Origin of the sequence: Aeromonas bestiarum, assembly GCF_000819745.1 — a bacterium.
Lineage (GTDB): Bacteria > Pseudomonadota > Gammaproteobacteria > Enterobacterales > Aeromonadaceae > Aeromonas > Aeromonas bestiarum.
The window spans coordinates 1-224,848 of sequence record NZ_CDDA01000032.1; the positions used below are offsets into that span (position 1 = coordinate 1).

The 224,848-nt window shown below is 60.2% G+C and carries 198 protein-coding genes, 2 tRNA genes, 1 pseudogene and 1 riboswitch; of the genes and pseudogenes, 105 read left to right on the forward strand and 96 right to left on the reverse strand.

The annotated features are described in order from the left end of the window. Positions 1 to 340 precede the first annotated feature (340 nt). Positions 341 to 1,972 carry a methyl-accepting chemotaxis protein gene (locus BN1118_RS16170; RefSeq protein ID WP_043557076.1) on the reverse strand — a complete coding sequence of 544 codons (1,632 nt, stop codon included), beginning with the start codon at positions 1,970 to 1,972 and terminating at the stop codon, positions 341 to 343. A gap of 370 nt (positions 1,973 to 2,342) precedes the next feature. On the opposite strand from BN1118_RS16170, the gene BN1118_RS16175 reads away from it, so the two are divergent. The 5 genes from BN1118_RS16175 to BN1118_RS16195 all read left to right on the forward strand — a co-directional run bounded on the left by BN1118_RS16175 (position 2,343) and on the right by BN1118_RS16195 (position 6,718). Beyond that, positions 2,343 to 3,275, forward strand: a complete 933-nt coding sequence (locus tag BN1118_RS16175) for a ZIP family metal transporter (RefSeq protein WP_043557257.1) — start codon at positions 2,343 to 2,345, stop codon at positions 3,273 to 3,275. Positions 3,276 to 3,372: 97 nt separating this feature from the next. Further along, positions 3,373 to 4,131 (forward strand): substrate-binding periplasmic protein, encoded by a 759-nt coding sequence (locus tag BN1118_RS16180; RefSeq protein ID WP_043557077.1) that lies wholly within the window; start codon positions 3,373 to 3,375, stop codon positions 4,129 to 4,131. Positions 4,132 to 4,270: 139 nt separating this feature from the next. Continuing rightward, complete coding sequence (gene mtnN / locus BN1118_RS16185; protein ID WP_043136828.1) at positions 4,271 to 4,963, forward strand: 5'-methylthioadenosine/S-adenosylhomocysteine nucleosidase; 693 nt, start codon at positions 4,271 to 4,273, stop codon at positions 4,961 to 4,963. Beyond that, on the forward strand, positions 4,960 to 5,910 hold the full coding sequence (locus BN1118_RS16190; protein WP_043557079.1) for a cobalamin biosynthesis protein CobD/CbiB: 951 nt from the start codon (positions 4,960 to 4,962) through the stop codon (positions 5,908 to 5,910). Before mtnN ends, BN1118_RS16190 begins: the two co-directional genes overlap by 4 nt. Further along, positions 5,903 to 6,718 carry a cobalamin-binding protein gene (locus BN1118_RS16195; protein WP_043136832.1) on the forward strand — a complete coding sequence of 272 codons (816 nt, stop codon included), beginning with the start codon at positions 5,903 to 5,905 and terminating at the stop codon, positions 6,716 to 6,718. Before BN1118_RS16190 ends, BN1118_RS16195 begins: the two co-directional genes overlap by 8 nt. Positions 6,719 to 6,829: 111 nt before the next feature. Here BN1118_RS16195 and BN1118_RS16200 read toward each other — a convergent pair whose 3' ends face one another. The 7 genes from BN1118_RS16200 to flaA all read right to left on the reverse strand — a co-directional run bounded on the left by BN1118_RS16200 (position 6,830) and on the right by flaA (position 13,957). Continuing rightward, positions 6,830 to 8,917 (reverse strand): motility associated factor glycosyltransferase family protein, encoded by a 2,088-nt coding sequence (locus BN1118_RS16200; RefSeq protein WP_043557081.1) that lies wholly within the window; start codon positions 8,915 to 8,917, stop codon positions 6,830 to 6,832. 7 nt (positions 8,918 to 8,924) lie between these two features. Beyond that, a complete protein-coding gene (locus BN1118_RS16205; protein WP_043136834.1) occupies positions 8,925 to 9,224 on the reverse strand; it encodes a hypothetical protein in 300 nt (99 codons plus the stop codon). Further along, a complete protein-coding gene (gene fliS, locus BN1118_RS16210) occupies positions 9,221 to 9,643 on the reverse strand; it encodes a flagellar export chaperone FliS (protein ID WP_043136836.1) in 423 nt (140 codons plus the stop codon). The genes BN1118_RS16205 and fliS overlap by 4 nt, the downstream gene beginning before the upstream one ends. A gap of 25 nt (positions 9,644 to 9,668) precedes the next feature. Further along, positions 9,669 to 11,054, reverse strand: a complete 1,386-nt coding sequence (gene fliD, locus BN1118_RS16215; RefSeq protein WP_043136837.1) for a flagellar filament capping protein FliD — start codon at positions 11,052 to 11,054, stop codon at positions 9,669 to 9,671. 27 nt (positions 11,055 to 11,081) lie between these two features. Next, positions 11,082 to 11,522, reverse strand: coding sequence for a flagellar protein FlaG (locus BN1118_RS16220; protein ID WP_043136839.1), 441 nt, complete (start codon positions 11,520 to 11,522; stop codon positions 11,082 to 11,084). A 38-nt stretch (positions 11,523 to 11,560) separates the two neighbouring features. Then, complete coding sequence (flaB, locus tag BN1118_RS16225; protein ID WP_043136841.1) at positions 11,561 to 12,466, reverse strand: flagellin B; 906 nt, start codon at positions 12,464 to 12,466, stop codon at positions 11,561 to 11,563. 579 nt (positions 12,467 to 13,045) lie between these two features. Next, on the reverse strand, positions 13,046 to 13,957 hold the full coding sequence (flaA, locus tag BN1118_RS16230) for a flagellin A (RefSeq protein ID WP_043136842.1): 912 nt from the start codon (positions 13,955 to 13,957) through the stop codon (positions 13,046 to 13,048). Between the two features lie 421 nt (positions 13,958 to 14,378). Here flaA and BN1118_RS16235 point away from each other — a divergent pair, with 421 nt between their 5' ends. Then, positions 14,379 to 15,011, forward strand: coding sequence for a trimeric intracellular cation channel family protein (locus tag BN1118_RS16235; RefSeq protein ID WP_043557083.1), 633 nt, complete (start codon positions 14,379 to 14,381; stop codon positions 15,009 to 15,011). Positions 15,012 to 15,115: 104 nt separating this feature from the next. Continuing rightward, positions 15,116 to 15,508 carry a hypothetical protein gene (locus tag BN1118_RS16240; RefSeq protein ID WP_043557084.1) on the forward strand — a complete coding sequence of 131 codons (393 nt, stop codon included), beginning with the start codon at positions 15,116 to 15,118 and terminating at the stop codon, positions 15,506 to 15,508. A gap of 84 nt (positions 15,509 to 15,592) precedes the next feature. On the opposite strand, the gene thiI is transcribed toward BN1118_RS16240, so the two are convergent. Further along, positions 15,593 to 17,041: a tRNA uracil 4-sulfurtransferase ThiI gene (gene thiI / locus BN1118_RS16245; protein ID WP_043557085.1), complete on the reverse strand. Its 1,449-nt coding sequence runs from the start codon at positions 17,039 to 17,041 to the stop codon at positions 15,593 to 15,595. Positions 17,042 to 17,218: 177 nt separating this feature from the next. Here thiI and BN1118_RS16250 point away from each other — a divergent pair, with 177 nt between their 5' ends. Further along, positions 17,219 to 18,178 (forward strand): hypothetical protein, encoded by a 960-nt coding sequence (locus tag BN1118_RS16250; protein ID WP_043557086.1) that lies wholly within the window; start codon positions 17,219 to 17,221, stop codon positions 18,176 to 18,178. 113 nt (positions 18,179 to 18,291) lie between these two features. On the opposite strand, the gene pbpC is transcribed toward BN1118_RS16250, so the two are convergent. Both pbpC and BN1118_RS16260 read right to left on the reverse strand, forming a co-directional pair. Next, entirely contained in the window at positions 18,292 to 20,601 is a 2,310-nt protein-coding gene (pbpC, locus tag BN1118_RS16255) for a penicillin-binding protein 1C (protein WP_244463630.1), read from the reverse strand. A gap of 52 nt (positions 20,602 to 20,653) precedes the next feature. Beyond that, entirely contained in the window at positions 20,654 to 25,555 is a 4,902-nt protein-coding gene (locus BN1118_RS16260; RefSeq protein WP_043557087.1) for an alpha-2-macroglobulin family protein, read from the reverse strand. Positions 25,556 to 26,137: 582 nt separating this feature from the next. On the opposite strand from BN1118_RS16260, the gene BN1118_RS16265 reads away from it, so the two are divergent. Genes BN1118_RS16265 through BN1118_RS16285 form a run of 5 tightly spaced genes read left to right on the forward strand, consistent with a single transcriptional unit; the run spans position 26,138 to position 31,260 of the window. Continuing rightward, positions 26,138 to 27,175: an AI-2E family transporter gene (locus tag BN1118_RS16265; RefSeq protein ID WP_244463631.1), complete on the forward strand. Its 1,038-nt coding sequence runs from the start codon at positions 26,138 to 26,140 to the stop codon at positions 27,173 to 27,175. Positions 27,176 to 27,200: 25 nt separating this feature from the next. Continuing rightward, positions 27,201 to 28,706 carry an efflux transporter outer membrane subunit gene (locus tag BN1118_RS16270; protein ID WP_244463632.1) on the forward strand — a complete coding sequence of 502 codons (1,506 nt, stop codon included), beginning with the start codon at positions 27,201 to 27,203 and terminating at the stop codon, positions 28,704 to 28,706. Beyond that, a complete protein-coding gene (locus BN1118_RS16275; RefSeq protein WP_043557090.1) occupies positions 28,699 to 29,793 on the forward strand; it encodes an HlyD family secretion protein in 1,095 nt (364 codons plus the stop codon). The genes BN1118_RS16270 and BN1118_RS16275 overlap by 8 nt, the downstream gene beginning before the upstream one ends. 8 nt (positions 29,794 to 29,801) lie before the next feature. Further along, the gene (locus BN1118_RS16280; RefSeq protein ID WP_043557091.1) at positions 29,802 to 30,830 is read left to right on the forward strand and encodes a DUF2955 domain-containing protein; all 1,029 of its coding nucleotides are present in this window, start codon (positions 29,802 to 29,804) and stop codon (positions 30,828 to 30,830) included. A 1-nt stretch (position 30,831) separates the two neighbouring features. Further along, on the forward strand, positions 30,832 to 31,260 hold the full coding sequence (locus tag BN1118_RS16285) for an ion channel (RefSeq protein WP_043136862.1): 429 nt from the start codon (positions 30,832 to 30,834) through the stop codon (positions 31,258 to 31,260). A gap of 91 nt (positions 31,261 to 31,351) precedes the next feature. Here BN1118_RS16285 and BN1118_RS16290 read toward each other — a convergent pair whose 3' ends face one another. Continuing rightward, on the reverse strand, positions 31,352 to 33,022 hold the full coding sequence (locus BN1118_RS16290) for an FAD-dependent oxidoreductase (RefSeq protein WP_043557092.1): 1,671 nt from the start codon (positions 33,020 to 33,022) through the stop codon (positions 31,352 to 31,354). 134 nt (positions 33,023 to 33,156) lie between these two features. Between BN1118_RS16290 and BN1118_RS16295 the strand changes: the two genes are divergently transcribed. The 3 genes from BN1118_RS16295 (at position 33,157) to BN1118_RS16305 (ending at position 37,707) form a co-directional block, all read left to right on the forward strand. Then, a complete protein-coding gene (locus BN1118_RS16295) occupies positions 33,157 to 36,096 on the forward strand; it encodes a sensor domain-containing phosphodiesterase (RefSeq protein WP_043557093.1) in 2,940 nt (979 codons plus the stop codon). A gap of 65 nt (positions 36,097 to 36,161) precedes the next feature. Further along, the gene (gene pflA / locus BN1118_RS16300) at positions 36,162 to 36,968 is read left to right on the forward strand and encodes a pyruvate formate lyase 1-activating protein (protein ID WP_080741090.1); all 807 of its coding nucleotides are present in this window, start codon (positions 36,162 to 36,164) and stop codon (positions 36,966 to 36,968) included. A gap of 97 nt (positions 36,969 to 37,065) precedes the next feature. Continuing rightward, complete coding sequence (locus BN1118_RS16305; RefSeq protein ID WP_043557094.1) at positions 37,066 to 37,707, forward strand: energy-coupling factor ABC transporter permease; 642 nt, start codon at positions 37,066 to 37,068, stop codon at positions 37,705 to 37,707. A 98-nt stretch (positions 37,708 to 37,805) separates the two neighbouring features. Here BN1118_RS16305 and BN1118_RS16310 read toward each other — a convergent pair whose 3' ends face one another. Continuing rightward, positions 37,806 to 38,330 (reverse strand): acyloxyacyl hydrolase, encoded by a 525-nt coding sequence (locus tag BN1118_RS16310; protein ID WP_043136872.1) that lies wholly within the window; start codon positions 38,328 to 38,330, stop codon positions 37,806 to 37,808. Positions 38,331 to 39,155: 825 nt separating this feature from the next. Here BN1118_RS16310 and BN1118_RS16315 point away from each other — a divergent pair. From BN1118_RS16315 to BN1118_RS16370, 12 genes are all read left to right on the forward strand, one after another. Further along, positions 39,156 to 39,956 carry an ABC transporter permease gene (locus BN1118_RS16315; protein WP_043557095.1) on the forward strand — a complete coding sequence of 267 codons (801 nt, stop codon included), beginning with the start codon at positions 39,156 to 39,158 and terminating at the stop codon, positions 39,954 to 39,956. Between the two features lie 4 nt (positions 39,957 to 39,960). Further along, positions 39,961 to 40,611, forward strand: coding sequence for an ABC transporter ATP-binding protein (locus BN1118_RS16320; RefSeq protein ID WP_043136877.1), 651 nt, complete (start codon positions 39,961 to 39,963; stop codon positions 40,609 to 40,611). A gap of 32 nt (positions 40,612 to 40,643) precedes the next feature. After that, positions 40,644 to 41,837 carry a KpsE/RkpR family capsule polysaccharide export protein gene (locus tag BN1118_RS16325; RefSeq protein ID WP_043557096.1) on the forward strand — a complete coding sequence of 398 codons (1,194 nt, stop codon included), beginning with the start codon at positions 40,644 to 40,646 and terminating at the stop codon, positions 41,835 to 41,837. A gap of 37 nt (positions 41,838 to 41,874) precedes the next feature. Beyond that, a complete protein-coding gene (locus BN1118_RS16330) occupies positions 41,875 to 43,503 on the forward strand; it encodes a polysaccharide biosynthesis/export family protein (protein WP_043557259.1) in 1,629 nt (542 codons plus the stop codon). A gap of 89 nt (positions 43,504 to 43,592) precedes the next feature. Continuing rightward, on the forward strand, positions 43,593 to 44,552 hold the full coding sequence (locus tag BN1118_RS16335; protein ID WP_244463634.1) for a CgeB family protein: 960 nt from the start codon (positions 43,593 to 43,595) through the stop codon (positions 44,550 to 44,552). A gap of 82 nt (positions 44,553 to 44,634) precedes the next feature. Beyond that, positions 44,635 to 45,780, forward strand: a complete 1,146-nt coding sequence (wecB, locus tag BN1118_RS16340; RefSeq protein ID WP_378039684.1) for a non-hydrolyzing UDP-N-acetylglucosamine 2-epimerase — start codon at positions 44,635 to 44,637, stop codon at positions 45,778 to 45,780. Between the two features lie 71 nt (positions 45,781 to 45,851). Further along, on the forward strand, positions 45,852 to 47,102 hold the full coding sequence (gene wecC / locus BN1118_RS16345; protein ID WP_043557099.1) for a UDP-N-acetyl-D-mannosamine dehydrogenase: 1,251 nt from the start codon (positions 45,852 to 45,854) through the stop codon (positions 47,100 to 47,102). A gap of 24 nt (positions 47,103 to 47,126) precedes the next feature. Next, a complete protein-coding gene (locus tag BN1118_RS21310) occupies positions 47,127 to 50,267 on the forward strand; it encodes a glycosyltransferase (protein ID WP_156995077.1) in 3,141 nt (1,046 codons plus the stop codon). Then, positions 50,264 to 51,442, forward strand: coding sequence for a hypothetical protein (locus tag BN1118_RS21895; protein ID WP_156995079.1), 1,179 nt, complete (start codon positions 50,264 to 50,266; stop codon positions 51,440 to 51,442). Before BN1118_RS21310 ends, BN1118_RS21895 begins: the two co-directional genes overlap by 4 nt. Position 51,443: 1 nt before the next feature. Next, complete coding sequence (locus BN1118_RS16360) at positions 51,444 to 52,460, forward strand: galactosyltransferase-related protein (protein ID WP_244463635.1); 1,017 nt, start codon at positions 51,444 to 51,446, stop codon at positions 52,458 to 52,460. Positions 52,461 to 52,486: 26 nt separating this feature from the next. Then, positions 52,487 to 54,574 carry a capsular polysaccharide biosynthesis protein gene (locus tag BN1118_RS16365; RefSeq protein ID WP_043557104.1) on the forward strand — a complete coding sequence of 696 codons (2,088 nt, stop codon included), beginning with the start codon at positions 52,487 to 52,489 and terminating at the stop codon, positions 54,572 to 54,574. 7 nt (positions 54,575 to 54,581) lie between these two features. After that, the gene (locus BN1118_RS16370; RefSeq protein ID WP_043557105.1) at positions 54,582 to 55,895 is read left to right on the forward strand and encodes a capsule biosynthesis protein; all 1,314 of its coding nucleotides are present in this window, start codon (positions 54,582 to 54,584) and stop codon (positions 55,893 to 55,895) included. Positions 55,896 to 55,946: 51 nt separating this feature from the next. On the opposite strand, the gene BN1118_RS16375 is transcribed toward BN1118_RS16370, so the two are convergent. From BN1118_RS16375 to BN1118_RS16390, 4 genes are all read right to left on the reverse strand, one after another. Next, positions 55,947 to 56,639 carry an ABC transporter permease gene (locus tag BN1118_RS16375; RefSeq protein WP_042641721.1) on the reverse strand — a complete coding sequence of 231 codons (693 nt, stop codon included), beginning with the start codon at positions 56,637 to 56,639 and terminating at the stop codon, positions 55,947 to 55,949. A 3-nt stretch (positions 56,640 to 56,642) separates the two neighbouring features. Continuing rightward, the gene (locus tag BN1118_RS16380) at positions 56,643 to 57,383 is read right to left on the reverse strand and encodes an ABC transporter permease (RefSeq protein WP_043557106.1); all 741 of its coding nucleotides are present in this window, start codon (positions 57,381 to 57,383) and stop codon (positions 56,643 to 56,645) included. Between the two features lie 204 nt (positions 57,384 to 57,587). Continuing rightward, the gene (locus tag BN1118_RS16385) at positions 57,588 to 58,361 is read right to left on the reverse strand and encodes an ABC transporter substrate-binding protein (RefSeq protein ID WP_043136911.1); all 774 of its coding nucleotides are present in this window, start codon (positions 58,359 to 58,361) and stop codon (positions 57,588 to 57,590) included. A 65-nt stretch (positions 58,362 to 58,426) separates the two neighbouring features. Beyond that, entirely contained in the window at positions 58,427 to 59,197 is a 771-nt protein-coding gene (locus tag BN1118_RS16390) for an ABC transporter ATP-binding protein (protein WP_043136913.1), read from the reverse strand. A 543-nt stretch (positions 59,198 to 59,740) separates the two neighbouring features. On the opposite strand from BN1118_RS16390, the gene BN1118_RS16395 reads away from it, so the two are divergent. Beyond that, on the forward strand, positions 59,741 to 60,643 hold the full coding sequence (locus tag BN1118_RS16395; protein ID WP_043557107.1) for a LysO family transporter: 903 nt from the start codon (positions 59,741 to 59,743) through the stop codon (positions 60,641 to 60,643). Positions 60,644 to 60,735: 92 nt separating this feature from the next. Here BN1118_RS16395 and iadA read toward each other — a convergent pair whose 3' ends face one another. Further along, positions 60,736 to 61,866: a beta-aspartyl-peptidase gene (iadA, locus tag BN1118_RS16400; protein ID WP_043557262.1), complete on the reverse strand. Its 1,131-nt coding sequence runs from the start codon at positions 61,864 to 61,866 to the stop codon at positions 60,736 to 60,738. A gap of 181 nt (positions 61,867 to 62,047) precedes the next feature. Here iadA and BN1118_RS16405 point away from each other — a divergent pair, with 181 nt between their 5' ends. After that, on the forward strand, positions 62,048 to 62,668 hold the full coding sequence (locus BN1118_RS16405; protein ID WP_043557108.1) for an acyl carrier protein phosphodiesterase: 621 nt from the start codon (positions 62,048 to 62,050) through the stop codon (positions 62,666 to 62,668). A gap of 36 nt (positions 62,669 to 62,704) precedes the next feature. Here BN1118_RS16405 and BN1118_RS16410 read toward each other — a convergent pair whose 3' ends face one another. From BN1118_RS16410 to arsC, 3 genes are all read right to left on the reverse strand, one after another. Continuing rightward, entirely contained in the window at positions 62,705 to 63,775 is a 1,071-nt protein-coding gene (locus tag BN1118_RS16410) for a linear amide C-N hydrolase (protein ID WP_043557109.1), read from the reverse strand. A 293-nt stretch (positions 63,776 to 64,068) separates the two neighbouring features. Further along, entirely contained in the window at positions 64,069 to 64,464 is a 396-nt protein-coding gene (locus BN1118_RS16415) for a DUF2069 domain-containing protein (protein ID WP_043557110.1), read from the reverse strand. After that, entirely contained in the window at positions 64,461 to 64,811 is a 351-nt protein-coding gene (gene arsC / locus BN1118_RS16420; RefSeq protein WP_043557111.1) for an arsenate reductase (glutaredoxin), read from the reverse strand. Before arsC ends, BN1118_RS16415 begins: the two co-directional genes overlap by 4 nt. 60 nt (positions 64,812 to 64,871) lie before the next feature. Here arsC and BN1118_RS16425 point away from each other — a divergent pair, with 60 nt between their 5' ends. Beyond that, positions 64,872 to 65,351, forward strand: a complete 480-nt coding sequence (locus tag BN1118_RS16425) for a TlpA disulfide reductase family protein (RefSeq protein ID WP_043557113.1) — start codon at positions 64,872 to 64,874, stop codon at positions 65,349 to 65,351. Positions 65,352 to 65,508: 157 nt separating this feature from the next. Here BN1118_RS16425 and bepA read toward each other — a convergent pair whose 3' ends face one another. Then, positions 65,509 to 66,963, reverse strand: a complete 1,455-nt coding sequence (gene bepA, locus BN1118_RS16430; RefSeq protein ID WP_353851039.1) for a beta-barrel assembly-enhancing protease — start codon at positions 66,961 to 66,963, stop codon at positions 65,509 to 65,511. A gap of 121 nt (positions 66,964 to 67,084) precedes the next feature. Between bepA and BN1118_RS16435 the strand changes: the two genes are divergently transcribed. From BN1118_RS16435 to BN1118_RS16445, 3 genes are all read left to right on the forward strand, one after another. Then, positions 67,085 to 67,327 carry a sulfurtransferase TusA family protein gene (locus BN1118_RS16435; protein ID WP_043557115.1) on the forward strand — a complete coding sequence of 81 codons (243 nt, stop codon included), beginning with the start codon at positions 67,085 to 67,087 and terminating at the stop codon, positions 67,325 to 67,327. 15 nt (positions 67,328 to 67,342) lie between these two features. Next, on the forward strand, positions 67,343 to 68,413 hold the full coding sequence (locus BN1118_RS16440) for an AI-2E family transporter (protein WP_043557116.1): 1,071 nt from the start codon (positions 67,343 to 67,345) through the stop codon (positions 68,411 to 68,413). A 180-nt stretch (positions 68,414 to 68,593) separates the two neighbouring features. After that, on the forward strand, positions 68,594 to 69,400 hold the full coding sequence (locus BN1118_RS16445; protein ID WP_043557118.1) for a MipA/OmpV family protein: 807 nt from the start codon (positions 68,594 to 68,596) through the stop codon (positions 69,398 to 69,400). Between the two features lie 78 nt (positions 69,401 to 69,478). On the opposite strand, the gene BN1118_RS16450 is transcribed toward BN1118_RS16445, so the two are convergent. Beyond that, complete coding sequence (locus BN1118_RS16450; RefSeq protein WP_043557119.1) at positions 69,479 to 70,279, reverse strand: alpha/beta fold hydrolase; 801 nt, start codon at positions 70,277 to 70,279, stop codon at positions 69,479 to 69,481. 248 nt (positions 70,280 to 70,527) lie between these two features. Here BN1118_RS16450 and ppk2 point away from each other — a divergent pair, with 248 nt between their 5' ends. Beyond that, positions 70,528 to 71,343: a polyphosphate kinase 2 gene (ppk2, locus tag BN1118_RS16455; protein WP_043136951.1), complete on the forward strand. Its 816-nt coding sequence runs from the start codon at positions 70,528 to 70,530 to the stop codon at positions 71,341 to 71,343. Positions 71,344 to 71,454: 111 nt separating this feature from the next. On the opposite strand, the gene BN1118_RS16460 is transcribed toward ppk2, so the two are convergent. The 5 genes from BN1118_RS16460 to yejK form a co-directional block, all read right to left on the reverse strand. Beyond that, positions 71,455 to 72,591 carry an ABC transporter ATP-binding protein gene (locus BN1118_RS16460; protein WP_042865784.1) on the reverse strand — a complete coding sequence of 379 codons (1,137 nt, stop codon included), beginning with the start codon at positions 72,589 to 72,591 and terminating at the stop codon, positions 71,455 to 71,457. Between the two features lie 279 nt (positions 72,592 to 72,870). Continuing rightward, positions 72,871 to 73,761, reverse strand: coding sequence for a maltose ABC transporter permease MalG (gene malG / locus BN1118_RS16465; RefSeq protein ID WP_043136954.1), 891 nt, complete (start codon positions 73,759 to 73,761; stop codon positions 72,871 to 72,873). A gap of 12 nt (positions 73,762 to 73,773) precedes the next feature. Continuing rightward, complete coding sequence (malF, locus tag BN1118_RS16470) at positions 73,774 to 75,426, reverse strand: maltose ABC transporter permease MalF (protein WP_043557121.1); 1,653 nt, start codon at positions 75,424 to 75,426, stop codon at positions 73,774 to 73,776. Between the two features lie 75 nt (positions 75,427 to 75,501). Continuing rightward, a complete protein-coding gene (gene malE / locus BN1118_RS16475; protein WP_043136959.1) occupies positions 75,502 to 76,683 on the reverse strand; it encodes a maltose/maltodextrin ABC transporter substrate-binding protein MalE in 1,182 nt (393 codons plus the stop codon). Positions 76,684 to 77,078: 395 nt separating this feature from the next. Then, positions 77,079 to 78,140, reverse strand: coding sequence for a nucleoid-associated protein YejK (yejK, locus tag BN1118_RS16480; protein ID WP_043557122.1), 1,062 nt, complete (start codon positions 78,138 to 78,140; stop codon positions 77,079 to 77,081). A 73-nt stretch (positions 78,141 to 78,213) separates the two neighbouring features. Between yejK and BN1118_RS16485 the strand changes: the two genes are divergently transcribed. The 10 genes from BN1118_RS16485 to hdfR all read left to right on the forward strand — a co-directional run bounded on the left by BN1118_RS16485 (position 78,214) and on the right by hdfR (position 91,553). Then, positions 78,214 to 78,441 carry a YejL family protein gene (locus tag BN1118_RS16485; RefSeq protein WP_042034515.1) on the forward strand — a complete coding sequence of 76 codons (228 nt, stop codon included), beginning with the start codon at positions 78,214 to 78,216 and terminating at the stop codon, positions 78,439 to 78,441. 43 nt (positions 78,442 to 78,484) lie between these two features. Beyond that, positions 78,485 to 80,335, forward strand: coding sequence for a DUF3413 domain-containing protein (locus BN1118_RS16490; protein WP_043557123.1), 1,851 nt, complete (start codon positions 78,485 to 78,487; stop codon positions 80,333 to 80,335). A gap of 307 nt (positions 80,336 to 80,642) precedes the next feature. Then, positions 80,643 to 82,805, forward strand: a complete 2,163-nt coding sequence (locus BN1118_RS16495) for a TonB-dependent hemoglobin/transferrin/lactoferrin family receptor (protein ID WP_043557124.1) — start codon at positions 80,643 to 80,645, stop codon at positions 82,803 to 82,805. Next, positions 82,805 to 84,868: a prolyl oligopeptidase family serine peptidase gene (locus BN1118_RS16500; protein WP_043557125.1), complete on the forward strand. Its 2,064-nt coding sequence runs from the start codon at positions 82,805 to 82,807 to the stop codon at positions 84,866 to 84,868. The genes BN1118_RS16495 and BN1118_RS16500 overlap by 1 nt, the downstream gene beginning before the upstream one ends. Positions 84,869 to 84,906: 38 nt before the next feature. Continuing rightward, positions 84,907 to 87,321, forward strand: coding sequence for a proprotein convertase P-domain-containing protein (locus BN1118_RS16505; protein ID WP_043557126.1), 2,415 nt, complete (start codon positions 84,907 to 84,909; stop codon positions 87,319 to 87,321). A gap of 54 nt (positions 87,322 to 87,375) precedes the next feature. Next, positions 87,376 to 88,746: an Lcl C-terminal domain-containing protein gene (locus BN1118_RS16510; RefSeq protein WP_043557127.1), complete on the forward strand. Its 1,371-nt coding sequence runs from the start codon at positions 87,376 to 87,378 to the stop codon at positions 88,744 to 88,746. Beyond that, positions 88,743 to 89,300, forward strand: coding sequence for an Lcl C-terminal domain-containing protein (locus tag BN1118_RS16515; RefSeq protein WP_043557128.1), 558 nt, complete (start codon positions 88,743 to 88,745; stop codon positions 89,298 to 89,300). Before BN1118_RS16510 ends, BN1118_RS16515 begins: the two co-directional genes overlap by 4 nt. Before the next feature lie 230 nt (positions 89,301 to 89,530). Further along, positions 89,531 to 90,013, forward strand: a complete 483-nt coding sequence (gene eco / locus BN1118_RS16520; protein WP_043557129.1) for a serine protease inhibitor ecotin — start codon at positions 89,531 to 89,533, stop codon at positions 90,011 to 90,013. Positions 90,014 to 90,315: 302 nt separating this feature from the next. Then, complete coding sequence (locus tag BN1118_RS16525; RefSeq protein ID WP_042865769.1) at positions 90,316 to 90,678, forward strand: MaoP family protein; 363 nt, start codon at positions 90,316 to 90,318, stop codon at positions 90,676 to 90,678. Then, the gene (gene hdfR, locus BN1118_RS16530; protein ID WP_042865768.1) at positions 90,678 to 91,553 is read left to right on the forward strand and encodes an HTH-type transcriptional regulator HdfR; all 876 of its coding nucleotides are present in this window, start codon (positions 90,678 to 90,680) and stop codon (positions 91,551 to 91,553) included. Before BN1118_RS16525 ends, hdfR begins: the two co-directional genes overlap by 1 nt. Positions 91,554 to 91,626: 73 nt before the next feature. Here hdfR and tyrA read toward each other — a convergent pair whose 3' ends face one another. The 6 genes from tyrA to glpT all read right to left on the reverse strand — a co-directional run bounded on the left by tyrA (position 91,627) and on the right by glpT (position 99,524). Then, positions 91,627 to 92,766, reverse strand: a complete 1,140-nt coding sequence (gene tyrA, locus BN1118_RS16535) for a bifunctional chorismate mutase/prephenate dehydrogenase (RefSeq protein WP_043557130.1) — start codon at positions 92,764 to 92,766, stop codon at positions 91,627 to 91,629. Positions 92,767 to 92,884: 118 nt separating this feature from the next. Then, entirely contained in the window at positions 92,885 to 93,958 is a 1,074-nt protein-coding gene (locus BN1118_RS16540; protein WP_043557132.1) for a 3-deoxy-7-phosphoheptulonate synthase, read from the reverse strand. 354 nt (positions 93,959 to 94,312) lie between these two features. After that, entirely contained in the window at positions 94,313 to 95,395 is a 1,083-nt protein-coding gene (gene glpQ / locus BN1118_RS16545; RefSeq protein WP_043557133.1) for a glycerophosphodiester phosphodiesterase, read from the reverse strand. A gap of 102 nt (positions 95,396 to 95,497) precedes the next feature. Further along, on the reverse strand, positions 95,498 to 96,985 hold the full coding sequence (gene glpD / locus BN1118_RS16550) for a glycerol-3-phosphate dehydrogenase (protein ID WP_043135253.1): 1,488 nt from the start codon (positions 96,983 to 96,985) through the stop codon (positions 95,498 to 95,500). A gap of 320 nt (positions 96,986 to 97,305) precedes the next feature. Next, entirely contained in the window at positions 97,306 to 98,064 is a 759-nt protein-coding gene (locus BN1118_RS16555) for a DeoR/GlpR family transcriptional regulator (RefSeq protein ID WP_005310067.1), read from the reverse strand. 101 nt (positions 98,065 to 98,165) lie between these two features. Beyond that, positions 98,166 to 99,524 (reverse strand): glycerol-3-phosphate transporter, encoded by a 1,359-nt coding sequence (gene glpT / locus BN1118_RS16560; protein ID WP_043135250.1) that lies wholly within the window; start codon positions 99,522 to 99,524, stop codon positions 98,166 to 98,168. Between the two features lie 488 nt (positions 99,525 to 100,012). Here glpT and BN1118_RS16565 point away from each other — a divergent pair, with 488 nt between their 5' ends. Further along, a complete protein-coding gene (locus BN1118_RS16565; protein WP_043557135.1) occupies positions 100,013 to 100,861 on the forward strand; it encodes an MIP/aquaporin family protein in 849 nt (282 codons plus the stop codon). A 54-nt stretch (positions 100,862 to 100,915) separates the two neighbouring features. Beyond that, positions 100,916 to 102,418 carry a glycerol kinase GlpK gene (glpK, locus tag BN1118_RS16570; protein WP_043557136.1) on the forward strand — a complete coding sequence of 501 codons (1,503 nt, stop codon included), beginning with the start codon at positions 100,916 to 100,918 and terminating at the stop codon, positions 102,416 to 102,418. A 309-nt stretch (positions 102,419 to 102,727) separates the two neighbouring features. On the opposite strand, the gene BN1118_RS16575 is transcribed toward glpK, so the two are convergent. Next, positions 102,728 to 103,630 carry a LysR substrate-binding domain-containing protein gene (locus BN1118_RS16575; protein ID WP_043135247.1) on the reverse strand — a complete coding sequence of 301 codons (903 nt, stop codon included), beginning with the start codon at positions 103,628 to 103,630 and terminating at the stop codon, positions 102,728 to 102,730. A gap of 194 nt (positions 103,631 to 103,824) precedes the next feature. Here BN1118_RS16575 and BN1118_RS16580 point away from each other — a divergent pair, with 194 nt between their 5' ends. The 6 genes from BN1118_RS16580 (at position 103,825) to BN1118_RS16605 (ending at position 107,761) form a co-directional block, all read left to right on the forward strand. Then, the gene (locus BN1118_RS16580) at positions 103,825 to 104,211 is read left to right on the forward strand and encodes a DUF6404 family protein (protein ID WP_043557137.1); all 387 of its coding nucleotides are present in this window, start codon (positions 103,825 to 103,827) and stop codon (positions 104,209 to 104,211) included. Further along, positions 104,208 to 104,444 carry a hypothetical protein gene (locus BN1118_RS16585; RefSeq protein ID WP_043557138.1) on the forward strand — a complete coding sequence of 79 codons (237 nt, stop codon included), beginning with the start codon at positions 104,208 to 104,210 and terminating at the stop codon, positions 104,442 to 104,444. Before BN1118_RS16580 ends, BN1118_RS16585 begins: the two co-directional genes overlap by 4 nt. Before the next feature lie 118 nt (positions 104,445 to 104,562). Beyond that, complete coding sequence (locus BN1118_RS16590) at positions 104,563 to 104,925, forward strand: VOC family protein (RefSeq protein ID WP_043557139.1); 363 nt, start codon at positions 104,563 to 104,565, stop codon at positions 104,923 to 104,925. Positions 104,926 to 105,100: 175 nt separating this feature from the next. Then, the gene (locus tag BN1118_RS16595) at positions 105,101 to 105,397 is read left to right on the forward strand and encodes a putative quinol monooxygenase (RefSeq protein WP_043557140.1); all 297 of its coding nucleotides are present in this window, start codon (positions 105,101 to 105,103) and stop codon (positions 105,395 to 105,397) included. Between the two features lie 115 nt (positions 105,398 to 105,512). Further along, entirely contained in the window at positions 105,513 to 106,316 is an 804-nt protein-coding gene (gene dkgB, locus BN1118_RS16600) for a 2,5-didehydrogluconate reductase DkgB (RefSeq protein ID WP_043557141.1), read from the forward strand. Positions 106,317 to 106,588: 272 nt separating this feature from the next. Then, a complete protein-coding gene (locus BN1118_RS16605; RefSeq protein ID WP_043557142.1) occupies positions 106,589 to 107,761 on the forward strand; it encodes an MFS transporter in 1,173 nt (390 codons plus the stop codon). Positions 107,762 to 107,819: 58 nt separating this feature from the next. Here BN1118_RS16605 and cydX read toward each other — a convergent pair whose 3' ends face one another. Genes cydX through BN1118_RS16620 form a run of 3 tightly spaced genes read right to left on the reverse strand, consistent with a single transcriptional unit; the run spans position 107,820 to position 110,660 of the window. Beyond that, on the reverse strand, positions 107,820 to 107,933 hold the full coding sequence (gene cydX, locus BN1118_RS16610; protein WP_005310033.1) for a cytochrome bd-I oxidase subunit CydX: 114 nt from the start codon (positions 107,931 to 107,933) through the stop codon (positions 107,820 to 107,822). Positions 107,934 to 107,961: 28 nt separating this feature from the next. Further along, a complete protein-coding gene (gene cydB / locus BN1118_RS16615; RefSeq protein WP_043557143.1) occupies positions 107,962 to 109,089 on the reverse strand; it encodes a cytochrome d ubiquinol oxidase subunit II in 1,128 nt (375 codons plus the stop codon). After that, positions 109,089 to 110,660, reverse strand: a complete 1,572-nt coding sequence (locus tag BN1118_RS16620; protein WP_043557144.1) for a cytochrome ubiquinol oxidase subunit I — start codon at positions 110,658 to 110,660, stop codon at positions 109,089 to 109,091. The genes cydB and BN1118_RS16620 overlap by 1 nt, the downstream gene beginning before the upstream one ends. A gap of 120 nt (positions 110,661 to 110,780) precedes the next feature. Between BN1118_RS16620 and BN1118_RS16625 the strand changes: the two genes are divergently transcribed. Beyond that, the gene (locus BN1118_RS16625) at positions 110,781 to 112,232 is read left to right on the forward strand and encodes an aminotransferase-like domain-containing protein (RefSeq protein ID WP_043557145.1); all 1,452 of its coding nucleotides are present in this window, start codon (positions 110,781 to 110,783) and stop codon (positions 112,230 to 112,232) included. A gap of 19 nt (positions 112,233 to 112,251) precedes the next feature. On the opposite strand, the gene BN1118_RS21320 is transcribed toward BN1118_RS16625, so the two are convergent. Then, entirely contained in the window at positions 112,252 to 113,322 is a 1,071-nt protein-coding gene (locus BN1118_RS21320) for a hypothetical protein (RefSeq protein WP_084214179.1), read from the reverse strand. A gap of 243 nt (positions 113,323 to 113,565) precedes the next feature. Next, entirely contained in the window at positions 113,566 to 114,216 is a 651-nt protein-coding gene (locus BN1118_RS16635; protein ID WP_043557149.1) for a tellurite resistance TerB family protein, read from the reverse strand. 62 nt (positions 114,217 to 114,278) lie between these two features. On the opposite strand from BN1118_RS16635, the gene BN1118_RS16640 reads away from it, so the two are divergent. The 5 genes from BN1118_RS16640 (at position 114,279) to BN1118_RS16655 (ending at position 116,660) form a co-directional block, all read left to right on the forward strand. Beyond that, a complete protein-coding gene (locus tag BN1118_RS16640; RefSeq protein WP_043557151.1) occupies positions 114,279 to 115,127 on the forward strand; it encodes a DMT family transporter in 849 nt (282 codons plus the stop codon). Next, positions 115,124 to 115,423 carry a hypothetical protein gene (locus BN1118_RS16645; protein ID WP_043557153.1) on the forward strand — a complete coding sequence of 100 codons (300 nt, stop codon included), beginning with the start codon at positions 115,124 to 115,126 and terminating at the stop codon, positions 115,421 to 115,423. The genes BN1118_RS16640 and BN1118_RS16645 overlap by 4 nt, the downstream gene beginning before the upstream one ends. Before the next feature lie 20 nt (positions 115,424 to 115,443). Then, positions 115,444 to 115,914 (forward strand): acyl-CoA thioesterase, encoded by a 471-nt coding sequence (locus tag BN1118_RS16650; protein WP_043135262.1) that lies wholly within the window; start codon positions 115,444 to 115,446, stop codon positions 115,912 to 115,914. A gap of 82 nt (positions 115,915 to 115,996) precedes the next feature. Continuing rightward, positions 115,997 to 116,152 carry a pleiotropic regulatory protein RsmS gene (gene rsmS / locus BN1118_RS21325; protein WP_084214180.1) on the forward strand — a complete coding sequence of 52 codons (156 nt, stop codon included), beginning with the start codon at positions 115,997 to 115,999 and terminating at the stop codon, positions 116,150 to 116,152. 40 nt (positions 116,153 to 116,192) lie between these two features. Beyond that, positions 116,193 to 116,660 (forward strand): GyrI-like domain-containing protein, encoded by a 468-nt coding sequence (locus tag BN1118_RS16655; RefSeq protein ID WP_043557154.1) that lies wholly within the window; start codon positions 116,193 to 116,195, stop codon positions 116,658 to 116,660. Positions 116,661 to 116,690: 30 nt separating this feature from the next. On the opposite strand, the gene BN1118_RS16660 is transcribed toward BN1118_RS16655, so the two are convergent. Next, the gene (locus BN1118_RS16660) at positions 116,691 to 117,533 is read right to left on the reverse strand and encodes a LysR family transcriptional regulator (RefSeq protein ID WP_043557155.1); all 843 of its coding nucleotides are present in this window, start codon (positions 117,531 to 117,533) and stop codon (positions 116,691 to 116,693) included. A 110-nt stretch (positions 117,534 to 117,643) separates the two neighbouring features. On the opposite strand from BN1118_RS16660, the gene BN1118_RS16665 reads away from it, so the two are divergent. Together BN1118_RS16665 and BN1118_RS16670 are read left to right on the forward strand one after the other, a co-directional pair. Beyond that, positions 117,644 to 118,177: a nucleoside deaminase gene (locus tag BN1118_RS16665; RefSeq protein ID WP_043557156.1), complete on the forward strand. Its 534-nt coding sequence runs from the start codon at positions 117,644 to 117,646 to the stop codon at positions 118,175 to 118,177. Continuing rightward, the gene (locus BN1118_RS16670; protein ID WP_043557157.1) at positions 118,170 to 119,423 is read left to right on the forward strand and encodes a cyanate transporter; all 1,254 of its coding nucleotides are present in this window, start codon (positions 118,170 to 118,172) and stop codon (positions 119,421 to 119,423) included. Before BN1118_RS16665 ends, BN1118_RS16670 begins: the two co-directional genes overlap by 8 nt. 53 nt (positions 119,424 to 119,476) lie before the next feature. On the opposite strand, the gene rluF is transcribed toward BN1118_RS16670, so the two are convergent. After that, positions 119,477 to 120,511 carry a 23S rRNA pseudouridine(2604) synthase RluF gene (gene rluF, locus BN1118_RS16675; protein ID WP_043557158.1) on the reverse strand — a complete coding sequence of 345 codons (1,035 nt, stop codon included), beginning with the start codon at positions 120,509 to 120,511 and terminating at the stop codon, positions 119,477 to 119,479. 670 nt (positions 120,512 to 121,181) lie between these two features. Here rluF and gdhA point away from each other — a divergent pair. Then, positions 121,182 to 122,528 (forward strand): NADP-specific glutamate dehydrogenase, encoded by a 1,347-nt coding sequence (gene gdhA, locus BN1118_RS16680; protein ID WP_043557159.1) that lies wholly within the window; start codon positions 121,182 to 121,184, stop codon positions 122,526 to 122,528. A gap of 207 nt (positions 122,529 to 122,735) precedes the next feature. Then, entirely contained in the window at positions 122,736 to 124,325 is a 1,590-nt protein-coding gene (locus BN1118_RS16685; protein WP_043557160.1) for an alpha/beta fold hydrolase, read from the forward strand. Between the two features lie 141 nt (positions 124,326 to 124,466). Here BN1118_RS16685 and BN1118_RS16690 read toward each other — a convergent pair. Beyond that, a pseudogene (locus BN1118_RS16690) lies at positions 124,467 to 124,845 on the reverse strand (VOC family protein). 551 nt (positions 124,846 to 125,396) lie between these two features. On the opposite strand from BN1118_RS16690, the gene BN1118_RS21330 reads away from it, so the two are divergent. Then, on the forward strand, positions 125,397 to 127,553 hold the full coding sequence (locus BN1118_RS21330) for a sensor histidine kinase (protein ID WP_084214181.1): 2,157 nt from the start codon (positions 125,397 to 125,399) through the stop codon (positions 127,551 to 127,553). Continuing rightward, complete coding sequence (locus tag BN1118_RS21335) at positions 127,546 to 128,637, forward strand: response regulator (protein ID WP_167336117.1); 1,092 nt, start codon at positions 127,546 to 127,548, stop codon at positions 128,635 to 128,637. The genes BN1118_RS21330 and BN1118_RS21335 overlap by 8 nt, the downstream gene beginning before the upstream one ends. Before the next feature lie 129 nt (positions 128,638 to 128,766). On the opposite strand, the gene BN1118_RS21340 is transcribed toward BN1118_RS21335, so the two are convergent. Then, positions 128,767 to 130,353: a DNA cytosine methyltransferase gene (locus BN1118_RS21340; protein WP_084214182.1), complete on the reverse strand. Its 1,587-nt coding sequence runs from the start codon at positions 130,351 to 130,353 to the stop codon at positions 128,767 to 128,769. Between the two features lie 68 nt (positions 130,354 to 130,421). Between BN1118_RS21340 and BN1118_RS16705 the strand changes: the two genes are divergently transcribed. Next, on the forward strand, positions 130,422 to 130,871 hold the full coding sequence (locus BN1118_RS16705; protein WP_043557165.1) for a very short patch repair endonuclease: 450 nt from the start codon (positions 130,422 to 130,424) through the stop codon (positions 130,869 to 130,871). A 103-nt stretch (positions 130,872 to 130,974) separates the two neighbouring features. On the opposite strand, the gene BN1118_RS16710 is transcribed toward BN1118_RS16705, so the two are convergent. The 4 genes from BN1118_RS16710 to BN1118_RS16725 form a co-directional block, all read right to left on the reverse strand. After that, positions 130,975 to 131,562, reverse strand: coding sequence for a histidine phosphatase family protein (locus tag BN1118_RS16710; RefSeq protein WP_043557167.1), 588 nt, complete (start codon positions 131,560 to 131,562; stop codon positions 130,975 to 130,977). A 141-nt stretch (positions 131,563 to 131,703) separates the two neighbouring features. Next, positions 131,704 to 132,357 (reverse strand): helix-turn-helix transcriptional regulator, encoded by a 654-nt coding sequence (locus tag BN1118_RS16715; RefSeq protein ID WP_043557263.1) that lies wholly within the window; start codon positions 132,355 to 132,357, stop codon positions 131,704 to 131,706. Positions 132,358 to 132,412: 55 nt separating this feature from the next. Next, on the reverse strand, positions 132,413 to 133,702 hold the full coding sequence (locus BN1118_RS16720) for an L-cysteine desulfidase family protein (RefSeq protein ID WP_043557168.1): 1,290 nt from the start codon (positions 133,700 to 133,702) through the stop codon (positions 132,413 to 132,415). A 22-nt stretch (positions 133,703 to 133,724) separates the two neighbouring features. Further along, complete coding sequence (locus BN1118_RS16725) at positions 133,725 to 134,108, reverse strand: RidA family protein (RefSeq protein ID WP_043135200.1); 384 nt, start codon at positions 134,106 to 134,108, stop codon at positions 133,725 to 133,727. 248 nt (positions 134,109 to 134,356) lie between these two features. Here BN1118_RS16725 and BN1118_RS16730 point away from each other — a divergent pair, with 248 nt between their 5' ends. The 3 genes from BN1118_RS16730 to BN1118_RS16740 all read left to right on the forward strand — a co-directional run bounded on the left by BN1118_RS16730 (position 134,357) and on the right by BN1118_RS16740 (position 138,422). After that, a complete protein-coding gene (locus tag BN1118_RS16730; protein WP_043557169.1) occupies positions 134,357 to 135,652 on the forward strand; it encodes an SLC5/6 family protein in 1,296 nt (431 codons plus the stop codon). A gap of 211 nt (positions 135,653 to 135,863) precedes the next feature. Continuing rightward, on the forward strand, positions 135,864 to 137,870 hold the full coding sequence (locus BN1118_RS16735) for a methyl-accepting chemotaxis protein (RefSeq protein WP_043557170.1): 2,007 nt from the start codon (positions 135,864 to 135,866) through the stop codon (positions 137,868 to 137,870). Between the two features lie 261 nt (positions 137,871 to 138,131). Continuing rightward, positions 138,132 to 138,422, forward strand: a complete 291-nt coding sequence (locus BN1118_RS16740; protein WP_043135197.1) for a hypothetical protein — start codon at positions 138,132 to 138,134, stop codon at positions 138,420 to 138,422. Between the two features lie 61 nt (positions 138,423 to 138,483). Here BN1118_RS16740 and BN1118_RS16745 read toward each other — a convergent pair whose 3' ends face one another. Then, positions 138,484 to 138,672 (reverse strand): hypothetical protein, encoded by a 189-nt coding sequence (locus BN1118_RS16745; protein WP_043557171.1) that lies wholly within the window; start codon positions 138,670 to 138,672, stop codon positions 138,484 to 138,486. Positions 138,673 to 138,961: 289 nt separating this feature from the next. Then, positions 138,962 to 140,863 carry a biosynthetic arginine decarboxylase gene (gene speA / locus BN1118_RS16750; protein WP_043135196.1) on the reverse strand — a complete coding sequence of 634 codons (1,902 nt, stop codon included), beginning with the start codon at positions 140,861 to 140,863 and terminating at the stop codon, positions 138,962 to 138,964. A 27-nt stretch (positions 140,864 to 140,890) separates the two neighbouring features. Here speA and BN1118_RS21900 point away from each other — a divergent pair, with 27 nt between their 5' ends. The 3 genes from BN1118_RS21900 (at position 140,891) to olsF (ending at position 145,142) form a co-directional block, all read left to right on the forward strand. Continuing rightward, entirely contained in the window at positions 140,891 to 141,346 is a 456-nt protein-coding gene (locus BN1118_RS21900; protein ID WP_043557172.1) for a hypothetical protein, read from the forward strand. A 595-nt stretch (positions 141,347 to 141,941) separates the two neighbouring features. Then, on the forward strand, positions 141,942 to 143,165 hold the full coding sequence (gene pepT, locus BN1118_RS16760; RefSeq protein ID WP_043557173.1) for a peptidase T: 1,224 nt from the start codon (positions 141,942 to 141,944) through the stop codon (positions 143,163 to 143,165). Between the two features lie 207 nt (positions 143,166 to 143,372). Next, positions 143,373 to 145,142, forward strand: coding sequence for a bifunctional ornithine lipid synthase OlsF (gene olsF, locus BN1118_RS16765; protein ID WP_244463636.1), 1,770 nt, complete (start codon positions 143,373 to 143,375; stop codon positions 145,140 to 145,142). A gap of 55 nt (positions 145,143 to 145,197) precedes the next feature. Here olsF and BN1118_RS16770 read toward each other — a convergent pair whose 3' ends face one another. From BN1118_RS16770 to BN1118_RS16785, 4 genes are all read right to left on the reverse strand, one after another. Next, on the reverse strand, positions 145,198 to 145,509 hold the full coding sequence (locus tag BN1118_RS16770) for an Rdx family protein (RefSeq protein ID WP_042872344.1): 312 nt from the start codon (positions 145,507 to 145,509) through the stop codon (positions 145,198 to 145,200). An 88-nt stretch (positions 145,510 to 145,597) separates the two neighbouring features. Beyond that, a complete protein-coding gene (locus BN1118_RS16775) occupies positions 145,598 to 146,719 on the reverse strand; it encodes an adenosylhomocysteinase (RefSeq protein ID WP_043557174.1) in 1,122 nt (373 codons plus the stop codon). Between the two features lie 186 nt (positions 146,720 to 146,905). Next, positions 146,906 to 147,643, reverse strand: coding sequence for a hypothetical protein (locus tag BN1118_RS16780; protein WP_043557175.1), 738 nt, complete (start codon positions 147,641 to 147,643; stop codon positions 146,906 to 146,908). Continuing rightward, the gene (locus BN1118_RS16785; RefSeq protein ID WP_043557176.1) at positions 147,643 to 148,203 is read right to left on the reverse strand and encodes a YceI family protein; all 561 of its coding nucleotides are present in this window, start codon (positions 148,201 to 148,203) and stop codon (positions 147,643 to 147,645) included. Before BN1118_RS16785 ends, BN1118_RS16780 begins: the two co-directional genes overlap by 1 nt. A gap of 110 nt (positions 148,204 to 148,313) precedes the next feature. Between BN1118_RS16785 and BN1118_RS16790 the strand changes: the two genes are divergently transcribed. Next, entirely contained in the window at positions 148,314 to 149,216 is a 903-nt protein-coding gene (locus tag BN1118_RS16790; RefSeq protein ID WP_043557177.1) for a LysR family transcriptional regulator, read from the forward strand. Positions 149,217 to 149,280: 64 nt separating this feature from the next. On the opposite strand, the gene BN1118_RS16795 is transcribed toward BN1118_RS16790, so the two are convergent. Next, positions 149,281 to 149,712 carry a hypothetical protein gene (locus tag BN1118_RS16795; RefSeq protein ID WP_043557178.1) on the reverse strand — a complete coding sequence of 144 codons (432 nt, stop codon included), beginning with the start codon at positions 149,710 to 149,712 and terminating at the stop codon, positions 149,281 to 149,283. Between the two features lie 66 nt (positions 149,713 to 149,778). Between BN1118_RS16795 and BN1118_RS16800 the strand changes: the two genes are divergently transcribed. Then, complete coding sequence (locus BN1118_RS16800) at positions 149,779 to 151,509, forward strand: formate--tetrahydrofolate ligase (protein ID WP_043557179.1); 1,731 nt, start codon at positions 149,779 to 149,781, stop codon at positions 151,507 to 151,509. Positions 151,510 to 151,689: 180 nt separating this feature from the next. On the opposite strand, the gene BN1118_RS16805 is transcribed toward BN1118_RS16800, so the two are convergent. Both BN1118_RS16805 and folE read right to left on the reverse strand, forming a co-directional pair. Continuing rightward, positions 151,690 to 153,345 carry a methyl-accepting chemotaxis protein gene (locus BN1118_RS16805; RefSeq protein WP_043557180.1) on the reverse strand — a complete coding sequence of 552 codons (1,656 nt, stop codon included), beginning with the start codon at positions 153,343 to 153,345 and terminating at the stop codon, positions 151,690 to 151,692. A 399-nt stretch (positions 153,346 to 153,744) separates the two neighbouring features. Beyond that, positions 153,745 to 154,401: a GTP cyclohydrolase I FolE gene (folE, locus tag BN1118_RS16810; protein WP_042872363.1), complete on the reverse strand. Its 657-nt coding sequence runs from the start codon at positions 154,399 to 154,401 to the stop codon at positions 153,745 to 153,747. A 307-nt stretch (positions 154,402 to 154,708) separates the two neighbouring features. On the opposite strand from folE, the gene moeA reads away from it, so the two are divergent. Beyond that, the gene (gene moeA, locus BN1118_RS16815; protein ID WP_043557181.1) at positions 154,709 to 155,935 is read left to right on the forward strand and encodes a molybdopterin molybdotransferase MoeA; all 1,227 of its coding nucleotides are present in this window, start codon (positions 154,709 to 154,711) and stop codon (positions 155,933 to 155,935) included. Continuing rightward, the gene (moeB, locus tag BN1118_RS16820; RefSeq protein WP_043557182.1) at positions 155,932 to 156,687 is read left to right on the forward strand and encodes a molybdopterin-synthase adenylyltransferase MoeB; all 756 of its coding nucleotides are present in this window, start codon (positions 155,932 to 155,934) and stop codon (positions 156,685 to 156,687) included. The genes moeA and moeB overlap by 4 nt, the downstream gene beginning before the upstream one ends. A 66-nt stretch (positions 156,688 to 156,753) precedes the next feature. Here the strand turns inward: moeB and BN1118_RS16825 are convergent, their stop codons facing one another. The 17 genes from BN1118_RS16825 to moaA form a co-directional block, all read right to left on the reverse strand. Continuing rightward, the gene (locus BN1118_RS16825; protein WP_043557184.1) at positions 156,754 to 157,530 is read right to left on the reverse strand and encodes an alpha/beta fold hydrolase; all 777 of its coding nucleotides are present in this window, start codon (positions 157,528 to 157,530) and stop codon (positions 156,754 to 156,756) included. Positions 157,531 to 157,621: 91 nt separating this feature from the next. Continuing rightward, entirely contained in the window at positions 157,622 to 158,707 is a 1,086-nt protein-coding gene (gene modC, locus BN1118_RS16830) for a molybdenum ABC transporter ATP-binding protein (protein ID WP_043557186.1), read from the reverse strand. Continuing rightward, positions 158,704 to 159,384 carry a molybdate ABC transporter permease subunit gene (gene modB, locus BN1118_RS16835; RefSeq protein WP_043138440.1) on the reverse strand — a complete coding sequence of 227 codons (681 nt, stop codon included), beginning with the start codon at positions 159,382 to 159,384 and terminating at the stop codon, positions 158,704 to 158,706. Before modB ends, modC begins: the two co-directional genes overlap by 4 nt. A gap of 220 nt (positions 159,385 to 159,604) precedes the next feature. Further along, complete coding sequence (gene modA, locus BN1118_RS16840; protein WP_043557187.1) at positions 159,605 to 160,333, reverse strand: molybdate ABC transporter substrate-binding protein; 729 nt, start codon at positions 160,331 to 160,333, stop codon at positions 159,605 to 159,607. Between the two features lie 88 nt (positions 160,334 to 160,421). Beyond that, on the reverse strand, positions 160,422 to 160,901 hold the full coding sequence (moaE, locus tag BN1118_RS16845; protein WP_043557188.1) for a molybdopterin synthase catalytic subunit MoaE: 480 nt from the start codon (positions 160,899 to 160,901) through the stop codon (positions 160,422 to 160,424). Between the two features lie 3 nt (positions 160,902 to 160,904). Next, positions 160,905 to 161,096, reverse strand: coding sequence for a ubiquitin family protein (locus tag BN1118_RS16850; RefSeq protein ID WP_043557189.1), 192 nt, complete (start codon positions 161,094 to 161,096; stop codon positions 160,905 to 160,907). Positions 161,097 to 161,098: 2 nt separating this feature from the next. Next, entirely contained in the window at positions 161,099 to 161,344 is a 246-nt protein-coding gene (gene moaD, locus BN1118_RS16855; protein ID WP_043557190.1) for a molybdopterin synthase sulfur carrier subunit, read from the reverse strand. Beyond that, complete coding sequence (gene moaC, locus BN1118_RS16860; RefSeq protein ID WP_043557191.1) at positions 161,341 to 161,835, reverse strand: cyclic pyranopterin monophosphate synthase MoaC; 495 nt, start codon at positions 161,833 to 161,835, stop codon at positions 161,341 to 161,343. Before moaC ends, moaD begins: the two co-directional genes overlap by 4 nt. Before the next feature lie 49 nt (positions 161,836 to 161,884). Continuing rightward, on the reverse strand, positions 161,885 to 162,391 hold the full coding sequence (moaB, locus tag BN1118_RS16865) for a molybdenum cofactor biosynthesis protein B (RefSeq protein WP_043138457.1): 507 nt from the start codon (positions 162,389 to 162,391) through the stop codon (positions 161,885 to 161,887). Between the two features lie 262 nt (positions 162,392 to 162,653). After that, positions 162,654 to 163,244, reverse strand: coding sequence for a cytochrome c3 family protein (locus BN1118_RS16870; RefSeq protein ID WP_043138459.1), 591 nt, complete (start codon positions 163,242 to 163,244; stop codon positions 162,654 to 162,656). 11 nt (positions 163,245 to 163,255) lie between these two features. Beyond that, entirely contained in the window at positions 163,256 to 163,714 is a 459-nt protein-coding gene (locus BN1118_RS16875; RefSeq protein WP_043138461.1) for a nitrate reductase cytochrome c-type subunit, read from the reverse strand. Next, on the reverse strand, positions 163,714 to 164,589 hold the full coding sequence (napH, locus tag BN1118_RS16880; RefSeq protein WP_043557192.1) for a quinol dehydrogenase ferredoxin subunit NapH: 876 nt from the start codon (positions 164,587 to 164,589) through the stop codon (positions 163,714 to 163,716). Before napH ends, BN1118_RS16875 begins: the two co-directional genes overlap by 1 nt. Beyond that, positions 164,586 to 165,320 carry a ferredoxin-type protein NapG gene (napG, locus tag BN1118_RS16885; RefSeq protein WP_043557194.1) on the reverse strand — a complete coding sequence of 245 codons (735 nt, stop codon included), beginning with the start codon at positions 165,318 to 165,320 and terminating at the stop codon, positions 164,586 to 164,588. The genes napH and napG overlap by 4 nt, the downstream gene beginning before the upstream one ends. 16 nt (positions 165,321 to 165,336) lie before the next feature. Then, positions 165,337 to 167,826 carry a nitrate reductase catalytic subunit NapA gene (napA, locus tag BN1118_RS16890; RefSeq protein ID WP_043557195.1) on the reverse strand — a complete coding sequence of 830 codons (2,490 nt, stop codon included), beginning with the start codon at positions 167,824 to 167,826 and terminating at the stop codon, positions 165,337 to 165,339. 129 nt (positions 167,827 to 167,955) lie between these two features. Then, positions 167,956 to 168,219: a chaperone NapD gene (locus tag BN1118_RS16895; RefSeq protein WP_043138469.1), complete on the reverse strand. Its 264-nt coding sequence runs from the start codon at positions 168,217 to 168,219 to the stop codon at positions 167,956 to 167,958. A gap of 29 nt (positions 168,220 to 168,248) precedes the next feature. Further along, positions 168,249 to 168,758: a ferredoxin-type protein NapF gene (gene napF, locus BN1118_RS16900; RefSeq protein WP_043557196.1), complete on the reverse strand. Its 510-nt coding sequence runs from the start codon at positions 168,756 to 168,758 to the stop codon at positions 168,249 to 168,251. A 252-nt stretch (positions 168,759 to 169,010) separates the two neighbouring features. After that, positions 169,011 to 170,006, reverse strand: a complete 996-nt coding sequence (gene moaA, locus BN1118_RS16905) for a GTP 3',8-cyclase MoaA (protein WP_042872387.1) — start codon at positions 170,004 to 170,006, stop codon at positions 169,011 to 169,013. After that, positions 169,994 to 170,133: riboswitch (molybdenum cofactor riboswitch) on the reverse strand. (Overlaps the previous gene by 13 nt.) A gap of 79 nt (positions 170,134 to 170,212) precedes the next feature. Here moaA and narQ point away from each other — a divergent pair. From narQ to BN1118_RS16920, 3 genes are all read left to right on the forward strand, one after another. Further along, positions 170,213 to 171,925, forward strand: coding sequence for a nitrate/nitrite two-component system sensor histidine kinase NarQ (narQ, locus tag BN1118_RS16910; protein WP_043138475.1), 1,713 nt, complete (start codon positions 170,213 to 170,215; stop codon positions 171,923 to 171,925). After that, positions 171,925 to 172,563 (forward strand): two-component system response regulator NarL, encoded by a 639-nt coding sequence (narL, locus tag BN1118_RS16915; protein ID WP_011705476.1) that lies wholly within the window; start codon positions 171,925 to 171,927, stop codon positions 172,561 to 172,563. Before narQ ends, narL begins: the two co-directional genes overlap by 1 nt. A gap of 594 nt (positions 172,564 to 173,157) precedes the next feature. Further along, positions 173,158 to 173,733, forward strand: coding sequence for an LON peptidase substrate-binding domain-containing protein (locus BN1118_RS16920; RefSeq protein ID WP_042872396.1), 576 nt, complete (start codon positions 173,158 to 173,160; stop codon positions 173,731 to 173,733). Positions 173,734 to 173,962: 229 nt separating this feature from the next. Here BN1118_RS16920 and BN1118_RS16925 read toward each other — a convergent pair whose 3' ends face one another. Then, entirely contained in the window at positions 173,963 to 176,059 is a 2,097-nt protein-coding gene (locus BN1118_RS16925; protein WP_043557198.1) for a hybrid sensor histidine kinase/response regulator, read from the reverse strand. A gap of 20 nt (positions 176,060 to 176,079) precedes the next feature. Continuing rightward, positions 176,080 to 177,264 (reverse strand): FIST signal transduction protein, encoded by a 1,185-nt coding sequence (locus BN1118_RS16930; protein ID WP_043557200.1) that lies wholly within the window; start codon positions 177,262 to 177,264, stop codon positions 176,080 to 176,082. Between the two features lie 113 nt (positions 177,265 to 177,377). Between BN1118_RS16930 and BN1118_RS16935 the strand changes: the two genes are divergently transcribed. Continuing rightward, a complete protein-coding gene (locus tag BN1118_RS16935; protein ID WP_043138482.1) occupies positions 177,378 to 178,289 on the forward strand; it encodes a gluconeogenesis factor YvcK family protein in 912 nt (303 codons plus the stop codon). A gap of 51 nt (positions 178,290 to 178,340) precedes the next feature. Here the strand turns inward: BN1118_RS16935 and BN1118_RS16940 are convergent, their stop codons facing one another. From BN1118_RS16940 to lpcA, 3 genes are all read right to left on the reverse strand, one after another. After that, entirely contained in the window at positions 178,341 to 178,676 is a 336-nt protein-coding gene (locus BN1118_RS16940; RefSeq protein ID WP_043138484.1) for an Hpt domain-containing protein, read from the reverse strand. Between the two features lie 322 nt (positions 178,677 to 178,998). Further along, positions 178,999 to 179,781, reverse strand: coding sequence for a class II glutamine amidotransferase (locus BN1118_RS16945; RefSeq protein ID WP_042872409.1), 783 nt, complete (start codon positions 179,779 to 179,781; stop codon positions 178,999 to 179,001). A gap of 148 nt (positions 179,782 to 179,929) precedes the next feature. Then, positions 179,930 to 180,508, reverse strand: coding sequence for a D-sedoheptulose 7-phosphate isomerase (lpcA, locus tag BN1118_RS16950; RefSeq protein WP_042872411.1), 579 nt, complete (start codon positions 180,506 to 180,508; stop codon positions 179,930 to 179,932). Between the two features lie 246 nt (positions 180,509 to 180,754). Here lpcA and fadE point away from each other — a divergent pair, with 246 nt between their 5' ends. Further along, on the forward strand, positions 180,755 to 183,211 hold the full coding sequence (fadE, locus tag BN1118_RS16955) for an acyl-CoA dehydrogenase FadE (protein WP_043557201.1): 2,457 nt from the start codon (positions 180,755 to 180,757) through the stop codon (positions 183,209 to 183,211). A 165-nt stretch (positions 183,212 to 183,376) separates the two neighbouring features. Next, positions 183,377 to 184,894, forward strand: a complete 1,518-nt coding sequence (locus BN1118_RS16960; protein ID WP_043557202.1) for an HD domain-containing phosphohydrolase — start codon at positions 183,377 to 183,379, stop codon at positions 184,892 to 184,894. 81 nt (positions 184,895 to 184,975) lie between these two features. Here BN1118_RS16960 and BN1118_RS16965 read toward each other — a convergent pair whose 3' ends face one another. Beyond that, a complete protein-coding gene (locus BN1118_RS16965; RefSeq protein WP_043557203.1) occupies positions 184,976 to 186,232 on the reverse strand; it encodes a TIGR03503 family protein in 1,257 nt (418 codons plus the stop codon). Continuing rightward, the gene (dnaQ, locus tag BN1118_RS16970; RefSeq protein WP_042034628.1) at positions 186,229 to 186,963 is read right to left on the reverse strand and encodes a DNA polymerase III subunit epsilon; all 735 of its coding nucleotides are present in this window, start codon (positions 186,961 to 186,963) and stop codon (positions 186,229 to 186,231) included. The genes BN1118_RS16965 and dnaQ overlap by 4 nt, the downstream gene beginning before the upstream one ends. Before the next feature lie 75 nt (positions 186,964 to 187,038). Between dnaQ and rnhA the strand changes: the two genes are divergently transcribed. Beyond that, on the forward strand, positions 187,039 to 187,503 hold the full coding sequence (gene rnhA, locus BN1118_RS16975; RefSeq protein ID WP_043557204.1) for a ribonuclease HI: 465 nt from the start codon (positions 187,039 to 187,041) through the stop codon (positions 187,501 to 187,503). 69 nt (positions 187,504 to 187,572) lie between these two features. Here the strand turns inward: rnhA and BN1118_RS16980 are convergent, their stop codons facing one another. Further along, complete coding sequence (locus BN1118_RS16980) at positions 187,573 to 188,295, reverse strand: class I SAM-dependent methyltransferase (protein ID WP_043138495.1); 723 nt, start codon at positions 188,293 to 188,295, stop codon at positions 187,573 to 187,575. Positions 188,296 to 188,366: 71 nt separating this feature from the next. On the opposite strand from BN1118_RS16980, the gene gloB reads away from it, so the two are divergent. Together gloB and BN1118_RS16990 are read left to right on the forward strand one after the other, a co-directional pair. After that, entirely contained in the window at positions 188,367 to 189,131 is a 765-nt protein-coding gene (gene gloB / locus BN1118_RS16985) for a hydroxyacylglutathione hydrolase (protein ID WP_043138498.1), read from the forward strand. A 69-nt stretch (positions 189,132 to 189,200) separates the two neighbouring features. Continuing rightward, complete coding sequence (locus BN1118_RS16990; RefSeq protein WP_043557205.1) at positions 189,201 to 190,748, forward strand: lytic transglycosylase; 1,548 nt, start codon at positions 189,201 to 189,203, stop codon at positions 190,746 to 190,748. An 84-nt stretch (positions 190,749 to 190,832) separates the two neighbouring features. On the opposite strand, the gene BN1118_RS16995 is transcribed toward BN1118_RS16990, so the two are convergent. After that, entirely contained in the window at positions 190,833 to 191,678 is an 846-nt protein-coding gene (locus BN1118_RS16995) for an endonuclease/exonuclease/phosphatase family protein (protein WP_042872428.1), read from the reverse strand. Positions 191,679 to 191,789: 111 nt separating this feature from the next. On the opposite strand from BN1118_RS16995, the gene BN1118_RS17000 reads away from it, so the two are divergent. Then, on the forward strand, positions 191,790 to 192,014 hold the full coding sequence (locus BN1118_RS17000) for a hypothetical protein (RefSeq protein ID WP_042872430.1): 225 nt from the start codon (positions 191,790 to 191,792) through the stop codon (positions 192,012 to 192,014). Between the two features lie 6 nt (positions 192,015 to 192,020). Here BN1118_RS17000 and yciA read toward each other — a convergent pair whose 3' ends face one another. The 5 genes from yciA to BN1118_RS17025 all read right to left on the reverse strand — a co-directional run bounded on the left by yciA (position 192,021) and on the right by BN1118_RS17025 (position 199,326). Then, entirely contained in the window at positions 192,021 to 192,419 is a 399-nt protein-coding gene (gene yciA / locus BN1118_RS17005; protein WP_080741131.1) for an acyl-CoA thioester hydrolase YciA, read from the reverse strand. A 138-nt stretch (positions 192,420 to 192,557) separates the two neighbouring features. Continuing rightward, the gene (locus BN1118_RS17010; protein WP_043557208.1) at positions 192,558 to 193,370 is read right to left on the reverse strand and encodes an NAD-dependent epimerase/dehydratase family protein; all 813 of its coding nucleotides are present in this window, start codon (positions 193,368 to 193,370) and stop codon (positions 192,558 to 192,560) included. 260 nt (positions 193,371 to 193,630) lie between these two features. Next, positions 193,631 to 194,629 (reverse strand): LacI family DNA-binding transcriptional regulator, encoded by a 999-nt coding sequence (locus tag BN1118_RS17015; protein ID WP_043557209.1) that lies wholly within the window; start codon positions 194,627 to 194,629, stop codon positions 193,631 to 193,633. Between the two features lie 179 nt (positions 194,630 to 194,808). Next, positions 194,809 to 196,725, reverse strand: coding sequence for a transglycosylase SLT domain-containing protein (locus BN1118_RS17020; RefSeq protein ID WP_043557211.1), 1,917 nt, complete (start codon positions 196,723 to 196,725; stop codon positions 194,809 to 194,811). Between the two features lie 84 nt (positions 196,726 to 196,809). After that, positions 196,810 to 199,326: a putative bifunctional diguanylate cyclase/phosphodiesterase gene (locus BN1118_RS17025; RefSeq protein ID WP_043138511.1), complete on the reverse strand. Its 2,517-nt coding sequence runs from the start codon at positions 199,324 to 199,326 to the stop codon at positions 196,810 to 196,812. Positions 199,327 to 199,697: 371 nt separating this feature from the next. Between BN1118_RS17025 and hpf the strand changes: the two genes are divergently transcribed. Beyond that, positions 199,698 to 200,039, forward strand: a complete 342-nt coding sequence (hpf, locus tag BN1118_RS17030) for a ribosome hibernation-promoting factor, HPF/YfiA family (RefSeq protein ID WP_043138515.1) — start codon at positions 199,698 to 199,700, stop codon at positions 200,037 to 200,039. Between the two features lie 99 nt (positions 200,040 to 200,138). On the opposite strand, the gene BN1118_RS17035 is transcribed toward hpf, so the two are convergent. Further along, a complete protein-coding gene (locus BN1118_RS17035; protein WP_043557264.1) occupies positions 200,139 to 200,648 on the reverse strand; it encodes a VC2046/SO_2500 family protein in 510 nt (169 codons plus the stop codon). Between the two features lie 125 nt (positions 200,649 to 200,773). Between BN1118_RS17035 and BN1118_RS17040 the strand changes: the two genes are divergently transcribed. Both BN1118_RS17040 and BN1118_RS17045 read left to right on the forward strand, forming a co-directional pair. Then, a tRNA-Tyr gene (locus BN1118_RS17040) sits at positions 200,774 to 200,858 on the forward strand. 52 nt (positions 200,859 to 200,910) lie between these two features. Further along, positions 200,911 to 200,995, forward strand: a tRNA-Tyr gene (locus BN1118_RS17045). Positions 200,996 to 201,117: 122 nt separating this feature from the next. Here the strand turns inward: BN1118_RS17045 and tamB are convergent. Further along, positions 201,118 to 204,903: an autotransporter assembly complex protein TamB gene (gene tamB, locus BN1118_RS17050; RefSeq protein WP_043557212.1), complete on the reverse strand. Its 3,786-nt coding sequence runs from the start codon at positions 204,901 to 204,903 to the stop codon at positions 201,118 to 201,120. 76 nt (positions 204,904 to 204,979) lie between these two features. Then, positions 204,980 to 206,755, reverse strand: a complete 1,776-nt coding sequence (gene tamA / locus BN1118_RS17055; protein ID WP_043557213.1) for an autotransporter assembly complex protein TamA — start codon at positions 206,753 to 206,755, stop codon at positions 204,980 to 204,982. 593 nt (positions 206,756 to 207,348) lie between these two features. Between tamA and BN1118_RS17065 the strand changes: the two genes are divergently transcribed. Together BN1118_RS17065 and BN1118_RS17070 are read left to right on the forward strand one after the other, a co-directional pair. Next, positions 207,349 to 207,723 (forward strand): hypothetical protein, encoded by a 375-nt coding sequence (locus BN1118_RS17065; RefSeq protein ID WP_042872451.1) that lies wholly within the window; start codon positions 207,349 to 207,351, stop codon positions 207,721 to 207,723. A gap of 82 nt (positions 207,724 to 207,805) precedes the next feature. Beyond that, on the forward strand, positions 207,806 to 208,084 hold the full coding sequence (locus BN1118_RS17070) for a peptidylprolyl isomerase (RefSeq protein WP_043138524.1): 279 nt from the start codon (positions 207,806 to 207,808) through the stop codon (positions 208,082 to 208,084). A gap of 4 nt (positions 208,085 to 208,088) precedes the next feature. Here the strand turns inward: BN1118_RS17070 and BN1118_RS17075 are convergent, their stop codons facing one another. Then, on the reverse strand, positions 208,089 to 208,646 hold the full coding sequence (locus BN1118_RS17075; RefSeq protein ID WP_043557215.1) for a peptide-methionine (S)-S-oxide reductase: 558 nt from the start codon (positions 208,644 to 208,646) through the stop codon (positions 208,089 to 208,091). A gap of 51 nt (positions 208,647 to 208,697) precedes the next feature. Between BN1118_RS17075 and BN1118_RS17080 the strand changes: the two genes are divergently transcribed. The 8 genes from BN1118_RS17080 to mltB all read left to right on the forward strand — a co-directional run bounded on the left by BN1118_RS17080 (position 208,698) and on the right by mltB (position 217,542). Next, on the forward strand, positions 208,698 to 209,372 hold the full coding sequence (locus BN1118_RS17080) for a DUF1499 domain-containing protein (RefSeq protein WP_043557216.1): 675 nt from the start codon (positions 208,698 to 208,700) through the stop codon (positions 209,370 to 209,372). A gap of 10 nt (positions 209,373 to 209,382) precedes the next feature. Continuing rightward, positions 209,383 to 209,976 carry a carboxymuconolactone decarboxylase family protein gene (locus BN1118_RS17085; protein WP_043557217.1) on the forward strand — a complete coding sequence of 198 codons (594 nt, stop codon included), beginning with the start codon at positions 209,383 to 209,385 and terminating at the stop codon, positions 209,974 to 209,976. Next, a complete protein-coding gene (locus BN1118_RS17090; RefSeq protein ID WP_043557219.1) occupies positions 209,976 to 212,168 on the forward strand; it encodes an FAD-dependent oxidoreductase in 2,193 nt (730 codons plus the stop codon). The genes BN1118_RS17085 and BN1118_RS17090 overlap by 1 nt, the downstream gene beginning before the upstream one ends. Before the next feature lie 22 nt (positions 212,169 to 212,190). Beyond that, positions 212,191 to 213,381, forward strand: coding sequence for an ABC transporter substrate-binding protein (locus BN1118_RS17095; RefSeq protein WP_043557221.1), 1,191 nt, complete (start codon positions 212,191 to 212,193; stop codon positions 213,379 to 213,381). After that, positions 213,381 to 215,066 (forward strand): ABC transporter permease family protein, encoded by a 1,686-nt coding sequence (locus BN1118_RS17100; protein WP_043557222.1) that lies wholly within the window; start codon positions 213,381 to 213,383, stop codon positions 215,064 to 215,066. The genes BN1118_RS17095 and BN1118_RS17100 overlap by 1 nt, the downstream gene beginning before the upstream one ends. Positions 215,067 to 215,082: 16 nt before the next feature. Further along, positions 215,083 to 215,748, forward strand: a complete 666-nt coding sequence (locus BN1118_RS17105; RefSeq protein ID WP_043557223.1) for an ATP-binding cassette domain-containing protein — start codon at positions 215,083 to 215,085, stop codon at positions 215,746 to 215,748. Then, positions 215,741 to 216,361, forward strand: coding sequence for a CDP-alcohol phosphatidyltransferase family protein (locus BN1118_RS17110; protein WP_043557224.1), 621 nt, complete (start codon positions 215,741 to 215,743; stop codon positions 216,359 to 216,361). Before BN1118_RS17105 ends, BN1118_RS17110 begins: the two co-directional genes overlap by 8 nt. A gap of 89 nt (positions 216,362 to 216,450) precedes the next feature. Beyond that, on the forward strand, positions 216,451 to 217,542 hold the full coding sequence (gene mltB, locus BN1118_RS17115; protein ID WP_043557225.1) for a lytic murein transglycosylase B: 1,092 nt from the start codon (positions 216,451 to 216,453) through the stop codon (positions 217,540 to 217,542). 45 nt (positions 217,543 to 217,587) lie between these two features. Here mltB and BN1118_RS17120 read toward each other — a convergent pair whose 3' ends face one another. Beyond that, complete coding sequence (locus BN1118_RS17120; protein WP_043557226.1) at positions 217,588 to 218,070, reverse strand: MarR family winged helix-turn-helix transcriptional regulator; 483 nt, start codon at positions 218,068 to 218,070, stop codon at positions 217,588 to 217,590. 95 nt (positions 218,071 to 218,165) lie between these two features. Here BN1118_RS17120 and BN1118_RS17125 point away from each other — a divergent pair, with 95 nt between their 5' ends. Next, positions 218,166 to 219,047, forward strand: a complete 882-nt coding sequence (locus BN1118_RS17125; protein WP_043557227.1) for a DMT family transporter — start codon at positions 218,166 to 218,168, stop codon at positions 219,045 to 219,047. 105 nt (positions 219,048 to 219,152) lie between these two features. Here BN1118_RS17125 and pgm read toward each other — a convergent pair whose 3' ends face one another. After that, the gene (gene pgm / locus BN1118_RS17130; RefSeq protein WP_043557228.1) at positions 219,153 to 220,817 is read right to left on the reverse strand and encodes a phosphoglucomutase (alpha-D-glucose-1,6-bisphosphate-dependent); all 1,665 of its coding nucleotides are present in this window, start codon (positions 220,815 to 220,817) and stop codon (positions 219,153 to 219,155) included. Between the two features lie 57 nt (positions 220,818 to 220,874). Then, positions 220,875 to 221,384, reverse strand: a complete 510-nt coding sequence (gene seqA / locus BN1118_RS17135; RefSeq protein WP_043557229.1) for a replication initiation negative regulator SeqA — start codon at positions 221,382 to 221,384, stop codon at positions 220,875 to 220,877. 290 nt (positions 221,385 to 221,674) lie between these two features. Between seqA and BN1118_RS17140 the strand changes: the two genes are divergently transcribed. The 4 genes from BN1118_RS17140 to fldA are packed head-to-tail and all read left to right on the forward strand — an operon-like array spanning position 221,675 to position 223,597. Next, complete coding sequence (locus tag BN1118_RS17140; RefSeq protein WP_043557231.1) at positions 221,675 to 222,439, forward strand: alpha/beta fold hydrolase; 765 nt, start codon at positions 221,675 to 221,677, stop codon at positions 222,437 to 222,439. A 55-nt stretch (positions 222,440 to 222,494) separates the two neighbouring features. Further along, positions 222,495 to 222,716, forward strand: coding sequence for a DUF2788 domain-containing protein (locus BN1118_RS17145; RefSeq protein ID WP_005309702.1), 222 nt, complete (start codon positions 222,495 to 222,497; stop codon positions 222,714 to 222,716). 20 nt (positions 222,717 to 222,736) lie between these two features. Continuing rightward, on the forward strand, positions 222,737 to 223,033 hold the full coding sequence (gene ybfE, locus BN1118_RS17150; RefSeq protein ID WP_005309699.1) for a LexA regulated protein: 297 nt from the start codon (positions 222,737 to 222,739) through the stop codon (positions 223,031 to 223,033). Between the two features lie 39 nt (positions 223,034 to 223,072). Further along, positions 223,073 to 223,597: a flavodoxin FldA gene (gene fldA, locus BN1118_RS17155; RefSeq protein ID WP_017412672.1), complete on the forward strand. Its 525-nt coding sequence runs from the start codon at positions 223,073 to 223,075 to the stop codon at positions 223,595 to 223,597. A 71-nt stretch (positions 223,598 to 223,668) separates the two neighbouring features. Here the strand turns inward: fldA and BN1118_RS17160 are convergent, their stop codons facing one another. Beyond that, positions 223,669 to 224,142 carry a DUF4442 domain-containing protein gene (locus BN1118_RS17160; protein ID WP_043557233.1) on the reverse strand — a complete coding sequence of 158 codons (474 nt, stop codon included), beginning with the start codon at positions 224,140 to 224,142 and terminating at the stop codon, positions 223,669 to 223,671. Positions 224,143 to 224,386: 244 nt separating this feature from the next. On the opposite strand from BN1118_RS17160, the gene fur reads away from it, so the two are divergent. Beyond that, the gene (gene fur, locus BN1118_RS17165; protein WP_042036904.1) at positions 224,387 to 224,815 is read left to right on the forward strand and encodes a ferric iron uptake transcriptional regulator; all 429 of its coding nucleotides are present in this window, start codon (positions 224,387 to 224,389) and stop codon (positions 224,813 to 224,815) included. Positions 224,816 to 224,848 lie beyond the last annotated feature (33 nt).

A 224,848-nucleotide genomic window follows, 5' to 3' on the forward strand; every position in this document is an offset into this window, starting at 1 on the left:
GACATAGCCTTTTTTATTGCTACCGCAACGAGGCCATTCCATGGCAGTGCTGAGCATCCCTTGCAGCCCGGCAGGCATGAGTGTTATCAACGCAAATCCTCATACCCCTTTCCCGCCAACCGGGTTTCACCATGCTTAACTGCCGACATCAATCCTTTGCCCGCGGCCATCCGCCCGCAGCCGCAGGCCCAGCGTGAAGACGTGAAGATCAGGATTCATTCGCTGGGTATCCACCTCCCCTGGCGCCCTGTAAAACAACAAAACCCGGCAAGCGCCGGGTTTTGTTGTGTGTCCAGCGGACATGGCCGGCTCAGCCTAGACCAAGCCGGCATTGCCCTCATCAGGCCAGGCGGAAACGACCTATGGTCTGCTTCAGACCGGCGGCCAGCTGGCTCAGCTCCAGACAGGCACGGGCGGTGTGATCGGCACCGATGGCAACCTCGTTGGAGGATTCATTGATCCGCTCCACGTTGCGACCCAGCTCATCGGAGACAGCATCCTGCTCGCCACAGGCACTGGCAATCTGAATGGCCATGTCGGCAATCTGGGCGACCGCCTCTTCGATCTGCTGGATGCCGTTGCTGGTCTGCTCGCTCTGCACCACGCACTGGCGGATCATGTCACAGCTTTGACCTGTCACCTCTTTCGCCTGGTTGGCGCGCGCCTGCAGGGTTTCTATGATGGCCACTATCTCGCCGGTGGATGCCTGGGTACGACCCGCCAGGGTACGCACCTCATCGGCCACCACGGCAAAGCCACGCCCCTGCTCGCCGGCACGGGCCGCCTCGATGGCGGCGTTGAGCGCCAGCAGGTTGGTCTGATCGGCGATGCCACGGATCACGTCCACCACCACGTTGATCTGGGCAGATTCACGCTCCAGCTCGGCGACCAGGGTCCCCGCCTGCTCAATCTCCTCGGCGACCCGGGTAATGGCCACCAGCGAGCTCTGCACATCCTGATTGCCGCGACGGGCCAGGGCGTTGGCGGAGCTGGCGGACTCGGAGGCGGTCTCAGTGTTGCCGGCCACGTCGGCCACGGTGGCCTTCATCTGGGTCATAGCAGTTGCCACCAGGGAGATCTCCTGCTGCTGGCTCTGGATCCCTTGCGCCGACTGCTCGGAAACGGCGCTCACCTCTTCGATGGCGGCGCCAAGCTGGGTCACCGCGGCTACCACCTCTTCGATCAAGCCACGCAGGTTGTCCTGCATCTTGAGAGATGCCTTGGCCAGCATGCCAAGCTCATCGCGACCTATGTGCTGGCGATCCAGCTGATGGGTCAGATCACCGGCGGCGATGGCGTTGGCCTGCGCCACCACGGCTTGCAGTGGCAGGCAGATCTGGCGAGTCAGGAACCAGGTCATGGCCATCATGAACAGCAGCAGGCTGCCTATGCTCACCATGGCAAAGCTGGTCACCATGTTGACGCTGTCGAGCAGGCTGCCCCGATTCTCCTTCACGAAGCCGAGGTTCACCTCCACCAGGCTGTTGACCGACTGCTCCAGCGCACCATAGGCGGCGTTGGACTGGAACAGCTGCGCCTTGGCCTGGGCCAGCTGGCCTTGTACCAGCAGCTGATCCACCGCATTGACCGAGTTCAGGTACTGCTGCCAGTCCTGCTTGGCACGGTTGAACACCTGGCGCTCATGATCGGCACCAACCGTTGACTCGTAAGCACGAAAGGCACGCTCGACCTTCTGGACATTGTCCTGAATGCGGCCACGGCGGGCCTGCAGATCGGCGGCATCATCCACCATCAGCAGGGCGAACTGGGCCCGACGCACGTAGGAGACATCGTAGAGCAGCGTTTCCACCGAGAGCACGCTCGGCAGGGTGGAATCGGTAAAGTTCAGCACGCGGTCGCGCACGCCGCGCAGCTCGCTGGAGAGAAAAATACCGAATATCACGTTGACGGCGGCAATGACCGCAAAGACCACGGCAATCTTCTTGCCGATAGACAGATTTTTATAAAACATGGTGGCTGGTGATCCTCAACTGCTGACAAGCAGGTGCACTGTGGCGATCACATCCGTATGAGCTGATACCCGGACATTCCTGACGGGAGATGGGACGTTGCGAAAAACCAAGGGAAGGGCTGGTTTCGCGAGGGCGGCACTTTACCACAGATCTGCCTACTCCTTCACCGGATTTCGCGGTGTGAAAGCAAGTTGTTTTTCCGAACAACCTGACTTGCATCACAAACTTTTTATAGCGACCAAAACATATCAAATAGTTAGCCGATGAAGGCAATCGATCAGCGTGCATGGACAAAGCAGGCCCGCCTCGGTGTAATGCAAGACCATGGTGATGAGCCATCCTCATCCGCTGTCAATCGAGGTCATGTTTATGGATAACGCGTCGGCGCTGCCGGTTTCCTCCTGGTCAATTCAGCTGCGCCAGCAGATGCAGGCTCGCCCGCTGACCGCGATCGGCCTGCTCATCGCCCTGGCAGCCGTGTTGTTGCTGCTGTTGCAGAGCCTCATCATGCTGGCGGCTGGCGACATCAGTCCGGGAGCCCGTTATGGCCTCATCGGTGGACTGGCCGGTTTTGCCGCCACCGCCCTCGGGGCCCTGCCGGCCCTCTTCTTGCGCGCCGTGCCGCAACGGGTGGAAGACAGCATGCTGGGCTTTGCCGCCGGCATGATGCTGGCCGCCAGTGCCTTCTCCCTGCTGCTGCCGGGACTCGAGGCGGCGGAAGGGATCACCGGGGATGGCTTCCTCGCCGCCGCCGTGGTGGTAGCCGGTATGACGCTGGGGGTACTGTTGATGCTGGGACTGGATCAGTTCACCCCCCATGAACATGACAAGACGGGCCCCTGCGGCCCGGGCCATGAGAGTTGCTCCCGGGTCTGGTTGTTCGTGTTTGCCATCGCCCTGCACAACCTGCCGGAGGGCATGGCCATCGGGGTCAGCTTCTCCCAGGGAGACATGTCGGTGGGGCTGCCACTCACCACCGCCATCGCACTGCAGGACATTCCGGAAGGGCTGGCGGTGGCGCTCGCCATGTGCGCCGCCGGTTTTCATCCGGGCAAAGCCGTACTGGTCGCCATCGGCAGCGGTCTGCTGGAACCGCTCGGCGCCCTGCTCGGGGTGGGCCTCTCCAGCGGCATGGCCATCGCCTATCCCATAGGGCTGGGGCTGGCCGCCGGCGCCATGCTGTTTGTGGTCTCCCACGAGGTGATCCCCGAGACTCATCGCAATGGTCACCAGACCCACGCCACCCTGGGGCTGATGGCCGGCTTTGCCCTCATGATGACGCTCGACACCGCATTGGGTTGATAAGATGCTGATAAATAGTCCAATGTCTCATTCGTTGACGATACTGACATAGCTGGCATCGGGATCTCCCCGAGCCTTCATCGAGGGCCTGCGTGAGATGAGATCCTGGGTGGCCTCACTGCTTTTCCTGCTTGCCCCTGCGCTCTGGGCAGCCAGTGCCATAGAGGTCTATCACACGGCGGCGCAGCCGGAGTCGGCCCCAAAATACATTGAAAACCCGGATGGACACGTTGGCGGGATCTGCGTCGACCTGTTTCGACTCATGGAGCAGCGAGAACCCGCCCTGCGCATCCAGGGCGATCAGATCTTCCTGCCGCTGAAACGGCTGGAGAAGAGCGTGCTGCACGGCCAGCTCGATTTTATCTGCGGCGTCGGTGACAACCCGGCCCGCCGCAATCACTTCATCTATCTGCAACCGCCCATCTTCACGGTGCGCTACCACCTGGCGGTGCGCAGCGACGACCCCATCCATATTCGTCACTGGGACGATGTCAGGGCCCTCGGCAAGGAGGGCATCATCCTCATCAACCATGGCAGCGGAGCCATAGAGCGGCTGCAAGCCATCGGCGGGCTCCTCATCGACAGCGGCGGGATCAACAGCACGGCCAACTACGACAAGCTGCGGATGAAACGGGGGCGCTTCATCTATTACCGCTCACCCGGCTTCGAATTCGATATTCGCCAGCACAGGCTCACCGGCCAGGTGCGCATACTCCCCACCGTCATGGAGGAGACCCCTTTCTACATACTGTTTCATCAACACACCTCGCCCGCGCGGCTGGCCCTGTTTGCCAGCACGCTGCAGCAACTGGCCGACAGCGGCGCGCTGACCAGGCTGGTGGAACGATACCGCTGAGCGGGGACACATCACTTCCGCCGCTTTCCCCTTTCTCTTCCTCCTGGCGACCCTCTCGGAATGCTCGGCGCCATCGCCAACTTTTGTTATGATCCACAACAACTTATTCGGCCACGCGGCCATCGAGACGAGGTGAGTGATGAAAGTAGGTATTATCGGCGCCATGGAACAGGAAGTGGCCCTGCTGCGCAGCCAGATGAGCGAGCCAACCACCCTGCAACTGGGCGGTTGCGAGTTCTATCAGGGGATGCTGGCGGGCAAAGAGGTGATCCTGACTCGCTCCGGCATCGGTAAGGTCGCCGCCAGCGTAGCCACCAGCCTGCTGCTGGAAAAATTTGCCCCGGATTGTGTTATCAACACAGGCTCCGCCGGCGGCTTCGCCCAGGATCTGCATATAGGTGACGTGGTCATCGCCAGCGAAATGCGCTTCCACGACGTGGATGTGACCGCCTTCGGCTACGAGATGGGCCAGATGGCGCAACAACCCGCCGCCTTCCCGTGCGACGAGAAGCTGATCGCGGTGGCCCAGGACTGTATCGCCGAGCAAGGCAAGCATCAGACCAAAGTTGGCCTCATCTGCACCGGCGATCAGTTTATGTGCAAGCCCGAGGCGATTGCGAAAGCCCGTGCCGATTTCCCGCAGATGCTGGCAGTCGAGATGGAAGGGGCCGCCATCGGCCAGGTGTGCCACATGTTCAAGGTCCCCTATCTGGTGGTGCGCGCCATGTCGGACATCGCCGGCAAGGAACAGGTTGAATCCTTCGACGCCTTCATCGAGGTGGCAGGCCAGCATTCGGCCGAGATGATCATCAAGATGCTCGGCAAACTGTGATCGACCTCACCACGCTGGAACAGATGGCCGCCACTCCGGCGGCCATTTTGCTCGGGGCCGCGCTGCTGGAAGCCATACTGCCCTGGCCTGCCCAGTTCAGGCTCTCCGCCCTGGTGCCCCTGCTGACCCGCCTCGGCCACAAGGTACACAGGCCAGATGGCGCGCCCAGGCAGCAATTCCAGGCCGGTCTGCTCGCCTTGCTGGTCGTCTGGCTGCCGTGCGCTGCCGGACTCTGGGCGGTGCGCAACCTTTCCCTCTCGGAGCCGTTGTTTGATCTGCTGTTTCTGCTGCTGATGATAGAGTCGCGCCCGCTGCGAGAGCTGGCCAAGGCCACCCGTTCGCTGGCAAGTCAGGAGACGCTGGTGGTTGCCCGGCTGCAGGCCGCCCCCTGGCTCAGGCGCGATACCGGCAAACTCTCCGTGATGGGGGTCGCCAAGGCGGTCAGCGAAACCTGCGCGCTGCGACTGACAGGACAATGGGCCGGTCCCTTGCTCGGGTTTGCACTGGCGGGCGTTCAGGGTGCCCTGCTGTGGCGACTCGCTCAGTTGATGAATCAGGGCTGGAGCCCCAAGCAAGCGGCATTCAGCCACTTTGGCCGCGCCGCTGCCGTGCTTTACCAGGGACTCTGTACCCCCGCCATCCTGCTGCTGGCATTGCCCCTGTGCTTGACCCAGCTGCGCCAACTGGGGGCTCGCCTGCGCACGGCCATACGGTGGCCCTACCCTGCCATGGGCGCCTTGCTGATGCTGCTTTCCCACTCGCTGGGGATCCGGCTGGGCGGCCCACGCTATTACCAGGACACCCTGTTTCGCTTCCCTGTGTTCGATGCGGTGAGCGACCCTGATGCCAGCAGTGCACTGCGCTTGCTCAACCGGTTGCAACAAATTGGCTGGGGCTGGCTGGCACTGGCCGTCCTCTTCACCGCGCTGGAGCAACTGCATGGCTAGGCATGTCGCCCTGATCTGCCTGTTCTGCTGGCCACTGACGCTGCTGGCGGCTGCGCCGATGCGCATCGTCAGCCTCACCCCCCATCTGACCGAGCTGCTGTTTGCCATCGGTGCCGGCGATCGCATCGTCGCCACCGATGATGCCTCCGACTTTCCACCCGAGGTGACGACACGGCCGCACGTGGCCAACTACCGCAGCATCAACCTGGAAGCCCTGCTGGCCCAGAAACCGGATCTGGTGGTGGCCTGGCGCTCGGCCCAATCCCGCATGCTGGCGCCCATAGAGCAGCTGGGTATTCCGGTGTTCTACTCCGAGCCAACGGATTTCGCCTCCCTGGCCACGGAAATACGCGCACTGGGAACACGGCTGGAGCTGGAGCAAGCGGCCAATGCCCAGGCCGATGCCTATCTCGCCAGGTTGGCTGACCTCAAGCAACGCTACGGCCAGCCCAAGCATATCAAGGTGTTTTATCAGCTCTGGGATCCCCCCCTGACCAGCGTCAGCGGTTCCGCCTGGCCGGCTCAGGCCATCGAACTGTGTGGCGGAGAAAATGTGATGGCGGGAGCCCACACTCCCTACCCCCAGGTCAGCCTGGAGCAGATCATCAAGGCCAACCCGGCACTGATCCTGGCGGGGAGTCAAGATCCCGACGCCCTGCGTCACTGGCAGCAGTGGCCCATGATCGATGCAGTCAAGCATCAGCGTCTGCAACTCATCAACTCGGACGAACTGCACCGCTTCACCCCGAGGGCACTCAATGCCGTACAGCGGATGTGTGATGCCATCGCGCAGTTGCAAACCAAGTAGCAACCAGATCTGGTCATGACATCAGGATATTGAAAACAGAGACGCCGGCATCAGCCGGCGTCTCGTTATGCCTGAACAGGCATCTTTTCAGTAGAAGGCATGATCTGCTTGTCAGGTATGTTTGAAGACATTAAGCCCGGCGAAGTAGGTAGAATCCTGCCGCTGGAATGCATCGACATACATGACCTTACTCTCATCAAAGAAGTGACCCAGTATTTCTTCAGCCTTTTTCAGCTTTATTTCAAACTCGCCAGCCTCTGCATTCACCAATGCCATCATCAAGCTGATGATATTGGCATAGAAATAGTTTATCGAACCAATCAGTACACGATAGAGATGGCATTCACGACTCATGAGCAAGTAGAGGAGATAATCATGGTGCCGTTGCATCAGGGCTAATATGGCATTGTGCTCACACGGCACGACTTGCCAGTCTGCTTGAAGTTTATCTATCAGCTCATCAAAGAGTGATGCATTGAGCGCAGCATTGAAATCAAAACTGGTCATGTCAAAAGGTTGGAAACAACGCTCCATGACCTCATCCATCAAATGAATCTTATTCAGTTCAGGCCAGGATGGCTGCAGAGATTCGATACGCTGAGGCTTGGCGCCCTCTATATAGGCGCCATCGCTACTGTTGATGCAGCGCAAATCAGGATAATCATTCAGCACCCGCTCCATATTATGGATGGCGAGCCCGAACAAATGGTTGATACGCACCTCGCCACCAAAGTTCCCTGGTGCAGGGAAGGTATCTTTCAAATTCTCGTTGTATTTTGCTTCTTTCTTTTCGTTATAATACAGGCTCAAACTGGAGTGGTGTTTCCCAGCAGACTTGTAACCATTGTCGATGCCGAACAGATAAACCTGCTTGAAACCCAGCAAGGCCGCGTAGTTGAGACCTGTATTCCCAACAAACGGGTTGGAAAACTCAATGGAGTCATATTCAAATGCCTGACCAAAAGCACTGATCAGCATGGAGAACATGGGTTCGTTCGGTTTGAACGTCAATCCCGTCTTGCGGAAGAATTCTTTGCACTCAGGGTGGATGACATCAACACTCAGGAAGACGGTGTCCTTGATAAAATCATCGGCATCCAGGATACGCAGAAAATCGGCCGAACTCTTGGTGCGCTCTACCGCCACATAGATATCTGGTTTGACTCCTGCCTTGTGAAGCGCGCTGACGGCCGTACCACAGGCGATGATAATGGCCTGCTGCTGGTGCTGCTTGATAAAATCTATGCTCTGGTCCAGAGACGGCCCATTACCTACAACAAATACAGGGACCTGGCTAAATGCAGACGTATCACGCTGCCGCTTGAGGAATGGCGTTCCCTCCTGCAGATGATTATGGCTATGGGCAAGCGCATAAATATTATCGTCAAAAAATCCCCAACCCGTCTTGAGCAAATAGAACTCGCGCTCTACCTGATCTATCAACGCATGCAATTTTGGTGAATGATAATGACAAAACGAGAAATAACTGGCCGACCAGAATGCCCCCTTGCGATGGAGGGCTTCCATCATGTCCGCTACCAGCAATTGTTCATCTACACCGATGAACAGGTGCAGGCTCAGTGACTCTTGCTCCATATATTCAAGCAAAGTATGCCAGTCGAAGCAGTAGAGGGAAGCATAGAACATGTCGAGATCAGGCTCGAAGGCAAATAGATTCCTTATCTTGCACTGCTCATAGAGATAACCCAGCTGGTAACCCAGACCAATGCCAAACATGAGTGACAATGGAATATCTGAATTTAATGTCTTCTTTAATCTAAGTCCTTCCAACGCGGCCTTGTCTTTAAGCTTGGATATTTCATTGTTGTATTTTATATGGATTTGACCATCGATGTACCACTGGGGAACAAAATCGATGCATTGCAGCACACTCTGTTCAATCACTTCGGTTATCTGTGCTTGTGCTTCGACCAGTGGGTCTTCACCATAGAGTGACACTTGTTCATCGAGCCACAAGACGTTGGGAATGCCATTCTCATTGCAGAAGAAGCGAAATGACCTGACAGGCTGGTAATCTTTGAAAAATTCATGAATGCCAGGCATGTATTTTTCGAAGGCCGCCATATTGAGTTCATAACGGGCAGGCAGCACATCCAGCATGGCTGCCTCCTGCCTTTTTTGCAGTTCGAGGCGGGACAATTCATTCTCGACCTGAGTAATATTTTTATTAAAATCCATTATATGCCTAACCTGCATTCAGCTTGTAAAGATCAGAGGCTCGACCGGCCTTGGAAAACTGCAGTAACTCTTGTTCCGTCAGATGCTTCGCTTTTTCTACCCAGTCGTGGATGGTTTGAAACTGCAGCAATGCTTGTTGCTGTTCCACATTCAATGCAGTGCCAAGTTCAATGTGCTGAAACACACCATCAAGCACGCTCAAGTAATGAGCCGTCAGCTTGTCTGCCGCAAGCATGTCGCCCTGCTCCAGCAGGGCCAACAGCTGGTTACCATGCTCAATCAGCTCGGATAACGGAACATTGCTCATTCCGGCCGACCCACTTTTTGCTGAGCTAGCGCCTTGTCACGCTCTTCAACAGGAATCGCATCCCACCCGCTTTTCACGGTCAACATCAGGGCCATCACCTCGTCAACGACGGCGATATCCATGTCGCGGCTGGCATCCATCATCCGTACCTTCATATAGTCATAAAGCGCAAAGAGATCTTCTGGCACCTTGCCATAGGAGAGATCCAGCGAGTCCTGCAACCCGTTGATGATGGCCATTGTTTTGGAAATGGATTGGGACTTGCTCTCAAAATCACGACGCTCAATCGCACCACGCGCCTGAGCAAGACGTTCGAGACACCCCTGCATCAGCAGCTGGATGACGCGATAAGGGTCTGCGACTGCCAGCTCGGATTGCAGACTCTGGGTGGTATAGGCTTTGATATTTTTCCGATACATATGAGACACCGATCCTGACTACAAATTAGCTGCTCTTGGTGTTGAGCAGATTCAAATATGAGGCCGACTTGTTCATCTTGGCCAGCATGCTATCCAGACTCCCGTAGCGGGCACGCAGGGTCTCTTCATACTTGGTCAGCTGGGCCGCGACATCCGACTGCTTGCGATTGACATCGCGCAGATCCGAATTGAGGCTCTCTTCACGTTTGGCAAGCAACCCGCCAGTTTTTGAGTAACTTTCAAGCTGCCCGGCCAACTTGCCCGCCACACCGTCCTTGCCACCAAACACGGCAACTACCTGGTCGAAGTTCTTGTCGATAGCCTCATCAAATTTTTCACTATCGAGGGAAAGCACGCCCTTGTTGTCCATCTTGACACCCAGCTGGAAGATGGTCGAAAACGTGGAGGAGTTATTGGAAGGCTCTGTGATCGCACCGCTCATCATGTTGGCCACGGCGCGAGTCGTGGCGTCACCGGCCAAGGCACCGCCATCATTTTGACTGACCCCCGCCACAATCGAGTTGCGTTTGCCAAGGTCACTGCTCTTCTTCACCAAGGCGTTATAGCCATCGATGAAGCTTTTGACCATGTCCTTGATGCCGCCCTTGTCGGTGGTCACATCCACTTTGTTAGATTTGAACGTATTGTCCGCATTTTTATCGGACTCTCTCAGCACTGTCACCTTGAGTCCGGCAATGGTGCCATCGAAGGTGTTGGTCGCACTGGTCAGCGTGCTGCCATCCACTTTGATCTGGGCATCTTGAGCAGCTTGTTTTTGGCTCAGCTTGGAGACAAGGTTGTCAGTCAGCTCAGTGGTATTGCCGGTAATCTGCAGATCCTTGCCTGTACCACTGATGCCAGAGTCGATGACAAGTTTGGACTTGCCATCGGATGTGTTCATGATGTTGACGCTCAGACCAAAGTTGTCACCGTCATTATTGATGCGCTTGCGAATGGATTGCAGCGTATCCCCCGCCTTGACATCCACGTCAAAGGTCTTGTCCCCGGCCTTGAAGGTCAGGACACCATCCTGGGTAATAAGAGGGTCGGTGGATTTGTCGAACACACCTTCAAACCTGCTGGTCTTTGCCAATTTTTCGACGGTAATGTCGTACTGCCCGTTGGAAGCTCCCGCTTTACTCTCGATTTTGAGGACAGGATTATCCTTGTCCTGGGTGATAGAGATGGCCCGCTTGTTGAAGGCATCATCCTTGGACATCGCCTTGAGCGTGGTCACGAAAGAGGCAATAGCAGATTTCAGCTGCCCGACCCCTGAGAGAGTGATCTGAGTGTTGGTCTTCTTGGTGGTGATAGGCTGCAGCAGCTGTGCCTTCTTGGCATCGACACTGGCAGCAATCACTGACTCCAGGTCGAGTCCCGAACCCGCACCTGCAGAAGTAATCGTGGTCATACTCACTCTCCTCGTAACGCTTGCGTATTAGATCTCTTTATCGAGCAACAACCCGACGCGCGAGCCTCCACCGGCCACATCGCCTTCGCGCAAATCCTTGATCCGTTTGCTGATGGCCAGCAACTCTTCACTGGGTATCTGGCGAATCATAGATTTGGTTTCAGCATCCATCACCTTGATGACGACCTGCTCGAGATCCTTCTCAACACTGAAATTGACTGTCCATCCTTGCAACTTACTGAACTCTTGCAAGTTTTGAACCTCTTTTTCAACATCAATCTCGGAGGCGTCCTGCTTGCTGCTTTTTTCTTCAGCTTTGACCTCTTGCTGTTTTTTCACATCCTGTGCCGTCACCCGCTGCTCTTCTGTCGTGCCAGATAGCACTTGAGCGGCCGATTGGCCGCTCTTGCTACTTGACTGAAGAGAAGAAGGAGTGACCGATGACGGGATTCCAATTTCATTGGCCATATCGTCGCTCCTCTTTCTATCTCATCACAGCCTGTCTGTTAACCCAGCAGGGACAGGGCAGATTGCGGTCTTTGGTTGGCTTGCGCCAGGATGCTGGAGGCAGCCTGTTGCAGGATGTTTTGCTTGGTCAGGTTGGCCGTCTCAGTCGCGAAGTCTGCGTCACGAATACGAGAGCGTGCTGCACTCAGGTTCTCGGAGACGTTGGACTGGTTGCGAATGGTCGAGTCAAAACGGTTCTGCACCGCACCCAACTCTGCCCGCTTGCTGTCAACCGCCTTGATCATGAAATCAAGGTTGGCCATGGCCAGTTGGGCGGCACTGGCAGTCGTGATGCTGCTCACACTGGTGGAAGTCACCGCAGTGGTGCCCTTGGTCACAGTGTAGGGTTCGCCGGTGGCACTGGTCGCCACGGTAGCGCTGCCCTTGGTCGATGACGCAATACCGCTGATCGTGAAGGCGGATGTCATCTTGAAGGTGATGGTTTGACCGGCATCGGCACCGACCTGGAAGGACCCTTTGTAGTTGCCATCCAGCAGTTTTTGACCACCAAAGGAAGTATCGGTGGAGATACGGTCGATCTCTGTGGTCAGCTGGTCGAATTCCTGCTGCAGTGCTGTACGGTCGTCAGTGTTGTTGGAACCGTTGGCCGATTGCTGGGCCAGGGTACGCATACGCTGCAGCATGGAGGTGACTTCATCCATGGCGCCTTCAGCGGTCTGAGCAACAGAGATGCCATCGTTGGCGTTGCGGTTACCTTGATCCAGACCATTGACTTGAGAGGTCAAACGGTTGGAGATCTGCAGGCCGGCGGCGTCATCCTTGGCGGTGTTGATACGCAGACCGGAGGCCAGTCTGGTATAGGACGTATCCAGGGACTTGTTGGTGTTCATCAGGTTACGCTGGGCGTTCAGTGATGAAGTATTCGTGTTGATATACATGGCCATAAAATATTCTCCCGAAGAACATGCGACTGCGGGTTGCGCCGCCAAAGCGACGTCCCACCGTTAGAAGAACAGGTTGAACAATCCTGTGTCTTCTGGCGGGTGTCTGTTTGAACGAACAGGCCACCCGCAGTAGTGCAAACGTTGGATTCCGAACACCCCTCGATTGCTTCACTTTATTTAACGGCCGCACGGACACAAGCTTTAGGAAAATAATTGCCGAAGGCGGCAAGTTTTATCCGGCAAGCGGCAAATCGCAGGCGCCAGAAGACTCGCCATGTGACGTCAGGCACCATGACGGCGTGCACATAAGAGAGGTTGGTTTTGGCACGGTTTGTGCTTTGGTATGATGGAGTGGCGTCAATTTGACGGCACAATAAAAAGAGGCCGGAAAATCCGGCCTAAAATGAGCATATGCTCAGGAGAATACGACCAAGGGTGACAGAACTGAACAGCTGGGCAACACTTGGCATTACTAATAGAGAATTGATTCTCTCCCGATAGAACAGAGTGCAAACCCGAACACCCCTTTGTTCCATCTCTTGACCAGGGCGGCCTGAACAACCGCCCTGTTTTCTTTTGTTAGCCCTGCAGCAGCGAGAGGGCAGACTGAGGACGCTGGTTTGCCTGTGACAGTATGGTCGATGCCGCCTGTTGCAGAATGTTCTGCTTGGTCAGATTGGCAGTTTCAATCGCAAAGTCTGCATCACGGATCCGTGAGCGGGCGGCGCTGACGTTCTCGGACACGTTCGCCTGGTTGCGAATTGTCGAATCAAACCGGTTCTGCACCGCACCCAGTTCTGCACGCTTGCTGTCAACAACCTTGATCATGTAATCCAGGTTGGCCATGGCAGACTGAGCTGAACTCGCCGCTGCGATGGACGACATGCTGGTGGAGCTGACCGGAGTACCTGCCGTCTTGGTGACGAGGTAGGGCTCACCCGATGTTGTGGTCGTCACAGCAGCACTGCCACTGGTGGCTGATGCCATACCGGAGATGGTAAAGGCCGTGGTCATCCGGAAGGTGATGGTCTGACCCGCATCGGCGCCTACCTGGAAGGAACCCACATATCCACCCTTGAGCAGATTCTGGCCACCAAATGTAGTATCACCGGCGACACGATCTATCTCTGTCATCAATTGATCGTACTCTTGCTGCAATGCGGTACGGTCATCCGTGTTGTTTGAGCCGTTGGCGGATTGCTGAGCCAGGGTACGCATCCGTTGCAGCATGGAGGTCACTTCATCCATGGCGCCTTCAGCGGTCTGGGCAACGGAAATACCATCGTTGGCGTTGCGGTTACCTTGATCCAGACCATTGATCTGGGAGGTCAAACGGTTGGATATTTGCAGACCGGCGGCATCATCTTTTGCGCTGTTGATGCGCAGACCAGATGCCAGGCGGGTGTAGGAAGTATCCAGAGATTTGTTGGTGTTCATCAGGTTACGCTGAGCGTTGAGCGATGAAACGTTCGTATTGATATAAAGACCCATGACCATTCTCCTAAGCTATTAAATTTACTATCTAATTTGCTCGAACTTTATTGTCTTTCATGTCCGATGCGTCTTATTTAACGGCCTCTTTTTCGATGTCTTTAGCATTATTTTTAACGCTTCATCGCATTAACGCCGCTTACCCTATTTATCGGCACATTCTCGCAGGACTTAAGGGAAAAAATTCAAAAAGTGTCCCTTATCAGCGGGATGCAGGCACAGGCGGAGGACAATGAGAAGCACAGCCCCCTTGCCAGCTGCGGCTCCCGCCTCAAGCCAGCAGCCACGTCCCCTCTGCCTCCCCCCATCCCGCCTGCAAAAACTTGGTCTGGCTCCCACTTTTGCAGGCAGCCATTGGTCAGATGCTGGCCCAGCCCCTAAAATCGCGGCCCCATCAACAATTGGACGTGAGTTGTTCTCCATGCAGACACTGGTTGAGCGGATTGTTTACATCAGCGACATGTTTGGTACTGCGGTATTCGCGTTTTCGGGCGTGCTGGTTGCGGGGCGGCTCAGGATGGATGGCTTCGGCGTCATGGTGTTGGCAGCCGTCACCGCCATTGGTGGCGGTACCATACGTGACATGATCCTGGGGGCCACCCCCGTGTTCTGGGTTCGCGACCCTCTTTATATCTGGGTCGTCATCGCCACGGCGCTGATCGGCATGTGGATGGTCAAGCTGCCCCGTCGCATGCCCTGGTATGTGTTGCCGGTGGCGGATGCCTTCGGGCTGGCCCTCTTCACCGTGATCGGCACCCAGAAGGCCCTCAACTTTGGTTCCCCCGGCCTGATTGCCGTGATCATGGGAACCATGACAGGGGTGGCTGGCGGCATGATCCGCGATGTGCTGGCCCGGGAGGTGCCCATGGTGCTGCAAAAGGAGATCTATGCCACCGCCTGCATCCTGGGCGGCATCCTCTACACCCTGGCGCTTGAGGTCAATATGGACAGGGTCACCGCCATGCTCATCTGCATGACGGCCGTGTTCGGTTTGCGGGTTGCCGCCATCTACTGGCACCTGTCACTGCCCACCTTCTCGTTGCAACGCCATTGATATCCAGGCCGGGGGCGCCATGTCGCACTCCCGGCCTCGTTACGTTGAACCAAGCAGGCTTTTCTGTTGTCATAGGATCCAGTCGTTGTAAGCCGGAATCCCTCATGCAAAAACTTGGGCTCATCACTTCCCTGTTACTGATGAATGTGGCAACGGCGCAAGCCGATGCGCAGGTACTGTTCGGACGGCTGGCTTCTACCCCGGTACAGCAGTTCAACCAGCAGATCCGCCTGGCAAGCACTGCCCAGCAAACCTGGGTCAATGATTATCGTGAAGTGGCGCTGCGTTTTGTCGGCCACAGCGACATACCCAGTCGTATCCAGGCACAACAGCTGGATAATGATCTGGTGCTCTCGGTGGCCCTCGATGGCAACAAGAGCGACATGATCTACATCCTGACCCTGTTTCGCAGCAACAACCTGTGGCAGATGCGGCAAGCCGAAATGGGCTGGCGCTGTCAGGGGCAATCGACCTTTACACCCGTCCCCTGCCCCTGAGCCGCGCACGACGTCAGGATGCAATCAGCGTGAAATAAAAAATCCGGCACATTGGCCGGATTTTTTTATGGGAAGCGCATGCCGTTACGGGCGGTACACCTTCACATTGTCAAAGCCCTTCTCTTTCAGATAGAGCGCCTGCAGCTTGCTCATCACACCGCGATCGCAGTAGAGCAGGTAGGTCTTCTCTTTTGGCAGATCGCCAAAGGCGGTGGCCAACTTGAAGAAGGGAAGGTGCTGCACCTCGCGCCCTTCCACCACCAGCGGCTTCTCGTCGCGCTCATCACTGGAGCGGATATCCAGGATCACCTCATCGGCGGCCAGCACTTGCGTGGTCTCCACCTCCTGTACCTCGGCGGCAGTCTCTTCACCGATGCGGCGGATATCGAGGTAACGGGCCTCGGACACCACCTTGTCCAGGATGGCGAAGTCAAAGTTGGCCTCTTCCGCCTCTATGTTGGACAGCACAGCCTTGATGGTCGGCTTCTTGGAGATGACTCCGCAATACTCAGGCATGGTCTCGGCAAACTCCAGGGTGCCGATGCGGCGGGCTTCGCTGATGATGTCCGGCTTGTCCCAGGTGATGAGCGGACGCAGGATCACCTTGTCGGTCACCCGGTCGATGACGTTGAGGTTGGTGAGGGTCTGGCTGGAGACCTGGCCCACACACTCCCCCGTCACCAGCGCCGGGATCTGGAAGTAGTCGGCAACCTGACCGGCGGCACGCATCATCATCCGCTTGAGCACCACGCCCATCTGACCGTTGTCGATCTTCTCGAGGATCTCGGCCACCACGGGTTCAAAGTCGATGGCGGTGAAACGCACCTTGTGGGAGGCACCAAACTTGTTCCACAGGTAGTAGGCCACCTGCTTGACGCCAATCTCGTGGGCGGCGCCGCCGAGATTGAAGAAGCAGTAGTGCACGCGGCAGCCGCGCTTGATGAACTGGTAGGAAGCAACGCCCGAGTCAAACCCGCCGGAGAGCAGGCTCAGCACATCTTCCTGGGTCGCCATGGGGAAGCCGCCCATGCCATGGTGAACGGCGCTGATGATGTAGAGCTCGTCATTTTCCACTTCCAGATTGACCTGGATATCTGGCTTCTTCAGACGCACACCGGCGGTTTCGCAATGCTGATTGAGGCCACCGCCCACATAGCGCTCCAGCTCCAGCGAGCTGAAGTCGTGCTTGCCGACGCGGCGGGCACGCACGCAGAAGGTCTTGCCTTTCAGGCGATCGCCCCAAACGGCGCGGGTCTGCTCGAAGATGTCGTGCAGGTCGGTGAAGTTGCTTAGCTTCACTTCGAGGAAATACTGGATGCCCGGGATGCAGGCCAGCGTCTCCAGATACTGGGCGTGGAACTGATCGTTGCGGGAGCTCACCACCAGCTTGTCCCAATCCATCCGTACGCGGGCGTCTTCGTCGAAGCGGCGCAACACGTTGCGAATGTTGCCCTGCAACATCTTGGTGAAGCGCTGACGAACTGACTTGCTCTTGATGGTGATTTCCGGGAACAGCTTGATAATGAACTTCATGGTTTTGACTCGGGTGGCCTTGATTTAAGGGCGCGAATTATATCAGAACTTTCTGGCCGGCGCCTACTGGATGCGCGTTTGCTCACATTCCCCCACGCAACGTTTGCGACACGGCGGCAATCTTGCGTATATTCCCAAGCCTGCGCCTTGGCAATCCCCTGACAACAGACTGATCCGATGAAGACCTATATCTACTACCCCGGCATGGAGGTACGCGACGAGCTCTGGCTCAAGTTTGCCCTGCTCTATCTGGAGCGACTCGCCTTCGTCTTTACCGTCAGTGAAAAGAGCGGCCTCACCGCCCTGCTCCATACCCTGGAAGAGCAGACCGATCTGCTGGCAGAGCGGCCTGAGCCTGGCTTCTTTGCAGACATCACCCCGCAGCTGGAGAGCCAGCTCGGCGGCCTTATCGCCCCTGACTTCACTCGCCACAAGGTGTTCGGCAACAAGGAGCTGATCACTCGCTGGCGCCAAGGCGCCAACCACGACTGCTTCTGCCCGACCCAGGCCGGTCTCGAGCGACTGCACGGTTTTTGCCTGACTCACGGCTTTGCTACGCAAGATGAGGGGGGGATCAGGATGGCGCGGCGCTTCGCCAATCTGCTCTCCATGCGCCTCGCCCGTGAGTGGGCACTCGCCAATGAGGGTGCCCTCATCACGGATCACGACTATCTGGACCGGCTGCTGCACCTGCTCGAATCCCGCTACCACAACCGGGGCGGCCAGGATTGCTTCCACCTCGAGATACCATTGCAAGTCCCCACTCACCTGAGCGAGATCCCGTTTGCCGAGCTGATTGCCCTGCGCGCCCGCAGCGGCTTTCGCCAGCAATTGGCCGAGTTTCATCAGGCCCTCGATGCCCTGCTGGCCATGCTCGGCAGTGGCTATGCCGAGCCAACGGCCCTGACCCGTTTCGAGCTGGCGCAGCAAGGGCTCAATCAGCTGCTGGGGCCAGAGACCCGCAGCCTGCCGCTCACCACACTGGTCAGCACAGGCCTGCCCGCCATGGCGATGATCCATCAGCTCAAGGCGAGCCACCCAAAGAGCCGCCTCATCTTCCATCCCATCAAGAAGAGTCATTTCCACCAGCGCAAGAGCCAGCACTTCTTCACCCGGCTGGGGCAAGTCAAACCCTGAGCCAGCCGGCCGCCAATATGGTCCAACGGGATCAGCTCACAGCCTGATCCCGTCTTGGTGACATGATGCGCCGTCAATATGCTGGCGCCCGGTCAGTGCAAACCAGGAACCCCTCAGGAGGGGTTTTCCAGCCGAAATTCGACTCTGTCGCTGTTGCCCGCCTCATCCACCACCACCAGCTGGTAGCGCCCCGCCTCGCTCAATACCTGATCCCCGTCCCAGCGTAACCGCTGGCCGTTGAGAAACCAGAACGGCTTGCCCACGCCACCCAGCACCCTGGGTTGCAGGCGATAGCGCTGGCTGCGAATAAGGTTGCCCTCCCCCAGCGCGACGATGCGAATGGGCGCCTGCAGATCGGCGCGCTTCGCTTCCCCCGCGCAATGGCTTGCCAGCAGCGCCGTGCGCCGTTCCCCCGGCGCCCGCCAGGGTTCCAGCGAGAGCGGCCAGAGCGCTCGCCAGCTTGAGTGGGTCGCATCACTGCAGCGCGCCAGGGTGGGGGTTCCCTGCTCGGTCAGCGCAACCTGACGCAGCGGTGAGGGCCAGTCCATGGGATCGGGCAAGGTGGGGGGATCCCGTTCATCCAGCAGCCAGGCGCTCTGTTGTTGCAGGCAGGCTTCTGGCAGGGTGGCACCCACCCGCCGCCCGAGCGGCCAGCAGATCTCGCTCTCGCTCACCGTATTGGGCTGCGCCGGCAGGGGGCTGTTGTCCCCCAGCCGCGAATAGACGGAGAGCAGCAGTGGCACGGCCGCACTCTGGCCGTAAAAACCGGGCAAGGGGGTGCCGTCGGGCCGCCCCAGCCAGACACCCAGGGTCCAGCGGCCCGAGACCCCCAGCGCCCAGCTGTCCCGGTAGCCGTAGCTGGTGCCCGTCTTCCAGGCCAGCCGGTTGACCCGGCCGGTCGCCTCGCTGGCAAAGGGCTGATCCGCCCGCCCCTGCGAACTCAAAATCTGCCAGATGATCCAGGCGGCTCCAGGGCTCAGCAAGGGGCGCGAGACCGCCTTTTGTCCCGCCAGCCAGACCGGCATCGCCACCTGTCCCTGCCGGGTGAGGGAGCTATAGAGCGCCACCAGCTGTTCCAGCCGAATGCCCGCCGCCCCGAGCGCGATGGCGGGGTTGGGCTTGTCGGAGAGCGCCAGTCTGACCCCGGCGTTGTCCAGTCGATTGACCAGGGTATCAGGCCCAAGAGCCTCCAGTACCTGTACGGCCGGCACGTTGAGGGATTGCTGCAGCGCCCGGGTCAGGGTCACGGGCCCCTGAAAGGCACCGGTAAAGTTGGCGGGTCGATAGTCCGATCCCAATCTGGGTGCATCGGAGAGCAGGGAGGCGGAGTGAACCAGCCCGGCGTCGAGCGCCAGACCGTAGATGAAGGGCTTGAGGGTGGAGCCGGGGGAGCGGATCGCCTGCACCATGTCGAGGTAGCCGTGGCGCCTCAAGTTGCCATACTCGGCGCTGCCCACGTAGGCGCGCACCGCCATGGTCTGGTTGTCCACCAGCAGCAGGGCGGCGGAGGTCTGCTCCGGGAAACGGCGGATATAGCTCTCCACCCGCGCCTCCAGCCAGCGCTGCAGATCCCCGTCTATGGTGGTATGCACCAGTGCGCCCGGCTGACTGTCGGCGGCCAAACGGGCAAACAGCGGCGCCTCCATCGGTGTGAAGTGACCGCGGGCCAGTACCGGCTCGATGCGCCCCTCCGTCCAGACTGCCTCCGACCAGGCCCCCTGCCTGACCAGCCGCTGCATCACCTTGTCACGGGCGGCGCGGGCGCGATCTGGGTGCCTGTCCGGCCGGTAACGGCTGGGTGCCTGCGGCAGCACCGCCAGCAGGGCGGCCTCGGCATGGGTGAGCTTGGCCGCACTCTTGCCCAGATAGGCAAAGCTGGCCGCCTGTACCCCTTCAAGGTTGCCGCCAAACGGTGCCCGATTGAGATAGACGGTGAGCAGGGTGCGCTTGTCGTAGTGCCACTCCAGCTGCAGCGCCCGCGCCATCTGGCGCAGCTTGCCGGGCACGCTCCTGTGATAGGGCTCGATGAGGCGGGCCACCTGCATGGTGAGGGTCGAGCCGCCCGAGACAGCCCGCCCGTAACGCAGCCATTGCCAGACCCCGCGTACCATGGCCACAGGGTTGACCCCGGGATGGCGCCAGAAATAGCGATCCTCGTAGCCCAGCAGCGCCTCTATATAGCGGGGGGAGACCTGCTCCAGAGTCACGGGATAACGCCACACCCCGCTGGTATCGGCGAAGGCCCGCAGCGGCCGCCCCTTGAGATCGAGTACCACCCGCGCGAAGGCGGGATCCAGCGGTGGCGGCGGGAAGGCGCGATCCAGCACCAGCAACAACAGGATGACGCCAGCCAATAGCAGCGCCGTCAAACGCAACCAGCGAGGTAGATGCCGCAGCGCAAGCCAAGCCTGGCGCAACCACAAACGGCCACGTTGCCAGAACGTGGCCGGGAGAACCGTCTCCAGCAAGGGGGCGTTACTCAGAGATAATCACCTCGTGGATATCCTGCCCGACCGCCCGCAGTTCGGGTCGGTACATATCCTCCACCTGGGTCGGCGGCACCTGATAACGACCCGGGGTCACGGCCCGCATCAGGTAGATCAGCTGCTGGTTGCCTCCTTCGCTCAGATCCAGCGCCGCCGTGTAGCGATCGTCACGAAACTCCTGATGCTTGAGGTAGTCGTTCCACTCGCTCTGCCACGCCGGTTTGCCCTCTATGCTGAGCTCCTCGAGCTTGATGCTGGTGCCAAGAGCCGGGTTTTCCAGCTCAAATCCCGCCGGCAGCATCTCCACCAACAAGGCATCGGGCACCGTCTGTTCGCTGCTCACATTGAGCCGCACCACCACCAAATCGCCCACCTTGACCTTGGCGGGATCGAGCGGCTTGCCATCGGCATTGAACCAGCTGCGGGTCACGCTCATGCCCTGGCTGATACGTATGGGAGCCTGCTCGGGATATCCGATCAAGGTGCGCTGCACATAGAGGGAGCCCTTGCCCTCGTTGGTCACGCCAGTCGCCGCCAGGGCCTCGGGGACACCGATCTGCGCACTGTTTTTACCGGCAACGGCCTGGTCGCCACTGATTGACGCTAGCCTTGCCTGCCAGTCAGCAGCAGGATCGACCTGCGCCAACCGCAACAGGGCGAGGCGCTCCTGGGTGCTTAGCCACTGGCGATGGGCCAGAGTATCGGCCACCTTGGCGCTGAGCTCAGACCAGCGATCCTCGGCCAGCTTGTGCTGGCGCAGCAGAGCGAGCTCCAACGCCCCATCGCGCAGGGGCGAACCGTAATCGGCCAGATAATCCTCACCGCGCGGGGTTGCCAGCGTCCGGGCAAGGGCCTTGGCGGCAGTCTGCTCATCCCCCATGGCGGAAAGCGCCAGCGAGAGGTGCAAGAGCGGCAAACCGGAGCGGGCATGATCCGCCTGCTGCTCCCAGATGAGACGCAGGGTGGCGAGCGGCGCCTTGCCCACCCGCGCCAGCACATAGGCGCTATAGGCCTGATAGGCCAGCCGACTGTGCTCGGGGGCACTGCTCCAGCGCTCGCCGTACTGGCTGTCGGTGAGGTAGCTCTGCAGGCGATTGAGGGCCTGACTCAACATGGCCTCGGGCACGGCGTCACCGGCCTCCTTGCGGGTCAGCAGGTAGTCGGCCGCATAGGCGGTGAGCCACTGCTCCTCGTCGGAGCGACCGTCCCACAGGCCAAAGCCGCCACTCGGCAGTTGCAACCGTTGCAGCCGCTGCAGCAGGGTGCGCTGCAGATCCGCCTCGCTCACCGGCTTGCTCCCCTGCGCAGGTTTGGACCAGGCCGCACGCTCATCCGCCGTGGTCAGCAAGTAAGGCCAGGCGCGGGACAGGGTCTGCTCCAGACAGGCGTAGGGATAATCGGCCAGCGCCTGCCACTGGGCCGCCGGATCCCAGGGGGGCGTACCTGAGAGGCTGAGCAGCCCCTGCAGATTGGCGGGATCCAGCCCGGCCAGTTCGCTCTGGGCAAAGTTCATCTGCTGACCTGGAGTCAGCATCTGGTAGCGCTGGCGCGTCTGGGCAGGCCAGGGGGAGCGCAGCGGCAGCGACCAGTCGCGGCTTATCGCAAAGCCCTTGCCGCTGGCCGCCAGTTGCAGGCGGGCCACCCCGCTCGCCCCGGTCACTGTGAGCGGCAGGGTCAGCCACTGCTCCTCGCCGTTTTTAAGCGTCAGCGTCTCGGGCAGTTCGCCGCCCGCCTGCAAGCCGCCGGTCAGGGTCCAAACCAGCGACAGGCTCTGATCCTCGCCGCTCATGTTGCGCAGCTGCATCAGGGCGCGGGTCTGATCCCCTCTGGCCCCAAAGCGCGGCCAGCCAATCTCGGCCACCAGCGGCGCAACCACCTTGACGGCGCGCTCGGCTTCCCCCACCTGCTGCGCGTTCCAGGCCAGCGCCATCAGCACCAGCTCGCCGTTGAAGTTGGGCAGATCGAGCGGGATCACCGCCTTGCCACTCTCGTCAAAACTCACCTCACCGCTCCAGAGCGCGGCGATCTCGACCCGGCTCTCCAGCGCACCGCCCTTCTTCAGCGCCGGGGCATCGCCACCGTAGTTGAGGCGGGCCAGCTTGCCATCCTGCGGCGGTATCACCTGACCGTAGTTGTCGAACAAGTCTTGCGCGAAGCGCTTGCGGCCAAAGAAGATCTCGAACGGGGAGAGGGGCTGGTAATCGCTGATATTGAGCACGCCCCGATCCACCGCCGCCAATACCACTCGCCCCTGACTGTTGGGGGTGGAGGTGGCGGTTACCTCGAAACGGGTGAGCGGCACCGCCTTGTCCGGCGCACTCAGGCTGAGCGGCAGGCGGCGGGCTTCTCTGTCCAGGGTGAGCGGCACCAGGCCGACCGAACGCAGACTCTGCACGCTCTTTTGGCTCACCGGCTTTGACTCGCTGTCGGGAGCGGCGATCTGGGCTGAGATATGCAGATCATGACGCTGCCACTCGGGGCTGACGGGGATCTCGAACTCGCCGCGCGCCTCCGCCGAACCGCCGCTTTCGGCTCGCAGCTCGATACGCTGCCACCAGCGCAGGCCGTCACCATCTTCCACCAGCAGCAGCCCCTTGCCAGCACGGGGGGCAACCAGGGTCACCTTCGCCTTGTCGCCGGCCTGATAGGCGCGCTTGTCGAGGCTGATGGCAATCTTGTCAGGCCGCGCCTGCTCACCGCCACCGCCCCAGGCGTAACTGCCGATCTCGACCCGCAGGCTGGATTGATGGCCCTGACTGTTCTCCACCTCCAATCGATACCAGCCCGCCGCCAGTTGCAAACTGAGGGCGGTCGGCCCCTTGCCATCGAGTTGCAAGGTCTGCTCCTGCTCCAGATAGGGCTGGCTGTTAAACTCGTACTTCCACCCCTCGCCGTCGGCGTAGTGCCAGTAGTAGTCGCGGTATTCGTTGACCAGCCGCACCTTCACCTCGCCCGCCACCGGCTGGCCCTTGTCATCCAGGTTGAGGATCTGGAAGGGCAGCGGCTTGCCCCCTTCCACCCTGTCCGCCACGAAATCGGCCCTCAGCGCCGGCCACTGGCTACCCGCCGGCCAGCCGTACTGGGTGCGACTGCGATTGACGGCGCGACCGCCGGGCTCGGAGAGCGACACCCGATAGGCTACCTCCAGCGGTCCGAGTGCACTCACGCCATCCAGCTCATCTGCCAGCGAGAAGGTCCCCTGCCCCTGTTCATTCAGGGTGAGGTTGAGGGGTTCCAGCTCCTTGGTTTGCTCGGCGAGCAGCACGTCCCCCAGAGTGAACTCCTGCCACTGGGTGAAAGGCATGGCCGCGCGGCTTATTTTCACGTCGGCCTTCGCCTTGGTATTGCTGGCGGGGGCGCCGTAGAGATAATCCCCCTGCAATGGCAGGGTGAGCGCCTCTTGCGGGGCCAGCAATTCGCCATCCGGCCCCTTGCCGAGTTGCAGCTTGAGCCGCTCCGGCAGGAACTCCTCCACCAGGAAGGGCCACTCGAAGCGGCTGCCGGCGGCGGTTTTCAGGTTGATGGTCCAGCGCCCGAGCGGCGCGTCATCCGGCAGGCGCAGACCGTAGTGGGCGGCCCCCAGGCTGTCCGGCAGCAGACGCTTTTGTTCGAGCAGCTGGCCATCCGGCTGTTTCACCTCCAGCTCCACCGCCATTCCCGGCAGCAGCTGGCCATCCTGCCCCTTGAGCAGGATCTCGCTGTCCAGCCGCTCGCCGGGACGGTAGAGATCCCGCCCGCTGAACAGATAAAGCTGCTGGGCCTGCCAGGGCTGGGTGCCGAGATCGAAGGCGGCGAGATCCAGCGCGGCGCCATCGAGGCGCAGCACAGCCAGATGCTTGCCCTGCTCGGCCAGCAGCAGGCGGGCGCCCTGCACCTGGTCGAAGCGGCGATGGCCCTGATTGTCACTGGTCTGCACCTGCAGCCGGTTGCCCTTCTCGTCGAGCAGGGAGAGCTGTACCTCCTTGAGGGGATCCGCACTCGCCAGCGAGCTGACAAACACCTCCAGCTGATCCCGGTAACGGCGGGCACTGAGCCCCATGTCGCTCACCGCGAAATAGGTGGTCTCCTTGCGCCAGTCGTAGTTGCCAAGGGGAGACATGACGGCAAAGTAGACACCGGCCTCGGCCAGCTGCGGCTCCTTGACGTTGATGAGACGAGTCTCGCGGCGGTTGGCATCCAGCGCCAGCGCGTAGCGGCCGCTGAATACCCGCTTGGCACGGCTGGTGATCTGATCCAGCTCCCAGTTGCCCATGCCGGCGCCAGGTCTGTACTCGGCCAAAAAGCGTGGCAGATACTCGGCATCGACCCGGAAGAAGTCGATATTGACCTCATCCACATTCACCGCGCTGATGGGCAGGCGCAGCTCCTGGCGCAACGGCAACACCATGCCGCTGGCGGTAAACGAGGCCCCCGCCTCCAACGGCCGGGTCTTGAGGGTCCAGCGCTGTGGATCCGGGCCCAGGCCCGATTTGAGGGTCACCTCGTAGCTTTTGTCGGGCGCGACCTGCGGGAAGTAGAGGGTGCGGCCATCCTCGGCCAGGATCCACTCCCCCTGCACCTGCTTGCCCCCCTGGCTCACCACCAGCCAGCTCTGCCAGTTCGCCCTCGGCACCAACGGGCCGGAGAAGACCAGCGCCAGCGCCGGGGCGTCTCTATATTGGCGGGCATTGGCCTGCACCACAGAGTCAGGTGCTCCAGCCTCCTGCTGCGCGCCGGTTTGCGCAGTCGGCGCATTGGCTGTGGCATGAGTGGCGGGCTTGTCAGGGCCGCAGCCAGCCAAGAGCAGACCGGCCAGCCCGCTCAACAACAAGGCAGACCAGCGACGCCGGCGCGGCGCAAGCCGCAGGGGAGCAAGGTGGTGGGCAGCAGGGCGAGGGTCAAAGGGGCGCATAGGTTCCATCCCGGATTGGATCGCTGCCACAGCAGCGCGATAGGCAACAGGATAAGACATCCGACTCGCTTGACACAAAACTCATTTCCTGGAGGCCAAGCGCCTCTCTGTTCAGCAGTGATCCCAGACGGCCATAGCGTTGTCGTTCGAATAACAAGCCGGCAGACATGTCATTGGGCACCTCTTGCGAGACCCATGCTTGGTGTGACGCTACCCACATGCTTTCTATCAACCCCGGCTAAACTGAATATCACTGTCATCTTTACTGAAGTTAACGATGGTTCACGCTCAGACAGCAACTGTTTTTAGAGCATGTCGAAATGGAAATTACAAAGAGAATCCATCTTTAAGAAGCTTGATAATTATTTAATTTATTCAATGCATTGCGACAAAAATCATTCGAAATGAGCGCAACCATGAATATAGCGACATGAAAGATCCAATTATATTTATGTGATTGCCGGCTTGGACGTTAGCCACGACCGAATAGTATGCCCCCTTTGTTAATCATGAGGTTTCGTCAAAATGGAAAATAATGACCAGTCTCTTTTTGAAAAACGACTAGTTGCCAGATTCCTGGATATGTTCATCAAGTTTGGTCTGATCATGGGGTTGGGTTCTTTCTGCTTTACCGTATTTTCACCCTTCATGAACATGATGCTGTGGGCCCTGATCCTGGCCGTGACCCTCTATCCGCTGCACCAGCGCTTTGCCGCACGGCTGGGGGGAAAGCAAGGGCGGGCATCGACCCTGTTGGTGATGCTTGGCGTGCTGCTGATCGTGGCCCCCACCGTCGTCATGCTCAGCTCTCTGGGCGACAGCGTCAGCGCCCTGGTCGACAAGATGGACAACAATACTCTGGTGATCCCGGCACCTTCTGCTGACATCGCCAGCATTCCGCTGGTGGGCGCCAAGCTGCATGACATCTGGTCAAAAGCCTCGCAGGATCTGCCCAGCCTGGTGAACAGCTACCAGCCGCAGTTGGGGGATCTGGCCAAGCAAGTCGTCGGCATGCTGGCCAGCATGGGGGGCGGCTTGCTTGGCTTCGTTGTCTCCTTCATCGTCGCCGGCATCATGATGGCCTGGGGCGAGGCAGGAGCCGTCAGTGCCGACCGCATCGCCATGCGTATCACGGATGAACGCAAGGGACTCGCCCTGACCAAGCTGTGCACCAGCACCATACGGGCCGTCGCTCAAGGGGTCATCGGGGTCGCCTTCATTCAGGCCCTGCTGGCAGGCATCGTCATGTCCTTGGCAGGGATCCCGGCGGTCGGCATCTTCTTTATCCTGGCCCTCATCCTGGGCATAGCCCAGGTCCCCGTTATTCTGGTGACAGGCCCCGCCATCGCTTACATGTGGGCGGCGGGCGATCACGGCACAGTAGTGAACATCATTTACTCTGTGCTGCTGATAGTGGCGGGCATGGCAGACAACGTGCTCAAGCCGCTGCTGTTGGGGCGTGGTGTCGATGCCCCCATGCCTGTGGTGCTGCTCGGTGCCCTGGGCGGCATGGCCACCAGCGGTATCCTCGGCATGTTCATCGGGGCCACCCTGCTCTCCATCGGCTATCGCATCTTCATGGCCTGGGTCAACGAAGGTCTGGCCAGCACGGGCCAATAACCCTATGGCCCCCGACCTGCCTCTCATGCGCCCCCTGCTTGCCGGGGGCGCATGCCTGTTGCTCGGCGCCTGTACCCTGCTAGGCCCCGACTATCAGACGCCCCGAGTCGAGGAGATAGCCAGCTGGCAGAACGCCAGCCAGCACGAGATGCCAGCAGCGGCTCGCACCGTCGACTATCACCAGTGGTGGCAGCGGCTGAATGATCCCGTGCTGACTGCGCTGGTCGAGGAGGCTCTGGTCAAGAACCCGGACGTACGGATCGCGGGCCTGCGCATCCTCGAGGCCCAGGCCCAGCTCGGCATCGCCGAGAGCCTGCTCGGCCCGCAAGCCACTGTGGGCACGGGGGAATGGCTGCAGGCCGGCCAGACCCAGAGCGGCCACAGCAGCGCGGGCAGTCGCTATGGCGCTGGCTTCAACCTCGGCTGGGAACTCGACTTCTGGGGCAGGTTCCAGCGTGGTGTCGAGTCGGCGGATGCCAACTACTTCGCCACCCTGGCGCAGTATGACGATGTGCAGGTGTTGATGATTGCCCAGGTGGCCCAGCTCTATGTGAGCATACGCACAGTCGAGGCCCGCCTGCAGATAGCCCATGAGAACGCCCGCATCCAGCAGCGCAGCCTGGAGATCACCGAGCGGCTGTTCAAAAGCGGCAACAGCGCCGAACTGGATGTGCAGCAGGCCAAGACCCAGTACCTCGGCACCCTCTCCGGCATCCCGCAGCTCGAAACCAACCTGCGCCAGAGTCAGAATGCCCTCAGTACCCTGCTTGCCAGGGCTCCGGGGCCGCTGCCGGAGATGAGCCGCCATACCGGGAAGATCCCGCAAGGTGCGCTCGCACTGGTCGCCGAGATGCCGGCAGACTTGCTGCGCCGTCGCCCCGACGTGCGCGTCGCGGAGCGGCAACTGGCCGCCCAGTCGGCGCTGATCGGGGTCGCAGAGGCCGAACTCTACCCCGCCATCACCCTGCTCGGCACCCTGGGGATCAGCGCGACCAGCGGCAGCAGCGAGATCTTCTCCTGGGCCGTCGGGCCGTCACTGAGCTGGAACCTGCTCGATCAGGGGCGGCTCGGCAACCAGATCCTGGTACAGGATGTCCGTTTCCAGCAGTTGCACGAACGCTATCGCGATACCGTGTTCAAGGCGGCTCGCGAGGTGGACGATGCGGCCGTGGCTTATGCCAACGACCAGGATGAGCTCGCCCTGCTGATCCAGACAGGGGCGGCGGCCCGTCGCTCTCTGGACATCGCCAACACCCAGTACCGCGAGGGGATGGCCGACTTCCAGCGGGTACTCGACTCCCAGCGCGCCCTGTTCAACCAGCAGGAGCGCCTGGTCAACAGTCGCGGAGCCCAGATGCGCGACCTCATCACGCTCTACAAGGCTCTCGGCGGTGGCTGGGAACCGGGACGATCGCGCGCCCTGGTGACCCCGGAGGTCGATGCCCGGCTCAGAGCCCGCGCCGACTGGGCTCCCCTGCTCGATGCCACCCGGCCCCCACCCACGACCATCAAGGTAATCACCCATGACTGACAGATCTGCCTCGCCCGGTCAGGCCAGCCGCCGCGCCACCCAAGGGCTGCTGGGGTTAATCGTCCTGCTGCTTGGCTGGTATCTGCTGGCCGACCGGCTGACGCCTTACAGCTCCCAGGCTCGCGTGCAGGCCTTCGTGATCCCCGTCGCAGCCGAGGTGGCCGGCCAGATCAAGCAGGTGTATGTGCGCGACAACCAGGACGTAGAGGCCGGCGCTCCGCTGTTCGAAATCGATGCCGAGCCCTATGACATAGCGCTGGCCAAGGCCCGCTCCGACTACCAGACGGTCTTGAGCGGGGTCAAGGCGAGCGGTGAAGGGGTCAAGGCCGCCGAGGCGGCCCTGCAGGCCATGCGCGCGGCCTATGACAACGCAGCCAAGGATGCCGAACGGCAGGAACGGCTCTATCGCGAGGATCCCGGTGCCATCTCGGTGCGCCGCCTCGAGGTGGCCCAGGCCAGCCGCGAGACGGCCAGGAGCCAGGTGGTGGCGGCCGAAGCCGACGTGCGCCGCGCCATCGAAGCCGCAGGGGTGAACGGGGACAATAACTCCCAGCTGCTCAGCGCCCGCTCGGCGGTGCACAAGGCCGAGCTGGATCGCAAGAACACCCTGATGGTGGCCCCCGGCCGCGGCCTCATCACGGATCTTCGCACCGATGCGGGCCAGTTCATCGGCGCCGGCGCCTCGGTCATGACGCTGATCGCCATCCACGACGTCTGGGTGTCGGCGGATATGACGGAGAACAACCTCGGCCACATTCAAGCCGGTGACAGGGTCGTCATCCTGCTCGACAGCCTGCCCGGCCGTTTGTTCGAAGGCGAGGTGCGCAGCGTCAGCTACGGGGTGGGCGACGGCAAGAGCCAACCGGCAGGCACCTTGCCGAGCGTGGACAACAACCGTGACTGGCTGCGCCAGGCACAGCGCTTCCCGGTCAAGATCGCCTTCAGGGCCGATGATCTCCCCCCCATTGCCAGTCTGCGGGTTGGCGGTCAGGCCGACGTACTGGTCTATGCCGGCGAGAATGGGCTGATGAACCTGCTGGGGGCCCTCTATATCCGACTGATGAGCCTCTTCTCCTTTCTCTACTGAGGCGTCACATGCATAACGCCGACAGGGCAGTACTGCGCATTGGCACCGGCATCGCACTGGCGACGCTGACCTGCTACGGGCTGGCCCTGCCCATGCCGCACCTCGGCGTCATCATGGCCTGGGTGGTGCTGTGCCGTCCCGGCGAGCCGCTCGGCCTTGGCAAAGGGCTGATGGGCGGGATCCTGCTGCTGACCGTGATGGTCGGTGGCGTGTTGCTGGTGCCTCTGCTGACTCATTATGCCCTGGTGGCCGTGCTGCTCGTCGCACTGCTGCTCCATGGTCTGATGCAGCAGGCGATGGCGGGCAAGGGAGCGGCCGCCATGCTGCTCATCATGGCCATCACAGTGATCCCGGTGGCCGGCCTCATCGAGCAGGCGTTGGCCATCGCCATTGCCCAGATGATGGCGCTGGGGATCCTGATAGGCACTCTGGTCAACCGGGTGGCCCATGCTCTGTTTCCACCCCAACCGATGCCAACGGGGGCTGAGCCTCATAAACCAAGCCCCCCCGAGCATCCCGAGCGCCTCGCCCTGCGGGCGGTCGCGATCGTGCTGCCGGTGTGGCTGCTGGCGCTCGGCAATCCGGCGTTCTATATCCCGGCGGTGATGAAGACTGTGATGCTGGCTCAGCAAAGCAGCTCGCTCAATGCCAGACAGGCGGGTCGGGAGCTGGTGCTGTCGACGCTGATGGGCGCCCTGCTGGCGTTTGTGCTCTGGCTGGGACTCAGCCTCTGGCCCTCCCTGTTGATGCTGGTACTGATGCTGGGCCTGATGACGCTCTGGCTGGCGCGACGACTGACGCAGCTGGTACGGGGTCGCTTCCCGCCATCATTTTGGAGCAACGCCTGGATCACGGCGCTGATCCTGTTTGGTCCGGCAATCGAGGACAGTGCCACCGGCAAGGATGTCTGGCTGGCGGCCGCGATGCGCTGCGGCCTCTATCTGTTGGTGGCCGGTTACGGCTGGCTGTGTATCTGGCTGCTCGAACAGTGCTGGCCCGTCGGCCGACCACTGGCAGAAGCATCGATAGGAGACTGATATGTTTTCCATTTTTCTGGTCGGCATCCCGGTGATCCTGGCCAACATGCTGTTGCAATCCCTGATGTCCGTCTGGTGCATCCGCTTCTACGTCAAGCGATTCAGTGAGCGGGAAGGCATGCTCGCCGGGGTGTTGGCGCTGTTTGGCATCATCACCCTGGTGATGCTGGGCAACCTGGCGCAGATTGGTATCTGGGGCGCCCTGTTCCTGTGGTTGGGCGAGTTCAATACGCTGCAGGAGGCCGTCTACCACTCGGGCGTCAACTTCGCCACCCTGGGCTATGGTGACATCGTCATGAGCGCACAGTGGAAGCTGCTCGGGCCGCTCGAGGCGGTCAACGGCGCCCTGATGATAGGCCTCTCCGGCGCCTGCATGCTGGCGATCCTGCAACACCATGTTCGCAAGCAACTGGGCAACACGCCGCACTAGCCATTCATCAGGCAAGTAACGAAAACAAAAAGGCCACTCCCCCGAGTGGCCTTTTGGCTGGTGTTGACCCTGATCCCCCTCGGGATCAGCGCTATTCGGCGGTGGCCATCTGCCAGGTTTTGAAGCCGCCGGAGAGGTTCTTCACCTTGAAGCCGTGCTGGCTCAGCAGGCGGCAGGCCACGTGGCCGCGCAAACCCACCTGACAGCTGATAAGCAGCTCTTTATCCCTGGGCAGTTCATCCAGCCGGCCGCGCAGCTCATCGAGGGGGATGTGCAGGGCACCCGGGATGCGACCCAGCTTGTCGAGCTCGGGGCCATTGCGCACATCCAGCACCTGTTGATGGGGATGACGGGCCTGCACCTCGGCGGCGTGGCAGAGCAAGGTATCCCCCTTCAAGTGGTTGCTCGCCACGAAGCCCGCCATGTTGATCACATCCTTGGCCGAGCCGAACGGCGGCGCGTAGGTGAGCTCCAGATCCTGCAGATCAAACACGCTGAGCCCGGCGCGCTGGGCCACCGCCAGCACGTCGATGCGCTTGTCGACCCCGTCCTTGCCGATGGCCTGGGCGCCGTAGATCTTGCCATCGGGGGCAAACAACAGCTTGAGGCTGACCGGGTGGGCGCCCGGGTAGTAACCGGCGTGACTGCCCGGATGCACATAGGCCTTCTCGAACGGCAGCCCCAGCTGCAGCAGCCGTTTCTCGTTGAGACCCGTGCTGGCCACCGCCAGGTCGAACAGCTTGCAGATGGCGGTGCCCTGGGTCTTCTTGTAGGTTTCAGCTCGGCCCAGCATGTTGTCGGCGGCGATGCGTCCCTGCCGGTTGGCGGGGCCCGCCAGCGGGATCAGCACGGACTCGCCGGTCACAAAATCTGTCTCTTCCACCGCGTCCCCCACCGCATAGATGAAGGGATCCGAGGTGCGCATGCCGGCATCCACCTTGATGCCGCCGCGCGGCCCCAGCTCAAGCCCCGCCTTGGCGGCAAGCAAGGTTTCTGGCTTGACGCCGATGGCCAGGATCAGCAGGCCGGTATCGAGCTGGGAGCCGTCACTCAGGGTCAGCCGCAAACCGGTGCTGACCGTTTGCGCCGGCTGCCCGTCCAGGCGCTCGATGGAGGATAGGCCGGTGCGCAGTCGCAGGTCGATCCCCTCTTCGCGGATGCGGGCATGGAGCATGTTGGCCATCTCTTTATCGACCGGTGCCATCACCTGATCGGAGAGCTCCAGCAGGGTGACATCCAGCTTGCGCTGGTGCAGTGCCTCCATCATCTCCAGCCCGATGAAGCCGCCCCCCACCACTGTGACGTGGCGCGGCTCATCGCGCTGCAGGGCCGCCAGTATGCGGTCCATGTCCGGAATGTTGCGCAGGGTATGCACGCCCGGGCTGTCGATGCCGGGGAAAGGCGGGCGAATGGGGGCCGCCCCCGGGCTCAGCAACAGCTGATCATAAGATTCGCGCAGCTCTTCGCCGGTGAGCAGGTTGCGCACCAGGAGGGTCTTGCCGGCCCTGTCGATGTCGATCACATCGTGAAAGACCCGCACATCCACGTTGAAACGACGCTTGAAGCTTTGCGGCGTCTGCAGCAGCAGGGCCGAACGGTCCTGAATGTCGCCGCCGATATGATAAGGCAGACCACAGTTGGCGAAGCTGACAAACTCGCCCCGCTCGAACATCACAATTTCCGCTTCTTCGCTCAGACGGCGGGCTCTGGCCGCCGCAGAGGCACCACCGGCCACACCGCCTACAATCAGGATCCGTTTCATCAGCAAGACTCCGGTTAACTACAGATTGCCACTACATTAGTAATATCTAATTTAGATTTCAATGAAATTTTGTTTGCGTCGATTTTGCAGTATTCTTGCCACCCGACAGTTGTTCAACAGGATGTTACCAGTTCATGTCGTCTACCGCGCTCAGTCACCTTCCCCCTGCCAGCCAGACACCCCTGTTCTTTCGTCTGGATGTGCGCAGCCAACGGCTGGTCGCCCTGACCGATGTGATGCAAACCCCGCTCTACTGGCTGGATGAACCGAGAAGCGCCTGGCCCGCCCAGTTGCCCGATGCCCTGCGCCTGCCCATAGAGCAAGCCCTTGCCAGCGGCCAGGGAGGCAAGCTGGTGCTGCGCTTCGCCGGCCAGCAGTGGCACATAGCCCTCTCCCACGAGCAGGATGCCTTCTGGCTCATCTGCCTGCAGACCCTGCGCCAGGAGCCCATCGCCGATCTGGCGTTGCAACTGCCACGGCTGAGCCAGATGGCCAGCCAGCAGCAGTTTGCCGCCATGCTGGAAGCCCTCAAGGAAAGCTTGGGGGCTGATCGCCTCATTCTTTGGCACTATCAGGCCAACGGCTCGCTCGGCAGCGAGCAGCTGACCCCTGTCTTTGCACTCGGCGCCGAGGGGCTCTCGGCCATCCGGGGTGACAGCCGCTACATACGCGCCCTGCGCACCCGCAAGTCCTTGAGCTTTTCCGAAGCCGCGCACCAGCCCATGCTGAGCCAGCACTACTACCTGGCCAGCGCGGGGATAAGCTCGCGCCTCGACGGGGCCCTGCTGGAGCAGGAAAAACTCATCGGCGTGCTGAGCCTCGAATACCTCAACGCCACCCCGCTCAGCGAGGAGATGCTGCAGCTGGTGCGCCACAGCGCCCAACTGCTCGGCCACTGGCAGCCGGAACCCGAGCCCCTGCTCAGCCCCGGGCTGACCCTGCCGGCCGAGCTGACCCTGCTGACCGGCATCGCCTATTGCCGTGCCCTGGTGCACTGGGCCATGACCGCCTGTGGCGCCCGCATCGGCTGGATCGGTGAGTACCAGCCGCGCGGCCAGGATCTCTGGATCATTCCGCGCTGCGTGCTGGAGGGGGAGACCTTCTCCGTCCTCAAACCCATACAGATGGATCCGGGCCCCGGCCAGGAGCTGTTCCAGCACGGTCAGGCTGTCTATGTGGAAGACCTACCCCTGCGCTACCCCCAGGCGGCCCAGCTGCTGGCCCTCAATGCCAGGGCCTATGTCGGCATACCGCTGCACGGGCCGAGCGGCGCCCCCATGGGCCAGCTCACACTGCTGCTCGACGAGCCGCTGGCCGACCCCATGCCCCTGCTCGATGCCCTCAGCAGCCAGCACGAGCGCGCGGCCATCGAGCTGCAGCGGCTTGCCGCCGACGATGCCCTGCGCCTGGCGGAGGTCGCCTTCAATACCCACGACGGCCTGCTGGTGATGGATCACCAGGGGATCATCCTCAAGGTCAACCGCTCCTTTGGCCGCATCACCGGCTTTGGCGATGATGAGATGATCGGCCAGCATATCGTCAAGCTACGGCCCACCTATTACGGCGATCACCTGAAAGAGGATGTCAGACGGGCGGTCGATGAGCAGGAATTCTGGATGGGCGAGGAGCGCTGCCTGCACCAGGATGGTCACCTGTTCCCGGTACGGCTGATGGTGAGCGGCGTCAAGGACGAGCACGGCGAGCTCAGCCATTACGTCTGCAGTTTCTACGACATCACCCGGGAGAAGGACGCCGCCCGCCACATAGAGCAGCTCGCCTATTACGACGATCTGTGCGGCCTCTACAACAGGCGCAGCCTCAACGACATCATGCAGCGCACCCTGCAGGCTCCCAGTGGCCAGTGGGGCGCCCTGTTGCTGGTGGATCTGGACAACTTCAAGTCGATCAACGACTCCCTCGGCCACGCCTGCGGCGATCTGCTGCTGCAAGCCGTGGTGGAGCGGCTCAAGGGGCTGCCCCAGGACAACCTGGTGCTGGCCCGCATCTCGGGGGACGAGTTCGCCCTGCTGTTCACCGCCCTGGGTCAGGGCTATGTCACCGCCAAGATCCTGGCCGAGCACTTCGCCCGCGAGCTGATGGGGCTGTTTCGCACCCCGTTCGACATCGAGGATCACAAGCTGCACTGCAGCGCTTCTGTGGGGATCAGCCTCTTCTCCAACGAGGATCAGGATCACCTAGTGCTGATGCAGCAGGCCGATACCGCCACGCACATGGCCAAGCGCTCCGGTCAGGGCAACTATGTGTTCTTCAGCGAGGCCATGGCGGAGAAGGAGAAGAACAAGCTGGCCCTCAACAACCAGCTGCGCGATGCCCTGCGCAACCACGAGCTGCAGCTTTACTACCAGCCGCAATACAGGGTCGACAACGGCAGCTTGTCAGGGATAGAGGCGCTGCTGCGTTGGCAGCGCAGCGACGGCACCATGGTGCCGCCGGGAGACTTCATCCCCATCGCCGAGGAGACCAGCCTCATCCAGGACATAGGCTACTGGGTGATGAAGACCGCCTGCGCCCAGTACAGCTTCTGGCTCAACCGCGGCTTTGCCATTCCCCACCTGTCGGTCAACGTCAGCGCCCGCCAGTTCCACACCGCGGGATTCGTGCAGCAGGTGGAGTACATATTGCGCGACACAGGCGTGCCCCCCTCCCGACTGCTGCTGGAGGTGACCGAATCCGTGGTGCTGGAGAACCGGCTGGAGAGCATAGCCCGCATGCGCCAGCTCAAGGATCTCGGCATCCTGCTCTCCATCGACGACTTTGGCACCGGCTACTCGTCGCTCGCCTACCTGCGCGACTTGCCGGCGGACGAAGTGAAGCTCGACAGAAGTTTCATTCAGACCCTGGTACACAGCGAACAGGACAAGGCCATCGTCAAGGCGATCCTGGACTTGGCCAAGGTTTTCCGCTTTACCGTCACCGCTGAAGGGGTGGAAGATGAGGAGCAGCTCGCCATCCTCAAAGCGCTGGGATGCCAGCATTATCAAGGCTTCCTGACCAGTCGACCACTCACTGTCAGGGCCCTGGAGAGCCTGCTGGGTTCGCCTCAGCCGGGCTAAACATGTAGGATTTATAGGGCTTTATGTAATAAAATAACGACCTGCTCGAATCGTTGGAGTTGTCTATGTCTGTCATTAATCGGATCCCTGCTGTCGAAACCAGCGGTGTGGTCGCTGAAACCAGCGCGTCCGGGATCATTGGCCGGATCCATTCCGTTGAAACCTGCGGCACCGTCGATGGCCCCGGGATACGGTTTATCGTGTTCATGCAAGGCTGCCTGATGCGCTGCAAGTACTGCCACAACCGGGACACCTGGGACACCCAGGGTGGCCGCGAAGTGACTGTGCCGGAGTTGATGAGCGACATCACCAGCTATCGCCACTTCATGAATGCCTCCGGCGGTGGCGTGACCGCCTCGGGTGGCGAAGCCATGTTGCAACAAAACTTCATCGCCGAACTGTTCGCCGCCTGCAAAGAGAAAGGCATACACACCTGTCTCGATACCAACGGCTTCGTGCGTCACTACGACGAACAGCTCGACAAGGTGCTCGACAACACGGATCTGGTGCTGCTCGACATCAAGCAGATCAATGACGAGAAGCACATACCGCTCACCCACGTCAGCAACAAGTACACCCTGGAGTTCGCCCGCTACCTGGCCGCCAGGGGCAAGACCATGTGGATCCGCTACGTGGTGGTGCCGACCTGGTCAGACGATGACGAGAGCGCCGAAGGGCTGGGTCAGTTCATCGCCGAGCTGGGTGATTGCGTCGAGAAGGTGGAGCTGCTGCCCTACCACGAGCTGGGCAAGCACAAGTGGGACGTACTGGGTGAAAACTACGATCTGACCGGGATCAAGCCCCCCAGCAAGGAGACCATGGACCGCGTCCAGGGCATCCTCAGCAAGTATCACAAGCTCGTCAAATACTGATTGTTACAGCAGGGCTGGCAGGGAATACGCCAGCCCTTGTTATTGTTATCCGTCACCCCTGCTCGCTCAGTACGCCATCACATGACAAGGACATGCCATGAGTGAAGGACAAGCCGCAGCCCTCCTGCTCTGGCTATTGCTGCTTATATTCAGCCTGCGCGGCGCCCTGCTGCGAACCCTGCTTGCCCAGCCACTCTATCAGCACCTCTGCCTTGGCGGCGCCATAGCGCTGGTACCACTCTGGGTCTTGCGTGCCGGCCTGCACGAGGGGCTGGAGGTACATTTTCTCGGTCTCACCAGCTTGACCCTGCTGCTGGGCTGGCGCCTCGCCCTGCTCGCTCCCTGCCTGACACTGCTGGTGCTCGGCTATTTTGGCATCATCCCGCTGGCCGACATCGGCTGGCAGGCGCTGATCAGCATCGCCCTGCCCGTGGCCACCACTTGGCTGCTGTTTCTGGCCAGCTGGGCCTGGATGCCCCGCCACCTGTTCGTCTACCTGTTCGTGGTCGCCTTCGGCGGCGGGGCGCTCAGCATCTCGGTCAAGGTGATCGCCAGCGCCCTGCTGATGGGCATGAGTGGTACCTATCCGTGGCACACCATCAGCGCCGACTACCTCTCCATCTGGCCGCTGCTGCTCTTCCCCGAAGCCCTGCTCAACGGCATGACAATGACGCTGCTCGCCATCTATCGCCCCCACTGGGTCAACACCTTCTTCGATCGGGAATACCTGGGGCGCTGACCCCGAACGCCATGCTTGTCTGCCAACGACTCACTACTCACGGGCAGACAAAAAGCCCCTGGCGAGCAGGGGCTTGGCAACAAGAAGAGAAGGAAGGCTTAAAACCGGTATTCGATATGAAGGGAGTGACTATCCAGACCCGGGTTCTGCTCATACATGTTGGCGTTGGACATGTGCTCATACTGATAGCCAATCAGCCAGTTGCTGGTGATTGCATAGCCAAGACCGATACCGGTGGAAAACTGGAAAGGACCGCCGTAATCCTTGAAGCCATTGCCACGATGACCAAACTCATGGTCCGCCAGCCAGAGCACCTCAGCCGGCAGCCAGACCACCCAGTTACCCCACAGGCATTCGGCGCGAGCACCCGTGCCCAGCCTGGCGGTGTTCTCATCCCCCACCTTCAGCATGCCTCCCCGTACGCCGAGACCAAACTGGCAGCCTGAATCACCCCAGCGCCAGAACATGTGATGAAATTTCACGTCAGCAGTAAAGATGTCGAGCTTCTCGCTCTCGGCAGGTGTACCCAATTGCAGTGCAACAATATCGTCATTGGCGATTGCCCCTGAACTCGCGACCAACGAAGCCAGCAGTCCTGAGAGCAAGAGAGTGTTAGCGTCCATGTCCCCTCCTACATCCTTGTTATCTATGGTGCCATCCGAACGGGCACATATCAGGAATAGTCAGTGGGATAGGGTCTTGTCAACGCGATGGATAAAACTAAAAAAATCATCATTTCAGGATAAATAGTCTAGCAATGAAGAGTGATCCCCCCTTAAATTCAGAACAAAAAACGACCTCAGATCAATTATTAACCAATCAAGAGTGATATTAAAAATTGGCGTTCTGCCGACTAAAAGCACGACTAAAAGTAGGGTCTATAACGCATAAAACCTATGTAAGAAATATCTTAATTAGTCGTTTTTTATCCAAAAATACTCATAAAACAACTATTATCAATTACTGAACAAACAAAAAATCACTTATAAAACAATCAGTTAAATGAATTCTTTAATGTTAAACAACTGGCTATTATGTATTGACTCAATCGCACCTGATAAGTAATATGCGGCACAAACAAAATAAAGCATGATGCACGTCACAGATTGACGCGCAGAGGGCACGGGGTAATCAACCTGCATAGCAGGATAATTTTCTGAACAACATTGTTGTTCAGCGCCCTCCTATTGACCTCATGTTTTCAAAAAACACAAATTGATTGTTTTCAGAACGGGGCCTTGTCATTTCCGTGCGGTAGCCATGGTGAAAATTTATCTTTCCTCACCAAAAATGAAACCATTCCACAACAAAAAACCAACAATCAATTTCATTGCCATTCTGGACACAGAAGTCGGCCGCTACATTTGCATCGAACACACATGGTAGACTCGCGCCTCGCTTGATTCAGCAAGACAACGCCACTCCATTTTGCAAGAAAAGACCAACCATTGAACAAGCCAATTTTATCCAGCCAACATCGTTCGCCCATGACAGTGCTGAAAGATGTCACCTTCGGCTTGCTGATGCGGGAACTCAAGACCCGTTTCGGCAGCTATCGCATGGGCTACACATGGGCTGTGCTCGACCCTCTGCTCGCTATTTCTGTGTTCTGCTTCATCTTCGGGATGCGAGAGCGCAGCGGCTTTGGCGGGGTCGAAGCGCCCGTGTTTATCGCGGCGGGTTATCTGCCATTTATGATGTTTCAAAACGTGGTTGGCCAATTGCAATCTGCGGTCAGTGCCAACAAGGGGCTGTTCTGCTATCGACAGGTGACCCCCTTTGCCACCCTGTTCTCCCGCTTCTTGCTGGAAACCCTGATCGGCGTGCTGGTGGCCTTTGTGCTGATCCTGGGGCTGATGTGGTTCGGTTTTGACGCCATGCCAGCAGATCCGTTGGCCGTACTGACGGGGTATGGTCTGCTGATGCTTTTCTCCTTTGCACTGGGAACCTTGTTCTGCATCGTTACCTCCCTCTCCGAGGAGGCTAGAAAGCTCATCCCCATTCTGATGCGCCCCATGATGTGGATCTCGGCAGTATTCTTCCCGCTGGCCAGCGTCCCCCAGAGCTATCAGCACCTGCTGCTGTGGAACCCTATCGTGCACGCCCTGGAGCTTATCCGCTCGGGCTGGATTGCCGGTTTTCAGACCCAGGGGGGCAGTTGGTCTTATCTGGTGAGCATTACTCTAATCTTGCTCACATTCGCCATGAGTGCCTATCGCCTCAGCCATCGACGACTCATAGCAAGCTGACAACATGATCACTCTGGATAACGTCTCGAAATACTACCCGACCAAGTTTGGCCGCCATTACGTCCTGAAAGATGTCAGCTTTACCCTGCCGGGAGATCGCAATATCGGCATTCTGGGGGCAAATGGTGCAGGCAAGTCGACCCTGCTGCGCCTGCTCGGCGGCATGGACATGCCCAACCAGGGCAAGGTGATCCGCCACAGCCGGGTATCCTGGCCACTGGCCCTGAGCGGCGGCTTTCAGGGCAGCATGACGGGGCGTGAAAATACCCGCTTCGTCTGCCGCATTCATGGGGTACACGACACGACCGAGGTCGAGGAGTGGGTGAAGGAGTTCTCGGAGATTGGCCAGCACTATGAGCTGCCCATCAAGGGCTATTCGAGCGGGATGAAATCCAAGTTCTCCTTCGCCGTCAGCATGGCCTTCGATTTTGATATTTACCTGACCGACGAGATCACCTCGGTGGGGGATGCCAGATTCAGACAGAAATGCATCGATGTCTTCACCCAGAAACGGGAGACCGCCAGCCTGATCATGGTTTCCCACGACATGAAGACGCTGCGCCAACAGTGCGACATGGGCATAGTGCTGCAAAACGGGCAGCTGACCCTGCACGATGACATCGAAGACGCCATCGCCATATATCAAACGCTCTGATGTTTCATTTTCAAGTATTTCCACGGACCTTTATGACCAAAGCCACTTTGACCGCCCTGCTTGAACGCAAGCTGCGTAAATTCAAGCGCGACCCCAAGCTGTTTCTTATCGACTCCAAGGGTTATCGGGTTGCCCACCACTCCTGGAAAAAAGCCATCAAGCTTGGCAGTTTTCTCTGGGTGGTAGTCTGCTTCAGCCTGGCCACTCTCTATTACGGTACTCTTGCCAGCGATCGCTATGTCAGCCAGGCGAGTCTCATCATCAAGCAGGCCGATCAGCTCAAGATGCTGCCGGATGCCCTCTCCATGCTGGGGCTTGGGGGCAGCAATCATCAGGATGTGTTGGTGATCCAGGAGTACCTCAAGTCCTGGGATATGCTCAACACCCTGGATAAAGAGCTGCAACTGAAAAAACACTTTCAGAGCGACAGTGCCGATATGTTCTCGCGCCTGCCGGCAGATGCCACCCGCGAAGAGTTTTTGGCATTTTATCGGGATCACCTCACCGTCAGTCTGGATGAACTCTCCGGGGTACTGACCGTCAGCCTGCAAGCCTTCGAGCCTGACTATGCCAAACAGGTTGTTAGCCTGATGCTCAAGGAGAGCGAAGGTTTTATCAACCGGTTGAGCCGTCAGGTGGCGATGGAGCAGCTCAAATTCGTGGAAACCGAAGTGGCCCGCTCACACGAGCGACTGCTCAGTGAACGGGAAAAGATGCTGGCCTTCCAGAACCAGCACCAGCTGATGAGCCCGGAAGCCACCAGTACCGCCATGATGGGGGTGGTGTCGGAACTCGAAGCAGAACTGGTGCGCCAGGATGCCGAACTCAAGCGACTGCAAATCTACATGAACCCCAATGCCCCTGACGTGGTGGCAGTAAAAGACAGGGTCGATGCCCTCACCCGCCAGCTGGCGCAAGAAAAGAAGCGCCTGACCGGCAGCGAGAAGCAGTCCCTCAACGAGGTCAATGCCGACTATCAGGCGGTGCAGGTTCAAACCCAGCTGGCGGCCGATGTCTACAAAACGGGTCTGGTCAGCATGGAGCAGGCTCGCGTCGAAGCCTATCGCAAATTGAAACACCTGCTGGTGGTGAGCCAGCCGACTCAGGCCGAAGAGGCCGAATATCCCCGTCGTCTCTACAATCTGGCCACCATAGGCGTTCTGCTTTGCCTTTTCTACGGCCTGGTCGTGATGGGTCTTGCCACCCTGCGCGAACATCAGGACTGACAGGAGTATGTCGTTGAATACCTTCTTTACTAGATCACTGAATATCAAGCCGAGTCTGCTGGCTCTGAGTCTGGGCCTCTTGTTGCAACCCGCTTATGCCCTGGAGATCTCCCAAGAAGGGGCTCCGGTGCGCAAGGTCATCACGGATACCCAGACTCGGGATCCTGTGTTTGGCAACTGGCTGTTTCGCGGTGAGTTTGCCCGTGAATCCTTCAATGGCTTCAACCCGGATTACCGCATCGCCATCGGCGATCGCCTGCAGGTGCAGCTGTGGGGGGGGGTCGAGTTTGATCAACCCCTGACCGTCGATCACCAGGGCAATATCTTCCTGCCCAAGGTGGGCCCCATCAAGGTGGCCGGGGTTCGCAACGAGCAACTGAACGACACCCTGCTCGGCGCCGTCACCACCGTCTATCAGAAGAATGTCAGCGTCTATGCCACCCTGGACGTGAGTCAACCGGTCAAGATCTTCGTGACCGGTTTTGTCAAACAACCGGGGCTGTTTGCCGGCCAGTCTGGCGACTCCATCCTCTACTTCCTCGACAAGGCTGGCGGTATCGCCCCCGAGCGCGGCAGCTATCTGGATGTGGCCCTCAAGCGCAATGGCCAGACCCTGCGCCACTACAACCTCTACCAGTTCCTGGTCAATGGCACCCTGCTGCCGACCCAGCTGCGCGATGGCGACATCATAGTGGTGGCGCCGCTGCGTTATCAGACCACGGTGCGCGGCAAGGTGGCGAATGCCAACAAGTTCGAGCTGAGCAAGCCCCATGTCACCCTGGCCGAGCTGATGCAAATGGCCAGTCCCGATCCCGATGCCACTCATATTCGGGTGAGCCGCAATCAGGGGGAAGATATTCGCATGGATTACTACCCCATCAATGATGAGCAGCTCGCCAGCCACATGGTCAGCTCGGGCGATACGGTGGAAGTGATCGCCGACAAACGCTATGCCTCCATAGCAGTGCGGGTTGAAGGGGAACACGACAGCGCGCAGGAGTATGTGCTCAAGTACGGTGCCCGTCTCGGCGACATCCTCAACGGCCTGAAACTGACCCAGGATGCGGACCTGAGCGCCATCCAGCTCTATCGCGAGTCGGTCAAGGTGCGCCAGAAGGAGATGTTGAACTCCTCACTCAAGGCGCTGGAGGCCAGTATCCTGACCGCCCGCTCCTCCTCCGAGGGGGAAGCCAAGCTGCGCAACAGCGAAGCCCAACTGCTGATGCAGTGGGTTGAGCGCGCCAAGGATATTCAACCCAACGGTCAGGTGGTGCTGGCCAATGGCACCAATATGGAAGATGTGCGGCTCGAACCGGGCGATATCATCCGCATTCCGCGCCAGACCAACCTCATCATGGTGCACGGCGATGTCATGTTCCCGAATGCCATCCTGATGGACAACAAACGTACCGTGGCCGATTACATCAATCTGGCTGGCGGCTTTACCCAGAAAGCCAGCAACTCCCGTATTTTGTTGCTGCATCGTGATGGCACCTTCAGCCAGATCGAGAAGAGCGATCTGGAAAATAAAGATATCACCATCAAGCCGGGTGACGAGATCTTCGTTCTGCCGCAGGTCGATACCAAGTCACTGCAGATCACCAAGGATATTACCGAGGTGCTCTATCAAATCGCCATTTCGGCCAGAGCCCTGGTGCTCTTGTAATAAAAAGAACCGGGTGGCAGTGGTTGCCACCCTATTTCACCTGTGAGTCAATTCCTTTGCATAATAATAAACGACCACGTATTGCATTAGTGGCAGACCAGTTCACGACTTTCAGCTTGGCTCCCGATGCCGACCTTATTCAGATCACACCGCTCGACTGGCAATGGAAACTCAGGTTTTTCAAACCTGATTTCCTGTTTGTTGAGTCTGCCTGGCGTGGCTACAAAAATAGCTGGCAAGGCAAGATTGCCAGTTATGCACACAGCTCGCCCAATAAACCCGAGCTGAGAAAACTGCTGGACTTTTGTCGAAAACGGAAAATAACAACCATCTTCTGGAATAAAGAGGATCCATTTCATTTCGAGCGCTTTGCCGATGCGGCGGCGCTGTTCGATGTGGTCTATACCACGGATGCCGGCTCGCTTGAACGGTACCATGCCCTCCCCCATCAGGCATTTCAGCATGTGGGAGTTCTGATGTTTGCCGCACAGCCAAGCTGGTATCAACCCGCGCTGGATGGTGAACGAGGGGCCGGGATCGCTTTTCTGGGTGGCTATTATGGCAATGAACTGGCCGAGCGCAGCAGGACGCAAGAAGACGTGCTGTATGCGCTGCGGGACAGAGGCTTGATTATTTTCGATCGCTTCTGGCAGAAAAATAGCTGCTGCAGTTATCCGGACAAACTTCTGCCTTACTGCAAACCGGCCATTTCGCCGATCTCTGTCGCCAAGGCATATCGGCAATATCAGCTTTACTTGAATTTCAATACCATAAGTCAATCGTCAACCATGTTGTCTCGCCGGGTATTTGAATTGGCAGCGGCTGGCTGCCCCATTATCAGCACCCCTTCGGTAGCAATGGATAACATATTTGGCAAGAGTATTATCGCGGTGCAAGATGGTACGGCGGCGCGAGATTGGTGTGTGCAATTACAAAAAGACATTCGACAAAGAAACGAATTGGGCAAGCAGGCAAGGGATATTGTGCTAGCCCAACACACCTGGCAACACCGGCTGACGCAGTTAAACAGTGAGCTCAGCCTTTATTAAGTAGTTTCGGGACAATACATAAAACCAATTAACTCACACGGGAGTGATTATTATGCCTATGAAAGCGCAGCGGGTTTTGATTGTGTTTGGTACCAGACCGGAGGCGATCAAGATGGCGCCGATCGTCAAGGCCTTCCAGGCCAATCGCAAGATTGACGTCAGAGTCTGTGTCACAGGGCAACACAGGGAGATGCTGGATCAGGTGCTCAACCTGTTCGAGATAGAGCCGGAGTATGACCTCAACATCATGAAACCGGGTCAGGACTTGACCGATGTCACCACCGCCATTTTGCAAGGACTGAGACCCGTGTTTGCGGAGTTCAAGCCGGATCGCATTCTGGTTCACGGTGATACGGCCACCTCTTTTGCTGCCACCCTGGCGGCCTACTATCACCGCATTGCGGTCGGTCACGTTGAAGCCGGCCTTCGCACCGGCAACATCTACTCCCCCTGGCCGGAAGAGGGTATGCGTCGCCTGACTGGCGGAATTGCCGATCAACACTACACCCCGACGATCAGCTCGCTGAAAAACCTCATCATGGAAAACATCGCCCCCGAGACCATCTTCGTGACCGGTAACTCGGTGATCGATGCCCTGATCGAGGTTTCCCACCGCATTGATAAAAACGTCGGCATGAAAGCCGAGCTGGCCAGCCGCTTCCCCTTCCTGGACAAGAGCAAGAAGCTGATCCTGGTGACCGGCCATCGCAGAGAAAACCACGGTGACGGCTTCGAGCGAATCTGCAAGGCGCTGGCAGTGTTGGCACAGCGGGACGACGTACAGATCGTCTATCCGGTACACCTCAACCCCAACGTGCAGGAACCGGTCAATCGCAACCTCAAGGGGCTCGACAATGTGCATCTGATCGAACCGCAGGATTATCTGCCCTTCGTCTATCTGATGAAACAGAGCTACCTGATCCTGACCGACTCGGGCGGCATCCAGGAAGAGGCACCGACCCTGGGCAAACCCGTGCTCTGCATGCGCGACACAACTGAGCGCCCAGCCGCCGTCAAGGCTGGCACAGTGCGTCTGGTCGGTACCTGTGATGAGACCATAGTGGCTGAGACAGTGCGTCTGCTGGACGACGAGCTGGCTTACAAGGTGATGAGCCATGCCAACAACCCCTATGGGGATGGCAAAACCAGCCAGCGTATCGTTGAGGCCGTCACTGGCATGAGCGGTGCCCTGGGCCAGCAGATTGACAGCAGCCTGCAGGTTGCCTGATTAACGGATTACATACCTGTCTTTGGGGGTATGCCTGATGCCCCCTGTTTTACTATCGAGAGCACAAAATAATGAAATTTGAAACCATCTCCGTTGTTGGCCTGGGTTATATCGGTTTGCCAACTGCCGCAGTGATCGCCAGCAACGGCATTCGTGTCGTGGGTGTGGATGTCAACCAGCATGCGGTCGATACCATCAACCAGGGCAAGATCCACATTGTCGAGCCGGGTCTGGAAGACTTGGTCAAGCAAGCCGTGCAGGATGGCCATCTGAGTGCCCACACCAGCCCGCAGAAAGCCGATGCCTTCCTGATCGCCGTGCCTACCCCGTTCAAGGGCGAGGATCATGAGCCGGATCTGAGATATATCGAGAGCGCCTCCCGTGCACTCGCTCCCATGCTGGAGAAAGGCAACCTGGTGGTGCTGGAATCCACCTCCCCGGTCGGTGCGACCGAGCAGATGGCCAAGTGGTTGGCCGAAGAGCGCAGCGATCTGACCTTCCCCCATACAGTAGCGCAAGGCCAGACCCCTGATATCTTTGTGGCGCACTGCCCGGAGCGTGTACTGCCAGGCCAGGTTATCCGTGAACTGGTCGAAAACGATCGCATCATAGGCGGCATGGACAAGGCCAGTACCGCAGCCGCCACTCAGGTCTACAAGCTGTTTGTCAAAAAGGGCGAATGCATCGCAACCGAGGCCCGCACTGCCGAGATGAGCAAGCTGACCGAGAACGCCTTCCGCGATGTCAATATCGCCTTTGCCAACGAGCTATCACTGATCTGTGACAAGCAGGGCATCAATGTGTGGGAGCTTATTTCCCTGGCCAACCGTCACCCCCGCGTCAACGTCCTGCAGCCTGGCTGCGGCGTGGGTGGTCACTGCATCGCAGTCGACCCCTGGTTTATCGTCAACCAGAACCCGGACACGGCCCGCATGATCCACCAGGCGCGTCTGGTCAACGACTACAAGCCCCAATATGTAGTGGAGCAGGTAGAAAGTGCGGTCGCCGGTATCAACAATCCGAAGATTGCCTGCCTGGGGTTGGCATTCAAGCCGGATATCGATGACTTGCGTGAAAGCCCTGCGCTGGATATCACCAAGACCCTGGCCAACAACCCGGCTTACCAGATCCTGGCGGTTGAACCCAATATTGACGCTCTGCCGGCTGCGCTGGAAAATCGTAATAACGTCAAGCTGGCATCGGTTTCTGATGCATTAAATAATGCAGATTTAGTGCTCATCCTTGTCAAGCACAAGCAATTTATTGGCATCAACACATCTGATATCCAAAATGCAAAAATCCTAAATTTTGTTAACGCATAAAAACAACTTTATAAGGAAAAGTGGGTGTCAACACCCACTATTTTTACTATGAATGCACGGCAAAAAAAGAAACTTTTAAAAAAGAACATTGTAGCGTCTCTGAATACTCAAAACCCCTTAATAACAACTGTACCCTCCCATAAAATATCTAACATCGTAGATGAAAAGTCCATCAGCTCATTAAGAGAACAGCTTTCTCAGATCCACAGTGAAATAAAGAATCAACAAGACCACTTTCATACACTGTCTAAACTTTCTCAAAGAAATCAACACGACTACTTAAAACCACTGATCGCCGAAAATCAACAATTGGCCAGTTCTCTTGAGAGGACAGGTCTAAACAAGTCTATTTTCAATGCTTTCCGAGAGCAAATATACACATTAGAAAGACAGAATTATGAGTTACAAATAGAACTAGAAAGAGAAAAAGAACGGACGGTAAAAGTAAAGAACTCGCTTTCTTTCTTGCTGGGGAACACATTAATAATGTACCGCAAGAATAATGAAAGCCTATTGTCTTTGTTCAAAAAATTATCTACAATTAAAAAGACTGCAAAAGCGCGCCGACTGCCTGAAAATGCTATAAAAACACCCCCCCCCCCCTCCTTTAAAAGCAATCTTAGCGTTACCCACAGATACTCAGATTCATCTCTAAAGATAATTCCGACTCTTAATGAGGATGAATACTTACCACTAGATAAGGGACCATCTTGGTTCAGCTTTACACCGCACGATTCTGGTGAAATCAGAATTTTATTCTCATTTCATAAATCAGAAAATGTTAAATACAAGGACCTTCTTGCCCGTATCAGATACCTGGGTATGGATGGCAATGATATATCTGGGGAGATTTCCAATACCTACATATCCGCCACAGTAGGAAGATACGTGTATCTTGATACTATAGATGAAGAAAGTAAGGCGCAACTGATACTTACCCCACCTTCTGTAGTAGGCACAATACTAATTGGCCTTCAAACTTGGCAGTCCAAAAATGAAATTAGAGTATTAAATCGTTTTGAATCAGTCTCAGAAATAAGCAATTCAATTAACCATGATGCTGATGAAGATTTCCTATCTTTAAAAGATGGGGTAAGTATTATTATCCCTAGCTTTAAGGGAAATGAGACCATACCTGATATGCTTAACTCGATTGTTGAGCAGTCATTTTCAAAATCATTGATTCAACTTGTTATCATCGTTAACGGTGATGATACAAGTTCACTCTCTCTGTATGAGAAATTTAAGAAAACCCATAGGGATATGGATATAGTCGTACATCATGATCCTATCCCTAGTGCATCAAACGCAAGAAACGTTGGTATTGGATACGCTGACAGGAAGTTCACACTTTTCCTCGATAACGATGACATGTTGTCTGAGAACTATATTCAAGCTTTGTATAACAAAAGGGCCCCTAGCGCTATTGTCATAGGTGGTATCTATGACATTAACGAACTTGGGCATGTAATTAAAGAAAACAGTGCCAACAACCAATATTTGCTAGCATCAACTAAGCCTTTCATTTCTTACAATGATGTCACTGCAATTACAACTATGATTGCATGCAAACTATTACCTACTCATCACCTTAAAAAGATAAAATTTGTACCACATCTACGTAGTGGTGAAGACGTTGTATTCTTTTGTGACTACATTGCGAAATTTAAACCTGAAATCAGAGCCGTTGCAGAATCAGATAATGCTTTCTATATTAGGCGAATAACTCAAAACTCTGTATCAAGACAAAAGTCCACCTTTGATTTCTATGTTCGCCAACGGCTTCAGGTTATAAAAGAACTAAAGGCTCTACAAGCCATCACTGACGATGACAAACAAGTCAGCTTTATCCAATCAAAAATAAATGCTCAGTGTACATTTATTAAAAAATTCCTCGAGGAATCACCAGAATATAAAGAAGAGTTACTTCTAGAGTTGAAAGCCCTATCGCTTGAAGACTTTTCGTATGAAGTAATTAATAGAGGGAAAGCAAAGTCTTTAGTCATATCCTATTGCTTCCCACCCTATGTAGATACAAGTGCTTGTGTTATGGCAAAACGGCTCAGAGCTGAAGGCAAAGTTGTTGATGTTGTACATAATAATATGAGCAAGGTGAGAAATGTTTCTAACGATCTTAATCTGCTCGTCAACGACCTTATAGAACAAAGAAAAGTTGTCAACACGCCATCTACCTTTGCTAACTGGTCAGGTATATATAGTTTTGCTCTCGAAACGCTAAAGTGGGCCACACGAAAACAGTCTGCCTATGAATCGATATATAGTAGGGCAATGTGGCCAGCATCACACTTTGCTGCATTTGTAGTAAAAAGGGCTAAACCAGAACTCAAATGGATAGCAGAATTTTCTGATCCAATACAGTGGGATATTAAGTCCCAAGAAAGATATGCAAAACTGGACCTTGACTTTATCAACGATAATGTATTCGGTAAATCAGAAAAGGTCGACGCCCTTATCTTGAAGCACAAAGATAATGACAATCTCTATTTTTGGTGTGAACTTCTACCTTATCTGTATGCTGATGAAATAATTTTCACTTGTACTAATCAACGCGACTATATGCTGTCAAAGATTAGCGATGAAACGATTAAAAAAGTCGCCTTAGATAAATCAACTATATCACAGCACCCAACATTGAAATCATTCTATTACACTCTTGGAAGTGCTAATTACCCTATAGATAACACGGTAAAAAACATAGGTTACTTTGGAGCATTTTACTCTAAGAGAAACCTAGACGATGTAGTTCAGGCTTTAAAAGCCTATAAAAGTAATGGGCAAAAAAATATTATTCTCCATGTTTTCACAGAGCAGAAGGATGATGCTACAGCCTTTGTTAAAGACAATGATCTTAGTGAATACATTAAGATTAATGGTTATTTGGATTATTTGGACTTTCTCAAAGTAATCAATGTATTTGACTGCCTAATAGTTAACGACTCAATAGTAAAAAAAGAAAAGGGAATTAATCCTTATCTTCCTTCAAAACTCAGTGACTACATGGGGGTTAAATCTTCTATATGGGCAATTGTTGAAGAAGATAGCGCACTTTCAAAGATTGAAAGCATCCGCTATATGAGTCAAGCAGGAGATGTCGGTACCGCAACTAGCATCTTAGAACAGATTTCTAAAGAGTCCTTTAAATGAAAAAAATCACCTTTAGTGAAATAGACATCTCCAGCACTGGATTCAGTACCACAATCATTGAAGAAAGTGACAGTACATGTAACAAGTGGTCTATTTATTTCACTCTAAACAAAGATATAACCGTATATAATGATTTAGTTGCGCTATCTTTAAGCACTTTATGTGGTAGAAACAACTACTCCGATATACATATGGACTTAGAAATAAGCTCATATATGTTCAATAAAATAAGAGATTTCACTTTAAGTAATCTCAGCGCTAGAAGTTTAACTGATAATATAGCGGATTACCTACAAGCTCAAAGGAATGGAGTTACTCTTAATTTTAGTGGTGGTTTTGACTCATTATCCGCTCTTTGCTTGATGCCAAAAGAAACTAACTTAGTTTCTATGGCCTTTGGTGGTCGCTTTGGGCGAGAGAAGGGTTTTTTCGAAAAATTCGATCCTATTGTTGTTAGCACAAATATCATTGACACTCCACTAAGAAGTAATTCATGGAGTTTCATGGGAATTGGATCAATACTAACATCCTCACATTACAATACAAAATTCAATACATTCGGCGGTATTCTTGAAGCATCACCAAATAACTTTGATAAATCACCAGCAGCGGCAAAAAATGTAACTTTCCCACCGTTTTCCGCAGCTGGCATGATTAATGCGCCTTACACTCTAGGTTTGAGTGAAGTGGCAACCATGCATGTTATCGCACAGGCCATGCCCGATATGGTATCTGAATCTCTTGACTCTCTTGCTGAGCCTGGAACAGAAAAAAGATACCGAAAGCAGGTATTGGCTGAGATTATGACTGCGCGACATGGTGTACAACTCAATATAAATAAGTTGCCAGCACCGACTAAGCAGCATTTCTCGTTTGGTCAAAATTTTGCTGCTGATTTCTTATCGCTCTACATAATTAAACATGCTGGCTATGACGTTGCATCAAACACAATAATGAATATCCCACATGAGTTTATAGCGCTTTCTGAAAAGCTAAGCTTGGATTTCTATGAGAGAATAAATACTAATTTCTACTTAAATCTACCTAAAGAGCTAAAGTCTCATTTCTATCAAAAGTGTATGATGTATGGTCTAGAACCGTATACAAGAAACGACTGGGATGAGTTCTTGGTAGTCACAAACCATTTAGCCTCTCATTATAAGATGGCTCTATAACATGTCTAGTCACCTTGACATCATAATTCCATGTACGTTAAGCAACCAAGCCTCAGATTACGTTAGAAAAAAACGATTACAGTTGTGTAAGGCTCACCTTAATTATGAGCATGCACAGAATATCATTACCGCCCCTCTCTTCAATCCAGAGGGGATTTTCTCACCAGGGAAGGCTAGAAATGAATTAATAAATAGCGCAACAGGAAAATTTATTTTCATGTTGGATGTGGATTTATTATCTAGTCCAATATTACTTTCTCATTTATCAGATAGGATTCACCCCCTAACTCAACACTCACTGTACGAGTTTGAAATGTACCCCTGCCTCTATCTGACCAAGGAAGAGACGGATCGGTTTGACGGGGACTTTCAAGGTTGCCTGGAATCCTTTCTGCGGGGGGAGAATCACAGGGTAGAAGGTATTGCCCTGGCCAGCAGTTGTTTGCTGCTCAATCGCGAGTGGTTTTTACAGCTGGGGGGCTTTGACGAACAGTTTGTCGGTCACGGCGGCGAGGATCTGGAGCTGATTGACCGGCTGACCCGACATTATCCCATAGGGCCAAGACCCGCTGACTATGGCCTGAATATCAAGGCGCAGCATCCGGGGGATTATCAGGGCTTTCGCCGTTATTTCAGTTATTATGCCCTGCCCCATCTGTTTGCCGGCCGGTTTCTGGTGCACCAGTGGCACCCGAGACCCCTGACTCACCCCTATCACAAACGCAGGGCGGGTAACGACCAGTTGCTGGAACAGATGCTTGCCCGCACCGAGACGGAACGGGGCCCCCTGAAAGGACCCGTGGTGCCCTGCAATGACCTCAATGGAGAGCTGCCGGACTTTCGGGAGTGGATGATCCGTCTGCAGGAAGAGGCGGGGTATCCCGTCAATGAGTATCCGGGGTTATTGCGCTGGAAGGATGGCATCAAACCCAAGCGCCCCTTGTGGCGCAAGCTGCGCAAGCTTTATCTCAATCCGCGTGCTTTTTTCAGAGACATGTTCAAACCCGCATCTCTCTAAGCTTCATTTTTATCCGAGCAACTTGAATGACTCTATGGACACAATCTGGCGGCATACTGGCCCGCAGCGCGCAGATCAGCGCCTGTCTGGGCCAGCCATTGGCACGTCTCACTCCTGATGCCACTCCTCAACCCGGCGATGTCCTGGTGGGTTGGGGCCAGAAGGCCAATACCCGTCAGATTAAACAACAGGCGCAGGCATTGGGCCTGCCCTATTGGCAGCTGGAAGATGGCTTTATCGGTTATATCGGTCATCCCGCCAGGGGCGGCAAGGCGGTTTCGCTTATCGCAGATCCCGTCGGCATCTATTACGATGCGCGCCAGCCCAGCCAGCTTGAACAGCTGATTGCCACTCCTGTGGATGACGCTCTGCTTGAGCGGGCGCAGCGACTCATGGGTGAACTGGTGCGCCTCGGGGTGACCAAATACAACTGCTATGCCACTCGCCCTGCCGATCCCGCTTGCGATACCTCAGCCCGACTCTCTGCACGAGGTGAGCATGGTGGTTTGCCAGCGGCGCTGGCCCAGCGCCTGCTGCAAGACGCCAGACCCAGGGTGCTGCTGGTGGATCAGGTGGCCGGCGATCTCTCCATTCCGGGGGCCCTGGCCAGTGAAGCCGATTTTGTGACCATGGTCGAGGCGGCGCGTCGCAATCACCCCAATGCCCGTCTGCTGCTGCGCACTCACCCAGACACCCGCTTTGGCAAGAAGAGCGGCGTGCTGGCCCGACTGCAACTGGATGATGTGGAAGTGGTTGCCGATCACTGCCATCCCCATGCCCTGCTCAGCCGGGTGGAGGCTGTCTATACCGTCTCTTCCCAGCTCGGATTTGAGGCCCTGCTGCTCGGCAAGCCGGTGTATTGCTTTGGCATGCCGTTCTACGCCGGCTGGGGCCTGACCTTTGATAGCAAACAGTGCGAGCGACGCGGCACCCACATCTCGCTGGCTCAGCTGGTCGCAGCGGCGCTCATCCTCTATCCGCGCTATCTGGATCCGGTACTGGGTCAGCGCTGTGAGGTGGAGGAGGTGCTTGCCATCATAGCGCGCCAGCAAAAGCCCACGCCGCGCTGGCGCAGGCTCTATCTGGTCGGCTTCTCCCTGTGGAAGCGTGCCTTCATGCAGGCGTTCTGCCACCACCTGGCCGATGAACTGCGCTTTGTGCGCAGACCGCCCAAACGCCTGACCGGTGATGAGCAGGTGCTGGTCTGGGGCAGCCGCCACCCGGACCTCACCTCGGCCATCCGGGTGGAGGATGGCTTTATCCGATCCAAAGGGCTGGGCTCCAACCTCTGTCGCCCCTCTTCCCTCTCCATCGATCCGGTCGGGATCTATTTCGACAGCCGCATGCCAAGCGGGCTCGAACAGTTGCTCAACTATCAGCAACTGACGGAAGCAGACGTCAATCGGGGCGCCGCCCTGATTGAACTGCTCCTGCAGCACAGGGTCAGCAAGTACAACGTGGGCACGCCACAGCGCTACACGCCCCCTGCCGATGGCCGCCCGCTGGTGCTGGTGGTGGGCCAGGTGGATGGGGATGCCTCCATCCTGACCGGCAGCCCGACCATTCGCAGCAATGAACAGCTGCTGTGGGCCGTGCGCGCCGCCAAACCAGAGGCGCATATTCTGTTCAAGCCGCACCCGGATGTAGTGGCAGGCAATCGGGCAGGCGCCATCTCTGCCGCATGCCTGGCAGAGTGTGTCGACAGCCAGGTGCTGGACATAGGGTTGACCAGTCTTTACCCCCACGTGGACGAGCTGCATACCATGACCTCGCTGAGCGGCTTCGAAGCCCTGGTGCAGGGAGTCGAGGTCACGACCTGGGGCCAGCCCTTCTACAGCGGCTGGGGACTGACGACAGATGCCCATCCCCCGGCCCGGCGCCAGCGCAGCCTGCCATTGGCGGCGCTGGTTTACCTGACGCTGGTCGCCTATCCACTCTACATCGATTGGCAGACAGGGCTCTGGATAAGTCCGGAGCAGTTGATCCGCCAGCTGGCAGAGCAAGGGCACTCATCGACCCAGAAGTCGAGCCTGTGGCAACGTTGGCAGATCAAGCTGAGTTACCTGGCACAGACGCTGTTGCAGCGCCCCTCCCTCCCCCAGTTCATGAGATAAGCCGACCATGAAGATTTTGTTGTTGCAAGGACCGCTCGGCCCCTTCTTTCAGACCCTGAGCCAGACCCTGAGCGAGGCGGGCCACGAGGTTTACAAGATCCATTTCAATGGCGGCGACGAGTGCTGGCCCTGCGCAGGCCATAACGAACGCTTCACCGGCAAGCCTGAGACCTGGAACACCTTTTTTCGCCGCTTTATCAAGCGAAATGGTATCGACAGCCTGATCTGCTACGGCGATTGCCGCTATTACCACCTGCAGGCGATTCGCATCTGCAAGCTGAAGAAGATCGCCGTCTGGGCCATGGAAGAGGGGTATCTGCGCCCGGACTATGTGACCCTGGAACAGGGGGGCGTCAATGCCTTCAGCCCGCTCTATGCCAAACGCGACCAGCTGGCCGAGATGGCATGGCCCGCCCCCTATGAGGCACCGTTGCAGGTGGGCAAGACCTTTGCCCGCCGCGCCTGGTATGCCAGCCGCTACCACATCAGCAAGAATTTGCTGCGCTGGCGTTATCCGCACTTCGTCAACCACAGACCCTGGAGCCTGTATCAGGAAGCCAGAGGCTGGGTGGCGGGCGGCCTGGTCAAGTGGTGGTACAGATGGTCGGATCGCTCGCTGCTCAAGGCGCTGCCCCAGCACAAGGGCCATATCTTCTTCGTGCCCTTGCAGGTCACCGAGGATTTTCAGATAAGAGAGCACTCTGACTTGAGCGGAGTGGAGGAGATGGTCGCCCAGGTGATGAACTCCTTTGCCGAGCACGCCCGCAGCGAGGATGTGTTGCTGTTCAAGCACCACCCCATGGACCGGGGTTATGTCAGCTACCAGTCCCAGATAAACCGGCTGGTGACGCTGCTTGGCTTGGAGGGACGGGTGTTTTATGGCTACGAGTTGCCCCTGCCCACCCTCTATCCGCTGCTCAAGGGGGTCATAACCATCAACAGCACGGTTGGCCTCTCCGCCCTGCTGCACGATGTGCCGACCTTCTGCATGGGACGGGCCCTGTATGATCTGGCGGGTCTCACCACCCGTGGCACCCTGGCTAAGTTCTGGCACAAGCAGAGCCCGGTTTGCAGCGAGACCTTCGAGCGCATGCGCCAGTCCCTGCTCCATCTGACCCAGCTCAATGCCAGCTTCTACCGCCACCTGGAACTGAGCGCCATGGCAGTGATGCAGAAGATCCATCAACACAGCGAGCAGGCCCTGCCCGTCAAACAGGGCAAGCAGGCACTGGCGCCGTCCAGCGTCATAGGCGCCATCGGCGCGCTCAGTGCCCTGGGTTTCATGGCCGAAGAGATGCTGACCCCCATCGCCACCTTGTAAGCAACACAGAGACACAAAAAAGCCCGCGATTGCGGGCTTTTTTTATGGGGATTACACGGTGCGGGGACGCAGGTGGGCGTGCCAGCGGGCTTCCCACTTCTTGAACAGCCAGACGATGACGAAGGTCAGCAGCATGTAGAGCAGGCCTGCGGTCAAAAACGCCTCGAACGGGCTGTAGTAGCGGGAGTTGATGATCCGCGCCGCACCTGTCAGGTCGACTATGGTGATGATGCCGGCCACCGCCGAGCCCTGCAGCATAAAGATCACCTCGTTGCTGTAGGCGGGCAGCGCACGGCGAAACGAGTTGGGCAATATGATGCGGGTCAGGGTCTGCCAGCGGGTCATGCCAAAGGCGTTGGCCGCTTCAATCTGCCCCTTGGGCATGTTGAGCACGGCGCCGCGCACTATCTCGGCGGTATAGGCCCCCGTGTTGAGGGTGAACGCCAGCAGGGCGCAGAACCAGGCCTGGGCGAACAGCTCCCAGGCTGCGCTGTTTTTCAGCCACTCCCACTGGGCGGCGCCGTAGTAGATGATGAACAGCTGCACCAGCAGCGGGGTGCCACGGAAGAAGTAGATATAGGCCCAGATCGGCCCCTTGATCAGCCAGTTGCGGCTGTTGCGCAGTATCCCCATGGGCACCGCCAGAGCCAGGCCGAGCACCAGGGAGGCCGCCACCAGCAGCACTGTGGTGTAAAGCCCCTCCCAGTAGGTGGGCCACTCTTTGAGAATGATTGAGAAATCCATGGCTTACCTCGTCTTTATCGCGTAGTGACGCTCGGCCCATTTCAGTGCCGAGGTGGAGACCGCAGTGAAGATCAGGAAGATCAGGGCCACCGCCATGTAGAAGGTGAAGGGCTGCTGGGTCGACCCCGCCGCCAGGGATGCTTTGCGCACCATGTCATCGAGCCCGATGATGGAGACCAGCGCCGTGGTTTTCAGCAGCACCAGCCAGTTGTTGCCAAAGCCCGGCAGGGCGTGGCGCATCATCTGGGGGAAGAGGATCCGTACAAACACCTGGGTCGCCCGCATGCCAAAGGCGCGAGCCGCTTCCAGCTCTCCCTTGTCCACCGCCAGAATGGCGCCGCGGAAGGTCTCTGTCATGTAGGCGCCGAAGATGAAGCCTATGGTGGCCACACCAGCCGCAAACGGACTGATGTCGATGTAGTCAGGCAGCAGGGAGACCCACTCCTGGTTCGGATCGCTCGCCAGCAGGTAGTTGTTGTAGCTCTCGTTGACCCAGCTGCAGAGGCTGTTGATCAGCACCTGGCCGCCGAAGAACAGCAGCATCATCAGCACCAGATCGGGAATGCCGCGAATGACTGTGGTGTAGGCGGTGGCGATGCCACGTGCCCACTTGTAGGGGGAGAGCTTGGCGAGTGCCCCCAGCATGCCCAGCAGCAACGCCAGCAGCAGCGAGGCCAGCGCCACCTCTAGGGTGATCCAGGCGCCCTCCAGCAGGGAGGCTTCGTATCCTTTCAAATCAAACATATGCGGCTCCATTGCAACGCATTGAGCGGGCCAGCCCGTCCCAATATCCTTTCAAACCAAACACATGCAGCTCCATTGCAACTAAGCGGGCCCATCGCTCCCTTGCGAGAGACAACGGGCCCGATGACTACAGACAAGGGTCAACCTGTCGTGATGATTCGCCGCAATCCCTTCGGCTGCTACTCGGTGTAGCGCGCCTGGGGGTTACTCGCCGTAGACGTCGAAGTCGAAGTACTTGTCGTTGATTGCCTTGTACTTGCCGTTGGCGCGCAGGGCCAGGATGGCGGCGTTGAATTTCTCTTTCAGATCCTTGTCAGCCTTGCGGACCGCTATGCCGGCACCCTCGCCAAACCACTTGGGATCGGTCAGTTTCGGGCCGACGAACTCGTAGGCATCGCCCCCTTCCTTCTTCAGCAGACCGTCACTGATGGCGGCGGAGTCAGCCATCACATAGTCAACCCGACCGGATTTCAGATCGAGATAGGCTTCATCCGCGGTGCCATAACGCTTGATGGTGGCGTTCGGGAAGTTGTCCGTGATGTAGGTATCCATGGAAGTGGCGCGTTGCACCGCCACGGTTTTACCGTCCATGAAGGCCTTGTCGAGCTTGACCTCTGTGCCCTTCTTGGCGGCGAAGCGGGCCGGAATGTGCTGGTACTTCTGGGTGAAGTCCACCTTCTTCTTGCGCTCTTCGGTGATGTCCATGGTGGCTATGATGGCGTCATATTTGCGCGACAGCAGCGCCGGAATGATGCCGTCCCAGTCTTGCTTGACCAGGGTACACTTCACCTTCATCTCTTCGCACAGGGCGTTGGCGATGTCGATATCGAAGCCTTTCACCTCGCCACTGGGCTCGGTCCAGGAGAAGGGAGGGTAAGCACCTTCGACCCCGATCCGCACCTCTTTCCACTCCTTGGCCATCAGGCTGCCGGAAGACAGGGCAGTGACTATGGCAGTCGCCAGCATCAGCTTGTTCATGTATCTCTCCTTGATAAAATCGTCGACTGTTGAAGTTGCAGCTTGTTGAAAACAGATCCCGCCCATCAATAGATGGAGGAGATGAATTGCTTGAACCGTTCCGACTTGGGATGGGCGAAGATCTCCTTGGGATTGCCCTCCTCTTCCACGCGCCCCTGATGCAGAAACATTACCTTGTTCGACACATCACGGGCAAACGACATCTCGTGGGTCACCACCAGCATGGTGCGCCCCTCTTCGGCCAGCTCGCGCATCAGGCCGAGCACCTCCCCCACCAGCTCGGGGTCCAGCGCCGAGGTGGGTTCGTCAAACAGCATCACCTCGGGCTCCACCGCCAGTGCCCTGGCGATGGCCGCCCGCTGCTGCTGGCCGCCGGAGAGGTGACCGGGATAGTAGTCGCGCCGCTCCCACAGACCCACCCGGTTGAGCAGGTGTTCCGCCTTGGCGATGGCCTCGGCGCGGGGGACTTTCAGCACCTGGATAGGCACCTCTATGATGTTCTGCATTATGGTCATGTGCGACCAGAGGTTGAAACTTTGAAACACCATGGCCAGCCGGCTGCGAATGCGCTCCACCTGGCGCATGTCCTCCGGCAGCCGCTCACCGGCCCGGTTGGATTTCATGCGAATAAGCTCGCCATGGAGTGAAACTGTGCCGGAAGAGGGTGTTTCCAGCAGATTGATACAACGAAGAAAGGTCGACTTCCCCGAGCCGGAGGAGCCGATCAGGGAGATGACATCCCCCTTGCGGGCTGTCATATCGATGCCCTTGAGCACTTCGTGGGTGCCGAAATACTTGTGCAGTTCACGAACTTCCAGTGCGGCAACGTCACTCATCCATTACAACCTTGTCTGTCCCTAGACGCCGCTGGGGCGTGACTCACACCATCATGAATTTAACAAAAAGTTAACCGATGGCAACCTTCAGCGAAAATATCACTCGAATAGTTAAAAAACAATACAGAACAGAGGTCTTTGGTGTTTTGTCTGTATTTTTATTGGTCTCACTGGTATTTTTCAGCACTTTGTCTGCATAAAACTCGGTTTGGACCCATCGAGCGACACCGCCTTTTTATACCCTGATCGCAAGGGTGGCAAGAAAATTCCGACATCATGACAGCAAGATGGCGAAAGCGACTTTATTCACCCCATCGATGTTTGCATCTTGTTGAAAAATGGGCGATGAGCGTGATTTCATGGCGGCACGCTTGCCGCACCAAGGTGGGCCTTTGAGCCAAATGAGTGCAGTTGCTTGCACCAAAAACATAACAACCTGATAAAAAGCCCCGGATGAGCCATCCAAACTCACAGAAATGTGACACAGAGCCAATAAGTAGTGATAAGGTGTCATTTTTATCAGTTTTTGTGATCGAGGCCCCGATGTTGCTCAATGTATTGCTGATCCTGCTGCCGTTAGGCGTCGGCTATCTGATCCCCCTCTCCTCCGCCCGGCTCATCAAGCTGGTCAATCAGTCCCTCGGCAAGATGGTCTACCTCATCCTGTTTCTGATGGGGCTGGGACTGGCCTATGTGGAAAACCTCGGCAGCAATCTGGCGGTGATCTTCAAGGTGGCCGGTGTCATGCTGGCCGCCATTACCCTGTGCAACCTGCTGGCGCTCTGGTGGCTGGACAAGCGCAGCCCGCCGACCCACGAGGCCAGCGACGCCAAGATGCCAAGCAAGCTGCACCTGCTGTGGGAATCCCTCCAGCTCTGCTTCGTGGTGCTGGGAGGCGTGCTGCTGGGGCTGCTGGTCGATCTGCAAGCCCTGCCCATCGATCGCTTAAGCGAGTGGGCCCTGATGCTGCTGCTGTTGCTCATCGGGGTGCAGATGCGCAACTCCGGCATGCGGCTGCGCCAGATTCTGCTCAACCCCTGGGGCATGAAGATCGCCTTCACCGTCATCATCAGCAGCTGGCTGGGCAGCGTACTGGCGGCCCAGTTGCTGGGCATGCCGCTGAGCCACGCCCTGGCGCTCAGCTCCAGCTTCGGCTGGTATTCGCTGTCGGGCATTCTGGTGGCCGACAAACTGGGACCCGTGCTCGGCTCCGCCGCCTTCATCAACGATCTGGGCCGCGAGCTCATCGCCATCCTCATCATTCCCATGCTGATGCGTCGCCACCCCTCCGCCGCCATCGGCTACGGCGGCGCCACCGCGCTGGACTTCACCCTGCCGGTCATTCAAAAATCCGGTGGCATCCAGATGGTGCCCGTGGCCATCGTCTCCGGCTTTATCCTGAGCCTGCTCGGCCCCATCCTGATCCTGGGCTTCCTGGCGATCTAGGCCACACCTGCCGCCCGCAGAATCAAAGAAGCCCGACATTGCTGTCGGGCTTCTTTCATCTGGATATACCGCACTCTCGCGCTATCCGCCGTTCATCCGCGCCACTGGCCGCCGCTCATTACCCGCTCGATGGCGAAAGAGTGGGGATGGATCAGCAGCAGATCCGCATCCTGCCCCACTCCGATCCTCCCCTTTGCGGCCAATCCCAGCACTCGTGCCGGATGAGTACTCACCACCGCCAGCGCCACCTCGAGCGACACCCCGAGCTGGCAGGCGCGCACGCACTCCTGCCACAGGCTGGCAATCTGGCCGCAGCGCATCTCGATAAGGCGCCCCTCGCCATCGAAGCGCGGCAGGCTGGCGTTGGCATCTGAGCTGAAGGTGATGCGATCGGCAGGCACGCCAGCGGCCAGCAACTCGATCAATCCATCGGCGGCCAGCCGTTCGCCATCCTCCACCAGATCGGGGAAGCTGGAAGTGGTGAGATCGACCCAGCCTCCCGCCTTGCCCCAGGCGATCGCCTCGGCAAACAGCCAGGGGTTGCGGTTGCAGTGGGTCGGATAGAGCTGGCGCAGCGGAATGTCGGTTTCATCGCGCAGGGCCCGCAGCGGTGCCAGCGCCCCGCGGCCATCCCCCAGATGGAAGAAGCTGACGCCGCTCTTGCCCGAGAGCAGCCCGGCCACCCGCGCCTCGCTCACCAGTCGGGCCAGCTCGTCGTGGGTGGGGGCGCTGGATCTGTGATCGCTGATGGCCAGCTCCCCCACCCCCAGCACTTCGGGAATGAGCATGATGTCGGACTCCACCGTGCCGGTGAGGCTCTTGACGGGCAGATGGTAGGAGCCGGTATACATGAAGGCGCTCACCCCGGCGGCGCGAAATTCACGCACCTTGCCAAGCACCTGGGCCGGCGTGCGGGTCAGGCTGTCGGTGCCGAGCGCCGCCACCAGGGTGGTGACCCCCGCCTTGAGAGCCTCGCTCGCGGCGAGTTCGGGCGTGCGAAAGGCAAAGCCCCCCTCGCCCCCGCCCCCGGTGATATGGGCCAGCGGATCCACCAATCCGGGCACCAGGTAGCGACCGCGACCATCGACCCGCGTCAACGGCCAATCTGCGGGGGCCGTCAACCCCTTGCCAATCCAGGCGATGCGGCCATCGGCCACCAGCAGATCCTGCTGGCCGAGGTGGGTGGGACTGAAGATCTCGGCGCCCTCGATCAGGGTCAACATCATGGCTACTCCTTGCAAGCTATCCCCTGCGGGGAAAAGAGAGAAATCGCTATTTACCCACCATTGGCCTCTCGGTAACGGCAGTGCCTGCTGGCCAGTTTGCCATGATCGGCATAGGCAAGGGAGAGGGGATCGGCTAGGCTCACCAGCAATTCCCGTTTGCTGGTCGACATCCACCGTCATGAACTATCTGGCTCACCTGCATCTGGCCGCCCATACCCGAAGCTCCCTCACCGGCAACCTGCTGGGGGATTTCGTCAAGGGCCCTTTGCCAAGCACGCTCGGTCCCGCCTTCGATGAGGGGATCTGGCTGCACCGCAGAATCGATGCCTTCACCGATGCCCACCCCGAGCACAGGGCGGCGGTGGCCTGTTTCGAGGCGCCCTGGCGCCGCTTCGGTGGCATCCTGGTGGACATGATCTACGACCACTGGCTCAGCCTGCACTGGCCACAATTTGGCGAAGACCCCCTGCCCCGCTTTCTGCAACAGAGTTATGGGCAGCTGCTGGCGGATCATCAGCGCCTGCCGGATGGCTTGCCCGTTGCGCTCACGCGGATGGCGGAGCAGAACTGGATCGCCTCCTATCGCCACAGGGAGGGGCTGGGCCGCGCCCTCAACGGCATAGGTCACCGGTTGCGCCGCCCCATCTTGCTGGGCGATGCCCTCGCCACCCTGGACGATGCCAGCTGGCACAATGGCGAGCAGGGATTTCTGCGCTTCTATCCCCAGTTGATGCGCTTTAGCGAGCAGCAGCTCGCCCACTATCGCGAGACTGGCGGTCACGCCGGCGTGCGGCCATAAAAAAGACCCCGTGAGGGGCCTTCTACCAACTCTTCATCAGGCCCCTGGCGTGGCAGGCAGGAAGGTGAACGCCTTGGCCGGCACAAACTTGTCCGCCGTTTCGCCCGCATAGAGTTGACGCTCAGTCAGCGGGAGTCTCTTGACCGGGGCGCCCGCACTCAGATCCAGCTGATCCATGCTCACCCAGAAGGTGTTGGGCAAATGAGTCAGCTCGAAGAAGTAGCGGCGATGCTGTTGATCCGACACGCTGCGCCAAAGGGTGGTGGAGATGTTGGGTTGATCCTGTGTACTGATCCCCATGGGCACCGAGACGTTGCGCATCACGCTCATCACACCGGCAACGGCTTCATTGGCCTGATCCGTCTTGGGCAGGGTCTTGATATAAAAAGAGGCCCGGGCGAAACGATCCGCCGAACGGTTGGTACCCGGCAGCATGGTAAGCCCGCCTATCTCCTCCCAGTACTCGTTGAGTGCCAGCTGCTTGTCGAAAACGGGGGAGTTGGTCATCACCTGATAGCTGCGGTCGTGGTGGATCTGCAACTTGCCATCCACGTACTGGAAAATGGCCGAGTCACCGCTGGCATCCGAGATGGAGAGGTGCAGCTGGCCCGGCTTGCCATCCGGCGTCAGAGTGGTCACCACATAGAACTCGTCCTTCGACAAGGCGGCGACCGCCTCGGTGACGGTGGCAAAATTGTCCAGCACATACTGGGCCCAGAGGGAGATGGAGAGCGTCTTGCGCGGATCCTTGTCGCTCGGAGTCACATACTCGGACTCGGTCAGATAGAGCAAATTGGCCACCAGCCCCTTTTCGTTCATGCCATCGGCGGTACCCGCGTCAAACCCCGCGGCGACCAGGGAGCCATAGCGCGCGTTCCACTTCATGGAGTGCGGACCGGCCGCCCCGCTCCGATCGATGCCACGCGGCAAGGCCCAGAGGTTGGTCGGCATGGCAGCGCGCCAGTCCATGGTGCGGCCGGTTACCACCAGACCGCCGTCGCCCTGATAAACGGCGCGGGTGCAGGCATCGGCCAGCGAGCTGACCGACAGGGCCATGGTCAATGCCAACAGGGTTTTCTGGAACAGGGGGCTGGATTGGCGTTTCATAGGATGCATCACTCAGGCTGGTGAAAACGACAGGCTAACGGCTACCGCTGTATGGGAGCTTAATGAGGATAGTCAGCCGCCCGCCACGCTCCCACCTCGCGGCGGCCAAGATGTGATCATGTCGACATAGTTACAGCAAGATCAGCGAGATACACCTGGCATCTGCGTTGCCAGCAGGCTTTTGGTCCAGCCGCTGTCACGTCAACCCCGGTCACGTCATGCCAGGCTGCACATCCATAAAAAAAACCGGACCCAGGGCCCGGTTTGCAGATAAAGGTGCGCTGACGCAGGCCTTATTTCTCTTGCTGTGACGGCTCACCCTTCTTCTTGCGGATGCTGAGCCCCAGCTCACGGCCACGCAGGCGGGCGTAATAGATGGTGCCGACGAAGGCGAGTATGGTGAACACCAGCTCCACCACCGCCAGCCAACGCTCTCCCTCATCCGTGGTGATCAGGGTCAGGGCGTGCAGGAAATAGGGCATCAGCACGAAGTTGCCCCAGGCGTGGGTGTAGGGGCTGCCCTGCACTATTCCCTTGAGCGGGAACAGCAGCGGCACAGTCCAGATCACCGGCAGTAGCCAGGGGTTGAGCTCCGGGTGGGGCGAGAGCCACAGATGCCAGAGGATGACCCAGCCCAGCAGGCCAAAGAAGCCGACCAGGGTCAGCAGACGGGCGAAGCGGGTGCTCACTTGAGGATCTCCAGCACCTGCTCGGGCGGACGGCCGATGCGGGCCTGACCATCCTTGATGACGATGGGGCGCTCGATGAGCTTGGGGTGCTGATGCATGGCGCGAATAAGGGCATCGCCGTTCACCTCGCCCAGCCCCAGCTCCTTGTAGAGCTCTTCCTTGGTGCGCATCAGCTGGCGCGGATCGGTGAAGCCTAGCTGGCTCAGCAGGGTGCGGATTTGCGCCTCGCTCGGGGCCTGCTCCAGATAGAGCACCACATCAGGGGCGATCCCGTGCTGCTCCAGCAGGGCCAGGGTTTCACGGCTCTTTGAGCAGCGCGGATTGTGGTAAATTTGGGTCTCGCTCATGGTAACTCCCTGATTGATCGCAAGATGGGACAAGAAACGGCGCTATTGTAGGGGAAACTGATGGTCAGGGTAAGCGGCACTGGAAAGGAATTGAAACGAATTTGTTGGCTGATTGTGGCCGGTCTGCTGAGCGCCTGCTCCCCGGCGCCCGAATTCACCAACGGCCAGGGCCAGCCGGTGGCACTGGCCCAATTTGCCGGCAAGCCGCTCTTGGTCAACTACTTCGCCCCCTGGTGTGCCCCCTGCCTGCGAGAGTTGCCGCTGCTGGAGGCGCTGGCGCAGGAGGGCTCCCTCGCCGTGGTGGCCATCCACTACGATCCGGCCACCCCGGCCGAGCTGGCGGCACTGGCGAGCCGCTACCGGGTCAGCCTGCCGCTGTTGATCGCCAATGACACGGCAAGCCTGCCTTTCCCCCACCCGACCGGGCTGCCCACCAGCTATCTGCTCGACGCAGAGGGCAAGCTGCAACAGACGATCGTCGGCGAACTCGATGCGCAGCAGATTGCCGCCCTCAAGGCGCAGGCTGCGGCGGTTCGCTAGAGTGATCCCTCCCCTCTCCTCTCCTTGGCAAGTAAGGGGCCCATCACACCCACACACGACGACGGGATTGACCTGCACAACGGCATAGGCCAACGATGGGAAAGGAAACGGGGTGTCCCATTGCTGGCACACCCCGTTTCACCGCACCTCTGATGCATCACCCCTTCAGGCTGTCGAGATCCTTCTTCGCCCGCTCCAGCTCAGTGATGCGTGCCTCCAGCCTGGCCAGGGTCAGCTTGTCGCTGGTGGTGCCACGGGCCACGATCAGCTCGTCGATGGCCGCCTGGTAGTCACCGCGCAGAGAGAGCATCTCGGCCCGCGCCATGTGCAGGTCCGTCATCCGTCCCGCCTTGCGATAGGCATCGGAGAGCAGGCTCCAGGCCAGGTTGTTCTCTTCGTGCTCGCGGGCATAGGGATCCAGGATGGCGATGGACTTCTTGTAGTTGCCCCCTTCCAGATAGGCGTTGCCGAGGTTGACCACCACCACTTCGTTGTCCGGCATGCGGGTGCGGAACTTCTCCAGCCGGGCGATGGCCTGGGCGCTGCGCCCCTTGGCGAGATCGATGTCGGTGAGGGCATCCACCACGAACAGATCTTCCGGGTGACGGCTCGCCAGCTCCTGCATCAGGGTGTCGGCCTCGTCGGTGCGCTTGAGCTGCAACAGCGCCAGCGCCTTGCCGTAGGTGGCCGCATCCTTGAGCGGGTAATCCCCTTTCTGCAGGCGGTTGTCGAAATAGCTGAGCAGCGCCTGCGGGCTTTCGGTGCCATAGCGCACCTGGATGCGCACCTTGGCCAGCCAGAAGTCGAGGCTGGGGGGCAGGTTGCGGCGAGCATAGCTGGAGGCGCGGCCACGGGCCTCGGAGATACGGGTCTCGGGCAGCGGGTGAGTCAGCAGCATCTCGGGCGGCTTGCTGGCGTAGCGATACTCTGCAGCCAGTTTCTGGAAGAAGTTGGCCATGCCCATGGGATCGAAGCCTGCGTCATACAGGGTCTTCATGCCGATCCGGTCCGCTTCGTACTCGTTCTCGCGGGTGTAGTTGATGGCCGACTGCATGGAGAGGCCGAGCGTGGTCTGCAGAGCGGCGATACCGGCGGTGGGGTTGATCACCGCCAGCGCGATGGAGCCCACCAACCCGGCCAGGGTCATGGCGGAGCTGCTTGCCTGCGCCTCCATATAGCGGGCTATGTGGCGCTGGGTCACGTGGGTGATTTCGTGCGCCAGCACCGAGGCCAGCTCGCTCTCGCTGTCGGCATAGAGGAAGAGGCCCGTGTGCACCTTGACCCGTCCGCCGAGGAAGGCGGCCGCGTTGATGCTGGGATCGTTGATGAGGAAGAAGGTAAACGGGAAACGTACCCCATCGGCGTTGGAGAGCAGCCGCTGACCGAGATCGTCTATGTACTGGCTCAGCACGGGATCATCTATGATCGGCAGGCCGGCCCGGGCGAAACGCATGAAGGCGTTGCCATAGCGCACCTCCTGCTCGATGGGCAGGGCGGCTACCCCGGCGGTGCCTATGTCGGGAAGCTGGTTGTTCGCCTGGGCATGGAAGGTGGCACCCATCAGGGAAGCCAGCAGGGGAAGCGATGCCATCAGGGGGGAAAAGCGTGCCACGTTATCTCTATCTCCATCAGAAGGGGCCTCGGCAGAATACCCTTGCCCCTCAAGGGCTACAAGCGTTGTTTCGTGCTCTCATCACGGCCATAATAGCCGCCTCACGCCTGCTGGAGCCCTCATGGAACACCTCGATCTGACCCCCTGGCGCTGCCCCGAGCCGCTGATCCGGCTCAAGCTCTGGCTAAGGGAGGCCAAAAGCGGTCAAACCGTGACCATTCGGCTGGCCGATGCCGGCTCCCGGCAGGACATTCCGGCCTATCTGCAACGTCAGGGTCATCCCTTCACGGTGCAGCAGGCGCAGGACAATACGCTCTCTTTGCAGTTGGTCGTCGGGGCACAGCACCATCATGAGCCCCAGTAACGAAAGGATGCTGTCATGTTAGATGTGCTCAAACGCTGGTATCAGACCCGCTTCTCCGACCCCGATGCGGTCACCCTCTTCCTGTTGCTGGTGGCCTGCTTCGCCGTGCTCTGGCTGTTTGGCGATCTGCTGGCGCCGCTGCTGGTGGCGCTGGTAATGGCCTACCTGCTGGAGTGGCCGGTGAGCCGGCTGCAGCGCCTCGGTCTCTCCCGAACCCTGGGCACCAGCCTGATCCTGCTGTTGTTCATCGCCCTGACGGTCATGGCATTCCTGGGCCTGATCCCGACGCTGGTGAGCCAGGGCATCAACCTGGCCAAGGAGTCCCCCTCCATGCTGGCCCATGCCCAGGACTATGTGCGCACCCTGCCGGAGCAGTATCCCGAGCTCATCAACGTGACCCTGGTCGAGACCATCATAGACAACATTCGCCAGCGCATTCTGACCGGTGGCGAGCAGCTGGTGAGCGCCTCCCTGAACTCGCTGGTCAACGTGGTGGCCATCCTCATCTATCTCATACTGGTCCCCTTGATGGCGTTCTTCATGCTCAAGGACAAGCAGGTGCTGATGGGCAGCCTGCGCCGCTTCCTGCCGCGCAACCGCACCCTGGTCAACCGGGTCTGGGTGGAGATGAACGAGCAGATCCTCAACTACATCCGCGGCAAGGTGATCGAAATCCTCATAGTCGGGGTCATCAGCTACGGCGCCTTTGCCATGCTGGGGCTGCGCTATTCGGTGCTGCTGGCGGTGGCGGTCGGCTTCTCCGTGCTCATTCCCTACATAGGGGCCGCCGCCGTGACGGTACCGGTCGCCATGGTAGCCTTGTTCCAGTGGGGGCTGACCCCTGAATTCACCTGGCTGATAGTGGTGCATACGGTGATCCAGGTGCTCACCGGCAACGTGCTGGAGCCCGTGCTCTTCTCCGAGGCGCTCAACCTCCATCCGGTGGCCATCATCATAGCCGTGCTGGTGTTTGGCGGGCTCTGGGGATTCTGGGGTGTCTTCTTCGCCATTCCCCTCGCCACCCTGGTCAAGGCCGTGCTCAACGCCTGGCCCAAGCGCGATGACGCCCCCCAGCTTGGAGCCTGACGAGGCGCCTTCCCGCACGCCCGCTTCATCCCCACAGGGCATCTCTTCGGACATGCCCTGTGTCATCTTGAACATCTGCTGGCTGGCGCTGTCAGCGCCCTGATAAAGTGCGCTAATATCCAGCCTCACAGTGCCAACCGACCAGGCTGGACGCCTCATGTTCATGGAGCCCGAGCGACAATGACCCTACCTAGTGCACGCCGGCTTGCCAGCGCACTCACAGCCCTCACACTGTTCAGTACCGCGGCCCATGCCGAAATCGATCTGGGCTCCCTCGACGTGTTCGCCCACGACAGCCCCACCAGTCCTGTCCCCAAGGGGCTGGTGCTGGGGACGGCGGTCATAGGCGGAGATGCGCGCTATCAGGCGCAAGATGCCGCAGGCTACGTCATTCCCGGCTTCATCTACTTTGGCGACCAGTTCATGTACCTGGGCGATCGGGCCCGCTACTACTTCTACAAGGATGAGACCCTGGCCGCCTACGGCTATGGACGGCTGCGCTTTGGCAACCTGGATCCCGACGAATATGCGCAGTTCAACGGCATGGAACCGCGCAAGTGGGAGCTGGAAGGGGGCATGGGAGCCAGCCTGATCACCCCCTACGCCCTGCTCAGCACCCGCCTCAGCACGGACGTGACCGGCCGCAGCCAGGGCCAGGAGCTGCTGCTGTGGGCCGACTTTCCCATCATCCGCGACCGGCTGCTCATCATGCCCGGCATGGGGATGATGATCCGCAGCAGCAAGCTGGCGAACTACTACTTCGGCGGCATTTCCGAGAGCGAGGCCACGGCGCAGCGGCCGGCATGGGACACGGGGGCAACCCTCTCACCCATGGTGGCCATAGTCACCAGCTACCGCTTCACCCCCAACTGGATCGGCATGTTCGCCGCCAACTACGAACGCTATGACGAGGAGGCTGCCAACAGCCCCCTGGTCCAGCACCAGGGGGAGCTCTACGCCGGCTTCGGGATCGGCTATATCTGGTAAACCGCGCCGCCACGCCATCACAAGCAAGAAGGTAGCACATGGCTCCCTTCTTGGTCTGGCAAAGCGGCCGTATCTGTATCAGAGGTCGGCCAGAAACGCCGCCAGAGCCTGATTGACGAAGGCGGGGTTTTCCAGCGACGAGATGTGGCCCGCAGCCGGGATCTCCTTGAACGGGCAGCCCAGCACCTCGGCCATCAGGTAGCCTTCCAGCACGGGGCGAGCCTTGTCTTCGCACCCCGTCATCACCAGCGCAGGCATGGCCATCTCTTCCAGCCAGTCGATGCGATCTTCCCGGGTCACGAAACTGCGCCCCACCGCCACCATGGCGGCGATCTTCTCCCCTGGCCAGGCGGCGAGACGCCCCTTGAAGTCGGCCATCAGGGCCACATCCGGCTGGTTGGCAAAGAACAGCGGCGCCACCTGCTCGACGATGAGGGCCGGTATGGTGCCGAGCTGCCCAATCATGCCCAGCATGCCGAGGTAACGTTCGCAGGTGATCTGCGGCTCCAGGCCGACGAAGCTGTCCATCAGCACCAGACCCTTGATGCGATTTGGCGCCATCCTGGTCAGCTCCACACCCCACATGCCACCGATGGAGAGGCCCACCAGCACGCACTCGTCGATGCCGAGGCCGTCGAGCAGGGCCAGGTGATCCCGCGCCAGGGTCGCCAGGGTGCAAGGGCCTTCCGGCAGCAGGTCGGAATCACCGTGGCCCCACAGCTCGGGCACAATGCAGCGGTACTGGCCCTTGAGCGCGGCGACTTGCGGCGCCCACATGGCGCTGTCCCACAGGTAGCTGTGACCAAACAACAGAACCGGGCCCTGCCCCTCGTCCAGATAGGCCATTTGGCGGCCCGCTATCTCCATAAATTGCTTCATGTTTTCTCCTGTTGCCAACTGCTGATGATGAGACGGCAGTGCAAATCGCCATAAATGGCTTCATGTTTTTTCCATTGCCAGCGGCTGATGAGGCGGCCATCACAAGCGCCATACACCGCCTCATGTTTTCTTCTGTTTCCGTTGCCAGCTGTTGACGGGGCGGCAGTGTAACACGTCGGCCTTGGCAGTGACGCCTCCCTGGTGCAAGCTGGGGTGACGCACAAAAAGGACTCAAAAAGGAGAGAGCCATGCCCAAGGAAAAGAGCAAGAAACGCCCGCGCCTGGACAAGAAATGCTACGAGCACCACCTCGCCCACCTGCAGGAGGAGCTGGTCAAGCTGCAGGAGTGGGTCAAGCAGGAGGGGCTGAAAGTGGTGGTGCTGTTCGAGGGACGCGATGCCGCCGGCAAGGGGGGTGTCATCAAGGCGATCACCGAGCCCCTCAACCCCCGGGTCTGCCGGGTCACGGCCCTGCCCGCCCCCTCGGATCGGGAGCGATCCCAGTGGTATTTTCAGCGCTATGCCGCCCACCTGCCCGCAGCCGGCGAGATGGTGCTGTTCGACCGATCCTGGTACAACCGGGCCGGGGTCGAACGGGTGATGGGCTTTTGCAGCGACAACGAGTATCGCGAGTTCCTGCGCGCCTGCCCCGAATTCGAACGCATGCTGATCCGCTCGGGGATCACCCTGATCAAATACTGGTTTTCGGTGTCGGACGAAGAGCAGGAGAAGCGCTTCAAGGAGCGCATCAACACCCCCATCAAGCGCTGGAAGTTCAGCCCCATGGATCTGCAATCCCGTTCGCGCTGGGTGGAGTACTCCCGCGCCAAGGATGACATGTTCACCTACACGGACACGCAAGACAGTCCTTGGTTCGTGGTGGAGGCGGACGACAAGCGCCGGGCCCGCCTCAACTGCGTCGCCCACCTGCTCAGCAAGGTGCCCTACGAGGCGATCCACTACGAACCCATCACACTCCCCCCCATCAAGACCGAGGGCTATGAGCGCCCGCCCCTGACCAGCCAGACCTTCGTGCCCGACATCACGGCCGCGCTGGAGACCTGAGCAGAGGCCAGGGAGCCAGGCCTGCCGGACGAGCCCCGAACGGCAGGCAATAAAAAGCCGGTCTTGCGACCGGCAAAAAGGCATTGAATTTATTGGAAAACCTCGGCGCCATCAGGCTCTTACATAGCGAGCCATGCGCGGGAAGGCTTGTTCGTTGGCATCGAACAGGTAGCAGGCTTCGGCCGGAATGCCGACGCTGTACGCCTGACCCGTGGCCACGTCGATATCTGAGTGCGCCTTGACGGTGAAGTCGTGGCCATCCACATCCATATAAACGAAGGACTCGGCGCCCAGATGCTCGGCCACCTGCACGACGCCGGTCACCTTGCTGTGCGCATGGGGGTGATCCAGGGTCACCAGGTGCTCGGGGCGAATGCCCAGCTCCACCTTGTCACCGACTGCGCCGCGACGGGCATCCACCCGCGCCCGCACCGTATCGCCGGAAGTGAGCTTGACCACGCACTCCTGCTCACCGATTTCCAGCAACTCGCCCGCCAGGAAGTTCATCTTGGGTGACCCGATGAAGCCCGCCACGAACTTGTTGTCCGGATTATGGTAGAGATCGAGCGGGGTGCCGAACTGCTCCAGGTTGGTCTCGGCATCGCCCTTGAGCGGGCTCAGCACCACGATGCGGTTGGCCAGCGTCATGGCCTCCACCTGATCGTGGGTCACGTAGATGATGGTGGAGTTGAGCTCCTTGTGCAGCTTGGCGATCTCGATGCGCATCTTGACCCGCAAGGCGGCATCCAGGTTCGACAGGGGTTCGTCGAACAGGAACACCTGGGGCTGCTGAACGATGGAGCGACCGATGGCCACCCGCTGGCGCTGACCGCCCGAGAGGGCCTTGGGCTTACGGTCCAGCAGGGGCTCAAGCCCCAGGATCTCGGCAGCACGCATCACCCGCTTGTGGATGTTCTCCTTGTCCATCTTCTTGAGCTTGAGGCCGAACGCCATGTTCTCGTAGATGTTCATGTGCGGGTAGAGGGCGTAGGACTGGAACACCATGCCCACGTTGCGCTCCACCGGCGGCACGTCGTTCATGTAACGACCACCTATGGTCAGCTCACCGCTGGTGATGTCCTCCAGCCCTGCGATCATGCGCAGCAGGGTGGACTTGCCGCAGCCGGACGGGCCGACGAAGACGATGAACTCCCCTTCCTTGATGGCCAGGTTGATGTTGCGCAGCGTGTCCTTGTGGACAGCCGGATCGTAGTTCTTGCGAACGTTGTTGAGTACTACTTCAGCCATGACGAGCTCCGCTCTTAAATCTGTGCAAATCGTGACGGCGGGGGGAGTCAGCTCCCCCGACCATTAAAACCTTAACCTTTCACACCACCAGCAGTGAGGCCGCCGACCAGCCAGCCCTGTGACAGACCAGCAGGAACACCTTGGTGCTGGCTGTGTGGCGCATGCGGCAACACACTTAACCTTTCACGCCACCGGCAGTGAGGCCACCGACCAGCCAGCCCTGCGATAAACCAGCAGGAACACCTTGGTGCTGGCTGTGTGGCGCATGCGGCAACACACTTAACCTTTCACGCCACCGGCAGTGAGTCCGCCGACCAGCCAGCGCTGCGCCATCAGGAACACCACTGTGATGGGCAGGCCAGACAGCACGGCGGCTGCGGCGAAGTCGCCCCACAGATAGTTCTGCGGATAGAGGTATTGCTGGGCACCGACCGCCAGGGTCAGGTTGTTCACATCCTGCAGCAGGATGGAGGCCACGGGCACCTCTGTGATGGTGCCGATGAAGGCCAGAATGAACACTACCGCCAGTATGGGCACCGACAGGGGCAACAGGATCAGGCGGAATGCCTGCCAGGGGGTCGCACCGTCGATGGCCGCCGCTTCTTCAAGCGAAGAGTCTATGGTCTCGAAGTAGCCCTTGATGGTCCAGACGTGCAGCGCTATGCCACCCATGTAGGCCAGGATCAGGCCGCCGTGGGTGTTGAGACCCAGCCAGGGCACATAGTCGCCTATCTTGTTGAACAGCGCATAGATGGCCACCAGCGCCAGCACAGCCGGGAACATCTGGAAGATCAGCATGCCCTGCAATATGGTCTGCTTGCCACGAAAGCGCAGGCGGGCAAACGCATAGGCACAGGTGGTCGACAGCGTCACTATCATCAGCGCCGTGATGCACGCGATCTTGATGGAGTTCCACAGCCAGGTCAGCACGGGGAACGGCGGCGGCGTTATGCTGCCATCGGCGTTGGTGATGGACATGCCGAGCGCCAGCTTCCAGTGATCCAGGGTCGGATTGGAGGGGATGATCTCCCCCACCGAGAAGTTGCCGTTACGAAACGAGATGGCGATGACCATGATCACCGGGAAGATGATCAGTGCCAGGAAGCCCCACATGACCAGGTGGGTTGCCCACACCCGGTATTTGACTGATTTGGGTTGTACGATAGCCATTGAGAAGCCTCCTTACTGTTGCTTGTCGGCTTTGGACAGTTTCAGGTTGAGCAGTGCAAGCGCGCCGACGATCAGGAAGATAGCGGTGGCGATGGCACTGGCCAGACCGTAGTCCTGACCACCCGAGCCCTGGAACGCGATCCGGTAGGTGTAGTTCACCAACAGGTCCGTGGTACCGGCCGGGGTACTGGCGCCTATGATGTCCGGTGCCCCGTTGGTCAACAACTGTATGAGTACGAAGTTGTTGAAGTTGAAGGCAAAGGATGCGATCAGCAGCGGTGTGAGCGGCTTCATCAAGAGCGGAACCGTGATCTTGAAGAAGTTCTGCACCGGACCCGCACCGTCCATGGCGGACGCCTCATAGAGATCTTCCGGGATGGCTTTGAGCAGGCCCATGCAGAGGATCATCATGTAGGGGTAGCCGAGCCAGGTATTGACGATGAGGATCATCACCTTGGCCAGGAAGGGGGTGGTGTACCAGTCCGGCTTGATGCCGAACGCCGCTTCCAGGAACAGGTTGATCTCGCCGAAGTTCTGGTTGAACAAGCCCTTGAACACCAGGATGGAGATGAAGGCCGGTATCGCGTAGGGCAGGATCAGCATGACCCGGTAGAAGCCGCGACCTCTGAGCTGCTCCCACTGCACCAGGCACGCCATCACCATGCCGATGGCCAGGGTGAAGGCCACTGAACCGGCGGAGAAGATCACGGTCCAGACGAAGATCTGCATGAAGGGACCCTGGATACCCGGGTCTGTCATGATGCGCACGAAGTTTTTCCACCCCACGCTCACCACGAAACCGGGGGCCATGCCCTTGCCGACAAACTGTCCCTGCTCGTCGATGTATTGATAGAAGCCGGTGTCGCCGTTGGGCAGCATCAGCTCGCCGGTCTGGGTGTCACGCAGCAGGTTGCTGTCCTTGATCACCACGCCGGACTTGAGCACGGCGCCATCCATCAGACGGGTGTATTGCTGTTTCTGGGCGGCAAACTTGCGCAGGCTGCTCAGGGTCAGGTGAGTGCCGCCATCCGGCAGGACCAGATCCAGGTCACTCAGGTGAGTACGATGCTCAACGATGGCACGGATCGGGGCGGCCTTGCTGGCCGCTTCGCCAGTGAAGGGCTGCAGTTCGACCACTTGCTGGGTGCTTTGCACTCGCCCCTCACGGGTCGCCAGCTCACGCGCCTTGTTGTTCATCAGGGAAACAGGTTGACTGATAAAGGATTGGTCGTCCTGTTTCAGCAGCAGCTGAAACTGATTGTTCTCACCACCCAGCAGGGTGAAATCGAACTCACCGCCCGCCACCTTGTAGCTTTTTTTCAGATGGTAATCCCGCGCCTGCTCGAGGGAGAGCAAGTTGGATCCCGAATAGTTGGTGAAGGCGATGCCGATCGTGTAGGCAAGAGGGAAGATGATAAACACAACCATGCCAGCCACACCGGGGAAGATATAGCGGTGGGCATAGGTCTTCTTGTTCATGAAGACATACAGACCGACGGAGACCACCACCAGATCGAGCAGAGCGAATACCCACTCACCGCTGGCGTACATCATCACGGCCGCATAACCGTTGAGGATGGCTACCAGAGCAGCGATGGTCCACTTAAGCCAGGTGTGCTTATCCTTCGGACCGGCATAGGATTCAATAGAAGGTACTACTTCCATGCCAATTAACCTTTATAACGCCAAGAGAGATTTGAGAGAGTGGGAGGCCATTGCGGCCTCCCGGGTAGTGCATGCTTACTGAACGATACGCTTGGCAGCGGTATCCAGGGCTTCGTCAACGCTCTGACGGCCGGAGGTCACGTTCTTGAGGGCAGTTTCGAAGGAAGACCAGAAACGGCTCATCTCGGGCACGGACGGCATAGGCTCGCCATTCTGGGCGTTTTGCATGGTCGCCTTGATGTTGGCATCGGATTCCAGGGTCTTCTGGAAGGACTTCAGTGCCACGGCGCCCAGCGGTTTGTCGGCGTTCACCGGTGCCAGACCGGCGTCGGTCAGCAGATAGTTTTCCAGGAACTCGATGGCCAGATCCTTGTTCGGGCTGGCGGCGTTGATGGTGGCACCCAATACGCCAACGAAGGCTTTGGCCGGCTTGCCGTTCAGGGTCGGCAGCGGCGCTACGCCGTACTTGATGCCGCTCTTGTCCAGGTTGCTCCAGGCCCAGGGACCGTTGATCATCATGGCCACTTCGCCCTTGTTGAACTTGGCGTCCATCACACCGTAGTCGATGCCTTTTTCCAGGTGACCGGATTTGATCATCTCGGAGATGTAGCCCACACCGGCCTTGGCGCCTGCGTTGTTCACGCCGGTATCTTTCACGTCATAACCGGTAGCGGTTTTCTTGAAGGCGTAGCCACCGTTGGCAGCCACCAGCGGATAGCTGAAATAGGGGGTGTCATAGGCCCACATGATGGCGCGCTTGCCGTTCTTCTTCAGAGTCTCGTCAATCTTGGCGATCTCTTCGAAGGTCTTCGGCGGCTCAGGCAGCAGATCCTTGTTGTAAATCAGGCTGACGGCTTCCACCGCAACCGGATAACCGTAGGTCTTGCCATCGACTGCCATGGCATCCCAGGCGAACTGTTCAAACTTGGCTTTGGTGGCTGCATTCGGGGTCACGGGGACCAGCAGACCGGCCTTGACCCACTCACCGTAACGGTCGTGAGCCCAGAAGAAGATGTCCGGGCCGTTGCCGGTGGCAGCGGCTTGCTGGAATTTCACTTCCACCTGATCAGGGTGAGCAACCGTCACCTTGATGCCGGTTTCGGCTTCAAACTTCTTGCCGACTTCAGCCAGACCATTGTATCCCTTGTCACCGTTAATCCAGATGGTCAGTTGACCTTCGTCAATGGCGGCGGTGGCAGAGCAAGCCACGCCCAGAGTAGCCAGACCGATCAGGGATGACAGCAATTTCTTTTTCATGAGCCTTTCCTTGTATTAGTTCCGCGCTGTAAGAGCATTGTGTGCGAGATGAATATTATCCCAAGCCGTCACCGCCTCACATGACGCAACTCGCATTTTTGAAATGCAATTACGTATTTTCTTCCAGAAAGTTCTGAAAACATTTTCTTATTTCAGGGGGTTATCGCCATTTATTGGCATATTCCTCGCCAAAAATGGAAATTAAATTACCAAATGGAAATAAAAAAACACGAATGAAAGGGTTTTCACCTCATTGAAAACCCTTTCATGGTGGTTATTCTGTTTAATTTGTTAACAAAGCACCGAGTTGGTTTCGATGCGACTTACCCCCTTAAATAAAAAGACACCGCAGCGAAGTGCGGTGTCTTTTTGCCAAAAGTGGAAAGCAGATCACATTACGACTGGCGCAGCAGCTGATCCTTGAGATTGGGCGGCACGCCACGAATGGTCAGGGTGTCGGTCTGGGGATCATAAAACACCCGGCTGTTCAGCAACTTCTGCTCGAAGCTCAGGGTCAGCCCACCGCCGGATCCGACGAACTTGGTCAGGCCGCGCAGGGTGGAGCGATCGGCGGGGAAGCGATCCTCCAGCTCATACTCCTGGCCGATGAAGCTGTAAAAATCGAGGTCGTCCTCGCCCGCTTCTTTTGCAGAGAGTTCGGCGGAGAGCTCCTTGATTTCGATCTCTTCACCGGCGCTGGCCTGCTCGGTGCAATATTTGAAGACCTGCTTCTTGTAGTCGTTGCGCTCGGCGGGTTCAAGCTGACGGCTGTCGCAATAATCGTCCACCGCCTGCAGCAATCCCTTATTTTGCACCTTGGCATCCATCCCCTCGCGGGCACCCAGCAGATCCATGAAGAAGTCGCCCAGTTTGCGACCGACCCGCCCCTTGCTGAAGGTGATATATCGGCGAGAATCTGGCTGGGTTTTCCATTCGGTCAGATCGATGCGGGCCACCAGATTGAGTTTGCCGATATCCAGATAATGGATATGGCGCAAGTCCAGCGCCTCGCTGACGGTGACGCTTTCCTTGCCTTCCAGCAGGGCAAGCATCAGGTAATCGACCCCGACGTAGTTGTATTTGGCAAACAGCAGCACCCCCTGCTCATCGAGGGCGTGATCCACCAGGTTTTTCACCAGCAGCTGGGTCATGTTGACCGAGAAGGGCACGAATTCGGTCTGTTCGCCGAGCAGTTGCTCGAGGGCGATGCGAAAGGCGGGAGAAGGCTGCCTGGGGGCGTCCTCACCGTCGGCCAGCTCGGCGACGGCGGCTTCGGGGTCGGCAAAGAAGCCGAAGCCCTTGCCACCCTTGCCGTTGTAAATGCGATGCAGCTCCGCCATCAGCCCCTGTACCGCCTCATCGGCAGGCAGGGTCTGGCTGCGGGTGTCGGCGTGAGGTTGACCATCGCCGCCCTGGCGCAGGGAGTGAAGAATGATCTTGTCGATATCGAGACTCATGTCACAAAGCCATAGTGTTAGCCGAAAGGGTGAAGTATTATAAGGCGCTTTGAACCGAGATGAACCCAAGATTATGCCCATCGTATCAAAGTACACAAACCAGCAATTTGATGACCTGATGAATGACCTGATCACAGTACTGGAGAAGCACAAAGCGCCAGTCGACCTCAGCCTGATGGTGCTGGGTAACGTGACAACCAATATCATCAACGGCATGGCCCCGGCACAACGCCAGGCGATCACTGAAAAATTTGTCCAGGCACTGACTTCCTCGGTCGACAATCGCCACGACGCACACTGAATCGCCGCTTTTTTTTGACGTTTCTCAAAGCAGATGGATCACTATGGTCGAAACCGGCAACCCCTATCGTGATAATGTCTCTCGCCTGATCACCTGGGGGCATTGGTTCTCCTTCTTCAACATCATACTGGCCATGCTGATTGCCACCCGCTATCTGGGGGCGATCAGCTGGCCGTCGACCACGCTCGGCGTGACCTATCTCATCATCAGCTGGATAGGTCACTTCTCGTTTCTGAGCTTTGTCACCTACCTGTTGACTGTGTTCCCGCTTAGCTTCGTGCTGCCCAAAGAGAAGGCGCTGCGCTTCATTTCGGCCATCATAGCCACCCTGGCGCTGGTGCTGCTGCTCATCGACACCCAGGTGTTCCAGCTGTTCAAGTTCCACCTGAACGGCCAGGTGTGGCAGTTGCTGCTGGATCAGGCCCAGACAGAGGAGGGCTCGATCTGGAGCATCATCTTCGTGGCGGTGCCGACCATCTTCCTGCTGCAACTGCTGCTGTCGGCCTATGTGTGGCGCAAGATCAACAAGCGCAAACGCCGCCAGTACGGCAATCAGGTGGGGCTGGCCCTGCTGGTCTGCTTCATTCTGACCCACGTGGTCAACAGCTGGGCCGATGCCACCCTGTATCAGCCCATCACAATGCAGCGCGCCAACTTCCCGCTCTCCTATCCCATGACTGCCAAGAGCTTCCTGGCCAAACACGGCTGGCTGGATCTGGATCAGTACGAGAAGAAGGCCGAATCCCAGGACGGCGACAGCGCGAGCCGCTTGCGCTACCCGCTGCGTCCGCTCAGCGTCAATGCCCCCGTCGAGCACAAGAATCTGCTGATCGTAGTGGTGGACTCGTTGCGAGCCGACATGCTCAACAACATCAACATGCCCAATCTGCAGCGCTATGCGGACAGCCATCTCAACTTCCGTAACCACATGAGTGGCGGCAACGATGATGTGATGGGGATGTTCAGCCTCTTCTACGGCCTGCCCGGCCACTATTACGATGACATTCGCAACGACAAGACGCCGCCTGTGCTATTCGACGAGATGCTGCGCCAAGACTATCAATTCGGTCTGTTCGGCGCGCTGGAAGATGCGCAAAAGTATCGCCAGAGCATACTCTCGGGCCTGCGCAAGCAGGTGTTCGTCTCAGAGCAAACCGATGACAACCAGCTGATTGGCGACTGGCAGCAGTGGCTCGCCAAGCGTTCACCGGACAGACCCTGGTTCTCGCTGGTCTATCTGTCGAGCCCGGGTGATTACCAGCTGCCGGCCAACATCAAGGGGCCCTTCCAGCCCGAGCTGACCAAGTTCAATCCGGCCACCGCCTATCAGGCCGAGAACCTGCAAAAGCTGGAGAATCGCTACAAGAACACTGTCTTCTATACCGATCAGTTGCTGGAACAGATGCTGACCCAGCTGCAACAGCAGGGGCTCAATGAGCAGACCATAGTCGTGGTGACCTCCAACCACGGTCAGGAGTTCAACGAAACCCAGAACAACAGCTGGGGCTATGGCACCAACTACTCGCCCTATCAGGTGCAGGTGCCCTTCGTGCTGGCCTGGCCGGGCAACGACAGCCTGCCGCAGAGTCAGGTGAGCAGTCACCTGGATCTGGTGCCGACCCTGATGCAGAGCATGCTGGGGGTACGCAATCCGGCGCGGGACTACAGCATAGGCCGCAACCTGTTCGACACCAGCCCGCGCAACTGGCTGCTGGCGGGAGATCAGCGCGACTTTGCCATCTATCAGGGCAACACCATCACCCACTTCAACAAACAGGGTGACTTCGAGTTGCTGGAGCGAAACAGCTACCGACCCATCAAGCACGGCACCCCCGACATGGGCGTCATGATCCAGGTGATGAACGAGCTGAACCGCTTCTATCGCGCCCCCTGAGGCCAAGCCCGCTCGCAATGAACAGCCCGCTCTCGCAGCGGGCTTTTTATTGCGTCTCCGTCAGCACAACCTGAAGAGAACACCTCGGCACTCATAGCCAATCGGTGCCTTTCGTCCCCAGTGACCCGCCAGATCGCCTCCCAGACAAACGCAAACGTTCGCCCATCCCTTGCTGAGCTTGCTATCAAAAACACCAGTCTGATCAGGATCATAAAAACAAAATGATAATGATTATCAATCGTTGATCTGGCTGTACCTCTCTGCAATAATCCGCGGCCTTCAGGCTCAAATAATAATTATTCTCAACATGAAAACACTGCTTCACTACTGGCCCATGCTGCTGTCCGGTACAGCGCTGGCCGCCGGCGATCCCGCCGGAATAGACACCTCCGGCACCACCCAGCCCAAGGCGCGCGAGACCATAGTCGTCAAGGGTCAGCGGGTCGAACAGAAACTGTCCGACATCTCCGGCTCCATCACAGTCATCACCGAAGAGGACTTGGAGCGCCAGGTAGCCACCGAGCTCACAGACGTGTTCAAGAACGAGCCCGGCGTCTCTGTGACCGGCTCGGCGGGCCGGCCGCAGAACATCAGCATCCGCGGCATCGGCGGCAACCGGGTGCTGATCATCAAAGACGGGGTCAGGGTCAGCGACGGCTTCGGCGCCGACGACCTCAACGACAAAGTGGGCCGCTTCAGCTTCGATCTCGATGACGTCAAGCAGATAGAGGTGGCCAAGGGGGCGGGCTCCGCCCTGCACGGCTCGGACGCCATCGGCGGCACAGTGGTCATCACCACCAAACAGCCGGAAGATTACCTGCAGGGTCAGGATGCCTACCTCAGCAGCAAGGTCCTGCACGACGGCAGCAGCGACAAGCAGAAACTGAGCGCCACCGGTGCCGCCCGCTGGGGAATGACGGAACACCTGCTGCGCCTCTCCGGCTGGCAGGGGCACGAGACCGCCAACTACGACCAGAGTCGCATCCCGGCGGATCTCGACGGCCTCAGCGCCTCCACCAGCTCTCGTTTCACCCTGAATGAGCACCACCTGCTGCGCCTCGAGCTCGACTACTTCGAAGACAACGCCAAGCGGGATCAGGGGCCGCGCGAAATGCCCCAGCCCGATGGCAAGTGGCAGGTACGCCAGTACCGGGAAAACGGCGCCCAGCAGACCCAGGGCGGCAAGCTGAGCTGGGAGGCCCGCAGTCTGGATCATCTGCTGGCGGATCAGTTCACCTGGAGCCTGCACGGCAACCACGCCAAGAACAGCGCCAACAAGCGCAGCCTGCTGCAAAATGACGAGCTGAGCGGCTACCCGCGCTATCGCAGCGAGCGGGAGCTGGCCACCTTCACCGAGGATCTGATCGGCAGCGAGCTGGATATCCGCCGTGACCTGACCACGGGCGCCGTCGCACACCAGCTGAGTTATGGCGTCGAGCTGGAGCGCACCCGCCACGAGCGACCGGTGGAGAAGCTGATGCTGGAAGCCGGCATTCCCCAACCCGGCCAATCCGCCCCCTTCAGCAGCGCCCGCACCGATCGGGCCGGCATCTGGCTGGGGGACGTGGCGACCCTGGGCAAGTGGCAGTTCACCCCCACACTGCGCATGGATCACCAGTGGCTGAGCCCGCAGGATGGCCGGGGCGAGAGCAACCACAGCTGGCACCTCTCGCCTAGCCTGGCCACCAGCTACCGCTTCAACGAGCAGTGGCGCAGCTGGCTCAGCTATGCCAACGGTTTTAGTGCCCCCTCCTACGACAAGGTGTACGGCAATATTCCCCACTACTTTGCCCTGCCACCGTTCGAGATCATCGCCAACCCGGACCTCAAGGAGGAGACCAGCCACAGCTTCGAGTGGGGGGTGAGCGGTGAAGGGGATGAGTGGAGCATCAAGCCGGCGCTCTTCTACAACCGCTACTACAACTTCGTCGACTGGCGCCAGGTGGGCTTCCGTCTGCGGGACGGCGTCATGCTGCGCCAATACCGCAACGTGGCCAAGTCCGAGACCTGGGGCGCCGAGATCGCCGCCAGCTACTGGCTGACCCAGCAGTGGGAACTGGCCACCAAGTTCGGCTGGGTGGATGGCAAGGACAGCCAAGGCGAATCGCCGCGCAACCTGACCCCGCTGGAGGGCAATACCCGCCTCAGCTATCAGGCCAACGAATGGAACCTGGGGGTGCAAGCCGACTATGCCGCCGCCATGAGCCGGGTGCCCACTTGCGGCAACAGCCTGACCCAGCAGCAGAGCGAGTGCATGAAGAGTGCAGGCTGGCTCAGCTTCGCCCTGACCGCCGACTGGCAGATCACAGACGCCCTCAAGGCCAACCTCAAGCTCGATAACCTGCTCGATACCCGTTACACCCGCTATCAGGATGTAGCCGGGCAGGAAGCGGGCAGCGATGCGGGACTCTACACCCAGACGGGCCGCTACCTGAGCGCCAGCCTGCGCTACACCTTCGTGGGGATCTGATGCACGCGCTATTGATAATGACGGCTCTGCTGGCAAATCCGGTGGCGGCCTCCCCCACCGAGGCCGCGGGCATGACGGCAACCACCACGGCGCCACAGAGCGCGCCAGCCATTGCCAAGCGTCCCCTGCTGATGAAGGGCAAGGTAGCGCGGTGGGATCCCTATGGCGGCTGGCGTGACGACAGCCGCCAGGATCCCGCCCTGCTGGCCATGCTGGCCGAGCAGAACCGCTGGACCGAGCAGCAGCTCGCCGCCCAGCGGCCGCTGGAGCAGACGCTGCAAGCCGAGTGGCAGACACAGCCGCGCGGCGAGCCCATGCCCGCCGAGTGGCACACTGAAGCGGGCAGCCAGTGGAGGATGGAGGCAGACGGCAGCCTGTGGCAACGGGCTGATGACAAGGCGCAGCCCCGTCAGCGACTGGCGCCGCGTCAACCGGCGAGCGGCTATTACGAGCTCGCAGGCTGGGCACTGCACCCGAACGGACGCTGGCTGGCCCTGGCCGAAGATCTGCGTGGCGATCTGGACTACCACATCACCCTGCTGGATCTGGATAGCGGCAAGACCCTGACCACTCTGGCGCACAGGGCCGCCGATCTGCTCTGGAGCCTGGACGGCAAGACCCTCTACACCCTTGCCAACGAGCGCCGCACCCTGCGCCCATGGCAGCTGTGGGCCTGGCAGGATGGCAAGGAGCGGCTAGTACATCAAGAGGCCGACCCGGCCTGGCTGCTCAGCCTCTATGGCACCACGGACAAACGCCACCTGCTGCTGCAGAGCAACAACCACGACAGCTCGGAGCAATATCTGCTGGACGAGGGGACCCCCTCTCTGCTCAAGGCCCGTCAGGCCGGTGTCGAGTACTACCTGGATACCCAGGGGGAGCGAGTGCTCATCAAGAGCAACAAAGATGGTGCCCTCGGCCTTTATCAGGTGACCAGTCTGACACAGGTGGCCGAGGGGCACTGGCAACCCCTCTGGTCCGGCGAGGACAGGAGCCTGGAGAAGTGGCGCCTGTTTGCCGACCATACGGTCCTGCAATACCGCAAGGCAGGGGACGACTGGCTCGATGTGCTGGATTCAAGCGGCCAGCTCAGCCAGCGTGTGCATCTCACCGAGGGAGCTGGCACGGCCTGGATCCAGGGCGCTCATGACCCGGCCAGCCAGCAGATCCTGATCCGCCGTCAAGGGATGGCCGAGCCACCGCACCAGCGCTGGCTCAATCTGGCCAGCGGCCAGTGGCAAGCTGGCGCCCAGGCGCAGACCCCCTCTCCCTACCGAAGCGAGCGACGCTGGGTGGTGGGCAAGGACGGGGTCAAGGTGCCCGTCTCTCTGGTGTGGCGCACCGACATCATCAAGCCCAAGGCGCTGCTGCTCTACGGCTACGGCGCCTATGGCACCCCCATGCGCCCCTACTACCAGCCTCAGGTGCTGAGCCTGCTGGATCGCGGTTTTGTCTACGCCATCGCTCACGTGCGCGGCGGCGGCATGCTGGGTGACGACTGGTATCTGGCGGGGCGCGGCCAGCAAAAACAGCACAGCGTGGACGACTTCCTGACCGTGGCCGAGGCGCTGGCCCGAGATCCAGCGATCGATCCCGCCCGGTTGTTCGCCATGGGCGGCAGTGCCGGCGGTCTGCTGGTGGCGGCGGCGCTCAATCAGGCGCCAACCCGCTTTGCCGGCGCCGTGTTGCAGGTGCCCTTCGTCGATCTGCTCGGCACCATGAGCGATCCCGAACTGCCGCTCACCCGCCAGGAGTACGCCGAGTGGGGCAATCCGGCCATTCCCGCCGACTATGCTGCCATGCGTCGCCTGAGCCCCTATGACAACCTGCAACGGCAGCCCTATCCCCCGGTTTACGTGACGGCCGGGCTGCACGACAGCCAGGTGCCTTACTGGGAGCCGCTCAAATGGGTCGCCCGGCTGCGGGAGCACAGCACGGGCACGGGCCCCTATCTGCTGAGTACGGCTCTCGACAGCGGCCACCAGGCCAGTACCGGCAAGGCCCACCAGCAGGCAGCGCGCGAGTATGCCTTCCTGCTCACCCTGGCTGGCGTTACCCGCTGATGGCGCATCCTTTTCTCATTTTTGTGTTGGAGTAAACCATGAAACCCTCTTCCCTGGCCCTCTGGCTGGCGGCAACCTTGCTCTCACAGCCCCTGCTGGCGGCCGAGTTGCAGTTTGTCGATGAAAAACCCATCACCACCACGCCGCAGCAGTGGCTCGAACAGCGCCTCGGCGTGACGCTCGCCCCCGACTACGACAGGGCCAGCCTGCTCGGTCATCACTACAGCTTCCGCCAACTGGTCAACGGCCTGCCGGTGGCCACCATCCAGGCCGCCGTCAGCGTCGACAAGGCCGGCAAGCCCTGGCGCCTCTATCACAACAGTCGGCCGCTGCAGAGCAGCGAGCCAGGCTGTGATGCCGGTGGCAACCTGGCCCCTCTGATCGAAGAGTTGCGGGCGGCGGGCAGCGAGATCGACCCCCAGGGATCGGTCGAAGCCTGGTACTGGCGTGACGGCGACACCCTGGTACCCGCCCTGCGCCAGCGGGTGCGCGAACACCAGGCAGGCAACGCCAAGGCTACCTATGTACAGCTGTTCGCCAGTTGCGACGGCAGCCGGGAGCTGGGCCGCTGGATGGATGCGGCCAGCACCCAGGCCAGCCGCACAGCCGACGCCGGCGACACCCAAGTGGAAGCACGAGTATTCGACCCGGATCCCCGCACCCAGCTGCAAGACGCCAGCCTGGTCTGGCACGACGAACTGGTGCTGGCGGACGCCGCCTATCAGGACAGAGTTCCCCTGCCGGTCACACTGCAAGGGGGACGCTATCTGCTGAGCGGCCCTCACGCCCGGGTGGTGGATGCCATGGAACCCGATACCGCGCCTTTCAGCGGCGACACCCCGCAGGCATTCCGGTTGACCCGGGACGATCGGGGGTTTGCCGACATCAACGCCTATTACCACCTTGACTTGGCCCAGCGCCACATCAAGAAGCTGGGCTTTGGCGGGCTCATCCCCGGGGCCCTCGACATCGACACAGAGGCCGGCTATCAGGACAACTCCCTCTATGACCCTTTCGAGCGCAGGCTGGAGCTGGGCCGCAGCGGCGCGCCCGATGCCGAGGATCCCATGGTGATCTGGCACGAGTTCGGCCATGCGGTACAGCACCACATAGTGCCGGATCTCGGGGAGGAGGCAGACTGGGGCGCCATCGGCGAGGGCTTCAGCGACTACCTGGCCGCCAGCCACCGCCAGCGCAGCGAGGCGGGTCGCCAGTTCGAACCGACCATGGTGTTCAACTGGGATGCCCGTTTTACCGACCGCACCCCGCGCCAGCTGGATGATCTGCGTGCCCGCTACCACCCGGACTACAGCTATCCTGCCCACCGCACCATCAACGGCAGCAACGGCGATCAGTTGTGGGGCACACCGCTGTTCCAGGCCCTGCTGGCGTCGGTGACCGAGCATGGCGAAGGGGCCCGGGACGAGTTTGACCGCGTCATCATCGAATCCCACTTCGGGCTGGGCCCGGCCATTCGCATGCCACAGCTGGCCCGCATCACAGTGGACACGGCGGCGCGGCTCTACCCGGCCCGTCACTACGCTAGCCATCTGGAGCAAGCCTTCCGTCAGCACGGCCTCTTGCTGGCGCCGGTCAATATCGCGCTGGCCGAGGGCAGCGCCATCGAGCTGGGACAGCGTCAATCCGTGCAGGTGACACTCACCAATCAGGGCTCGGCGCCTGTAACCCTCAATGAGCTGACCCTGGCCCTGCCCGCCGGGCTGCAGGCCGATCCCTACCAATGGCAAGCCACCACACTGGCGGCAGGTGCCAGCACCACCACCACGCTGCGACTGCTGGCCAAGAGCCCGCTGGCCTGCGGCGATGAGGTGAACCTGCCGGTAAGCCTCGTCATGACGGGAACCAGCCCGACCGAGCGCCAGTGGCAGCAGCCACTGAGCCTGCCCATAGGCACGCCCATCATCAGCCGCGCCACTGGTCAGCCGTTGCTCCTCAGCGATGCCCAGAGTGAGGAAGTACGCGGCTTGAGCCAAGCCAGCCTGCAGCTGGAGAAGACCAACGCCAAAGTGAGCGAGCAGTTGCAACTGACCATGGATCTGCAACACGACGCCCTGGATGAGCTGGAAATCTGGCTCAACTCCCCCTCCGGCACCCGCATCCAGATCTGGGACAAGGGCTACAGCCCACTGCCACGGCTGAAAGGTGTCTTCCCTACCGAACTGCAGCCCCTGCAAGCCTTCACCCCCTTGCTGGGAGAGCCGTTGGCCGGCAGATGGACGCTGGAAGTGGTGGACAGCAAACCCGGGCATCAGGGCCGCATCAATGGCTGGAGCATCAGCCAGCGCACCGGCGCCCAGTGTGGTGAACCCATAGCCCCGCCGGATGACGGCATCATCCACTTTCAGGTGGACGACAGCAGTGGCGGCGGTGCGGCCAACCTGCTCTGGCTGCTGCCGCTGGCAGTCTGGCGCCGCCTTCGCCAGCGCGGCTGAGTAACCCCCCATATATAAGAAGAAGGGGCCCTGGCCCCTTCCCAAGGACAAGAGATGAATCCAACCTGTTCCCGCCTGGCCTGCCTGCTGGCCCCCCTGCTCACCGCCTGCGGTGGCGGCGGCTCGGATGAGGCGCCGCTGGCGGCACCTGCCTATACCCTGAACGTCAGTCTGCCCGAGAGTGGCACCCTGTGCGTCAATCTCAACCAGAACACCCGCTGTGACGAGGAGGAGCCCAGCGTCAGCGGCGTAGCCGGTGCCCGTCAGCTGAGCGGCACCGCCCCCGCCCTGCTGACCAGTCCGCTGCTGTTCCTGCCAACCAACCCGGCAGCGCCGGCGCTGCTGCATCCGGCCGCCCGACTGGATGGCCAGACCCTGACCCCCAGCCTGCTCAGCACCCTGCTGCAAAGCCGCATCGCCGAGGGACATCCGCCCAAACAGGCACTCGACGAGATGCTGGCCGCGCTGGCGCCGCTGCAACCAGGTCAGGGGCTGGCCACCCTGTCGCAACTGGCCGACTTCAACCTGGCGCTGGGGCAACTGCTGCTGGCGGTGATCGATGCAGAGCCGGAGATATCGGACCTTTCGCCCGTCCTCCTGCAAGCCGTGGTGTGGCCGGCCCTCGGCAGCCTGCTGCCCGAGCTGGCCAGCCACTTTGCCCAGCACGGCGAGCTGACCAGCCTGCAGGAGAGCGTCTCCCGCCTGCTGCAACAGCAATACTCCCATCCCCTGATCACCGGCAGCGGCATCACTACCTACACGGATGGCGTCGACTACCTGCTCACCGAGGAGCCCGCCGACCACCCGGGCCAGGAAGCCAGCCTGAACAAGGCCCCCTTGCGCTATCGCAAGCTGGATGGCAAGGGCCAGCCCCTGCCGGATGACGCCCCCGTCTGGGAGTGTGTGGAAGACCTCAACACAGGCCTCATCTGGGAGAGGAAGCTGAATGATGCAAAGAGCCCACGCGATCTGCATCGCACCTTCGCCTGGGAGCTTGGCGACTATCACCCCACTCAGCAGGAGCTTGACTACGCCTGCCCGCAAGGCGAGGCCATCTGTACCACGGAGCAATATCGCCAGTGGCTCAACGCCCAGCAGCTGTGCGGCATCACCAGCTGGCGCATGCCCCACTCGCGCGAGCTGATGAGCCTGCAACACTACGGATCGCTCGCCCGCCAGTATGGCCAGCTGGTCACCATGGATGTGCGCTACTTCCCCGATGTCGGCACTACCACCAAGGATTTCAGCGGCTACTACTGGAGCCAGACCCTGACCCCGTCCCGTCGGCTGGAGAGCGCCCCCCTGAGCGCCATCGCCCATATCTTCCTCGGTGATGACGCCGGTACCGACTACGCCACCACAGTTCAAAACAGCGATGATGCCAACGGTCTGCAACTGCGACTGGTGGCGGAGGTAACCCGATGAACCGATTGATGCTGACCCTGCTGCTGACCCTCGGCAGCCCTCTCGCCCTGGCCACCGCCATCTGCGACGACACCATGCCCAGAACCAGCCCCACCGCCCGCTTCATCGATCGCGGCAACGGCACAGTCACGGACAGGAGCACGGGCCTGACCTGGATGCGCTGCCAGCTCGGCCAGACCTGGCGCGACCAGAGCTGCAGCGGCGAGCCAACCCGGCTTTACTGGCAGCAGGCCCTGCTGACCGCAGAGCGGATCCGCACCGAACCGAGCCATGCCCTGTACGGCTTTGGCGGCTACCGGGATTGGCGCCTGCCCACCATCAAGGAGCTGACCAGCGTGCTGGAGTCCGCCTGCTACAAACCTGCGCTGAACGAGACCCTATTCCCCCGCGCCATGGCCGGGGAAGGGAAAGAGGTGAACGACGGTTACGTCTATCTCTGGTCCTCGACCCCGGTGCCGGCCAGCAAGAGCGTCGCCTATCTGGATATCACCAGTGGCGCCGTTGGCATGCGGGCACCCGGTGCCTGGGCCAAGCAGCTGCTCCTGGTGCGCTGAGTGCGCGGGGGGGCCGGAGGGTACTGCTGAAAACAGGATCCGCTTCCGGCCACCCCAGCCCCTTGCCGGTGAGGCGTACAAGGAGTGTGCGCCCTGTCAGAAAACAGCCAGAACACGTCATCCTGTGCCGGATCTGCATCATTTTACGCAGTTTTTACATAGCAGATCGCTGGCATGAAACGGGCAGAGCGGTTAGTCTAGCGGCGTTGGACCAACCCCATGAGGTACAGATGAAAACCGTATTGCGTTTTAGCCTGCTGGGCGCCTTGTTGCTGGGCGGCCATGCCTTCGCCGCCGAACCGAAAAAATTTGATATCAGCATGTTCCCGGCCGCCGAAGTAAACCAGGAACGTGTCGTGATCCGCCTGCCGGAAGTCGAGAACGAAGCCGACATGATGGTCGAGCTGCAGGTCGGCAAGAAAATGATGGTCGATTGCAATGTGCCGCGCTTCGCGGGCAATCTGGAGCAGCACAGCGTCAAGGGCTGGGGCTACAACTACCTGATGCTCGGCAAGGTATCCGATCCCATCAGCACCCTGATGGCCTGCCCGGATGGCCAGAAGAAAGAGACCTTCGTCCAGATCTACGGTCAGGGCTTCTTCGTGAACTACAACTCCAAGCTGCCATTCGTGCTCTACGTCCCGCAGGAGTATGAAGTGCGCTACCGTCTGTGGCGTGCCGACAACCTGGCCCAGCCGGCCATGATAGAGTAAGTCTCCATCGAGACCAAACCTCCCGCTTTGGTTCATGATTGATGTAAAATAGAGCGCCAAATGGCGCTTTATTTTTGGCCCAAAATCGTCTGCCCCGCGCGCCTAACCTTTACAGAACCTGACATAACTCCGCTTTTTTTCTCGCTTTTTTGCTCCTGTCTCCCCTGAATGCCCACTGGATCATGGCGAAATCACTTTCGATGAAAGAGATTTATCCATATAGTGAAAAAATTGATTTTGCACTCTGCGACGGCCTGATGATACTTGCCCGCAAAGGTCAAACTAACCAGAAAAAGAGCACTATGAGCTTCGAATCCGACAAGCGTTTCAACGACTTCAAACATTTTCCCCGTGGCCTGCGTCGCAGTGGCGAATTCACTGTGGCCGAAGCGGACAGTCTGGAAAAATACGGCACCGCCATGCTGGCGCTCTATCAGGGCAACCTGACGCCGCGCGATGACATAGAAAGCGCCTTTCTCGAACAGATCAAATCCGGCGCCGCCGGCAGCAACCCCCACGCCAAGGTGTGGTTCAAGTATCTGAAGGTGATAGGTCCCAAGCGCGTGCATCGTCTGTGCACAGTCGCGGGTGGCGCCAACGAGGAAACCGGTGGCGGCGGGTTTGAAGGTGGCAGTGGCGGCGGCAGCGACGAGTCCATCGATTAATGGATACCGAACTGCTTCGGACCTTTATCGAGGTCAGCAAGACCCGGCACTTTGGCCGGGCTGCTGAGAATCTCTACCTGACCCAGTCGGCGGTGAGCTTTCGGATCCGCCAGCTCGAGCAGCAACTCGGGGTCAGTCTGTTTGCCCGTCATCGCAACAACATCCGTCTGACCGCCTCCGGTGAGCGTCTGCTGCCCTACGCAGACGCCATCTTGCATACCCTGGGCCGCGCCAGACAGGATGTGGCCCTCTCCCCCGGTTTCAGCCAGCAGCTCGCCATAGGTGCGCCCGCCGTGTTTTGGGAGCTCGATTTCAACGACTGGCTCAACCATGTCTATGCACTGGCCCCCGGCCTCGCGGTGCGGCTCGAAACCGCTTCCCGCGAGCACCTGTGCCGCCAGTTGCTGGAGCGATCTCTCGACTTGGCCCTGCTCTCCGAGCCGACCAAGATCGACGAGATAGCCCTGCACCCCATAGGCGAGCTGGTGTTCGAGCTGGTGAGCCGGGATGCCGCCGCCAACGCCGACAGCCTGATGCAGATGCCCCACATTCATCTGGATTGGGGCACCAGCTTCGAGCCGCAGCCCAGCCGCTTGCAGAGCCTGCAAAAGACCCCTGTGCTGCACTCGAGCTCAGCCAACATGGCACTGCAGTTCGTGCTGGCCAACGGTGGCGCCGCCTATCTGCCGCGGCGCATGGTGAGCCCCTTCCTGGAGCAGGGACAACTGCATCTGGTGGAGGGGGGGCAGCCGCTCAGTCGTCCGCTCTACCTCGCCTATCTGGAGAAATCCGATCGCCGGGAGCTGATCGATCAGCTGCTGACCCTGCCGCTCGGTTGGGATGGCGCCGATCTGCGCCTGCCGCAGCCCGAATAACTTCAGGCCGGACAGCACAGACACAAAAGGGGCCGAACAGGCCCCTTTTTTATGATGCTTGTGTGCGATCTCGTCAGCCGTGGTGGCGGCGGTCGTTGGCCTGGGCCAGCAGCATGCGACTCTCCCGCAGGAACTCGTCGGCATGTTCGCCGAAGAAGCCGGACACCTGCGAGAAAGCATCGATGAAGCCGGCTCTGTCCCCCTGCTCCAGCAACCCCAGCACCTCGCCAAAGTTCTGGTAGTAGCGGCGGATCATCGCCAGATTCTGCGGGGACGACAATATGATGTCGGCATAGAGCTCGGGGTCCTGGGCAAACAGCCGCCCCACCATGGCCAGCTCCAGCCGGTAGATGGGGGAGCTCAGACTCAGCAGGCGATCCAGATTGGCCCGCTCCCGCGACAGGTGCCAGCCGTAGGCGAAGGTGGCGAAGTGGCGCAGCGCCTGGATGAGGGTCATGGCCTCGTCGTGAGCCTTGGCTTCCACCTGTTGCAAGCGGGCGCCCCAGATGGTCATCTGATCCAGCAGCCACTGACTGGCGGCCGCGTCACGGCCCTGACAACAGACGATCACCTGCTTGGCGAGACTCGCCACATCCGGTCCGAACATGGGGTGCAGCCCCAGCACCGGGCCTTTGTGCACCGCCAGCATGTGCTCAAGCGGCGCCGCCTTCACGCTGGTGACATCCACCAGCAGACAATCGGCGGGCAGGTTGCCGAGCCGGTCGATGATCTGGCAGGTGATGTCGATGGGCACGGCCACCATCACCAGACCCGCGTCGGCCAGGATGGCGTCAGCCCTTGGCCAATCGGCTTGTTCCAGGGTCTCGACCCGGTAGCCGGAGAGGCCGAACATCTGGCCGAACAAGCGGCCCAGCTGGCCCTGGCCACCTATGATGACCACCTTGCCAAGCTCCGGCTTCATGCACTTGAAATGGTTCTCTTTTTCGCTGGCCGATTCGAGGATGTAGGATTCGCGCATCACCCGGCGCAGCACGTCTTCGATGAGATCGCCGGGCACCCCCAGCAGTTCGGCTTCGGCTCGGCGGCGGGCCAGCATGCTCGCCTCCCTGTCCGGCGCATAGATGGGCAGGCCATGGCGGCTCTTCACCTCACCCACTTCCCCCACCAGGGCCAGACGGGCGGCCAGCAGATCGATCAGCTGCCTGTCCACCGCATCTATCTTGTCCCTGAGGGCATTCAACTCTTCAGCCATATCCAGTCCCTGCTGGCGCCGCTGGCGGCGGCGCCCTGTGATTCAAGAGGCAACAAGGTATCACTGCATGGGCAGTGATACCTCTATGGTTCAATCAGTTACGACAAGATACCACGGCTTAACGCCCGGTTCTGCCCCTGAGCGGCGCCGCCAGCTCGCGATGGCATCGCGCCAGCAGATTGGCTGTGCTATCCCAGTCGATGCAGGCATCCGTGATGGAGACGCCGTAGCGCATCTGCTCCTTGGGCTGCTCGCTGGACTGATTGCCCTCGAACAGGTTGGATTCGAGCATCACCCCTATGATGGAGCGGTTGCCCTCCTGGATCTGGTGGATGACGTTGTCGGCCACCTTGGGCTGCAAGCGGTGATCCTTGCTGGAGTTGCCGTGGCTGCAATCCACCACCAGGCCGGGCAGCAGGCCCGCTTTCTCCAGCGCCTCTTCCGCCAGCGACACATTGACCGAGTCGTAGTTCGGGTGCTTGCCGCCGCGCAGTATCACGTGGCCATCCGGGTTGCCCTGGGTCTGCAGCAAGGCAACCTGGCCCTGCTGGTTGATCCCCATGAAGGCGTGGGGGCTGGAGGCCGCCTGCAGCGCATTGATGGCGGTACCCAGATTGCCGTCTGTGCCGTTCTTGAAACCCACCGGCATGGAGAGGCCGGACGCCATCTCCCTGTGGGTCTGGGATTCTGTGGTGCGCGCACCTATGGCCGACCAGGAGAAGAGCTCGGCCAGGTATTGCGGGCTGATGGGGTCGAGCGCCTCGGTCGCCAGCGGCAACTCCAGCTCCGCCAGCCAGCAGAGCAGCTCGCGGGCGCGATGCAGCCCCAGCTCCACATCGAAGGTGCCGTCCAGGTTCGGGTCATTGATAAAGCCCTTCCAGCCGACCGTGGTGCGCGGCTTCTCAAAGTAGACCCGCATGACAATGTAGAGAGAATCCTGGTAGGCATCATGCAGCGCTTTGAGTCTGGTTGCGTACTCTTTGGCGGCGTCCATGTCGTGGATGGAACAGGGTCCACAGATCACCAGCAGGCGGTGATCGCGACGGTGGATGATGTCGGCTATGGTAGTGCGGGCCCCTTGCACGAATGCCAGCGCCTGGTCGGAGATGGGTAGCTTCTCCTTGAGCTGGGCAGGCGTGATCATCACTTGTTCGGACTGGATATGGATGTTGTTCAGGGGGTCTCTTTGCATTTTCTCATTCTCTCTACAGTATTTAAGCCAATTGCACCGAGTGTATTATTTTGTTTACACAAGTCAGCACTTTGTTACGCAACCGCCCTCACCTTACCAAGGAAAAACAAACAATCAAGTGAAACTAGCGGATTAACTGTCTAACAGATGGATAAACGACCAGAAAGGCGACCTGAACAGCCAGAAAGTAGCGGGTAAAAAGTCCCTGACCAGACAAAATCGTAAACATATAATTACACCCTAATGCTGCCATCAGCACTGCTCGACCACAATTCCACCCCAGCGCTTGCCTCCATTTTATAAAAAAAAAAGCGGGGCACCTGGCCCCGCTTGCGTTCCCGTGTTGCTCTTCTTTTATGATTTGCCGTGTGCCTTGATGGCTTCGACCGCCTTGTCCGGGAAGTCGCTGAATACCCCGTCCACATCGGCCTGATAGAGGAAGATGTTGAGCAGATCGCTGAAGTCCTTGGCATAGGCAGGGATCTGGCCCTCATCCTGACGGAAGGTATAAGGATGCACCTTGAGACCGGCGGCATGGGCCTCTTTCACCATATTGGTAAATACAGGTTTGCCCGGGGTACCCGGCTCAGTGACTATCATCGGCTTCCAGGGGCCTATCCCTTCCGCGTAGCCGGCTATGGTCTTCATGGCGCCCGGCTTGAACATCCAGTCATAGCTGTAGGGGGTTGCCTTGCCCTTGGCGTCATAGACCATGGTCTCGTTCCAGTCGGTCTCGGCCATCAGCTGCACCAGTTTCAAGTCCATCCCCATGGCGGGCATCAGCTCGCTGTTGATGCGCTTGAGCTCGTCGGCATCGAAGCACTGCAGATAGACCTTGTCGTTCTTGCTGGTGTAGCCGTACTCCTTCAGCACCTTGAGCACCGCCTTGGAGATGTCCTTGCCCTCGTGGCGGAACAGCCAGGGGGCCTTGATCTCCGGGTAGATACCTATGTTCTTGCCGGTGCTCTTGTTGAGCCCCTGGATCATCTCTATCTCTTCTTGGAAGGTGTGGATCTTGAAGCTGGACTTCCACAACGGGAAGCGGGCCGGATAAACGGGCACCTGCTTGCCATCCACCAGCTGGAACGGCTCAGTCATGCGCAGGGAGCGCACCTCGGCCAGGGTAAAGTCCACCACATAGTAGCGACCGTCCGGACGGGCCCGACCGGGGAAGCGCTCGGCCACGTCCGTGATGCCATCGAGGAAGTGATCGTGCATCACCACCAGCTGGTCATCCCTGGTCATCACCAGATCCTGCTCCAGATAGTCGGCCCCCATGCCATAGGCCAGCGCCTTGGATTCCAGGGTGTGCTCGGGCAGATAGCCTGAGGCGCCACGGTGGGCGATCACGATTTTACCTTCATCGGCAGCCAGAACGGGCAATGCGAGGGCGGCCCCCAGGCCAAGGGCGATCAGGGAGAGAGAGAGTTTTTTCATGCGCGGTGCTCTTTGTTATTGTTTATTGGGTGTAGGTTATTGTTATAACAGAGGTTTATTGCATTTTAACGACGGGCGACCAAGGGGCCGCCCGCCTCTTCATCAGCTGGCCTTGGGCAGGGCGTGCTGGTGTTGCTCCAGCCAGGCGTGCAGTTGCTGCTGCTCAGGCTGGGACAGGCGCAGCCCCAGCTTGCTGCGGCGCCACAATATATCTTCCATCGAATGGGCCCACTCGCGGCTCATCAGATAACGCACTTCCGACTCGTACAAGCCGGCGCCAAAGTGCTGGCCGCGCTCTTCGTGCAACCAGAGGCGGGCATGACTGCCATAGGCCTCGGCGATACGACGGGCGTTGCGCTCATCCAGCCAGTCGAACTCGAGCATGTAGGCACGGGCCAGCTCTGTGGTGGAGCAGTCGAACTCGCCACCGGGCAGACGGCTGCTCGCGGTCCAATCCTCACCCATCTGGCTGAACCAGGGCTTGAGCTTGTTGCAGGCGGCCTGGGCCAGCTTGCGATAGGTGGTGAGCTTGCCGCCAAACACGGACAGGAGCGGCGCGCCGTCGGATTCGCCGGAGAGCTCCAGGGTGTAGTCGCGGGTCACCGCCTGGGGGGAATCGGATTCGTCATCGCACAGCGGGCGCACGCCAGCATAGGTCCAGATGACCTCTTTGGGTGCTATCTGGCGGGTGAAGTGGGCGTTGACCACCTTGCACAGGTAGCTGATCTCGGCGTCGCTGATCTTCGCCTCGCGCGGGCTGCCGTGATGCTCCACGTCCGTGGTGCCGATGAGGGAGTAGTCCTGCTGATAGGGGATGACGAAGACGATGCGGTTGTCCTCGTTTTGCAGGATATAGGCCTCTTCGCGCTCATGGATGCGCGGCACTATGATGTGGCTGCCCTTGATGAGGCGGATGCCACGGGGAGATTTCTCGTGCAGGCTCTCGTCATAGAAGGTCTTGACCCAGGGGCCGGCCGCATTGACCAGACCGCGGCAGGTGACGGTGAACTGCTCGCCCCCTTCCCGCTCCAGGGTCAGAGTCCAGTGTTTGGAACCGCGCACCGCCTTGACGCAGCGGGTACGGGTCTGCACGTCGGCGCCCTTGTCGCGGGCCATCATGGCATTGAGCACCACCAGCCGGGCGTCATCGACCCAGGCATCCGAGTATTCGAAGCCCTTGTTGATGCCGCTCTTGAGACCGTCTTGCGGCAGGAAGCGCACGCCGCAACTGCCCTTGAGCTTGTCCCGCTTGGCCAGGTTGTCATACAGGAACAGACCGGCGCGGATCATCCAGGCCGGGCGCAGGTGCGGGCGATGGGGCAGCCGAAAGCGCATGGGACGGGCGATGTGGGGGGCCATGCCGAGCAGCACTTCCCGCTCCGCCAGCGCCTCTTTCACCAGCCGGAATTCGTAATGTTCGAGGTAACGCAAGCCACCGTGGATCAGCTTGCTGGAATTGGAAGAGGTGGCAGAGGCAAGATCCTGTGCCTCGAACAGGGCAACCTTCAGACCCCGACCCGCTGCATCAGCCGCAATGCCCACCCCATTGATGCCGCCGCCAACGACGACCAGATCATAATGTTCGCTCATGTTCACCTACTCTTTCTTATTTTGTGTTGCCATGACAGCAATGTTTGATTTCGCTCATATTAGAGCATGAAAAAATGATAAACGAACATTTTATGGAGAAAATGTGATCGCGATTGTTTTGGCAATGCTAAAAATGCTGCCAGTCGGTGATCAGGGCGTCAGCACCGGGCTGCCAGGCCCGAAAACGTGCGCGAGAACGCGCTCATGTCGGGGAACATCTAAGCAGTGGGGCGCGGCAGGTGTGCAGGCAGAGGGGAGAAAGCGAAAAAGAAGCGGCCGCCAGTGCGGCGGCCTGATGCCAGAGAGGGGTTAACGGCGGCTCAGCAGATGTGGCACTCGATCTGGTGCTGGGACATCAGCCGCATCAGCTTCTCGGGCGGCTCCTGATCGGTGAACAGGGCGTGGATCTGGTTGAGGTTGCCCAGATTGACCATGGCATTGCGGCCAAACTTGGTGTGGTCGGCGGCCAGAAACACCTGACGGGAGTGGGCTATGATGGCCTGGGCAATCTTCACCTCATGGTAGTCAAAATCGAGCAGAGAGCCATCGTTGTCGATACCCGAGATGCCGATGACACCGTAGTCCATGCGGAACTGGCCGATGAAGTCGCGGGTCGCCTCCCCCACTATGCCGCCATCCCGGTTGCGGATCTCGCCACCGGCTATGATGACGGTGAAGTCATCCTTGGCGGTGAGAATGCTGGCCACGTTGAGGTTGTTGGTGACCACGCGCAGCTCGCGGTGATCGAGCAGGGCGCGGGCGATGGCTTCTGTGGTGGTGCCTATGTCGATGAAGAGCGATGAACCGTCGGGAATGTTGGCGGCCACTTCGCGGGCGATGCGCTCTTTCTCCTTGAGCTGCATCACTTTACGGGCGCTGTAGGCGGTATTGACGGTACTCGAATGCAGGGAGGCACCGCCATGATGGCGCCGGATCTTGTTCTGTTCGGCGAGATCATTCAGATCGCGGCGAATGGTCTGGGGGCTGACGTCAAAATGGGTCACCAGATCCTCGGTCGAGACAAAGCCCTGCCGCGTCAGGACGTCCAGGATCTCCAGATGTCGTTGGGTTTGCTTCACGCTTGAACTCCGATGATGAGACGAAAAAAGGCCCCGGCAGATGCGGGGCCTTTGGCAGTTTACCTGATCCCTTTTCGGATCGATAAGGGCAGGATCACGTTTTATGCCTTATCGGCAGCCGCTTTCTTGGCCGCGACGGCAATGTTCTCATGCTTGAGGGTCATGGCCAGCAAGATGATGGAGAGCACGCAAGACGCGGTCAGCACCATGAAGCCACCATCCCAGCCGAAGTGGTCAACCGTGTAGCCCAGCATGGCGTTGGCCGCCACGGCGCCACCCAGATAACCGAACAGCCCGGTGAAGCCTGCCGCAGTACCGGCCGCCTTCTTGGGTGCCAGCTCCAGCGCATACAGACCGATCAGCATGACGGGACCGTAGATCAGGAAGCCGATGGCCACCAGCGCCATCATGTCGATGGTCGGGTTGCCAGCCGGGTTGAACCAGTAAACCAGCACGGCCACTGTCACCAGCACCATGAACAGGATACCGGCCGGGGCACGGCGACCCTGGAACATCTTGTCCGAGATCCAGCCGCACAGCAGGGTGCCCGGAATACCGGCCCACTCGTACAGGAAGTAAGCCCAGGAGGAGTTGTCGACGCTGAAGTCCTTGGCCTCTTTCAGGTAGGTCGGAGCCCAGTCCAGCACGCCGTAACGAATGAGGTAAACGAAGGCGTTGGCAATGGCGATGTACCACAGCAGCTTGTTGTGCAGCACGTACTTGACGAAGATCTCCTTGGCGGAAAACTCCTGCTCGTGGCTTTCGTTATAGTCCTTCGGATAGTCGTTCTTGTGCTCTTCGATGGGAGGCAGACCCACGGATTGCGGGGTGTCGCGCATCACGAAGAAGGCGATCACCGCGATGGCCGCCGCCGCCGCCGCCGGCACATAGAAGGCACTGCGCCAGTCGTTGAACCAGCCCATCCCCAGGATGAACAGCGGACCTATCATGCCGCCGCCGACGTTGTGTGCCACGTTCCAGACCGCGACCACTTCGCCACGCTCCTTCTGTGACCACCAGTGCACCATGGTGCGACCGCAGGGCGGCCAGCCCATGCCCTGTGCCCAGCCGTTCAGGAACAGCAGCACAAACATGATGCCGATGCTGGAGGTGGCCCAGTGCACTGTCCCCATCATGAACATGATGCCCGCCGACAGCAGCAGGCCGGCGGAGAGGAAGTAGCGCGCATTGGAGCGGTCAGACACGTTCCCCATCAGGAACTTGGACAGACCATAAGCGATGGAGACCCCGGACAGGGCCAGGCCCAGATCGCCGCGGGAGAATCCCTGTTCGATCAGATAAGGCATCGCCAGACTGAAGTTTTTTCGTACCAGGTAGTAACCGGCATAACCGAAGAAGATCCCGAAAAACACCTGCCAACGCATGCGTTTGTAGAAGGGATCGACCTTGTCGGCCGGGAGCCTGTCTATATGTGGTGCAGGCCTGAAGAGACTAAGCATGTTCTGCTTCCTTATTGTTGTTGTGGGCGGTTGAGGGTGCCCTGTCCATGCTGACCAACCAGAGGAGTCCTGATTCGAAAGCGAGCCTATTGTGCTCATATGTGAACATTTAATCTGTGATGGAGGCTCAAATATTGCAGTTTTATTACAAAAGAAAGTGCCAAGTGAGTAGTCACTCATCAGCCGCAATCCCTTGTATAGCAAGGCTTTCAGCTACCCACTAAGTGGTATAGCCACTGTTGCAACTTGCTTTCCGTCACATTTTCTTAGCAATGAGTGGGATCTTGTCCACATTTCCTGCGGGGAGGGCGTGGTGAATGTTCGATTTAGGTTTATTTTCTCTCTCGTCCGAGAACGAGCGCAAACGAGCATAACGTTTGCGCCAGCTCAAAAAACAAGAAAAAACGTTTTCGGACGCAACAATGGGACTGAAAAAACAACAAAACGGAACATCAAACCTACTCTGGGTGGATATAAGGAATAACGGTATGAGCATACAAAGACCCAATACCCTGCTTGGCGAGTGCATCGCCGAGTTTATCGGAACCGGCCTGCTGATATTTTTCGGCGTCGGTTGTGTGGCCGCCCTGGTGCTGGCCGGTGCCAACTTCGGACAATGGGAAATCTCCATTACCTGGGGTCTGGGTGTCGCCATCGCCATCTATGTGACCGGCGGTATTTCAGGTGCCCACCTGAACCCGGCCGTAACCCTGGCGCTGATGACCTTCTGCGGGTTCGACAAGCGTAAAGTGGTGCCCTACATCATCGCTCAGGTCGCAGGCGCCTTCTGCTTCGCCGCCCTTGTCTACTTCCTCTACGGCGGCCTGTTCACCCAGTGGGAAGTGACCCACAACGTGGTGCGCGGCAGCGTCGAGAGCCTCGGCACCGCCGGCATCTTCTCTACCTACCCGAACGCCCTGCTCTCCAACATGCAAGCCTTCGCGGTCGAGCTGGTGATCACCGCCGTCCTGATGCTGGGCATCATGGCACTGGGTGACAACAACAACGGCGCCCCCAAAGGCTTCGCCGCCGCCCTGCTGATCGGTATCCTGATCGCCGTGATCGGCGCCTCCCTCGGCCCGTTAACCGGTTTTGCCATGAACCCGGCCCGTGATTTCGGCCCCAAACTGTTTGCCTTCCTGGCAGGCTGGGGTGACGTGGCCATGACAGGTGGTCGTGACAACCCCTACTTCTGGGTACCCATCCTCGGCCCCATCGTCGGTGCCCAGCTTGGTACCGCCCTGTATGTGAAAGTGTTGGCTCCCTGTGTGCCTGGCAACCGTGTTGCCGCCACCGAGCAAGCTGCCCAAACCGCCAAAGAAGAGGCCGCCGCATAAGAGCGGCCCTCCCCAACGTGTAAAAACGTGGAAAATAAAAACGTGGAGAACATCATGTCTGCTGAAAAAAAATATGTCGTCGCTCTGGACCAGGGTACTACCTCTTCCCGCGCCATCGTGTTTGACCAGGATGCCAACATAGTCGGCACCTCCCAGCGCGAATTCACCCAGCACTACCCGAAAGCGGGCTGGGTAGAGCACGACCCCATGGAGATCTGGGCGACCCAGTCCTCCGTGTTCACCGAAGTGCTGGCCAAGACAGGCCTGCGCAGCGAAGAGATCGCCGCCATCGGCATCACCAACCAGCGTGAAACCACAGTGGTGTGGGAAAAGGCCACCGGCAAACCCATCTACAACGCCATTGTCTGGCAGTGCCGCCGTACCGCGGCCATCTGTGAAGAGCTCAAGGCCCGTGGCCTGGAAGAGTATGTGCGCGAGAACACCGGCCTGGTGCTGGACGCCTACTTCTCCGGCACCAAGGTGAAGTGGATCCTCGACAACGTCGAAGGGGCCCGCGAGAAGGCGATGAACGGCGAGCTGCTGTTCGGCACCATAGACACCTGGCTGGTGTGGAAGATGACCAACGGCGAGGTGCACGTCACCGATCCGACCAACGCCTCCCGTACCATGCTCTACAACATCCGCGACCTGAAGTGGGACGAGAAGATGCTGGACGAGCTGGGCATCCCCATGTCCATGCTGCCAGAGGTCAAACCCTCTTCCGAAGTCTACGGCTACACCACCCGTGGCGGCGGTTCCCGCATCCCCATCGCCGGCATTGCCGGTGACCAGCAGTCTGCCCTGTTCGGCCAGCTCTGCTTCGAAAAAGGGATGGCCAAGAACACCTATGGCACCGGCTGCTTCTTGCTGATGAACACGGGCACAGAGCCGGTTCGCTCCAGCAACGGCCTGCTGACCACGGTCGCCATCGGCCCGAAAGGAGAAGTGAACTACGCGCTGGAAGGGGCTGTCTTTATGGGCGGCGCCACAGTGCAGTGGCTGCGTGACGAGCTGAAGCTCATCCACGATGCCCGCGATACCGACTACTTCGCCTCCAAGGTGGGTGACACCAACGGCGTCTATCTGGTACCGGCCTTCGTCGGTCTGGGCGCGCCCTACTGGGATCCGTATGCTCGCGGCACCATGGTCGGCCTGACCCGTGGCGCCAACCGCAACCACATCATTCGTGCCGCGCTGGAATCCATCGCCTACCAGAGCCGCGATGTGCTGGATGCCATGCAGCAGGACTCCGGCATCAAGCTGGCCGCCCTCAAGGTGGACGGCGGCGCGGTAGCCAACGACTTCCTGATGCAGTTCCAGTCCGACATGATGCACACCCCGGTTGTGCGTCCGACCCGCATCGAGACCACCGCCATGGGCGCCGCCTTCCTGGCCGGTCTGGCGGTCGGCTTCTGGAAGAGCTCGGACGAGCTGGAAGACAAGTTCAGCGTGGATCGTGAATTCATCCCGCAGATGAGCCACGAAGAGCGCAACAAGCTCTACCACGGCTGGCAGAAAGCGGTTGAACGCTCACGCCGCTGGGCCGAAGAGGATTAATCGGGCAACCGACATCTTTCCGAGATGAAAATACAAAGAGGCCGACAGCGATGTCGGCCTCTTCTTTATTCAGCCTAGCATCCACAGTGGTCATTCACCACCTCTGGCGGACAGCCGGTCGGCTCCCTTTCTCTTGCCATGAATGGAGGCCGGGTCTTTCTTCCCTCCCGCTTGTCGGAGCTGCCTGAGGCTACCTCGCCCCTTCTGTCGCCAAGGGAAGACGCCAGCCTATGCAACCTGGTTGTCATGGCCGGTCGCCAACATCCCCTCCCCTTTGGCCGGGAGAGTGTAGGCCCTTAAACGCCGCCATCACAGGGTATGGCTACCGAGCTGCTCCTTGATAAAGTCGAGCCAGACCCGCAGCCGGATGTCGCGCTGGGCATCGGAGTAGAACACCGCATTGATGGGGCGCGAGGCGCCGCTGTTGCTGCGGGCCAGCACCTCCACCAGAGCGCCGCTGGCCCGATCCGGCCCTGTCATGAAGTCAGACAGGCAGACGATCCCCTGCCCCGCCAGCGCCAGCTGACGCAAGGTCTCGCCGCTGCTGGCGCGCAGGGTCGGGGTAATGGGGAAGCGATCACCCTGCTCGGCACTGAGCAGCGGCCAATGGTTGAGGTGATCGGGGTGCAAAAAGCCCAGCAGCTCGTGGCCAGCCAGCAGATCCGCCGGCTGGCGCGGGGTACCGCGCTCGCTCAGGTAAGCAGGGGATGCCAGCAACCGCAGCCGTGAGTGGCCAAGCGGCAGGGCGCGCAGGGAAGAGTCGGTCAGCTCGCCGATACGGATGGCCATGTCCACCCGCCGCTCCATCAGGTTGATGAAACCCTCCGAGCTGTGCAGCTGCAGCTCGATGCCAGGATAGCGGCGGCGAAACTCGCCTATGATGGGCACCAGCCGGTGCAGGATGAAGGGGGTGGCCGCATCGACCCGCAAAATCCCCTCCGGCTGCTCCTTGCGGCTGAGCAGGTGCCCCTCCGCCTCGCTCATCTCGGTCAAAATCTTCACCGCCCGCTGATAGAACCAGCTCCCCTCCTCGGTCAGGCTGACCCGGCGGGTGGTGCGGTTGAGCAGCACGGTCGCAAGCTTCTCCTCCAGCCGCTTGATACCGCGGCTCACTACGGAGTTGTCCATCCCCAGGTTCTCCGCCGCCTGGCGGAAACTGCCCGCCTCCACCACCGCCACAAACAGGGTCAGTTCATCAGAATGGGTCTTCATTGCTGTTATCCAGACAAGAGTAATGGACCTTTATAGGTGCAGTCGCTGTGGATTGGCAAGTGAGCTCTGGTGCCACATCTTTGTTTGCACAGATAAATAACGTGATGGCCAGCTCAAACCAGACTCGCCCATTGCCGGTACAATGCAGCCAAAACGGCATCGTATGGCGCCATGATATAACTAGGAAGGAAACCATGACATTCGAAGCGCGGCTGGCGGCAGCCCACCAGGAGCTTGAAAGCAAAGGCGTGTGGCACGCCAACTACAATCCCCCCTTGCTCAGACTGCTGCGCAGGCTGGGTTGTCCGGTCAAACCGCCTCACTATCAGGGCTGGCTCGCCAACGTTCTCGGGTTTGGCATCAGCATAGGGCTGTTCTGGGGTCTGTTGATGTGGTTTTTCAGCTGGCAACCCATGGGGATGGATCCGCTATTTGCACTGCGCCAAACAGCCCTGTTTGCCGGATTATTCGGTATTTTGATGGCAAGTTGGCTCTGGCTTAGGCGCAAGCAGCTTGCATTGACCCCGTGGGGGCAGCTGGCAGAACATGTCGGTACCAGCAGCACCAAGGATCAGGCATGACCAAACAGTGTTGCCCGCGCTGCGGAATGGATACAGAGCACAGCGAGCGGATAAAACAGAAGCCCTCCCCTTATCCCAAGACCCGCCGCGGCCTGTTCATGGCGTTTCTCAACGGATTTTTCTCCGGTGTCGGCGGTCATGGCATAGCCGCACTTGAGCTGCTCGACCGCTATGTGGTGTGCCAGCAGTGCGGACTGGAGCGACTGGACAACCACGGCGAAGAGTTCAAATAGCCTTCCGTTTTGCCAGCGCCACAATTTCAGGGAAATGATTTGATGGGGTATTGTTAACCAGGCACTCTTTAATCAACCTCTTCTTGACACAAGATGGACACGCAGGGAGCAAAACAGCATGAAAGCCCATGAAAAACTGAACTATGTGGAGTTTGCGGCGCGGGATCTCGCCGCCACCAAGGCCTTCTTTCAGGCCGCCTTCGGCTGGCAGTTTGTCGATTATGGCCCCGACTACTGCGCCTTTGCCGATGAGGGGCTGGACGGCGGTTTCTATAAGGCGGAGCTGTCCAGCAACACGGTCCAAGGCGGCGCACTCTTGGTGTTCTACAGCGCCGATATCGAAGCGACCCAGGCCAAGGTGAGCCAGCATGGCGGCACCATCAATCGCCCCCTGTTTGATTTCCCCGGTGGCCGTCGCTTCCACTTCGTCGAGCCCAGCGGCAATGAATTTGCGGTCTGGTCCGAGCCGGCCAATGCCTGATAACAAGGGGGCGTCACGGTGCTCCCTGCTCCTTTTACCTCACTAACTTCCTCATCGTCACCTCGCCCCGGCCCATTCATTGCTGCTCTTATCTCAATAGTGTTTTGCGACAGCGGCCCTGTTTCGGACAAGTCGTGGTGGGCATACTGCCCTTCGTTTTCGCAAGGAGGTTCAGATGTCATCACCCGTGATTGTGATTGCCCAACTTGAAGCCAAACCCGAATTTTCCGCCCAGTTTCGGGCCGCCCTTGAGCCGCTGATAGCGGCCACCCTGCAAGAGACCGGCTGCCTGCGTTACCAGTTGCACCAGAGCCTGGACAACCCCCATGGCTGGATGCTGCACGAGGAGTGGGAGAGCGAAGCCGCGCTCAAAGCCCATCAGCAGCAAGCTCACTTCCTCGACTTTATCGCCAGGGCCGAGCCCTGGTTTGCCAGCAGCCTTATTCGCAATTACCGCCGACTGCCGGCCTGAGTATCCCGAAACTCGTTGACGATGGCGCTGCCAACTTGCAACGCCACCACGGCCTTTGCACCGAGCCAACCCCCTTGCTCTGGGCAAGGGCCAACCACCCCATTTGAGGAAATAGATGATGAAAATGCCCGCCATGGGTCTGGGCACCTTTCGCCTGAAAGGTGAGCCCCTGCTTGCAACCCTGAATACCGGCCTGGCGCTCGGCTATCGCCATATCGATACCGCCCAGATTTACGACAACGAAAGCGAAGTGGGCGAGGTGCTGGCCAGCACTGCTGTCCCTCGCAACGAGATCTACCTGACCACCAAGGTGTGGACCAGCGAGTTCGGTCCGGGCAAGCTGATCCCCAGCCTCAAGACCAGCTTGGCGAAACTGCGCACCGATTATCTGGATCTGGCGCTGATTCACTGGCCCTCCCCCAAGGATGAGGTGCCGATGGCGGTCTACCTGGAGCAGCTGGCCGAGGCCAGGGCGCAAGGCCTGACCCGGGAGATCGGGGTCTCCAACTTCACGGTCGCCCAGCTTAAAGAAGCCGTCGAGATCCTGGGGCCGGGCGCCATCGCCCACCAGCAGGTGGAGATCCACCCCCTGCTGCAAAACCGCAAGGTGGTGGCGTTCTGCCGCGCGCAGGGCATCGCCATCACCGCCTATATGCCGCTCGCCTATGGCAAGGTGCTCACCGAGCCACTCCTGATCGAGACTGGCAAACACCACGGTGTCTCGGCGGCCCAGGTGTCGCTGGCCTGGCTGCTGGCCCAGGGCATGACGGTGATCCCGAGCTCCACCAAGCGGGAGAACCAGGCCGCCAACCTGGCCGCCCTCAAGGTCCAGCTCAGCCCCGAGGAGATGGCCCGGATCGCCACCCTGGAGCGGGGCGAGCGCTGCGCCAATCCGGACTTCGCACCGGCCTGGGACTGATCCCCCTCATCCCCGGCCCTTCTCCCGCCAGGGAGAAGGGAGAACAACAGTTCGGGACATCTCTTCGACCCCAAGCGGGAGGCACTGTGCCTCCCGCTTTTTTTGGTTTTGTGCGCCACCCACGCAATGTCCCGCCCGACAAGACCCGCTCCATCGCGATGATTGCTGCTGATTAAGCAAAAGTAATTTGATGTCATCGTCATTTTTGCCAACAAAGCTCATCGGCATACTGGCGCCATTCTCCCGTCGGGAGTCCTATCCAAGGAGTTTGTATGCCACTGGCGTTATTTGCCCTCACCCTGAGTGCCTTTGCGATCGGCACCACCGAATTCGTGATCGTGGGGCTTATTCCCACCATCGCAGAACAACTCAATGTCTCCCTGCCCTCCGCGGGCCTGCTGGTCAGCCTCTATGCAATGGGGGTCGCCATAGGCGCGCCGCTGCTGACGGCGCTCACCGGCAAGGTGCCACGCAAGTGGCTGCTGGTGGGGCTGATGGCGCTGTTCACCGCCGGCAACCTGCTGGCCTGGCAGGCCCCCGGCTACGAGAGCCTGATCGTTGCCCGTATCCTGACCGGTCTGGCCCACGGGGTCTTCTTCTCGGTGGGGAGCACCATAGCCACCGGGCTGGTGGCCAAAGAGAAGGCGGCGAGCGCCATCGCCATCATGTTCAGCGGTCTGACAGTGGCGCTGGTAACCGGCGTGCCACTCGGCACCTGGATTGGTCAGGTATTTGGCTGGCGCGAGACCTTCCTGGTGGTCAGCCTCTTGGGCCTCATCGCCATGGTGGGCAGCCTGCTGCTGATCCCGAGCAACCTGCCCAAGGGGGCGGCCTCCAGCATCCGTGAACAACTGCTGGTGCTGACCAAGAAGCCGCTGCTGCTGGTCTACGCCAAGACAGCGCTCGGGTACGGCGGCGCCTTCACGGCGTTTACCTTCCTCGCCCCCATCTTGCAACAGGTAAGCGGCTTCGGCGCCAACGCGGTCAGCCTGATCCTACTGGTGTACGGGGTATCGGTGGCGTTTGGCAACATCTGGGGCGGCAAGCTGGCGGACAAGATGGGCCCCTTGCCCGCCCTGAAGCTGATGTTTGCCGGATTGGCTGTCATCCTGCTGATGCTCACCTTCACCGCGCCCCATCCGGTGCTGGCGGTGCTGACCGTGCTGGTGTGGGGTGCCTTCGCCTTTGGCAACGTGCCTGGGCTGCAGGTACTGGTGGTCAAGCAGGCCGAGATCCATACCCCCAACGCCGTGGACGTGGCCTCCGGCCTCAACATCGCCGCCTTCAACGTCGGCATCGCCTTGGGTTCTGTCGTTGGTGGCTTTGTGGTGGAACACCTGGGGTTGATGCACACCCCCTGGATAGGCGCGCTGATCGTGCTGCTGGCCTATGGTCTCACCCACGTCAGCGAGAAGCGCGAGGCCAAATTGGCGCTGGCGGTCTAACCTCCCCCAAACGAAAAGGCCGACACTGAGTGTCGGCCTTTTTCATTTCCGGCAGGGCTCAAGACTCCTTGAGATCCTCGTCCGCGGCCCAGCGGGCCTCCAGCCAGAGCAGGTTGACCAGGCCGCACAGCAGGGCAAAGCCCAGCCCCAGAATCCAGGTGAAATACCACATAGTCGAAACTCCCTTGAGTAGAAGACGGTTAGTAGAGGCTGTGGCCGTGCTGGCGCACCTGATCCGTGCTGACCTTGCCGCGCACCACCCGGTAGACCCAGAGGGTGTAGCCGATGTTGATGGGCATCAGCACCCCCACTATCCCCAGCATGATGAGCAGGGTGCCCTCGCTGGAGGTGCCGTCCCACAGGGTCAGGCTGCTCGACGGATCCAGGGACGAGGGCAGCACGAAGGGGAACAGGGCGATGGCGATGGTCAGCATCATGGTGGCGCAGGCGCCGCCGCTGGCCATGATCGCCAGGCGCGGCAGGCCGCGGGCACTGGCGAGGCTGCTCACCATGGGCAGCAGCAGGCCCAGGGCCGGCACACACCAGAGCCAGGGCTGTGCCGCGAAGTTGCTGAACCAGCCGTCCGGTGCCAGCGCCACCTGCTTCATCAGCGGAGTGAGGGCGCCGTTGAGATCGCCGATCTCCTGCAAGCGGTAGCCTTCCATCTGGCTGAGCCAGACGCCGCCCAGGGCAAACAGGCCGCTCGCCAGGGGGCCGAGCCAGAAGCTCTGGCGGGCGCAGCGCTCGGCGATCACCCCTTGGGTCTTGCACTGCAGGAAGCTGGCGCCGTGCAGCATCAGCAGAGCCAGCGCCGTGCCCATGCAGGTCAACAGCAGCGGCCAGTTGAATTCGAAGGCACCGTAGTGAATGCGAAGGGCCGAGTCGAAGCGAAACGGCAGGCCTTGCAGCAAAAAGCCGAGGGTCGCGCCGAACACCAGGGTCGGCAGCAGGGCCCCCGTCACCAGGGCCCTGTCCCACCAGCGCCGCCACTGGGCCGATTCCAGCTTGCTGCGATAGTCAAAGCCCACCGGACGCAGGAAGAGGCCGAACAGCAGGAACATGAAGGGCACATAGAGCGCCGAGAAGGCGGCGGCATAGACCAGCGGCCAGGCGGCGAACAGGGCGCCGGCGCCGGCGATGAGCCACACCTGGTTACCCTCCCACACCGGGCCCACGCTGTTGAGCAGCACCCGCCGCTCCTCATCTGTCTTGCCGACGATGGGCAGCAACAGGCCCACCCCCAGATCGAAGCCGTCCATCACCACGAAGCCGATGAGCATGAACAGCACCAGACCCCACCAGATCAATTTCAGGGTTTCGTAATCCATCAGAGCGCACTCCCGCTTGCCAAGACTTCACCTTGATAACGACCCGTCTGCAGGCTGGCGGGCCCTTTGCGGATCACATGACGCAACAAGAACAGCTCCACCACCAGCAGGCTGGTGTAGATGAGGCTGATGGAGATGAGGCTGAACCAGATCTGGCCCGGCTGCAGCAAGGAGACCGAGGCCGAGACCGGCAGCACCTCGCTGATGGTCCAGGGCTGGCGGCCAAACTCGGCCACGAACCAGCCCGCCTCGATGGCGACCCAGGGCAGCGGAATGCTCCAGAACAGCACCCTCAGCAGGCGCGGCGATTGCACCAGCCGGCCCCGGCACAGTTGCAGGAAGGAGGCGGCAAAGAGCACGAGCAACACAACCCCTATGCCCACCATCAGCCGGAAGCTCCAGAACAGCGGCGCCACCTGGGGCACTGAATCCTCCACCGCCAGGGCGATGGCCGCCTCGTCGGCCCGAGCTATGTCTTTGGCATGGGGGGTCAGCAGCAGGCCGTAACCGAGATCCTGGCGGTGTTGCTCGAAGGTGGCGCGGGCGGCGCCGTTGCCACCGTCCTGGCGCAGCGCCGCCAGGGCACCATAGGCCAGCATGCCGCTGCGGATGCGCACCTCGTGATCGGCCTTGAGATCCTTGATGCCGGTCACCGCCTCATCCAGGGAGCGGGTGGCTATGATGCCCATCAGATAGGGGATCTTGACGGCCGCATGGGTGGTCTCGGCGTGCTGATCGGGCCAGCCGAACAGGGTGAAGGCCGCCGGGGCTGGCTCTGTCTCCCACTCCGCCTCGATGGCGGCGAGCTTGACCTTCTGCACCTCACCGGTGCGATAACCGGACTCGTCGCCGAGCACGATGACCGAGAGGATGGCGGCCAGACCGAAACCGGAGGCGATGGCGAAGGATCGCAGGGCGAAGCGCACCTCCATGCGGCGCAGCAGATACCAGCTGCTCACCCCCATCACGAACAGGGAGGCAGCCACGTAACCCGCCGCCACAGTGTGCACGAACTTGACCTGGGCTACCGGGTTGAACAGCACGGCGGTGACGTCGGTCAGCTCCATGCGCATCGTCATGGGATTGAACTCGGCGCCGACCGGGTTCTGCATCCAGCCGTTGGCGATCAGGATCCAGAGGGCGGAGAGGTTGGAGCCGAGCGCCACCAGCATGGTCACCATCAGGTGCTGACCGCGGGAGAGCCTGTCCCAGCCGAAGAAGAACAGGCCCACCAGGGTGGACTCGAGGAAGAAGGCCATCAGCCCTTCCACCGCCAGGGGGGCGCCGAAGATGTCGCCGACATAGTGGGAGTAGTAGGCCCAGTTGGTGCCGAATTGAAACTCCAGGGTGATCCCCGTGGTCACCCCCATCACGAAGTTGATACCGAACAGCTTGCCCCAGAAACGGGTGATGTCCTTGTAGATCACCTTGCCGGTCATCACGTAGGCGGATTCGGCGATCACCAGGATCCAGGACAGCCCCAGGGTGAGGGGCACAAACAGGAAGTGAAACATGGCCGTGGCCCCGAACTGCAATCGGGACAGGCTTACCACATCATCCAGGCTAATCATGCAGGACTCTCTATGTTGCATTTAACAGACAGGTTTTCGCCTGCCAAGTACAACATGAGTCATGACACCTATAACAGATGCAGTTATATTGAAATACACCTAGAACAGTTTGAACCCGCCATGTCCCGCTACGGCCAGCTGGCAGCCCTGCTGCAGCAACAGATAGAGCGCGGCGTCTGGCAACCGGGGGAGCGCATTCCCTCCATCCGCCAGAGCTGCAAGACCCACGCCCTCAGCCCCATGACGGTGCTGCAGGCCTATCAGCTGCTGGAAAGCCGTGGCCTCATACTGGCGCGGCCCCAGTCCGGCTACTACGTCAAGGCCGCCGCCTCCCCGCTGCGGACCAGCGCGCCGCAACAGGCCCACTACAGCGGCTCGGTGGACATCAACGATCTGGTGTTCGAGGTGCTGCAGGCGAGCAAGTCCCGGGAGCTGGTGCCCCTTGGCATGGCGGTGGCGGATCCCGCCCTCTTCCCCCACCCCCAGCTCGGCCGGGCCCTGGCCAGCTGCATGCGCCGGCTCGATCCCTTCAGAACTGTCGCAGACCTTCCCCCCGGCAACGAGGCGCTGCGCCGTGCCATCGCCCAGCGCTATGCCGGTGACGGGCTGGCGGTCGATCCCCAGCAGATCATCATCACCACAGGCGCCATGGAGGCGCTCTCCCTCGGGCTGCAGGCCCTGACCGAACCGGGGGACTGGGTGGTGGTGGAATCCCCCACCTTCTACGGCGCCCTGCAGGCCATAGAACGTTTGAAGCTCAACGTGGTGGAGATCCCGGTGATCCCCGGGGTCGGCATCGATCTCGCCCTGCTGGTGGAGGCGCTGATCCTGCGCCCCATCAAGGCGTGCTGGCTGATGGGCAACGTCCAGCACCCGCTCGGCCATACGATGCCGGACGGGCACAAGCAGGCGCTGATGGCCCTGCTCAACGAGCACCGGGTGCCGCTGGTGGAGGACGACGTCTACGCCGAGCTCTACTTCGGCCGGGAGCGGCCTCGCCCCATCAAGCATTGGGATGCGCGGGGGGACAGCTTGCTGTGCAGCTCCTGGACCAAGTGCCTGGCGCCGGGTTTTCGGGTCGGCTGGGTGGTGGCGGGGCCCCACGCCGAGCGCATCCAGCGGCTGCAGCTGATGTCGACCCTGTCGACCAATGTGCCGAGCCAGCTGGCACTCGCCGACATGCTGCGCCAGGGCGGGGTGGACGCCCACTTTCGCCGCCTGCGCCACACCCTGGCCCAGCGTCAGCAGCAGATGCGCGCCGCCCTGCTGCGCCTCTTCCCGGATGAGGTGCGCATCAGCGCCCCGGATGGCGGCTACTTCCTCTGGCTGGAGTTCGCCCCTCGCCTCGATGGCCGGGCCCTGCACGCCCAGGCACTGGCCTGCGGCTTCTCGTTGGCGCCGGGGGCGCTGTTCTCGAGCCAGGGCCAGCACAACCACTGCCTGCGCATCAACAGCTCTCATCCCTGGAGCCCGCAACTGGAAGCCGCCCTCGTCCGACTGGCGGAGCTTATCAATACCCAGCTTTCTCAAAACACGCTATATGACGGAAATAACTCCGTACGTGGATCATGAATTTGAACTCGGCTGTAAATCACCTCTTTAATAGTTGGCGTAACCCGTCATATTCTCGCGGAGCTATTTTTAATAGCTCGACAATCGTTGCTTTACGCCTTTCTTCACTCATTCGCAGAAGCAGAGAGCGCAGGTCATGTTCGATACTGTCTCGCTTAGCACCACGGGCTTCAGCCATGAGATACCAATTATGTCCTTCTTCAATATTTCCCAGCTCAATATTGAGAGCACCTAACAGTGTGCATGGTCTGAAGTTATGAGGTTGCAATGCATGAGCCTCTGCTCCCATTTGCAGAGCATCAGCAAGTTTTCCCAAGTCACGCAGCGCCCCCCCATGAGTTGTCCTAATAGCTGACTTGAGCTTCGCATGCTCTTGGCGTTTAGCCGGAATAGCCAAGAGCAACTCAATAGCCGAGGCCGCTGCAGCACATTTTCGAAGATGTGCGCTGGCATTGACTGCTTGCCATGGATCACTGGATTTCTGGTACTCTGAAATATAAAAATCGGCTTCTATTCGATGGTAAACATGCCATATTTTATCTGTTTGATACTCCCACCCCTTAGTTTTTAGCCAGATAAAATCAATTTCAGAAAGTCGTGACTTAGCATCCAGCGCACGCAAGATATGCATCAACTGCTTGAAATAATGCTTTTCCACAAATATTTCAATTCCAAACTTCCGGCGAAGCTCTTGGTTTTTTCTCCGATCTATAAATTTTGGATCGCTCTCACGTTTTATTTGTTCAGCTTCATATTGAGCCTGAAGCATTTCATATTTCAAGGCTACAGCTTTCTGCTCGGCTATTCTCATAGCCTCAAATTCAAGCTGCTGCTTTTTAGCCGTAGCAATACGCTGCTCTCGCTCTAATAAGGCGAGTCTATAAAAATCCCCTTTGGATAACGCCCCAGTAAGAAAACCAAGCAAGGCATTAAGTCCTTTAGACTCAAGATATTGTTGACTCAAAATAGACAGTTGCCGGCCTTTGCTAACAGATAAAAGCAGGTTGTTAAGCCGACCTCCACCCGTTGTTGCACTGGTTAAATCATCAACACTGTAATATTTGGCCAGCTCAACTGGAGAAGTTGACATTGTGCACACTCCTTGTGCAAACGTTGATGTGGTAGTTGACATTAACATAATGTGGAATTTAGTTAATAAAACGTGTGTCGCATTTCCAACTGGTGATCCTTGCAAAGATGATGATGGCTCTACGCCATCTTGGGAGATGCAACCCTCAATCCAAAGCACCTCACTTGGCTTCTTTTACACTCACCAAAGACAACAAGACCCCATCACGGGGCCTCATCGATAATCCTTGTACGTGATGCGGGCTCAGGCCGGCTGCGCCAGCTGGGCCACCTGCCGCTCGATACTTCCCTTGAGGTTGTCATCGAGTTTCAAGGCCCGCGCCAGCTCATCCAGATAGCCGCGTTCCATGAAATGGTCCACGTCGATGGCGAGCAGGGAGGCGAGGTAGACCTCGGTGGCCTGCTCCATGTCGGTCACATCCCGGGCCAGCGCCTGCGGATCCAGGGGACGGGCCAGCTCGGCGTCAATCCAGCGCGCCGCATCGCTTTGGCCCTGCTCGGTCAGGTAGTCCTGGATCTTCTGGCGCTCGGCGGCGTCGATATGGCCGTCGGCCCGGGCCGCCGCCACCATGGCGCGCACCAGCAGGGTGGCACGCGCATCCAGCGCCTGACCCTGCAGGGTATCGAGGGGCTGGGCAGGTTGCGCGACCCCGCTCTGCTGGGCCTGCCAATCCTGATAGAGCTTGTAGGCGAGGCCGCCGAGGGCCGCCGCGCCGCCTACCGCCGCTACCTTGCCGCCATACTTGCGCACCTTCTTGTTGCCAAGCAGCAAGGCCATGGCACCGGCAGCCAGGCCGCCCTGCGCCATGCCCTTCATCTGCGACTTGCGGCTGTCGCCGCCTTCGTTGAGCCAGCCCTTGCCAGCGCCCATTAATTGCTCCAGCATCTGTTTCATAAGACCTCCGCTTTGCATGATTTTCCATGCTGGGCCGCGCCCACTGAACTCAAGGTGAATGGATGCCACTGCCACGCCTGTTGCTGCTGACCCTGCTGACCCTGACGGCGTTCGCCGCCAACTCTGTGCTCTGCCGTCTGGCCCTGTTTGAAGAACGGATGGATCCGGCCCTGTTCACCCTGCTGCGGCTGACCAGTGGCGCCCTGGTGCTGCTCCTGCTGTGCCGGGCCCGTCAGCCGATGCCTCGCCAGGGAGACTGGGGCGGCGCCCTGGCCCTCCTCGTCTACGCTGCCGCCTTCTCCTTTGCCTATCTCACCCTGACCACGGGCACTGGCGCCCTGCTGCTGTTTGCCGCCGTTCAGCTCAGCATGCTGGCGCCCCCTCTGCTGCGCGGGGAATCTCTGCCACGGCGCCAGTGGGCCGGTCTGCTGCTCGCCATGGCGGGGCTGGTACTGCTGCTGTTGCCCGGCATCCGGGCGCCGGATCCCCTGGGCGCGGCCCTGATGATCGCGGCCGGCATCGCTTGGGCCTGCTATACCCTGCAGGCATCGCGTTTTGCCGATCCGGTCGCCGCCAATGCCGGCCACTTCCTGCGCGCCAGCCTGCCGGCCAGCCTTCTCTATCTGCTGCTGGGTCAGCTTGAGGCCAGCCCGGCCGCCATCGGCTATGCCCTGGCCTCGGGAGCCCTCGCCTCCGGTCTGGGCTATTCACTCTGGTACCAGGTGTTGCCCCAGCTGGGGCGCACCCTGGCCGCCAGCGTGCAGTTGCTGGTGCCCCTGCTCGCGGCGCTGGCCGGTCTCATCTGGTTGGATGAGTCCTGGTCACTGCGGTTGTTATTGTCATCACTGGGCATTCTGGGGGGCATAGCCCTGGTCATAGCGGGACGCCCCCCTTCAGGAGACAAGCCATGAAAATTGCCATACTGCTGCTCGGTTGCAGCCTCTCGGCCAGCCTGCTGGCCGCGGTAGAAGACAGGGAAGCCCAGCAGGCCAAACTGGATGCCGCCTGCCAGCAAGCCCAGCAACAGCTGGTCGAACAGGGCAAGAAACAGCGGATCGACGCCTGCATCAAGGCGGGTGGCAAGGCCGCCAAATGCCAGCAGGAGTTCGCCAGCTTCGGCCAGCGGGAGGGCAACAAGCGGCCCGATCTCAACAGCCTGCCCCCCTGCCAGCAGGCCGATGCCTATCGCAAGAGTTACCGTCAATGAACCCGGCCCCTGGAGAGAATCTGACCCCGCCCCGCGAGCTGACCCTGCAGTTCCTGGCCGAGCCCGCCGACGTCAACTTCGGCGGCAAGGTGCACGGCGGCATGGTGATGAAGTGGATAGATCAGGCGGGCTACGCCTGCGCCGCCGGCTGGTGCGGCGGCTACGCGGTCACCGTCTACGTGGGGGGGATCCGCTTCCTTCGCCCCATCCAGATAGGCCAGCTGGTGGAGGTGCACGCCCAGGTGATCCACACAGGCACCACCAGCATGCACCTGGCAGTGGATGTCTACAGCCGCCACCCGGCCAGCCGGGAGCGCCACAAGACCACCCACTGCATCATCATCTTCGTGGCCATGGACGAGACGGGCACACCAACCCCAGTGCCCCAGTGGCAACCTGTCTCGGCCGCCGATCGGCAGTTGCAGCAGTACGCCAAGAAACTGATGGCCCTGCGCGAGGAGATAGACAAGGAGATGCGCCAGCACCTCTGAGCCGGATCGCCCGTGACACTGGGCCGATCCCTATCCGGGTGCGGCTCTGTATAATGGCGTTTTGCCCATTACGGAGTCTGTCATGTCACTGGAAAATGCCCCGCCCGAGGTCAAGCTCGCGGTGGATCTCATCGAGCTGCTGGAAACCAACCGGATCGATCCGGCGCTGGCCCTGGCAGCGCTGGCCATCGTCTCCGAGGACTATCAACGCAAGCTCAAAGAAGGCAAGGATCGCTGAGCGCGGCCGTGCTGCCGCCCCACCCCGCACAGGAGGTACAATGACAGGTCCTATCCGTTTCGAAACCGGCCGCCCCATGCTGTTTGGCGGCCTGCGCCGTCACCATGCCTTCGCCCACGCCGACTTCGGCGGCCAATGGCGTGACTTCAGCGCCCTGGGCCCGTTGCCAGGCCAGCTGGGCGAGCATGCCTATGGCGTCATCTGCGGCGTGACCGCCACCCAATGCGAATACATGTGTGCGGTGGAAGTCGCCGCGCTGGAGGTGCTGCCCAAGACCCTGGGGCGAATGCGCATCGAACCCCAGAGCTATGCCGTCTTCCTGCATCAGGGGCATGTCTCGACCATGCCGAACACTTGGCAGCAGGCGCTGGACTGGCTGGCGCAGTCCGGTTACCAGTCCGCCCACAAGCCCGATTTCGAACGCTATGGCGCGGCCTTTGACCCGCACACCGGCAGCGGCGAGGTCGAGCTCTGGCTCGCCGTGCTGCCGCGCCAGGCCATGGCCTGAGGCTGACCCCTCGACGGCGAGCCCAACCATTCAGGCAGGCCCCATCACCTGGTCGCACAGGCTGATGAGGGCCTCGCCGAGGCGAGTCAGCGGCTCGCCGCGCTCCGCCCCCAGGTGCAGTGCCAACTCCACCGGCGCCACCGCCGGCCAGTGGCTCAGCGCCCGCTGATCCGGTTGCAGCAGCCGTCTTGGCAACAGACTGACCCCGATCCCCGCACTCACGGCCCCCTGCAAACTGGCGAGGCTGGCGCTGACATAGGCGATGCGCCAGCGCAGTCCCTTTCCATCGAGCGCCTCGGTGATCTGCCGCCGATAGAGCCCCTCGCTCGGGAACACCACCAGCGGCAGAGGGTCTCGCTCGCTGGCGGGCCAGTCGCGACTGTCGACCCAGGCCAGGGGTTCACGCCAACTGGCGAGCGGCGCCCCCTGCCCCCGCGCCTGCTTGACCAGCGCCAAGTCCAGCTCGCCAGCCTCGAACCGCTGCCAGATCTCGTGGCTGAGGCCGCTGTGCACCTCCAGCCGTACCTGCGGATAGTCGCGGGCAAAGGCCGCCAGCACAGGGGCCATGGCGCCGGCGGCGAAGTCCTCCGGCACCCCCAGGCTCAGTTGCAGGCTCCCTTCGGTCACCTGCTCCTCGGCCTGCATCAGCAGTGCCAGGATGCGGCGAGCCAGCCCCAACAGCTTTTCACCCTCCGCCGTGGTCACCACCTGGCGGCCGGAGCGGTCAAGCAGCGGGCAACCGAGTTGCTGCTCGAGGCGCCGCATCTGCTGACTGATGGTGGACTGGGTCAGGTGCACCCGCTCACCGGCGCGGGTGAAGCTGCCGGTGTCGACGATGGCGACGAAGCTGCGCAGCAACAGGGGATCCAGCATGGGGCACTCCATTTACAAAACCACTGAATGCCATTCTATCATTTAATTTCCCCATGGCTGGATCCCCCGCTAGGCTGGTCTGCTCCCCTCATTGGCTCAAGGTCTTTCTCATGTCCCATACCCCTGTCGACTCCACAGGCACTCGCCTTGTCTCCTCGCTGACCGCCCTCACGGATCCCGCCCATCAAGGGTGGCTGGAGCAGGCGTTGCAGCTGGCCCTCTACAACCGCCGGCAGGGTGGTCGCCCCTTCGCCGCCCTGCTGGTGCAGGATGGGCAACTGGTGGCGAGCGCCGTCAACGCCATGCATCTGGACGGCGACCCCACCCGCCATGCGGAGCTGGAGGCCCTGCGCCAGGCCAGCCAGGTGGGGCCGCTGGCGGGGGCCATCGTCTATGCCAGCGGTCACCCCTGCCCCATGTGCCTGAGCGCCCTGGTGATGAACGGCATTCGCGCCGTCTATTACGCCTTCGACAATCAGGATGCGGCCCCCTTCGGCTTTGACAGCACATCGAGCTATGACAAGCTGCGACTGCCCCTCAAGCCGCCCCCCCTGCCCCTCATCAAGCTGCCGAGCTCCATCAGCGCCGCCTGCCTCTATGGCGATGAGGCTCCCAAGCCGCAGGCGGAGCCGGCTCATGAGTAAGGGCCTGCCCGCCGGTGCCGCCACCGATGGCAAGCAGGCACTGGCCCTGCTGGTGCTGGTGATCCTGATTGGCCTCAACCTGCGCCCCTTTCTCACCGCCATTGGCCCCCTGAGCCGCGACATTGCCGAGGCGCTCGGGCTCGGCATGGATACCTTGGCCTGGCTGACCCTGCTGCCGCTCTGGCTTATCGGGGTCGGCGTGCTGATCACCCCTGCCCTGCGTCGTCTCACAGGCCCGCGCCAACTGCTGGGGGCCGCCCTCTTGCTGCTGGGGATGGGCAATGCCATGCGCTTCGATGCCCAGAGCGGCGCCCTGCTGATCGCCAGCGCGGCGCTCTGTGGCCTGGGCTCGGCGCTGGTGCAAGGGGTGCTGCCCGGCCTTATCAAGCAGCGCTTCGCCCACAAGGTGCCCCTGGTGATGGGGATCTTCTCCGCCTGCATGATGGGGGGCGGGGCGCTGGGAGCCAGCCTCACCCCGCAGCTGGCGGCGAGCCTCGACTGGTCGCGGGCGCTGGCGCTGTGGAGCCTGCCGGTGCTGCTGGCCATGGTCTGGCTTATCTGGCGGGTACGGCTGCCAGGCGCCACTGCGGTCGCCATTCCCCACGGCGAGCAGCGGCTGATCGCCCTGCCCCGCAGCTGGCTGCTGATCGGCTGCTTTGGCATCATCAACAGCGGCTACGGCATAGTCGTCGCCTGGCTGGCACCCGCCTACATGGCACAAGGGTGGAGCGCCCAGCAGGGAGGGGAGCTGGTAGCCTGGCTGGCTCTGGCCCAGACCGCCAGCGGTCTCGGCCTGCCGCTGCTGGCGGCCCGCAACACAGACCGGCGCCCCTGGATGGGGTTGGCCATTGTCATGCAACTGGCGGGATTTGGCGGCCTCTGGCTCGCCCCACAAGCCTCCCCCATCCTCTGGTGCATGCTGTGTGGTGCAGGTCTTGGCGGCAGCTTCTCCCTCATCATGGTGATAGCGCTGGATCACCTGCCCGACCCGCGCCGCGCTGGCACCCTCAGTGCCCTGATGCAGGGATTTGGCTTCATGCTAGCGGCGACCGGCCCCTGGGTGGCCGCCCGCCTCCATCACCTGAGCGGTGACTTCGCCGCCGCCTGGCAGTGGCAGCTGGGGGGCCTGCTGCTGATGAGCCTGCTGGTGCTGCGCCTCGATCCGCGCAGCTATGCCAAGGTGATGAGGTTGCCAGCGTCTGCGGCCACGGCCAGCAGTCAGGCCCAAAGCAAAACACCGGCCTGAGGCCGGTGTTTTGGGGATAACAAGGAGGGGCTGACGCCGCTCAGGGTTGCGCCTCAGCGCCCCTTCTTCTGACGGCCGGACTGGCCGGCTCGTGGTTTGGCTGCGGCCGGTTTGCCGCCCTTGCTGGGGGCCCCTTTGCCTGCGGCGGCTTTTCCAGCGCCGCCTTTGTTGGCAGCCCCTTTACCGGATCCGACCTTGCCCACCGGGCTCTTCTTCTCGAAGGCCTCCGGGCCCGGCACATTGGGACGACCGCCTATCTCGTGATCATCATCCCGGCGCGGCTTCTTGCCTTGCGCCGCTTTGCCGGTTTGGGCAACAGCGGCTTTGGCCACCTTGGGCTTGTCGCCTTTGGCCGGTTTCACCTCGGAGGAGGAGTCCTCGATCAGCTTGAACAGCTCGATCAGCTCGTCGTCGGTCAGATCCCGCCACTCGCCCACCGGCAGCCCCTTGAGGCTGACGTTCATGATGCGAATGCGCTCGAGCTTGGTCACCTCGAAGCCGAAGTGTTCGCACATGCGGCGGATCTGGCGATTGAGCCCCTGCACCAGGGTGATGCGAAACACAAAGGGCGCTTCTTTCTTCACCTTGCACTTCTTGGTGACGGCACCGAGGATAGGCACACCGGCCGCCATCCCGCGCACAAACTCGTCGGTCACCGGCTTGTCGACGGTCACCAGATACTCTTTCTCGTGATCGTTGCCCGCCCTCAGTATCTTGTTGACCAGATCGCCGTGGTTGGTCAGGAAGATGAGCCCCTGAGAGTCCTTGTCGAGCCGCCCTATGGGGAAGACGCGGGTGCTGTGGTTGACGAAGTCGACGATATTGTCTTTCTCGCCCGCCTCAGTGGTGGAGACTATGCCCACCGGCTTGTTGAGCACGATGAAGACCAGGCTGTCGGCTTCCCGCGCCTCGATCACCTGACCATTGACCTTGACCAGATCCCCGGCAAACACCTGATCGCCGATCCCGGCCCGCTTGCCATTGATAAAGACCTGGCCCTGCTCGATGAAGCGGTCGGCCTCACGGCGCGAGCAGATGCCGCTCTCGCTGATGTATTTGTTCAGGCGCATGGATTCATCAGCCAGCATGAGTCACCTGCCACAGGCCGATAGCCCCATCCAGTTGCGCGGTTGCCGGTTCCGGCCAGGCCGGGGAGGCTGTCTGCTGCATCAGCCGATTCACTACGTCAAAGTTCTGCATACCATTCCATCTTCAAAAAGGCCAAGGCCAGCTTAACCATCAAAAAACGCCGCTACAGTAGCATATTGCCCCGTCCAGCACGCCGGATACTTGCCATCCACGGCGACGCGCGCCCCCAAAATGTGCGTGGCGTCATGCCATTATGCGGCCGCACCGCTGGTGCATTGCTCCGCGCCCAACACGGCAAGGCCGGGATACGGCGAAGAGAAAGATTAAAAAATGGCGACCAGGGCGAGGCAGAAGAGCCTCCCATTTTCACCCTGAAAATATTCACGCCATATGCAACCGGCTTGCCCCCGCGCCCTACACCACCAACAACCACTTGCTATTTATTAACTTAAAATGCATAAAAAGATTTTCGTTGTCGCGAATTATCTTGCTGCAGCCATCCCGGTTTTCTGTGGTTTTCGGCGGCCAACACAACAATCGTTGGCAAACCAGACACAAAACCAAATCTTTGTCCGCATTCATCCCCAACACAAATCATAAATTTGGATGCACGGCATGCGCTTTTCTCTGGCAAGAGGCCAATTTCATCATTCACTACAGGAGTTACAGATGAGTCATTCCCTATCCCAGACGGATTTTCTGGCCCAGGTGGCCAGCCGCAACCCCCACCAGCCCGAGTTCATTCAGGCGGTGAGCGAGGTGGTCGCCTCCATCTGGCCCTATGTGGAACGCCACCCCCGCTATTTGCAGCACGGCCTGCTGGAGCGGCTGGTGGAGCCGGAGCGGCTGATCCAGTTTCGGGTTAGCTGGGTCGACGACCAGGGCCGGGTGCAGGTCAATCGCGGCTATCGCATCCAGCACAGCTCGGCCATTGGCCCCTTCAAGGGCGGCATGCGTTTTCACCCCTCGGTGGATCTCTCGGTGCTCAAGTTCCTCGCCTTCGAGCAGACCTTCAAGAACGCCCTCACCACCCTGCCCATGGGCGGCGGCAAGGGGGGTAGCGATTTTGACCCCAAGGGCAAGAGCGAGGGAGAAGTGATGCGGTTCTGCCAGGCGCTGATGCTGGAGCTCTATCGCCATCTGGGGGCCAACACAGACGTGCCGGCCGGCGATATCGGGGTGGGCGGGCGCGAGGTGAGCTACATGGCGGGCATGATGAAGAAGCTCACCAACAGCGCCGAGTGCGTCTTCACCGGCAAGGGACTCTCCTTTGGCGGCAGTCTCATTCGCCCCGAGGCCACCGGCTACGGCCTGCTCTATTTCGCCCAGGCCATGCTGGCCCATCGCGATCAGTCGCTGGCGGGCATGACGGTGTCGGTATCGGGCTCGGGCAACGTGGCCCAATACGCCATCGAGAAAGCGATGGCGCTCGGCGCCAGGGTGATCACCGCCTCCGACTCCGGTGGCACTGTCCATGATCCGGATGGCTTTACCCCCGACAAGCTGGCTCGCCTGATGGCACTCAAGAACGAGCAGCGCAAGCGGGTTGCCGATTATGCCCACGAGCTGGGACTGGAATTTTTGAGCGGCCGCACGCCCTGGCATCTGCCCACCCAGATTGCCCTGCCCTGCGCCACCCAGAACGAATTGGGGGAAGAGGACGCCGTCACCCTCATCGCGAACGGCGTGCAGCTGGTGGCCGAGGGGGCCAACATGCCGAGCAGCGCCGCCGCCATCACGCTATTCCACGAGGCCCGGGTGCTGTTTGCCCCGGGCAAGGCGGCCAATGCGGGGGGCGTGGCCACCTCGGGCCTCGAGATGAGCCAGAATGCCCAGCGCCTCTCCTGGAGCCGGGAAGAGGTGGATGCCCGCCTCAGGGAGATCATGACCAGCATACACGCCACCTGTGTCCGCTTCGGACAGGATGGCGAGGGCCATGTGAACTACGAGAGCGGCGCCAACATCGCCGGCTTCGTCAAGGTGGCCGATGCCATGCTGGCGCAGGGGGTCTGCTAGTTCAGCTCAACTGACCAGGCCCAACACACAGCGCGGCAGCCCAGGGGCTGCCGCGTTTTTCATGGCCTTGCCACCTGCCATTACCTGTACTTATCACCTTGTTTCCATTAGGCTTTAGACCATATTTCTGCATTCAAATCGCAGCGCTCATCCCGGCAGCCCGCCCCAACCTGTGCCGGCCCCCTCTTCATCGCCAAGGACAGTTTCATGCTGGCTCGTACCCGTCGCCTCCTTCGCATCTCTCTGCTGACCCTGTTGCTGGCGCTGCTGCTCGGCTGGGGGGTGATCGCCTACCTCGCCTGGCAGGCGGCGCCGCTGCAACTGTGGCATACCTTTGTGCCACCCGAACTCAGTGCCGAGGAGCTCGATAGCAGCGACTGGCAAGCCTACCTGACCCGCGAGCAGCAGCTGTTCAGTCTGGTGGAGCGGGAGGTGGTCGCCAAGACGCCGCCGGAGCAACAGCTGGCGGGCAATCGCTACTTTCAGGATGCGCCCATCAATCCCGCCCATTTTCGCGATAACTGGAACCGATCCTACCTGCTGCGCCCGGATGGCGAGGTGAAGGGGGTGGCCGTGTTCCTGCACGGCCTGACTGACTCCCCCTACAGCCTGCGCCACCTTGCCCAGCGCTATCGCGAGCAGGGCTTCATCGCCCTGGGCCTGCGTATACCCGGCCACGGAACCGTGCCCGCCGGGCTGGTCAAGATGGAGTGGGAAACCTGGCTGGCGGCCACCCGACTGGCGGTACGCGAGGCCAGGGTGCTGGCCCCGGGCAAGTTGCCGCTGCATCTGGTGGGCTTTTCCAACGGCGGCGCGCTGGCGGTGAAATACGCGCTGGATGCGCTGGAAGACAAGACGGGCACATTGGCGAGGCCGGATCGGCTGGTACTCATCTCCCCCATGATAGGGGTGACCCGCTTTGCCCGCTTCGCCGGCCTGAAGGCGGTGCCCGCCCTGCTGCCCGCCTTTGCCAACGCGGCCTGGCTCGGCATCATGCCGGAGTTCAATCCGTTCAAATACAACTCCTTCCCGGTCAACGGGGCACGCCAATCCTACCGGCTGACCCACGCCATCCAGCAGCAGGTGCGCCAGCTGGCGGCCAGTGGCGAGCTGGCGGCATTCCCCCCGGCCCTCACCTTCCAGTCTGTGATGGACTACACGGTCAGCACCCGCTCCATCATCGCCGATCTCTACCACTTCCTGCCGGCCAACGGCAGCGAGCTGGTGCTGTTCGACATCAATCGCGGCTCTGTCTTCGGCCCCCTGATGAACAGCGCCTCCGAGCTGGCCCTGAGTCACCTGCTGCCGAGCCAGCCCCAGCCCTATCGGCTGACGGTGGTGGGCAACGAGGCGACGTCCCGTCCACAGACCCAGGCCAGCACCCTGGCCGCGGGCGGCGGGCCGCAGCAGATCCTGCCCCTTGGCATCGACTATCCCAAGGAGATCTACTCCCTCTCCCACGTGGCCCTGCCCTTCCCCATGGACGATCCCCTCTATGGCATGGCGCCACGCCCCGAGCAGATGAACCAGTACGGCATCAACCTGGGTGGCCTGGCCCTGCGCGGCGAGCGCGGGGTACTGATCGTCAATCCCGGCTCCCTCACCCGCACCTCTTCCAACCCCTTCTATCCCTATCTGCAGGCGCGGGTGATGGAGACGCTGACGACGCCAACCCAGCCCCCGTCGGCAGCCATGGGGCAGCCGGCACAGGTCGGCAACGATCGCAGCGATGCCGACTATCGGGCCGACATAGACGCGTTTTTGGATGAAGCGGATACGCCGGACTCACCCTTTTAAGGCGGTAGGCAGGCAACCAAGCGCGAGTCGTCAGCCGAGGGGCGTCATCCCCCTCCAGAGGCGGCTGATTACGATAGGGTCTGACGGGTTCAAGCAATGGCAGGGCCCGCAGCATTCGCCGGCAGGGCTCAGACAGCGCCATCAGGGATAGCGGCTGATCTCGACCAGGTTCTGATCCGGATCCAGACAGTAGACCGACTCGATGGGCCCGCAGGCGCCGCTCTTGGTGACGGGCCCCTCCACTATCTCGACCCCGTGACAGTGAAGCTGGGCTATGACCTGTTCCAGCGGCCAGCGGGTGATGAGGCAGAGATCCCCCGCCCCCACCTGCGCCCGGTTGCGCCCGGTTGCGTGGCTCCTGCCCCGGCAGTTGCAGATTGATCTTCTGGTTGCCAAAGCGCAGCGCCCGGCGACCCTTGCCAAAGGTGATGGCCTCCATGTTGAGCACAGAGCTGTAAAACGCGACGGCCCGCTCTATGTCGCTCACCGTCAATACCAGATGGTCGATGTGGCTGATCATGGTTCCTCTTGGTGGTGATACCAGCAACAGCTGTCGGCTGTGATAAAAGCACGGACAGCCAACCCGGCTGCCTGGCCTGCCCCGATGACGTCCCCGCCCCCTGGTTACCCGAGATATAACAAGGAGCGCCATTGGCGGCACCTCCATAATATCCAGTCAAACCGTCCGCGACCGTGGTGTAAGACGCAACGATGAGGTTAACAGCTTATTTGGTCTAACAAGTTCCCGTCAGCACACAGCTCGTCGAGCCTACAGGGTTTCATCTTCGTTACCTATGGCAGCCAAAATGGTCTGTTATAGGTCGATTTCATCTACTTAGCCAGACTCTGTTTGGCATTCTTCGCTCTCGGCAATCATTTTATGATTGCAATGTATGATTTTGTGAATTCACCATCTATCAGAAACTAGAAGCGATGGTATGCTAGGTACCAAGTTAGTCCTTTTTGCAGACGATATTTGGAGGCTGATATCAGATTGCTAATCACCCAATAGTCTTGTAAAAAACATCTATTACTCAGAGCAACTCTCAACTAATAATTGGAAGAATACTTATGAACGAAAGTGAATCATACAAAATAAGGCCGGCAGGTCGACATCTATTAACAATTGGTAGGGAACTTATTCAAAATAGTTATGCTGCAGTTGTTGAATTAGTCAAAAATGCTTATGATGCAGACTCTACAAAAGTAGACATCTGTTTTACCGCTAGAGAAGATCACACAGGATACACTGTCACCATAATGGATTATGGTCATGGCATGTCCAGAGATACAGTAATTAGTAAATGGATGGTGCCATCAACTAAAGATAAGCTAGAACGAAAAATTAGTCCTAAAGGGCGAGTGATGCAAGGAAGAAAAGGGGTTGGGCGTTACGCGGCTTCTGTTCTTGGCTCTGATCTTCTCCTTGAGACTGTATCTATCGATAAAGAAAAGACCACAGTTTTTGTTGAATGGGATAGTTTTGAAAATGCTGATTATTTAGATGATGTCGAAATATTGATTGAAAGTCACCAATCTGAAGAAAGTACAGGGACAAAACTAACAATCACTGGTAATTCAGAAAACTTTGAAGAGTGGACTAAAAGTCAGTTTGACCGGCTTAGATTTGAATTGAAAAAGCTCATGTCACCAGCCGCATCTGCTATAAACTCGCAAAATCATGATTTTGAAATAAAACTAAAAATATCAGATTTTCCCAACATTTCTGATATCAATGAAACTATTGAACCATACCCTATATTTGATCTTTTTGACTATCGGATATCAGGAAATATAAATTCTGATGGAAAAGGTACGCTTAACTATTCCCTTCAGAAAATAAAGAATGCTGTGAACGAAACAATACATTTTGACATAAATAAAAAAACTGAATGCGGGGAGTTAACGTTTGACATTAGAGTTTATGATCGTGAGGCTGAAGCCATAGACTCTTTAATTAATAGAGGCCTGAAAGATGAATACGGAAATTATGTTGGAAAACTTCAGGCTAGACAACTGTTGAATGAATCTAATGGGATTGGTGTTTATCGCAATGGATTCAGAATCCGCCCTCTTGGAGATGCCGATTTTGATTGGTTAAAACTTAATGAACAGCGCGTTCAAAATCCTTCTCTACGCATTGGTAATAACCAAGCGATCGGATATGTTCTTATTCAGTCTGAAGAGCAATCAAATTTAATTGAAAAAAGTGCCCGTGATGGTCTTCGTGAAAATATGGCATATGAGCAGCTTAGAATCATTACCAAAGCAGTGATTGGGAAGCTAGAAGAACGCCGATTTAGTTACCGTCGTAAAGCAGGGCTAAGTCGGCCAGCTTTAAAGGTCGAAAGTGCATTAGAAAAAATATTTTCCTTTGACAGTTTAAAAGATGAAATCCGAAAATCTCTTCTAGATCATGGCATCGCCGAAAGTGCGACTAGCGCTGTTATTGCTTTGATTAACCGAGAAGAAGAAGAGAAAACAAATGCAGCTGAAGATATCCGTCGTGCTGTTGCCACCTATCAAGGACAAGCTACTCTTGGCAAGATAATTAACGTAGTGCTTCATGAAGGACGTCGGCCTTTGAGTTATTTTAAAAATGAAGTTCCTCGTATCTCAAGATTCAGGAAAAAATTTATAGAAACCGGAGATGACAATAATCTTGATGTGATAATAGAAATAACGCAAGGTGTTGAATTAAACTCTGCGATATTATCAGATTTATTCAAACGATTGGATCCTCTTGCTACAGGGAGAAGAGCCTCTAGAAAACCACTTAACATTAAGAGAGAAATATTTAATACATTTAAAATATTTGGTCAAGAGATGGAAGATTATCATATAACATATGAGATAAACTGTAGTGATGACGTTATATTTGATGCTTGGATACAAGATATCCATGCAGTATTTGCCAACTTAATAGACAATAGTATATTCTGGATGAAGAATATATCTACTATTAAAAAAGTTATAGTTGATGTGGTAGAAGAGAATGGAGAACTATCATATATTGATTTCAGAGATACTGGACCAGGGATCGAACCTTCATTAATTATTGACGGTCTTATTTTTGAACCACAATTTAGTACAAAACCATCAGGCAGTGGTATTGGGTTAGCGATTGCTGGTGAGGCTGCAGATAGAAACAATCTAAAATTAAATGCTTTAGAGTCATCACTTGGTGCTTATTTTAGACTTCAGAGAAAGGATATTTTAAATGATTGAAATAAATCTCTTACTTGTAGAAGATAATGAACAAGATCAACAAAACTGCCTAAATGCAGCTCATGATTATGGAGAAGATCACACTTGCAAGATTAACATAACTGTATGTAAAGATATTACAGAGGCTCAAATGTCAGTGAGCAATTTTATCTATGATGGTGCAATTATAGATATGAAGTTGGCTGGTGATGGAAATGAAGGTAATGAGGTTATTAAAACAATAAAAAATGACCTGAAAAGAATTCCTGTAGCTATTATGACAGGAACTCCTGATGTTGCTGAAGTAGATGGATTTCCACTCATCTGTATTTATAAAAAAGGAGACTCAAAATATTCTGACATAATTGGTGAGTTGTATGGACTATATTCAACTGGGTTGACAAAAATAATGGGAGGCAAAGGGGAAATTGAACAGTTCCTGAGCAAGATATTTATTGAAAATCTTCTTCCCCAAAGAAAAAGTTGGATAAGGTATGGACGTGACAATCAAGAAAGAACTGAAAAGGCTCTTCTTAGACATACATTAAACCATCTGATGCTACTTTTAGATAATGATGTGGATAAATGTTATCCAGAGGAAATGTATATATACCCTCCCACGTCTACCAGATTAAATACAGGTTGCATTTTAAAGACGAAAGATACGAGTAAGTGTTTTATCGTTATGAACCCTGCATGCGATCTTGCCGAGCGAAATGGTGGAGGTTGCAATACAGATAGAGCTCTTCTTGTTGAAATACAGCATATAAAGGATGTATTTCCTACATTTAAATTCGACAATCTATCAAAAAACAACCAAAATGAGCTTGATAAATTATATAAAAATAACAAAGCAGGATATTTTCATTGGCTTCCTAAAGTAGCATTTTTTTGTGGTGGCGCAATAAATTTCAGAATGATTTCAACCTACACAGAAGAAGAGTTAAGTCACCAATTTGAAAAAACTCTAACACAAATATCACCCGCATTCGTGAAAGATATTGTCTCACGTTTTTCATCATACTATGCAAGGCAAGGTCAACCAGATATAGATCATGGTAAATTAGACATGGTTATAGATGCCAATAAAAAAATTGAGGCATAATACACTTATATTACATAAATAAATCTCAACATATAAAATAATATTGTTTACGAAAAATGGCACCAGTTTAATACTAGTGCCATTTTATAAAAACACTATATTCTTTATTTTATCTTGTATGTATAAAATTCAACACTTTGATGACAGTATATGATATACAATTTTCGCTATTTTTTTAGCTAATAATGGAGGCACTGCGTTACCGACTTGATGGTATTGCTGAGTCCTTCCTCCTCGAAAGAAATAATTATCTGGAAATGTCTGTAAACGTGCTGCCTCTCTCACTGTTAAGCTGCGACATTGTTTTGGATCGTAGTGGATAAAGTAATGACCATCCTTGGATATATGGCTAGTAATAGTCGTAGATGGTGTATTAGCCAGTTGTACTCTGAATCTGTCAGAGAACTGACCTGACTCCCAATTCTTGTGATCCGGGGCTAGTCCTGGCAGGCAGAAATCTGTGTGGCCCTTTGGTGAACGCCCATGTTCTTCTGCAAAACATGCCGCAAATCCATAACGTGCCAGATCGTCGATCCGATGTCCTCTGGTTTCATGATTCAACCAGACTTTCAGTCTGGTCTCAGAATACCAATGATCGAACTCGCTGATTCCGATGACACCTTCACCACTACTTTTAGCCCAACGCAGCCCACCCGTTTCTTGTGCATTCAGATGCTCTGCTGCTGCAACCAATTTTGCTGAAAGAGGTTTTATCTGATCCGGCCCCCTTTGTGCAGACACGCTAAGAGACATCAACTGGTCTCTTACTGAAGACTCCCAATTTTCGTATGAATCACTTTGCTTGCTGAGCTTGCTCCGCAATGCAGGCATATTCCCGATGATCTGCTTGACCGTTACGGCATCTGACTTTGACAGCTTTGGCAGTTTCGGCAACTCGGTACCAACGCGATCGCTGCGAATGCCCAGAAGAATCACACGATGACGGGCCTGAGGAATTCCATACTCTTCGGCCTGAATGATGAACTTCTTGGCATCGAGCGACTTGGGATCATCACCATCCTGATATATTTCGTCATTTACCAAGGAGACGATTTTGTATCTAAGACCGTCATCAGGCATATCCAAGGCCACATTGGGACTGGCCAAATCGCGCAAGATCTGATGAAAAATAAAATCTCCATTTATCTTTGAAGACAAGATTCCTTTGACATTTTCCATGACAAAAATATCTGGGCGATTCTTCTGGATAATCCGCAGATACTCTTTATAGAGGAAATGACGATGATCCTCTTCAGCCTTGTAATCTGATTTGCCTTTGTTCCTTGAACGTCCGGCGATGGAATAGGCCTGACAAGGCGGACCGCCAATCAGTACCCAAGGCTGGGATTCACTCTTTTTTTCAAACGCCTTGGCTATCGCGTGATCAAGCTCTTGATTGCCTTCTTCACTGCCGATCTCCAGACACAACGCCTCTTCCTCCGCTTTTTCCCAGAGATCGATGGTGTTTTCCGTGAACGGATTCTCTGCATCACCGTTGCAGAACTGGTAATAATCCTGAATGAACTCGGGCTTATGATTCTTGAGCAGTCGATAGAACGCGCGAAGTTTCAATGTCTGGTGGGCAACAGGGTCCCTCTCAGCAGAGACCTGGATCTCGAATGCCTTACCATCATTGAGAGAGGAGAAGCCCTCACCCAGCCCGCCAGGACCGGCAAACAAGTCGACAACGGGGATGGGGGGTGAAAAAGTGGTCATGTCGAATTACTGTGTTTTTGATCAGGCCGTAAAGATACCAGGAAGCGTGACGTCGAGGAAGCGAAAGCATGGATGTTGTTGATGCAAAAACCCGTTCTGCGATGATGTCAGGCATAGGGAGCAAAAATACCCGTCCCGAAATCCTGTTACGAAAATACCTACATGCACGGGGTTTTCGTTTCAGATTGCATGTGAAAAATCTTCCCGGCTCACCCGACATCGTTCTCCCACGCTATAAACTCTGCATTTTCGTTCATGGCTGCTTCTGGCACCGTCATCTCAACTGTCCCTATGCTGCCACTCCAAAGAGCAACACCGCGTTCTGGCTGCAGAAGTTTACGACCAACAAGCTCCGCGATGAAAAAGTGGAGAACCTGCTGATCCACGCTGGTTGGAGAGTATTCAAGATCTGGGAGTGCGGCTTGAAAGGAATGGATGAGACCACTCTGGAGTGGCTGCCCCCCATCATCAGGGGGACCACAACATCGCTGAACTGGCCTGACTACCCAAACTACTGAGTTGCCTGACAGGGAAGCATGAAGCCCTTTACCATTTGCTCGAGAGCAAGCCCTCCACGCTCAAAAAAAACGGCTCGCCAGTGGCGAACCGTTTTCGTCGGGGTCAGCAGGCGATCCGCTCGATCCGGCCGCCGCTGAGTTTGAAGAAGGCATCCTGCGGCAGCTCTTGTGACCAGGTGGTGGTGTAGTCCAGATCGGCATAGGCGCCGCGCAGCATGGCGCCGAACAGGCCGTGGGAGACCACGATGGCGCGCTCGGCAATGCGCTCATCCTGCAGCCAGCTCCGGGCCCGGCGCTGTATGCCTTGAAAATCTTCACCGCCAGGGGCCTGCAGATACCAGTCGGGCTGCTCGAGATCGAGACCTGGGTGGGCCGCCAGCAGCTCGGGCACCCGGCGACTCTCCCACTCCCCCATGTCCAGCTCCACCAGCCGCTCGTCCCAGACGATGCGCTCACTATCGAACCCAAGCTGTTGGCACACCAGTTGCGCCGTCTGCCGCGCCCGACCGAGCGGACTGGCATAGAGAGTCCAGCATGCGGCGTCATCCAGCAGGTCGCGCAGGCGAGCGCCCATGGCGGCGGCTTGCGCCTCCCCCTTGGCGGTCAGATCCGAGTTGCAGCGCCCCTGCAGCCTCAGCTCGGCGTTATAGCGGGTTTGGCCGTGGCGCAGCAGATAGAGGGTGCGAGGCATGGTTTCTCCAGCAAGTTGAGATAGACGAAAGGGCAGATGATAACAGATGAGCGGGGCGATGGAGACTCAGCTGGCAGCAAAGGGCGGGCAAACGGGTCAGGGCTGACCCGGTTCCTGCCACGACGTTCAGGCTGGGCGGGCTCAGCCTTTCTTGATTTCCCGCAGGTAGCGGTAGATGGAGTGCACCGAGATATCGAGCTGGCGGGCGGCTATCTGGGCGCTGTCTTTGAGCTCGAAGATCCCCAGATCATGCAGCTGGTTGACCATGACCCGGGTCTTCTGGGATGGCGGCACGGCATCGTTGCCACGCACCTCGGCACTGACTGTGTCTATGGTGCTGTTGAGGGCCTCGTCTATGTTGCGGGCGAACACTTCCGGCGTGCCGCTCGGCTCATGGTGCTGCATGCACTCTGGCATCATGGTGCGCAGCACGGATTGCAGCGGGGCGTCCATGTCGGTGTTGATGCAGAGCAGCCCTATGGCCTGCCCCTCGCCGTTGCGAATGACGGTGGTGAGGGAGCGCAGCGTCTTGCCGGTGGCGCACTTGGTCATGTAGGGGCTGGAGATATCCTGCCCGCTCTTGAGCTTCATCATCGCCAGGTTGGTGATGGGGGCCCCGACACTGCGGCCCGTGATATGGCCGTTGGCAATCTTGATGATGGCAGGATTGCGCACATCCAGGCTGTGCAGCAGCACCTCTGTGTGCTGGCCATACATGGCGGCTATGCCATCCACTATGATCTCCATCGCCTTGAGGATCTCGAAGTCAGTCGGGGTCAACTCTTGCAGTTTCATGGGGGCCTTCATGGTAGTGCTGCTGCCCGTCACCGGCAGCAGCCAGGTCGCGTGATCAAGCAGACATGATGTCGATAATGGTGGTGTCTGTGGCAGACATGCCGTCTTTTACCATCTGCCCGATATTTTTGATAGTTTGCTCGACATCGTGCGAGACGATCCCCTGCCCCGACACCGAATGGCTGTTGATGGCCATCAGGAAGCCGCGCACGGCCGCGCCGGAGGAGGTGCTCACCTTCATGGCGCAGGAGGCTTTCGCCCCGTCACACACCATGCCGGCGCTGTCGCTCAGCACGTTCTGGATGGCGTGACAGGATTGCGCCAGGCTGCCGCCCGCCAGATAGACCATGGCCATGGCGGCGGCCGCGCTGGTGACAGTGTTGCCACAGAACGCCGACAAGGGCGGATAGTGGGACTTGATGTAGATGGCCCCCAGGTGACTCATAATGAGGGCCCGCGCCAACTGCTCCTCGCTGGCGCCGTAGCGCTCGGCGATCACCACCACGGGAATGGTGGCGGCTATGCCCTGGTTGCCGCTGCCAAAGTTGCTCATGGCCGGCAGACTGGCGCCCCCCATGCGGGCGTCGGAGGCGGCGGCGGTACGCATCACTATGCGGTTCATCACATCCTCACCGATGAAGCCGGCGCTGATGCTCTTTTGCATGGTGCGACCTATCTCCAGGCCATAGGGGTGATTCATCCCCTCGTCGGAGAGCTTGCCGTTGAGCTCGGAGGCCTGGAGGATGAAGCGGATCTGCTCAAATTCCACCTGGGTAGCGAACTCATGGATGGCGGCGATGCTGATGTCGACGCCGTCACAGATGGCGCCTGTGGCCCCACGCTGGCTCTGATCGGCGGTGAAGGTCACCTCGCCGTCGCGGCGCTGCTCGACGATGCGGGTATGGCCGCCGCACAGAGTCACGTCGGCGCTGTGCTCCTCCCCCTTCTCATCAGCGCCGAACACACTCACGCGGCAGTAGATAAACTCGGGCGCCTCGGTGCGGCTGACCTGGACGCCACCGGCATCGATCAGGGTCTGGGCCCGGGCAACCTGCGCCGGGGTGATGGCGGCCAGCACCTCCAGTCCGGCATCGGCCTTGCCGCCGATGGCGCCGGCGGCGGCCGCTATGGCCAGCCCTATCTTGCCGGTGCCGGGCACATAGACCCCCATGGAGTTCTTGTAGAGATTATCCGACACCGCGACCTCGATGCGCCGGACTTCACAGCCCAGTTGCCGAGCGGCGACGGCGGCGGCATAAGCGGCGGCGATGGGCTCGGTACAGCCCAGCGCCGGTTTGACAACCTGTTGAATAATCTGCAGATACTGCTGCCATGCTTGCTTCATTGCGGGAACCTTTTTATCAGCATTAACGGGCGATGTGGGCGATCGCTTCGATTTCAACCTTGACGCCCATCGGCAGATCCTTCACTGCAAAGCAGCTGCGGGCCGGGCAATCTTGCTGGAAGTAGTCTTTGTAGACGGCATTGAACTGGGCAAAATCGCCGATCTCCGCCAGATAACAGGTGGTCTTGAGCACTGTATCCAGGCTGCCACCGGCCGCTTCCAGCACGGATCTCAGGTTCTCCAGCGATTGGCGGGTCTGGGCTGCGATCCCCCCCTCCACCACGCCGCCCTGCTGCTTACACACCGGCAACTGGCCTGAGGTAAAGATGAGGTCGCCATAGGCGGTGCCATGACTGTAGGGACCGATGGCATCGGGTGCTGCGGCTGATGTGATGATGGTTTTCATATGGCCTCCACTTACATTCAAATAATGTTGCACTTGTGCAATTTGTTTCATGCAACATTATTTGCTTTTAAAGCCATTCGTTCAACTATTTTATAAATTTAAAACCAGATTAGCGCGATAACGCCGCATTAACACAAACTGTGAGCGCCATTCCGATTTGAGCCGATGAGAGAAACCCGCCATTGTTTAGGGTTTTTTATTCAACTATATTTGCGCCAACAATCACTCACATAACAACAAGGTCAACCATGGACGCTCACAGCACGACACTCACCCGGCCCGCCATGGGCACGCTGGAATGGAAAGAAGCAGTTCGTTTTGACAGCACCGACTGGGGCTGGATCATCATGAGCATCGGCATGGCCATAGGCGCGGGGATCGTCTTTTTGCCGGTGCAGGTGGGGTTGATGGGCTTGTGGGTCTTCCTGCTGTCGGCGGTGATCGGCTACCCGGCCATGTACATGTTCCAGCGCCTCTTCATCAATACCCTGGCCACCTCGCCCGAATGCAAGGATTACCCCAGCGTCATCACCGGCTACCTCGGCAAGAACTGGGGCATGCTGCTCGGCGCCCTCTACTTCGTGATGCTGGTGATCTGGGTGTTCGTCTACTCCACCGCCATCACCAATGACAGCGCCTCCTTCCTGCAAAGCTTCGGGGTCACCCAACAGCTGCTCTCCGAGAACCCCTTCTACGGCCTGGTGCTGATCTGCGGCCTGGTGGCGCTGGCGTCGCGCGGCGAGAACCTGCTGTTCAAGATCTCCACCTTCATGGTGCTGACCAAAATAAGCGTGGTGGCCGTGCTCGGCCTCATGATGGTCGACAAGTGGGATGCGGCCAACATCACCGCCATGCCGGCGGCCGGTGACTGGATGAAGGACGCCATCATAATGCTGCCCTTCACCCTCACCTCCATCCTCTTCATCCAGAGCCTGAGCCCCATGGTGATCTCCTACCGCTCGCGGGAGAAGTCGCTGGAAGTGGCCCGCTTCAAGGCGATGCGCGCCATGAACATCGCCTTCGGCATCCTGTTCGTGGTGGTCTTCTTCTACGCCGTCTCCTTCACCCTGGCCATGGGCCACGAGCAGGCGGTCAAGGCCTCCGAAGAGAACATCTCGGCGCTGGCCATGGTGGCGCAAGGCATGCCGGGCCAAACCCTCAAGCTCTTGAGCCTGACCCTCAACATCTTCGCCGTGATGACCGCCTACTTCGGCGTCTACCTGGGCTTTCGTGAGGCCTGCCAGGGACTGGCGATGAACCTGCTGCGCCGGATGATGCCGGAAGATCGCATCAACAAGGGGCTGGTGGGTCGCGGCATCATGCTGTTCACCGTGCTGCTCTCCTGGGGCGCCATCGTGCTCAACGCCCCCGTGCTGAGCTTCACCTCCATCTGCAGCCCCATCTTCGGCATGGTAGGATGCCTCATCCCGGCCTATCTGGTCTATCAGGTGCCGGCGCTGCACAAGTACAAGGGCGCCTCCCTCTACGTCATCATAATCACCGGCCTGCTGCTCTGCGTCTCGCCCTTCCTGGCGTTCAACTGACCCGCCGCCAACCGGGCCGCGCGGCCCAATGTTCAACCGATAACGGGCCACCCTCTGGGTGGCCCGTTTGTCTGACTCATACAGCCCCGCCCTGCCCCGAAAAAGCCAAGGGGATCACAACTTGCACCCCAGTCTCACCGGACGTCGCCGGCTAAGGGTAATATCCAGCCATCGCGGTACGCACCCGCCACTTCGGGTATCGAGGCTTCACATGAAATGGATTTTCACCCCGGCCATCCGGCTGGGCAATCAGCTCTCCTTCAAATACAAATTCCTGCTCTGGTCCTGCCTGATGCTGTTGCCGCTGGCCTACAGCATGACCAACCTGCTGGGGCGATTGCAGGATGACAACAACCTGGCCCGCAGGGAGCTGGCGGGCGTGGTCAAGCTGGCCCCTGTCCCCGCCATCGAGCAGGCGCTGCTGACCCATCGCAATCTGGTCACCCGCCACGCCTATGAGCAAGCCCCGGCCACCGAGGAGGAGGTCAAGGCGGCGGCCCGGGCCGTGGAGGCGAGCCTGACCGCCTTCGTCGACACCAAACAGAGCAACCCCGCCTTCGACGCCCTGGCGCAAGGCTGGTCCAGCCTGCAAAGCGAGGCGCTCGGGCTGGAGGTGGAGCAGAGCAACCTGCGCCACGACAAGCTGCTGACCGAGGTGCGCCACCTCTACAAGAGCACCACGGCCGCCAGCAGCCTGATCCAGGATCCGGCGCTTGGCACCTACTACATGGTGATCCTGGCCAGCGAGCGGCTGCCCCAATTGCGCGATCTGCTGGCCCAGGTGCGGGATCGGGCCGCCACCATAGCCGACTTCGGCCTGTTTCAGGCAGAGGGCTACAGCGGCCTGCGCTTTCGCCTCGATCTCATCAGCGCCACCCTGCAGGAGCTGGAGGCCGACCTGACCCTGCTCTACCAGATAGCTCCCGCCTACCGCACCGAGCTGGGCCAGCAGACCGACGCCCTGTTGCAGCAGCTGCGCCAGGGAGTCGATACCCTGGAAAACAAGATGATGAAGGATCAGCTGGTACAGCTCTCGACCAAAGAGGTGCTGGCGCTGGGGGATGGCATGGACACCGCCATCACGGCACTGGCTGGCCAGGTGCGCCAGCGGCTGGAGGCAGATCTGTACCAGCGGCTGGCCGCCAACCAGCGCCACTTCTGGTGGGTGACGGCGCCGCTGACCGCCATACTGCTGCTCTATCTCTATCTGATGATCGGCGCCTACCTCTCCCTGCGCGGCACCGTGGGCCGGGTGCGGGAGATAGCCGCCAGGGTCAATGCCCAGGATCTCAGCCAGCAGATCGAGATCGTCGGTCAGGATGAGCTGGCTGACATCAGCCGGGATTACAACGTGACGCTGCAGACGCTGCGCACCCTGATGCTGCGGGTGCGGGAAAACGGCGTCACCGTGGTGGAGAGTGCCACCGACATAGAGGCGCGCACCTGCCGCTCCCAGGAGGTGATTTCCGATCAGCAAGGGGAGACCCACCAGGTCGCCACCGCCATCAAGGAGCTGGCCGCCACCTCCCACGACATGGCGGGCAACGCCCTGCAGGCCGCCCGCATGACCCAGGAGGCGCAAGCCGTGGTTGGCCAGGGCGAGGCCGTGGTCGAACGCACCATAGCGGCCATCGACCACATCAACCGCGAGGTGCTGCGCACCGCCGACGCCATCGGCCAGCTGGAGCAAAGGTGCAGCCAGATAGGCGGCGTCATCAGCGTGATCCGCGGCATCGCCGAGCAGACCAACCTGCTGGCCCTCAACGCCGCCATCGAGGCGGCGCGGGCCGGCGAGCAGGGACGCGGTTTCGCGGTGGTGGCCGACGAGGTGCGCTCCCTTGCCAACCGCACCCAGGGGGCGACCGTCGAGATCCAGCAGATGATAGAGCAGCTGCAGTCCGGCGCCCGCGCCTCGGTCACGGCCATGTCGTCGGCCAGCCATGAGGCGCAGGAGGGGGTCGGTCTGGCCCGGGAGGCGAAACAGGCCTTTGGCGCCATCACCGAGAAGGTGGATCGCATGGTCGATACCAACTCCGTCATCGCCAGTGCTATCGAGCAGCAGGGGGCCGTGGTCAACGAGATAGAACGCAACGTGGTGCGCATCTCGGATGGCAGCGACGAGGCGCTGCAGGTGGCCAACGCCGCCCGCGATGCCGCCCGCCAGATCCACAGGCTCACCGAGCAGATGCGTACCATGGTGCAGAGCTTCGTGCTCTGACGCCGGTTGATGGCTCGTTCGACAACCCTGCCGCCAGCCTCGTGATGAGGCTGGTTTTTTGTTTGCCCTGCCAGGCAGAGCCCATTGTTTTGTCTGGCGAAAAAAGTATTTTCCACCCATTGTGCGATGCGGTGAAAGCAGGGTAATCTCCAGCCACAACAAGATTCGAACGTTACCTTTTTTGCCTGCAAGAGGCGCGGGGATCAGTTCGACAAGATGAAGGTCACATCATTTATCACCCGTTCAGGCGAGGAATCGCAGATGGCTAGATACCAGTTTTTTACCGTTCCGGCATCCAACCGGCAGCAGTACACCTTTGTCGACATGGCCTCCCCCACCTTTCTGATTGAGAAAGAGGCGCTGCTGGCGCAGGGATTCGAGGTGGAAGAGGATTTTATCGATGCGCACAGCCGGGAAGAGGCGGTGGAGAAGTACAGATCCAACTTCCTCTACGTGGCCGATGAGGTGGGCAAATCAGACAGCAGCTACGCCGCGGCGAGCGCCCTGATGGAGATGGGCAAGAAACTGTTTGGCCGCAAGACGAACGGCTGACGGGAAAAAACAGAAGGTGGCCATCGCGGCGAATTGCCCGATGGCCATCAGACAGCCCGCCTCAGAAGCGGGCCAGTTGCTGGAGCATGGCGATCAGCTCCTCCTCGCTGCTGGGCTCACAGGCCAGCTCCAGTCTCGGTGCCGCGCCCCCCATCAGCATGTAAACTTGCGTGCTGCAGTGGTCATAGTGATACCACTTACCGTCGATACAGACGTCGGTATAGCATCTCGGGTCCCTTTCAAGTTCCATATTCACATCCTTTTGTTACATACCACCAACATCACTCCTGACCGTAAAATAACCCGCCCGCGGCAGGCTTGATGCAGATCAAGAGAAGAGGCGGACTGAGGCCGATATCTGCCGGATCCGGGCCTTGAGCCCCCTACTGCAAACATCCACTACTCAAATGACGATGGCCGCCCCGCCTCTGCGCGCGCCGCAAGAGGATGGCGATGCCATCAACAAAAACGGCGCCCGAAGGCGCCGTTTTTCATTCCCGTCTTTTTGTTTCCACCGACGGGGCGAACAAGCCAAAGGCTTATTCGTCTTCCAGATAGGCATAGCCTTGCAGACCCAGCTCCAGCTCGTCGAGCAGGGCCTTGCGGGTCGCGTCGTCCAGCGCCGGGTGGGAGACGATGCGCTGGTAGTTCTCGCGGATGACGGAGGGGTCTATGTTGACGTAACGCAGCAGCTGGTCGACGGTGTCGCCGCGCACCACGTTGCGAATGTCCATCTTGCCTTCATCATCGAGCCACACTTCCGCGCAGTGGGTGTCACCGAACAGGTTGTGCAGATCCCCCAGGATCTCCTGATAGGCACCGACCAGGAAGAAGCCGACGTGGCACACTTCGTTCTCGGCGTACTCCGGCATCGGCAGCGTGCTCTCGACACCCAGACCGTCGACGTAGTGCTCCACCTGACCGTCCGAGTCGCAGGTGATGTCCATCAGGATGCCGCGGCGGCTGAGCGGACGCTCGAGACCAGTCAGCGGCATCACGGGGAACACCTGACCGATACCCCAGGCATCCGGCAGGGACTGGAACAGGGAGAAGTTGGCAAAGCACTTGTCGGCCAGTTTCTCGGAGAGCTCGTCAGCCAGCGCGCGGTGGTTGCGGTTGACCGGGTTGAGCAGCTCTTTGAGCGCCAGGCAGGTGTTCTGGTGCAGCATCTCGGCCCAGGCGCGTTGCTCCAGGTTGAGCAGACCCATGGTGTACTGGGTGTTCACGTCGCCCAGATCCGCCACCGAGTCGTGGAAGATCTCCAGCAGGGAGGGATCTTCGCTGCGCAGGTCCAGCCAGCCTTTCCACATGTTCTGCAAAATGGTGGGGGCGTCGTCATCCGGCGCGCTGATGTCGCTCATCTCCACCCCTTCGGCACCAATCAGATTGGTGACCAGCACGGCGTGGTGGGCGGTCAGGGCACGGCCGGACTCGCTGATGATGGTCGGGTGCGGCAGATCGAACTCGCGGCACACATCGCCTATGCCCCACACCACGTTGTTGGCGTACTCGGACAGGCTGTAGTTGGCGGAGCAGTGACTCTGGGAGCGGGTGCCCTCATAGTCCACACCCAGACCACCACCCACGTCGACCACGTCGATGGGCACGCCCAAACGACGCAACTCGGAATAGAAGCGGCCGCACTCGCGGATACCGCCCTGGATGTCACGGATGTTGGCGATCTGGGAGCCCAGATGGAAGTGCAGCAGTTGCAGGCAATCCAGCTTGCCGACGCTGCGCAGACGCTCGACCAGCGCCAGGATCTGGGAGGCGGAGAGGCCGAATTTGGACATGGAGCCGCCGCTCGATTCCCACATGCCGGAGCCGGTGGAGGCAAGCTTGGCACGCACCCCTATGTTGGGCTTGATGTTGAGGCGAGCTGACTCGTCCAGCACCATTTCCAGCTCGGAGGGTTTTTCCACCACTATATAGACCTTGTGGCCCATCAGGTTGCCCAGGAGGGCGTGGCGGATATATTCGCGGTCTTTGTAACCGTTGCAGACGATCACCGAGCCTTGCTCATGGTGATGGGACAGCACGGCCAGCAGTTCCGGTTTGGAACCAGCTTCCAGGCCAAGCCGGGGCTTGTCGCTGTAGGACTGGCTGATGGTCTCGATGACACGACGCTGCTGGTTTACCTTGATCGGGTAAACGCACAGGTAGTCCCCTTCATAGCCTGACTTCTCGATGGCCTGGCCAAAGGCGTTGAACAGCGCATCGACCCGGCTCTTGAGGATGTCGGGGAAGCGCAGCAACACTGGGGTGGTCAGCCCGGACTGACGCAACTGTTCGATGGCATCAGAGATGACGATGTGTGCGTCAGGGCGTGACTTGTCGGGAGCGACGGTCACATGACCGGCGTCATTGATGTTGAAAAAACCCGCACCCCAGTAGGGAACGTTGTAGACCTTCAAGGAGTCCTTGCTGGACCAGTTAGTCATGGGCTATGCCTCGCAAATGAGCGGCCAGTGGCCGCCTTCGTTACCCTCAATCACATCCAGACCATCGAGTGCAAAGCGTGGCGAGCCAAGGCTGCCTGCTGGCGTCTGGAAAGTCATCTGTCTGAGCCCGCGGCGCAGGGCCGCTTGACCTCGACCGTGACTCTCTGCCACATCCAGACCATCTCTTTGCACATCGCGGCAAGCCTGTGGCTGCCTGGTGGATTTTGGGAAGTAACGAGTCTTGATGTGGGGCTGGTGGCTTTACATCAAGCTCAACGGTATGCGGTGCTGCGCAAACAGCGCCGCGGTACTTTGATGACAGACGACATCAGCCACGCCGTCAGTTCATCATTCGGCCGCATCACGACGACAGGGGAGGTTTCAAAGAAGAAAGCGAAGGCGCCAGCACGCAAGCGTGTTGATGGACGACCACGACCACAGCCCAACCCAACACCAGTGACCGCCCATGACAAGGGAAGATGATGAGCCATTGGCTCACTCGGTCAGATGGATAATGAGTGTCCGTTGTTCTCCCTGATACCGGAGCCTAACCGGTATTAAAGAAACCATACCCCAGCAGTGTCTGTCGTTTCTGCGTGCCTCGCCCTATAGGCGTATGATCTTTCAGGTTTCTGGCGGCCTCTGCCTGCTTCAGGGTTACCCTTGGATCGGCGCGGAGTGTACACACTTACCGCCAGCGGTGACAATAAAAAATAGTGTTCAAAAACTGCTTTTAATAAGGCGATCAAATCTTGCTGCCGATGAGGCTGGCACTGGGATGCCGAGGCTAGCCCGCAGGCCATTCTTGCCCCTGAAAATAGCGCGGGATTGGCCCCCTCGGGCAGAGCCCTTGTGGCACCACGCCGCACACCGGATGGGGCTTAATTACAACACGCTTAAAAATGCCGATTTCTCGTTATTTTATTCTGCGTGAAATATCAGTAGCCACCGCTTGCTCTACCTTACACGCTTCACGCCACATCTTCGCCAAAAAATGTGACAAAAACTGCGCTGACGCAATAAGCGCCCCGGCAAGATTGGCCACAATGGCCCTTCACCACAGGTTTGAGGCTTGCCAATGGATACCCTGCTTGAGCGTTTTCTGCGTTACGTGACTTTTCATACCCGCTCCGATGCGACCAATCCCGTCTGTCCCAGCAGCGAGGGGCAGCTGATCTTCGCCCGCGCCCTGCAAGGTGAGATGCAGCAGATGGGGTTGACCCAGGTCACCCTGGACGAGCACGGCTACCTCACCGCCTGCCTGCCGGGCAACCAGCCGGATGCGCCGGCCATCGGCCTGATTGCCCACATGGACACCGCCGACTACGAGGCCGAGCAGGTGGTGCCCCAGATCATCGAGAACTATCAGGGAGGGGACATCTGCCTGGGCAAGGGGGACGAGGTGCTGGCCATTCGCCAGTATCGCTGCCTGAAAAACTACCTGGGCCAGGATCTCATCACCACGGATGGCACTACCCTGCTGGGCGCCGACGACAAGGCAGGCATCGCCGAGATCCTCAGCGCCATCGCCCATCTGCAGGCCCACCCCGAGATCCCCCGTGGCGACGTCTGGGTCGGCCTCACCCCGGACGAGGAGATAGGCCGCGGCGCCGATCTGTTCCCGCTGGACCGCTTCCCGGCCAAATGGGCTTATACCGTCGATGGCGGTGAACTGGGCGAGCTGGAGTATGAAAACTTCAACGCCGCCAGCGCCACTGTGCGGTTTGTCGGCAACAACGTGCACCCAGGCACCGCCAAGGGCAGCATGATCAACAGCCAGACCCTGGCCGCCCGCTTTCACGCCGCCATGCCCCCCGAGCAGACCCCGGAGGCAACCGACGGCTACGAGGGCTTCTTCCACCTGGCCCAGATGAGCGGCACAGTGGAAGAGAGTACTCTGCATTACATCATCCGCGACTTTGATGATGACAGCTTCGCCGCCCGCAAGGCCCAGCTCAAGGAGCGGGTCGCCTCTTCGCAGCTGGATGCCCCCAAGGCACGCATCGAGCTCACCCTGACCGACAGCTATCGCAACATGCGCAGTCAGATAGAGCCGCACATGCACATCATCGAGCTGGCCAGGGCCGCCATGCTGGCCGCCGACGTGGTGCCCAAGATCAAGCCCATTCGCGGTGGTACAGATGGCGCTCGCCTCTCCTTCATGGGGCTGCCCTGCCCCAACATTTTTACCGGTGGTCACAACTTCCACGGCAAGCACGAGTTCATCCCGCTGCAATCCATGGAGAAAGCGGTCGCCACCCTGGTGGAGCTGGTGCGGCTGACCTCCGCCTGGCGCGGTTAATCGGGTAACCAGCGCTACCATGACCACAAAGAGGGGAGCCGGTTAACCGGCTCCCCTCTTTGCTAGCAAGCAGTCATACCGCTGCCAGCAAGGGAGGGGGCAGAACACGGTCATTCCCTGCCCCTGCCATCAAACCGTCATCCCGCTGCCACATGGCGGGAACAGAAACAGCACATGCTGGGGCAAAGGTTCACCGGAGCTTTGCCCATGTTCAGCGTCGACACCCTGCTACGACAATACCTGCCCCACCTCCCGGACAAGACGCCGCTGCGCCCCCTGCTCGGCCGGGGCCTGCGCTGGCTGCTGCACGAAGAGGCCTTCCAGCACTTTGCCGGCCGCTACCCCCATCTGCGCGGACTCGATTTTGTTGAGCAGGCGCTGGCGCAGCTCGATTTTGACTACCGGGTGAGCGAGACACAGCTGGAGCACATACCGACCTCGGGCCGGGTCATTATCGTCGCCAATCACCCCATAGGCTCGCTGGACGGGCTGGCCCTGCTGCGCCTGCTAGGTCGCATCCGGCCGGACGTCAAGATAGTGGCCAACCAGCTGCTGGCCCAGCTGGCGCCGCTGCGACCCTTGCTGCTGCCGGTGGACAACCTGGGGGGCAAGACCGACAGACATGCCATCCTGGCGATGGGCGAGCATCTGGCGAGCGAAGGGGCTCTGGTGATCTTCCCCGCCGGCGAAGTGTCGCGCCTCGGCCCCAGGGGGGTGAAGGATGGTCCCTGGCAGGGGGGCTTCATCAAACTGGCCCAGCGTACCCGCACCCCGCTGGTGCCCATTCACCTGGGCGGGCGCAACGGTCTGGGTTTCTATCTCGCCGCCTGGCTCAACAACGCCTGGGCGGGTCTCTTGCTGGTCAAGCAGCTGTTTCGCCAGCAGGGCGGGCGCATTGCCGTCACCATAGGGGCGCGCATTCCGCCGGCCAGCCTGGCCGGACTCCCCGCCAAGACGGCGGCGCAACTGGTGCGCAGTCACCTCTACCGGATCGGCAAGGGCAAGCGGGGCAAACTCGCGACCGAGGCCCCCATAGCCCTGCCGGAGGAGCGCCGTCAGCTCAAGCAGGCCATCGAAGCCTGCGAGGCCCTCGGCCACACCCCGGACGGTCAGGGGATCTACCTCTACCGGCGCCATGAGCTGAGCCATTCGGTGATCCTGCGCGAGCTGGGACGCCTGAGGGAAATAGCCTTTCGCGCCGTGGGGGAAGGCTCGGGCAAGCGGCGGGATCTCGACGCCTTCGACGATGACTATCACCACCTGATCCTGTGGGATCCGGCCCGGCTCGAGATCATAGGCGCCTACCGCTTCGCCCCCGTGGCCGAGCTGATGGCGAGCAAGGGACTGGCCGGCCTCTACAGCCACACCCTGTTCGGTTTCGAGGAGAAGCTGCTGCCCCGGCTGGAGCTCGCCATCGAGCTGGGTCGCAGCTTCATCCAGCCCGCCTACTGGGGCAAGCGGGGGCTGGATTACCTCTGGTTCGGCATAGGTGCCTACCTGGCCCGCTATCCCCACTACCGCTATCTGTTCGGCCCTGTGTCGCTGTCCGGCAACCTGCCGCCGGCGGCCAAGGATCTGCTGGTGAGCTTCTACCGCCAGCACTTTGCCCCCGGGCTGGCACTAGCCCCGTCGCGCCGCCCCTACCCCGCCACAGCGCCGCTGTTTGCGGGGCAGGATTACGCCGCCGATCTGCGGGAGCTCAAGGCCCGGCTCGACAATCTGGGCTGCGCCATCCCCACCCTCTACAAGCAGTATTCCGAGCTGTGCGAGCAGGGTGGCGTACAGTTCATGGACTTTGGCATAGACCCCGACTTCAATCACTGCATCGACGGTCTGGTGTGGGTGGACACAAGCCGCCTCAAACCCCACAAGCGGGCCCGCTATATCGGCAGCCCCCTGGGTGACCCGAGCCGCACTCAAGGCGCCACGCCGACCGCCAGCACCGAGCCCGGCGGAACATGCGCGACCGTGGACTGACAAATGCCAAACAGGGAGGCCGCAGCCTCCCTGTTTGTCGTGCAAGCCACCGTCATCACTGTGCGGCAGGTTTGCGATCCGAGTGACCCAGATCCCGCTCGGGGGCGATGACGTCGCGCACCCGCTGCTTGATCTCTTTCGCCTCGGGGAAGCCCTCGTCGGCCACCCTGTCCCACACCAGTACGCCATTGACCAGGATGCGGAACTCCCCCTTGCTGGCGGGCACCAGCGCCACCTCGCCGAGATCGCTGTCGAAGGTGGAGAGCAGCTCCTGCGCCAGCCAGGCGGCGCGCAGCATCCAGCGACAGAGGGTGCAGTAGCGGATCTCGATGCGGGGCTTGCTGATGGGGGTTAACGACTCTGTCATTGGGTGACTCCATAAAAATCGGCCAGCGGGAAATGGGGATAATGATGGCCCGCCATGCCGGCTGCAATAGCAAAAAGCAGCGCCTGGCTCACTGGCTGACCCCGTGGAAATCGGTCAGCCAGTGGCGGGCTATGGTGCGCATGGTGGACTGCGGCAGATCGAACAGGCCGGGGGCCAGGGGTTGCTGCGCCAGCTGACGTACCCCCTCGATGATCTCCGCCAGCACCAGATAGACATATTCGCCGATGACGGCGCCGTGAACGAAATTGACCGCCTCCCCCCGGTTGAGCAGGAAAATGGTGCTGCCATCGGGCCGGGTCAGCGCCAGCACATGGGGGCACACCTCCTCGCTCGGCCAGGGCAGCTGGGAGAGACAAAATGCAAACTCGTCGTCGGCCGAGGTGACCGAGGCCAGCATGGCGCCGGGGCGCAACTGCTGCAGGTCGGCCAGATCCAGCGCACCGTTGCCGGTGGAGCAGATCACCAGCTCGGCCCGACTCAGCGCCTCGGCCTTGCCCACCAGCTTGAAGCCGTGGGAGAGCGCCTCCACCTGGCGCAGCACGTCTGTCTCCACCAGCTCCAGGTGCAGGTTGCGGCACCTGAGCTCGCGGGCGATGCTGCGCCCCACCTTGCCATAGCCGAACAGGGCGGCCTGACAGACGTTGAAGGTACGGTTGAGGGTGCGGGCCAGGGACTCGGCGGAGTAGACCACGCTCAGGCCGATCTGGATATCCTCGGCCTGCTTGAGGGGGCTGCGCGCCACCGAGATGACAGGAGTGGCCAGCACCTCCTGCTCGTAGCGCTGATGGCCGTTTTCGGTCATCTCCACCACCCCGAGGAAGCGGGGGCCGAAATACTCGCTCAGGGTCGCCTGGGTCTTGGCAAAGTAGCCGCCTATGTCCAGAATGATCAACCTTTCATGGGGGGCCACCAGGGGGGCTATGTGCTCTATCACCCCCTGCGGCGTGTTGGTCCACTGGCGGTTGAGCGGCAGCACAGGGTAGTGCTGCTGGGCCCAGGTCAGGGTCGGTCCGTGCACTGACTTGGGTTTGGGCAGGATGGCGCCGATCCGCCCGATGTGATCGAGAGCCTGGATAAACTGGGGGCGATCGGGAAGCAGATGGGTAACCAGCAGGATGCAGAGGCCGTCGAGGCGTCCCTGCTCGGTGAAATGGCGAAAAAACAGATGCTCAGATCCTTGACTGCGCAACTGTGGCCTCCTTAGCGCGCCGCAAACAAGCAGGCAAACAGAACCCGGCATGACCGGGTTCTGTGTGTGTCCAGATAATTGAAAATCCTTTTTATCTGAATCCACAAGGGGGCTCAATCTTTATCTGTGCAGACTATGACGAAGTCGTCAACTTTCGGGTTAATTGCCTGTTTTTTATGCTAAAAATCAGTACAAAGAGGCCTCGGGCCATACCTTCCACAGACTCAATCCGGTGCCGACTCCCGCCAGCAGGATCAGCAGGGCCCAACGCTGGATCCAGGGCTTGTTGCGCAAGGCCCACTCCAGCAGCGGCAACAGCCAGACCGGCAGCAAGACCGCAAGCGGCACTTCCACGTATTGCCAGGCGAGCATCTGCATGAAGGCCAGTGCCAACCCGAGCGCGGCAGGCGCCGTCTTGACGCCGGCAAAAGCGCCAAGCAGGGCCCGGAAACCGGCAAAGGCAGCCAGGGCCCCCGCCAGCTGGGCAATCAGCAAACTGCCGTCGATGCCGATCACCAGCGCCAGCCAGATGAAGCCGAGGGCAAAGCCGAGCCCCTCGCGGCTGTCACCGCGCAAATCAGCCCAGCCAACCCAGACGATGGCAGGCAGCAGCGCCAGCCAGATGCGAGGCTCACTGCTCAGCACAGAGGCGAGCCCCTGCCACCACACCAGGGCACCGAGCGCCGCGAACAGCAAGAGCGCGGCCCGCTTGTTGGCCAGTTGCGCCGCCATCGCCGGCACCAGCAGGGTCAGCGGCAGCCACTGCCACGCCTTGACCGGCAGCCCATAGGCACCACCCAGCAGGCAGCCCACCAGCCAGAGCGCCAGGGCGCCCCACAGATACCCCAGCCGTGGCCAGCGCCATGACAGCAAAGCGGCCCCCAAAGGAGCCGCCAGGGTTTGTAGCAGGAGTGCTGCGCCCATTACTTGCGCACGCCTTCGACGAACAGGTTGATGCTCATCTCGTCCGGAATGCCGGGCAACATGTAGCTCACGCCAAAGTCACTGCGCTTGATGGTGGTGGAGGCATTGAAGCCACTGCGATAGCCGCCCCAGGGATCCTTGCCTTCACCGATGTGAACCAGCTCGAATGCCACCGGCTTGCTGATGCCGTGCAGGGTCAGGGTGCCTTTCAACACGCCCTTCTCCTTGGTGCCTTCATAGCCGGTGCTGACGAAGGTCATCTTGGGGTACTGTTTCACATCCAGAAAATCGGGGCTGCGCAGGTGTTTGTCGCGCGGCTCGTGGTTGGAGTCCACGCTGGCGGCGTCAATTTCGAAGCTTGCCTTGGCCGCTGCCAAGTTGGCATCGTCCATGCTAAAGGTGCCGCTGAAGGTGTTGAAACGACCGACCAGCTCGGAGAAGCCGAGGTGCCCCACCTTGAACTGGACAGTGGTGTGAGCCGCATCGACATCGTAATCGGCCGCCATCAGGGGGGCCGCCATAAACAGGCAGGAGGCCAGCAGGGCCTTGGTCATTTTCATCCGTTCGTTCCTTCATATTGGGGGTTCACAACAACAACCAAGATGCTAACCTCCATATCGGAATAGATAATCAGCGATTTATTAAAATAATTATCAACTGAGAGTGAAAGATGGACCAGATAGCCGCCATGCGCACCTTCATCAAGGTGGTGGAGTGTCAGAGTTTTACCAAGGCCGCCAACCAGCTCGGCATCTCGGTCGCCATGACCTCCAAGCTGATGCAGCAGCTGGAGGAGTCCCTCTCCACCCGCTTGCTGTCGCGCACCACCCGTCAGGTCAACCCCACAGAGGCCGGCCAGTTCTACTACCAGCGCTCCCAGGCCCTGCTGGCGGAGCTCGAAGAGACCCACAGCCAGCTCACCCGCAACAACCAGCAGCCCCAGGGCACCCTCAAGCTGTCGGTGCCGATGGACTTTGGCTACCTGCACCTCTCCCCCGCCCTGCCGCTGTTTCGTGAACGCTTCCCGGATCTGAAGCTGGAGATAGAGTACAGCGACCGGCGGGTGGCCCTGGTGGAAGAGGGGTTCGATCTGGCGCTGCGCATCGGCAACCTGCCGGACTCCTCCCTGGTGGCCAAGCCGCTGGCCATGATGAGGCTGGAGGTGTGTGCCAGCCCCACCTACCTGGCCCGCAAGGGCGCCCCCAAGACCCCGGAGGATCTCAAGCAGCACGACTGCCTCATCTACACCCTGACCCAGCCGGACTGGGTCTTCAAGCGGGATGGGGAGCAGCTGAGCGTGCGCCCGCAGGGGCCGCTTCGCGCCAACAACGGCGTGGCCCTGACCCGGGCCGCCTGCGATCATCAGGGCATCATATTGCAGCCCACCTTCATCGTCGGCGATGCGCTGCGATCGGGGGAGCTGGTGTCACTGCTGCCGGAGTGGGAGAAGGGGCAGGTGGGGCTCTATGCCCTCTATCCGCACCGCCGTTTCGTCTCGGCCAAGGTGCGCTGTTTCATCGAGTTCGTGCAGGAGCGCTATCTCGCTCCCCACTACTGGGATCGGGAGGTCTAACCGGTTGCATTGATTCGATGATGGAAGCGGCCTCGCCTCCCATGGCGGGAAGCGAGGCTGATGTTCAGGAGTGGGTCTCGGGGGGCGCTGTATGACCGGCGGGCAGCGGCAGCTCGGCCACCAGCAGTTGATCGGTCTGCATCAGTTGCCAGCGCGGCAGACGGCGGCGCAAGGTGGCGAGCTGCTCCTCGCTCAAGGCATAGGGCAGAGCGATGTGCAGGCAGTGGCAATCGAGCATGCCAGCCAGCTGCAACATCAGGATGAGATTGGCCTCATCCGTCTTGTGCTTGTTGATGCGTTTGCCGAGCTCCTGGCGAAAGTGGGTCTCGGGATCCTGGGTCATCGCCTGCCAACCGTAACCGAACAGCGGCATGAAGGCGCTGACGATGCCAAGGGCGGTGAGCGGCCGCTTGGGCGGGTGGTAGAGGGCGTTGAGATCCAGCAGTATGGGCGTTAGATGCAGCTCACGACTGCCGGATAAAATGTTATTACTCATTGGATAACCCTGTTGATTCCACTAGACTGCGCCGCATATTTGACCTGACATGCCAACGAGGTGCTGATGCTAAGCGATATCGAGATCTCCCGCCAGTCCCCCCGCCTTCCCATCCATGCGCTGGCCGAGCGCTTGTGCATACCGGCTCGGCTGCTCAGCCCTCACGGTCACTACAAGGGCAAACTCAGCCTGGATCTGCTCAGGCAACCCGCTGGCAAGGCAGGCAAGCTGGTGCTGGTAAGCGCCATCACACCGACGCCCCTCGGCGAGGGCAAGACGGTCACCACCCTGGGTCTCTCCATGGGGCTCAACCACATAGGCCAGCCCAGCATGGCCACCATTCGCCAGCCGAGTCTGGGCCCGGTATTCGGGGTCAAGGGGGGCGCGGCCGGTGGCGGCCATGCCCAGGTGGTGCCGATGGAGGAGATGAACCTGCACCTGACCGGGGATTTTCACGCCCTCACCGCCGCCCACAACCTGGCGGCCGCCGCGCTGGATGCCCGCCTGTTCCACGAGACCCGGCTCGGCGCCGAGTTCACCGCCAGGACGGGGCTGGCACGGCTCAATATCGACCCCGCCAACATCCTCTGGCCGCGCACCCTCGACATGAATGACCGCGCCCTGCGCCACCTCACGATTGGGCAGGGGGGCGCCGCCGATGGCGTTGAACGCCAGGATCGCTTCGTCATCACAGCCGCCTCCGAGTTGATGGCCATTCTGGCACTGGCGAGCGATCTGAAAGACTTGCGCGAGCGCATCGGCCGCATCCAGCTGGCCCTCAATAGCCAGGGCCAGCCCATCACAGCCGAGCAGCTGGAAGTCGCCGGCGCCATGACGGTGCTGCTCAAAGACGCGCTGCAACCGACCCTGATGCAGACCACGGAGCAGACCCCGGTACTGGTGCACGCAGGCCCGTTTGCCAACATAGCCCATGGCAACTCCTCGGTGATCGCCGATCGCATGGCGCTGCAACTGACCGACTATGTGGTGACAGAGGCGGGTTTTGGCTCCGATATGGGGCTGGAGAAGTTCTTCAACATCAAGCACCGCCAGTCCGGCATAGCGCCGGCCTGCGTGGTGCTGGTGGCCACGGTGCGCGGCCTCAAGGCCAACAGCGGCCTGCTCGATATCCGTCCCGGTCAGCCGCTGCCCGAGAGCCTGCTGGGGGAAGACTTGCCCACCCTTGAGAAAGGCTGCGCCAACCTCGCCTGGCATATCAACAATGCCCGCCGTTATGGCGTGCCCGTGGTGGTGGCGGTCAACCGCTTCCCCACCGACAGCCAGGCCGAGCTGGATCTGCTGATGCGCGAGGCGCGCCAAGCCGGCGCTTGCGGCACGGCCATCTCCAACGCCTTCACTCAAGGGGGCGAGGGTGCCAGTGAGCTGGCCCGTGCCGTGGTCGCCGCCTGCGAGATGCCAAGCCAGATCCAGCTGCTCTATCCCGATGAGATGAGCCTGTGTGCCAAGCTCGCCACCCTGGTGGAGTGCGGCTATGGCGGGCGCGGTGTGCGGCTCTCTGACAAGGCACGCCGCCAGCTGGCAGCGCTCTCGGCCGCAGGCTGGGATCACCTGCCCATCTGCGTGGCCAAGACGCCGCTCTCCATCAGCCATGACCCCGCCCTCAAGGGAGTGCCGACGGATTTCGAGGTGCCCATCGACGAGGTGAAGCTGTGCGCCGGTGCCGGCTTCGTCTATGCGCTGGCGGGCCCCATCATGACAATGCCTGGGCTCGGCAGCCTGCCGGCCTATCGTCATATCGACATCGATGATAACGGCGAAATAGTCGGACTGAGCTGATGGTTGCTGGTGACAGGCAGGCTGCCAAGCCACCGGTTACCGTCATATTGATATCGACGGGGACGGCAAGCTAGTCGGACTGAGCCGACAGCCTCCACGCTCAAGATCGTCGGAAACAACAAGGCCCCGCCAATGGACGGGGCCTTGTTGTTAGTAGCCATACAACTCGCTGGCCTGCCCCTAGAGGGTGAAGCGCTGGGTCATATGGTGCAGCGAGGTCGCCAGCTTGCTCAACTCGACGCAAGCCTGGGCGGTCTGCTGCGCCCCCTGGGCGTTCTCGTCGGCGGCATTGTGGATGTTGACTATGCTGCGGTTGAGCTCCTCGGTCACCGCGTTCTGCTCCTCGGTCGCGGTGGCGATCAGGGTGTTCATGTCGGTGATCTGGGTGACGGCCCCATTGATGGTATCTATGCTGCTGCCGGCATCCCGCGCCAGCCCGACGCTCTCCTGCATCTGCTGACGGCTCAGCTGCATGGCGCTGCCCGCCTCGGCGGCGCGGCTCTGCAACAGCTCTATCATCTTGCTGATCTCGGCGGTCGAGTCCTGAGTCCGCTGGGCCAGGGAGCGCACCTCGTCCGCCACCACGGCGAAACCGCGTCCCTGCTCGCCGGCACGGGCGGCCTCGATGGCGGCGTTGAGGGCCAGCAGGTTGGTCTGACCGGCGATGTCGCGGATCACATCCAGCACCATGCTGATGTTGGCGCTGTCGGTCTCCAGCTGCTGCACCACGGCGCCCGCCTGTTCAATCTTGACCGACACATCTTCGATGCTGCTGATGGCGCTGCGCACCACCTGGTTGCCCTGAGACGAGGTGCGGGAGGCATCCTTGGCGGCACTCATGGCATCCGTGGTATTGCGGGCCACTTCATTGACCGTGGACTGCATCTCGTTCATGGCGGTGGCCACCTGGGAGACCTCGCTCTGCTGGCGGGCCATGCCGGTGGCGGACTGTTCGGAGATGGCACTCACCTCCTCCACGGCGCTGCTGAGCTGGCTCACAGAGCCAGCAATTTCGCTCACCAGATTGGCCAGCGCGTTTTGCATCCGGTTGAGGGCCGAGCCCAGCTGACCCAGCTCGTCGCGGTTGAAGCGGTTGTCCTGGATCCACTCCTGCAACTCCCCCTTGCCCAGATCGCCGTTGGCGATGCGCTGAGCCTGACGGGCCAGCATGATGAGGGGATCGCGGATCTGACGGGTCAGCACCACTGAGAGGCAAACCACCAGCACCAGACCCACCAGCAGAGAAATGGTGACGCTCAACTTGGCGGAGTCATAGGCGGCCACCACCACCTTGCGCGACGCCTTGGCATAGCCATGGTTGATGCGAATGAGGTCACTGACCGACTTGGTCAGGTTGAGGTAGAGCGGGATCCCCTCGCTCATGAACACCTGCTGGGCTGCGGCCAGCTGGTCGCTCTCCTGCAGCTGTTTCACCCGCTGGTGCAGGGCCGAATAACGGGCCCAATCCGCCTTGACGGTATCGAAGGTGCGGCGCTCCTCCACATCCTCCGCCCAGATGGTGGCATCGTGCGCGACCAGCTGCTGGGCAACCTGTTCAAACTTGCGGGCCGTCTCGGTGCGATACTCCGCCTTTTTCTGCGGATCCGAGGCGATCAGGAAGAACCCCAGCTCATAGCGGCGCAGCTCGCTGATGCTCTCGCCGATGGCATTGGTGCGGTTGACGGCGGGCAAAATGCTGTCGGTGAAACCGATGGCGGCCCGGTTCATGTTGCTGAACTCGAGCAGCGAGAAGCCGCCGATAAAGGCCACCATCAGGCCGAGCACGGCAAAGCCGGCGGTGAGCTTCTTGCCTATGGTCATGGTACTGGTATTCATGGCATGTCCTGGATATGAGTGAACAGATAGCGCCCGTCTGATCCGCACCTGTCGGCACGGATCACTGTGACTGCCCTCCATGGCGGCTCATCCAGCCTTGATGAATATGTATCCTTACATGAACGAGGCGAGAACCTTTGCACGGTGCCGCGCACCTGCCTGACCAGCCCTTTCGGGTCAGCAGGAGAGCATCCCACAGGGCGGGACGACCACAGGCACAGGGCACCTCAGCTGGCTCAGCATGGGCACAAAAGAGAGCCAAAGTGATCCATGACGAGGTATATCGACCGGGCCAGCCGATCCCTTAAGGAAATTTGTGGAGGAAACAGCAGAGATGGCCGACTGGCCGCATGAACAGAAGAGGGAGGCATGCAGCTAGGCGGCATGCCTCCTGACAGATCAGCCTTTCAGGCCGCCCAGAAACTCGGCACGGGTGTCGGGCTGGGTCTTGAACACGCCACCGAGAGAGGTGGTGGTGGTATAGGAGGTGGAGTCCATCACGCCGCGCGCCTTCACGCAGAAGTGGGTCGCCTTGATGCTGATGGCCACATCCTTGGTGCCGAGCAGAGTCTGCAACGCCAGCAGGATCTGCTGGGTGAGCCGCTCCTGCACCTGGGGACGACGGGCGAAGAACTGCACTATGCGGTTGATTTTCGACAGCCCGATCACCTTGCCACGGGGGATGTAGGCCACGTGGGCCAGCCCGTCGATAGTGACGAAGTGGTGTTCGCAGGTGCTGGTGAGACTGATGTCCCGCACCATGATCATCTCGTCCACCTTCATCTTGTTCTCGATCACGGTCACCTTGGGGAAGGTGCTGTAATCGAGGCCGGAGAAGATCTCGTTCACGTACATCTTGGCGATGCGGTGCGGCGTCTCCGCCAGGCTGTCATCGGTCAGATCCAGCCCCAGCGTCTCCATGATGGCGCGCATATGGCCTTCGATCTTCTCCCTCTTCTGCTGACCATCCAGTGCATTGGCCACCAGAGGTGTCTCGAGGCCCTCGGCCTCGAGGGCTGCCCTGACCAACAGGGCTTCCTGGCTTAAGCTCGTCATCTTGTTCCTCTCCCACGCTCAGGGACTGTGATGGCCGCCTTGTCTGTGACGGCACTTTGTTGTGGCGCAATAGTAAACGGCGATTATTGCCATAATTCAAGCTAACTCAAGTCCGTCTCCTGACTTTATGCCAATCCGTCGACTTTTACCCCTTGATGGCCCCCCCATACGGGGAGGATTGCAACAAACAATCCCTCTTCCGCCACCCCTGTGCCTGGCAGCCTGGTGTCGGCTCCTGATAAGCCTGCCCATCCACCCTGATTTTTGGGATAATCCGCCCTCAACCACACCAATAGAGGTAATGACGATGGGATTTGATACCAGCGGACTACTCCCCCTGAGCCATGCCCTGCAAGGGATGCTGGACCAACTCGCCTGCTGCTGCGACACCGAGCAAGTGCCCCTGCCCCAGGCCCTCGGCCGGGTGCTCGCGGCAGATATCGCCTCCCCCTTGTCAGTGCCTCCGTTCGACAACGCCGCCATGGACGGTTACGCCGTGCGGCTGGCCGATCTCGCTGCCGGCACCCCGCTCATCATGGCGGGCAAGGCCTTCGCCGGTCAGCCCTATCAGGGGGAATGGCCCGCCAGCCACTGCGTGCGGATCATGACCGGCGCGCCCGTGCCAAAGGGCACGGATGCGGTGGTGATGCAGGAGGAAACCCAGGCCGACGGTGACAAGATCACTTTTCTGGTGCCACCCGCCCCGGGCCAGAATATCCGCCGCCGCGGCGAGGATATCCGCGAGGGAGCCAGCGTGCTCTGCGCCGGTACCCGGCTCACCCCCCGTGAACTGCCGCTGTTGGCCTCCTTGGGCATAGCCACCGTCAGCGTGCGCCGACCGCTGCGAGTGGCCATCTTCAGCACAGGCGACGAACTCAAGCCGGTCGGCACCCCGCTCGCCCACGGCGACATCTATGACTCCAACCGCTACGGGGTCAAGGCCATGCTGGCGCGCCTTGGTTGTGAGTGCCTCGACCTTGGCATCATACCGGACGACCCCGCGCAGCTGCGCGCCGCCTTCCTGCAGGCCGACCGCGAGGCCGATGCCCTGATCACCACGGGAGGCGTCTCGGTCGGTGAAGCGGATTTCACCAAGCAGTTGCTCGAGGAACTCGGCGAGATCGGCTTCTGGAAGCTGGCCATCAAGCCGGGCAAGCCGTTCGCCTTCGGCCGCCTGCCCAACGCCTGGTTCTTCGGTCTGCCGGGCAACCCTGTCTCTGCCATGGTCACCTTCGATCAGCTGGTGCAGCCTGCGCTGGCCAAGCTGGCCGGCCAACGCTTTGAGCGCCCGCTTCAACTGTCAGCCATTGCAGCAGAGCCGCTCAAGAAGGCACCCGGCCGGCTCGACTTCCAGCGCGGCATTCTGAGCCAGGGGCCAGACGGCCTGGAGGTGCGCAGCACAGGCTCCCAGGATTCCGCCGTGTTCAGCTCACTGTCGCGGGCCAACTGCTACATAGTGCTTGAACGTGAGCGGGGCAAGGTGGCGGCGGGTGAAACCGTCACCGTCGAACCATTCGGAGGCTTGCTGCTGTGAGCGACATTCTCTCGGACGCCGAGCTCTTGCGCTACAACCGCCAGATCATCCTCAAATCCTTCGACTTCGAGGGGCAGGAGGCGCTCAAGCAGGCCAGCGTGCTGGTGATAGGTGCAGGGGGCCTGGGCTGCGCCGCCAGCCAGTATCTGGCGGTGGCCGGGGTCGGCCAGCTCACCCTGGTGGATTTTGACAAGGTGGAGCTATCCAATCTGCAACGCCAGGTACTGCACACAGATGAGCGCATCGGCCACTACAAGGTGGACTCCGCCGCCCAGTCCCTGCGCGCGCTCAACCCCTGGCTCAAGGTGGAGACTCACGCCTCTGTTGCCGACGAGGCGCTGCTCGATGCCCTGCTACCCAGCCATCAGCTGGTGCTCGACTGTACCGACAACCTGGCCATCCGCAATCTGCTCAACCAATACGCGCGCAAACACAGGGTGCCGCTGGTCAGCGGCGCCGCCATCCGGCTGGAGGGGCAGCTGTGCAGCTTCACCTGGCAGGAGGGTGAGCCCTGCTACGCCTGCCTCAGCGCCCTGTTTGGCGAGCAGGCCCTTACCTGCGTCGAGGCGGGGGTGCTCGCCCCCGTGGTAGGGCTGGTGGGCAGCCTGCAGGCGCTGGAGGCGATAAAATTGCTGGCGAGCACGGGGCGCAGCTACAGCGGCCGCCTCTTGATGATCGATGGCCTCACCGGCACCTTCCGCGAGATGAAGCTGCCCAAACGCCCCGACTGCCCGGTTTGCTCCCATCCTTGAACCCGAGCGATACCCACAAAAAAGCCGACCCCACGGGGTCGGCTTTTTCGTATCCCAGACCCGCGTTCAGTGGGTGGAGAGGATCCGCTGCAGCAGGTGGTTGAACCCAGAGGGATCTTCTGCCGGCCAGGCGTGGTGGCCATTGGGGGTGTGGATGGTGGCGTTGGGCAGGGAGGCAAACTGCTCCACCCGCTTGGCAAGCGGCAGATAGTCGTGGCTGGTGGAGATGATGGCCACCGGCTGCCAGATGGCGCCAAGCCGGGCGCGCACAGACCAGCCGGGCAAGGCGTCGAGCAGCGCCTTGTAGACCCGCTTCCGGTTGCGCACGAAGCGCAGCCGGAAGGTGTGGCGCACCTGGGCGAGATCCGGGCCGGGGAAGAGCTCACGCCCCAGCCACCAGGCGAGCGGACGCATGCCAAACCAGCGCAGCCACTTGAGGCGCTGGGCGTAACGCTCCTGCTCCTTCGGCGTCTCCAGCAGAAACTCGCTAACACCGTTGACCAGCACCAGACCTCGTACCTTGTGAGGAAGTTGCAGGGCCAGCTCCAGTGCCACCATGGCCCCCAGAGAGAGACCCACGACCCAGGCGGGCTCCGGTTGCTCGTCGAGCCAGCGCACCACGTCGGCAGCCAGAGTGGCCACGTCGAACGGCCCCTCCTGCATGCTCTGACCATGGCCGCGCAGGTCGAGGGCCACCACCCGATAGTGTTCGGAGAAGCGCTCTATCTGTGCCTGCCAGTCGAGACTGGATGAGCCCAGCCCGTGCAGCAGCAACAGCAAGGGGCCCTCCCCCGCACTGCGCAGGGCAAGACCGTTGGATTTCATCACCTGATTGCGGCGCATCAGTGTATTGCCTCTCGACTCATCACCTGAACCATCTCTTGTTGTTATGTTGCCCGTGGCCACCCCGCCACGTTATCAGATCGGCGCCCAATCAGCCTTCGCTGACCAGACTGACCGCCTTGATATAGGCGTATATCTGCTGCTCCGGCACCAGCGCCAGCCGGGTGGCGGAGCGGCTGGTGATCCGGGCCAGCAGTATCTGCTCCCCCAGTGCCAACTGCAACAGAGTCTGGCCGGGGCGCACCTCGCGCACCGCCAGCAAACGAGTGGCGAGGCAGTTGGAGAGGCTGGAGTGCTCTATGGGGGCGGTGGCGATCACCACGTCCCGCCCCGCCACCTTGATCTGCAAGGGGCCGCGCTCGTCCGGTACATGATTCATGGTGACCCGCAGGCGCTGCTCGCCGAGCTGCAGGGTCGCCATCTGCTCGTCGTCATCGTAGTGGGCCAGGGTGGCATCCAGCATCACACCGGCATCGTCGCGACTGGCGAGCGAGAGATCGGTGCGGGCAAAGATCTCGCTCGGCCGCCCCTGCGCCTCCACCCGGCCACCCTCCAGCAGCACCAGCTGATCGCAGAGCAGGCTCACCTCCTCCATGGCGTGGCTGACGAAGATCATGGGGATGCCGCTCTCCTGCTGCAACCCTTTGAGCACGTGGGCCTGATGAATGCGGCTACGCCTGTCCAGCGCAGAAAAAGGCTCATCCAGCAGCAGCAGATCGGGCTCAGCCAGCAGGGCCCGCCCCAGTGCCACCCGCTGGCGCTGGCCGCCGGAGAGACCATGAGCCGGCTGCGCCAGCAACTCGGCAAAGCCGAGTCGCGCCGCCAGCGCTTCGGGCTGCCAGCGCCCTCGCCCCTTGCGGGCCGCCAGCTGCAGATTGCCCAGCACGCTCAGATGGGGGAAGAGCCGCGAATCCTGAAACACCAGTCCGATGCGACGCGCTTCGGGCAGCAGATCGGCCAGTTCACGTCCTCGCCACCACAGGCGATCGCCGCTCTGACGATCCAGCCCGGCCATGATGCGCAGCAGTGTGCTCTTGCCGCAGCCGGAGGGGCCGAACAGGCCGAGAATACCCCCCGGCTCGAGGGTCAGTTCGCAGTCGAGGGTGAAGGCACCAAACTCGCGCCTGGCATTAAGTTGCAGGGCGTGGCCCTGAGACATATTGGCTGACGGGGTCATCCGAACAGCCTCCGCTGCCGGCGCTGCAATACGCCATAGACCAGCACCAGCATCACCAGCGAGAAGCCCATCAGGCCGCCAGCCAGAATATGGGCGTTTTGGTAATCCATCGCCTCCACATGATCAAACAGGGCGATGGAGAGCACCTGGGTCTCCCCCGGGATGTTACCGCCGATCATCAGCACAACGCCAAACTCCCCCAGGGTGTGGGCAAAGCCAAGGGCCGCCGCCATCACGAAGCTGGGCAGCGTCATCGGCAAAATGATGTGAAAGAAGCGCTCCAGCGGCCCGAGCCCCAGGGTGGCGGCAGCTTCCAGCTCCTTGTTGCCCATGTTGACGAAGGCAGAGGTGAGCGGCTGCACCACGAAGGGGAGCGAGTAGAGGATGGAGGCCAGCAGCAGACCGAGAAAGCTGAAGGCAAGCGGTGCGCCAAAGGTGTCACGCCACCAGGCACCTAGGCCGTATGAGGGTGAGAAGGCGAGCAGCAGATAGAAACCGAGTACCGTGGGGGGCAGCACCAGAGGCAGGGCCACCAGCGCCTCCACCAAGGGCCGCAGCTTGTTCTGGCTGCGGGACAGCCACCAGGCCAGCGGCGGCGACAGCAGCAATAGGATGCCGGTAGTGCTGGCCGCCAGCTTCAGGGTGAGCCAGATGGCCTGCAGATCCCCTTCACTCATCGAACTCACTCCCAACGCCAGGTTCAGCACCAGACACTGCGAATGAGCAGATCCCCCGATAGACCTGACCCTGAGTCAGGCAGGTCATCGCCAGCAGATCCCTTTTATTCATTGCCAAGCTCCCGGTTGGGATCAGCCAACGACATGGTGTGCATCCTCATGGCAAAGCGTGGTCGACCCCAAGGCCGACCACTCATGGTTGCGCATCAGGCTCATGCCCTTATTGGGGCAGGGCATAGCCCGCGGCCTTGATCTGCGCCTGACCCGGCCCCTTGAGCCAGGCGACCAGCGCCTCGACGGCGGCGCCCTTCTTCAGCACCAGCCCCTGCTGTTCGATGGCCGGATACAGCGTGTTCGGCACAGCCCAGGCTTCGCCTGTTTTGCCCGCCTCCACCAGGTTGGCCCAGGCGACGAAGCCCAGCTCGGCGTTGCCGGTATCGACGAACTGCCAGGTCTGGCCTATGTTGGCGCCGGTCAGCATACGGTACTGTTTGGGATCGATCTTGAGGCTTTCCAGGGTCGCCATGGCGGCAGCGCCATAGGGAGCGGTACGGGCATTGGCGATGGCGAGGTTGCCTTTCCAGCTGCGCAGGCTCGCCTCGTCGGGGGCCGGGCCGCCCTTCTTCCACAAGCCCAGCTGGCCGATGGCATAGGTGAAACGATCGCTGCCCTTGCCCTCTTTCTCCAGCTTCTCGGGGGTGGCCACATCGGCGGAGAGGAAGAGATCGAACGGCGCGCCGTGACTGATCTGGGTGTAGAGCACACCGGTGGCGGCAGAGCTGATGATGACGCTGTGGCCGGTCTTGGCGGTGAACTCCTTGCCGATGCGCTCTATGGTGCCCTTGAAGTTGGCGGCCACGGCCACCTTCACCTCGTCGGCTTGTACGGCAATGGGGTTCAGCGCCGCGGCACAGACGCCTGCAATGACAACAGATAACAACGGTTTCATTCCCTTCCTCCTGATGTGGGTCTGGTCTCACCAGGCCCGAAAACAGGGGCAAGGTTCCCGTTGAACCTGCACCCCTACGATGAACAGGTCAAATTTTCCAGCGGGCGGCGGCAGCGCTGTCGCTCTCCTTGGCCTCGACCCAGCGTTGGATTCCCTCGGCGGTCAGCTCTTTTTTCCAGAACGGTGCCCGGGTTTTCAGAAAATCCATGATGAAGTGACAGGCATCAAACGCGGCATCGCGGTGGGCACTGCTCACCGCCACCAGCACTATCTGATCGCCGAGCAGCAACTCGCCGATGCGGTGAATGAGGGTGCACTCCTGCAGCGGCCAGCGACGGCGTGCCTCCTGCACTATGTCGGCCAGCGCCTTCTCGGTCATGCCGGGGTAGTGCTCGAGGGCCAGCCCCTTCACCTCCTCCCCCTGATTGAAGTCGCGCACCTTGCCGACGAAGGTGACGATGGCGCCACTGTCGGCGCGGGTGGCGAGACGGGCATACTCATCGGCCAGCGAAAAATCGGCCCGCTGCACCAGAATGCGATCTATGGGCGTCGTGGTTGCTTGAGACATGGCTCAGCCTCCGGTCGTGACTGGAAGGAGAGGGAAGAAGGCGGCCTCATCACCGTCCCACAGCTCAGTGGTGCGATCCACGGTCGTTATCTTGCTCATGGTCAGCCTCCGGTCGTTACTGGAGAGAGGGAAGAAGGCTACTTCGTCGCCACCGCACAGCTCAGTGGTGCGATCCACGGTCGTTATCTCGCTCATCCTCAGCCTCCGGTCACGGGGGGGAAGAAGGCCACTTCATCGCCATCATTGATGGGGGTATCGAGGGGCACCAGGGTCTGGTTGACCGCGACCAGCAATTTGCCCGCTTCCAGCGCCAGTGCCCACTTGTCACCGCGCTCACACAGGGTCGCCCGCAGCTGCTCGGCGGTAGCGTAGTCGCAGGGCAGGCTCAGTTCGTCACAGGCCACCAGCTCTCTTACTTGCGCAAAAAACAGTACCTTGATCATGCCTGCGCTCCTGCACTCGCGCCCAACTGAAAGTGGCCGGACTTGCCGCCCTTTTTCTCCACCAGTCGCACCTGTTCGATCACCATGTCCTTTTGCACCGCCTTGCACATATCGTAAATGGTCAGCGCCGCCACCGAGGCTGCGGTCAGCGCCTCCATCTCCACCCCTGTCTTGCCGGAGAGCTTGCAGAGGGTGCGAATATGGACCCTATTGTGCGCCGGCAGAGGTTCGATCTCCACCTCTACCCGGGTAAGGGCCAGGGGGTGGCAAAGGGGGATGAGATCCGCCGTTTTCTTGGCCGCCATGATGCCGGCGATGCGGGCGGTGGCGAACACGTCCCCCTTGTGGTGCTGACCGCTCAGGATCAGCGCCAGGGTTTCAGGTGCCATGGCGACAAACGCCTCGGCGCGGGCCTCACGTTCGGTGACCTGCTTGTCGGTCACGTCCACCATGTGGGCTTCGCCGCTTTGGTTGAGATGGGTCAGGTTCATCAGGTTCCCCTTGAAGGCTGAAAGAGTGCTGGGATCCCTGGCTCGTGGCTCAGAGATGGGTCACGAAGTTGCAGGGCTGGGTGCGGGCATCGAGCTGATCCCGGATGAGCTGCTCCCAGCCCAGCTGGCAGGCGCCGGGAGAACCTGGCAGACAGCAGACCAGGGTGCGGTTGGCGAGCCCGGCCAGGGCACGGCTCTGCATGGCAGAGCCTTCGATCTCGGCAAACGAGAGCTGACGGAACAGCTCGCCAAAGCCCTTGACTGTGCGGTCGAACAAGACGCCGACCGCCTCCGGCACCCAGTTCTGATCGGTGAAACCCGTGCCGCCATTGATGAGCACCACCTGGATGCCCTCATCGGCGATCCACTGGCTGACCCGGGAGCGAACTTGATAGAGGTTGTCGGCGAGCAGGGCCCGATCGGCCAGCTGGTGACCGGCGTCGGTCACGGCCGAGACCAGATAGTCGCCCGAGCTGTCATTGGCGCTGGTACGACTGTCGGAGACCGTCAACACGGCGATCTTGAGGGGAATGAATGCGGTCATGTTCTGTCCCATGGGCAGCTCCTGATAACAAAGGACCGTGAGCAAAGAGAAGAAGAGAGTAGCCAGGATCCTGGTGTGCAGCGCTTGATCCGGGGAGGATCCATACCTGCGCAGGCATGACCCTTACCACATGGTCACTCGCTGCGACTCACGGCGGCCCGATTCTACCAAAACTCGTGCCAGAGGGGGGATTTAAAGGACACACAAATGCCGTTTTGGCGCGGTTGGCTGCAATATGAACAGGCCGGGCAAGCCCGGCCTGGATCTGGCTACCTTAGAAGCCCTTCACCCCTGTCATGTCAGGCAGCTGGTGAGCTATGCCCTTGTGACAGTCGATGCAGGTGCTCTCGCCACTGGCCAGACTGGTGGAGTGCATCTGGGCTCCCCGCTTGCCTTGCAGGGAGAAGTCCATGTACTCGAAGTTGTGGCAGTTGCGACACTCCCTCGAATCCGTGTCCTTCATGCGCTTCCACTCCCGCTCGGCCATCTCGCGGCGGTGGCTCTCGAACTTCTCGCGGGTATCCACCTTGCCGGTCAGCATGCCCCACAGCTCCTTGGACGCCTGCACCTTGCGAATGATCTTGTAGGTCCATTCGTGGGGTACGTGGCAATCCGGGCAACTGGCGCGTACGCCGGAACGGTTGGCGTAGTGGATGGTGTCGCGGTACTCCACGAACACGTTGTCCTTCATCTCGTGACAACCGGTACAAAACTTCTCGGTGTTGGAGGCTTCCATGGCGGTGTTGAAACCACCCCAGAAGATGACCCCGCCAAAGAAGCCCATCATCAGCAGCACCCAGAGGGCGGCCTTGGAGGGAGACTTGAAGGTGGTCCACAGTCGTTGCACAAAACCAGGTAATTTCATCTATGGGTTCCTCAGTTCAGCGCTTCAACCGGTTTAAACGTATTTTCCACCAGCGGCTTGGCATCCGTTTGCGGCACGTGGCACTGCAGGCAGAAGTAGCGACGCGGCGAGACCTCCCCTAAGGTCATGCCATCACGGGTCTCGAAGTGAGTCGGGCTGATCTTGGGGGCCTTCATCTTGCTGGCATTCTTGAAGCTGTGACAGGCCAGGCACTTGTTGACCTTGTTGTCCACTTCATAGTTGCGGGTGTCATGGGGGATCAGCGGTGGCTGATGCATGTACTGGCGATCGTAGAGGTCGCCATCCTTGCGAAAGTTCTTCATGGGGGCGGCTTCGGCCTCGGTCCCGAGATCCGTGGTGCCCCGTTCAGACTTGATGCCACCGGTCTCCGTCGTGATTTCGGGATTCTGTGCTGCCATCAAGGACCCCGCCACCAGGCAGGCCAGCATTGCTCCAATCAGCTTTTTCATTATCTGTTCTCCGACGTTTTATCAGCCTTGACGGCAAAACCTACAGTGATTTCAAAAACTTGCTCCGCGCAGACATCAATGCAACGGCCGCAGTTGGTACACTCTTGAGCCACAATCAAGGGCCCGTGACCACGCTTGGCACCGTGAACGGGGCCGCGCAGAATGGGGCGCTCGGGGCAGACCGCATAACAATCCATGCAGTTGCTGCACCGCTCGCGCCCCCTGGCAGAAATCTTGATGAACCCGACCCGGTTGACCAGGGCATAGAAGGCCCCCACAGGGCAGAGATGACCACACCAGCCCCGCTCCACCACAAAGAGGTCGAACAGGAAGAGCACCGCCAGCAAGGCCCACCCAGCCCCCATGCCAAACAGCAGACCGCGCAGGGCGAGCGAGACCGGATTGACCAGCTCCCACACCAGCACGCCCGCGATGGCCGGGGCCACCAGCACCATGGCCAGCAGCCAGTAACGCGTATTGCGGTTGAACTGACCGTTGCCCTTGAGGCCAAGCCGGGCCCTGGCCCAGGCGGCGGCATCCGTGATGAGGTTGACCGGACAGACCCAGGAGCAGAACACCCGCCCCCCGACCAGCCAGTACCCCAGCAGCACCAGGACCGCCCCCAGCCAGAGGGTGGTGATGGGCCAATGGCCCGCCGCCACCGATTGCAGCAGGGTGAGGGGATCCGTGAGCGGGACCGTCTCCAGCAAGAGTGAGCTGGAAAGGTTGCCCTTGAGGATCCAGACGCCCGCCAGCGGCCCCAGCAGGAACAGCCCCAGCACGCAGCACTGGGTCAGGCGCCGCAGCAGCAGGAAGCGGTGTGACCGCCACCAGCCGAGCCGAGCCTGCGCCTCCTCTCCCGGATAACGACTCATAGCCCCTCCGGTTTGCGGGTAGGCAGGGTGAGCCGCTCACCGATGAGCGACTTGCCCGCCTTGCGCTTCTCTTCCCAGCCGAGCCGGTAGTGATGGCCCAGCTCCCCCTTGGCGAGCTGACGGGGCACCACCTTGATGGCAGACTCCTCCAGCACGCAGGCATGCTCGCACTTGCCGCAGCCGGTGCAGCTGTCGCTGTGCACAGTGGGCAGAAACATGGCGTGCTTGCCGGTGCGCTGATTGTGCTGCAGCTCCAGAGTGATCGCCTTGTCAATCAAGGGGCAGACCCGGTAGCAGACATCGCAGCGCAGCCCCAGGTAGTTGAGGCAGGTCTCATGATCGATGAGCACTGCCACCCCCATGCGCGCCTGATCGATGTCGGTCATCCCCGGATCCAGCGCCCCGCTCGGGCAGGCCACCACGCAGGGAATGTCGGCACACATCTCGCACGGCACGGCCCGCGCATCAAAATAGGGGGTGCCGGTGGTCACGGGTTCAAACAGCCGGGCAAGCTTGAGAGTGTCGTAGGGGCAGGCCTCGACGCAGAGCCCGCAGCGCACGCAGGCGCTGAGGAACTCGGCCTCGTCGAGGGCGGCTGGCGGGCGCAGCGCCTGGGCAGGCACGGCTTGCACCTGCTGGCGCGCCATGCCGCCGAGCCCCACACCAAGCAGGCCCACACCGCAGGCCCCCTTGGCCATGTCGGCCAGAAACTGGCGCCGACTACGACTCATCTCGCGCTCCCCCGCCTTATGCCTTGACGACCTTGACGGCGCACTTCTTGTAATCCGTCTCTTTGGAGAGCGGATCCGTGGCGTCCAGGGTCAGCTTGTTGACCAGCTGGCTCGCGTCGAAGAAGGGCATGAACACCAGGCCTTTGGGCGGACGGTTGCGGCCACGGGTCTCGACCCGGGTCTTCACCTCGCCACGACGGGAGGAGACGATCACCTCTTCGCCACGACGCACGCCACGGGCCTTGGCATCTTCCGGGTGCATGAAGAGCACAGCATCCGGGAAGGCGCGATAGAGCTCGGGCACGCGACGGGTCATGGTGCCTGTGTGCCAGTGTTCCAGCACGCGGCCGGTAGAGAGCCACATGTCGTACTCTTTGTCCGGCGCCTCGGCGGCCGGCTCGTAGGGCAGCGCGAAGATCACCGCCTTGCCATCTGGCTTGCCGTAGAAACGCACCCCCTCGCCCGCCTTCACATAGGGGTCGAACCCTTCACGGTAGCGCCACAGGGTCTCCTTGCCATCCACCACGGGCCAGCGCAGACCGCGCGCCTCGTGATACTGATCGAAGGGGGCCAGATCGTGACCATGACCGCGGCCGAAGCTGGCGTACTCCTCGAACAGCCCCTTCTGGACGTAGAAACCGAAGTGTTCAGCCTCATCGTTGAGCACGCCCTTGCTCTGCTCTTTCGGGAACTGATCGACCTGACCGTTCTTGTAGAGCACCTCATACAGGGTCTTGCCCTTCACTTCCGGCATCTTGGCGATAAGCTCGGCCGGCCACACCTCTTCCACCGTGAAGCGCTTGGCAAACTCCATCAGCTGCCACAAGTCGGACTTGGCCCCTTCCGGCGGCTTGACCTGCTGGTGCCAGAACTGGGTGCGGCGCTCGGCGTTGCCATAGGCCCCCTCTTTCTCCACCCACATGGCGGTGGGCAGGATGAGATCCGCGGCCTGGGCAGTCACGGTCGGGTAAGGGTCAGACACCACGATGAAGTTGGCCGGGTTGCGGTAACCGGGCAGCCCCTCCTCGTTCATGTTGGGGCCGGCCTGCATGTTGTTGTTGCACATCACCCAGTAGGCGTTGAGCTTGCCGTCTTTGAGCATGCGGTTTTGCAGCACGGCGTGGTAACCCACCTTGTCCGGTATGGTGCCTTCCGGCAGTTTCCAGATCTTCTCGGCGATGGCGCGGTGCTTGGGCTCGGTCACCACCATGTCGGCCGGCAGACGGTGGGCGAAGGTGCCCACTTCGCGGGCGGTACCGCAGGCGGAGGGCTGGCCGGTCAGGGAGAAGGGACCCGAGCCCGGGGTGGAGATCTTGCCGGTCAACAGGTGGATGTTGTAGCAGAGGTTGTTGGCCCAGACGCCACGGGTGTGCTGGTTGAAGCCCATGGTCCAGTAGGAGACCACCTTCTTGCTCGGGTCGGCATAGAGCTGGGCCAGCTTCTCGAGCTTGTCTTTGGAGACGCCGGAGAGCTTGGCAACCGAGTCGACATCGTAATCCGCCACGAATTTCGCGAAGTCATCGAAGCTCATGGGGGTTGAGTCGCCACTGTCCGGGTTCTTCGCCTGCTGTTGCAGCGGGTGAGTCGGACGCAGGCCATAGCCGATGTCGGTGACCCCCTTGCGGAACTGGGTGTGCTTGTTGACGAACTCCCAGTTCACCTTGTCGTTCTGGATGATGTAGTTGGCTATGTAGTTGAGGATCGCCAAGTCGGTCTGCGGCGTGAACACCATGCCGTTGTCGGCCAGTTCGAAGCTGCGGTGCTCGAAGGTGGAGAGCACGTGCACCTGCACCTCTTGATGGGACAAACGGCGATCCGAGATGCGTGACCAGAGGATGGGGTGCATCTCGGCCATGTTCGAGCCCCACAACACGAAGGCATCGGCCTGCTCTATGTCGTCGTAGCAACCCATGGGCTCGTCCATGCCGAAGGTGCGCATGAAACCCACTACGGCCGAGGCCATGCAGTGACGGGCATTGGGATCCAGGTTGTTGGTCCGTAGCCCCGCCTTCATCAGCTTGGCGGCGGCGTAGCCTTCCCACACTGTCCACTGGCCGGAGCCGAACATGCCGACGGCGGTCGGCCCCTTCTCTTTCAGGGTTGCCTTGAACTTCTCGGCCATGATGTCGAATGCCTGATCCCAGCTGATGGGGGCAAAGTCACCGTTCTTGTCGAACTTGCCATCCGTCATGCGCAGCATGGGTTGGGTCAGCCGGTCCTGGCCATACATGATCTTGGACAGGAAGTAGCCCTTGATGCAGTTCAGTCCACGGTTGACCGGTGCATCGGGATCGCCCTGGGTCGCCACGACGCGCCCATTCTGGGAACCCACCAGCACGGAACAGCCGGTACCGCAGAAGCGGCACGGCGCCTTGTCCCAGGTGATGGCGGTCTTGTCGGTGCTGGTGATCAGGTTGGCCGCCAGCGTGGGGGCACTGACTCCGGCCACGGCCGCGGCAGCAGCCACCGCATTGGCCTTCATAAAGTCGCGTCGACTCAGCTTCATGACATATCCTCACATTGCTTAATCACATCAATGACAGCCATAGTGACGAGCCGCGCTGGCTCAGCTTCATGGCGCTTTATTGCTTTTATCGGGCATCGCGAACCTCGCAGCCCCGCCCTCACGGCGTTTCTATTCCTTGCATTCGACATCGAGCTCATCGAACTGATGGTAGATCAGGGCGGCGGACAACACGCCCGGCATGGCATTTATCGCATCTATGGCATCCATGATGGGGCGCTGGCTTGGCCCTTCCAGGGTCACCACCAGCTTGCCGATCTCACTGACGGCGTGGACCTCGGCCCCCTCGAGGGATGCTATCTGTTCTGCGAGCTGGTGACGCAGGGAGGGCTGGGTCAGCACCACCAGGCTCGATACATGGAACTCTTGGTTCATTGTGGCTCCTGCTTCACACACATCCTGACTCATGTTGGATCCTCGGATTTGGGTGCGCCGACCCGGATGCTGCCCACCGGACAGTCCATCACGCAGGCGCCACAGCCGGTACACGAGGCGGCATCTATGCTGGGGGTCGGTACCCGACCCAGCACGGGAGAAAAGCGGATTGCGCGGGTTTCGCAGCTATCCTGGCAACGCTGGCAGAAGACCTGGGTACTGGCCAGACAGCTGGCTTCAATATGGGCTATGTATCGCCAAGGCGCCTCCGTCATGGGACGAAATACCGGCGCCTTGCAGGCCGTGACACAATCACCGCAGAAGGTGCACTCGCCACGCAGGAAATCCACCGCAGGATAACCACCGTCGCCCTTGATCAGGATCTGCTCCGGGCAGGCCGCCAGGCAGTCGCCACAGCGGGTGCAGTCGGCCACGAACTCGGGCCAGGAGACTGACCAGGGCAACTGAACCTGAGGGTCGCTCGATGTCAGGCGACCTCGAAACAGACCACGACGCGACAGGTTGACCCCATCCGGCATATCGACTCCTTTCTGGTGGTTGATAGCGCACGAGCGAGTCCCATGACAGGCATTTTCAATACCTATTATAAGAGTGGGTGTATATTGCGGCCCTGACAAGGTCAGGGATATACCACTAGGGAGATAAACAGGGGGGATTCTTGCGCTGGATCAAACCCTTGGCGTCAAGAGAGAGAAGGGGGGCCGGTGAAAATACCCCCATTTGAGGATTGCTTATTAATCGATGGCTATTTTTTCAAGCCCACCTGAGAGTTAGCCGCCGATGGAGGCCAGATGCGGGGTCATGCCGGCATTGCCCTCGTGCAAGCGGTGGGATGCAGCCTTGCCGGTGAGGGCAGCACGAATGCGCTGTTGCAGCGCATCCTGCTGGTTGTCTGCCGCCAGCAGGTCACGCAGCTCCACCCCGTTGTCACCGAACAGACACAGGTGCAGCTTGCCCACGGAGGAGACCCGCAGCCGGTTGCAACCGGCACAGAAATCCTTGCTGTAGGGCATGATGAGCCCCACGCCCCCCATTGACTCAGGATGCATGAAGACCTGGGCCGGACCATCGTCCGCACCACGCAACTGCTGGACCCAGCCACTCTCGAGCAGCCGCTGCTTGATGAGGTCACCGCTGGCGTGATGGTTCTGAAACAGGGTATCCATCTCGCCGGTCTGCATCAGCTCGATGAAACGCAGCTCGATGGGCTTGTGCCTGATCCAGGCCAGAAACGCATCCAGTTGATGGTCATTGAGCCCCTTGAGCAGCACCGCATTGATCTTCACCGATTTGAAACCGGCGGCCAGCGCCGCTTCGATCCCATCCATCACCTCCGCCAGCTTGTTCTCACCGGTGATCTGGTGAAACTGACGGGGATCCAGACTGTCGACGCTGACGTTGAGGGCGGTGAGGCCCGCATCGAACCACTCCTGGGCGCGCTCTTTCAAGCGGTAGCCATTGGTGGTCATAGCCACCTTCTCTATGCCAGGGGTATTGGCCACCGTCTCTATGATGGCGGTGAAGTCCCGGCGCAGGGAGGGCTCGCCTCCGGTCAGGCGCACCTTGCGGGTGCCCATGGCGGCGAAGCCCGAGACAATGCGGCGGATCTCGTCCAGCGAGAGAAACGACTTGCGCCCCTCTTTGTTCCCGTCCGGGGGACGATAGCCGTCGGGCAAACAGTAGGTACAACGAAAATTGCACACATCGGTAACCGACAGGCGCAAATAGTAAAAACGACGGGAAAAACCATCTTGCAGTGGCGACATAAACACCTTTCCAAATACGGGAGGCCAGGGCATTTCTTTCCTGACCCTTACAGCTCGAACATCGGCTGACGGCGGTTTTCCCCTATCGCAAGGACTTAGGCAAAACAGCTCGGAGTTCATCTAGTTTTTCGATGCTAGCACAAGTTGGAGTACACTCCCATGCTACTTTGTGGGGTTATTGTCTGATGCGAAGGAAGACGATCAGCATGGGAAAGTGGTTCAAAGTGCATTCGGTCAGCAGCGCCATCGGGCGCTCCATGGTGCTCATTCTGTTCATGGCGAGCCTGATCGCCGTGGTGGCCATGGTGACCCTGTTCTACTCGGTGCCCGATGCCAAGGCGATCAACCTGTCGGGTTCGCTGCGGATGCAGGCCTACCGCATGGCCTACGAGATAGAGCAGGGCCAGCCCGTGCTGGGACGACTCGATCAGTTTGAACAGACGCTGCATGCGGCCGAGTTGCAGGAGACCCAGCGCTGGATCACCCCTGCCTCCCTGCGCCGCACCTATGGCGAAGTATTGCTGCAATGGCAGGTGATGCGCGAGCACATCGAGAATGCCACCCCCAGACGCTACACAGACAACACTGAGCAGTTTGTGGCGGCCATCGACGACTTCGTCAACCAGATGCAGTACCACGTGGAGTTCAAGGTGCGCATGCTGGCGCTGGCGGAAGGGTTAGGGCTGCTCTCCATCATCACCATCGCCTGGTTTACCGTGCGGTTTACCCGCCAGCAGGTGGTGGCACCGCTCAACCAGCTGGTCTATTGCGCCCGCCAGATCCAGCGCCAGGAGTTCGATCTCACCCTGCCCCCCCATTGCGAGAACGAGCTGGGGGAGTTGTCGGGCGCCTTCGTCACCATGGCCGACGAGCTGGGCAAGCTCTATCGGGAGCTGGAGAGCAAGGTGGAAGAGAAGACCGCCAAACTGCAGCAGGCCAACGACACCCTCTCCTTCCTCTACAGCACAGCCCAGAAGCTGCATGCGGCGCCGCTGAGCCGGCGCACCCTGCTCAAGCTGCTGGAGCGGGCCGCTGCCCATCAGCACATAGACCACATACGGCTGACCCGCTTCGAACACAACGCCATGCCGGACTACATCACGGGGCGCAAGGGCTGGCCCGGCGATCTCGACTCAGTGGTGAGCTTTCATCTGCAGATGGATGAGCAGGAGTACGGCCGGCTTGACGTGATCAGCAGCCACCCCATAGACGAGCGGCTGATGAAGAACTTCTCCATGCTGCTGGCCCAGGTGCTGCACAAGGATCAGACCCTGCTGCAACATCAGCGGCTGCTGCTGATGGAAGAGAGAGCCGTCATCGCCCGCGAGCTGCACGACTCGCTGGCCCAGGCGCTCTCCTATCTCAAGATCCAGTCCACCCTGCTCAAACGCGCCTTCGCCAAGGGGGAATCCGCCAAGACAGAGGCCGCCATGCAACAGATCGACGAGGGGCTCAGCAGCGCCTACACCCAGCTGCGCGAGCTGCTCGGCACCTTCCGCCTCAGCATAGGTGACGCCAATCTGGGGGAAGCCATCAAGGTGATGCTGGAACAGCTCAAGCCACAGACCCAGGCCGAGATCGGGCTCCATTACGGTCTGGCCGATACGGATCTGGAGGCGGGCCAGCATATCCATATCCTGCAGCTGATCCGTGAGGCAGTGCTCAACGCCATCAAACATGCCAACGCGCAAGTGATTGATGTTAGCTGTGAGACCCTCGCCAATGGTAACATTCAGGTTCAGATTTCAGATGACGGTGTTGGAATAGGGATCGCAAGCTCGGCGGTCAACCACTATGGCCTTAGCATCATGAATGAGCGTGCCAGCAAGTTGCATGGTCTGCTGACCATCAGCGAGCAGCCGCCCAGAGGCACCTGCGTACATCTGACCTTTCCCACCAGCCTAACAAGAGATGCCTGATGGACGAGATGAAATATAGTGTTCTGGTCGTGGATGACCATCCCCTCATGCGCAAAGGGATTGTGCAATTGCTGGCCCTGGAAGAGAACATAGAGGTGGTCGGTGAAGCGTCCAACGGCACCGACGCCGTCGCCATGGCCAAGGAGTCCGAACCGGATCTGATCCTGCTCGACCTCAACATGAAAGGCCTCTCCGGTCTGGATACCCTCAAGGCGCTGCGCACCGAAGAGGTCACCTCCCGGGTGGTGATCCTGACCGTCTCGGATGCCCGCCAGGACGTGGTCGCCCTGCTCAAGGCCGGCGCCGATGGCTATCTGCTCAAGGATACCGAGCCAGAGATGCTGCTCGCCCAGCTGGCGGACGTGATGACCGGCAAACAGATCCTGAGCGAGCCGCTGCGCCCCTACCTCGAGAACATCTACGAGCTGGATCATCTGCAGCAGAAGCTGGAGAGCCTGACCCGTCGCGAGATGCAGATCCTGCGCGAGATTGCCAAGGGCCTCTCCAACAAGCAGGTCGCCTCCGTGCTCCATATTTCCGAGGGCACGGTCAAGGTGCACGTGAAGAGTCTGCTGAAGAAACTCGAGGCCCAGAGCCGCGTCGAAGCGGCCGTCATGTACCTGGAACAGCGCAACTAACGCGCGCTGGCAGAGGTGGATGAACGCAGGCAACCGAGCGCCTTGCTTCGCTCTATTCATGCCTTGAAAAACCAAAGCCCCGCATCGTCGGGGCTTTCCTTATCTGCGCTACATCCGCGCGAAACCCGACCCGTCCCCCTTCACCCCACAACAAGCAAGATGGGCGACCACACACTCCCGCTTGTGTGGAAGCGGGATTCACCCGCCGATTCACCGCATCCGTCACTGCGGCGCACTTCTATCTTCTCATTTCTCGAACCGGGCTCCCCTGCCTGCTCACACCTTGTACTCAGGCCGGCGACGCGGCTTGCACGCCGCCGCAACGGCCATGCGCATTTTGCACTTGGCTCTTTGCAAGATGCGATGCGCTTCAATTCAGGACGCGAAGAGAGCGAGGGCCGAGTACTCAGGATCCGGCCGTATTCAGCTGACTACGGGATCACCTTGGCAAAAAAGATAAAAATATAAATATCTGATTATTAATAAATTTCAGACTCAATTTGGAGACTGACACCTCCATTTTGGGGCCTTTTTCATCCTCTGGCACAGTCGCTGCATTGTCCTATTCAGCAACTACTCAATGGAGGACGGAACATGAAACTTCAACCCTTGGCATTGTTCCCCTTGCCTTCCCACATACTGCCTGGTGGCAAGCTTCCGCTGCGTTTGTTTGAACCGCGCCACCTGCAGATGCTCAAAGAGTCATTCATCAATGACCAGGGTTTCGGCATAGTGATGGAAGAGGCGACCACCACGGGCAAGTCCGGGCGCATACTGCCGGTCGGCACCCGGGTGAAGGTGACCGATTTCTACACCCTGAATGACGGCCTGCTCGGCGTCACTGTGCTCGGCATGGAACGTTTCTGCATCCATGAGATGGAAACGGACGAGATGGGATTGCGCCGGGCCAAGGTCGAAGCGCTGCCCAACTGGCCGAGCGCCCATTCAGACTTCAGTGACAAACCGCTGGTCACCCGGCTGCGGGAAGTGTTCGAGCAGTATCCGGAGCTCGATGAACTCTACCCGGACAAACAGTTTGACGATGCGGCCTGGCTCTGCCAACGCTGGCTCGAAATTCTGCCCATGCCCATCTACGAAAAACAGATGTTGATTGCCAAACAAAATAGCGAAGCGGCCCGTCAATTCCTGCGCCGACTGATCGCACAGTGAGTCAAAGAGAACATTGCAAAATGCGAATATTCCCACAATGAAAATAAGAATTTCGCATTTTGCAAACGGCGGTGATCGATAAAAAGCAATAACACAGCCGCAAGCCGCATAAACAGGTTCTGAAAAGTTGGCACGACTTTTTCATATAGAATCGTACAACCCGATTTATCCCGTGCTCTCTTCAGTATTTGCTGAAGAATTGGTCAACCACCCAGGTTGACCATTTTTTTTACCTGCGATCCGGCAACACTGGGCTGATATGGCGCTGCAGGCACTCTCTCAGTCGCATCAGGCTGATGGGCTTGGCCAGAAAATCATCCATTCCCTGGGCCAGACAACGGGCCCTGTCTTCGGCCATGGCATTGGCCGTCAAGGCCACTATGGGCACCTTGCAGCCCAGTTCCCGCAAGCGGCGAGTCGCCTCCAGCCCATCCATCTGCGGCATCCGCATGTCCATCAGGATGAGATCCGGCTGCTGCTCCGCCACCTGGGCCAGCGCCTCCAGGCCATTGGCCGCGAGCCGTACCCGGCTCACCAGTTTTTGCAGCATGAGGGACACCACCAGCTGGTTGACCGGGCTGTCTTCCACCACCAGCACATCCAGATCCTGTATGGGCAATTGATCCGGCTCGGGCCGGCTGCTGCACTCGCACGGCAGCGCCATGCCGGGCAGCTCGAACCAGAAGCAGCTGCCCTGGCCGGGCGCACTTTGCAGACGGATCTCCCCGCCCATCAGCTCCACCAGCCGTTTGCTGATGGCCAGCCCCAGTCCGGTCCCGGAAAAACGGCGGGTCGCCGAGCTGTCGACCTGGGAGAAGGGCTCGAACAGGAGCGCCTGATCCTCGGCCGAGATGCCGATCCCGGTATCGGTCACCGACACCCGCAGCCGTTGCTCGTGCCAGTCCAGTTGCAGCAAGACGCTGCCCTGGCTGGTGAACTTCACCGCGTTGCCGAGCAGGTTGCTGATCACCTGCGACAGCCGCACCGGATCACCCTGCAACTGGGGCGGAACCGCCTCATCCACCCGCCAGCGCAGGGCTATGCCTTTGCTCCTGGCGCGCTCTTGCAGCGGTTCGATCAGGGATTGGCACAGCTGGGTGGGGAGCAGGGTCTCGCAATGAAACTCCAGGGTATGAGATTCGATTTTCGAGAAATCGAGCACATCGTCGATGATGGTCTGCAGCAGACGGGCCGAGTGGGTGGCATGTCCGAGCAGGGTCTGCTGCTGAGGCTCGAGCTGGGCATGTTGCAACAGATCCAGCATGCCCAGCACCGCATTCATGGGGGAGCGGATCTCGTGGGTCATCATGGCCAGGAACTGCGACTTGGCACGGTTGGCCGCCTCGGCCTCATCCCGTGCCCGGGCCAGCTCCTGCTCGCGGCGGATCTGGTTGCCCACATCCCGCGCCGTGCCCCGATAGCCGATGAAGACACCGGCGGCGTCAAAGCAGGGCTCGGCGTTGATCTCCATCCAGCAGGGTCCCCTGGCCAGGCTGACCTGGGCTCGTACCGCCCGCACCGGCAGATGCAGCTCGATGAGGCGGCGGTACTTGCCCCACTCGGGATCCCGCCGATCATAGACGTAATCGTAGAGACTCTGACCGGGCGGATGCGCTTTCACATCCCCCTGATAGCCGGGCGCCGACACATAGCTGAGCCTGTGTTCCGTGTCCGTCTCCCAGAACCAGTCGGAGGCCATGCCGGCGAAGCTGCGAAAACGCTGCTCGCTGGTCTGCAGCGCCAGCGTCTTGAGCTCGACCTGCTCCTGCAAGCGGGCCCGATAGGCGATGTTGACCAGCGCCTGGGAGATGAGCGGACGGCAGCGTTGCATCGCCGCCTTGCTCTTGAGATCGAAGGTGCCCATCACGGCATGACGGCAGATGAGGACGCCGGAGAAACCGGGGGCGCGCAACCCCGTCATCATGACGCTGGCCCAGCCGGCCACATCGGCCAGTGGCGCCAGCTCGGGCAACTGGGTCGGGTCATAGATGACCAGGGTCTCCCCCTCGATGGCGCGAGAGAAGAGCGGGGTCAGCTGCCAGCGGCGTCCCACCTCGCCATTCTGGGTGCTGAGGTGGGTGATGCCACTGCCAGCTTCCCAGGCCACCACATCCGCATGTTCGAAACCGATGAAGGGCTTGAGCGCCTGGATGAGGCTGTCCAGCACCTGCTCCAGGGTCTGGGCATCGGCCAGCGTCGCGACCCCGCACAGCAGGGTCTGCGACTCCTGGCGGTACTTGGCCTCGCGTTCCCGACAACGCACCAGCTCCACCAGCGTGGTCTGCAGCTTGTCACCCAGGGCTTCCAATTCCGTATTACCTATCATCTTGTTTCCAGCGCCATATATCAGCTGTCGAGGAAGATCACGCTCGATACCATCAGGTTGCCGTGTGCCAGCTCACCGTGGGGCAGACGCCCCTGCTCACCGAAGGTGAACGGGGTAATGAAGGGGATCTCCCCCAGCCGGGTGTGAAATTGATCGACGAATTGGCATAAGCTATCACCAAGAGCCAAGCGACAACCAGCACAAAAGATCACTAGGGCCCCGAACGGCTGCATCTCGGCGGTCATGCCGTACTCGGGTTCGATGCGGGTCGCATTCAGACTGCGTTGCAGCAAGCCTTCCTGACTGCTGTACATCAACAGCAGCCGCTCGCCGAGCCGGGTATCGGTGAAGAGGCGCAATCCGCCACCTTCTGTCACCGCCTCGGGATGGGAGAGCTTGTAGTAGGGCATGTCGTCCAGGGTGCCCACCTGGCGGGCCAGCGGCGAGAGGGTGGTATCCCGCAGTATGGGTCCCACAGGCCAGGCAGTGGTTCGCCCGGTCCAGCGAGCGTAGACCTCGGCGGCGGGCTCATGATCTATGGTGAGGATCTCGCGCCCCGCCAGGGCGGTAATGGTGCCGCGATGCTCGGTCGGGACATAGCCGGAATGAAACTGGAACGCCAGCTGGCAATCGGGATAGAGCACCGCCAGCACAACTCCCTCGCGGGCACTGCCCTCATCCCAGCACAACTGCCAGTCGCCGCTGACACTGTTGTCGGCCGCCGAGCCTCCCACGACAGGGACGGTCGTTCCCAGCTCGGCTTCGATACTGGCCAGCATCGCCTCCTCCTGACCCGGGCTGGCGTGCAACAGTATGAGCTGAGGCAGCTCGCCGGGACGCCCGCCATCGGCGATGGCGGCACGCAACAGCTGGCGAATATCCACCTCATCCCCCGCCAGCCCCGCCACCCCATAGGCTCCCTTGTCATCGTAGAGGGCGGCCACCGCCAGCCCTATCCCCTGACGGGCGTGGTGGCCAACCTGGGTCATGACGCCACCGCAGGAGCTGCACCCTATCAGTCGGGTCGTCGGAAACTGCTGCTTGAGGTGATGGCGCAGTTCCTCGGCATCATGAGCTTGGGTAAAATAGACCAATAACAGCGAAGGGGAATGAGGCGATTGAGCGAGCAGCCGCTCACTGACCTGCCGGGCAGCCAGCAGGGAGGTCTCTTCAAGAGAGTGAGCCGTCAGAAAGTTCAACACCATCTCCTAGTTGTTCATGATGCTGGGGGTAAGCAAAAATCATACCTTTATCAAACAATTATCTGCTTTCATCGGCTAGAATGGCCCTCAATTGAGCCCAACCACAGGACAGCTGCATGTGGCAGAAAAACATCAATGACTTTGACCGGGTCGTCGCCATCGGTGGCGGCCACGGCATGGGCCGCGTGCTCTCTTCACTCTCGTTTCTCGGCCAGCGGCTGACCGGCATAGTCGCCACCACGGACGATGGCGGATCCACTGGGCGCCTGCGCAAGAGCCAGGAGTGTATCGCCTGGGGAGATCTGCGCAACTGCCTCAATCAGCTGGTGACGGATCCCAGCATCGGCAGTCTGTTGTTTGAATATCGCTTCGCCGGCCGCGGTGAGCTGGCGGGTCACAACCTCGGCAACCTGATGCTGCTGGCTCTCGACAACCTCTGCGTACGCCCTCTTGATGCTATCAAGCTCATCAGTGACATGCTGAAAATAGAGTCACAATTGTTACCCATGTCAGAATTTCCCACCGACCTGTGTGCCCACACCGTCTGTGGCAAGCAGATCCTGGGAGAGGTCTCCATCGATCAGCTCGATACGCCACCGCTCTCCCTGAGCCTGAGCCCGGAAGTACCGGCGACTCGCGAGGCGGTGCAGGCGCTGGCTCAGGCCGACATGATTATACTCGGGCCCGGCAGCTTCCTCACCTCCATCATGCCGCCCCTGCTGCTGGCCGAGGTGGCGCAAGCCATCAATGAGAGCGATGCCATGCTGGTGTTCATCTGCAATCTGGTGGCCGAGAATGGCCCCGCCAGTCAGCTGAGTCTGATCAACCAATGGCGCTGGCTGGAGTCACGGGTCGGTACGGGTCGTGTCGATGCCATTCTAGCGCCCACAGGGGAGTATCCGGCCGAGTTGGCCAGCCGCCTGATCCAGGCCGAGCTGGGTGAGGCCGAGCTCCCCCATCGCCACGACAGACTGAAACTCAAGCTGGCGCTGGATCGGGTGATCCAGCAACTGGTCAATCAACGCTGATGGCAGCTACGCGCAGCGGTGAACCGGCTGGTTCCCCGCTGTGCAGCAAGCTCAGTGGTAGTTGGCAAGGTGAGAGAGCACCTGGGGCAGGGATTGCTCCAGCTGGGTCAGTAGCCGGGCGACGTCATCGGCATCTTCATGCTTGCAGGCCAGCTCCAGTGCCACCACCTGCTGGTAACTGAGCTGGGCGCCGTAGCTGCCGCAGGAGGATTTCATGCTGTGGGCAAGCCGCGCCAGCGCAGGCCAGTCCCGCCGTTCATAGAGCGGTCGCAGCTGGGCGAGCTGCTCTCCCACTTCCTCGATAAACACCGAGATCACCACCGGCATCATCTCCTGGCCAATGTCTTCCGCCAGCTGTCGCAGCACCTTCTGATCCAACCATTCCATCCCTAAGTCCCTCATTTGGCGGTATTCAAACAGAACATACTATAGATGCCCGGCGCGACAGCGTCATCCCTCACCCACCTTCTGCTTGTCGACCGACGAGCGGCCGCAAAACGAAAAGTGTGATCCGGTTCTAGTAATGTGGCGATAGGCAGGTCGGATTGAAACATAAACGTTGCCAACAAATTAACATTTAAATAACAATGGAGGCCGTGAGAATGATGCGACTCAGCAACACCTCTCTCATCCCTTTTGCCTGTATGGCTGCTGCGAAGAACCAGGGTAGGATTCTACCCTGGTATTTTTTTATATTTAAATCAGATGATTACCGATCCTGACTGCCGCATACGCGCTCACCCAGCCGAAACAGGCTGAACTCGCCGGGCGCCATTCTGACCCAATCTTCATTGCCGGTCAGCGGACGGGTCGCGATCAGGGTCACCACGTCATCCGGGGTCGTCTCACTCTGGAAATCGATGGCCACATCTTCATCCAGCAGCCTGGCCTCGCCAAAGGGCGCCCGCCGGGTAAGCCAATGCAGGTTGTTGCTGCAATAGGTCATCACAAATTCCCCATCCGACAGCAGCATGTTGAATACCCCGAGTCCGCGCAACTCGTCGCACAGGGTGGCCAGATGGCGAAACATGGCAGGGAAGTTGGCGGGACGCTTGGGATATTTCTGCTCCAGCCGGTTGAGCAGCCAGCAAAATGCGTGCTCGCTGTCGGTGTCCCCCACCGGGCGGTGCCGCCCGGTGGCGAGTCGCTTGTAACCGGTCAGCTGGCCATTGTGGGCGAAGGTCCAGTAGCGGCCCCACAGTTCACGGGTGAACGGATGGGTATTTTCCAGCGACACGCAGCCGCGGTTGGCCTGCCGGATATGACTGACCACGGCGCGGCTCTTGATGGGCAGCGCCTGTACCAGCTTGGCTATTGGTGACTGGGCACTGGGCTCGGGATCCTTGAAGGTGCGAAATCCCCTCCCCTCATAGAAGGTGATCCCCCAGCCATCCTTGTGTGGCCCCGTCTTGCCGCCACGCAGCATCAGACCGGTAAAGCTGAAGCAGATGTCGGTCGGCACATTGGCACTCATGCCGAGCAGTTCGCACATAAGCAGCGGACTCCTTAATTACTGGGCCATCTTTTTCAATCAGCGGGACCAGCCAGATGCAGAGCACTGCCGATCCCGCCGCTTATCGGGGCAGGCACAACCGGGACATGGCCTGGCGAGGCCACACATCCCGGCTGAACATGCTGCCTTACTTGGCCATCTCTTTTTCGACCAGCTGGATCAGGATATGGATCACCTTGATGTGCACTTCCTGAATGCGGTCGGCATAACCAAAATGCGGCACACGGATCTCGACGTCGGCCAGACCCGCCATCTTGCCACCATCCTTGCCGGTCAGCGCTATCACCTTCATGCCTTTGGCATGGGCGGCTTCGATGGCCTTGAGGATGTTGCCTGAGTTGCCGCTGGTGGAGATACCGAGCAGCACGTCACCACGACGGCCGACCGCTTCCACATAACGGGAGAACACATAGTCGTAGCCAAAGTCGTTGGAGACGCAGGAGAGGTGGCTGGGATCCGAGATGGCGATGCCGGCATAACCGGGACGGTTCTCGCGATAGCGGCCGGTCAGCTCTTCGGCAAAATGCATGGCATCGCAGTGGGAGCCCCCATTGCCACAGGAGAGCACCTTGCCTTCCTGCTTGAAGGAGTCGGCGAGCAGCCTGGCGGCAGCTTCAATGTTTTTCAGATTCTGCTCATCTGCCAGGAACGCCTGGAGCACGCCGGCAGCTTCGGTCAATTCATTGCGGATCAGTTCTTGGTACATGATGTCTCTTCCAAAATATGGGCGATGTCATTGTCGCACAAGCCAATCCCGGAGTCGCCCCCCCGCCCGTCAAGATGCCGCCTGCAGGACGTTATGCCGATCACAGAGCCAAGGTAACAAGCTTGTAAACAGCTTGATAAGTTTGTGCGTATGAATTACAACAGGGGCCATATCCAACAGGTCAGACCTCTGGATCAGCCAACCCACTTTTCACCCAACTTCGGCAACTCATGCAAGGAGCGAAAAATGACGACGACCCTCACTCTGCTCGGGGTGATCCTGGTGATCGGCGCCATGGCTTATCGCCGGGCGTCTCTGTTCACATCCACGCTTGCCACGGCCGCCGCCCTGGTCGCCGGCACATTCTATGGCCATGTCCCCCTGCTGGTGTGGGCACTGTTCGCCGTGATCGCCATCCCCCTCAATCTGGTGGATTTTCGCCGCAATCAGCTGACCAAGCCGCTGTTCAAGCTCTACAAGTCCATCATGCCGGAGATGTCCCGCACCGAGAAGGAAGCCATCGAAGCGGGCACCACCTGGTGGGAAGCCGATCTGTTTGCCGGCAACCCGAACTGGAAGAAGCTGCACGCCATCCCTGTCAGCGTGCTGTCAGCCGAAGAGCAAGCCTTCATGGACGGTCCGGTTGAAGAAGTCTGCCGCATGGTCAACGACTGGGAAGTGACCCACGAGCGGGCCGATCTCTCCCCCGAGGTGTGGCAATACCTGAAGGACAACAAGTTCTTCGCCATGATCATCAAGAAGAAATACGGTGGTCTGGAATTCTCCGCCTATGCCCAGTCCTGCGTACTGCAAAAACTGTGTGGCGCCAGCGCCGTGCTGGCTTCCACCGTGGGCGTGCCCAACTCCCTCGGCCCGGGTGAACTGCTGCAGCACTACGGCACCGATGAGCAGAAAGACCACTACCTGCCCCGTCTGGCAATCGGCAAGGAGATCCCCTGCTTCGCACTGACCAGCCCGGAAGCGGGTTCAGACGCCGGCTCCATCCCCGACTTCGGCATCATCTGCAAGGGTGAGTGGGAAGGGGAAGAGGTGCTCGGCATGCGGCTGACCTGGAACAAGCGCTACATCACGCTCGCCCCCATCGCCACCGTACTGGGTCTGGCCTTCAAGCTGCGCGACCCGGATCACCTGCTGGGTGAAGACGAGGAGCTGGGGATCACCTGTGCCCTGATCCCGACCCACATCAAGGGGGTCGAGATCGGTCGCCGCCACTTCCCGCTCAACGTGCCGTTCCAGAATGGCCCGACCCGTGGCGACAATGTGTTCGTGCCGCTCGATTTCATCATAGGTGGCCCGGCCATGGCCGGTCAGGGCTGGCGCATGCTGGTCGAATGCCTCTCGGTTGGCCGCGGCATCACGCTGCCCTCCAACAGCACGGGCGGCGTCAAGATGCTGGCCCTGGCGACCGGCGCCTACAGCCGCATCCGTCGCCAGTTCAAGCTGCCCATCGGCAAGATGGAAGGCATTGAAGAGCCGCTGGCCCGTCTCGGTGGCAACGCCTACATCATGGGCGCCGCCGCCAATCTGACGGTGACCGGCATCGATCTGGGGGAAAAACCCTCGGTCATCTCCGCCATCGTCAAATACCACCTCACCGACCGAGCCCAAAAGTGCATCATAGATGCCATGGACATCCACGGCGGCAAGGCCATCTGCATGGGCCCCAACAACTATCTGGCCCGTGGCTATCAGGGTGCGCCCATCGCCGTCACGGTAGAGGGTGCCAACATCCTGACCCGCAGCATGATCATCTACGGTCAGGGCGCCATTCGCTGCCACCCTTATGTGTTGCCGGAGATGCTGGCCGCCAGCCACCCTGACAAGGATCAGGCACTGAAGGACTTTGACAAGGCGATGTTCAGTCACGTCGGCTTTGCCATCAGCAACCTGGTGCGCAGCTTCTGGCTGGGCCTGACCGGTGCTCGCCTTGCGCCCGCACCGTTCAAGGATCAGACCAAGGGCTACTACCAGCAACTCTCCCGCCTCTCTGCCAACCTGGCCTTCCTGTCAGACATGGCGATGGGCACCCTGGGCGGCGAGCTCAAGCGCAAGGAGCGGGTCTCCGCCCGCCTGGGCGATGTGCTGAGTCAGCTCTATCTGGCTTCGAGTGCCCTCAAGCGTTATCAGGATGAGGGTCGTCAGCAGGCGGATCTGCCGCTGCTGCACTGGGCACTGCAGGATGCCATGTTCAAGGCGCAAGAGGCGATCGATGAGCTGCTGCGCAACTTCCCGAACCGCTGGATTGGCTTGGCCCTGCGCGTCATAGTGCTGCCCCTTGGCCGTGACATGAAGCGCCCGAGCGACAAGCTGGACAGCCAGGTTGCCCGTCTGCTGCAGACGCCGAGCGAGACTCGCAGCCGTCTGGCCCGGGGCCAGTATCTGACCCGCGAAGAGGGCAACCCCTTCGGTCTGCTGGAACAGGCTCTCGATGACGTGCTCTCTGCCGAACCGCTGTTTGAGAAAGTATGCAAGGCTGACGGTATCAAGCGTCCGTTTATGCAGCTGAACAAGGTGGCGGATGCAGGTCTGGCACTGGGAGTGCTCAACCAGACCGAGGCTGACTTGCTGCGCCGTGCCGAAGAGAGCCGCCTGCGCACCATCAACGTTGATGATTTCGACCCCATCGACCTGGTTGCCAACAAGGCCCTGTTCGAGCCATCGGCCTATCACAGAGCAGCCTGACCCACAGGAAAATAGCCAAACGCCTCCCATGTGGAGGCGTTTTTTATGGGCCTGGATCACGATGACAACAAAGAGATTTCACAGATCAAATTTTATTTCCCAATAAGTTTCCTATCCTTAGTGAAGCAGTTAATGTAAGCACAGGATCCCAAACAGGATTGCATGATGGATGACCAAATCCTGATTATTGACGATGACGATCTGCCCCTTCTCGATAACCAGCAGGCTGGATGGAAGGTGATGATTGTGGACGATGAACCCGAAGTGCATCGCATCACCAAGATCACCCTGAGCAAGTTTGAATTCGATAACAAACCCATTGAATTTTTGCATGCTTATTCAGCCGCGCAGGCCAAGGAGTTGCTCGCCAAGACCCCGGATGTAGCCTTGTTGCTGCTCGACGTCGTCATGGAAGTCGATCACGCCGGTCTCGATGTGGTCAAGTTCGTGCGCGAGGATCTGCAGAATAAGATGGTGCGCATAGTGCTGCGGACCGGACAACCGGGTCAGGCGCCGGAAGATGATGTGGTCACCAACTACGACATCAACGATTACAAGGACAAGACAGAGCTCACCTCCCAGAAGCTGCGGACCCTGCTGCGGGCCAGCCTGCGTTCATACCGCGACATCCGCACCCTGGAGAGCAATCGCCAAGGGCTGGAGAAGGTCATCGAAGCCTCCAAGGGGATCTTCGAGAAACGGGCGCTGCGCCAGTTTGTCGAAGGAGCTCAGGAGCAGCTCGGTGCCCTGCTCAATCTGGAAGAGTCCCAGATCTATGATGTAAAACAGTTTGCCTACGAGGTGCGGGATCAGATCCTGGAGCCCCTGCTGCCTGGCCATCCGTCCGTGCGGCTGGTCGATGCCCCCCTGATCTTGCGCCAGGCCATGGCCAATCGCGCCAACGTCTATGATGGCAACCAGATGGTGCTCTACTGCCAGAATCCCCGCCATCACCTGCTGTTTCATATCGAGACGACCCGCCATCTCAGCCAGATGGACACGGGCCTTCTGAGCCTGTTTACCGAAAACATCATAGTGGCGCTGGAAAATATCCGGCTCAACGAGGTCATCGCCGACAACCAGCGCGAGATCATCTACCGCATCGGTGAGCTGGTGGAGACCCGCTCCAAGGAGTCTGGCCTGCACGTCAAGCGGGTCGCCCTCTACACAGAGCTGTTCTGCCAGTTGCTCGGCATGAGCGAAGAGCAGAGCGAGCTCATCAAGCGCGCCTCCCCCCTGCACGACATCGGCAAGGTGGGGATCCCGGATGCCATCCTCCACAAGCCGGGCAAGCTGACCCCGGAAGAGTGGGAGATCATGAAGACCCACGCCCAGCTGGGGCAGGACATGCTCTCCGGCAGCGATCTGGCGCTGTTCCAGATAGGCGCCACCATAGCCGGCAACCACCATGAGAAATGGAATGGCAGCGGCTATCCCCGCGGCCTCAAGGGCGATTCAATACCGCTCGAAGGGCGAGTGGTGGCGCTGGCCGACGTGTTCGATGCCCTGGGCTCGGATCGCTGCTACAAGAAGGCGTGGCCATTGGACAAGGTACTGGCGCTGATTGAAGAGGAGAAGGGACAGCACTTCGATCCCCGGCTGGTGGAGCTGATGCTGGCCAATCTGGACAAGTTCCTCGATATCCGCGATCAGCACAAGGATATCTACGTCGGGGATCACTGATCCTCCCTCACCCCGACTGGCCAACCGCTACACATGAAAAAGCCGCCTCAACAGGGCGGCTTTTTCATTCAGGGCAAACTCTTACTGCTCGGGCAGGTTCAAGTCCAGCTTGGCCTCGGATTTGGCCCCCTCATTCTCTGCCTTCTGCGCAGCCATCGCCTTTTGCAATGCCCGGCGTTTTTGCAACAGGATGAACCCAACCCCGCCGAGCAGAGTCACCAGGATACCGACACCGCCCAGCAACCAGAACAGCCAGCCGCTGCTCTCTTTCACCTCAAATTTCACCTGATCGGGTACGGCTGCCGAAGCAGCGGACGCGGCCGAAGGGGGCGGCGCCAGCACGGGGAAGATGTTGAATGACTTGACCGGCAGAGTGACCTGGATCTCGCGGCCCAGACGGGTGGTCCCGAACAGGGTGGCCGTCACGTCATACTGGCCCACCTCCTTGATGACGGAGAGATCGACCTCCACCCTGGGCTCGGTCGCCACCGCACTGAACGCCATGCTGGCCCCTACGGTATTGGTTGCCTTGCCCTTGATGATCACGGAGGCAGGATCCAGCTCATCGCCGTCAATCAGGAAGGAGAGCCGGGCACCGTACTCTTTCGACGGCGCCGCCAGGGTATAACCGACCGGTAGCGGGTAGATCAGCACATCCTGATAGCGGGCGCGCGAGAAGACCTGATTGCCGGTGCTGTAGAGCGCTCTGTATTTGCCGGCCGGGACATCCAGCACCGCCTTGGCGGTCATGATGCCATCACCCGGCACCTCGTCGAGCCCCTTGCCATCATCGCGATAGTGGCCGAGCACCTCATCCAGAATGGGCTCACCCTGCTGCTTGGCATCGTTGAAGCGCTGCAGCTTCACCGTCATGCCGAGATCCGTGAGGTAGTAACCCTCCTTGGGCGGGGCATCGTCGATCAGCAACCAGGACTTGAGCTTGACGATTTCCCCCTGATAGAGCTGGGTCGGCAGCAGATCGGTTTCCAGCTTGATGTTCGACAGGATGCGTACCCTGTTTTCAGGATCCACCTCGCCGATGGCCTGCCAGGGACCCGGCATGGGGTCACGGATGGTGATGAGATCCTGATCCTTGAGCGCCAGCCAGCCCACCTCGGGCGGCGTGACCTTGCCGACATACAACTTGCTGCCATCGGGTCGCACCAGGATCACCGAAGGGGTGCCCGGCTTGCGCGTCACTATGAAGGTGATCTCCTTTACCCCGTAATCGATGCGAAAGCGATTATCGAGCAGGGGAATGTCGGAGGGGGCAAACACCTCGTTGGCTCCGGCCGTCAGTGAGGTCAGCAGCAGCAGGCCGCTCCATAGCTTGCTCATTGCCGCCACAGGCAGGCTCCTCCTTTCTTCTGGACCAGATCCAGCCTCGCCTCGTGCACGGCTTCGATGTCGGCGCCGGCGCGCACGACCTTGAGTGGCGGACGGTTGCTCTCCAGTCGACGGATACTGGTGTCCTGATTGCGCTCGTTCTCTTGGCTTTCGGTAGCCAGGTTCAGCTTGGTCTGGCCACCCGTCATCAGCAGGTAAACGTCGGCCAGGATCTCCGCATCGAGCAGTGCACCGTGCAAGGTCCGGTGGGAGTTGTCTATGCCGTAGCGATCGCACAGCACATCCAGGTTGTTGCGTTTGCCCGGAAAGAGATCCCGCGCCATCGCCAGGGTATCTGTGATGCTGCAGATATCCTTGGTCTTGAAGTTGAGTCCGAGCTTGCCGAACTCGTAGTCCATGAAGCTCACGTCAAAGGGCGCGTTGTGGGCGATAAGCTCGGCGCCACGGATGAACTCGATGAAGTCGTTGGCGATCTGGCTGAACGGGGGCTTGTCGACCAGGAAGGCATCCGTGATGCCGTGCACCTGGATGGCCTCGGGATCCACCAGCCGATCCGGCTTGATATAGACGTGGTAGTGATTGCCGGTCAGCTTGCGGTTGATCACCTCCACACAGCCGATCTCTATGATGCGGTGTCCCAGATAGATGGGGCCACCGGCGGTGTTCATACCTGTGGTTTCAGTATCCAGAATGATCTGGCGATTCAGTTGGGGTGTGTTCATGATCCAATCTATGTCAAACTTCGGCCTTACCCGCTAGTTTACCCCAAGACTCATGCTAAAAAAGATCGATTGCTCATGTTAAAACACATTGATTTATACACGGATGGTTCCTGCCTAGGCAATCCTGGCCCCGGTGGCTATGGCGCCGTCCTGGTCTATGGCGATCACCGCAAGGAGATTTCCGGTGGTTTTCGGCTGACCACCAATAACCGGATGGAGCTGATGGCCGCCATCATGGGGCTGCGCACCCTCAATGCGGCCTGCCAGGTACGGCTCACCACCGACAGCCAGTATGTGCGCCAGGGGATCACCCAGTGGATCATCGGCTGGAAGAAGAAGGGATGGATGACCTCAAACCGCCAGCCGGTCAAGAACGTCGACCTCTGGAAGGAGCTGGATGCGGAAGTGGCCCGCCATCAGATCGAGTGGCTCTGGGTCAAGGGGCACTCGGGTCACCCCGAGAATGAACGCTGCGATGAGCTGGCGCGCGATGCCGCCAGTGGCAAGCTGCTCGCCGAAGACACCGGCTATCAACCCTGATCTCACCTGTCAAAGGGTAACGAGCATCTTTGACCAGAGCGGTCGCGAGTTGTTCGTCTAGGATATGGGTTACCAGCCCTGACGCGCCATGCCCGGTGCCGCTATCGACTCAGGCAAACGCCAGCGACGGCGCACCGGGATGAGTGGAAAACGCCGCTTGCGCGCGGCTATCACATAGACAGATGCAAAGGGTCTGAAGTAATCCCGCCCTACACTCTCCCGCCACCAGCCGATCCGGCTCTGCTTGCTCATGAACGAATAGCCGAAGCGCTCATCAAACATCACCTCGCAACCGAGCAGTTGCAACCAGTCGGTGACCCGCGCCGGGGTGAACATGCGAGCCGACCAGGGCAGATGTTGACGCAGGAAAGGCAGACAATGACCGATACCGACCAGACTGAGCGGGTTATAGCCGCTGACGATGAGCCAGCCATCGTCGGTCAGCACACGTTCGGCTTCACGCAGCACCTGATGGGGGTCGGGCGAGAAATCGAGACAATGAGCGAGCAGACAGGCATCCACGCTGCCGGTTCGTACCGGCAAGGCCAGCGGATCGCCCTGGATATCCAGCAGCCGACCACTGGTCGCCACCCCTATCTGGTGGCGGATGGAAGAGCAGCCACAGGAGAGCTCGGCGCTCAAGGCGCCGACTTTAAGCAGATGATAACCAAACAGATGTGGGCACCAGCTGTCGAGCCGCTCCTGGATCTCGGCCGCCACCCAGTCCCCCATGGGTAACGCCGACCAGCTGGTCGGGATCTCGATTTGTTGTTCGGTACGTGCCAACTGCATAATAGGGCTCAACTTGGGGTTCGAACGCCATCCAGTTATATAAGATACCCTCCATAAAGAGAAGCAGACTCATGTATCCAGTGATCACAGTTCCAGCCTTTAACGACAACTACATCTGGTTGATCCGACACGAAAATCACTGTCTGGTGGTCGACCCTGGCGATGCGGCCCCCGTGCTGGAGCGGCTGGCGGTGCTGGAGCTGCAACTCGACGCCATCCTGCTGACTCACCACCACCAGGATCATGTGGGCGGCGTCACCGCCCTGCTCACTCACTTCCCTCATGCAAGACTCTATGGCCCCAAACATGATCCCATGCCCGATCACCACGGTCAGTGGCTCGATGACGGGGATCAGATCAACTGGCATGGCCTGAGCCTGGATGTCATCCACGTGCCAGGCCATACCCTGGGCCACATCGCCTACCACGGCCATGGCATGCTGTTCTGTGGTGATACCCTCTTCTCCGCCGGTTGCGGTCGCCTGTTCGAAGGGACCCCGGCCCAGATGCATGACTCGCTGCAACGGCTCGCCGCCCTGCCCGACGACACCCTCATCTATTGTGCCCATGAGTACACCCTCTCCAACCTGCGTTTCGCCTACGCGGTCGAGCCCGACAACAGGGCGATCCAGCAGCGGATCGGGCTGATCAGCAAACTGCGCCAGCAGGGCCTGCCGAGTCTCCCCTCCCGGCTGGGGGATGAGCGTGAGTTCAACGTTTTTCTGCGTTGCGAACAGGATTCCGTGAAATTTTCTGCTGAGAAACACGCCTTAAAATGCTTGGAAAATCCAGAGGATACCTTCGCCGTGCTACGCAGCTGGAAGGACGTTTTTTGAACAAACCTTGATCAGGGGGCCATTGCCCCTTATGATGCCAGCTGTTTTTCAAGAGATGACCTGAGCGAGATGAAGGTACGAACGGCCTTATTGGCGGCGCTGTTTCTCAGCGGCTGCCAAAACCTGAGCCATCAGGATGACCGGGCGCTAACGGCAATCGAGCCGATCAAGTCCCCCCAAGTCAACAAAAAAGCGTATAAAAAACATTCTGCGCGCTTCCTGTTTGGTGACGAACAGATAGACGAACTGGATGACACCGAGAACCTGTGGGTGCGTATCAGCGATGATATGCAGTTTGATCCGCAGGAGAACGACCGTGTCCGCCAGCAGCGCGATTGGTTACTACGCAATGATAAGCATCTGGCGACCATTGCCAGCCGGGCTGAACCCTACCTGTATCTGATGGTAGAGGAAATCGAACGGCGTGAGCTGCCAATGGAGCTTATTACCATCCCCATGATCGAGAGCATGTTCGATCCCCACGCCCGCTCCCGCAGCAATGCGGTCGGTCTGTGGCAATTCGTCCCTGCGACCGGCAAGAACTTCGGCCTGCGCCACGACAACTGGTATGACGGCCGCCGCGATGTATTGGCTTCCACCAATGCCGCGCTGGATTATCTGGAGTACCTGAACCGCTTCTTTGATGGTGACTGGCTGCAAACGCTGGCCGCCTACAATGCCGGTGAAGGGCGCGTGCGCAATGCCATAGTCCGCAATCAGAAGGCCGGTCGTCCAACCGACTACTGGTCCCTCGATCTGCCCCGTGAGACCCGGATGTATGTGCCCAAGATCCTGGCCATGGCTGATATGATCCGCAACGCGGACAAATACAATGTCACCCTGCCGGTACTGGCCAACAAACCGCAGCTGCGGGTGGTCAACACTGGGGGCCAGATCGATTTGAACGTGGCTGCCCAGCTGGCGGGTCTGCGCCCGGCCCAGTTGAAAGAGGTCAATCCGGCCCTGAGCCGCTGGTCGACCTCGCCTCAGGGCCCCTATCGCCTGCTGGTACCGGTCGAATATGCAGATACCCTGGAACTGGCCCTGGCCGATCTGCCCCAGAGCGAGCGCATCCGCACCCGCTCCTATCAGGTCACCAGTGGCGATACCCTCTCCCGCATCGCCCAGAATCACGGGGTGAGCGTGCAACAGCTCAAGCTGGCCAACAATCTGAGTGGCAACAACCTGCGCCGTGGCCAGACCCTGATGATCCCGACCGGTGGCAGCAAACAGGTCACCAGTCAGGCAGCCCAGAGCAAGTCGCAGCAGATTGCCAGTCGCAGCGGCAGCAAGATCCAGTACAAGGTGCGTTCCGGTGACAATCTCTGGAGCATCAGCCAGGCACACGGGGTGACCCATGATCAGCTGGCCAAGTGGAACGGTCTTAACGCCAGGTCGGCCCTGAAACCCGGCATGAAGCTGGTGGTCTGGCCCAAACAGGGCAAGAGCAGCAACAAGTCCATGGTCTATCAGGTTCGTCGGGGTGACTCCCTCTCCTCCATCGCCGCCCGCTTTCAGGTCGCCGTGATGGATGTGATGCGCTGGAATCAGCTCGGCAAGAGCGACTACCTCAAGCCGGGTCAGGAGCTGACCCTGTTTGTGAAGAACAACAGCTGAGCCGCCCTCACTTCATAAAAAAACACCCCGCCAAGTGCGGGGTGTTTTTTTATCAGCGCAGGCTGTTGGTGCAGCCGAGGGTCATCAGGGAGTGATGGCCTGGGCCGCGAAGCGCGCCATGATGGGATTGTGATCCGATGCGTCGGTCGCCGGGCTGCTCACTTCCACCAGGTCCAGATTGCGGTAGTAGAGGTGATCCAGCGGACGGCCAAATGCGGTACGGCGCAGATCCGGCACCGGAATGGCTTCCTGCAGCCCCAACTCACCCACCAGCTTGTTCAGCCAGAATTCGCGCTTGTCGCTCCAGGTGTTGAAATCCCCCGCCAGAATGACAGGGCCCTGATGGCGATGGATGAGGGCGGTCAGATCATTGAGCTGCTCGCGGAAGGTGGCCATGCCCAGTTCGAAGTTGACCGCATGCAGGTTCACCACCAGCACACCGTCAGGATCGCCCTGCAAGGGGTACAGGCTGACCAGACCGGACTTGGGAATGCGTAGCAGAGGCTCGGGCGAACGAACACCGCAGACGAAGGCCTGTGGCGTTTTGGCGACCGTCATGACGCCAAACGAGACGCCACCCTGGGTGAACGCCTGTAACTGTTGCCACTGGAACTCACCGGCCTTGAGCCACGCCAGCATGTCCGGGCGGGTCGCCGACTCCTGCAGCAGCACCAGATCCTGGGATTTTGCATACTCGTCCAGCCCCTCGCGCCAGTTTTTACGCTGACCCTTGTAGAGGTTCCAGACGGTGATGCCAAACTCGCGGGGCAAGGCGGTGGACGCCAGCGCCACCAGCGGCGGCTTCTGGCAATTGACGCCGGGAATGATGCCCTGCGCCGTCACCAGATGATCCTGATCCGGCACCTCGAAACAGCCGACCAACCCCAACGTCAGCAGCGACGTTCCCAGAATGCGATAACTATTTTTCATTGGCTAACAACCACCTGCCTCTGCATTGTGTCATGACCATCACAAATGTCATCGCAGCCGACTAGGCTCATGATTCGTGTCCGGCCCGGCGCATCCAGAAGGAATTCAACGATGGCGAGACAGCACCAGTACCGCGTGACATTTTATGATCAACAAGGAAATTGTCATCAAGTGGAGCTTTCCACCGTCTATCAGATCAGACGGGATCCCCAGTGCGATCTCTGCCTGTTCGACACTGAGCAGTGTGTCGGCTCGGAAGAGATGCTGGAACGCATGATACGGCAAAAAACCGGCTTTGAGCAGGAAATATCCATCATCAACGCCCGGCTGATCTGAGCCGGATCAGACTGGAACCGGGCGGGATTTGCCCTGATCGTCGATGGCGACGTAGGTGAAAATCCCCTCGGTCACGCAGTAACGCTGGGCTTCGTTTGCACGCAGCACCGGCTTGACCCAGACCTCCAGTTTAAGGCGCATGGAGCTGCGGCCAATCTTCAGGCAACGCCCGTAGCAGCACACCACATCGCCTACCTTGACCGGGCTGTGAAAGGTCATGCCCTCGACGGAAACGGTACAAATACGTCCTTTTGCCAGCTCCTTGGCCATGATGCCCCCACCTATATCCATCTGGGACATGATCCAGCCCCCGAAGATGTCGCCATTGGGGTTGGTATCGGCTGGCATTGCCAGGGTTCTCAGCAACAGCTCCCCATCGGGGTGACGTCTTGTATCTACCATCATTACCACTCTCTCTATCATGGATGGCGGCATGATAGGGGGCGAGCCCCGCCTTGGCAAACCTCAATTGCCAGCCGTGCCAAGCCATTGGAGCCGCCTGTGCCCCACCGCCATGCCACCCCATAGAACCGGGCGGTATGCTCAGCTGCCCTGTGCGGCCAGCTCGGCAAACCAGTGGGCCGGATCGGGCCAGCGATAGGCAAAACCGAGTTGCTCACAGATCCACTGACCCTCGACCGGGGCAAAGATCCCGGCAGGCTCGATGAAGACGGGTACCGGCAAGCCGAGCTGGCGGGCCGCAAAGGGATAAAACTGCTCGCGGCGCGGATGGACCGGCGCACTCAGGTTGTAGGCATCGCCATCCTTGCCTTGTGCCAGCATCAGCTGGCAGGCGGCCACCACATCATCCAGATGCACCAGGTTCACCGCCTGGCCACCACCCTCCAGGGTCTTGCCCGCCAGGAAACGCCCTGGATGGCGTTCCGGACCGTACAGGCCGGCGGGACGCAGCACCATGGCACACTCAAAACCTGCGGCCAGCACCGCCTGCTCGGCGGCCAGCATCCGCATCCCGCGAGCGTGGGCAGGAGCCGGCTGTTCATCCTCCCCCTGCCCTGGCGCCCATACCGAGGTGGCGCTCACGAACAATACCCGCTGCACACCCGCAGCCTTTGCCAGCTGGCACAGGCGGGCGATGGCCGCCGGGTAATCCTCCGTCTTGCTCGGCGGCACGCAGATCACCAGCTCGCGGCAGTGCAACGGCAAGGCGTCCAGCTGGGCCGACAGTTGCAGCGGCCAGGCCGCTACCCCTTCGGCCGTCAGGCGCGCGGCCTTCTCGGCCGAGCTGACCGTCACCACCACGGCCTTGCCTTGCACCTGCAATGCCCTCGCCAGCGGCAGCCCCAGCCAACCCGCCCCCACTATCCCCGTCTGCTGTTTACATTCTGTTGTCATTGGCAAAAATCCTGGCAAAAAAAAACGGCCATCCATGATGACCGTCGAAAGTAACGAAGGAAATAGCTGGATTGACCAGTTACCTCCCACAGCGGGAAAATCGGGAGCGCAGGCTCCTAATTCGTGGGGCCTATGCTAGTGGCAGGCAGGCCAAAAAGCTTTGAAGCGGATCACAGTTGAAAAGGATTTCTGAAAACGCTTTCAATTTTTTGGCTGCGCATCGACGAAGAATTGGCCCATTCAGGGCCAATTCTGTCTCGTCAGGCGACGGATTCCCGTCTGACCAGCTCGGCTTCGAACTTGAGCGCCAGCCCGTCGACCGGCTTGTGATCCAGCAGGCGCAAGGCCAGCTCGGCCGCCCGCCCCCCCATCTCCTCGATGGGATAGCGCACAGTGGTGAGCTTGGGGTAGATGTAGCGGGCATAGGGTATGTCATCGAAACCCACCACAGAGATCTGCTGCGGTATCTTGTAGCCGCGCTCCAGCAGGCAGGAGATGGCCCCCGCCACCATGGCATCGTTGAAACCGAGCACGGCGGTAAATTCGACGCCCCGCTCCAGCAGCTCACCCATGGCCACATAACCGCCATTCTCATCGGCGAAGGCACGACCAATCAAGGCTGGATCCAGCTCGATACCCGCCCGTTGCAAGGCGTGACGGTAACCCGCCATCCGCTGCTGACCGTCGACGAACTCTTCATCATCCGAGGTCACGAAGGCGATCTTGCGGTGACCCGCATCCAGCAGATGCTGGCAGGCGGTGGTGATGCCGGCCTGGTTGTCCAGCCAGACACAACGATCCTCGGCGCCCGGCACCTGGCGGTTGATGAAGACGATGGGGGTATTGCCGGCCACCAGCTCGCTCAGCTCCTCGTCGGGCAGCGCCTTGCTGTGCAGGATCAGCGCATCGCACTGACGCTGCAGCAGCGCCTGGATGGCGTGACGCTCGCGCACCGCATCGTGGTTGCCGGACATGACGATGGTGAACTTGTCCGCCTTGTCGACCATGGTCTCGATGCCCCGCATCATCTGGGCAAAGAAGGGGCCGCCACACAGGTCCCCCACCAGCACGCCGATGCAGTTGGAGCGCTTGCTGACCAGTGCCTGGGCAAAACTGTTGGGACGAAAATTCAGTTCCTTCATGGCCGCCAATACGGCCTCACGCTTTTCTGGTGCCACCTGCGCCGTGTTGTTGATCACCCGCGACACAGTTGAAATGGACACATTAGCCAACCGAGAAACGTCTTTAATCGTTGCCACTATCAATTCCTTTGTTGGGGAAGCCTGTCTGTGTTGATCGAGCGATTATATCGAACCTGTCAGACCAAGACGTGGCGCCCGATCACCTGACAGGTTTCCTTTTGTAACAAAACCTTATGGGATAATAACCATTTTGGGGAAGGAAAGGGAATCTGGCAGCCGCCGGGGCGGCTGCCGTCTCAATAAGCGTGACTCAGCTCGCGATCGGACATGAAACGCAGCGGCTGCTGCAGCTTGTGCTGATAGATGAGATCGAACGACAACACGTTCTGCACATAGTTGCGCGTCTCCTTGTAGGGGATGCTCTCGACCCAGACATCCATCGGCTTGTCCGCACTCTGGTCGCGCCAGCGTTTGACCCGGCCAGGCCCGGCGTTGTAGGCCGCCGCCGCCAGGATACGATTGCCGTCATACACATCCAGCAGCCGCTTGAGATAGGCGCTGCCGAGGCGGATGTTCATGGCGGGATCGAACAGCTGCTGCTCGTTGCGATAGGGCACCCCCAGCTTGCTGGCGGTCTCCCTGGCGGTGGCCGGCATCAGTTGCATCAAACCACGCGCCCCAACCGGCGATTGCGCCAGCGGATAGAGGGCGCTCTCCTGGCGGGAGATGGCGTAGAGCAGGCTGGTGTTCATGGTCCGCTCCTGCGCCATCTGGGAGAAGGTGCGCTTGAGCGGCAACGGGAAGCGCAGGTCGAGCGCATCCCAGGCCTCGGCCCGGATGCTGGCCAGGATCGCCAGCTCATGCCAGCCCTGATTGAGGGCTATGTGGCCAAACTCGATGCGCTGGGCCACGGGGTTGCGATCCATGTTGTGGATCCATTCAGAACGCGCCGCCGTGATCTCGTTCATGTCGAGCAGTTCACGCACCCGCAGCAGGAAGGGCCAACGGGCGCTGGCGGTGCGCCAGTCCGGCACCCGCTTCACCGCGCTCTGGTTCTTCATCCGATAAGGCACGCCGCTGCGCTGCGCCGCCATGAAGCCGTAGAAGCCGCGCAAGTTGGCGGTTTCCAGATAGAGATCCCGCGCCGGTTTTTTCTGACCCTGCACCTCCAGCGAGCGGGCCAGCCAGTAACGCCAGCGATCCTCCTTCTGCAGGGCGATGGGCATGCGCTTGACCCAGCCGGAGAGCCCGCGCCAGTCCTGCTCCCAGATGGCGAGCCGGGCCCGCAGCTCCAGCAGATCCGGATCGACCAGCCGCACGACTGTGGCATCCACCCAGCCGCGCTGGGCAGTGGCACGATCCAGCAGCAGACGGCGAGCCACGGCTCGCTCCACCGGTTTGAGCTCTGTGGGGGTCAGCCCGAAGCGCGTACGCATCGCGGGCAATTGGCCCAGCACGGATTCGGGTTGCTGATTGGCATAACGGGCCAGGCCCAGCAGCAACAGCCGCTTTGAGGGAGCGGCGGTGGAAAAATAGGCCGGGTTCATCGCCTTGGCGGGCTGCTCGAACAAGGCGACCATCTGATCGCCATAAGGCTGCATGCCGCTGCCAAGCTGGGCGCCGAGATGGCGGATAAGATTCGGGTTCTCAGCTTCAAACGCCAAGGTCATGCGGGTCCAGATCTTCTCCTGGGTGCGCAAACCGGCCTGCTGCCAGAGCTGGAACAAGGGGGTGCAGGCATCGGGACGAGACTGGCCGCTGAGCCAGAGCTTGCCCGCCTCCTGCAAGGCCTGCGTCTGCTGCCCCGTGTAGTAGCGCGCCTGATAGTGCATGCAGAGCAGATCGGTGGAACTCGGCTTGGCCGGGTAGAAGCGCAGGAACTGGGACCACTGCTGGCTCTGGGCCAGATAGGTGAGGTAGCTGCGCTCCAGCCGGTTGGATTGCGGCGTGTCGCCGTGCTGTCGGATGAACCGGGTCACGTCGTCATACTCTGCCGCCCCGGGCCGGAAGGCCAGCTGGTAGTAATCCAGATAAGGCAGCAGCGGATAATGGGTCAAACGGGCACGAATTTGCTGGAAACGGGCCTGATCGTCGGCACGAACCGCATCATAGGCCTGTCGATAGAGAGACTGCTCCGTGGTTTGCGCCGCGACTTGCGCCAGCAGCCCTGGCACGCACAGCGCCGATAAAATGATTCCCTGCACGGCTTTCACGAAAGACTTCTCCCTTGAGAGGCAATGCCACCGCCCGCTGGCGGTGGTCTTGTATCCCCTCATTCTACCCGTTAACGCCCAGGGCTACAGCTCGCTCACCACACTATTTTTCGCGCCTGAAACGGCGCCATCAGGGCGGGCAAGACGTTTGACATAACGCTCCAGATAGGGGACTGGCAGCGGCTTGGAGGCCAGGTAGCCCTGATAAAAATGGCAGCCCTGTGCCTGCAAAAACTCCAGCTGCTGGCGTGACTCCACCCCCTCCGCCGTCACGTTGAACCCCATGTGACGCGCCATGGCGATGACGGCCTCGACGATGGCCATGTTGTCGCCATCCTTGGGAATGTCCTGAATGAAGGAGCGATCTATCTTGAGCTCATCGGCCGGCAGCCGCTTGAGGTAGCTCAGGGAGGAGTAACCGGCGCCGAAATCATCGATGGCGAAACTGATGCCGAGCACCTTGAGCTCGCTCATCTTGCTGATGGTGTCTTCCGCATGACCGAGCACCACGGACTCGGTGATCTCCAGATTCAGGCAGGCGGGATCCATGCCGGTGGCGGCAAGCACGTCGTGAATGCGCTCGACAAAGTCGGTGGCATGGAACTGCTTGGCACTGACATTGACCGACAGCTGGGGGATGTGAATGCCGTTTTCTTCCCACAGCACATATTGGGCGCACGCCTCGTGCAGCACCCAGTTGCCGATGTCGACGATGAGATCCGTCTCCTCGGCGATGGGAATGAACTCGGCGGGCGAGACCAGCGCCCGCCCCGGCGGTTGCCAGCGGATCAGCGCCTCAACCCCTATGATGTCCCCCCCCTCCACCATGTGCTGCGGCTGGTAGTAGAGGGTCAGCTCCTGCTGGCTCAAGGCATTGCGCAGTTCGTTGTGAATGAGCAGCCGACGATCCGCCTGCTGCTGCATGGAGGCATCGAAGAAGCGCCGGGTCTTGCGGCCCGCCGATTTGGCCTGATACATGGCGGTATCCGCCTGCTTGAGCAGATCGTCCACCCCCTGCTCACGGCCGGGGAAGAGGGTAATGCCGACGCTGGCGCCTATGTGCAGCACCTGCCCGCCATGGGTGTAGGGGGCGGCTATCTCGCTGATGAGCCGCTCGGCGATGAGGTCGGCCTGCATCTCCGCCTGGGGCGGGCTGGCCGACAGGGAAGGCAGCAGCAGCACGAATTCGTCGCCACCCAGCCTCGCCAGGCAATCCCCCTGGCGCACCAGCCGTTTGAGACGAGTGGCCACCTCCTTGAGCAGCCAGTCGCCGGTGGCGTGACCCAGGGAGTCGTTGATGGTCTTGAAGTGATCCAGATCGATGAACAGCAGGGCCCCGATCAGGTTGTCGCGGCTCGCCTCGCTGAACGCCTGCGCCAGGGTTTCGTGCAGCTGGCGGCGGTTGGGCAGGCCGGTCAGCTCGTCGTAGTAGGCGAGATCCTGGATGCGGCGCTCGGCCTCCTTGCGCTCGGAGATGTCTTCGAAACAGATGACGAAGTGGCTGATCACCCCCTTGTCATCCTGCACGGGCGTGACGATTTCCCACTGGGGATAGATGTGGCCATCGACATGCAGGCGCAGGGTCTCTCCCTGCCAGCGGCTCAGGGTGTTGAGCTCATAGCCCAGCCCCCCCAGCCCTGACCAGAGATCATTGCCAAGATGCAGGCCTATCACCCGCTGGCTGTCAAAGCCGGTGATCTGGCTGAAGGCATGGTTGACCCGCAATATCTTGAAGTCGGGATCCGTGATGATGATGCCTTCATGGGTTTCGAAGGCCACCGCTGAGAGCCGCAGCTGGGCATCGCTCTGCAATCGCTCCAGCTCGGCCACCATGCGCACGGAAAAAATGGTCAGCACTGAGCCCAGGTTGGGGATCTCTATCTCGCTGGAGAAGAGCAGCGCCAGATGACCCAGGATCTGGCCGTGTCGGTCGAACAGCGGCTGGGCGTAATAACGCTGCCCCGCTTTCAACTGCGGATTGAGCTGGCAATCGGCCTCGATGGTGACCACGCAGGCCTCACCACGCCGATAGACCTGCTGGCAGGGCATGCCGGCGAGTTCGTACTCCTTGAGGTCGATCCCGTGACAGGCCAATACCTTGAGGCGATCGCTGCTGGTGCGCTCCGCCAGCCAGACCGCATCCGCGACCAGAATATGGGCGAGCTGGTTGATCAGGGTATCGAAAAAGTCGAGCCCGGTTCTAGCGGACAGCGCCTGGGCCAGCTGGGCCAGCAGGGGATCTTGCAACAGGGGCAGTTGCTGGGACAGCTCGGCAGGCAGCGGCGTGCTGCGGGTGGTATCGAGCGGGGCCAGCCAGCCACAGCATACCTGCTGGGCAGAGACGTACTGGCCGCTCCAGAGCACATGGCGCACCTCGCCATTCTCGTCCATCAGGTGACCGATGAACTGGGCTGGCTGGCGTGAATGATAGAGTCTGGAGAGAAAATCAGAGAAGCCGGGTTCATCGTCCACGGCCAGCTGACCGGCCCAGGGGTGTGGCCCCTCCCCTTGCCATAGCTGGTAAGAGGCATGATCGGACAGGCTCCACTGCTCATGTTGCCGATCATAAAACCACATCATCTGAGTGGCCTGCTGTTTCATCTACTACTCCAACACCACGACAACCACGTTCACTATCCTGACAACTTGATAGAGCCCACAATCCCCTCTCGCACTAAGGGCATAGGGCGATACGTAAGGAGTGCAAAAGAGGCGAGACTATGCGGTGAAAACCGGACATGAGGTCGACATGCGGCGCTGCCAAGAGGGGACAGAAACGATCCAAGTTTCCCCATACTGCCTGCCAGTTTCATGGAGCTCAAGCGCTTTTTGGCGCAGAACGGGAAAAGATCACAATTTATAAGTCGCGTGATAGTAAAGGATTCATTTCGTGACTCAGATCACATTTCAATATTCCGCCATGAGTAATCTGAAGATGAAGACACAAGCAAGACGACCCGAAGGGGGCCAATATGAAAATCGAAATTACCAGCAAAATCATCGACATCACCCCGGCTATCCGCGAGCGCATTGAATCCCGCTTTGAAAAGCTCGAACGTCTTCAGGTGCCTCTTATCACACCCCATGTGATTGTCTCCAAAGAGCGTCTGATGTTTATCGTTGAAGCCAGTGCTGGCATCCCCAACGGCAAACTGTTTGCCCAGGCAGAACACGAGGATATGTACGCCGCCATCACCGAACTGGGGCAAAAGCTGGAACGTCAGCTCAACCGCCACATCGAAAAGCCCATGGCCCGTCGTGCGGCCGCCAGTGCCAAGGACGTCGTACCCCAAGCGGATGAAGCCGACGCATAATCTGCCGCACATCACACGAATCAAATGCCAAGGCGGGATCTTCCCGCCTTTTTGCATCCTGACGCTGTCGCCAGTCGATGACCCCCTCCTTGCCCCGTCTCAGCTCAACCAGTGCAGGCGGGCATCCACCCCCTGTTGCAGCGCATCCAGTATGGGCAGCATGAGCAGCGGATCGTCGCGCCTCGGTTGATCAGCCAGCTTGCGTTGCCAGCGCTTGCGACCCAGGGGCGAGAGGTTGTCATACACGGCGGGCTCCAGCGCAGGCTGCGGGCCCAGCAAGGGCGGCGAGCGCAGCGCCAGCCAGAGCCTGACATCCACCATGGAGCCCCCCTGCTGCAGCCGCTCGTTGAGCCGCACGCCCTCCCCGTCGTCCTCACCCCCTTGCAGGGGGGCCACCGCCGGCAGCGCAAAGCGGCTGCGCCAATCCTGGGGATCCGGTCTGGACACGGCCGCCGGATCGAACCAGGGCTGCTCCTCCACAGCGTCGGTCAGCAGGGCCAGGTGCAGACGAAAGTCGGCCCTGTCGCCGTGCTGGAGATCCCGGTTGAGACGTTGCCCCAGTTGGGCCTCGTCAACCAACAGCTGATCACGTATCGCGCTGGGTAGCATGAGATAACTCTTGGAAATGGTGGTTTCATCGCTTATCGGCCGCAAATCGGATCCTGTGAGCAGGAAAAATCCCGCCAAGGGGTTCACAACAGCGGAAGATCTGTTAGTATGCGCCTCGCACTTGTGGAGGGGTTCCCGAGCGGCCAAAGGGATCAGACTGTAAATCTGACGGCTCTGCCTTCGAAGGTTCGAATCCTTCTCCCTCCACCATTTCAAGTGCAATCACGGCGCGAGTCGTGGATAAAAATTGGTAATACCCCGTGGAGGGGTTCCCGAGCGGCCAAAGGGATCAGACTGTAAATCTGACGGCTCTGCCTTCGAAGGTTCGAATCCTTCTCCCTCCACCACCCTTCAGAAAACCCGGCCTGCGCCGGGTTTTCGCATTTCTGGCCAGACCGGCCCGAGCCGCATTCAACAGCTCACATAAAAAAACGGGAGGCCTGGGCCTCCCGTTTTGCATTCAGCTGCCCTACAGGGTGAAGCGATAGAAGATGTCCACCGCCTGGGCCACCCCGCTCATGGCCTGCAGGTAGAGTCTGGGCATCAGCTCGTAGCGCAGCTTGAACTCGGCGATGGGGCTGAACACCCCGACCCCGTACTGGAACTGCAAGCCGGGCAGCAGATAGGCCGACAGGGTCACCTGGGTGTTGTCACCGCTGCCGGCGGTATCGAGCGCCACATCGCTCATGCCAAGGGATTCCCCCAGGCTGGAAACCACGCCGTTGGCCTGGCTGACGGCACCAGCCACCAACAGACCGTTGAAACCGCCATCCTCGCCACTGGTCTGCAGCCCCTTGCCGCGCAGCAGATAGGAGAGCTGCTCGGACTGGGCCATCTGCGGCTCCGAGTAGACGGTGATCTTGGGCTTGCTCGCCGGCCCGGTCACCCGCACCCCGACCGTCACCTTGCCCTCTATGGTATCGGGATCCCGATACGCTTCTATGTTGAGGAAGGGCTGATCGAGGGGGCCGGAGAAGAGGATGCGACCATCCTTGATGATGAGGTTCTGGCCATAGGCCTTGAAGCGGCCATCGTTGAGCACCAGCTGGCCGTTGCCCGCCAGCGGCCGGGACGGCTCCTGGCGGATGTTGATACCCCCCCCCACCTTGGTCTTGAGGCCCATGGCCTCCAGCCGCACGTCGTCACCGAGCCGGATCGCCAGCTTGATCGCCATCGGCAACGGCGCCGTTTTCGGCAGTGGCGGCAGATCGTCATAGACCACGGTCACGTCGTCGGAGACGGCCACCGCACTCTCTGGCAGGCTCTTGACCAGGATCCGCGCCCAGGGAATGTCGACCTGACCCGTGATCAGGGTCTCCTCTCCCAGCGAGATGGCGATGTCGGGGGAGACCCGCACCCGTCCCATGCCAGGATACTGGGCTTCCAGCTCCTTGCCCTGAATGGTGAGGCTGCCGCTGACGGGCATCCTGGCCCAGCTCAGCCAGCCCCCCAGCGCCAGCGGGCCCTTGCCCACCAGCATGGTGCCGTCGAGTTCGGCCCGGTTGCCCTCGATCTTGAGCCGGGTCACCAGCTTGGAGAGGGTCACCATGTCGGAATGGGTCTGCACCTCCCCATCCAGCAGGTTGAGCTGACCAAACAGCAAGGGGGCGGCCAGGGTGCCATCGAAGCGGGCATCGGCGGAGATGATCCCCTGCAGGGAGCGCACCTCGGGGATGAGCGGGGCGAAGGTGGTCAGCTTGAGGTCGTCAAATTTGAGCTGACCCGACAGCTGGCCACGGCCGGACGGATCCTTGATCAGCAGATCGGTATCGATAGTGCCTATCTGTTTGGAGACGAAGTCGAGCCGGATCGCCGCCTGCTGACGCTCGAAATCGACCCCAAGCTCGAGGCGCTGGTAGTCGGTCTTGAGCTCATCGGCGACCAGGGTGCCCGGCGTGGTACGCACTGTGGCGTGCAGGGTCGGCTGGTTGCCTCGCCAGCTGGCCCGGCCATCGGCGGAAAGCACCGCCAGCCAGCGGAAGTTGTCCGGCAGCCAGGGGCGCAGGCGCTTGAGATCGAAGCCGCTCAGGGCAAATTCGAGGCTGCCCTGCTGGGCTGACACCTGGCTGCCCTTGACGCAAAGGCTGGCCCCCTGGGATCCCAGGCAGAGATCCCCCATGGTCAGCCGCTGGCGCGGCAGATCGAGGTCGAGCGCCCAGGGGGCGGTCAGCTCCCAACGGCGCAGCGGCGTCTTCAACTTGAGTTCCCCGAGGGCGCCGCGCCAGCGATCCCCTCGCAGGCCACCGCTCAGCTTGAGGTTGGCCGCCACGGGATCGCCCTTCATGGTCAGCGACAAGACATGCTGATTGAGGTCGCCGCTCAGGTTCAGGGCCAGCTGGCTGAGCGCGTTGGCCCCCTGTGCCAGGCTCGCCACCGTCAGCGCCAGCTCGCCGGCCGGTTTGTCGCCGACCAGGGCATTGCCCTTGATGGCGATCCCTTTCAGATCCGTGCCCGCATAGTAGAGCCGGCTGGCGGCCAGATCTGTGGTGACCCGCGGTGCCTGCTGATTGCCGGTGAGGCGCACCTGCCCCTTGATGTCCCCCTTCAGGCCGGGGTAGAGCCCGGCCAGGTTGGGGGCATCGATATCCGCGTCCAGCTTCCAGGTCTGCTGGCTCAGGCTGCCCTTGGCCTGCAACTGGTTGGGGCCGCTTTGCAGCGCCAGCGCGGGGATGGTCCACTCCATCTTGTCGTTGCCGCTCGCGCTGCCCTTGATGGCCAGCGGATACTGGTTGAGCTTGCCGTCCACCTTCAGCTCGGGCAGTTGCAGTTGCCAATGGCCGGCTTCATCGAGTTCGAAACGGCTGGCAATCTTGCCCGCCAGGGACCCCTTGAGCTCGGGCACCAGCTCGGCCGGGTTGATCCCCTTGAATTCCGTGGTGCCCTGCCAGCGTACCCCCTGGTCCCAGGCCAGCTTGCCATCGAGTTTGAGCTCCCCCTTGAGGGCATTGAGCAGCAGGTTGATCTGGTTCAGCTGCGTCAGATCCCCCTTGCCCGTCAGCGCCAGCTTGAAGGGAGGCACGTCCGTGCCCTTGCCCGCGGTATTCAAGGCAAACTGATAGCCGGAGAGCTTGCCCTTGGCGGTCAGGCTGCCCTTGTCCAGCTGATAGCTGGGCTCATCTTTGGCAGGCTTGTGCAGCGGCCAGCCGAGGCGCTTCCACTCCAGCCCTAGGTCAAATGGCAAGTCAGGGTTGAGGGCGGCCAATGATCCCTTGAGGTTGGCGGCCACAGGCCCCTTGGCTTGCAACGCCAGCGCCAGCTTGCCTACCGAGCCACCCAGGGTCAGGGTCGCCTGCTGCCCTTTGAGTTCGCCATCCAGCAGCCCCTTGCGGGCCTTGGCATCCAGGGTCAATTCGAGCGGATAGTCCTCGATCAGCCGGACATGGCCCTTGAGCGCCAGATCCGCCATGGCATGGCGCAGGGAGAGCTCGCGCACCTCGATGCGCTCCTCTTTGGCACTGGCCGACAGCCGCAGGGTGTCGAGCCCTTCGATCAATTCCCCTTGCTGATAGCGAAACGCCGTGGCCTGCAATCCTTCCAGCTGGATGGGGAAAGGCAGCCGGATGGCGGGCAGCTCGATGGGCACCGCCTTGGTTGCCTTCTGCGCCTTGCTCTCATCCGCCGGCTTCGCCTTGGCGGTGACAGGTGCCTTGGCCGCAGCCTTGTCTTTGGTGGTTGCCTTGCCGGCAGCCGGTTTGGCGGCATCGGCAGCCGGCGTCTCGGCCAGAGTGACGTTCAGACCGTCCAGCACGGGCCCTCGCACTATGAGCCCCTTGCGACTGAGGGTGGCGCCTATGTCGAGGGACTTGAGAGTCACACCCACGCCGGGCACCGCCAGATCCAGATCCGCCACCTTGAGGCTGTCGACCTGGATCCTGAGGGGCAGCGGGTGCCAGACGAAGGGCTCCGACGGCTCTTCCGGCACAGGCTCTGACTCGGCGACCTTGACCACGGGGTGGGTGACCGTCAGGGATTTGATCCAGAGCTTGCCCTGCAACAACTTGCCCAGATCCCAGTCCAGCACGGCGCGATCGACTGTGACATCCACCAGCTCGTCCTGCCAGCCGACCCCTTCCAGGGTCCAGCCATAACCGAGTTGGCCCGCCACCAGCTCCCCCTTGAGGGAGGGCAGCGCCGCCCTGGCCTGCAGCCACAGCCACTTGTTGCCCTGATGGGTGAAGCCCAGCAGGCTGACGCCGATGAGCAGCAGGAAGACGAGCCCCATCAGCCAGAGAAAAATGCGTTTTACCCAGATCACAGCGCAGACCCCCGCGAAACATGCAGCCGCAGCGGCCAGGAAAGAAAACAGAGAGAATGAGTGGGTTCAAACCGGATCATAATTCAGGCCCCAGCGCGAAGTGGAGTCGCAGCGGCTTGTCTTCCTCGGAAATGCCCACCGCCAGATCGAGCCTGACCTGACCTATGGGGGTGACCCAGCGCACGCCGATCCCGGTGCCTATCTTCCAGGCCTCGCTGTAGTCGACCGTGGCCGTCCCGCCATCCACAAACAGGGCGCCTAGCCACTTGTCGCTGAAGCGGTAGTTGTATTCGGCGCTGGCGACGCTCACGTAACGGCCCCCCAGCAGCTTGCCGTCGCTGCCGCGCGGCGATATGGTCTCGTAGCCATAGCCACGCACCGTCTGGTCACCACCGGTGAAGAAGCGCAGGGAAGGCGGCACCAGCGAGAAGCTGTCCCCTATGATGGCGCCCTGCTCGGCCCGCAGCAGGAAGCGGTGATCCTCACCCAGGGTACGCAGCCACTTGCTGCGCCCCCACACCCGCACGAAGCTGATGTCGGAACCCCAGTAGGGATCGGAAAACTCCAGGGTCAGCTGCTGGCGATCGCCCCAGTCGGGCACCAGACCGCCACGCACTCGCAGCCGCGACCAGGAGACACCGGGGATCAACAGCAAGCTGTTCCCCTCGTCGGCACCCTGGGTATAGATCTCGTTCTCGAGCCGGATAAAGACGTCTCTGTCCCAGCTCTCCGGCCGCCGCTTCCAGCGGTGCACGCTGACGGTGGTCAGGTCGGAGCGGGTATCGTTGCTGTCCTTGTATTGATAACCCGCCTGCAGCGAGTAGTAATCCCGCAGCGGGTTGCCCACCGGGATCTGGTAGTCAAAGCTCAACTCGGCCTCGGGTTGCGAGACCTTGGCGGTGGCGTTGAGGCGATGGCCGTAGCGGTTGACCCAGGGCTTCTCCCAGGTGGCGCTCATGCGCGGGCCCACGTCGGTGGCAAAGCCGATACCCGTCTCTATCTCGTGGTCGACCCGGTTGGAGAGGGTCACCTGCACCGGCACCCGGTTGCCCTCGGCCTGGCTGATCATGGGCTTGATATCCACCTGCTTGAACAGCTTGGTGGAGGAGACATCCTGCGACATCTCGGCCAGCCGGATCGCCAGATAGGGGTCGCCGCTCTTGATGTTGATGAGCGGCCGAATGAGGCGCAGCGCCTCCGGCGTGGCGTCGTAGTGGATCTCGCCGAAGTGATAGCGGGGGCCGGAGCGAAACAGTATGTAGATCTCGGCCGTGCCCTGATCCGGGAACACCTTGACCTGACTCTTGCTGATCTTGGCGTCGAAGTAGCCGCGGGCCAGCCCCAGGCTGCCGAGATCCGCCTTGATGGATTCGTATTTGCCGTGGTTGAGGGGATCCCCCTCCTTCAGGGGCAGCTTGTCCAGCAGCTCGCTGTAGATCTCGTCGCTGCCCGCGTCCCCTTCCAGCAGTATGTCGAGGCGGGAGATGATGACGGGCTTGCCCGCGTCCACCTCGACCACCACCCTGACGGGGGCTTTTTTGTCGCGGCTCAGGGTGATCTTGGGCTGGTAGTAGCCATAGACCTGCAGGGCTTTTTGCACGCTCTCGGTGATCTTGGCGCGGGCCGGCCGGTATTGGCGCTCCTGATAGACAGGCAGCGCATTGAGATAGGCTTCGACGTTATCCTTGGTCTCCCCTCTCAGACCCTTGATCTGATAGGTGAGTTTGGCCGCCATGGCCGGCGTGACGAACAGCAGCAGACAGAGGCTCAGGCCCAGCGCGCGGAGCCCACGACGGAAAACCCGTCCGGGCGATGAGATCCCTGCAGGCAGGGGCGGATTGCATCCTGTCAAACGTCAATTTCCCCGAAGAACATGATTAAAATAATGCAATATTTAGAATGAATATGAGGCTCACTCGATGGCAAGCGCGCCTCATCCTAGCATATCCCCGGCGCAACATCAGAGCGGAGCGGCATCGAAATTCACCCTATTATTGAAGCCTTTGCCGCTCGGCTTGCTCACTTTCCTCCCGCCTGCCCCACAGACTTATGCCATTGTGGGTAAAAAAGGGCCATTCCTCAGCCATCAGGCCATGACAGGCATCACAAACGGCGGTTCGTCTCGCCTCCCCTTTGCGCCAACGCCCCCTCGCCGACGCGACATCAACTGTCGGCAACAGGTCAAGATGACGACGGCCGGCCCGCTACCTGCCCCCTGAGCCCCTGCCTTCCTCTTCGATCAAACGCTTATTTAGATGATAAAAATCAACTGGTTGAATCTGAATAATCAAAGCCTCGTTCGCCTCAATCGATTTATCCCGCTGCCCCCCGCCGCTCGTCTCGCCCACACTGGGTTCATCTACCAAAGAAAACGCATCGCCCGCACCGGCGTCATGAGTCCAGGGGCCCGTCGCCCCCGACGCTCTCAACCGAAGGAGACACATCATGCATGCACGCAGCGAACAGATGGCTGACTACATTGCCGACCGACTCGAGTTCATCACCTTTCTCGCCTGTTGCAGCGCCCTGCTGGCCCTGCTGACCGGCATGAACGGCCAGCAGGCGCTGGCCTTTACCGCCCTCAATCTGCCGTTCGGGCTCGCCATACTGCTGGGCATGGCCATGCTGGCGCCCTTGCCGGCGCACTGGCGTCTGCCGGGCATCACCCTCTTGCTGGCGGGCTGCGCCCTGGCCACCCTGCAACTGGGGGGCGACTGGCTCAACCCCTTGGCCATCTGGAGCCTGCATGCCCTGCTGGGGTTGGAGATCCTGTGGCAATCACGTCCAAGGGCCCGCCTCGGCGCCCGCGCCCGCAGTTAATCCCTGCATGACGGCTGACGCGCGGCGGGAATTGGAGTAATCTTGCGCCCCGATTTGCCCGCCGCCGAGGAGCGCCAACATCATGAAGAAAGCCTGTGCCCAGCACATCCTGGTCAAGACAGAGAAACAGTGTCTGGAGATCAAGGAGAAACTTGCCAAGGGGGCCGACTTTGGTCAGATGGCCAAGCGTTTTTCCACCTGTGCCTCGTCCAAACGTTCGGGGGATCTGGGGGAGTTTTCGAAGGGCGACATGGTCAAGCCGTTTGACGATGCCGTGTTCAAGGGCGAACTGCTGACAGTGCTCGGCCCGATACGCACCAAGTTCGGCTTTCACCTCATCAAGGTGCTCTACCGCAACTGATGGCTCAGGGCTCGGGTGTCAATGTCACCGGCCAGCCGCCGCAACGGCGGGCATAGAAGCCAAAGCGCCAGGGATGGCGCGCCGCCCAGTCCTCCATCTCGGGTGCCGGCGTGAAGCGGCTATCCGGCCAGAGCGATACCCGGCTCACGCGGCCATGCAGCGCCTGCCAGCGCGTCAGGCTCACCTGGGCCAGACGCCACTGATAGTCATCCCTGGGCAGCAGGGCCGGGACAAATTCCTGACCGCGATTGCAATATTGCCCGCCACCATCGTGCCCATCCACCAGCTGCCAGAAGACATTGAGCAGATCCCCATAACCCACCAGGGCCGGATCGTAATCGATGCGCACCGCCTGGCGCCGCCCCGCCCCCTGTGCAGGCGTGGTTTCCCCGGGCAAGGGGATGACATAGCCGGGTTCGACCCGCGTCACCCCGGGCACGGCCTCATAGACGATCTCGGCGCGCCACATGTCCCCCGCCGCCAGCATTGCTGTATCTGCCCACAGCGAAGCGCTTGGGAAAAGCAGCAGGATTGAGATAAATTTACTAACGTTATCAGTCAATTAAGTTTATCCTTCTGGGCACTTGTCCATCATAACCAGTGGATCCCCGTTATGCCCAGTTATTTGTGGTGGCCCCTGCTGGCCTGGTTGCTGCCCCTCGCTGGCGCCCTCGGCAGCCGCCTTCACCTCTGGCCCTGGTGGCTGGGGTTCGCCATCTGTCTGCTCGGTGCGCTGATATCGCTCCTGTTGCTGGTCCGCCTGCCCTGGAGCCGGCGCAAGGTCCCGAGCCTGTGGGGGATAACCCCGCTGCTGCTGCCCCTGCTGTTGCTGGTGCAGGCACTACGCATGCCGCCGCTCAACGACATCAGCACGGATCCCTATAACCCGCCGCCCCTGCGCTGGGCCGCCGAGCTGAGAACGGCGCAGGATCTGCCCATCAATGCGGCCCCCTTGAAAGCATTCGAGAGCAAACCCGGTCCTCTCTATACCAGCGCCTCTCCGATCGAGGTGATCACCGAGGCGAACGAGCTGATGGAGGAGCTGGGCTGGCAGGTGCGACCGAGCCAGGATGGCCTCGATGCGGTGGCCACCACCGGCTGGTTCGGTTTTCAGGATGACGTGGCGCTGCGGGTCTTTGTCGGCCCGAAAGAGACCCGCATCGACATGCGATCGGCTTCCCGCCAGGGGCGCAGCGATCTGGGCACCAACCGGGCGCGGATCGAGGACTTTCTGATCCGGCTCAACGAGCGGCTCGGTCAGGCCTACAAACCCAATTTGAAGCAATAGAAGGTAATCAATGCGCGTCGAGGTCAAGCCCGATCGGGAATATGCCTGGTTCATCCGCCCCTTTTTCTGGCTGCAGAAACGCAACTACGGCCAGGTGCTGATCCCGGGAAAATGCTGGGGCCGCTCGCCACGGCTGTTTGCCGCCGTGGCCACCCTCTACGGCGTCATCAACCGCAAGCGCTCACCCATAGATCCCGTGCTGCGCTCCCTGGTGACGGTGCGGGTCTCCCAGCTCAACTGGTGCCACTTCTGCGTCGACATCAACGCCATGACCCTCATCAAACGGGCCGGCTCCAGCGCCAAGGTGGAGGCGCTGGCCCACTGGCGCAGCAGCCCCCTGTTCGATGAGCGGGAAAAGGCGGTGCTCGACTACACAGAAGCCATGACAGGCCTGGATGGGGTGAGCGACGCGCAGGCTGCGCGCCTCAAGCCCTGGTTCGACGACGATGCCATGGTGGAGCTGACCGGCCTCATCGCCTTCCAGAACATGTCTGCCAAGTTCAATGCCGCCCTCGATATCGCCCCCCAGGGCTTCTGCCAGCTGCCGGTGCAACCCGAGCGCCCCGCCGCGGCCCCCGATCAGCAACCCGGCAAGGACGCCTGATGACACGGGCCCGCCTGCTGCTCCTGCTGGTGATGGGGTGCCTCATCGGCGCCTTCTTCGCATTTGATCTCGGCCGCTACCTGAACCTGGCCCAGCTGCAGGCCCGCCAGGCCGAGCTGGCCGCCCTGGTCGATAGCCATTTCGTCAGCGCCGCCCTGATGTTCGTGGTCCTCTATGTGCTGAGCACGGCTCTCTCCCTGCCCGGCGCAAGCCTGCTCACCCTGGGCGGCAGCGCAATATTCGGGATCGGCTGGGGGCTGCTGCTGGTCTCCTTTGCCAGCACCCTGGGCGCCACCCTGGCCTTTCTCAGCGCCCGCTTCCTGCTGCGCGACTGGGTCAGGGCTCGCTTTGGCGACAAGCTGGCCACCTTCCAAGCCGGGATGGAGAAGGACGGCACCTTCTATCTGCTGAGCCTGCGCCTCATCCCCCTCTTCCCCTTCTTTCTGGTCAACCTGCTGATGGGGCTCACCCCCATCAGAGTCAGTACCTACTACTGGGTGAGCCAGCTCGGCATGCTACCCGGCACCTTCGTCTACGTGCTGGCGGGCAGCGAGCTTGCGACCCTCACCAGCACGGGCAATATTCTCTCCCCCGGTCTGATGGTGGCGCTGACCCTGCTGGGGCTGATGCCCTTCTTGATCAGGCGCACCATGCAACAGCTTGCCCTGCGCCGCCTCCATGCCCCCTATCGAAAGCCTGCCCGTTATGACTACAACCTGCTGGTGATCGGGGCCGGCGCCGGCGGTCTGGTCACCAGCTATATCGCCGCGGTGGTGAAGGCCAAGGTGGCGCTGATCGAGAAACACAAGATGGGGGGCGATTGCCTCAACAGCGGCTGCGTCCCCTCCAAGGCGCTGATCAGAAGCAGCCGCTTTGCCGCCGAGCAACGCAGGGCAAGCGAGCTGGGCTTCAGCCAGAGTCAGACCCGCGCCGACTTTGCCGCCGTGATGGAACGGGTCGCCAGGGTGGTAAAGGAGGTCGAACCGCACGACTCGATGGAACGCTATCGGGCGCTGGGGGTGGAGTGCATCGCAGGGGAGGCGACACTGGTCTCCCCCTGGGAAGTGGAGGTGAACGGCCGGCGCCTTGCCAGCCGCCATATCGTACTCGCCACCGGCGCCAGACCCTGGGTGCCGGATCTGCCAGGACTGGCCGACGTACCTTATCTCACCTCGGACAACCTCTGGCAGCTGCGCACCCCGCCGCGCCAGCTGCTGGTGCTTGGCGGCGGCCCCATCGGCTGCGAACTGGCCCAGAGCCTTGTCCTGCTCGGCGTGCCGGTCACCTTGGTGGAACTGGCCGATCAGCTGCTGCCGCGCGAAGATCGGGAAGTGGCCGACGCGCTGCAATCCCAACTGACCCGTGACGGTGTCACAGTGCTCACCGGCTGGCGCGCCGAGCGGGTCGACTATCTGCCAGAAGGGGAGCAGACATCAGACCCGCAGCCGCAATCGGCGAAAACGCAAAGCACCTTGCCCATTCGGCTGCAACTGCGCCGAGGCGATGACGTGCGAGTGATTGAGGGGGATCAACTGCTGCTGGCGCTGGGCCGCGTCGCCAATGTGAGCGGCTTCGGGCTGGAGGCACTGGGGGTGGAGCTGGCGCCCCGTGGCACTGTGGCCGTCGATGGCTTTCTCACCACCAACTACCCCAGTATTCTGGCGGTGGGGGACGTAGCCGGCCCTTACCAGTTCACCCATTTTGCCGCCCATCAGGCCTGGTATGCCGCCGTCAATGCCCTGTTCGGCCAGTTCAAGCGGTTCAAGGCGGACTACAGGGTGATCCCGGCGGCCACCTACACCACGCCGGAAATCGCCCGGGTCGGCCTCAACCGCAAGGAGGCCGAAGCCGAGGGTATCCCCTTCGAGACGACCCGTTTCGCGCTGGCCGAGCTGGATCGCGCCATCGCCGACGGGGAGCGCCACGGCTTTATCGAGGTGCTGACCGTGCCCGGCAAGGACCAGATCCTGGGTGCCACCATAGTGGGCACTCACGCCGGCGAGCGGATCGCCGAATTTGTGCTCGCCATGCGCCACCGGCTGGGGCTTGGCAAGATCCTCGCCACCATACACGCTTATCCCACCCTGATGGAGGGGAACAAGTACCTGGCCGGTGAGTGGAAACGGGCCCACCAGCCCACCCGGGTGCTGGCCCTGCTGGCCCGTTATCATAGCTGGCGCCGCGGCGCCTGATCCTTTGCCCAAGGTAACTCACATGATCAAGACACTGCCCTTGCTCAAATCCCTGTTGTGCGCCCTGCCCCTGCTGGCAGGCGGCACCCTCTTTGCCCATGCCAGTGCCAACGACAGCCAGGATGCTCACTGGCAGCAGACCCTGGCCCAGGCGAAGGGGCAGACAGTCTACTTCAACGCCTGGGGCGGCAGCCCGGAGATCAACGCCTACCTGATATGGGCTAGCAAGGAACTTGAGCGCCAGTATCAGGTCAAGCTGGTGCAGGTGAAGGTGGATGACATAGCCCAGAGCGTCAGCCAGTTGCTGGCCAATCGGCAGGCGGGCAAAAATGCGGACGGCCCCATCGACTTGCTCTGGGTCAACGGCAAGAACTTCAAGGCGCTCAAGGAGCAAGGGCTGCTGGGTGCCCCCTTTACCCAGGATCTGCCCAATATGGTGCGGGTAGACAATACGCTGCCGGTGAGTGAGGACTTCACAGTGCCGGTCGAAGGGCTGGAGGCCCCCTGGGGCATAGGCCAGCTCAATCTCATGGTCAATGAGGATGAGGTGGCTACCCCGCCAGCCTCGGCGCCGACCCTGCTCGCCTGGGTCAAGGCCCATCCCGGTCGCTTCACCTATCCCAAGCCACCCCAGTTTCATGGTTCCAGCTTTCTCAAGCAGATCCTGCTGGAGTTGACAGCCGATCCCGCCCCCCTCTATCGGGAGGCGACCGACGCCGACTTTGACCGGCTAACGGCCCCGCTCTGGGCCTGGCTCGATGAGCTGCACCCGGCGCTCTGGCGCAAGGGCAAGCTGTTCCCCGCCAGCGCTGCCGAGACCCGCCAGTTGCTCGATGATGGCGAGCTCGCTATGGCCATCAGCTTCAACCCGCAGGAAGCCCAGAGCGCGGTGCAAAACGGCACCCTGCCCCCCAATGTGGTGGCGGTCGCCATGGAGAAAGGGGCGTTGACCAACAGCCACTTTCTCGCCATCCCCTTCAACGCCACGGCCCGGGCTGGCGCCAAGGTGGTGGCCAACTTCCTGCTGAGCCCGGTGGCCCAGGCACGCAAGGCCGAGGCGGCCTTCTGGGGTGATCCCAGCGTGCTGCAAGCCAGCGCCCTGCCGGTCTCGGCCAAACAGGCGCCTGCGCTGCGCTTCAAGGCTAGGCCTGAGCCCCACCCCAGCTGGCAACTCAGGCTCGAAGCGGCCTGGGCCGAGCGTTACGGTCACTAATGAGCCCGGCCGGCCACCTAGAGTCCAACTGGCGCCCCTTGTTTGGCGCCGGCTGCGCCGCCCTGCTGGCCGCCCCCTTGCTGGGGGGGGTGGGGTTGCTGCTGGCCGAAGGGGGGGCGCCCTCGCACCTTCAACGGCTGCTGGCCCAGCCCGGACTCTGGCACTCGGCGGCCCTGAGCTTCTGGATTGGCACCGCCTCGACCCTGGGCAGCCTGCTGCTGACGGCGCTACTGCTGGCGCACAGCGGCCAGCTGGGAGCAGAGAGCCGGACCTTTTCGCTGCTGCAGCGCCTGCTCTCTCCCCTGCTGGCGCTGCCCCACGTCGCCTTTGCCATCGGCTTGGCCTTTCTGCTCGCCCCCTCCGGCTGGCTGCTGCGTCTCGTCTCGCCAGCGCTCACAGGTTTCGAGTTTCCCCCCGACTGGCAGACCATCAAGGATCCGCTGGGCCTTGGGCTGATCCTCGCCCTGATCCTGAAGGAAACCCCCTTTCTGCTGCTGATGGCACTGGCCGCACTGGAGCCTGCCAAGCTGGCGCGCCAGCAGTGGCTCGGCGCCAGCCTGGGGTTCAGCACGCCGCAGATCTGGTGGCGCCTGCTGCTGCCGGCCCTCTGGCCCGCCCTGCGCCTGCCCCTCTATGCGGTGGCCGCCTACGGGGTTGCCGTGGTGGATCTGGCCCAGCTGCTGGGGCCTGATGCCCCCGCCCCGCTGGCGGTCAGGTTGTGGCTCTGGTATCAGGATCCGGATCTCGTCTGGCGTGGCGCCACCGCCAGCGGGGCCCTCTTGCTGCTCGCCCTCAGCCTGCTGCTGCTCGCAGGCCTCCGGCTGCTGGAGTTGGGCCACACGACCCTAGGCAAGCACACTTGGCTCGATGGCCACCGAACCGAGCCTGGTCTGCTGACCGCCGGCCTGGCCAGCGGCAGCGTATTTGTCCTGATCGCGGTCAATCTGGCGGTGCTGGGGGCCCTGCTACTCTGGTCGCTGACCCGGCGCTGGTCCTTCCCCGACCTCTGGCCGAGCCAGTGGAGCAGCCAGCATTGGCAAGATCTGCTGCCGGGCCTGATGCCGCTGCTCATTGATAGCGCCCTGCTGGCGCTGGCAAGCGGCCTGCTGGCGCTGATCATGGTGGTGCTGAGCCTGGAGGCGCAGCAGGGCCGCCGCCCCTGGCCGCTCTGGCTCATCTGTCTGCCGCTCTTGCTGCCCCAGGCCAGCCTGCTGTTTGGCGTCCGCCTCGGGGTGGACTGGTTCAGCCTAGGGTGGGGAGGAGACGGCATCGGCTGGGGCTGGGTGCTCTGGAGCCAGCTGCTGTTTGTCTTCCCCTACGTTTACCTTTGCCTGCACGGCCCTTATCGCCAGTTCGACCCGCGCCTGGTGCAGGCCGCGCTGACGCTGGGGGCCAGCCCCTGGCGCACCTGGTGGCGGGTGAAGGGACCTCTGCTGGCCCGCCCGCTGCTGTTCGCCTTCGCGGTGGGAGCGGCGGTAAGCCTGGCCCAATATCTGCCGACCCTGCTGTTTGGTGCAGGAAGAGTGGTCACCATCACCACAGAGGCGGTGGCCATCGGCAGCGGCCTCAACCGGCGGCTGGCGGGCCTCTACGGCCTGCTGCAACTGCTGCTGCCGCTCTTTATCTATCTGCTGGCGCTCTGGCTGCCGGCCAGGCTCAACCCGGCGCTCAAGGGCGCCCGCTGAACACGAGAACTTGCCGATGCTGAGCACCACGCCCCTGCGCCTCTACCTCGACGAAAACCTGCTGCTGTCGCTGCCTGCGTTGCAGGTGGCCCCCGGCGAGGTGCTGACCCTGATGGGGCCAAGCGGTTGCGGCAAGAGCTCGCTGCTGGCGGCGCTGGCGGGAGTCTTGCCTCCCAGGGGCCCCATCCGGCTGGAGGGGGAGATACGGCTCGACGAGCGGCTGCTCACCCCCCTGCCTCCCCAGGCGCGGCGCATCGGCATGCTGTTTCAGGATGACCTGCTGTTTGCCCACCTGACGGTGGCGGAGAACCTGATGTTCGGCATGCCCACCACCCTCAAGGGATTGGCGGCCAGACGGGCAGCCGCGCTGGCCGCACTGGCGCAAGTGACGCTGGCGGATCAGGCCGACAAGTTGCCGGGGGCACTCTCCGGCGGCCAGAAGGCGCGGGTCAGCCTGCTGCGGGCCCTGCTGGCCGAGCCGCAAGCCCTGCTGCTGGACGAGCCCTTCTCGCGCCTCGACAAACCGCTGCGCGCCGCGTTCAGAACCCTGGTGTTCGAGCGGCTCAAGGCCAGAGGCATGCCTGCCATCCTGGTGACCCATGACGAGGAGGATGCCCCCGGCACCATACTCGATCTCACGCCCTCTCTTTGTCTGCCAACCGAGGACCCCGACCTTGTTTGATCGCCACCTTATTCCCCTGATCCGCAGCCCCCTCACCCGGCTGGCCAAGCCCCTGTGCCGGGCCGGGATCAGCGCCAACCAGATAAGCCTCACCGGCTTTGCCATCGGCCTGCTGGCGCTGCCGCTGCTGGCCTTTGGCCTCTATCCGCTGGCGCTGGTCGTCATACTGCTCAACCGCTTGCTGGATGGGCTGGACGGCGCCGTGGCGCGGGAAACCGGGATCACCGACTGCGGCGGCTTTCTCGACATCACGCTGGACTTTATCTTCTACGCCGCCGTGGTGCTGGGCTTTGCCCTCGCCGCCCCTGTCAACGCCCTGCCCGCCGCCACCCTGCTGTTCGCCTTCATGGGCACAGGCTCGAGCTTTCTGGCCTTCGCCATCATGGCGGGCAAGCGGGGGATAGAAAACCCAGTCTACCACCACAAGTCCCTCTACTATCTGGGCGGGCTCACCGAGGGGAGCGAGACCATAGCCCTGTTCGTGCTGATGTGCCTCTGGCCCGCGGCGTTTGCACCGCTCGCCTACGGCTTTGCCCTGCTCTGCCTCATCACCACCCTGACCCGGCTCTGGAGCGGTTATCACACACTGCGGCAGCAAGGGCACAGGATGTGATGAACAGGCCCTGCGATGCACTGAGCACTTGCGCATGGATGACAATGTTTTACCATGGCGGCACTCTTTTTCAGGCTCATGAGAACCTTATGCGTCGCCTTGTCTCCGTGCTCACGCTTTCCCTGTTTCCCCTGCTCTACGGCTGCAGCAGCACGCCGGCTGCCAAACCCGTGGTCAAACCCCAGCCCAACAGCGCCTTCATCAACCAGACGCCGCCCAGCCGCCCCGTCTACGGCCAGGGGGTCAGCAAGGGGGATTTTGCCAATCGCAGCAACGTGGATCAGTTCGTGCAACGCATGGTGCAAAAGCACGGGTTTGACGGCGCAGAGCTGCACGGTGTGCTGGCCCAGGCACAGCGTTATGACTGGATCATCCGGCTGATGGATGCCCAGGCCCCCACGCCGAGCAAGCCCACGGGCCCGACCGGCGCCTGGAATCGCTACCGTGCCAAGTTCATCACCCCGGACAACGTGCAAAATGGCGTCAGCTTCTGGCGCGAATACGAGAGCGAGCTCAACCGCGCCCAGCAGGTGTATGGGGTGCCGCCGGAGATCATCGTCGGCATCATAGGGGTGGAGACCCGCTGGGGTCGGGTGATGGGCAAGACCCGCATCCTGGATGCACTGGCGACCCTGGCGTTTGACTACCCGCGCCGGGCCGAGTTCTTCACCAGCGAGCTGGAATCCTTCCTGGTGATGACCCGGGATGAGGGGATGGATCCTACCGAACCCAAGGGCTCCTACGCCGGTGCCATGGGTTATGGCCAGTTCATGCCGTCCAGCTTCCAGCGCTACGCGGTGGACTTCAACGGCAACGGCCACACCAACCTGTGGGATCCGGTGGATGCCATCGGCAGCGTGGCCAACTACTTCAAGGCCCACGGCTGGGAGAAGGGCCAGCCGGTGGCGGTGCGTGGTCAGGGCCAGCTGCCCGGCTATGAGCACGGCTTCCAGACCCGCTACCCCGTCGCCTCCCTGCGCCGCGCCGGGCTGACCCCCACCAGCCCCCTGGGCAATCACAGCGAGTCGAGCCTGCTGCGCCTGGACGTCGGCACCGGCTACCAGTACTGGTACGGTCTGCCCAACTTCTACGCCATCACCCGCTACAACCACAGCACCCACTACGCCATGGCGGTATGGCAGCTGGGGTTGGCGGTGAAGGATGCCAGAGGCGGTTACTGAACCGAGATCCGGCGACAACAAAAACGGGCCCTCGGGCCCGTTTTTTTATTCGTTTTCCAGCAGCCAGCGCTTGAGCAGGGCCGCCAGCTGGGCCTGCTCTGCCTGAGTCAAGGGGGCCAGCAGACGCCGCTCGTTGGCCACGTGCAGCTCGACCGCACGGTCGATCAAGGTCTTGCCCGACTCGGTCAGGCAGACCAGCAGGCTGCGCCTGTCGCTTGGCGCCGCCTGCCGCTCTACCAGTCCCCGCTCGGCCAGCTTGTCGAGCCGGGCCGTCATGGCCCCCGAGCTCAGCATGGCGGATTGATAGAGCACGGTCGGCGTCAGCGGCTCGCCGGCCCGGCGCAGGGTCGCCAGAATATCGAAGTCGCTGCCGAGCAGGCCGCACTCCTTGAGCTCGTCGCTCACCTCGCGTCCGGCGATCGCCGCCATCCGCGCCACCCGACCCAGCACCCCCATGGGCGAGCAGTCGAGATCCGGTCTCTGCCGGGCCCACTGGGCCAGCAGCAGGTCTACATGATCACTGTCCATCTCAGGTCACTTATCTTTTCATCGAGATACTTGATAGTAAACCAATCTAGGACTAGATTATCTTTACTTGAAGATACTTTACAAAGAGATAAATCATGCCTCTGCTGATCGCCCTGCTGGCTCCCCTGTTGTGGGGCAGCACCTATGCCGTCGTCAGCCTCTATCTGACCGACTACTCCCCCTACTGGGTGGCGGTGTGGCGCGCCTTGCCCGCCGGGCTGCTACTGCTGTTGCTGCACCCGCGCCTGCCGCCCCTGCCCTGGGGCAAGCAATTTCTGCTGGCGTTTTGCAATATAGCCGCCTTCTTCGCCCTGCTGTTCGTCGCCGCCTTCCGGCTGCCGGGGGCCGTGGCGGGCACACTCGGCGCCACACTGCCGCTGGTCTTGATGTTGCTGGCCTGGCTGCAGGATGGCACGCGGCCCAGCCTGAAATGGCTGCTGCTGGGGTTGATGGGGCTGGCCGGGGTCTTGCTACTGCTCAACCCCTCCGCCAATCTGGATCCCGTAGGCGTGACCTGCGCCCTGCTGGCCACCCTGCTCATCGGCCAATCCAGCCGCTGGATGCAGCGCTGGCCGGTGAGCGATCTGCTGGCGCTGACCGCCTGGCAACTGCTGCTCGGCGGCCTGATGCTGATCCCTCTCGCCTGGTGGCTGGCCGGCCCCATGCCGCTGCCCTATTCGGCGAGTGCGCCAGGGCTGATCTGGCTTATTCTGCTCAACACGGCACTGGCCTACTGGGCCTGGTTGTGGGGGCTCAAGCGCCACGGCCCGGAGGTGATGGGCATGCTGGCCCTCACCAATCCCATGGTGGCAGTCTCCTGCGGCGTGCTGATGGTGGGTGAAACCCTGGATAGCCGCCAGTGGCTCGGCATAGGAGTGATCCTGCTCTCCCTCTTCCTGATGAAGCTGCCGGTACGGCCCTTCTTCAAGCGCTGGCAAGCCCGCAGGGCGAGCACTGGCCAGTGCGACCGGATGTGAATGCCAGACCGCCTCGGCCGAGAGGAATAAAAAAGAGGAGCCATTGCGGCTCCTCTTTTGGTTTTCAGTCAGTTTTTATTTAGCTTTCAGTGGCTCGATGCAGGCTTAAACACCCGCCTTGGCCAGCGCAGCGGAGACGATCTGCTGGGCTTCCTGCTGGATTAGATCCAGGTGCGCCTCGCCCTTGAAGCTCTCCATGTAGATCTTGTAGATGGACTCTGTGCCGGAGGGGCGCGCCGCAAACCAGCCGTTCTCGGTCACCACCTTGAGGCCGCCGATGGCGGCATCGTTACCCGGTGCCTTGGTCAGCTTGGCGATGATGGGCTCACCTGCCAGGGTAGAGGCTTCAACCAGCGCCGGATCCAGCTTGGAGAGCACAGCTTTCTGGGCGCTGTTGGCCGGGGCATCGATGCGGCGATAGCTGGAGCGACCGAACTTGGCTTCCAGCGCATCGTAGTGGGCCTGGGGATCCTTGCCGGTAACGGCCAGAATTTCGGCGGCCAGCAGCGCCAGAATGAAACCATCCTTGTCGGTGGTCCAGACGGTGCCGTCTTTGCGCAGGAAGGAGGCGCCGGCGCTCTCCTCGCCACCAAAGCCGAACTCGCCGCTGTAGAGGCCATCCACGAACCACTTGAAGCCGACCGGCACCTCTTTCAGGGTACGGCCAATCTCGCCGGCGACCCGGTCGATCATGGAGGAAGAGACCAGCGTCTTGCCGACCGCAGACTCTTTGGACCAGCCGGTTCTGTGGGTAAACAGATACTGGATCGCCACCGCCAGATAGTGGTTCGGGTTCATCAGCCCCGCCTTGGTGACTATGCCGTGACGGTCGTAGTCAGGGTCATTGCCAAGGGCGATGTCGAACTTGTCTTTGAGCGCGATCAGGCCGGCCATGGCGAACGGGCTGGAGCAGTCCATCCGGATCTTGCCGTCCTTGTCCAGGGTCATGAAGGAGAAGGTGGGATCTACCTTGTAGTTGACCACCTCTATGTTCAGGCCGTAGGTCTTGGCGATCACGTCCCAGTAGGCGACACCTGAGCCGCCCAGCGGATCCACGCCTATCTTGATGCCCGCTTTCTTGATGGCGTCCAGATCCAGCACGTTTTTCAGGTCATCCACATAGGGGGTGACGTAGTCGTGCTCGACCACGAAGGGGCTCTTGAGCGCCTCTGCAAACGGCATCCGTTTCACCCCGGCCAGACCGGCTTCCAGAATGGCGTTGGCGCGGTCTTCCACCCACTTGGTGATCTCCCCTTCCGCTGGGCCGCCATGGGGCGGGTTGTACTTGAAGCCACCATCTTCCGGCGGGTTGTGGGACGGGGTGATCACCACGCCGTCCGCCAGCGCCGCCGGCTTGCCAGCCCCTTCCTTGCCAGCGTTGTAGCGCAGGATGGCGTGAGAGATGACCGGGGTCGGCGTGAAGCCGAGGCCTGCCTGAATGCGCGTCTCGACCCCGTTGGCGGCCAGTACTTCCACCGCACTGGCAAAGGCGGATTCAGACAGAGCGTGGGTATCCATGCCGACAAACAGCGGGCCAGTAATGCCGGCCTGCTGGCGATATTCCACCAGCGCCTGGGTCACGGCCAGGATGTGGGATTCGGTGAAGGCATTGTGCAGGGCGCTGCCACGGTGGCCGGAGGTGCCGAAGGCCACCCGCTGCTCGGGGCGGCTCATGTCCGGCTTGTTGAGGTAGTAGGCGCTGACCAGACGGGGAATGTTGGTCAGGTCACTTAAACGGGCCGGCTGACCGGCGTGGGAATGCTGTGCCATGGCGTTGTCCTTGCTTGATGGCGGCCTTGCCCGGCAAGGCCTGAGTCTGATGAAGCGTTAAATTGCGCTGCACACCTGCGCGATCACCTCTTCGCCATAGCCCATGCTGGCCATCAGCTGGGCCACCATGTTCTGCTTGCGACTGGTATTGGTATTGGTGATCACCCAGAACGGGGTCTCCGGCACCGGCTTGGGCTTGGTGGTGCTGCCACTGGCACGCAGTGCCTCGGGATCCTGCGAGAAATAGACGCGCTTGCGCCCCTTGATTTCGGTGGCCTGGGTAAACCCGACCGGGTCATCCCGGTAAAGGGTACTGAGCACCAGCATGAAGCGGTTGATGGACTTCTCTTCTTTTTGCAGCTCACCCGAATCGAGCAGGGCCTGCAGCCCTATGGGGTCGGCAACGACGCGCGGCTGGGCAATGGCGACCGGTTCGGCCGGCGGCACTGCGATGTGCGTGGGGTGTTCCAGCAGACGGCGCAGGATATCGGAGGCACTCTCACCAATGTGCCGGGTCTGGCTGGCGATATAGAAGTAGAGATCGTCATCAAGCTCGATGGTTTTCATAGGGATGCGCTGGACTCGTCGAAATTCGGATGCGGCGATTATACATAGGCAAACCCGGCAGCCCAAGCCAAGGGCTGGCAGATGTGCATGAATCTCATCGAGAATACGGCATAATACGGGGCCAAGTGTGTGATCCTCCGCACTGATAGCGCATCCGGAGTCATTTTTTTTGAAAAAAAACCACAAAAAAATGCCCCTCAAGGAATGAAATCCTTTTCTTTCAGTGTGTTAAAACATCAGGCAAAAAAGCCCACGACCGACAAGGTGTCATTTTGCAACAAAACTCATTATTGAACTTCAAGGAACAGGGCCAGGGCCCGGCCGTTGTGCTGATCCACGGTCTGTTCGGCAGCCTGGACAACCTGGGGCTGCTGGCACGCGCCCTGAGCGAACACTATCGCGTCATCAGCGTGGATCTGCGCAACCACGGCGCCTCGTTCCACAGCGACGAGATGAGCTATCCCCAGCAGGCTGTCGACGTGCTCGCCCTGCTCGATGCCCTGGCCCTGGATCAGGTATCCCTTGTCGGTCACTCCATGGGCGGCAAGGTCGCCATGCAACTGGCCAAGCAGGCTCCCGCCCGGGTCGCCAGGCTGGTGGTGGCCGACATAGCCCCTGTCGCCTATCCCCACTCCCGCCATCAGAACGTGTTCGCCGGTCTCAACGCCACCCTGAACCAGCCGGTGCAGAGCCGCAGCGAGGCAGAGGCCATTTTGGCCGAGCACATCGAGATCGCCGGCGTACGCCAGTTCCTGCTCAAATCCTTCGCCAAGGGAGAGTCCGGTTGGGGCTGGCGTTTCAACGTAGCGGCCCTTGAGCGCAATTACGCCAACATCATGGGCTGGCCCGACAACCAGCATCGATTCGAGGGGCCCGCGCTCTTTATCAAGGGCGGCGATTCGGACTATATGCAGCCCCAATATACCGACACTGTGATGGCACAATTCCCGGCGGCAAAGGCGCGCATCATCGCCGGAACGGGCCACTGGCTGCACGCCGAAAAGCCGGTTTTGTTCAACAAATTGGTTGTGGATTTCCTGTCGACAGGCGGTTAACAGTTTCAAATCCTTTGTGATATAGTGCGCCCGTCATAAGGAGTGTGCGCAATCCATGCTAAGTGAACATATCGATCTGATTGAGAGTCTGGGCCTGAAGTTATTCTTGCTGGCCATTTTCATATTGATTGGCCTGGCCATTCACGACGTACTCAAACGCGGCAACGTGCCCCGTTTTGGTCGAGTCATCGTCTGGTTGGTACTCTGTCTGGGTTGCGCGGGTTTTGTCGCCAAGGGGCTGATCGAATTGGGCTGGGAAGGCTCAGGGATCGGCTAACTTATTTTCATCTGTGATGTATGGCCAAACAGCAAACTGATCGAACAACACTGGATCTGTTCGCAAATGAGAAGCGCCCCGGCAGGCCAAAGACCAATCCACTCCCCCGTGAGACCCAACTCAAGATCAACAAGCGCAACCAGCTTAAGCGCGATCGCGAGAACGGTTTGAAACGGGTCGAGTTAAAGGTGGAGGCCGAGTTGCTGGAGCGCCTGAACCAACTTGCGTTACAACAGAACGTCAGCCGAGCCGAGCTGATCCAATCTATCCTGAAGCAACAGATTGAGTCTGCTTTCGCAGCAGGCATCGCAATCTGACCGTTAAGCATTAACACCAGATACGGGTAACTAAACACTATGGCTAGTGTAGGTCTGTTTTTCGGCAGCGATACCGGTAATACCGAAGCTGTCGCCAAGATGATCCAGAAAGAACTGGGCAAACAACTGATTGAAGTCCGTGACATTGCCAAGAGCAGCAAGGCCGACATCGACAGCTTCGATCTGCTGATGTTCGGTATCCCGACTTGGTACTACGGCGAAGCCCAAGCCGATTGGGATGACTTCTTCCCCGAGCTGGAAGAGATCGACTTCACCAACAAGCTGGTTGCCATCTTCGGATGCGGCGATCAGGAAGACTATGCCGAGTACTTCCTCGACGCCATGGGCACACTGCGTGACATAGTCGAAGCCAAAGGCGCCATCATCATCGGCAACTGGCCAACCGCCGGTTACGAGTTTGAAGCCTCCAAGGCTGTGGTGGATGACAAGCACTTCGTGGGTCTGGGTATCGACGAAGATCGCCAGCCGGAACTGACCGCCGAGCGCGTCAAGGGCTGGTGCAAGCAGCTGCATGAAGAGATGTGCTTGGCCGAGCTGGAGTGATCCGGCAAGCCAGCTACCTCTGACAACAAGGGCCCCGCCGGGGCCCTTGTTGTTTTTGCGATCCGATCTTTTCAGCCACCTCTGTGCTCGGGTTTGGCACGCACATAGAGGGTGCGTTTGACCTGTGCCACCAGCTCGCCACTCTTGTCCTGCACCGTGACCTCGAACTCGGGGAAGTGCTTGTTGCCCCCCTCGGTCGCCGCCACTATGGACGCCAGCTTGCCGTCGGTCAGGTTGAACTCGGCCACCAGCTTGCCCTTGCCCGGCTTGATGTAATTGATGCTGCCCGCCTTGTCCCAGACGTAATAGCGGTTCTTGAAATAGCCCATCAGCATCAGCGGATAGATGGGATCCGTCATCGCAAACATGCTGCCGCCAAACTGGGTACGGTTGGCGTTCTTGTTCCACCAGCGGGACTTGAGCGTCACCCGGCAGTAGCGAAAATCATCGCTCAGCGCCTCTATCTTGATACCTGCGCCCCAGAAGGGGGGCCAGGCGTTGAGGGCGCGGCGCACCCAGGCCGCGTTGTCAAAAAGCCAATCCATGGATCTCATCCGACCAGACAATGAAGAAGGTTACATCTTATCAACATTCGACGGGCGAGCAAGCCGGTGCCGCGATTTCACCAATTCGGCCAGATGGCGGACTTTGCGCTAAAGCCCTTGAATTACTGGGTTTATTTTTAGGTGAGCTACGACCTATAATGACAGGCCAAGCGAGTTCGTGGTTGCCATTCCAGCGGCAGTCAATCAGAATAACCACACCTTCGAGAATGCGAATAAGTAGAATATGGCAGACAACAACCAAGCGTTAAAAAAGGCCGGGCTCAAGATCACCTTGCCCCGCGTCAAAATCCTGGAAATCCTGCAACAGCCGGATTGCCAGCACACCAGTGCGGAAGATCTGTACAAACGACTGATCGACCAGGGTGAAGAGATTGGTCTCGCTACCGTATATCGCGTTCTCAACCAGTTTGATGATGCCGGTATTGTTACCCGTCACCACTTCGAAGGGGGCAAGTCGGTGTTCGAGCTGGCCACCCAGGAACACCACGACCACCTGGTCTGCCTCGATTGTGGCAAGGTGATCGAGTTCTCCGACGAGGTGATCGAGCAGCGCCAGCGCGACATCGCCAAGCTGCACAACATTCGCCTGACCAATCACAGCCTCTATCTGTACGGCCACTGCGCCAACGGCGACTGCAAGCACGACGATTGATAGCGGCTTGTACCGGTCAATAAAAAAGCCAGC

What these genes read in the sequence shown, in the direction of transcription:
- BN1118_RS16170 (WP_043557076.1), bottom strand. Translation starts at nt 1,972, where the DNA reads ATGTTTTATAAAAATCTGTCTATCGGCAAGAAGATTGCCGTGGTCTTT.
- BN1118_RS16175 (WP_043557257.1), top strand. Translation starts at nt 2,343, where the DNA reads ATGGATAACGCGTCGGCGCTGCCGGTTTCCTCCTGGTCAATTCAGCTG.
- BN1118_RS16180 (WP_043557077.1), top strand. Translation starts at nt 3,373, where the DNA reads ATGAGATCCTGGGTGGCCTCACTGCTTTTCCTGCTTGCCCCTGCGCTC.
- mtnN (WP_043136828.1), top strand. Translation starts at nt 4,271, where the DNA reads ATGAAAGTAGGTATTATCGGCGCCATGGAACAGGAAGTGGCCCTGCTG.
- BN1118_RS16195 (WP_043136832.1), top strand. Translation starts at nt 5,903, where the DNA reads ATGGCTAGGCATGTCGCCCTGATCTGCCTGTTCTGCTGGCCACTGACG.
- BN1118_RS16200 (WP_043557081.1), bottom strand. Translation starts at nt 8,917, where the DNA reads ATGGATTTTAATAAAAATATTACTCAGGTCGAGAATGAATTGTCCCGC.
- BN1118_RS16205 (WP_043136834.1), bottom strand. Translation starts at nt 9,224, where the DNA reads ATGAGCAATGTTCCGTTATCCGAGCTGATTGAGCATGGTAACCAGCTG.
- fliS (WP_043136836.1), bottom strand. Translation starts at nt 9,643, where the DNA reads ATGTATCGGAAAAATATCAAAGCCTATACCACCCAGAGTCTGCAATCC.
- fliD (WP_043136837.1), bottom strand. Translation starts at nt 11,054, where the DNA reads ATGACCACGATTACTTCTGCAGGTGCGGGTTCGGGACTCGACCTGGAG.
- BN1118_RS16220 (WP_043136839.1), bottom strand. Translation starts at nt 11,522, where the DNA reads ATGGCCAATGAAATTGGAATCCCGTCATCGGTCACTCCTTCTTCTCTT.
- flaB (WP_043136841.1), bottom strand. Translation starts at nt 12,466, where the DNA reads ATGGCCATGTATATCAACACGAATACTTCATCACTGAACGCCCAGCGT.
- flaA (WP_043136842.1), bottom strand. Translation starts at nt 13,957, where the DNA reads ATGGGTCTTTATATCAATACGAACGTTTCATCGCTCAACGCTCAGCGT.
- BN1118_RS16235 (WP_043557083.1), top strand. Translation starts at nt 14,379, where the DNA reads ATGCAGACACTGGTTGAGCGGATTGTTTACATCAGCGACATGTTTGGT.
- BN1118_RS16240 (WP_043557084.1), top strand. Translation starts at nt 15,116, where the DNA reads ATGCAAAAACTTGGGCTCATCACTTCCCTGTTACTGATGAATGTGGCA.
- thiI (WP_043557085.1), bottom strand. Translation starts at nt 17,041, where the DNA reads ATGAAGTTCATTATCAAGCTGTTCCCGGAAATCACCATCAAGAGCAAG.
- BN1118_RS16250 (WP_043557086.1), top strand. Translation starts at nt 17,219, where the DNA reads ATGAAGACCTATATCTACTACCCCGGCATGGAGGTACGCGACGAGCTC.
- BN1118_RS16260 (WP_043557087.1), bottom strand. Translation starts at nt 25,555, where the DNA reads ATGCGCCCCTTTGACCCTCGCCCTGCTGCCCACCACCTTGCTCCCCTG.
- BN1118_RS16265 (WP_244463631.1), top strand. Translation starts at nt 26,138, where the DNA reads ATGTTCATCAAGTTTGGTCTGATCATGGGGTTGGGTTCTTTCTGCTTT.
- BN1118_RS16270 (WP_244463632.1), top strand. Translation starts at nt 27,201, where the DNA reads ATGCGCCCCCTGCTTGCCGGGGGCGCATGCCTGTTGCTCGGCGCCTGT.
- BN1118_RS16275 (WP_043557090.1), top strand. Translation starts at nt 28,699, where the DNA reads ATGACTGACAGATCTGCCTCGCCCGGTCAGGCCAGCCGCCGCGCCACC.
- BN1118_RS16280 (WP_043557091.1), top strand. Translation starts at nt 29,802, where the DNA reads ATGCATAACGCCGACAGGGCAGTACTGCGCATTGGCACCGGCATCGCA.
- BN1118_RS16285 (WP_043136862.1), top strand. Translation starts at nt 30,832, where the DNA reads ATGTTTTCCATTTTTCTGGTCGGCATCCCGGTGATCCTGGCCAACATG.
- BN1118_RS16290 (WP_043557092.1), bottom strand. Translation starts at nt 33,022, where the DNA reads ATGAAACGGATCCTGATTGTAGGCGGTGTGGCCGGTGGTGCCTCTGCG.
- BN1118_RS16295 (WP_043557093.1), top strand. Translation starts at nt 33,157, where the DNA reads ATGTCGTCTACCGCGCTCAGTCACCTTCCCCCTGCCAGCCAGACACCC.
- pflA (WP_080741090.1), top strand. Translation starts at nt 36,162, where the DNA reads ATGTCTGTCATTAATCGGATCCCTGCTGTCGAAACCAGCGGTGTGGTC.
- BN1118_RS16305 (WP_043557094.1), top strand. Translation starts at nt 37,066, where the DNA reads ATGAGTGAAGGACAAGCCGCAGCCCTCCTGCTCTGGCTATTGCTGCTT.
- BN1118_RS16310 (WP_043136872.1), bottom strand. Translation starts at nt 38,330, where the DNA reads ATGGACGCTAACACTCTCTTGCTCTCAGGACTGCTGGCTTCGTTGGTC.
- BN1118_RS16320 (WP_043136877.1), top strand. Translation starts at nt 39,961, where the DNA reads ATGATCACTCTGGATAACGTCTCGAAATACTACCCGACCAAGTTTGGC.
- BN1118_RS16325 (WP_043557096.1), top strand. Translation starts at nt 40,644, where the DNA reads ATGACCAAAGCCACTTTGACCGCCCTGCTTGAACGCAAGCTGCGTAAA.
- wecC (WP_043557099.1), top strand. Translation starts at nt 45,852, where the DNA reads ATGAAATTTGAAACCATCTCCGTTGTTGGCCTGGGTTATATCGGTTTG.
- BN1118_RS21895 (WP_156995079.1), top strand. Translation starts at nt 50,264, where the DNA reads ATGAAAAAAATCACCTTTAGTGAAATAGACATCTCCAGCACTGGATTC.
- BN1118_RS16360 (WP_244463635.1), top strand. Translation starts at nt 51,444, where the DNA reads ATGTCTAGTCACCTTGACATCATAATTCCATGTACGTTAAGCAACCAA.
- BN1118_RS16365 (WP_043557104.1), top strand. Translation starts at nt 52,487, where the DNA reads ATGACTCTATGGACACAATCTGGCGGCATACTGGCCCGCAGCGCGCAG.
- BN1118_RS16370 (WP_043557105.1), top strand. Translation starts at nt 54,582, where the DNA reads ATGAAGATTTTGTTGTTGCAAGGACCGCTCGGCCCCTTCTTTCAGACC.
- BN1118_RS16375 (WP_042641721.1), bottom strand. Translation starts at nt 56,639, where the DNA reads ATGGATTTCTCAATCATTCTCAAAGAGTGGCCCACCTACTGGGAGGGG.
- BN1118_RS16380 (WP_043557106.1), bottom strand. Translation starts at nt 57,383, where the DNA reads ATGTTTGATTTGAAAGGATACGAAGCCTCCCTGCTGGAGGGCGCCTGG.
- BN1118_RS16385 (WP_043136911.1), bottom strand. Translation starts at nt 58,361, where the DNA reads ATGAACAAGCTGATGCTGGCGACTGCCATAGTCACTGCCCTGTCTTCC.
- BN1118_RS16390 (WP_043136913.1), bottom strand. Translation starts at nt 59,197, where the DNA reads ATGAGTGACGTTGCCGCACTGGAAGTTCGTGAACTGCACAAGTATTTC.
- BN1118_RS16395 (WP_043557107.1), top strand. Translation starts at nt 59,741, where the DNA reads ATGTTGCTCAATGTATTGCTGATCCTGCTGCCGTTAGGCGTCGGCTAT.
- iadA (WP_043557262.1), bottom strand. Translation starts at nt 61,866, where the DNA reads ATGTTGACCCTGATCGAGGGCGCCGAGATCTTCAGTCCCACCCACCTC.
- BN1118_RS16405 (WP_043557108.1), top strand. Translation starts at nt 62,048, where the DNA reads ATGAACTATCTGGCTCACCTGCATCTGGCCGCCCATACCCGAAGCTCC.
- BN1118_RS16410 (WP_043557109.1), bottom strand. Translation starts at nt 63,775, where the DNA reads ATGAAACGCCAATCCAGCCCCCTGTTCCAGAAAACCCTGTTGGCATTG.
- arsC (WP_043557111.1), bottom strand. Translation starts at nt 64,811, where the DNA reads ATGAGCGAGACCCAAATTTACCACAATCCGCGCTGCTCAAAGAGCCGT.
- BN1118_RS16425 (WP_043557113.1), top strand. Translation starts at nt 64,872, where the DNA reads ATGGTCAGGGTAAGCGGCACTGGAAAGGAATTGAAACGAATTTGTTGG.
- BN1118_RS16435 (WP_043557115.1), top strand. Translation starts at nt 67,085, where the DNA reads ATGGAACACCTCGATCTGACCCCCTGGCGCTGCCCCGAGCCGCTGATC.
- BN1118_RS16440 (WP_043557116.1), top strand. Translation starts at nt 67,343, where the DNA reads ATGTTAGATGTGCTCAAACGCTGGTATCAGACCCGCTTCTCCGACCCC.
- BN1118_RS16445 (WP_043557118.1), top strand. Translation starts at nt 68,594, where the DNA reads ATGACCCTACCTAGTGCACGCCGGCTTGCCAGCGCACTCACAGCCCTC.
- BN1118_RS16450 (WP_043557119.1), bottom strand. Translation starts at nt 70,279, where the DNA reads ATGAAGCAATTTATGGAGATAGCGGGCCGCCAAATGGCCTATCTGGAC.
- ppk2 (WP_043136951.1), top strand. Translation starts at nt 70,528, where the DNA reads ATGCCCAAGGAAAAGAGCAAGAAACGCCCGCGCCTGGACAAGAAATGC.
- BN1118_RS16460 (WP_042865784.1), bottom strand. Translation starts at nt 72,591, where the DNA reads ATGGCTGAAGTAGTACTCAACAACGTTCGCAAGAACTACGATCCGGCT.
- malG (WP_043136954.1), bottom strand. Translation starts at nt 73,761, where the DNA reads ATGGCTATCGTACAACCCAAATCAGTCAAATACCGGGTGTGGGCAACC.
- malF (WP_043557121.1), bottom strand. Translation starts at nt 75,426, where the DNA reads ATGGAAGTAGTACCTTCTATTGAATCCTATGCCGGTCCGAAGGATAAG.
- malE (WP_043136959.1), bottom strand. Translation starts at nt 76,683, where the DNA reads ATGAAAAAGAAATTGCTGTCATCCCTGATCGGTCTGGCTACTCTGGGC.
- yejK (WP_043557122.1), bottom strand. Translation starts at nt 78,140, where the DNA reads ATGAGTCTCGATATCGACAAGATCATTCTTCACTCCCTGCGCCAGGGC.
- BN1118_RS16485 (WP_042034515.1), top strand. Translation starts at nt 78,214, where the DNA reads ATGCCCATCGTATCAAAGTACACAAACCAGCAATTTGATGACCTGATG.
- BN1118_RS16490 (WP_043557123.1), top strand. Translation starts at nt 78,485, where the DNA reads ATGGTCGAAACCGGCAACCCCTATCGTGATAATGTCTCTCGCCTGATC.
- BN1118_RS16495 (WP_043557124.1), top strand. Translation starts at nt 80,643, where the DNA reads ATGAAAACACTGCTTCACTACTGGCCCATGCTGCTGTCCGGTACAGCG.
- BN1118_RS16500 (WP_043557125.1), top strand. Translation starts at nt 82,805, where the DNA reads ATGCACGCGCTATTGATAATGACGGCTCTGCTGGCAAATCCGGTGGCG.
- BN1118_RS16505 (WP_043557126.1), top strand. Translation starts at nt 84,907, where the DNA reads ATGAAACCCTCTTCCCTGGCCCTCTGGCTGGCGGCAACCTTGCTCTCA.
- BN1118_RS16510 (WP_043557127.1), top strand. Translation starts at nt 87,376, where the DNA reads ATGAATCCAACCTGTTCCCGCCTGGCCTGCCTGCTGGCCCCCCTGCTC.
- BN1118_RS16515 (WP_043557128.1), top strand. Translation starts at nt 88,743, where the DNA reads ATGAACCGATTGATGCTGACCCTGCTGCTGACCCTCGGCAGCCCTCTC.
- eco (WP_043557129.1), top strand. Translation starts at nt 89,531, where the DNA reads ATGAAAACCGTATTGCGTTTTAGCCTGCTGGGCGCCTTGTTGCTGGGC.
- BN1118_RS16525 (WP_042865769.1), top strand. Translation starts at nt 90,316, where the DNA reads ATGAGCTTCGAATCCGACAAGCGTTTCAACGACTTCAAACATTTTCCC.
- hdfR (WP_042865768.1), top strand. Translation starts at nt 90,678, where the DNA reads ATGGATACCGAACTGCTTCGGACCTTTATCGAGGTCAGCAAGACCCGG.
- tyrA (WP_043557130.1), bottom strand. Translation starts at nt 92,766, where the DNA reads ATGGCTGAAGAGTTGAATGCCCTCAGGGACAAGATAGATGCGGTGGAC.
- BN1118_RS16540 (WP_043557132.1), bottom strand. Translation starts at nt 93,958, where the DNA reads ATGCAAAGAGACCCCCTGAACAACATCCATATCCAGTCCGAACAAGTG.
- glpQ (WP_043557133.1), bottom strand. Translation starts at nt 95,395, where the DNA reads ATGAAAAAACTCTCTCTCTCCCTGATCGCCCTTGGCCTGGGGGCCGCC.
- glpD (WP_043135253.1), bottom strand. Translation starts at nt 96,985, where the DNA reads ATGAGCGAACATTATGATCTGGTCGTCGTTGGCGGCGGCATCAATGGG.
- glpT (WP_043135250.1), bottom strand. Translation starts at nt 99,524, where the DNA reads ATGCTTAGTCTCTTCAGGCCTGCACCACATATAGACAGGCTCCCGGCC.
- BN1118_RS16565 (WP_043557135.1), top strand. Translation starts at nt 100,013, where the DNA reads ATGAGCATACAAAGACCCAATACCCTGCTTGGCGAGTGCATCGCCGAG.
- glpK (WP_043557136.1), top strand. Translation starts at nt 100,916, where the DNA reads ATGTCTGCTGAAAAAAAATATGTCGTCGCTCTGGACCAGGGTACTACC.
- BN1118_RS16575 (WP_043135247.1), bottom strand. Translation starts at nt 103,630, where the DNA reads ATGAAGACCCATTCTGATGAACTGACCCTGTTTGTGGCGGTGGTGGAG.
- BN1118_RS16580 (WP_043557137.1), top strand. Translation starts at nt 103,825, where the DNA reads ATGACATTCGAAGCGCGGCTGGCGGCAGCCCACCAGGAGCTTGAAAGC.
- BN1118_RS16585 (WP_043557138.1), top strand. Translation starts at nt 104,208, where the DNA reads ATGACCAAACAGTGTTGCCCGCGCTGCGGAATGGATACAGAGCACAGC.
- BN1118_RS16590 (WP_043557139.1), top strand. Translation starts at nt 104,563, where the DNA reads ATGAAAGCCCATGAAAAACTGAACTATGTGGAGTTTGCGGCGCGGGAT.
- BN1118_RS16595 (WP_043557140.1), top strand. Translation starts at nt 105,101, where the DNA reads ATGTCATCACCCGTGATTGTGATTGCCCAACTTGAAGCCAAACCCGAA.
- dkgB (WP_043557141.1), top strand. Translation starts at nt 105,513, where the DNA reads ATGATGAAAATGCCCGCCATGGGTCTGGGCACCTTTCGCCTGAAAGGT.
- BN1118_RS16605 (WP_043557142.1), top strand. Translation starts at nt 106,589, where the DNA reads ATGCCACTGGCGTTATTTGCCCTCACCCTGAGTGCCTTTGCGATCGGC.
- cydX (WP_005310033.1), bottom strand. Translation starts at nt 107,933, where the DNA reads ATGTGGTATTTCACCTGGATTCTGGGGCTGGGCTTTGCCCTGCTGTGC.
- cydB (WP_043557143.1), bottom strand. Translation starts at nt 109,089, where the DNA reads ATGGATTACGAAACCCTGAAATTGATCTGGTGGGGTCTGGTGCTGTTC.
- BN1118_RS16620 (WP_043557144.1), bottom strand. Translation starts at nt 110,660, where the DNA reads ATGATTAGCCTGGATGATGTGGTAAGCCTGTCCCGATTGCAGTTCGGG.
- BN1118_RS16625 (WP_043557145.1), top strand. Translation starts at nt 110,781, where the DNA reads ATGTCCCGCTACGGCCAGCTGGCAGCCCTGCTGCAGCAACAGATAGAG.
- BN1118_RS21320 (WP_084214179.1), bottom strand. Translation starts at nt 113,322, where the DNA reads ATGTCAACTTCTCCAGTTGAGCTGGCCAAATATTACAGTGTTGATGAT.
- BN1118_RS16635 (WP_043557149.1), bottom strand. Translation starts at nt 114,216, where the DNA reads ATGAAACAGATGCTGGAGCAATTAATGGGCGCTGGCAAGGGCTGGCTC.
- BN1118_RS16640 (WP_043557151.1), top strand. Translation starts at nt 114,279, where the DNA reads ATGCCACTGCCACGCCTGTTGCTGCTGACCCTGCTGACCCTGACGGCG.
- BN1118_RS16645 (WP_043557153.1), top strand. Translation starts at nt 115,124, where the DNA reads ATGAAAATTGCCATACTGCTGCTCGGTTGCAGCCTCTCGGCCAGCCTG.
- rsmS (WP_084214180.1), top strand. Translation starts at nt 115,997, where the DNA reads ATGTCACTGGAAAATGCCCCGCCCGAGGTCAAGCTCGCGGTGGATCTC.
- BN1118_RS16655 (WP_043557154.1), top strand. Translation starts at nt 116,193, where the DNA reads ATGACAGGTCCTATCCGTTTCGAAACCGGCCGCCCCATGCTGTTTGGC.
- BN1118_RS16660 (WP_043557155.1), bottom strand. Translation starts at nt 117,533, where the DNA reads ATGCTGGATCCCCTGTTGCTGCGCAGCTTCGTCGCCATCGTCGACACC.
- BN1118_RS16665 (WP_043557156.1), top strand. Translation starts at nt 117,644, where the DNA reads ATGTCCCATACCCCTGTCGACTCCACAGGCACTCGCCTTGTCTCCTCG.
- BN1118_RS16670 (WP_043557157.1), top strand. Translation starts at nt 118,170, where the DNA reads ATGAGTAAGGGCCTGCCCGCCGGTGCCGCCACCGATGGCAAGCAGGCA.
- rluF (WP_043557158.1), bottom strand. Translation starts at nt 120,511, where the DNA reads ATGCTGGCTGATGAATCCATGCGCCTGAACAAATACATCAGCGAGAGC.
- gdhA (WP_043557159.1), top strand. Translation starts at nt 121,182, where the DNA reads ATGAGTCATTCCCTATCCCAGACGGATTTTCTGGCCCAGGTGGCCAGC.
- BN1118_RS16685 (WP_043557160.1), top strand. Translation starts at nt 122,736, where the DNA reads ATGCTGGCTCGTACCCGTCGCCTCCTTCGCATCTCTCTGCTGACCCTG.
- BN1118_RS21330 (WP_084214181.1), top strand. Translation starts at nt 125,397, where the DNA reads ATGAACGAAAGTGAATCATACAAAATAAGGCCGGCAGGTCGACATCTA.
- BN1118_RS21335 (WP_167336117.1), top strand. Translation starts at nt 127,546, where the DNA reads ATGATTGAAATAAATCTCTTACTTGTAGAAGATAATGAACAAGATCAA.
- BN1118_RS21340 (WP_084214182.1), bottom strand. Translation starts at nt 130,353, where the DNA reads ATGACCACTTTTTCACCCCCCATCCCCGTTGTCGACTTGTTTGCCGGT.
- BN1118_RS16705 (WP_043557165.1), top strand. Translation starts at nt 130,422, where the DNA reads ATGGATGTTGTTGATGCAAAAACCCGTTCTGCGATGATGTCAGGCATA.
- BN1118_RS16710 (WP_043557167.1), bottom strand. Translation starts at nt 131,562, where the DNA reads ATGCCTCGCACCCTCTATCTGCTGCGCCACGGCCAAACCCGCTATAAC.
- BN1118_RS16715 (WP_043557263.1), bottom strand. Translation starts at nt 132,357, where the DNA reads ATGAAACTGCAAGAGTTGACCCCGACTGACTTCGAGATCCTCAAGGCG.
- BN1118_RS16720 (WP_043557168.1), bottom strand. Translation starts at nt 133,702, where the DNA reads ATGAAGCAAGCATGGCAGCAGTATCTGCAGATTATTCAACAGGTTGTC.
- BN1118_RS16725 (WP_043135200.1), bottom strand. Translation starts at nt 134,108, where the DNA reads ATGAAAACCATCATCACATCAGCCGCAGCACCCGATGCCATCGGTCCC.
- BN1118_RS16730 (WP_043557169.1), top strand. Translation starts at nt 134,357, where the DNA reads ATGGACGCTCACAGCACGACACTCACCCGGCCCGCCATGGGCACGCTG.
- BN1118_RS16735 (WP_043557170.1), top strand. Translation starts at nt 135,864, where the DNA reads ATGAAATGGATTTTCACCCCGGCCATCCGGCTGGGCAATCAGCTCTCC.
- BN1118_RS16740 (WP_043135197.1), top strand. Translation starts at nt 138,132, where the DNA reads ATGGCTAGATACCAGTTTTTTACCGTTCCGGCATCCAACCGGCAGCAG.
- BN1118_RS16745 (WP_043557171.1), bottom strand. Translation starts at nt 138,672, where the DNA reads ATGGAACTTGAAAGGGACCCGAGATGCTATACCGACGTCTGTATCGAC.
- speA (WP_043135196.1), bottom strand. Translation starts at nt 140,863, where the DNA reads ATGACTAACTGGTCCAGCAAGGACTCCTTGAAGGTCTACAACGTTCCC.
- pepT (WP_043557173.1), top strand. Translation starts at nt 141,942, where the DNA reads ATGGATACCCTGCTTGAGCGTTTTCTGCGTTACGTGACTTTTCATACC.
- olsF (WP_244463636.1), top strand. Translation starts at nt 143,373, where the DNA reads ATGTTCAGCGTCGACACCCTGCTACGACAATACCTGCCCCACCTCCCG.
- BN1118_RS16770 (WP_042872344.1), bottom strand. Translation starts at nt 145,509, where the DNA reads ATGACAGAGTCGTTAACCCCCATCAGCAAGCCCCGCATCGAGATCCGC.
- BN1118_RS16780 (WP_043557175.1), bottom strand. Translation starts at nt 147,643, where the DNA reads ATGGGCGCAGCACTCCTGCTACAAACCCTGGCGGCTCCTTTGGGGGCC.
- BN1118_RS16785 (WP_043557176.1), bottom strand. Translation starts at nt 148,203, where the DNA reads ATGAAAATGACCAAGGCCCTGCTGGCCTCCTGCCTGTTTATGGCGGCC.
- BN1118_RS16790 (WP_043557177.1), top strand. Translation starts at nt 148,314, where the DNA reads ATGGACCAGATAGCCGCCATGCGCACCTTCATCAAGGTGGTGGAGTGT.
- BN1118_RS16795 (WP_043557178.1), bottom strand. Translation starts at nt 149,712, where the DNA reads ATGAGTAATAACATTTTATCCGGCAGTCGTGAGCTGCATCTAACGCCC.
- BN1118_RS16800 (WP_043557179.1), top strand. Translation starts at nt 149,779, where the DNA reads ATGCTAAGCGATATCGAGATCTCCCGCCAGTCCCCCCGCCTTCCCATC.
- BN1118_RS16805 (WP_043557180.1), bottom strand. Translation starts at nt 153,345, where the DNA reads ATGAATACCAGTACCATGACCATAGGCAAGAAGCTCACCGCCGGCTTT.
- folE (WP_042872363.1), bottom strand. Translation starts at nt 154,401, where the DNA reads ATGACGAGCTTAAGCCAGGAAGCCCTGTTGGTCAGGGCAGCCCTCGAG.
- moeA (WP_043557181.1), top strand. Translation starts at nt 154,709, where the DNA reads ATGGGATTTGATACCAGCGGACTACTCCCCCTGAGCCATGCCCTGCAA.
- BN1118_RS16825 (WP_043557184.1), bottom strand. Translation starts at nt 157,530, where the DNA reads ATGCGCCGCAATCAGGTGATGAAATCCAACGGTCTTGCCCTGCGCAGT.
- modC (WP_043557186.1), bottom strand. Translation starts at nt 158,707, where the DNA reads ATGACCCCGTCAGCCAATATGTCTCAGGGCCACGCCCTGCAACTTAAT.
- modB (WP_043138440.1), bottom strand. Translation starts at nt 159,384, where the DNA reads ATGAGTGAAGGGGATCTGCAGGCCATCTGGCTCACCCTGAAGCTGGCG.
- modA (WP_043557187.1), bottom strand. Translation starts at nt 160,333, where the DNA reads ATGAAACCGTTGTTATCTGTTGTCATTGCAGGCGTCTGTGCCGCGGCG.
- moaE (WP_043557188.1), bottom strand. Translation starts at nt 160,901, where the DNA reads ATGTCTCAAGCAACCACGACGCCCATAGATCGCATTCTGGTGCAGCGG.
- BN1118_RS16850 (WP_043557189.1), bottom strand. Translation starts at nt 161,096, where the DNA reads ATGAGCGAGATAACGACCGTGGATCGCACCACTGAGCTGTGCGGTGGC.
- moaD (WP_043557190.1), bottom strand. Translation starts at nt 161,344, where the DNA reads ATGATCAAGGTACTGTTTTTTGCGCAAGTAAGAGAGCTGGTGGCCTGT.
- moaC (WP_043557191.1), bottom strand. Translation starts at nt 161,835, where the DNA reads ATGAACCTGACCCATCTCAACCAAAGCGGCGAAGCCCACATGGTGGAC.
- moaB (WP_043138457.1), bottom strand. Translation starts at nt 162,391, where the DNA reads ATGGGACAGAACATGACCGCATTCATTCCCCTCAAGATCGCCGTGTTG.
- BN1118_RS16870 (WP_043138459.1), bottom strand. Translation starts at nt 163,244, where the DNA reads ATGAAATTACCTGGTTTTGTGCAACGACTGTGGACCACCTTCAAGTCT.
- BN1118_RS16875 (WP_043138461.1), bottom strand. Translation starts at nt 163,714, where the DNA reads ATGAAAAAGCTGATTGGAGCAATGCTGGCCTGCCTGGTGGCGGGGTCC.
- napH (WP_043557192.1), bottom strand. Translation starts at nt 164,589, where the DNA reads ATGAGTCGTTATCCGGGAGAGGAGGCGCAGGCTCGGCTCGGCTGGTGG.
- napG (WP_043557194.1), bottom strand. Translation starts at nt 165,320, where the DNA reads ATGAGTCGTAGTCGGCGCCAGTTTCTGGCCGACATGGCCAAGGGGGCC.
- napA (WP_043557195.1), bottom strand. Translation starts at nt 167,826, where the DNA reads ATGAAGCTGAGTCGACGCGACTTTATGAAGGCCAATGCGGTGGCTGCT.
- BN1118_RS16895 (WP_043138469.1), bottom strand. Translation starts at nt 168,219, where the DNA reads ATGAACCAAGAGTTCCATGTATCGAGCCTGGTGGTGCTGACCCAGCCC.
- napF (WP_043557196.1), bottom strand. Translation starts at nt 168,758, where the DNA reads ATGCCGGATGGGGTCAACCTGTCGCGTCGTGGTCTGTTTCGAGGTCGC.
- moaA (WP_042872387.1), bottom strand. Translation starts at nt 170,006, where the DNA reads ATGTCGCCACTGCAAGATGGTTTTTCCCGTCGTTTTTACTATTTGCGC.
- narQ (WP_043138475.1), top strand. Translation starts at nt 170,213, where the DNA reads ATGGGAAAGTGGTTCAAAGTGCATTCGGTCAGCAGCGCCATCGGGCGC.
- narL (WP_011705476.1), top strand. Translation starts at nt 171,925, where the DNA reads ATGGACGAGATGAAATATAGTGTTCTGGTCGTGGATGACCATCCCCTC.
- BN1118_RS16920 (WP_042872396.1), top strand. Translation starts at nt 173,158, where the DNA reads ATGAAACTTCAACCCTTGGCATTGTTCCCCTTGCCTTCCCACATACTG.
- BN1118_RS16925 (WP_043557198.1), bottom strand. Translation starts at nt 176,059, where the DNA reads ATGATAGGTAATACGGAATTGGAAGCCCTGGGTGACAAGCTGCAGACC.
- BN1118_RS16930 (WP_043557200.1), bottom strand. Translation starts at nt 177,264, where the DNA reads ATGGTGTTGAACTTTCTGACGGCTCACTCTCTTGAAGAGACCTCCCTG.
- BN1118_RS16935 (WP_043138482.1), top strand. Translation starts at nt 177,378, where the DNA reads ATGTGGCAGAAAAACATCAATGACTTTGACCGGGTCGTCGCCATCGGT.
- BN1118_RS16940 (WP_043138484.1), bottom strand. Translation starts at nt 178,676, where the DNA reads ATGGAATGGTTGGATCAGAAGGTGCTGCGACAGCTGGCGGAAGACATT.
- BN1118_RS16945 (WP_042872409.1), bottom strand. Translation starts at nt 179,781, where the DNA reads ATGTGCGAACTGCTCGGCATGAGTGCCAATGTGCCGACCGACATCTGC.
- lpcA (WP_042872411.1), bottom strand. Translation starts at nt 180,508, where the DNA reads ATGTACCAAGAACTGATCCGCAATGAATTGACCGAAGCTGCCGGCGTG.
- fadE (WP_043557201.1), top strand. Translation starts at nt 180,755, where the DNA reads ATGACGACGACCCTCACTCTGCTCGGGGTGATCCTGGTGATCGGCGCC.
- BN1118_RS16960 (WP_043557202.1), top strand. Translation starts at nt 183,377, where the DNA reads ATGGATGACCAAATCCTGATTATTGACGATGACGATCTGCCCCTTCTC.
- BN1118_RS16965 (WP_043557203.1), bottom strand. Translation starts at nt 186,232, where the DNA reads ATGAGCAAGCTATGGAGCGGCCTGCTGCTGCTGACCTCACTGACGGCC.
- dnaQ (WP_042034628.1), bottom strand. Translation starts at nt 186,963, where the DNA reads ATGAACACACCCCAACTGAATCGCCAGATCATTCTGGATACTGAAACC.
- rnhA (WP_043557204.1), top strand. Translation starts at nt 187,039, where the DNA reads ATGTTAAAACACATTGATTTATACACGGATGGTTCCTGCCTAGGCAAT.
- BN1118_RS16980 (WP_043138495.1), bottom strand. Translation starts at nt 188,295, where the DNA reads ATGCAGTTGGCACGTACCGAACAACAAATCGAGATCCCGACCAGCTGG.
- gloB (WP_043138498.1), top strand. Translation starts at nt 188,367, where the DNA reads ATGTATCCAGTGATCACAGTTCCAGCCTTTAACGACAACTACATCTGG.
- BN1118_RS16990 (WP_043557205.1), top strand. Translation starts at nt 189,201, where the DNA reads ATGAAGGTACGAACGGCCTTATTGGCGGCGCTGTTTCTCAGCGGCTGC.
- BN1118_RS16995 (WP_042872428.1), bottom strand. Translation starts at nt 191,678, where the DNA reads ATGAAAAATAGTTATCGCATTCTGGGAACGTCGCTGCTGACGTTGGGG.
- BN1118_RS17000 (WP_042872430.1), top strand. Translation starts at nt 191,790, where the DNA reads ATGGCGAGACAGCACCAGTACCGCGTGACATTTTATGATCAACAAGGA.
- yciA (WP_080741131.1), bottom strand. Translation starts at nt 192,419, where the DNA reads ATGATGGTAGATACAAGACGTCACCCCGATGGGGAGCTGTTGCTGAGA.
- BN1118_RS17010 (WP_043557208.1), bottom strand. Translation starts at nt 193,370, where the DNA reads ATGACAACAGAATGTAAACAGCAGACGGGGATAGTGGGGGCGGGTTGG.
- BN1118_RS17025 (WP_043138511.1), bottom strand. Translation starts at nt 199,326, where the DNA reads ATGAAACAGCAGGCCACTCAGATGATGTGGTTTTATGATCGGCAACAT.
- hpf (WP_043138515.1), top strand. Translation starts at nt 199,698, where the DNA reads ATGAAAATCGAAATTACCAGCAAAATCATCGACATCACCCCGGCTATC.
- BN1118_RS17035 (WP_043557264.1), bottom strand. Translation starts at nt 200,648, where the DNA reads ATGCTACCCAGCGCGATACGTGATCAGCTGTTGGTTGACGAGGCCCAA.
- BN1118_RS17065 (WP_042872451.1), top strand. Translation starts at nt 207,349, where the DNA reads ATGCATGCACGCAGCGAACAGATGGCTGACTACATTGCCGACCGACTC.
- BN1118_RS17070 (WP_043138524.1), top strand. Translation starts at nt 207,806, where the DNA reads ATGAAGAAAGCCTGTGCCCAGCACATCCTGGTCAAGACAGAGAAACAG.
- BN1118_RS17080 (WP_043557216.1), top strand. Translation starts at nt 208,698, where the DNA reads ATGCCCAGTTATTTGTGGTGGCCCCTGCTGGCCTGGTTGCTGCCCCTC.
- BN1118_RS17085 (WP_043557217.1), top strand. Translation starts at nt 209,383, where the DNA reads ATGCGCGTCGAGGTCAAGCCCGATCGGGAATATGCCTGGTTCATCCGC.
- BN1118_RS17090 (WP_043557219.1), top strand. Translation starts at nt 209,976, where the DNA reads ATGACACGGGCCCGCCTGCTGCTCCTGCTGGTGATGGGGTGCCTCATC.
- BN1118_RS17095 (WP_043557221.1), top strand. Translation starts at nt 212,191, where the DNA reads ATGATCAAGACACTGCCCTTGCTCAAATCCCTGTTGTGCGCCCTGCCC.
- BN1118_RS17100 (WP_043557222.1), top strand. Translation starts at nt 213,381, where the DNA reads ATGAGCCCGGCCGGCCACCTAGAGTCCAACTGGCGCCCCTTGTTTGGC.
- BN1118_RS17105 (WP_043557223.1), top strand. Translation starts at nt 215,083, where the DNA reads ATGCTGAGCACCACGCCCCTGCGCCTCTACCTCGACGAAAACCTGCTG.
- mltB (WP_043557225.1), top strand. Translation starts at nt 216,451, where the DNA reads ATGCGTCGCCTTGTCTCCGTGCTCACGCTTTCCCTGTTTCCCCTGCTC.
- BN1118_RS17120 (WP_043557226.1), bottom strand. Translation starts at nt 218,070, where the DNA reads ATGGACAGTGATCATGTAGACCTGCTGCTGGCCCAGTGGGCCCGGCAG.
- BN1118_RS17125 (WP_043557227.1), top strand. Translation starts at nt 218,166, where the DNA reads ATGCCTCTGCTGATCGCCCTGCTGGCTCCCCTGTTGTGGGGCAGCACC.
- pgm (WP_043557228.1), bottom strand. Translation starts at nt 220,817, where the DNA reads ATGGCACAGCATTCCCACGCCGGTCAGCCGGCCCGTTTAAGTGACCTG.
- seqA (WP_043557229.1), bottom strand. Translation starts at nt 221,384, where the DNA reads ATGAAAACCATCGAGCTTGATGACGATCTCTACTTCTATATCGCCAGC.
- BN1118_RS17145 (WP_005309702.1), top strand. Translation starts at nt 222,495, where the DNA reads ATGCTAAGTGAACATATCGATCTGATTGAGAGTCTGGGCCTGAAGTTA.
- ybfE (WP_005309699.1), top strand. Translation starts at nt 222,737, where the DNA reads ATGGCCAAACAGCAAACTGATCGAACAACACTGGATCTGTTCGCAAAT.
- fldA (WP_017412672.1), top strand. Translation starts at nt 223,073, where the DNA reads ATGGCTAGTGTAGGTCTGTTTTTCGGCAGCGATACCGGTAATACCGAA.
- BN1118_RS17160 (WP_043557233.1), bottom strand. Translation starts at nt 224,142, where the DNA reads ATGGATTGGCTTTTTGACAACGCGGCCTGGGTGCGCCGCGCCCTCAAC.
- fur (WP_042036904.1), top strand. Translation starts at nt 224,387, where the DNA reads ATGGCAGACAACAACCAAGCGTTAAAAAAGGCCGGGCTCAAGATCACC.